The organism is Streptomyces sp. NPDC002698 (genome assembly GCF_042888945.1).
GTDB lineage: Bacteria > Actinomycetota > Actinomycetes > Streptomycetales > Streptomycetaceae > Streptomyces.
Map to the genome: position 1 here is coordinate 57,672 of NZ_JBIAQM010000011.1, position 193,400 is coordinate 251,071.

The window sequence follows — 193,400 nt, forward strand, 5'->3', positions numbered from 1 at the left end:
GGTCGCCCTCCCGGACGACGGCCTCCAGCGCCCGTACGACCGAACCGGCCGCCGGGCGTCCCGGGGACCCCAGCGGCGGTGCCAGCAGGGCGTCCAGGTCGTCGACGACCACGACCAGCCGGGCCAGCGCGGGCCCCGGCTCGGTCTGCCGGCGGGCGGCGGCGGGGCGCAGCCGCAGGGTCGAGCTGGACGGGGTGTCGAGGTCCGAGGCCCCCAGGGACGAGGTCCCGCCCGACGAACTGCCGCCCGAGCGCTGGGCCACGATCCGGCCGGGGACCGTCCGCCCGGCATGCCACTCCGCGAAGCCGAGGCGGCCCAGCAGTTCGGAACGCCGCTTCAGCTCGGCACTCAGCGACTGGGCGAACTCCCGCATCCGTACGGGGTCGTTGGCCGTCAGGTGCGTGGTGACGTGCGGCAGGTCGGTGCAGACCTGAAGGCCTTCGCCGCCGCCCGCGCCGCCATGGGCCGCGGTTCCGTCGCGGCCGTCCATCAGGACGATCCCGAGCCGGTCGGGCCGTTCGGCGGCGGCGAGGGACGCGGCGACCGAGCGCAGCAGTTCCGTACGGCCGCTGCCCGGCGGGCCCTCGATGAGCAGATGCGGGCCCTCGACGGGCAGGTCGACGGCGACGGGTCCGCGCGGGCCCGCGCCGAGCACCGCCCGCGCCCGTCCGCCGAACGCCTCGCTGTCGTCCGCGGCGTCCGCCCAACGCGCCATCAGGGAGGCGGGGGTGGCCCGCGCCAGACCCAACTCGTCGAGCAGACGGGCCGTCTGGGGCAGGGGCGCCGACACGCGCGTGTGCCGGTCCCCGAGCCCGCCGTCCGTCCGCAGCGGCGCGAGGGACCGGGCGAACCGCTCGGCCCAGGCGAGGGACACGGCGTCCACGGCGGCGACGGTGCCGTGCCCCAGGGGGCCGCGCGGCAACCGGCCACCGGCGCCGGAGGGCGTACGGCCCGTGCGGGACGCGGTGGCGCCGGCGCGCCCGCCCGGACCGTCGTGCCGTCCGGACGCGGGGCGCGGGACGCCCGTGTGGGTGGCTCCGTCGTTCCGGGGACCGGAGTGCGCCGGTGAGGTGTGCCCGGCTCCCGGGAACCCCCGCCCGGTGCCGTCGGGTCCGTCGTGCCGGGCCCCTTCCGGGGCGGGCTCGCCGCTGCCGCCCGGTGCCACCCGCAGCAGCCGCAGAGCCGTGGCCACGTCCCCGCTCAGCAGGGCCACCGCCCCGCACTCGCGGAACGCCGGAGACGCCTCGCACGCCGCTTCGTAGGTCTCGCTCACCGGTGACGCGGGCGAGGCGGCGGCGGTCTCGGCGAGGCACAGCAGATGGATTCCGGCCCGCGGGCCGTCGTGCGCGAGGCGCGTCAAGGCCTCCCGCACATCGGCGCCCCCGGGGTCCCCGTCCACGATCACCACCGTGTACGGGCCGTCGTACCCCCCGGTCGCGTCGTCGGCCCGCGCCCAGGACGGCCTTCGTACCGTGTCCCGCGCACCGCTCTCGCCGGGTGCGGCCACGTGTCCGGCGCGAGCGGCGTCGGCGTCGTGCGTCGCGGACCGGGCGGCCGGAACCGTGGCACCGGCGCTCCCGGGCAGCGGACCACGGACGCCGGGCGCGCCCTCCGCCTCCGTCAGGTGGTCCTCCAGGCGGCGCAGGAGCTCGTCCGTGCGCGCCGCCGCCTGCTCGCGGTCGTACGCGAGCAGCAGACGGCAGTCCTGGCCGTGCGCGGGACGCAGATGGGGGAGCCAGCCGAGCCAGGACCACTCGGCGGTGCGCTCCTCCACGGGGCGGGCCCGGTCGGTGCTGACGAGGACGATCTCCAGGACGTCGGGGGAGTGCAGCGCGGCGAGCTGCGCGACGACCGCGCGGGCCAGCCCCGACAGACGCGCGCGCGGTCCGGCCAGGCCCAGGGAGCCGGCCTCCCGCAGCCCGGCGGTCACCGGCACCGCGGGCAGCAGGCCCGAGCCGTCCGGTGCGGCCCGGTCGGCCGTGCCCAGCCGTACCGTCAGTGCCTCGGGGTGGCCGGGGCTCCGCTCCCACAGCCGGGGGCCGGGGCCCAGCGCGGTGAGCAGCAGGGTCGCCGGGTCGGGCCAGCTCTCGGGCGAGCGGTGCACGGCGGGGAGGAGCTCCTCCACCGCGACGGCTCCGTCCTCGTACGCCTCCGGGGCGGTCTGGGACGGTCCTCCGCGGCCGCCGGCCAGACGCCGGGCCCACGCGCCGATACCGCCCCGCCTGCGCACCCCCGGCGGGATGTCCGTGCCCGGCGTCGGCGTGCCCGTGCGCGGGCCGGGGACGCCCGCCCCGGGGGTGCCGGTCGCGTCGGCGGCGCCGGCACCGAAAGCCTCCGGGCGCGCGGCCCGGGTTCCGGTTCCCGCGCCGGACGCCTCCCCGCGCGCGGCCCGCGTCCCGGTCCGTTCGCCGGACGTCTCCCCGGGAGCGCCGGGGCGATCCGCCTCGCGCGGGGACGCGCCGGTGCCGGACCCGCGGCCCTCCGTCGTCGAGCCCCGCGGCCCGCTCTCGATCCGGGGTGCCCCGCCCTGCTCCGGCACGGCGGGGGGCACCGCCCGCCCGTGCTCCAGCGCCCCGGGGACGCCGCCGGCGGAGGCGCCCCACTCGGCGGTCCCGTAGGCGTGATGCGTCTCGCCCACGGGCGGTATGACGTTCCCCCTGGCGAAGGAGGGGCTCTCCCCGCGCGCGTGGGGCACGGCACCGCGCGGCTGCGGGGCGCTCTGCGGGGAACCCGGCTGCGCCGGGGAGTCCGCGCCCGATCCGGCGGGGGAGGCGCCCGGTGAGCTCTCCGCGGGGAGGCCGCCCGCGGCCGCGGAGGCGGTGTCCCGCCGGGCGGTGGAACCGGAGGGGGCCGGAGCGCCGGGCCCGTCGGTCCCGCGGGCCCGGGAGGGAGCGTCCCCGGCGGACCCGGCCCGCACCCTCACATGGCCCTCGCCGTCCGGAGCCGTCTCCACGGGGCCCGGGCCTCCCGGAGGGCAGAGCCGCAGGGCGGACTCGCCGACGCGCAGCAGCGCGCCCGCGGCGAAGGGGACGGGGCGGCCGCCGACGCGGGAGCCGTCGAGCGTCGTGCCGTTCGTGGAGCCGATGTCGACGACCGAGACACGGCCGTCGGGAGTGACGGTGACCGCGCAGTGCAGGCGGGACACGTCGGGGTCGTCCAGGGGCACGTCGGCGTCCGCGGAGCGGCCGATGCGGATCTGGCCTCCGTGCAGCAGGTGCACCCCGCCGGCGTCGGGCCCCGCGACCACATGGAGCTGGGCCGAGACGTCGTCCAGGTCGGGACCCGGCTCGGCGGGCGCGCCCAGACAGAGCACGGCGCCGTCGGTCAGGGGCGGCTCGCCGAGCGTGCAGCGCTGGGCGTCGAGCCGCTCCGCACCCGCGTAGAGCACGATCTGGCCCCCGCCGGACTCACGGCCCCGTTCCCCCTGGGAGGCGCCCCCGCTTCCCCCGACCGCCGCGGCCAGCCCCGACGCGACCGCTGCCAGCGCCGTCCCGGCGGGCGCGGTCACCAGCACATCGCAGGCCGTGGCTCGCCCCCGCGGCTCCGAGGGCGGGCCCAGCGGGTCTACGACGGTCAGCCGGATCTGCATCGCCGTCAGGGGTCCCTTCCGCGCAGGTGTCCGCGACGAGGACGAGGCTGTGCTGCGGTCCCCCACCGCAGATCCCCCCACCGCGCACGGGCACGTCGGCCAGTAACTGGAGGCATCCTCGCACCTGCCGCCGACAACACGCCCGCCCCCCACCCGTAAGTGATCTTGATTGGTCGGCTCTGCCCGTAAAAGTTCCTGACCAGTGCCCGCCCGATGTCCGCTTGAGATCGCTCACGCCCGGCCGCGGCAACCAAGCGACCGGAGCGAGCGTCTTTCTGTCAAAGGCATGCGAGCACTTTCCGTCGCCTTTCCGTCGAACGCGGACGGGAGCGCCTACGTAAGCGCTTATGCGAACCACAGGTACGCACGGGACCTATGGGAAAGCACACGGGCGGGACAGCCCTTCGCCGGGCAGGGCGGCACTAGAGTGGGTCGGAAACTCCTGTACCACGGTGATCACGGTGGACGGACCAGGCAAGCAAGCAACAGGGAGCGCATGACGTGCGGCCGGTAGGGAGCAAGTACCTCCTTGAGGAGCCGCTGGGGCGCGGCGCCACAGGCACGGTCTGGCGAGCCCGCCAGCGGGAGACCGCGGGCGCCGAGGCGGCCGTCGCCGGGCAGCCCGGCGAGACCGTGGCGATCAAGGTCCTGAAGGAAGAGCTCGCGAGCGACGCCGACATCGTGATGCGGTTCCTCCGCGAGCGGTCGGTGCTGCTGCGCCTGACCCACCCGAACATCGTGCGGGTGCGCGACCTCGTCGTCGAAGGCGATCTCCTCGCCCTCGTCATGGACCTGGTCGACGGCCCCGACCTGCACCGCTACCTGCGCGAGAACGGGCCGTTCTCGCCCGTCGCGGCCTCGCTGCTCACCGCCCAGATCGCCGACGCGCTCGCCGCCAGCCACGCCGACGGCGTCGTGCACCGCGACCTGAAGCCCGCGAACGTCCTGCTCAAGCAGGACGCCGGCCAGATGCACCCGATGCTGACCGACTTCGGCATCGCGCGGCTCGCCGATTCCCCCGGCCTCACCCGGACCCACGAATTCGTCGGCACGCCCGCGTATGTCGCCCCGGAGTCCGCCGAGGGACGCCCCCAGACGTCCGCCGTCGACATCTACGGCGCCGGCATCCTGATGTACGAGCTGGTCACCGGGCGCCCGCCGTTCGCCGGCGGGTCCGCCCTCGAAGTGCTGCACCAGCACCTGAGCGCCGAACCGCGCCGCCCCTCGACCGTCCCGGACCCGCTGTGGACCGTCATAGAGCGCTGCCTGCGCAAGAACCCGGACGAACGGCCCAGCGCCGAGAACCTCGCGCGCGGACTGCGTGCCGTCGCCTCGGGCATCGGGGTGCACGCCTCACCGGCGCAGATCACCGCCGCCGAGGGCGTGGGCGCCCTGCTCGCCCCCGACCCGGCCCCGGCCCACGTCCCGGACATCCCCGGCGCGGCCGACGCCACACAGGTGCTGCCGCAGGGAGCGGGCTCCTACGACCCGTACGGCGCCACCAGCGTGCTGCCGCACACCGCCGGCGCGGCCGACCCGACCGCCGTGCTGCCGCCCGTGCCCCAGAACCAGCCGGGCGGACAGCCCGGCCAGGGCGACGACCCGCACCCCTGGCAGAACCAGATGCGCGCGGCCCGTGACCGCAACGAACAGACGCAGGTCCAGTACCTCGACCCGAACGAGGACCCGCTGCGCCGCCGCCCGCAGCGCCAGGTCGCCCGGCCGCAGCAGCCCCAGCAGCCCCAGCGGCAGCGTCCGCAGCAGGGCCAGCAGCCGCCGCCCGGATACGGCTATCCGCAGCAGGGCCAGCAGCCGCAGCAGTACGCGCCGCAGCACCAGCAGCCGCAGCGCTACGCCCCCGCGCCCCAGCAGCAGCCCCAGCCGCAGCGCTACGCGCCGGAGCCGCAGCGGCCGCAGCAGCCCGCCCCCCGTCAGCGCGAGCCCCGCCAGGGCAGCGCCAACCCGATGAAGATCCCGGGACTCGGCTGCCTCAAGGGGTGCCTGTTCACGATCGTCATCTTCTTCGTGGCCGGCTGGCTGATCTGGGAGTTCAGCCCCCTCCAGGACTGGATCCACTCCACCAGGGGTTTCTGGGACGAGCTGACCTACCGGTACGACAAAATCAGCGACTGGATCGGGGATCTCGGCTCGAACGACCCCTCGGGCGGCTCGGGCAACTGATCCGGGCACCCTCGGGCGGCCGACTCTGGGGACTTGTCGACATCTGACGGGTGATTTCGGTCTCGGGCGTGAAGGTTGGCTCCGCGGGCGCGTACTTTAAGCGGCAACACGCGTCTGTAGGAGCAGTCTTGGCACGCAAGATCGGCAGCAGGTACACCGCGCACCAGATCCTGGGGCGGGGGAGCGCCGGCACGGTGTGGCTGGGCGAGGGGCCCGAGGGACCCGTCGCCATCAAGCTGCTGCGCGAGGACCTCGCGTCCGACCAGGAGCTGGTGGGGCGCTTCGTGCAGGAGCGCACCGCGCTGCTCGGCCTCGACCACCCCCACGTGGTGGCGGTGCGCGACCTGGTGGTGGACGGCAACGACCTCGCCCTCGTCATGGACCTCGTCCGGGGCACCGACCTGCGCACCCGGCTCGACCGGGAGCGCAGGCTCGCCCCGGAGGCCGCGGTCGCGATCGTCGCCGACGTGGCGGACGGACTCGCCGCCGCGCACGCCGCCGGGGTCGTCCATCGTGATGTGAAGCCCGAGAACGTCCTGCTCGACATGCAGGGCCCGCTCGGCCCCGGCGGCTCCCATCCGGCCCTCCTGACCGACTTCGGAGTGGCCAAACTCATCGACTCGCCGCGCCGGACCCGGGTCACGAAGATCATCGGTACGCCGGACTACCTCGCACCCGAGATCGTCGAGGGCCTGCCGCCACGCGCCGCCGTCGACATCTACGCGCTGGCGACCGTGCTCTACGAGCTGCTCGCCGGCTTCACGCCCTTCGGGGGCGGGCACCCCGGCGCGGTCCTGCGCCGCCATGTCACCGAGACCGTGGTCCCGCTCCCGGGCATCCCGGACGAGCTCTGGCAGCTGCTCGTGCAGTGTCTGGCCAAGGCGCCCGCGTCCCGGCTGCGGGCCTCCGAGCTGGGCGCGCGGCTGCGGGAGCAGCTCCCGCTGCTGGCCGGGATGCCGCCGCTGGACGTGGACTCCCCGGACGCGGACTCCGCGGACGGGGACGAGGAGCACGAGGAGAGCGCGGAGCCGTCGGCGCCCGCCGCGGCGCGCGAGCGGCGCGGGGCCGTGCCCCTCGTGCCGGGGGCCGCGCCGGACTCGAACCGGGACACCCACACCTCGATGCGGGTACCGGCACCCGACGAGCTGGCCGGCGGGGCCCGGGGGACGGCTCGCGCGCCCCGGGCCGCGGGCGCGCCCCGTCCCGGTTCCGCCCGGCACCGTGCCTCCGCCCGGCGGCGGCGGATCACCCTGGGGGTGGCGGCGGTCGCGCTCGTGGCCGCGGTGGGTGTCGGTACCTGGCTCGCCACCTCCGGCGACGACGACGCGGCCCCCCAGGACACGAAGAACTCGGCCCCGGCCTCACCCTGACCCCGGCCGGCACCCCGGGAAAGGCCTTCTTCGCCCCCTCCGCCCCTGCCCGTCCCGCACCTGGGGGCTGCCGCCCCCAGCCCCCCGCTTCGGCCTGAACGGCCTCGTCCTCGATCGCCGGACGGGCTGGGAATCAGCCCGTCCGGCGATCGAGGAGCGGGGGGTCCGGGGGCAGCGCCCCCGCTACGGGACGGGCAGGGGCGGAGGGGGCGAGACTCGCTTGGGCGGGGGCCGGGTGCCCGGTGGGGTCCATCGGGGGCGAGGGGCGAGGCCCGGTTGCCGTAACCGTTACGCTGGAGGCGTGGCAGTCGTCGATGTTTCCGAAGAGCTCAAGTCCCTCTCCTCGACCATGGAGTCGATCGAGGCCGTCCTGGACCTCGACAAGCTGAGGGCAGATGTCGCCGTGCTCGAGGAGCAGGCGGCCGCGCCGTCCCTGTGGGACGACCCGGACGAGGCGCAGAAGATCACCAGCAAGCTGAGCCACCTCCAGGCGGAGGTCAGGAAGGCCGAGGCGCTCCGCGGGCGTATCGACGATCTGAGCGTGCTCTTCGAGATGGCCGAGGAGGAGGACGACCCGGACACCCGCGCCGAGGCCGACGCCGAGCTCGTGTCCGTCAGGAAGGCGCTGGACGAGATGGAGGTCCGTACCCTCCTGTCCGGCGAGTACGACTCCCGTGAGGCCGTCGTCACCATCCGTGCCGAGGCCGGCGGCGTCGACGCCTCCGACTTCGCCGAGAAGCTCCAGCGCATGTACCTGCGCTGGGCCGAGCGCCACGGCTACAAGACGGAGCTCTACGAGACCTCGTACGCGGAAGAGGCGGGCATCAAGTCCACCACCTTCGCCGTCCACGTGCCGTACGCGTACGGCACGCTCTCCGTGGAGCAGGGCACGCACCGCCTGGTGCGCATCTCGCCCTTCGACAACCAGGGGCGCCGCCAGACCTCCTTCGCCGGTGTCGAGATCCTGCCGGTCGTCGAGCAGACCGACCACATCGAGATCGACGAGTCCGAGCTCCGGATCGACGTGTACCGCTCGTCCGGCCCCGGCGGCCAGGGCGTCAACACCACCGACTCCGCGGTGCGCCTGACCCACCTTCCCACCGGCATCGTCGTCTCGTGCCAGAACGAGCGGTCGCAGATCCAGAACAAGGCCTCGGCCATGAACGTTCTGCAGGCCAAGCTCCTGGAGCGGCGCCGGCAGGAGGAACAGGCCGCGATGGACGCCCTCAAGGGCGACGGCGGCAACTCCTGGGGAAACCAGATGCGTTCGTACGTCCTGCACCCGTACCAGATGGTCAAGGACCTGCGCACGGAGTTCGAAGTCGGCAACCCCGAGGCCGTGTTCGGCGGCGAGATCGACGGCTTCCTGGAGGCCGGAATTCGCTGGCGCAAGCAGCAGGAGAAGTAAGCACGCGACAGAAGCGGTGCGGGCGGGCTTTCCCGCCCCCGCTGAAATGTCTTTGTCGACAAGGCAACTGCCGTCCACCGGGCGGCAGTTGCCTTTGTCGTGGGCGCTGTCTGGGTTTTCCGTCACAGTCACATGTCCTCAGGCCAGGCAAACGATGGTGTTCCGGACATCGCGTACGCAACGACCTTGACGCTGCTTTGAAAACTGGGAAGGGTGACGGGTGGCATGCGTATCACCGGGGCGCATGTGAACCGGGGGGTCGAACGCAATCCCCTGTGACGCCGTGGCTCCGGGCGCTGCTCCATTGACGATCAGCTACTGGGGGTAGCAGGAACATGACCAAGAAGACGCGGATCCGCGTGGCGCGGATAGCCGCCGGCGCGGTGATCGCCGCCGGTGCCTCACTGACGGCGGCTGGTGCCGCCTCGGCGCTCGACCTCAAGGTCGGTCTCACGGCGACCACCGCCGACGACCCGACGCCGACGCCCACCGAGACGGGCATCCCGACCGAGCCCACCGAGGAGCCGACCGAGCCCACGGAGGAGCCGACGGAGCCCACCGAGGAGCCGACCGAGCCCACGGAGGAGCCCACGGAGCCCACCGAGGAGCCGACCCAGCCCACCGAGGAGCCCACGGAGCCCACCGGCGAGCCCACCTCCGGCAGCAGCTCCGCCCCCGCCGAGGGCGGCACGGGCGGCACCGGTGGCGGCGGCAACGACGCCGACCCCAACGGTGGATCCAGTGCTCAGGAGGAGGGCTCCTCCGCCCTCACCGACACCGGTTCGGACACCCGGGCCCAGGGCAAGGACGGAGAGCTGGCCGACACGGGTGCCGGCCAGACCACGTTCCTGCTCATCGGTGCCGCCACGATGATCGCCGGTGGTATCGGCTTCCGCCTGATGCCGCGTCTCGCCGGCGGCCGCGGCGGTGCCGCCGCCTGACGCGCGACCGTACGACGAAGGGCCCGGAGCAGCTCGCTCCGGGCCCTTCCCGTGGCAGGTGCGACCGGCGGCCGTGCCGGGCCGTCCCGGCGGCTCTCACACCGTCTGGTGGGCCACCAGTGCCAGTGCCGCGATCAGTATCGCGAGCAGGGCGATCAGTGCCATGGGGTTGAGTCCCGCGAAGGGGCTCTCCTGCTGGAGCCGCTCCCGGTTCGCGCGGCAGACGCGGCAGCGGCCCTCGCTGACGGGTGCCGCGCAGTTAGCGCATACCAGTCGGTCGTACGTTCGGTCGTACGTCATGCGCCGGCCCTCCTTGCGACGTCTCCGCGTACGCAGCGCTCTCGCGTACACATCGCTCTCTTAACGCTGCGGCGAACGCAACCGTTCCCCTACCACTGTGCCAGGTTCCGCGGAATTCGGCGCGGCCCTCCTTGTCCTGCCCCGCCCGGAGTACTCTCAGCCCGTCCGGCCCGGTGCGAATCGCGCCTCGGATCCGTGACAAATCGTGCAAGCCGTGCGCAACCCCGTACGCCGACTGCGCTCGCACACCCGGTTCGCGTATGGTCACGCACACCTACCCCCGGCGACCCGTGGTGCACCTGTGATCCGATTCGACAATGTCTCCAAGGTCTACCCCAAGCAGACCCGCCCCGCTCTCAGGGATGTCTCCCTGGAGGTCGAGCGCGGAGAATTCGTGTTCCTCGTGGGGTCCTCCGGCTCCGGAAAGTCCACCTTCCTGCGGCTGATCCTCCGCGAGGAGCGGACCAGCACGGGCCAGGTGCACGTCCTGGGCAAGGACCTCGCGCGTCTCTCCAACTGGAAGGTGCCGCAGATGCGCCGCCAGCTGGGGACCGTGTTCCAGGACTTCCGCCTCCTGCCCAACAAGACGGTGGCCGAGAACGTGGCCTTCGCCCAGGAGGTCATCGGCAAGTCCCGCGGCGAGATCCGCAAGTCCGTGCCCCAGGTGCTCGACCTCGTCGGCCTGGGCGGCAAGGAGGACCGGAGGCCCGGTGAGCTGTCCGGTGGTGAGCAGCAGCGTGTGGCCATCGCGAGAGCCTTCGTGAACCGGCCCAAGCTCCTCATCGCCGACGAGCCGACCGGAAACCTCGACCCACAGACCTCCGTGGGCATCATGAAACTGCTCGACCGGATCAACCGGACGGGCACCACGGTCCTGATGGCCACGCACGACCAGAACATCGTGGACCAGATGCGCAAGCGCGTCATCGAGCTGGAGCAGGGCCGTCTCGTCCGCGACCAGGCGCGCGGCGTCTACGGCTACCAGCACTGATCATCGTCCACGGAAAGGTCTGAGGAAGACGCCATGCGCGCGCAGTTCGTTCTGTCGGAGATCGGTGTCGGTCTCCGCCGCAACCTGACCATGACCTTCGCGGTCGTCGTCTCGGTCGCCCTCTCGCTCGCCCTGTTCGGCGGCTCGCTCCTGATGAGCGACCAGGTGAACACCATGAAGGGCTACTGGTACGACAAGGTCAACGTCTCGATCTTCCTCTGCAACAAGAGCGATGCCGAGTCCGACCCGCACTGTGCCAGGGGCGCGGTGACCAGCGACCAGAAGAAGCAGATCGTCGCCGACCTGGGCAAGATGTCCACGGTCGTCCAGAAGGTCACCTACGAGTCCTCGGACCAGGCGTACAAGCACTACAAGGAGCAGTTCGGCGACTCCCCGCTGGCCAGCTCCCTCACGCCGGACCAGATGCAGGAGTCGTACCGGATCAAGCTGAAGGACCCGGAGAAGTACCAGGTCATCGCGACCGCCTTCGACGGCCGGGACGGCGTGCAGTCCGTCCAGGACCAGAAGGGCATCCTGGACAACCTGTTCGGGCTGCTCAACGGCATGAACTGGGCGGCGCGCGCGGTGATGGCGATGATGCTCGTCGTCGCCCTGATGCTGATCGTCAACACGGTGCGCGTCTCGGCGTTCAGCCGGCGGCGCGAGACCGGCATCATGCGGCTCGTCGGCGCCTCCGGCTTCTACATCCAGGCGCCGTTCATCGCGGAGGCCGCGGTCGCCGGACTCATCGGCGGCGGTGTGGCCTGCGGATTCCTGCTGATCGCCCGGTACTTCATCATCGACCACGGTCTGGCGCTGTCCGAGAAGCTCAACCTGATCAACTTCATCGGCTGGGACGCCGTGTTGACCAAGCTCCCGCTCATCCTCGCGACGAGCCTGCTGATGCCCGCACTGGCCGCATTCTTCGCATTGCGCAAGTACCTGAAGGTGTGACGCATCCCAAGAGGGCCGTACCGTCAACCGGCGGTGCGGCCCTTCGCGTTGTCCTAGACTCACCGGCATGTCAGGCCGTGACCTGTTCTGCGAGCCCCGCCGCATCCGCCGCGGGGCGGCCCTGACATTGGTGTTCGCGAGCGTCCTCGTCGCCGGCGCGGCCACCGGATCGTTCTCCGACTCCGCCCGGAAGACCACCGACCCGACGTCCGGTTCGGTCTCGGCGCGCCGTCACGACGAGGTCACCCAGGCCGCCGCCGAGGCGATGGCCGACGGCAAATCCCCCATGGAGGCCGCCGAACGGGCCGTCAGCCGCAGCGGAGACCGCTGGGGCGCCGTCTACTCCCAGGGCGAGTACGAGGAGTTCGAGGAGGCCCTGGACGGCCAGTACACCGGCGTCGGCCTGTGGGCCCGCCGCGAGAGCGACGGACGGATCGAGGTCACCCGCGTCAGCGCCGGCTCACCCGCCGCCGCCGCGGGCATCCGCAAGGGCGACCTGCTGCGCACCGTCGACGGCGCGAAGGTGGACGGCCGGCCGGTCACCGAGGTGGTCTCGTTACTGCGCGGCGACGCCGGCGCGGCGACCGCCGGCACGAAGGTCTCCCTCGGCCTGGAGCGCGGCGCGCAGTCGTGGAGCCGGACCCTGCGCCGCGCCAGACTCTCCACGGACTCCGTGACCGTCAGCAGCCTTCCCGGCCGGGTCACCCTGATCAAGGTCGACGCCTTCACCAAGGGCGTGGGCGACGCCGTACGGACCGCCGTCGGCAGGGCACCGGCCCGGACCGGGATCGTCCTCGACCTGCGCGGCAACTCCGGTGGCCTGGTCGCCGAGGCCGTCACCACCGCCTCGGCCTTCCTCGACGGCGGCCTCGTCGCCACGTACGACGTGAACGGCGTCCAGCGCGCCCTGCACGCGGACGCCGGCGGCGACACCGCCAGCCCCCTGGTCACGCTCGTGGACGGCGGCACGATGAGCGCGGCCGAGCTGCTCACCGGGGCCCTCCAGGACCGCGGGCGCTCGGTCGTCGTGGGTTCCAGGACCTTCGGCAAGGGCTCGGTGCAGATGCCGAGCCGACTGCCCGACGGCTCCGTCGCCGAGCTGACCGTCGGCCACTACCGCACCCCCGCGGGCCGCTCCGTCGACGGCCGGGGCATCACCCCCGACCTGGAGGCGGACAAGGAGCCGCTGAAGCGCGCCGAGACCGTACTGAGCGGTCTCGGGGACCTTCCCTGACCCGCGGACCGCGGACCCGGTAATCGGCTTTCCCCCGAGCCCCCCTGTAGTGCGAAAATGGCCAGCACTATGAGCAAGGGAATGTACGTACCGAAGGAGTCCCAGCCCAAGCAGGGCGGCCAGGCCTCCGGCAAGGTCAAGGACGGCAAGCGCAAGATCGTCGCGCAGAACAAGAAGGCGCGGCACGACTACGCGATCATCGACACCTATGAGGCCGGGCTCGTCCTGACCGGCACCGAGGTCAAGTCGCTGCGCCAGGGCCGCGCCTCGCTGGCGGACGGCTTCGTCCAGATCGACGGGAACGAGGCGTGGCTGCACAACGCCCACATCCCGGAGTACAGCCAGGGCACCTGGACCAACCACACCGTGCGCCGCAAGCGCAAGCTCCTCCTGCACCGCGAGGAGATCGACAAGCTGGAGGCGAAGACCCAGGAGACGGGTCACACGATCGTCCCGCTCGCCCTGTACTTCAAGGACGGCCGGGCGAAGGCGGAGATCGCGCTCGCCCGGGGCAAGAAGGAGTACGACAAGAGGCAGACCCTGCGCGAGAAGCAGGACCGGCGCGAGTCGGACCGCGTGATCGCGGCGGCCAAGCGGAAGCAGCGCGGCGAATAGGGCGCCGGGCGGCCCGGTGGGCGACGTCCGGGAAGGCCGGGCGGCGCGGCGGGCGGGGCCCGCGGAATAGGCTGGCACCGCCGTGCGCTGGTCACGTAGGATGGCAACGCACCCCGTCGAGGGCGCGGGTTCCTCCCCGGAGGGACCGAGCTTTGAAAAATCAACATGGGGATGATCGGTTTCGACAGCGGCTGTTGAAGCAGGGGAAGCGTGTCGAGGAAGCGGCAATGATCTCGTAAACCATATGTCGCAAAAAATAATCGCCAATAACAAGAGCGATTCCCAGTCCTTCGCCCTCGCTGCCTAATAAGCAGTGAGTGAGGGACCCTTAATGGGTGTCAGCCCGGGAGTGTTCCCGACCCGGATCCTGGCATAATCTAGGGGACTAAACCACCGAGCCCGGTCACGGGACCCGGTGGGAAATCAAACAGTGACTGAGCCCGTCGGCGACTTGTTCGCGTGATCGCCGGGGCTGAGAAAATCGCAGCGAACTGCACACGGAGAAGCCCTGATTTTGCACCGTTGGACGCGGGTTCGATTCCCGCCATCTCCACTCATCCCATGTGTCTAATTAAATAGCGCTTAACTGAATATCGTGACGAAGGCCCCGCTGCTCCGGCAGCGGGGCCTTCGTCGTGTTGTCAGGAGGTCAGCGTGCGGGGTGCCGTGCTGGCGCGCTCCGTCATCCCGGGGGTGAGCAGGGTCGCCTCGGGGCAGGGTGTGCCGTTCAGTTTTCTCATCAGGAGGTCGACCGCCCGCGCGCCCACTTCGGCGGACGGCAGGGCGATCGAGGTGACCGGGACGCGCAGACTCCCGGCGAGCTCGTCCGGACAGATCGCGGTGACGGACAGATCGGCCGGAACCCGCAGACCGAGCTGTTCGAAGGCATCGATCAACGGTTCCAGGACCGGCTCGTTGTGCACCACGACACCGGTCAACGCGGGCTGCTCGCGCAGGAGTTGCTCGGCCACCCGGCGTGCGGCGGCGGGCGAGGCCTCACAGGGGTGGACGGACGAGGCCAGGCCGTTCCGGTCGGCGGCGGCCGTGAACCCCTGCACCACCCGCTGAGCGAACGCCGTGCCCCGCACGTACACCTCCGGCGGCGAGCCGACCAGCGCGACGACCCGGTGCCCGAGCCCCGCGAGCCGCTCCACGCACAGCTCACCGGCCGCCTTGAAGTCCAGGTCGATGCAGGTGAGTCCGGCGGGGGCGGCCGGGAAGCCGATGAGCACCGACGGCCGGTCCAGCGCGCGCAGCGACGGCAGCCGGGGATCGTGGAGCTGGACGTCCATCACGATCAGCGCGTCCACCAGCGCGGTGTCCGCGACCCGGCGCAGTCCCTCCTCGCCCTCCTCCTGGGTGAGCAGCAGGACGTCGTGGTCGTGCAGCCGGGCCGCCGTCACCACCGACACCGCGAACTGCATCACCACCGGCACATGGATGCCCGTCCGCAGCGGCACGACCAGCGCCAGGACGTTCGACCGGCTGCTGGCCAGCGCCCTGGCCCCCGCGTGCGGGCGGTAGCCCAGCCGGCGGATGCTCTCCTCGACGCGCTGCCGGGTCGCCTCGGAGATCGGCCGCTTGCCGCTGAGGGCGTAGGAGACGGTGCTCGGGGACACCCCGGCGTGCCGCGCCACATCGGTGATCTTGACCATCACTCGGACTCCAGCTCGACGGAGAGGAAGCCCGTCCCGGCGCGGGCCCGGACCTCGCGTCCGTCCGCGGCCAACCCCCAGGGCGCGGACGGGTCGCTGCAGGACGCGCGCAGGGTGTTCCCCTCGCGCACGACGGTGAAGGTGACCGGGCCGACCGGCACCGTCACCCGCGCACCCCGCTTCAGGCCGTACGCGCGCAGGGTGACCCCGTCGGCGTGGTCGTAGTCGGGGCGGTCGTCCGCCGCGCCCACCGGGATCACCGCGCCCGGCCGCACCAGCAGCGGCACGCTCAGGAACCCGTGCCGCTCGCGCGCCCAGCGCGGTCCGGTCACCGGCGGCCCGCCGAGGTAGGGGGTCCACGTGCCCTCGGGCACGTAGTACGAGACGTCCCCCTCGTCGCTGAAGACGGGCGCGACGAGCAGATCCGGGCCCAGCATGTACTGCCGTTCCAGATGCGCGCACGCCGGATCGTCCGGGAACTCCAGGACCATCGCCCGCATCATCGGCACCCCCTCCTCGTGGGCGGTGCGGGCGGCCTCGTACAGATACGGCATGAGGCCGAGCTTGAGCCGGGTGAACAGCCGCAGGACGTCCACGGCCTCCTCGTCGAACAGCCAGGGCACGCGGTACGAGGACGAGCCGTGCAGCCGGCTGTGCGAGGACAGCAGCCCGAAGGCGATCCACCGCTTGAACAGGGCGGGCGTCGGCGTCCCCTCGAAGCCGCCGATGTCGTGGCTCCAGAACCCGAACCCCGACAGGCCGAGACTGAGCCCGCCGCGCAGCGACTCGGCCATCGACGCGTACGTCGCCTCGCAGTCGCCGCCCCAGTGCACCGGGAACCGCTGGCTCCCCGCGGTCGCCGAACGGGCGAAGACGACGGCCTCCTGCTCCCCCCGGTGTTTGCGGAGCACCTCGAACACGGTCTGGTTGTAGAGGTACGTGTAGTAGTTGTGCATCCGCTCCGGGTCGGCGCCGTCGGCGTAGGCCACGTCCACCGGGACCCGCTCGCCGAAGTCCGTCTTGAAGCAGTCGACGCCCTGCTCCAGCAGCGCCTCCAGCTTCGCGGCGTACCAGTCCCGGGCGGCCGTGCTGGTGAAGTCGACCAGGGCCATGCCCGGTTGCCACAGGTCCCACTGCCACACGCTTCCGTCCGGCCGCCGCAGCAGATGTCCGAGGGCCCGCCCCTCCGTGAACAGCGGTGAGCGCTGCGCGATGTACGGGTTGATCCAGACGCAGATCCGCAGTCCCTTGTCCTTCAGCCGCGTCAGCATCCCCTTTGGGTCGGGGAACACCCGCGGGTCCCACCGGAAGTCGCACCAGTTGAACTCGCGCATCCAGAAGCAGTCGAAGTGGAAGACGGACAGCGGCAGTTCGCGCTCCCGCATGCCGTCGATGAAGGAGGTGACGGTGCCCTCGTCGTAGGAGGTGGTGAAGGACGTCGACAGCCACAGGCCGAAGGACCACGCGGGCGGCAGGGCCGGTCGGCCGGTGAGCGCCGTGTACCTGCGCAGGATGTCCTTCGGGGTCGGGCCGTGGATGACGTAGTACGTCAACTGCTGGGCCTCGGCGCTGAACTGGACCCGGGAGACCGCCTCCGAGCCGACCTCGAAGGAGACCCGGCCCGGATGGTCGACGAAGACGCCGTAGCCCGCGTCCGTCAGATAGAACGGCACGTTCTTGTAGGCCTGTTCGGTGGCGGTGCCGCCGTCCGCGTTCCACATGTCCACGACCTGGCCGTTCTTGACGAGCGGCCCGAACCGCTCGCCGAGGCCGTAGACCTGGGTGCCGACGCCGAGGTCCAGCTGCTCGCGCAGATAGTGGGCGCCGGTCGTGTCCCGCATGATGCCCATGCCCTTGGGGCCGCTGCTGGTGAGGACGCGGCCGTGGGCGAGGAAGTCGATGTGCCAGGGGGTGGTGCGGGCGACCCGGACGGACAGGGCGCCCGAGGTCAGGGTCGCGTGGCCCTCGTCGTACTCCGTGTGCGGCGTGAACTCCGTTCCGCGCACCTCGAACCGGGGGCCCCGGGGCTCCTCGCCCTGGAAGTGGGTGAACGTGACGCCGATGACGTCGGGCATCGGCGCGTGGGCGCTGATCGTCACGACCGGTCCCTTCAGCAGGTCACCGCGGTGCCGTATGGGCTGTGTCGGGGCGTGGATCTCCAGGCCGCCGGGGCCCGAGGTCACATCGAGGACCTCGACCGGATGGGCCGCGGTGACGCCCTCGCGCAGCAGCCAGTAGCCGTCCGTGAACTTCACTGTCGTACCCCTTACTTCACTGCGCCGACGGCGATGCCGCGGGTGAGGGTCCGCTGGAAGACGAGGAAGAAGACGACGGCGGGCAGCACGCCGAGGAGGGCGGCCGCGTTCGTCATCGTGGCGTCCATCAGACGCTGTCCCTGGAGGACGCCGAGGGCCACCGACACGGTCTGGTTGTCGTTGGAGATCAGCATGACCAGCGGCAGCAGGAACTCGTTCCACGTCCAGACGAAGAAGAAGACGAGCAGCACGCCGATCGTGGGGCGGCTGACCGGGACCACGATCCGCCACAGCACCTGCCACCGGTTCGCCCCGTCGATCCGGGCGGCCTCGATGATCTCGCGCGGGAACCGCCCGAGGACGGCGGAGAGGAGATAGGTGCCGAAGGCCGTCTGGATCACCGCGAACACGATGATCACGCTGAGTCTGGTGTCGTAGAGACCGGCCTGCTTGCTCAGGTAGTAGAGCGGGTAGACCAGCGCCTCCTGAGGCAGCGTGTTGGCGAGGACGAAGAAGGCGAGTACCCAGGTGCGGCCCCTGATCCGGCCGATGCCGATGGCGTACGCGTTGAGGACCGACAGGACGGCGGCCAGGGCCGCCACCGACCCGGAGATCAGGACCGAGTTGAGGAGTTTCTGCCCGAAGTCGACGCGCTGCCAGAAGTCCTTGAGACCGTCGAGGTAGAGGCCGCGCGGAAGGCTGAGGGGGCCGTGCGCGGAGTACTCGGCGGGCGACTTGACCGCGTTGAGGGCGACCACGGCGAAGGGCAGCACCATGAACAGGGCGCCGATGACGAGCGCCACGAGCACCGGGTAGCGGCGGAGGGCGGTCATGCGCGGACCCCTTCCTCGGCGTCCTCGGCGCGGGTCTGGAACCTCAGCCCGATCAGCGCCGACGCCAGGACGATCACGGTCAGGACGGTGGAGACGGCCGCGCCGTAGCCGACCTGGGTCTTCTCGAAGAAGGTCGTGAAGGAGAAGTACGACGGCACGTCGGTGGCTCCGCCCGGACCGCCCTTCGTCAGGACGTAGACCGCCCCGAACACCTTCAGCGCGGCGATCGTGCACCACAGCAGGACGACCGAGATCTCCGGGCGGATCTGCGGCAGCGTGATGTGCCGGAACCGCCGCCACCAGCCGGCGCCGTCCAGTTCGGCCGCCTCGTGCAGTTCCGGGTCGACGCGTTGCAGTCCCGCCATGAAGACCACCAGCGGGAAGCCGAGCTGCACCCAGACCATCACCCCCATCACGCTGTACAGCGCGAAGTCGGGGTCACCGAGCCAGTCCTGCCGCCAGGAGCCGAGACCGACGGCCTCGAGCAGCGCGTTGAGCGAGCCGTCGTCGGGGGCGAGGATCCAGCTCCACACGATCCCGGCGACCGCGATCGGCAGGACCTGGGGGAGGTAGTAGCAGGCCCGCAGCACCGCCACGATCCTGCCGCCGAAGTGCTTGCCGATGTAGTCGAACAGGGCCGCGGCCAGGACGAGTCCGACGGCCGTCGGGACGAGGGCCATCGCCAGCACCATGAACAGGCTGTGCCGGAACGACGCCCAGAACTCGCTGTCGTCCACCAGGGCACGGTAGTTGGCGAGCCCGGTCCACGAGGGGGTCCCGACACCCTGCCAGTCGGTGAAGCCGAGCCCGGTGTTCATCAGGAACGGCACGACGATGACGGCCGTGAAGGCCACCGCTCCGGGCAGCAGGAACAGCGCGTACGAGGTGCGCGGACGGCGCGGGTGACCGGCCTCGGCCTGCCGGCCGGTCACCCGCCCGCCGCGTTCGGCGGTCACCGTCATCGCCGCGGTACGCCCTTGTCGTACGCCTTCTGGAGGTTGTCCAGGTAGGCGTCGGGTTTCTCGCTGCCGGTGATCAGCTTCTGCGTCTCGGAGACGAGGGTGTCGTAGAAGCCCGCCACCGGCCAGTCCGGATAGAAGGCGAGCCCGTCACGCCCCGCGAGGGTGTTGTAGTCGGCTATCAGGGTCTTGGTCCTGGCGTCGGTGATCGCGGAGGTGTCCGCGGCCACCGGGACACCGCCCTTGTTGCCCAGCAGGTTCTGGATCTTCTTCGACATGGTGATGTCGATGAAGTCGTAGGCCAGTTCCTTGTTCTCGGCGCCCTTGGGGACCACCCACAGGTTGCCGCCGGAGCCCAGGGTGAGGTTCGAGCCCGGGAACAGGCCGGAGTCCCAGTCGAACGTGGCCTCCGACTCGAAGCGGCCGTACCACCAGCTTCCGGAGAAGAGGATCGGCGACCTGCCCTGGATCCAGGACACGCCCGCGTCCTCGGCCTTCGTGCCGCTGGACTTCTTGGAGATGTAGCCCTTCTCCACCCAGTCGGCGAAGGTGTCCGCCGCGTAGCTCCAGGCCGTGTCGTGGAAGTCGGCCTTGCCCTTGTACAGCTCGTAGGTGTCGACCCAGGAGCGGTCGGCCCTGGAGAGGGCGAGCTGGTAGAGGTACTGCTGGGCCATGTACTCGGCGCCCGCGTTGGCGAGCGGGGTGACGCCCTTCGCCACGAACGTGTCCATCGCGGAGACCAGTTCGTCGTACGTGGCCGGCTCCGCGATCCCGTACTTCTTGAACAGGTCCTTGTTGTAGAAGACCATCGTGTACTCGGCGTAGTTGGGCACGCCGTACCACTTGCCCGAGCCCATGACGCCGTTCGTGTCGTACTGGCTCGTGGTCCTCACACCGGCGCTGAGCTTCTTGTCCCAGCCGCGCCGGGCGGCCTCGGCCGTGAGGTCGGTCAGCAGCCCCTGCTTGGACAGGAGTCCGGCGGTCGCGTTGCCCTTGTTGTACTCCATGATGTCGGGGGCGTCGTTCGAGTTGAGGACCATGGGCGCCGTCTTCTGGATCTGTTCGAAGCCCTTCTCCTCGAACTTCACCCGCACACCCGGGTGTTGCGCTTCGAATTCCTTGATGGCCTCCTTCCAGGCCACCCCCATCGCGCTGTCCGGACCTTCGTAGTGCCACAGCCTCAGTGTCTTGCCGTCCGGGGAACCGCTGTCCGAGCCGCCGCAGGACGTCGCCAGCAGGGCGCCCGCCAGGGCCGCCGCCACCGCCGCCGCCCCGCGCCGTCGTTTCGTCAGCATCCACTGCCTCCAGAGGAGTCGGATGGGTATCGGGCCGTCATGCACCGTCGTCGAATCGTTTCGATGCATGACGTCGAAGCGCTTCGACGGGGGAAGGTAGGTGGCGGCCGTGAACACGTCAATGGGCTGAACCGGAATCGGGGCAGTGGTTCGACGGGCCGGACGGCGGCGGTGCCGGGTGTCGGCCCGGAGCTCAGGCGGTGTTCGCCGGGCCGAGTCCGAGGCGCGGCTCCCGGCGTCGTGCCGTACCCGTTCGCGCGGCCAGCGCGGCGATCACCAGCGCGGTCGTCGCCGCCACGACCGGGACCGTGTACGCCGCGGCCGGCGACCAGCGCTCCACCATCCATCCGCCGGCCGCGGAACCGCCGGCTATCCCGCCCAGCAGGCCGGTCACCGCGAGCGTCATGCCCTCGTTCAGCCGGCCCTCGGGTGTGCGCCGCTGGACCAGGGTCATGCCGGTGACCATGGTCGGAGCGGTCGCCATGCCCGCCACGAGCAGCGCACCCGCGAGAACCGGGAGCGAGCCGGTGAGCCGGACGGCGAGGAGCGGAAGCGTCAGCAGGACCGCCATCGCGCCGACACACACCGCGTACCGCCGCGCGGCGGGCGTCTCGGGGTCGAACGGTTCGACGTACCCGGCAGGACCCGCCGCGAGGTCGGCGGGAGTCGTGCGTCCGGGCGACGGAGCGCCCCGCCGCAGCGCGCCGAAGACCAGGCCCGCCACACACGACCCCGCCGCCTGGAGGGCGAGCACCACGCCCGCGGCGGACCGGTGCCCCCGCTCGTCCGCGAACGCGATCGTGGCCACCTCCATCGCGCCGAACACCGCTCCGGTGGCGAGGAAGGAGAGCAGCAGCGGGGGCATTCCGGGCGCGAGCACGGGCGACCCGGACGCCGTGACCGGCCGGGTCGGCGGCTGCGTCGAACGCTGTGCCGTGAAGAGCAGAACACCCGTCATCAGCAGCGCGGACCCCACGAGCATGCCCGCCTCCGGGGCGACCGTCCCGCACAGGAAGGCCGCGAGCACCGGGCCCAGCATGAAACACAGCTCGTCCACGGCCTGCTCGAAGGAGTTCGCGGTGTGCAGCGCCGCCGCGTCCCCTTCGAGGAGATGGGCCCAGCGCGCGCGGGACATCCCGCCCGTGTTGGGGGTCGTGGCGGTGGCGGCGTACGCGGCGAACAGGGTCCAGTCGGGCGCGCCGAAGCGCACGCACGCCACCAGCCCCGTCGCGCCGAGCAGCGCGAAGGCCGTGGCGGGCACGGCCACCCGGGCCTGTCCGTGGCGGTCGACGAGCCGCGCGGTCCAGGGGGCGACCACGGCCGTCGTGGCGAGACCCGTCGCCGTGACGGCACCGGCGAGCGCGTACGAACCCCGCGCCCCGGCGATCATGACGACCGCGCTCACGCTGAACATGCCCATGGGCAGCCGGGCGACGAGGTTGCCGAGGGTGAAGGCGCGGGTGCCGGGCAGCGCGAAGAGACGGCGGTACGGGGTGAGCGGTGACATGGGTGAACCGTCGCCCGCCGTGGCGGCGGCGGTCCAACACCTACTCCGTCGCGATTGACGCACATGGGTTGTAGGTTCACGTGATGCCTGGTCAACGCCCCCTTCCCGATCACCGGCCCTTTCCCGGTCATCTGGACCCCCGTCTGCTGCGCGCCTTCCTCGCTGTCGCCGAGGAACTGCACTTCACCCGCGCCGCCGCCCGCCTGTACGTCGCCCAGCAGTCCCTGAGCCGTGACATCCGCCGGCTGGAGCGGGAGCTCGGGGCGGAGCTGTTCGTGCGGACGACCCGGCAGGTGACGCCGACGCTGGACGCCGAGCGGCTGCTGCCGTACGCGCGCCACGTGCTGGAGGCGCACGACGCGCTGCTGGACGCCTTCGCGCGGCCCGGCGGCGAGGAGCGACCGCTGCTCGTCGACGTCAACACACCCGGCCTGGTCTCCAGCCGCATCCTCGACCGGGCCCGTGAACTCGCCCCCGGCAGCGAACTGATGGCGCGGTACGAGACCGGGCTCACCGGTGCGGCGGCGGACCTGCTCGCCGGCCGTCTGGACGTGTCGTTCGGCCGGTTCGCGGGACTCGACCCGGCCGTGCGGGCCCGGCTGGAGCAGCGGCTCGTGCGCTACGAGCCGATGGCCGTCGTCCTGCCCGAGGACCATCACCTCGCCGCACTGGACGCGGTGCCGCTGGCCGCGCTCGCGGGCGAGACCGTGTACGCGGGGGCGGGCAACCCCCGGACGCTGGAGTGGACCGATCTGGCACGTCACCTGTTCGAGGGACGGGGCATCCGACTCGCGTCACCCGCACCGGTGGCGGTAGGACCCGAGGAATTCCGGCGGATCATGGCGAAGTGGCGGACTCCGGTCCTGGCCGTGGTGGAGTTTCCGGCCATGCCCGGTTCGGTGTCGAGACCCCTCGTCGACCCCGTTCCCCTCTCACCGGTGTCACTGGTGTGGCGCAAGGGACTCGTTCATCCGGGAATTGATGCGCTAATACGAGCTGCTGTCGAACTCGCAAGCGACGAAAAGTGGCTCCTGAGTCCCCGGAGGGGGTGGATTCCAGCCACCGACGCCCTCATTTTCATGAAACGCGGATGAGGCGTCAGCGCACGAGTCCCGCCGCCGCTACATTTTTCGTCCGGGCGCGGTGTGATATTGGGGGGCGCTCAGACCGGGTGGGGGCCCGGTCCTGACGGCATAGAGATTATTTGCCCGGAGTCGTCGCGCACCCGTGAACAGTCCCGTGGGGGGATACACGTGCGCGTAGAGAACTGGCGGAAAGACGCCCAACCGGCTGATCGGGAAAACGGTCGGCGGGACGGACGCGGAGTCGATCCGTCACCTGGGAACGAAGCCGGGAAACCGATCTCCCGGCCGAAGGCCGGCAGAACGGTTTCGTGGCCGGATATGGGAGTTGGCATCAGTCCTGAGCGTGGGGGACGCGCCGAGCGAGCAGTCGGCGGGCGTCCCGAGCGAACCCCGGAGCCGGAGACCGAACTGCTCGTCGGTCGCGTGACGGAGACGGACGTGCTGTCCGGCCGTCGTCCCGATCCGGCCCCGGCGTCCGAGCGGGAACCGGGGGCGTGGCCCGCCTCCGTGGGCACGGTGACGGCGGGAACGTCGTCCCTCACCCGTACGGCCCCGGTACGACCCCTCTTCAACGACGGACCGGTCTTCGACGACGGCCCGGCGACCGAGCTGCTCCCCGGAGCCGCGCCGGACCCCGGCCGCCCGCTGCCCGCTTCCTGGGAGAACCCCGGCGAACCCCCGGACGGCCACGACCGGCACGAGATCACCATCCAGCTCGACGGCGCGAGCAGGGCGGACGGCGTGCCGGGCAAGGACGCCCCGGCGGCCGCCGACGTCTCCGACGGCCCCGTCTTCGTCGACGAGTCCGGCCGCCGCAGCCGCCGCTTCCGCCGCCTCGGCATGCTCGTCGCCGCGGCCTGCGCGGTCTACGCCGTCGTGATCGTCGCCACGCTCCTGTCGGGCAACTCCAACGCACCCTGGCTCCCGGTTCCGGGCCAGGAGGAGGACACCCCCGCCGGCCAGGTCGAGACCTCGCCGCTGCCCGCGCGGTCGGTGAAACCCTCCGGCACGGGCGCCGCCGCCGCGCCCGGAGCGGTGGCCACGGCCGCCGACGGAACGACGCCCTCACCCGGCTCGACCGCCACGGCCGGCGCCTCCGCCGAGGCCACCGCCACCGCCTCCGGCGACCCCAAGCCCAGCACGTCGCCGACCAAGAAGCCGAATCCGGGCGTCACCACCAAGGACCCGGACCCCGACCCCGAACCGACCTCCTCCGCGGACGGCCAGCCCACGGCCTCCGCCCCGGCGACCACTCCCGGCAGCACGGCCGCTCCCACGGAGAGCACGGGCACCACGGGCTCCACCGGAGCGGGGACCGGCACCGAATGAGCGACCTTCGCCGGCGCGCGCCCGCCGTGCGGGAACACGCTTCCGCCACCGCGACCGGCGCGGTGGCGGCGCTCGTAGAGGACCCGTCCGCGGCGTCCGGGCGGCCGGGCCGCCCCCTCAGTTCCCCGTACTCCCTCTCCTCCTCGCTCCCGGAGAACCTCCTCTGATGCCCCGCACCAGCCGTCACGGCCCCGCGCCCAGCACGCCGCGTCATGGCCCCGGCACCGCCCCGCGCCGTGCCCGCGACGTCCGGCGCCGCCGCCTTCCCCTGCGCTTCCTGCTGCCCGTCGTCATCCTGCTCGCGATGATGGGCATGCTGATGCTGCGCGGCTACGTGCACAGCGAGATCCTCGCGGACCACCGCGTCCGGCCCGAGGCGGCCACGGACAAGGTGCCGCAGAAGATCCTCGACGGCGGCCCGGTCATCGACACCCGCGGCGGACGCACGACCAGCCTCGGCGTCCCGGACCACCGTCTCGTCCTCACCTTCGACGACGGCCCGGACCCGGTCTGGACCCCCAAGGTCCTGGACGTCCTCAAGGCGAACCACGCCCACGCGGTCTTCTTCGTCACCGGCACCATGGCCTCGCGCCACCCGGGGCTCATCGAACGGATGGTGAAGGAGGGCCACGAGGTCGGCCTGCACACCTTCAGCCACCCCGACCTGTCGTACCAGTCCAAGAGCCGTATCGACTGGGAACTGTCGCAGAACCAGCTGGCGCTGGAGGGCGCGGCGGGCATCCGCAGCTCCCTGTTCCGCCCGCCGTACTCCTCGTTCGCCGACGCCATGGACGACAAGTCCTGGCCGGTGACGCAGTACGTCGGAACCCGCGGCTACATCACCGTCGTCAACAACACCGACAGCGAGGACTGGCGGAAGCCGGGCGTCGACGAGATCATCCGGCGGGCCACGCCCAAGGGCGGCAAGGGCGCCATCGTCCTCATGCACGACTCGGGCGGCGACCGCCATCAGACCGTGCAGGCACTGGCCGAGTTCCTGCCCCGGCTCCAGCGGCAGGGCTACGAGTTCCAGAACCTCACCGAGGCACTCGACGCGCCGAGCGCGAACACCCCGGTGACCGGACTCGACCTGTGGAAGGGCAAGGCCTGGATCTTCCTGGTGCAGGCCTCGGAGAAGACCACCGACATCCTGGTCGTCGGCGTCGCGGTCATCGGCGTGCTGGTCTTCACCCGCTTCGGGATGATGCTCCTGCTCTCCGCGCTGCACGCCCGCCGGGTCCGCCGCAAGGACTTCCGCTGGGGCGCGGCGCCGGTCACCGAACCGGTGACGGTGCTCGTCCCGGCGTACAACGAGGCCAAGTGCATCGAGAACACCGTGACCTCCCTCATGGCGAGCGAGCATCCCATCGAGATCATCGTCATCGACGACGGATCGGCCGACGGCACCGCCCGCATCGTCGAGGACATGTACGTGCCGAACGTACGCGTCGTACGCCAGGACAACGCCGGCAAGCCCGCGGCCCTCAACCGGGGCCTGGCGAACGCCTCCCACGACATCGTCGTGATGATGGACGGCGACACGGTCTTCGAGCCGGCGACCGTCCGCGAACTCGTCCAGCCCTTCGCCGACCCCGAGGTCGGCGCGGTCGCGGGCAACGCCAAGGTCGGCAACCGGGACTCCCTCATCGGCGCCTGGCAGCACATCGAGTACGTGATGGGCTTCAACCTCGACCGCCGCATGTACGACCTGCTGCGCTGCATGCCGACCATCCCCGGCGCCGTCGGAGCCTTCCGCCGCAGCGCGCTCGAGCGCGTCGGCGGCATGAGCGACGACACGCTCGCCGAGGACACCGACATCACGATGGCTCTGCACCGCGACGGCTGGCGGGTCGTCTACACGGAGAACGCGCGCGCCTGGACCGAGGCCCCGGAGTCCGTCCAGCAGCTGTGGTCCCAGCGCTACCGCTGGTGCTACGGCACCATGCAGGCGATCTGGAAGCACCGCCGCGCCCTGGTCGAACGGGGCCCGTCGGGCCGCTTCGGCCGGGTCGGCCTGCCCCTGGTCTCCCTCTTCATGGTCCTGGCCCCGCTCCTCGCGCCCCTGATCGACGTCTTCCTGCTGTACGGCGTCGTCTTCGGCCCGACCCAGAAGACGATCGTCGCCTGGCTCGGTGTCCTCGCCATCCAGGCGGTGTGCGCGGCGTACGCGTTCCGCCTGGACAAGGAACGCATGACCCATCTGATCTCGCTGCCCCTTCAGCAGGTCCTCTACCGGCAGTTGATGTACGTCGTCCTGCTGCAGTCCTGGATCACCGCCCTCACCGGCGGCCGGCTGCGCTGGCAGAAGCTGCGCCGCACCGGCGTCGTGGGGGCGGCACCGGGATCCGTCCCGCAGCAGCGGGCGTCGGACAGCGGGAACGAACGGAGGCCGGTCGGATGACCACGCACGAGTACCCGGCGGGGGCGACGCCGCCGCTGGGCACGCCGAAGCCGGCGGTCCCGCGTCCGCGTACGTACCCGGGAGCGCCCGCGGACGACTGGCTGCGCCCGCAGCCGCAGCCGCAGACGGGTACGGACCCGGCACCGTCGTCCGGGACGGGATCCCTGTCCGACCCGGGACAACTGTCCGGGACGAGCCCGCTTCCCGGGACGAGCCCGCTTTCCGGGACGAGCCCGCTTTCCGAGACCGCCGAAGGGGCGGATCCGGGTCGGAAGCCGGCTCCGAGCCGCCCCGGCCGCGACCGCTATCTGGACCTGCTCCGCTCCATGGCGCTGGTCCGCGTGGTCGTGTACCACCTGATGGGCTGGGGCTGGCTGACGGTCGTCTTCCCCTCCATGGGCGTGATGTTCGCGCTGGCCGGCTCCCTGATGGCCCGCTCGCTGAGCCGGCCTCCGCTGGGCGTGATCAGGGGACGCGTACGGCGTCTGCTGCCCCCGTTCTGGGCCTTCGGCGCGGTGGCGCTGGCCATGATGTTCGCGGGCGGCTGGAACCCCTGGCACGACCCCGACCACGGCGGCACATGGGGCCTGGTCGACCTGCTCAACTACATCGTCCCGGTCGGCGCCCCGCCGTTCCCCTGGAGCGTCGGTTCCAAGTCGGGTCTGCTGGAGGACAGTTGGGCGGTCCAGAGCGCGGGTGTGCTCTGGTACCTGCGTGCGTACCTGTGGTTCGTGGTCGCGTCCCCGCTCATGCTGTGGGCGTTCCGCCGTGCTCCGTGGGTGACCGTGCTGGCTCCCCTCGCCCTGACGGCGGTGGTCGGCACCGGGCTGGTCACCATCCCCGGTGAGACCGGCAACGCCGTCACCGACTTCGCCGTCTACGGCGGCTGCTGGATCCTGGGCTTCGCCCACCACGAGGGCATGCTCGTGAAGGTCCCGCGCTACATCGCCATCTCATGCTCGGCCCTGACGATGGCCTTCGGCCTGTGGTGGGCCTCGGGTCATCTGGGCCCCGACGGCTGGGACTTGAACGACATCCCGCTGGCCGACGCGCTGTGGTCCTTCGGCTTCGTGGTGATCCTGCTCCAGTACAGCCCCTCCTGGCAGGAACTGCCGGGCCGCCTCGCCCGGTTGGACAAGCTGGTGACGCTGTCCAACAACCGCGCGGTCACGATCTACCTGTGGCACAACATGCTCATCATGGCCACGGTCCCGGTCCTCGACCAGCTCTACAACCTCCCCTTCATGGAGAACGACGGGGCGACGGCGGCCCTCGACGCCACCTACACCCTGTGGATGCTCGTCCTGGTGTGGCCGCTGATAGGCCTGACCATCCTGGCCCTCGGCTGGATCGAGGACATCGCGGCCAAACGAAGCCCGCGCCTCTGGCCGAACGGAGCCAAGGGTCGTAAGTCCAAGGTCCGGAAGTCCGAGATCCGCAAGCCCAAGAGCCCTAAGACCAAGGGTCGTTCGACGTCCCGGGGGCGCCGGACCAAGGCTTAGCGACGGCTTTTGGGAGGACGCCGTGGGGCCGAGGCATGGACGGCGGCCGCACGACGGGGGTGCCCCGGCGATCCGGCGATTCACCGCGCCGATCTGCCGCACCGATCTGCCGCACCGATTTGCCGCGCCGATCTGCCGGGGCACCTCCGTCGCGTTCATCCCGCGATGTCACTCAATCGAAGGTTTCCAGGTGGCCGTTTGGTCATGCTATGAACCTCTATATCCACCTGCTCGGCACCCTTCGTCCTGATGCCGCCGCGAGGGCCCCGCTAGCGTGACGTGCCGCTGCCTCCCCCCCCCACGCCGCCAGGAGCCTCCGTGACCAGCCGCCCCCGCCCGTTCCCCACGGCCGCCGCCGGAGCGACAGCCGCACTGCTCCTCCTGACCGCCTGCGGCGGGGGCGACGAGGAGCCGAGGGGGCCTGGCGAGATCGCGGGGGCGGGGGGTGCGGTGTCGGCTTCTGCGGGCGGGAGTGCATCGGCCTCTGGGGGACGGCCCACAGTCACGTTCCCTTCCGACGCGCGAAACGTGTTCGAGGGCCAGAAGACCGGGGATGCCAGGAAGGACGCGGTACTGGCGGACAACGCCCAGCGCATCAACTCCATTGACGATGCGATCTTCCAGGGAACGGTGAATACCGAGGCCCTCGGTTTCTACAGCGCGGAAGGCGCCTTGGGCAGCGCGAGGATGTTCATCAAGGGTTACCTGGACGACGGTCGTTCGTGGACTGGGACCACTCGCTATTTCGACCGCCAGGTCAGTTTTCGTTCCAATGGCAGTGCGGCTGTCGTCTACTGCTCGGACGAGAGCAAGTCCTTTCTCAAGAACCGGAAGACGAACAAGGCTGAGAAGACACCGACCTCGGCGGACAGCTACGTGCTGTACAACACCAAGCTGGTCGAGACCCCGGACGGCGTCTGGCAGACCATCAAGGTCATCTCGAAGCGAGGCGCCGCCCAGTGCCAGCCATGAAGTGCTTGCTCGGTTCGGCAACGCTCACGGTTGTCCTCTGCCTTGCGGCGTTCGGCCCCCAAGCCGCGTACGCCGGTGGCCGTGGCGACGAGGGCAGCGAGAGCACCACACCGAATCCGCGCGGATATGCCACGGATGATGGCACGTTGTCCGCTGCCGTCGGGGCTGTTGTGTTCGACCGGTCGAGGAACGGGTCGGGTGATTCCTCCGGCCCGGTGACCCCTTCGTCGGGCAACTGGGCTCCGCCCGCCTGCTATTACGCCCCGAAGTACACCCCGGCTCAGATGCGGAAGTACAAGGAGTCGATCTGGGCGGTCGAATCGACGGGGTATCAGTGGGACGCGAAACAGCGCGACACGTACGTGAACGGGCATCCCTACAAGGACTTCAACAAGGCCAAGGCCGACCAGGGCTACTGGTGGGACTCGTACGTCACGCCGGGCCGCGAGGGCGACCCCACCGCCTCCACATGCACGGAGGACACCTTCTGGGTGGACAAGGGCGAGGCTCCCCCGGCGGGCATTCCGGAGGCGATCACGCCGGAGACGCTGGCGCGGCTCGCCTACGCGGAGATGCGCGTGCCGTCGACGAGGGTGGACCTGGCTCCGGCGGGGACGACGAAGGTGAATCTTCCGACGTGGGCGTGGCTGGACACGGCGGAGTTCGAGCCGGTGTCGGTGACCGCGTCGGTGCCCCTGCTGAACGTGACCGCCACGACGACGGCCGAGCCGGTCTCCCTCAGGATCGAGCCCGGTACGGCGGACGCGCAGACGTATCCCGCCTCGGGTGTCTGCGAGATCACGGGCGACCGCATCGGCGAGGCGTACGCCAGGGGCAAGGCCGAGAAGACGCCTTCTTGCGGGCTGCGGTACCTGCGTTCCTCGGGCGACGGCTCGTACCGGTTGCAGGCCACCCTCACCTGGCGGATCCACTGGACGGGCACCGGCATACCCGCGCCACGGAGCCTGCCGGACGGCAGGTTCGGCGCCGGCCAGGAGGTCGTCGTGCAGGAGATCCAGTCCGTCAACCGCTGAGTCCGGCCCCCGGACTCCCTGAGATCCGGAACGAGCAGAGGGCATGGCGGAACGGCTTGCCGTCGACGGCGATGAGCTGTCGCACTTCATGAGGATGCTCCGGAAATCGACCGAGTCGTTGCAGGGTCTGCGCAGAGCGTTGGAGGACGCCACGGTCACCGGTCTGGGAACGGACGACCTCGACTGTGCCTGCGAGGAGTTCCAGGACAGCTGGAAGTACGGAGCCGACCAGATCGGGAAGCAGACCGAGGACCTGGCCGAGATCATCGGGAAGAGCAGGGACAGCTACCGCGAGGTGGACAAAGCCCTGGAGCAAGCTCTGAAGAAGGCCGGGAACGGCGGGGGCGGGGGTACGAGGTGACCTACGAGCCCGAGGACACGGGCGCGGCGATGGACCCGCGGTCCCTCGCTGACCGTGACAAGCCGCAGGGACTCAAGTCGGCCCCGCGTATCCCCAACCCCGACCATCCGCATCTCGGGTTCGATCCGGTGCCGGGCAGTACGGAGACCGTGAGTGGCCTCCGTAAGAAGCTCACCGGGTGCGCGAAGGTCCTCGAAGAGACGCATGGACTCGTCACCAAGCTGATGGACGGCAGCTATTGGAAGGGTGACGCGGCCGTCGCCTTCCGCGAGCAACTGGACGGCGGACCGCTTCCCCTGAACCTGAAGAACGCGGCGCACTCCATTCGCAAGGCGGCCCGACAACTCGACCGCTGGGAAGGCGAACTCGACGACTTCCAGCGGCGGGCGAAGCGGCTGGAACAGGAGGCGAAGGAAGCCCAGGCCGCCGTGGACCGGGCGAAGGGCCACGCCACGAAGGCGGGCGGCAGCCCCGACCTGGAGGGGAAGGGCACCGCGCACGACGAGGCACGGAAGGCACTGACCAAGGCGGAATCGGCGGTGGACGACGCCGAGGACGTGCTGCGCCGAGTCCGCGGCAAGGCGCGCGAACTCGCCGAGGAACACGAGCACCGGGCCCGTCTTCGAGCCGGCAAGATCCGCGACGCCACGAAGAAGCTGACGCCCCATGAACCGGGCTGGTTCGACTCGGCACTGGACTGGGTCACCGAGAACTTGCCGGACATCTTGAGCACTTTGGGGGCTGTGATCGGCTTGGTCGCGTTGTTCGTCGTGTCGGGTGGGACATTGGCTGCGGTGTTGCTGCTGGTTGCTTCGGCTTTGAGTGCGACGGCCTTGACCATCCGAATCTCTGAGCACCCCACGGTGTGGGCGTCGTTGAGAGACGGCTTCGCCAAGGGAGAGCTCGACACTGACTTCTGGAGCAACCTCGTGACTGTCGGGGGTGACGCTCTTGGCATGGTTCCCGGCATTGCCGCGGTGGGCAAAGGTGCTGCGGTTGGAATTCGGGCCGCGAGCGAGACGGGTGATGCCCTCTCGCTCGGTCAACGAGCCATCCGATTCGGGGGCGGCACCATGGAACACGCGAAATCCATTTCGAGCCTGGACAATGCTCTGCTCGGCTTTACGGTTCGCGGCGCCAGGGCAGCGCAGATCACGAAAGGGATTGAGGTCACCTCGGCTTCGGTGGGCGTCGGTACCGCAGGCTTTGGTCTCGCCATGACCGCCGTGGACACCGACGACGATGGGATCAAGGACGGCTCAGTGGCGAGTATCGACGGCGCCAGGCTTGGCCTCGACGTCGGAGGACTTGTCGACATCGCCCGTCATGTCTTCTGATTTCCGAGCAGAGAGAAGGCGCCTCATGGCTCCGACCGAGTACCCGACAGCATGGGATCACCCCCCGACCAGAAGAGCCTTCGTTCAGCACTCCATCTTGATCGTTCTGCGCCTGGTGGGCTGGATCGCTGTTTGGATCGGCTCGTTGGCTGTCCTGGTGGTCTTTCTCTCGCCAGGCTTTACCCCGCTCTTCATCCCCATCCTGGGCTATGCGGCTTTCCGAGCCGTCCTCCAACTCGCCTACATCCGTCCCTCCATCTACATCCAGCGCGTCCTCTGGCAGTACCCCTGGCAACTCCTCACCGATGTCCCCCGGGGTCGGAACCGGCATCCGATGGTTCAAGAGGACGAGATGTGGCTGGAGTTGCCCAATCCTGAGGAGCCGGGGGAGCGGATTCCCCTGTTGTTTCTTTCTGGTATGCGGACCTTCTGGTGGATGCGACGGTTCGGTACCGCCCGTACGAAACCGGAGCTGAAGGCCGAGATCGAGCCGCTCTGGTTCGCCGGTGACCCCCGCTTCATCGCCGTCATCGCGGCCTCCAGGCGGAAAGGCGAGGCCCCCAAGAGACTGCACCTGCTCTATCAGCGCACGGCCACGGGCCGCCGGGGCATCGAGCCGACCGACTGGAACGCGAGCCCCGCCGCCCTCGAACGGGCCCGCCGTTCCGGCGCCCACGTCCCCGACGCGGTGCGCCCGCACTCGAACCCTCACTGACTCGTACCCGGCAGGATCCGATGACCACGCCCCACCGTTTCACCGTCGCCGACTCGGCCGAAGACCCCGACGCCGATATCTGGTTCGCGGAACCCGCGGGCTTCACCGCGGTGCCTCTCGACGCGTTGCTGCCCGTACCGGGCTCCCGGGCCGCGGATGATCTGCGTACCGCACTCGCGCCGATTCTCGATGCGGCTCTTGACGGGGTGGTACGACAGCGGTTCATCGCCCAGTTCGCTCAGGGGCAGCAACTGCTCGGCGCTCTGGCGGAGGCGGGAACCGTCCATTGCTCCATCGGACTGCACCGCGACGACGTCGATGCGGGGGCGGCGAGCTGTGGCCGGCCGCTGTTGTCGTTCTTCACCGTCTCCTGGCGGGCAACGGCTGTGTCACCACGAGCCGTGACGGCAGCGCGTGCGGTGAGCGGGCTGGATCCGCAGGCGTGCATCGAGTTCGCCGAACTCCCGTGCGGGCCGGTCACGTTCAGCGAGACCGTTCACACTCCCGGGGCCGTGAGCGGAATCCCTCGGATGCCCTTGGCCCAGTTCCGTGCTCACCTGCCGCATCCGGACTGCAGGCGGCTGGCCGTGTTCACGCTGAGCACGGCCGCTGTCGGCCGGAGTGAGCAGTACCGTGCGATCCTTCGCCGGATCGCGGCTCTGGCCTCCTTCGACAACCCGCTGCGTCCGGCCTGCCCCCGGGTGCCGTGACGGAGGCCGAGGGCTTTGCGGAGAGCAACTGGGTGAACCGTGCTTCTGGCGGCTGCCGCTGAATCGAAGCCTCCGGGCGGCCAGTTGGGCATGCTATCGGCCTCTATGGGCAACGGCTGTTACTCGCTTGGCACCATTCGCTGTGGTGTTGTCGCACAGGCCCCCGCTAGCGTGTTGGTGCCCTTCCGAACCCCATGCCGCACAGGAGTCTGCCGTGAACCGCCGTTCCCGCCTGCTTGCCACAGCCGCTGTCGGAGCGTCAGCCGTGCTGCTTTTGTCCGCGTGCGGTGGGGGTGGTGACAAACCGAAGGCCAACGACAAGATCGCCGGTGCGGACACCGGTGACAAGGCTTCGGCCTCACCCAGCACCAGCGCCCCTCAGCCGACGGGCCGACCGAAGATCGCGTTGCCTGCCGACCTTCACTACACCTTCGAGTGGCGCAAAACCGGCAACAAGGACAAGGATGCCGTTCTGGCTGACGGTGAACTGTTCATCAAGGCCACGGACCAGGCCATCGCCAATCAAGACCCGCTCGACCCCGCATATCGCTTCTACTCGGCGGAGGAGCTCGCGGCGGCGACGCAGAAGTACGTGCAGCGATTTGTGGACCACAAGGCTCGCACCACCGGTACCTATCGTTTCTACAGCGAGACGGTGACCCTTCTTGGTGACGGATCGGCGGCGCTCACATACTGCGAGGATCAGGGCAAGGCGTACAACAAGTTCGTCAAGACCGGAAAGGTCGACAAGACTTCCGTCACGAAGAACAGCTACATCTTTTACAACACGACGTTGAAGCGGAATTCGGACGGCGTCTGGGTGACGCAGGACATGCTCTCGGAGAGGGGGAGCGGCAAATGTCAGCCGTGAAATGGCGCGGGGCTGTGAGCGGCTCCGCGATTGCGATACTTCTCTTGGTCAACGCCAACTCTGCCGCCGCCGACGACGACTTCGGTAACGGCAGCCAGAAGCCTGGCGGTACGCACGCGTCCGGTGACAGTGACGGAAAGGGCAACCTCTCTGCCACAGCCGGTGCCGTTGTGTTCGATCGTTCGAAGAACGGGTCGGGTGGTTCTTCCGGTCCGGTGACCTCCTCGTCCGGTAACTGGACCCCGCCCGCCTGCTATTACGCTCCGAAGTACACGCCGGACGAGCTGCAGAAGTACCTGGAGCCCATCTGGAACGCCGAGTCCACCGGTTCCGACTGGGACCAGACGCAGCGTGACAAGTACGTCAACGGTGGCTTGGCCAAGGATTTCAACAAGGACAAGGCCGACCAGGGCTACTGGTGGGACTCGTACGTCACGCCGGGCCGTGAGGGCGACCCCGGTGCGCTGAAATGCACCAAGGACATCTTCTGGGTGGACAAGGGCGAGGCTCCTCCGGCGGACATTCCGGAGGCGATCACGCCGGAGATGCTGGCGCAGCTCGCCTACGCGGAGATACGGGTGCCGTCGACGAAGGTGGACCTGGCTCCGGCGGGGACGACGAAGGTGAATCTTCCGACGTGGGCGTGGCTGGACACGGCGGAGTTCAAGCCGGTGTCGGTGACCGCGTCGGTGCCGCTGCTGAACGTGACCGCCACGACGACGGCGGAGCCGATTTCGCTGAAGATCGAGCCCGGTACGGCGGACGCGCAGACGTATCCCGCCTCGGGGGTCTGCGAGATCACGGGCGACCGCATCGGCGAGGCGTACGCGAAGGGCAAGGCCGGGGAGACGCCGCCCTGCGGGGTGAAGTACCTGCGTTCGTCGGGCGACGGTTCGTACAAGCTGAGGGCCACCATCACCTGGAAGATCCACTGGACGGGCACCGGAGTGACCCAGGCGCAGGACCTGCCGGAGGGCACCTTCGGGGCCGACCAGGACGTCGTCGTGCAGGAGATCCAGTCCATCAACCGCTGAACCCGGCAGTCCACGGACCCGGCAAGGTCGAGTCAAGCGCCGGTAAACGGAAATGCCCGACTGTTCTGCGGAGATGTCGTGCGTGAAAAGGTGGGGCCGTTGCTGGTGTGAACGGGTGGGGCCGGTGGGGAGTCGGGGGTCACGTGAGTAGACGGCAGATCCGGAAGATGTTCCGGTTGATGGCTCAGGGCCAGGCGGTACAGCTCACGAGCCCCATGGCCTCCGTGAAGAAACTGGCCCGACTCGCCTTCATCGCGCAGCAGTTCGGCTACGAGTACGCGGACGTGCGTCAGGGCGCCGGCCGCAACAACGCGCTCACGATGCTCATCGTGCCCGACCCCGGCCCGCAGGCTCAGGCACGTGCCGCGCAGAACTGGGCGCAGTACCCGAAGGCCGGCGACGGGGTCTCGTTGCCGCCCGTCGTCCCCGACGCCCTGGAACTCCTCAAGGCCCGCATCAACTTCGACCTCACCGGCAAGAACGCCGAGAAGCGGATGGTGTACGCGGGGATCGGTCTCAGCGTCGGGTGCGTCGTCCTCGCGGTACGGGCGGGTGGTGACTCCGTCGCTTTCACGGTGGCGGGCGTCCTGTGGGCCGTGATGATGGTCGTCCTCGGCGTCGGTCTCGTCGTCACGCGCAGGCGGAACGCCAAGTTCGCGGCGTTGCTGGGGGCGGCCGGGTTCGCGCCCGTGACGGAGGAGGGCGGGCGGGTGCGCTATCTGCCGCCGGCGACGGGGTACGCCGCCCGGCCCACCGGCCCGTACGGCCCCTATGCCCCGCACGCCGGTCAGGCTCCGCAGGCCCCGTACCCGGGCCAGGTCCCTTACGCGGGCCAGCCCCCGTACGTCGGTCAGGCTCCGCAGGCCGCCCAGCCCCCGTACGCCGGTCAAGCTCCCCAGGCCCCGCACGCGGGCCAGGATCCCTACCCGGCTCAGGCACCGCGGGCCCCGTACCCGGGCCAGGCCCCCTACGGCGGTCAGCCTCCGCAGGCTCCCGGCCCCTACGCCCAGCAGCCTCACGTCCCCGCCCCGGGCGGGCCCGCCAACCCGTACGCCGCCCAGCCCGGATCCGTACCACCGCAGCCGTAGCCACACCACCCCGGCAGTCCCCGGTCCAACCCCGACGCGCCTATCCCTCCCGCACCTTCGCCGGCCCGAACGCCGTGAAGACCGTGGGGAGTTGGAAGGCCAACGTGTGACTCGCCGCGCCGTGGCCCGCCGTGAAGACCGGCCTCGCCCTCACCTCGCCCGGCAAGCGAGCACGCCGTAGGACCCGTCCGGTGGCCGAGTCCGCCGTGCGCACCTCACCCGGTCCCCGGCCCGTCCTCACCGTCGGGTCCGGGGCCGGGTGAGAGCAACGTTCCCTTCAGGTCACTCACAGCCACAGCGCGGAAACGAGCCCTCCCTACCTTCGGGAAACAGCAGGCCAGTAAGCCCGGAGAACCAATGGAGGCGTGACATGACTGCCCCAGCCACGAGTACGGCCCCCGCGCGGGGCGGTCGCTGGATCGAGGAGTGGGACCCGGAGGACGAGGTCTTCTGGGCGGAGAAGGGCGAGAAGGTCGCCCGGCGCAACCTGCTCTTCTCCGTGCTGTCCGAACACATCGGGTTCTCCGTCTGGACCATGTGGTCGGTGCTGGTCCTGTTCATGGGACCCGAGTACGGGCTCACCCCGGCCGACAAGTTCCTGCTCACCTCGATGGTGACGCTGGTCGGCGCGGTGGTGCGGGTCCCCTACACCTTCGCCGTCGCGCTCTTCGGCGGCCGGAACTGGACGATCGTGTCCGCGGCTCTGCTGCTCGTGCCGACCGTCGCCGCGTTCGTCGTGATGGAGCCGGGCACCTCGTTCAACACGTTCCTCGTGGTGGGTCTGCTGGCCGGTGTCGGCGGCGGCAACTTCGCCTCGAGCATGACCAACATCAACGCCTTCTTCCCGCTGCGGAAGAAAGGCTGGGCGCTCGGACTCAACGCGGGCGGCGGCAACATCGGCGTCCCCGTCATCCAGCTCGTGGCGCTCGCCGTCATCGGGGCGACCGGCGGGCCCCGGGTGCTCCTCGGGATCTACATCCCGCTCGTCGTCGTGGCCGCCGTCCTCGCCGGCCTCTTCATGGACAACCTCACCACCGTGAAGAACGACACCGGCGCCGCCCTGGACGCCGCGAAGGACGCGCACACCTGGATCATGGCGTTCCTCTACATCGGGACCTTCGGCTCGTTCATCGGCTACGCCTTCGCCTTCGGGCAGGTGCTCCAGGTCCAGTTCGGGCGTACACCGCTCCAGGCCGCCTACCTCACCTTCATCGGCCCGCTGCTCGGTTCGCTGATCCGGCCCGTCGGCGGATGGCTCGCCGACCGCTACGGCGGCGCCAGGATCACCCTGTGGAACTTCGTGGCCATGGCCGCCGCGACCGGGGTCCTGGTGTTCGCCAGCAGTGAGAAGTCGCTGACGCTCTTCGTCTCGGTGTTCGTGGTGCTCTTCGTGCTCAGCGGGCTCGGCAACGGGTCGACGTACAAGATGATCCCCGGCATCTTCCAGCGGAAGGCCCTGGAAGCGGGGCTCGAAGGAGAGGAGGCCGCCCGCCACGGACGGCGGCTCTCCGGTGCCGCCATGGGGCTCATCGGCGCGGTGGGCGCGCTCGGCGGCGTCGGCATCAACCTCGCCTTCCGCCAGTCGTTCCTCGGCTCCGGATCCGGCACCGGCGCCTTCGTCACGTTCCTCGCCTTCTACGCGGCGGCCTTCGCGGTCACCTGGGTCGTATACCTTCGCCGCCCGGCCGCCCCGGCCCGGACGAGTGCCACCGCAGAGGCGAAGACCCAGCTCAGCTACGCCGAGGTGTGACGTAACACGCCCGACATCACCTTGATCCGAGCCTGTCACGGTCCGTTGACAGGCTCGGATCCGCCACGACGTACGAACAGCACAGACCCGTACGACGACTCGACGAGCGCGAGACGAGACCGCATGCACGACGAACAGCAGCGACCCGAGCACGGTCCACTCTCCGGATTCACCGTGGGGGTGACCGCCGCGCGCCGGGCCGACGAACTGGGCGCGCTGCTCCAGCGGCGCGGGGCCACCGTCGTGCACGCTCCGGCCCTGCGGATCGTGCCCCTCGCCGACGACGGCGAACTGCTCACCGCGACGAAGGAGTTGGTCGACAACGCGCCGGACGTGGTGGTGGCCACCACCGCCATCGGATTCCGTGGCTGGGTCGAGGCCGCCGACGGCTGGGGTCTGGGCGAGGAACTGCTGGAGCGGCTGCGGAGCGTGGAACTGCTCGCCCGTGGACCCAAGGTGAAGGGCGCGGTCCGGGCCCAGGGGCTGACCGAGGAGTGGTCGCCGTCCTCCGAGTCGATGGCCGAGGTGCTCGACCGGCTGCTCGAAGAAGGGGTGGACGGCCGCCGTATCGCCGTACAGCTGCACGGGGAACCGCTGCCCGGATTCGTCGAGTCGCTGCGGGCCGCCGGTGCCGAGGTCGTCCTCGTGCCCGTGTACCGGTGGATGCCGCCGGAGGACATCGGCCCGGTCGACCGGCTGCTCGACGCCGCCCTCACCCGCGGCCTGGACGCGATCACCTTCACCAGTGCCCCCGCCGCGGCCTCCCTGCTGTCCAGGGCCGAGGAGCGTGGCCTGAGCGCGGAGTTCCTCGCCACGCTGCACCACGACGTCCTGCCCGCCTGCGTCGGCCCGGTCACCGCGCTGCCGTTGCAGGCCCTCGGCATCGACACCGTTCAGCCCGAACGCTTCCGGCTCGGGCCCCTCGTACAGCTCCTCTGCCAGGAACTGCCCGGCCGGGCCCGGGTGTTGCCCATCGCCGGGCACCAGGTGGAGATCCGGGGGCACGCCGTGCTGGTGGACGGGTCGCTGCGACCCGTCCCGCCCGCCGGGATGTCGCTGCTGCGGGCCCTCGCGCGGCGGCCCGGCTGGGTGGTGGCGCGGGCCGAACTGCTGCGCGCGCTGCCGGGATCCGGCCGCGACGAGCACGCCGTGGAGACGGCGATGGCCCGGCTGCGTACGGCACTCGGCGCGCCCAAGCTGATCCAGACGGTCGTCAAGCGGGGCTACCGCCTCGCGCTCGACCCGGCCGCGGACGCCAAGTACGCCGACGCCTGAGGCCGCCGGTGCCGCAGCAGGGCACGGGCGAGGCAGGCCAGCGCGAGCGTCGACAGCACCGCCCGTACGACGTTCCAGGCCACCCAGGTGTCCTCGAACCGTTCGCGCACCGCGGCCGGATCGGCGATCCGCGCCGGGTCGCCCGCGTCCGCGAGGCCGTTGTTGAGCGGGACGTTGACGGTCACGGTGACCACGAACGCGAGCGTGTACGCGGCGAGCGCGGCCAGTACCCACCACCGGTCCGGCGTGCCGCGCGACTGCCGGGCGGCGACCGCCGTCAGTGCCAGGGCGCCCAGGAAGCCCAGGAGGAAGACCGGGTTCTGGATCACCTCGTCGATGTTCCGCATCACCTCGATGAAGACGCGGTCGTCGCTGCGCGCCAGCGCCGGCATCACCGCGCAGGCGAAGACGTAGAAGGCCCCCGCGATCAGGCCCGTCGCGACCGTGGCCGCACCCAGTACACCTGCGGCGGCATCACGCCGCTCCGTGCTGTCGTCCGTCATGTCCCTCAGTCAACCGGCGGGCCGCGGCGGGTGACATGGCCGAGGATCGCGGGCGCATACGCGGGCGTCCACGACACTCCGCGCCACGCGCCCGGTAAGCATCCGGCGGGCATCCGGTACGGGACCGGTGCCGAGTCTTCCGGCGGGGCGCCGGGGGATGCACTGTAGGGGTACGACGGCAGGTGACCCCAAGGCGGTGACAGGCGCATGGCATCGGGCATGGCCACGGCCTCGTACGAGCTGCGGTTCGACTCCGGGCGGATCTGCCTGGACCTGACGGCGACCACCCATCCCGACGAACGCCTCGACTCGGCCGCCCGGTTGAGCGCCTGGGTCGTCGCCTCCGGGCTGGTGCCCGCCGGCACCGCGCTGGCCGCCGTGGACGCCTCGTGGCTGCTCGGCTTCCAGGAACTACGCGGACATATCGCCCAGTTGGTGCGCGGGGAGCTGGACGGGCGACCCGCGGACGGCGCGCTCGCCCGCGTCAACGCCGTTGCCCTCGCGGCTCCGCCCGCCCCCTGGGCCGTCCGCGCCGCCGACGGCTCGCTGTGCCGGGGGCTGAATGCCCCGCCCCGCTGTGGTGAACTTCTTTCCCTGGTGGCCCGGGACGCCCTCGATCTGCTCACCGACCCGGATGCGCGTGCGAGTCTGAGACAGTGTGAAGGTGACAACTGCCCGATCGTCTATCTGGACACCTCGCGCGGCCGACGCCGCCGTTGGTGCTCCAGTGAGGTGTGCGGCAATCGGGAGCGAGTGGCCCGGCACCGGCGCCGGGCGGCTCTGGCCCGCGCCTGATCACACCCGTCCGTGATGCACCAGTGACGTGAGGTGATCGGTATGCATTCTTTTCGCTGTCTACACATCTTCACCAGAAAAAATCCTGAACACTTTGAACACTCGCGTACCGGCACACGTACCCGGTGATGAGCGACCGACTGGGGGAACCCCCGGACACCGGAGGTAGGCGTGCGCAAGGATTCAGCCGTGGCTGATGAACACAGGCCAAGGGCCCGACATCGCATGTCTCAGCAGTCCTCGTCGACCGAACCCGACGAGGAGCTGATGCGTGCGTTGTACCGGGAACACGCGGGGCCCCTGCTGGCCTACGTGCTGCGCCTGGTGGCCGGAGACCGGCAGCGCGCCGAGGACGTCGTACAGGAAACACTCATCCGTGCCTGGAAGAACGCCGGCCAGCTCAATCGAGCGACCGGTTCGGTACGCCCCTGGCTGGTGACGGTCGCCCGACGCATCGTCATCGACGGCCACCGCAGTCGGCAGGCCCGGCCGCAGGAGGTCGACCCGTCGCCGCTGGAGGTCATCCCCGCGGAGGACGAGATCGACAAGGCGTTGTGGCTGATGACACTGTCGGACGCGCTGGACGACCTGACCCCTGCTCACAGGGAAGTATTGGTCGAAACATACTTCAAAGGGCGTACCGTCAATGAGGCGGCCGAAACGCTCGGCATTCCCAGCGGCACTGTGCGCTCACGGGTTTTCTACGCCCTGCGGTCGATGAAGCTTGCGCTTGAGGAGCGGGGGGTGACGGCATGAACACGTACGGGGGTTACGGAACAGGTGGTCCGGGAGCCATGCAAGGTCCACGAGGACAGCAAGGGTCCGGGGACAACATTCACGAGACTGTCGGCGCCTACGCGCTCGGCATCCTCGACGACGTCGAGGCGACGGCCTTCGAGGAGCATCTCGCCTCCTGCGAGTGGTGCGGCCAGCAGCTCGACGAGCTCGCCGGCATGGAACCGATGCTCGCGGCACTCGCCGACCTGCCCGCCTCGCAGGGCAGTCCGGCCATCGCGGAGTCCCTCTCGGCCCGCCCGAGCCCACGGCTCGCGGAGCGGCTGGTGGACGAGGTCTCGGCACGCCGCGCCCAGAAGCGCCGTCGTGGCCTGTACTTGGTGGCGGCCGCGGCCGCGCTGATCATCGGCGGCCCGCTGACCGTCCTGGCGGTCAACGGCGGCAGCGACACCGGCACGAACCCGCCGCAGGCGCACGAGACCAGCCCGGCCAGGGCCGCCTTCCAGGTCATGACCGACAAGTCGTCGGCCACGGACCCGAAGACCAAGGTCAACGCCGTCGTCGCGATCGAGCCGAAGGACTGGGGCACCCACGCGGTCCTCCAGCTCAAGAACGTCACGGGCCCGGAGAAGTGCTCCCTGATCGCCGTCGGCAAGAACGGCGAGCGCGAGACGGTCACGTCCTGGTCGGTCCCGGAGTGGGGCTACGGCACGCCCAACGCCAAGACCGAGCAGGCCAAGGAGCCCCTCTACGTCCACGGCGGCGCGGCCTTCGAGCCGAACCAGATCGACCACTTCGAGGTCATGACCTTCAGCGGGAAGCGCCTCGTCGAGGTGAAGGCGTGAGCGGACTCCGGGCGCGGACGTAGCCCGGCGGGCCTCCCTTCGCGTACGGTTGACGGCTGCCCAGCACGTCAGAAGGGGGCGCCCGGTGGCCGCTCAGGCTCAGCAGGAAACCGCGCTCGGCTCGGTCCGTACATCCGTACAGAATGACTCCGTCAAGGACGACTCCGTACGGGACCTTGAGATCGCTGTCGAACAGGAACATCTGGACCGGGTCTACCGGCGCCTCGAGGAGAAGATCCACGAGGCCGAGTTCCTCATGCACGACGCCGCCCAGCGCGGTCACGTCGGCACACCGGGGGCGCTCGCCGAGCGCGACGCCCAGGTGTTCCGCGCGGGAATCCACCTCAACCGTCTCAACAACGAGTTCGAGGACTTCCTCTTCGGCCGGATCGACCTGCTCCTCGGGAAGGACGGCGTGAAGGGGCCCGACGGCGCCTACACCGCCGTGGAACCCGCCGACGGCGCGGTCCGCGAGGACAACACCGCCGACATCGCGGAGACGCTCCACATCGGCCGTATCGGCGTCCTGGACGCCGAGTACGCGCCGCTGGTGATCGACTGGCGGGCGCCCGCCGCGGCCCCGTTCTACCGCTCCACCCCGGTCGACCCCGGCCGGGTCGTACGCCGCCGGGTCATCCGCTCCAAGGGCCGCAGGGTCCTCGGGGTCGAGGACGACCTGATGCGCCCGCAGGTGAAGGCCTCCCTCGACGGCCGTGAGCTGCCCGTCATCGGCGACGGTGCGCTCATGGCCGCGCTCGGGCAGGCCCGCAGCCACACCATGCGCGACATCGTGGCGTCCATCCAGGCCGAGCAGGACATGGTGATCCGCGCGCCCGCCGCGTCCGTGACCTATGTCGAGGGCGGACCCGGCACCGGCAAGACCGCGGTGGCCCTGCACCGGGCCGCCTACCTCCTCTACCAGGACCGCCGCCGGTACGCGGGCGGCATCCTGATCGTCTCGCCGACCCCGCTGCTCGTCGCCTACACCGAGGGCGTGCTGCCCTCGCTCGGCGAGGAGGGGCAGGTCGCGATCCGCGCGATCGGCTCGCTCGTCGACGGCGTGGGCGCCACGCTGTACGACTCCCCGGCGGTGGCCCGCGCCAAGGGTTCGTACCGGATGCTGAGGGTGCTGCGGAAGGCGGCGCGCGGGGCGCTGGAGGCCCCGGCCGGTGCGGCCGGGGGGCATTCCGGCCAGCTCGCCCTCGGGGAGCCGGACGCGGTCCCCGCGGGTCCTCCCACCCGGCTGCGGGTCGTCGCCTTCGGACGCAGGCTGGAGCTGGAGTCCGCCGAGCTGGACCGCATCAAGAACAACGCGCTCGGCGGGACCGCGCCGGTCAACCTGCTGCGTCCGCGTGCCCGCAGGCTGCTGCTGGACGCGCTGTGGGCGAAGTCGGGCGCCGGCACCCGGCACTCGGACCCGGAGCTGTCCGCCGAGCTGCGGTCCTCGTTCGACGAGGACGTCACCTCCGAGGACAGCTTCCTGGCGTTCCTGGACGCCTGGTGGCCGGAACTGACCCCGCGCGGGGTGCTGGCGGCCATGGCCGACGAACGGCGCCTCGGGCGCTGGGCGCGCCGGATCCTCAACCCCGGTGAGGTCCGCCGGGTGGCCCGCTCGCTCAAGCGGGACGGGTTCTCCGTGCACGACGTGGCGATGCTCGACGAGCTGGAGGCGATCGTCGGGGCACCCGCCCGGCCCAGGAAGCGCCGCGATCCGGACCCGCTGGACCACCTCACCGGTCTCGAGGAGCTCATGCCCCATCGCGAGGAGACACAGCGCGAGCGCGCCGAGCGGCTGGCCCAGGAGCGGACCGAGTACGCGCACGTCATCGTCGACGAGGCGCAGGACCTCACGCCCATGCAGTGGCGGATGGTCGGCCGGCGCGGCCGCCACGCCACCTGGACGGTCGTGGGCGACCCCGCCCAGTCCTCGTGGTCCGACCCCGACGAGGCGGCGGAGGCCCGGGACGAGGCGCTCGGCACCCGCCCCCGGCGCCGCTTCACGCTCACCGTCAACTACCGCAACCCGGCGGAGATCGCCGAGCTGGCCTCCAAGGTCCTCGCCCTCGCCATGCCGGGCTCCGAGTCGCCGTCCGCCGTGCGGTCCACGGGCGTCGAGCCCCGGTTCGCCGTCGTGCGGGACTCCCTCGCGCGGACCGTGCGCGCCGAGGCCGCCCATCTCCTCGACCGGGTCGACGGCACCGTGGGCGTCGTCGTCGCCATGAACCGGCGCGAGGAGGCCGCCCGCTGGCTCGCCGGGCTCGGGGACCGCGTGGTGGCCCTGGGAAGCCTGGAGGCCAAGGGCCTGGAGTACGACGCGACGGTGGTCGTGTCGCCCGCGGAGATCGCCGACGAGTCGCCCGCCGGACTGCGTGTCCTGTACGTCGCCCTGACCCGGGCCACGCAGCAGCTCACCGTCGTCTCCAGCGACCGCGACGTACCCGACGCGAACGGGGTCCCCGACCTCCTGCGGGACTGACGTGCTCCGCGCCACCCGCCCGGAGCACGGGCACCCGCTCCCGTCGGCCCCGCTTCCCGTCCCGGCCGAAAAGAACTCCCGGGACGGGAATTGCTCTACGGGAATCCTTTGTTACCTTTGACGTGACACCGGCCCGATCCAAGCCCCCGGGCCCAACCTTCGTCGCTACGAGCGACCACTTGCCGCGAGGCGAGCATGGCGGGTCGGTGTCATTGACCGTCGTCCTTCACCGAAGGACCTGAAGAGGCCCACGTCACCCCGTGACGTGGGCCTCTTTCGTCACCCGGACCGCTCTCACCGGGCGGATCCCTCTCTCGTAGAGTGGAACCGGCTTTCCGAAGACGCGGCCTCCGGTGAACAAAACGTCCGCAATCCGGGGCGACTACCGCGTACTCAGGGGTAGGTGCGACGATCGGACGGCACAAGCAGTGACTCGGTGAAAGCAGAGGAAGTCGGCCATGGCAACGGCGCCCAGCGTCTCCTACTCGATGACGGTCCGGCTGGAGGTGCCCGCGAGCGGAACCGCGGTCTCCCAGCTCACCACGGCCGTCGAGTCCCACGGAGGCTCGGTGACCGGCCTCGACGTGACCGCGTCCGGCCACGAGAAGCTCCGGATCGACGTCACCATCGCGGCGACCTCCACCGCACACGCCGACGAGATCGTCGAGCAGCTCCGGCACATCGAGGGCGTGACCCTCGGCAAGGTCTCCGACCGTACGTTCCTCATGCACCTCGGCGGCAAGATCGAGATGCAGTCCAAGCACCCGATCCGCAACCGTGACGACCTCTCCATGATCTACACCCCGGGTGTGGCCCGGGTGTGCATGGCGATCGCCGAGAACCCCGAGGACGCCCGCCGCCTCACCATCAAGCGCAATTCCGTTGCGGTCGTGACGGACGGCTCCGCGGTGCTGGGCCTCGGCAACATCGGCCCGATGGCCGCGCTGCCCGTCATGGAGGGCAAGGCGGCCCTCTTCAAGCGGTTCGCCGGCATCGACGCCTGGCCGCTGTGCCTGGACACCCAGGACACCGACGCGATCGTCGAGATCGTCAAGGCGATCGCCCCCGGCTTCGCGGGCATCAACCTGGAGGACATCTCCGCGCCGCGCTGCTTCGAGATCGAGGCCCGGCTGCGCGAGGCCCTCGACATCCCCGTCTTCCACGACGACCAGCACGGCACGGCCATCGTCGTCCTCGCCGCCCTGACCAACGCACTTCGCGTCGCGGGCAAGGCGATCGGCGACATCCGGGTCGTCATGTCGGGCGCGGGAGCGGCCGGTACGGCCATCCTCAAGCTGCTGATCGCCGCGGGTGTGAAGCACGCCGTCGTCGCCGACATCCACGGGGTCGTGCACGCGGACCGCGCCGACCTCGTCGACGCCGCCGCGGACTCGCCGCTGCGCTGGATCGCCGACAACACCAACCTCGAAGGTCTCACGGGCACGTTGAAGGAGGCCGTACGCGGCGCCGACGTGTTCATCGGTGTCTCGGCCCCGAACGTGATCGACGGCGCCGACGTGGCCTCGATGGCGGAGAAGTCCATCGTGTTCGCGCTCGCGAACCCCGACCCCGAGGTCGACCCGGCAATCGCCCGTCAGACGGCGGCAGTTGTCGCCACCGGCCGCTCCGACTTCCCCAACCAGATCAACAACGTGCTGGTGTTCCCGGGCGTCTTCCGTGGCCTTCTGGACGCCCAGTCGCGTACCGTCAACACGGACATGATGCTGGCCGCCGCGGCCGCGCTCGCGAGCGTGGTGACCGAGGACGAGCTCAACCCGAACTACATCATCCCCAGCGTCTTCAACGACAAGGTCGCGGGCGCGGTCGCCGGAGCGGTGCGTGACGCGGCGAAGGCGGCGGGGGCGGCCGACGCGGCCAACGCGAGCGTGTAGCACGGGTCGAGCCGGGCCGCGCGCCCGCGCCGTGCACGGCGACGTCCCGTCTGTGACGGGCGCCACGACCGCCCGGAACCCGGCGCGTCGCGGAACGCGGGGCCCGCGGCCGCCTCTAGGGTGGCGGCCAGGTTCAGGCCTCGCAGGGGCCTCTTCGTGTGACCCCCAAGGGTGTTCGTGTGACTCCCAGGGGTGCCGGATTGGCTTTCCCGCCGCAGGTGGGGGCAGGATGCGTCTTCGGGCGCGACGGTCTGGCCACGGACCCGGGTCCGGGAGCCGACCGAGGACCCTGGCAGCATCGGCTTCACTGTGCCCGATATGCGGCTCCGCCGCCTGGCACGCCTCAACAGCAAGAAGAACACGGGAGTAACAACATGAACCGCAGTGAGCTGGTGGCCGCGCTGGCCGACCGCGCCGAGGTGACCCGCAAGGACGCCGACGCCGTTCTGGCCGCTTTCGCCGAGACCGTCGGCGAGATCGTCGCCAAGGGCGACGAGAAGGTGACCATCCCCGGCTTCCTGACCTTCGAGCGCACCCACCGTGCCGCTCGCACCGCGCGCAACCCGCAGACCGGCGACCCGATCCAGATCCCGGCCGGCTTCAGCGTGAAGGTCTCCGCGGGCAGCAAGCTCAAGGAAGCCGCCAAGGGCAACTAGTCCTGGCGCCGGTACGTTCGTTCCCCTCGGACGCGGGACGCGTACAAGGCCGGCAACGACGATGGGGCGGCCCCTTTCAGGGGGGCCGCCCCATCGTCGTAGGCGGATCGGTCCGCCGCGTCCTGGCCGGGCGCCTAGCCCGGCGTCACCCCGGTTCTCAGCCCAGCGCCTTGCCCGGCAGCTCGACCTTCGCGCCGAGCGCGATGAGCTTGTCCATGAAGTTCTCGTAGCCGCGGTTGATCAGGTCGATGCCGTGGACGCGGGACGTGCCCTGCGCCGCCAGCGCCGCGATCAGGTACGAGAAACCGCCGCGCAGGTCGGGGATGACCAGGTCGGCGCCCTGGAGCTTCGTCGGGCCCGAAACGACCGCGGAGTGCAGGAAGTTGCGCTGGCCGAAGCGGCAGACGGAGCCGCCGAGGCACTCGCGGTAGAGCTGGATGTGCGCGCCCATCTGGTTCAGCGCGGACGTGAAGCCCAGCCGGGACTCGTACACCGTCTCGTGGATGATCGACAGGCCGGTGGCCTGCGTCAGGGCCACGACCAGCGGCTGCTGCCAGTCCGTCTGGAAGCCGGGGTGGACGTCCGTCTCCAGCGCGATGGACTTGAGCTGCGAGCCCGGGTGCCAGAAGCGGATGCCCTCGTCGTCGATCTCGAAGGCGCCGCCGACCTTGCGGTAGGTGTTCAGGAACGTCATCATCGACCGCTGCTGGGCGCCGCGGACGTAGATGTTGCCCTCGGTCGCCAGCGCCGCGGAAGCCCAGGAGGCGGCCTCCAGGCGGTCCGGGAGCGCCGCGTGGGTGTAACCGCCGAGCGAGTCCACACCGGTGATGCGGATCGTCCGGTCGGTGTCCATCGCGATGATGGCGCCCATCTTCTGAAGGACGCAGATCAGGTCCTCGATCTCCGGCTCCACGGCCGCGTTCGAGAGCTCCGTGACACCCTCCGCGAGGACCGCGGTCAGCAGCACCTGCTCGGTCGCGCCCACGGACGGGTACGGAAGCTGGATCTTGGTGCCGCGCAGCCGCTGCGGGGCCTCCAGGTACTGGCCGTCCTCCCGCTTCTCGATCTTCGCGCCGAACTGCCGCAGCACCTCGAAGTGGAAGTCGATCGGCCGGCCGCCGATGTCGCAGCCGCCGAGGCCCGGGATGAACGCGTGGCCCAGCCGGTGCAGCAGCGGGCCGCAGAAGAGGATCGGGATGCGCGACGAGCCCGCGTGGGCGTCGATGTCGGCGACGTTCGCGCTCTCGACGTGCGAGGGATCGAGGATCAGCTCACCGGGCTCCTCACCCGGGCGGACGGTCACACCGTGCAACTGCAGCAGCCCGCGTACGACACGTACGTCGCGGATGTCGGGGACATTGCGCAGCCGGCTCGGCCCGCTGCCCAGCAGGGCGGCGACCATGGCCTTCGGCACGAGGTTCTTCGCGCCGCGGACACGGATCTCGCCCTCAAGCGGGGTTCCGCCATGGACAAGCAGGACATCGTCGTTGACGGTCATGTATCTCGCGTTCCGATGAGTTGGGCAGGTGTGGGTCGTCGGCAGGCCGGTCGTACGGGAGCCGAACAGCAAGGGTAATGGCCACCCGCCCCCGCGCAGTAAGCCCGAGGAGGACTCAGCTCGGTCATAGCTTGGCCACAACACGAGCCGTTCCGCGCCGGGCACACGGGGTCACCGTCGCGGGTGTGCGCGGGCAACGCTTCGTTGCGCCCTGAGCTGCATTCACTCCCGTACGCGCATTGGCTCCCCACATGAAGGGAATGTGCGGGATCATGTCTGGCATGACCGAGGTGTCCTCGCTCACAGGGCGGCTGCTCGTGGCCACGCCCGCCCTGGCGGACCCGAACTTCGACCGCGCGGTGGTGCTGCTCCTCGACCACGACGAGGAGGGCTCCCTCGGTGTCGTCCTCAACCGCCCGACCCCGGTGGGTGTCGGCGACATCCTGGAGAACTGGGCCGGTCTGGCCGGGGAACCGGGTGTCGTCTTCCAGGGCGGCCCCGTCTCGCTGGACTCCGCGCTGGGGGTGGCGGTCATCCCCGGCGGCATGGCGGGGGAGCGCGCGCCCCTCGGCTGGCGGCGTGTGCACGGCGCGATCGGCCTGGTCGACCTGGAGGCCCCGCCCGAGCTTCTCGCCTCGGCCCTCGGCTCCCTGCGCATCTTCGCCGGGTACGCGGGCTGGGGACCGGGCCAGCTGGAGAACGAACTGGTCGACGGTGCCTGGTACGTCGTCGAGTCCGAGCCCGGCGACGTCTCCTCCCCGTCGCCGGAGCGCCTGTGGCGCGAGGTCCTGCGCCGCCAGCGCAGCGACCTGGCGATGGTCGCGACCTACCCCGACGACCCCTCCCTCAACTGACCGACGCACCGGCCCCCGAGCGGTGCGCCGAGGGCGCGCGACCCTTCCCTCAACTGATGGGCGCGAGCCCCAGTACCCTTGGCTTCATGAGCACTCTTGAGCCTGAGACCCAGCCCCAGCGAGGCACGGGGACGGGGACCCTCGTAGAGCCGACGCCGCAGGTGTCGCACGGTGACGGGGACCACGAGCGCTTCGCCCATTACGTCCAGAAGGACAAGATCATGGCGAGCGCGCTGGACGGCACGCCCGTGGTGGCGCTGTGCGGCAAGGTGTGGGTGCCGGGCCGCGACCCGAAGAAGTACCCCGTGTGTCCCATGTGCAAGGAGATCTTCGAGTCCATGGGCGCCGGTGGCGGCGACCAGGGCAAGGGCGGCGACAAGAAGTAGCGCCGGGCTCCGGCCCCGGCGCGGTACGCCGCGCAGACCGACCACGGCCGCGACGCCCCCGGCGAGGGGCGCCGCGGCCGTGGTCGTGTCCGCGTTCCGGGAACGTGCCGCGGGTGGGGCCGACCGTTTCGTGTCCGGGGTGGGGCCGTGTCGTGTCGGGGTGGGCGGTTTTTCACGGTGTCCCGTGATCACAGAGTGGTGTAGACCTCTTGTGGGCGGGTCCCTGAACTCCTTAGCCTCCGGAGTGTTGTGCGATGCGAAACCGTCATTGCGCGCACCGCAACGCGCTCCGGAGGACAGCGATGAAGTCCAGTGCCCCCTCACCGTCGTGGCCGAGGCGGTGACCGCCTCCCTGCCGGGCGGCGCCCGACGCCCTCCGGCGGGCCGGCGGCGCGGGGTCCGCAGCGTCCCCGCCCCGGGGACCGCGGCCCCGCGGATCCTTCCCGCGTGTCACGCGGGACGGCGTCACGGGGCGGCGGGAATTCGCCCGCCGGTTCTTCGGACGCCTTCTCGCGGCGGACCGCGTCACGGTCGGCCCCGCGCTCGGCGGATTCATTCCGGCGGCCTTGCGGGAATCATTCCGCCGCCGATTCCGGGCCACCTCGCCGATCATGTTCCCGGCAGCCCGGACGATGTCCGCCGAGGTTCCGGTGAACCCGGCTTCCGCTTCCCGAGGGACTTCGGCCGGCCGAACACGACGAGTTCGGGGACCCCGCCGCGCGCGGCCCGCCCGCGCTCCTTCGCGACCCCGATGCCACCCGGTTTCACCGGGGCCGTCGCGGATGTGCGGAAGGCGGCCGTGAACCCGGCGGAGCGCTCCGCGCGCGATTTCTCCGGCGGCTCCCTTTCACGGCCGCCTTCCCCTGTCCCGCGGCCGCCGGGACGTTTTCCGGCGCTCGCCGGCGGTGAAGGGTTCGCGTTCCCCGGCCCCTTCTCCCCGGCGCCCTCGCGCGCGGTCCGCGCGGATGTCCTCGCCCGCCGGGCGCGAGCCGGAGAGCCCGACCGGACGGTATGGCGGCCGTCTCCCCGGTGATGACCACCGCCGTCTCCCCGGTGATGAGCATTCACCGGCCGATCTTCTTCGTACGCGAACCCGGAGACCCGTCTCCGGCCCCTGTGGCGGAAATGGACTGAAGGACGGATGGACATGATGGATACGGGCCTGATTCCCGCGCCCCTCGTCGTCGACGGCGCCGCGCACGGGCGGTTCACACTGGACGCGGACACCGTCCTGTGGGCCGCGCCCGGCACGGACAGCACCGGACGCTGGCTCGGCTCGACGCTCGGCGCCGCGCTCGCACTGCCCCTGCGACCTGGGCCGCAGGACGCCCCGCGCGCGATACGTCTGCTCCTCGACGGCACCCTCGGGCCGGAGGCGTACCGGCTCGCCGTCGGCGGCGAGGGTGTCGAGATCCGCGGCGGCGACGCGGCCGGGGTCTTCTGGGGCGCCCAGACACTGCGTCAACTGCTCGGTCCCGACGCTTTCCGCCGGGCCCCGGTCCGTCCGCGGACGGCGTACGAAATCGAGCACGGCACCATCGAGGACGCGCCCCGATTCCGCTGGCGCGGCCTGATGCTCGACGTCGCCCGGCACTTCATGCCCAAGGAAGGCGTCCTGCGCTACCTCGATCTGCTGGCCGCGCACAAACTCAACGTCTTCCACTTCCATCTCACCGACGATCAGGGATGGCGTGTCCAGATCAATCGCTATCCGAAGCTGACGGAGATCGGTTCCTGGCGGGCCCGCACCAAATTCGGCCACCGGGCCTCGCCGCTGTGGGACGAGAAGCCGCACGGAGGCTTCTACACCCAGGACGACATCCGGGAGATCGTCGCGTACGCGGCCGAGCGGCATATCGCCGTCGTCCCCGAAATCGACATCCCCGGCCACTCGCAGGCGGCCATCGCCGCCTATCCGGAACTGGGCAACACCGACGTCGTCGACACGACCTCCCTGACCGTCTGGGACGACTGGGGCGTCTCCAAAAACGTACTCGCCCCCACCGACAACACCCTGCGCTTCTACGAGGGGGTCTTCGAGGAACTCCTCGACCTGTTCCCGGCGGACCCCGCCCGCTTCCCGGAGTTCTCCGGTTTCTTCCACATCGGGGGCGACGAGTGCGCCAAGGACCAGTGGAAGGAGTCGGCCACGGCACAGGCGCGCATCGGGGAACTCGGGCTCGCCGACGAGGACGGGTTGCAGGCCTGGTTCATCCGGCACTTCGACAGCTGGCTGTCCGCGCGCGGACGTCGGCTGATCGGCTGGGACGAGATCCTGCAGGGCGGTCTCGCGCCGGGCGCCGCGGTGTCGTCGTGGCGCGGCTACCAGGGCGGCGTCACGGCCGCGCGCGCGGGCCACGACGTGGTCATGTGCCCGGAGCAGCACGTGTACCTGGACTACCGTCAGGCCGCGGGCGAGGACGAACCGGTGCCGATCGCCTATGTGCGCACCCTGGAGGACGTCTACCGCTTCGAGCCCGTTCCGCCGCAGCTCACCGAGGCGGAGGCGCGGCACGTGCTGGGTACGCAGGCCAACCTGTGGACCGAGGTGGCGGAGGACCACGCGCGCGTGGACTACCAGGCGTTCCCGAGGCTCGCCGCCTTCGCCGAGGTCGCCTGGAGCCGTCTGCCGGTCCCCGCGGAACGGGACTTCGCCGCCTTCGAGCGGCGGATGAACGCCCACTACGGGCGGCTCGACGCCCTCGGCGTGGCCTACCGCGCACCCTCGGGTCCGCGGCCGTGGCAGCGGCGGCCGGGGGTGCTCGGACGTCCGATCGAGGGGGCGCCCCCGAAGGTGTGAGACCGCTCACGGTCGCCAGGCTCCGTCCGCGGTGCCCGGAGCCTTTGCACCGCAAGGAAAAAAGGCCCCCAAGGGTCACCGAAGAGTGATAATCGTCTTCCACCGGTGATGCCGTGCGAAAACAGGCCACATCCCTGGTGAGACGGGCGAATGCCTCCTAGCGGACCCCCGCGTCGAGGGCCCGGGAAGATGTGCCAGAGTTGCCACGTCCGCCCTGTCAGCACGTACCGTACGGCAGCACAGGTGGGACCAGGTGGGGCAGCGGGAAGGGGCAACCGGTTTGACCACGCACGCACCGCAGACGGCGCAGGCCGTGACGCTGCCCGTCTCGCTGGACGAGGCGGTGGCGGCGCTGTCCGCCATGCCCACGGCCGTTCCGGTGGCAGGCGGCACGGACCTCATGGCCGCGGTCAACTCCGGGCAGCTCAGGCCGGCCGCGCTCGTCGGCCTCGGCCGGATCACCGAGATCCGCGGCTGGCAGTACCAGGACGGCCACGCGCTGCTCGGCGCGGGTCTCACGCACGCCCGCATGGGCCGCCCCGACTTCGCCGCCCTGATCCCGGCGCTCGCGGCCGCCGCGCGGGCGGCCGGACCGCCGCAGATCCGCAACGCGGGCACCCTCGGCGGCAACGTCGCCTCGGCCGCCCCCACGGGGGACGCGCTGCCCGTACTGGCCGCCCTCGAAGCCACACTGATCATCGCGGGGCCGGGCGGAGCCCGCCGCGAGATCCCCGTGTCGCACCTGCTCGCCGGCGTGGACATGCTCCGCGGCGGAGAACTCATCGGCTACGTGCGCGTGCCGCTGCTGCACGCCCCGCAGGTCTTCCTGAAGGCCACCGGCCGCACCGGACCCGGGCGTGCCATCGCCTCCGTGGCGGTCGTCCTCGACCCGGCCCGGCGCGGCGTCCGCTGCGCCGTCGGCGCCATAGCGCCCATGCCGCTGCGACCGCTGGACGCCGAGGCCTGGGTGGCCCGGCTCATCGACTGGGACAACAACCGCGCGATCGTCCCGGAGGCGCTGACCGCTTTCGGCGAGTACGTGGCCGCGGCCTGCATCCCGGACCCCGTCCCCGCCGAGGACGGAACCCTCACACCGCTTCCGCCCGCCGTACTGCACCTGCGGCGCACCGTCGCCGCGCTGGCCCGACGAGCACTTGGAAGGGCACTGTCGTGACCGACGACCAGCACGAAGAGGGCGCGTCGCGCGGCGGGAGCCGCTGGGACCCGCTGCCCCAGGGCGACTACGACGACGGGGCCACCGCCTTCGTCAAACTTCCCGAGGGGGGCATCGAGGCCCTCCTCGCCGCCCGGGAGCCGCTCGCCGCGCCCGGACACGGTTATGTGCCCCCGCAGATCGACGTGACCCCCGCCCCGCCCGCGGCGGCGGACCCGGACACCGGCGGAACCTGGGCCGGTCAGGGCGGCAACGCGCAGTGGCCGGATCCCGACGCCGCGCAGCCGCGGGGCGGCGCCCACGACGACCGGTTCACGTACCACCCCGGGTCCACCGGGCAGTGGCAGTTCGACGACGGCGCGGGACAGGGCCGGCCGCAGGGCCCCGGACACGACGTGACCGGGCAGTGGTCCATCCCCCTGGCCGCAGGCGACCTCCCGGACGAATCGGGCGAGTTCACCACGTCGGCGCTCGTCGAGCAGTGGGGCGGCACACCGCCCGCCACGCTCCCCGGCGGCGCGGCCGCGCCCTGGGCCGGCGAGATCGGGCAGCCCTGGACCGCCGACCCGCGCGAAACGGCCGCTGAGGCCCTCGCGGGGCCCGCGGGGCAGTCGGGGGCCGAATCGCCCGCGCAGGCCGCCGAGGGGCCCGCACAGCCCGCCCGTGAGGCCGCCGAGTCCGCCGCCGGCCCCGGGCCGGTGACCGCGGGGACACACGGGGTGGCCGAGCCGGATCCGGCGCACGAGGCCGCCGTGACGGACGACGGGACGCCGGACGAGGACCTCCCGGCCCCGGCCGGACACGACGATCACCCCCTCGCCTCCTACGTCCTGCGCGTCAACGGCGCCGACCGGCCGGTCACGGACGCCTGGGTCGGCGAGTCGCTGCTCTACGTCCTGCGCGAGCGGCTCGGCCTCGCGGGCGCCAAGGACGGCTGCTCGCAGGGCGAGTGCGGCGCCTGCAACGTCCAGGTGGACGGCCGGCTCGTGGCGTCCTGCCTGGTGCCCGGCGTCACCGCCGCCGGCAGCGAGGTGCGCACCGTCGAGGGCCTGGCCGCCGACGGACAGTCCTCCGACGTCCAGCGGGCGCTGGCCAAGTGCGGTGCCGTGCAGTGCGGCTTCTGCGTCCCGGGCATGGCGATGACCCTGCACGACCTGCTGGAGGGCAACCCCGCGCCGACCGAGCTGGAGACCCGCCAGGCCCTGTGCGGCAACCTGTGCCGCTGCTCCGGCTACCGCGGTGTCCTGGACGCCGTGCGCGAGGTCGTCGCCGAACGCGAGGCGCACTCCGCCGCCGCGGCCGAGGCCGCCCCCGAGACGGACACGGCCCGCATCCCGCACCAGGCCGGACCCGGCGCCGGCGGCATCCACCCGTCCGCGTACGAGGACGGCGCCGCCTACGGTTCACCGGCACAGCACGAACAGCCGTACGGCCAGGACGGAGGCCAGGCGTGACCAACCAAGCCGCGACCGCGACACCGGCGGCGCCCGAGACGGGCCCCGAGCCCCTGCCGCACGGGCTGGGCGTCTCGCTGCCCGCCGCCGAGGACCGCGCCAAGACCGAGGGCACGTTCCCCTACGCCGCCGACCTGTGGGCCGAGGGCCTGCTGTGGGCCGCCGTGCTCCGCTCGCCGCACCCGCACGCCCGCATCGTGTCCATCGACACCAGCCACGCGCGCGAGATGCCCGGCGTACGCGCCGTCATCACCCACGAGGACGTGCCCGGCACCCCGCTGCACGGCCGCGGCAGAGCCGACCGTCCGGTGTTCGCCTCCGACGTCGTACGCCACCACGGCGAGCCCATCGCGGCCGTCGCCGCCGACCACCCGGACACCGCGCGGATGGCCGCCGCCGCCGTCATCGTCGAGTACGAGGTCCTCGAACCGGTCACCGACCCGGAGCACGCCTTCGAGGCCGAACCGCTGCACCCCGACGGCAACCTGATCCGGCACATCCCGCTGCGCCACGGCGACCCGGACGCCGTCGGCGAGGTCGTCGTCGAGGGCCAGTACCGCATCGGCCGCCAGGACCCCGCCCCCATCGGCGCCGAGGCCGGACTCGCCGTGCCCCGCCCCGACGGCGGCGTCGAGCTCTACATCGCCTCCACCGACCCGCACAGCGACCGCGACGCGGCCGCCGCCTGCTACGGCCTCGAACCCGCGCGCGTGAAGGTCGTCGTCACGGGCGTCCCCGGAGCCACCGCCGACCGCGAGGACCAGGGCTTCCAGCTCGCGCTCGGCCTGCTCGCCCTGGCGACCGGCTGCCCGGTGAAACTCACCGCCACGCGCGAGGAGTCCTTCCTCGGCCACTCCCACCGGCACCCGACCCTGCTGCGCTACCGGCACCACGCCGACGCCGAGGGCAACCTGGTCAAGGTCGAGGCGCAGATCCTGCTCGACGGGGGCGCCTACGCCGACACCTCCGGCGAGTCGCTGGCCGCCGCGGTCTCCTTCGCCTGCGGCCCGTACGTCGTCCCGAACGCCTTCATCGAGGGCTGGGCCGTCCGCACCAACAACCCGCCCTCGGGCCATGTCCGCGGCGAGGGCGCCCTCCAGGTCTGTGCCGCCTACGAGGCCCAGATGGACAAGCTGGCGAAGAAGCTCGGCGTCGACCCCGCCGAACTGCGCCTGCGCAACGCCATGGCCACCGGCGACGTCCTGCCCACCGGCCAGACGGTGACCTGCCCGGCGCCCGTCGCCGAACTGCTCGAGGCCGTACGCGACTACCCGCTGCCGGCCCTCCCCAAGGACACGCCCGAGGACGAGTGGCTGCTGCCCGGCGGCCCCGAGGGCGCGGGCGAACCCGGTGCCGTGCGCCGCGGTGTCGGCTACGGACTCGGCATGGTGCACATGCTCGGCGCCGAGGGCGCCGACGAGGTCTCGACGGCCACCGTGAAGGTCCACGACGGCGTCGCCACCGTGCTCTGCGCGGCCGTGGAGACCGGCCAGGGCTTCACCACGCTGGCCCGCCAGATCGTCCAGGAGACCCTCGGCATCGACGAGGTGCACGTCGCCCCGGTCGACACCGACCAGCCGCCGGCCGGTCCGAGCTGCCGGGGCCGGCACACCTGGGTGTCCGGCGGAGCGGTGGAGCGCGCGGCCAAGATGGTCCGTACGCAGTTGCTCCAGCCCCTGGCGCACAAGTTCGGCATGTCCACCGAGCTGCTCCAGATCACCGACGGCAAGATCACGTCGTACGACGGGGTCCTGTCGACCACGGTCACCGAGGCGATGGACGGCAAGGAGCTGTGGGCGACCGCGCAGTGCCGCCCGCACCCGACCGAACCGCTGGACGAGGCCGGCCAGGGCGACGCCTTCGTGGGCCTCGCCTTCTGCGCCGTCCGCGCGGTGGTCGACGTCGACATCGAGCTGGGCTCGGTCCGGGTCGTGGAGCTGGCGCTCGCCCAGGACGTCGGCCGGATCCTCAACCCGGCACAGCTCAGGGCCCGCATCGAGGCCGGCGTCACCCAGGGTGTGGGCGCCGCGCTGACCGAGAACCTCCGCACCAACCGCGGCCTGGTCCGCCACCCCGACCTCACCGGCTACGCCCTGCCGACCGCCCTGGACGCGCCCGAGATCCGCATCGTCAAGCTGGTCGAGGAGCGCGACGTCGTCGCCCCCTTCGGCGCCAAGGCGGTCAGCGCGGTGCCGGTCGTGACCTCGCCGGCGGCCATCGCCTCCGCCGTACGGGCGGCCACCGGCCGGCCCGTCAACCGTCTGCCGATCCGCCCGCAGGCGGCCGTGGTGACGGCCTCGTGACCGAGCGGGAGCGGCCGTCCGGCGAACCCTCGCCGGACGGCTCCGCCCCGCCGCTCCTCCCCGGCGCCGAGACCGGGCGGCCGCGGTACGAACCCCCGCCCGGCGTGGGGAAACTGCTGGTCTGGGTGCTGCTGTTCGTGCTGGCGGCCCTGGTCGTCGTCCTGGGCGGCGTCTACCTCACCTGACGCCCGCCGCGGCACCTGAGCGGACGGTTCCGCATCCGCGCGCGGCCCCTTCCGGCGCGTCCCTGGCGTTGTCAGTGGGTCGGCGTATCGTTCTGGTTCGATGGGGAACTGCCGTGGAACCACCGGTCGTTCCCTCCCGGGGGAAGCACGGAGCGTTCACATGCGCGGGGGAGCCATGAGTACGACTGACACCGAGGTCGGCGGCGCGATCACGCTGACCGGCGACGAGCTGGATCCGTTCGTCACGCACCCGGGCACCCGGGACCGGCTCACCGGTCCCGGACTGCCCCCGGACGGCGCGCTGCTCGCCTTCGGCGCCCTGCGCGAGCACGGCCTGCGCACGGTCGCCGACCTGGCGGGCGACGCCGACAAGCTCGCCGGGGAACTGCGCGACCAGCTCGTCATCGGGGCACTGCGCAGCCTCGACCGGGACCTGGAGTCGATCGTGCTCGACGGGAGGACGGGCGAGGTCTCCTCGGCGTACGTCCGGCGGAACCCCGCCCACCTGGACCTCTCGCCCCTGGCGCCCTCCCTGGACGCCCTGCTGCGCTTCGCGGCGGCCACCGAGGAACTGACCCTGTCCCGCGGCCGCTCCGGCCTGTTCGGCCCGAAGGCGGTCGCCCAGGTGTCGGACCGGCTGAGCGCCGTCTTCGAGGGCACCACCGGTGAGGACGTGCCGCCGTACTGGCGTATGGCCGCCCTGATCCGCCCGCTCGCCCGGATCGCCGGCCCCGGCGACGGGCTCGTCCTCGGCCTGCCGAAGAGGCTGCTGGACGAGGAGTTCGGCGCGGGCGTGGTCATGCGTTTCGAGGACGTCGACTTCCCGCCCGCCCTGACGCACGAGCCGACCCGCCGCTTCCTGCGGGAGTCGGGCCTGCCCGAGGACGGTTTCCTCTTCCAGCTCGACACCGAGATGCCGCTTCCGGCCCTCACCGAGTACTACGCGGACGAGCGCCCCGAGGAGTTCCCCGCCGGCCTGCTCCCGGCCGGCGCGGACCGCCTGATACGCCTCGGCCGCCTCCTGGAGGACACGAGCCTGGTGGTGGACGGGGCCACGGGCGCCGTGCTCGCCTGGAGCGAGCCGGACCTGACCCTGCGCCCGCTGAACGCGGACATCTCCACGCTGGCCTTCACCCTCTGGCTCCTGCACCGCGAGAGGTCCGTGGACGCGGCCCACCACCTCAGCGACTCCTACGAACAGCTCGCCGCCACCCTGACCCAGACGCTCGCCACCGTCGATCCCGGCGCCTGCGACCACACACCGGCCCACCCGGGCGACGACGGCCGCCGCCACTGGCCGGAGATATTCGAGGACCGGTCGGTCGGCATGCTGTACGCCTAGCGGCCCCGGCCGCCCGGTGACCGGGCGACCGGGCGGAAAACAGATCGGCCGCCCCGAACCGGGACGGCCGACCCCTGCGTGGAGACCGTGGCGGGATTCGAACCCACGTAACTCGAGTTGCAGTCGAGCCCCTGAACCACTCGGGCACACGGTCGTTCTCAGGTGCGGCACGGCTCACTCGTTCCGAACCTGATGGGAAGACCGTAGGCGGCGTGCCGGAAGGGGCTCAAGGGTTCCGGGGCGGCCGCAACGCGACTGCCACACGCCGTTCACGAACGGCGGCGCGACCCGCCGGGAACGGGGCCGGGGACGGCCCGGGGAGTGGTCCTAGGTCCAAAGGACCGCTTGATCACCGTCTGCCGACAGGAGTCAAGGAAAGCTGCGCACCTTACGCTGACCGGCATGACAGCAGTGGAAGCGAGCGAGGTCGCGACGGTTTCGCCCGAGGGCGACGACAGCGGCGGGGTGCTCAGCCGGGCCCACCGGGCGCTCACCGTCGGGATCGTGTCCGTGGTGCTGGTCATCGCGTTCGAGGCGACGGCCGTGGGCACGGCGATGCCCGTCGCCGCGCGGGACCTCGACGGGATCGCCCTGTACGCGTTCGCGTTCTCCGGCTACTTCACGACGAGCCTGTTCGGGATGGTGCTCGCCGGGCAGCTGTCCGACCGCGGCGGGCCACTGACCTCGCTGGCCTCGGGCATCGGCGCGTTCGCGGCGGGACTGCTGCTGTCCGGGACGGCCGGCGGGATGTGGACGTTCATCCTCGGGCGGGCCGTCCAGGGACTGGGCGGCGGGCTCGTCATCGTCGCGCTGTACGTCGTGGTCGGGCGGGCCTACCCGCAGCGGCTGCGGCCCGCGATCATGGCCGCGTTCGCGGCGGCCTGGGTGGTGCCGTCCGTGGTCGGACCGCTCGCCGCGGGCGCGGTCACCGAGCACCTCGGCTGGCGCTGGGTCTTCATCGGGATCCCGGCGCTGGTCGGTGTTCCGCTCGCGCTCGCGCTGCCGCAGATACGGCGGCGGGCGTCCGGGCCCGCCCGGGCGGGCGCCCGCGCGCCGCTGGACCGGCGGCGCATCCGGCTGGCGTTCGGGATCGCGCTGGGCGCGGGGCTGCTCCAGTACGCGGCCCAGGATCTGCGCCCGCTCTCCCTCGTGCCCGCCGCTGCCGGTGCCGCGCTGCTCGTCCCGGCCGTGCGCGGGCTGCTGCCCCGCGGCACCTGCCGGGCGGCCCGCGGGCTGCCCTCCGTGGTGCTGCTGCGCGGGGTCTCCGCCGGTGCCTTCATCGCCGCCGAGTCCTTCGTGCCGCTGATGCTGGTCACCCAGAGGGGACTGTCGCCGACGCTCGCCGGGCTCTCGCTCGCGGCCGGCGGCGGGACCTGGGCGCTGGGTTCCTGGGTACAGGCGCGGCCGCGCGTGGAGCCGTACCGGGACCGTCTGATGTTTCTCGGCATGCTGCTGGTCGCGGCGGCCGTCGCCGCCGCGCCGAGCGTGCTGATCCCCGCCGTGCCGGTGTGGACCGTCGCCGTCGCCTGGGGGTTCGGCTGCTTCGGCATGGGCCTGGTGCTCGCCTCGACCAGCGTGCTGCTGCTCCAGCTCTCGGCCCCCGAGGAGGCCGGCGCCAACTCGGCCGCCCTGCAGATCTCCGACGCCCTGTCCAACGTGCTGCTGCTCGCCCTCGGCGGAGCCGCCTTCGCGGCCCTGGGCGGCGGCGCGGTCGCCGGCGCGGCCACCGTCGCGACCTCCGGCGCCCACCCCTCCCACCCGGCCGCCTTCGCCGCGGTGTTCCTGCCGATGGCGGGGGTGGCACTGCTGGGGGCATGGGTGACCACACGTCTGCGGGAACCGGCGGGAACAGGCTGACGGGACCCTCGGCGACGGCTCGTGCGGCACCTCGTGCCGAGGGCCGCCCGAGACGCCGGTGGTGCGTGCGGGTGATCTGTGACGTCAGTCCCATCCACCGCCGGCCCGGCCTCGTCCGCGCGTCGTCGTGGGCCGGGCGCCGGTAGGGTGGCCCGGTTGTCATACGTAGCCGAGCCGCCCGCGCGCCTGCCGTCACGCCCGTTCGACGCGCCGCGCACGGACCCGGACGCTCCCAATCGACACCCAGACCGGAGACCGTGACTACCACCGCCGCCAGCGCCTCCTCGCACACCCACCACCTCTCGCCCGCGTTCCCCGGACGAGCCCCCTGGGGTACCGCCAACAAGCTGCGCGCCTGGCAGCAGGGGGCGATGGAGAGGTACATCCAGGAGCAGCCGCGCGACTTCCTCGCCGTAGCCACCCCCGGCGCCGGCAAGACGACGTTCGCCCTGACCCTCGCGTCCTGGCTGCTGCACCACCACGTCGTGCAGCAGGTGACCGTCGTCGCGCCGACCGAGCATCTGAAGAAGCAGTGGGCCGAGGCGGCCGCGCGGGTGGGGATCAAGCTCGATCCCGAGTACAGCGCCGGACCCCTCAGCAAGGAGTACCAGGGCGTCGCCGTCACGTACGCCGGTGTCGGGGTGCGGCCGATGCTCCACCGCAACCGCTCCGAGCAGCGCAAGACCCTCGTCATCCTCGACGAGATCCACCACGCCGGAGACAGCAAGTCGTGGGGCGAGGCCTGCCTGGAGGCGTTCGAGCCCGCCACCCGCCGGCTCGCGCTCACCGGTACGCCCTTCAGGTCCGACACCAACCCCATCCCCTTCGTGACGTACGAAGAGGGCAACGACGGCATCCGGCGGTCCTCGGCCGACTACACGTACGGCTACGGCAACGCGCTGGCCGACCACGTCGTGCGGCCCGTCATCTTCCTCTCCTACAGCGGCAACATGCGCTGGCGCACCAAGGCGGGCGACGAGATCGCCGCCCGCCTCGGCGAGCCGATGACCAAGGACGCCATCAGCCAGGCCTGGCGCACCGCGCTCGACCCGCGCGGCGAGTGGATGCCGAGCGTGCTGCGCGCCGCCGACCAGCGCCTCACCGAGGTGCGCAAGGGCATCCCGGACGCCGGGGCGCTCGTCATCGCCTCGGACCAGGACTCCGCGCGCGCGTACGCCAAGCTGATCCGCGAGATCACCGGTACCAAGGCGACCCTCGTGCTCTCCGACGACACCGGGGCCTCGAAGCGGATCGACGACTTCGCGGCGAGCAACGACCGGTGGATGGTCGCCGTCCGCATGGTGTCCGAGGGCGTCGACGTGCCGCGCCTGGCCGTCGGCGTGTACGCCACCACCATCTCGACCCCCCTCTTCTTCGCCCAGGCCGTCGGCCGTTTCGTACGGTCCCGCAGACGCGGCGAGACGGCTTCCGTGTTCCTGCCGACCGTCCCCGACCTCCTCACCTTCGCCAACGAGATGGAGGTCGAGCGCGACCACGCCCTCGACAAGCCCAAGAAGGAGGGCGAGGAGGACCCGTACGCCGAGTCCGAGAAGGAGATGGAGGAGGCGAACAAGGAGCAGGACGAGGACACCGGCGAGCAGGAGCAGTTCTCCTTCGAGGCGCTGGAGTCCGAGGCCGTCTTCGACCGGGTCCTCTACGACGGCGCCGAGTTCGGCATGCAGGCCCACCCGGGAAGCGCGGAGGAGCAGGACTACCTCGGCATCCCCGGACTCCTCGAACCCGACCAGGTCCAGCTCCTGCTCCAGAAGCGGCAGGCCCGGCAGATCGCGCACAGCCGCAAGAAGCCGGCCGAGGAGGCGGACCTCCTCGAACTTCCCGCCGAGCGCCGCCCGGTCGTCTCCCACAAGGAGATGCTGGAACTGCGCAAGCAGCTCAACACCATGGTCGGCGCGTACGTCCACCAGAGCGGCAAGCCGCACGGCGTGATCCACACCGAGCTGCGCCGCGTCTGCGGCGGTCCGCCGAGCGCGGAGGCCACGGCCGGACAGCTCCGCCAGCGGATAGCCAAGGTCCAGGAGTGGGCCACCCGGATGCGCTGACGTCGGCGCGACGGAGCGTACGGACGCGGTGGTGCCGGCGGGGAACCGGGGAGCGTGCCCGGGGCGTCCCACCGTCGGGACGACGGGGTGAGCCGATCGCCTCCGCGGCCGGCGGCGGTATCCGGAACCCGTGCCGCGGGCCGCCGAAGCCGTACCGGGGGCGTGCCGTGTTCGGACCGGCGTGCGCCGTGGCCCGTGCGCTGCGTATACGAGCGGTGTACGCCGTGTTGTGCGCGCCCCGCGTTCCAGGACAAACGGAATCACTTCGCACCGGCCGATGCCCGGATTCTGGACGGAGGCTTCCGCTCAGCGGACCTGCTCGCTACTGTCCGGCTACGCACACGCCCCGTGGCAGCGCCGCCGCGGAGCGCAGCCGTGAAGCGACCGCGGCCCGGGAACAGCCCGGGGCGCCTGCCGACCGGCGGCCTCTGAAGCGCGTCGCCGACGGGACTCGGTGCCGCATCCGCCGTACGAAGGCCGTCGACCTCACCACTAAGGAGTGGGCGTCGTGACCGCGGAGACCTCCCAGACGCTCGACCGGGGACTGCGGGTCCTCAAGCTGCTCGCCGACACCGATCACGGGCTGACCGTCACCGAGCTCTCGAACAAACTGGGCGTCAACCGGACCGTGGTGTACCGGTTGCTCGCCACGCTGGAGCAGCACGCTCTCGTACGCCGTGATCTGGGCGGCCGTGCCCGGGTCGGACTCGGCGTGCTGCGTCTGGGCCGCCAGGTGCACCCGCTGGTCCGGGAGGCCGCGTTGCCCGCGCTGCGGGCGCTGGCCGAGGACATAGGCGCGACGGCTCATCTGACCCTGGTCGACGGGACGGAGGCGCTCGCCGTCGCGGTCGTCGAGCCGACGTGGACGGACTATCACGTCGCCTACCGCGCCGGTTTCCGGCACGCCCTGGACCGGGGGGCCGCGGGCCGCGCGATCCTCGCCGCCCGGCAGGCGCCGGTGGGGGAGCCCGGATACACGCTCACCCATGGAGAGCTGGAGGCCGGAGCGTGCGGGGCCGCGGCGCCGCTGGTCGGGGTGACGGGGGTCGAGGGCAGCGTGGGCGTGGTCATGCTGGCGGACGCCGTGCCGGAGCGGGTCGGCCCGCGCGTGGTCGACGCGGCCCGTGAGGTGGCGGACGCCCTGCGCTGACCGGGCCCGGGCGGCCGCTCCGGACCCGGACCGAAGCCCGACGGGCCCCGAACCCCTGTGCGGGCCCGGTCCGTGACCCCGGGCCCGGGGTCCTGCGCGGAGGCCGTCGGACCTGTCGGAGGTTCCGCCGGGTGGTGACGTTAGATTGACCCCGTGCTCTCTCGCCTCACGCGCCCCCAAGCCGTCGCCGTCTGCGCCTTCCCCGTCGTGGCCCTGCTCGCCACGGCGGTGTTCGCGCCGCTGCCGTTCTCCCTGGCGCAGCCCGGTCTGACGGCGAACGTCCTCGGCGAGAACAGGGGCGAGCCGGTGATCACCATCAGCGGGGCGCCCACCCGGAACACCAGCGGACAGCTGCGGATGACGACGATCGAGGCCACCGGCCCGGACGCGAGCGTCTCCCTCGGTGACGTGCTCAGCGCCTGGTTCGCCACGGACAAGGCCGTGATGCCCCGCGACTCGGTGTACCCGAGCGGCGGCAGCGTCAAGGAGATCGAGCGGCACAACGCGAACGAGATGAAGGAGTCCCAGGACAGCGCCACCGAGGCGGCCCTGGGGTATCTGCACGAGAAGGGCGACGTCAAGGTCACGCTCAAGCTCGCCGACGTCGGCGGACCGAGCGCCGGACTGCTCTTCTCGCTCGGGATCGTCGACAAGCTGGACGGCGACGGCAGCGGCGGCGACCTCACGGGCGGCCGGGTCGTCGCGGGCACGGGAACGATCGACGCCGACGGCAAGGTCGGCGCGGTCGGCGGCGTCAGCCTCAAGACGCAGGCGGCCCGCCGTGACGGCGCGACCGTGTTCCTGGTTCCGAAGGCGGAGTGCTCGGACGCGAAGGCGGAGTTGCCGAAGGGGCTCCGGCTGATCCCGGTGACCGACCTCGACGGAGCGGTGAACGCCCTGGTGGCCCTGGAGAGGAACAAGGGCTCGGTCCCGAGCTGCTGAGGCCTTCCGGCCGGGAGCGCGGCCGGCCGGCACGGGCTCGCCGGGTCAGTCCTGCTTGACGAAGCCCTCCTGCGTCATCCAGTCCAGCGCCACCTCGTGCGGGTCCTGGCCCTGGACGTCCACCTTCGCGTTCAGGTCCTGTGCCACCGTGTTGTTCAGCTTCTTCGTGACCGGCTCGATGACCTCGGCGATCTGCGGATACTTCTTCAGGGCCTTGGAGTTGATGACGGGCGCGGCGTTGTAGTTGGGGAAGAACTTCTTGTCGTCCTTCATCAACACCAGGTTCATCGACTTGATGCGCCCGTCGGTGGTGAACACCTCCCCGTACGTACAACTCCCCTTCTGCACCTGGGTGTAGATGATCCCGGTGTCCATCTGCGTGATGTTCTTCGCGGGGATGTCCATTCCGTACGCCTTCTCCATGCCCGGCAGTCCGTCGGCCCGGTTGGCGAACTCGCTCTCCACGCACAGGGTGACGGCGCCCGGGTCCGATTTCGACAGCGCGGCCACGTCGGACAGCGTCGTGGTGCCGTACTTCTTGAAGTTGGCCTGGTTCATGGCGAGCGCGTAGGTGTTGTTGAGGGCGGACGGCGGCAGCCAGGTGACCCCGTTCTTCGGGTCGGCGTCGTGCACGGCCTGCCACTGCTCCTGCGGGTCCGGGATCGGCTCGCTGTTGCCGAGATAGGTGATCCACGCGGTGCCCGTGTACTCGTACATGGCGTCCGCGTCACCGTTCTTGATGGCCTCGCGCGCGCCGATCGATCCCTGGATGCCGGTGCGGTCGATCACCTTCGCGCCCGCCCCCTGGAACGCGATGCCCATGATCGCGCCGAGGATCAGCTGCTCGGTGAACTCCTTCGACGCCACCGTGAGAGTGGCGCCCTTCAGCGGCTCGCCCTGCCCGATGGACCCGGGCTCGAGGTTGTCGGTCATGGGGGAGCCGCTGGTCAGCCCGCACGCGGACGCCAGGACGAGGACGGCGGCCAGGGCCGCGCGGGCGCGCGCCCCGCTCATGTCCCCACCTCCAGCCCGCGCGGCCTCAGCAGCAGTTCCGCCAGCGACGCCAGCCAGTCGACGAGGAGCGCGAGGGCGACGGTGAGGATCGCGCCGAGGACCAGGACCGGCATGCGCTGGGTGGTGATGCCCGTGGTGATCAGGACGCCGAGGCCGCCGCCTCCGCCGAACGTGGCCAGCGTCGCGGTGCCCACGTTCAGGACGAGCGCCGTACGGACGCCGGCGAGGATCAGCGGTACGGCCAGCGGCAGTTCCACCCGGGTGAGCACGCCCAGCGGTGACATGCCGATGCCGCGCGCCGCCTCCAGCAGGGTCGGGTCGTTGGCCTTCAGTCCGGTGATCGTGTTGGACAGGACCGGCAGGATCGCGTAGATCGTGATGCCGATCAGGGCCGACTTCTCGCCGGTGCCGAGCCAGATCACGAGCAGGGCCAGCAAGCCGATCGCCGGGGTCGCCTGCCCCATGTTGGCGACCGTCATCGCGATCGGCGTCAGCTTCCTGAAGGCCTTGCGGGTCAGCAGGATGCCCAGCGGAATGGCGATGATCAGCACGAAGAACGTGGAGATCACCGTCAGCTGGATGTGCTGCCACAGGGCCTTGGACACCTGGCCGTTCGACAGGGCGTTCTCGGAGATCGCGTCGAGGTCGGCCTGCTGGAACCAGATCCAGGTGGCCAGCAGCAGAGCGATCAGCACGGCGGGCAGGAAGGTCAGCTTCTGCCAGCTGATCCGCCGCTTCGGGGGCGCGTGCGGCGGCGGGGCTTCCCGCTCGCCCGCGCCGTCCCCCTCGCTGTCGTCGCGGAAGGCGACCCCCTTGACCTCGTGCTCGCCCTCGGGACGCCGGGCCGCGGGCGGCGTGCTCACGCTTTCGCCTCCCCGCCGTCGACGCCCTCCTGCTCGAACTGGGTCTGGTGGGCGCGCGCCTCCTCCAGTTCGTGCTGGTGCTCCAGGGCCTCCAGCCGGTCGGCCTCCAGGAGTTCGTGCACGGAGTTCATCAGGGTCTCCATGTCGACCACCCCGGTGTACTCGCCGCGCCGCCCGGTCACCGGGACCCGGCCCGAGTTGTCCGTGAGCACCGCCTCCAGGGCGTCCCGCAGGGTGGCGTCCCTGGTCACCGTGTCGTGCACCAGCGTGCCCGCCCGCGCGAGCGAGCCCTTGGCCCGCATCAGATCGCCGCGCCGCAGCCACTTGTAGGGGCGGCGCCGCTTGTCGAGCAGCAGGATCTCGTTCGTACCGCTGGAACGGAGCTTGCCGAAGATCTCCTGGAGGGGATCGTCGACGGTGACCGTCGGATAGTCGGTGATCTCCACATCCCGTACGCGGCTGAGGTTGAGCCGCTTCAGGGCGGCGCCCGCGCCCACGAACCCCGACACGAAGTCGTCGGCCGGGTTGGTGAGGATCGCCTCCGGGGTGTCGAACTGCGCGATGTGCGAGTGCTCGCGCAGCACCGCGATCCGGTCGCCGAGCTTGATGGCCTCGTCGAAGTCGTGCGTCACGAAGACGATCGTCTTGTGCAGCTCGTGCTGGAGCCGGATCAGCTCGTCCTGGAGATGGTCGCGGGTGATCGGGTCCACCGCTCCGAACGGCTCGTCCATGAGCAGGACGGGCGGGTCCGCGGCCAGCGCCCGCGCCACCCCCACGCGCTGCTGCTGACCGCCGGAAAGCTGGCGCGGATAGCGGCCCTGGAACTCGCCCGGGTCGAGCCCGACCAGGTCCAGCATCTCCTCGACCCGCGCCTTGATGCGGCCCTTCGGCCAGCCGGTCATCTTCGGCACGAGCGCGATGTTCTGGGCGACCGTCATGTGGGGGAAGAGGCCGGACGACTGGATGGCGTACCCGACCTTGCGGCGGAGCTTCACCGGGTCCATGTCGGTGACGTCCTCGCCGCCGATCCGGATGCGGCCGCCGCTCGGCTCGATCAGCCGGTTGATCATCTTCAGGGTGGTCGACTTGCCGCAGCCGGAAGGGCCGACGAAGACGACGAGCTCACCCGCCTTGATCTCCATGTTGACGCTGTCGACGGCGGCGTCGCGGCTGCCGGGGTAGCGCTTGGTGAGGTTCTCCAGCTCGATGGTGGCGCCCGTGGTGGACGAGGTGCTCCCGCGCGCGCCGCCGCCGCTGCCGCCGCCCGGCGCACCGGCGGGGCCCTCGGCGTGCGCGGGGCCCTTCGAGGTCTCTGCGGTCTCAGGCACGGATCCCCCTGGGGATGGTCAGCCTGCCGAGCAGGACGTAGGCGGCGTCGAAGAGCAGCGCGAGGATGATGATCCCGACCGTGCCCGCGAGCACCTGGTTGAGCGCGTTCTTGCTGCCCAGCGAGCTGATGCCGCGGAAGATCTCGTTGCCGAGGCCGGGCCCGGAGGCGTAGGCCGCGATGGCCGCGATGCCCATCAGCATCTGGGTGGAGATCCGGATACCGGTCAGGATCGGCGGCCAGGCCAGCGGCAGTTCGACCCGTATCAGGCGCGACGTCCGCGACATGCCGATACCCCTGGCCGCGTCCACCAGCGAGGGATCGACACCGCGCAGGCCGACGATCGAGTTGCGCACGATCGGCAGCAGCCCGTACAGCGTCAGGGCGATCACGGTCGGCGGGACGCCCAGGCCCACGATCGGGATCAGCAGACCGATCATGGCCAGCGAGGGGATCGTCAGAATCGCGGAGGTCGTCGTGGTGGCGAGGTTGCCCGCCCAGTCGCTGCGGTAGGTGACGACACCGATCACCACGCCGATGACGGTCGCCACGACCATGCACTGGAAGACCGCGCTCGCGTGTTGGTAGGCGTCCGTGAGGAGCTGTTCGTGGCGGCTGCCCAGGTACTGCCAGAAGTTCACGCCATCACCCCGCTCCTCGGTTCAGCGCTCGGTCGCCGCCTGTTCCACGAGCGGGATGATCCGCAGTGGGACCGGGTTCTCCATGACGATCGCCGTGGAGGCCCGGACGATGCCATCAAAACCGACAACCCGGTCGATCACCCGTTGGAGATCGGCGTTCGAACGGGCCACCAGCCGGCACAGCATGTCCCCGCTGCCGGTCGTCGTGTGCAGCTCCAGCACCTCGGGCACGGTCGTCAAGTGGGCTCGTACGTCCGCCCCTTGACCCTGCCGGATCTGGAGCGTGGCGAACGCCGTGACCGGGTAGCCGAGCGCCGCCGGGTCGACCTGCGGACCGAAGCCCCGGATGACTCCGTTCGACTGAAGACGGTCCAGCCGGGCCTGCACCGTCCCCCGTGCGACCCCCAGCCGCCGCGACATCTCCAGGACCCCGATACGCGGCTCCTTCGCCAGCAGCACCAGCAGCCGCCCGTCCAGATGATCGATCGCCATGCGGGCCTCCGAGGTGGTCATCATGTACAGAAAGCCCGCTGTCCCGGGTCTCTCACTGCACACATTGTTCAGTCGACAGGCGAACTATTGCGCACCTTGCGGAACGGAGGGAGCCTGCGGCCATGACGCAGACCACACACCACACTCCCGACACCGCCCGGCAGGCCGATCCCTTCCCGGTCAAGGGAATGGACGCGGTCGTCTTCGCCGTCGGCAACGCCAAGCAGGCCGCGCACTACTACTCCACGGCCTTCGGCATGCGGCTCGTCGCGTACTCCGGACCGGAGAACGGCAGCCGCGAGACGGCGTCGTACGTCCTCGAGAACGGCTCGGCGCGCTTCGTGTTCACCTCGGTGATCAAGCCCGCCACCACCTGGGGCCACTTCCTGGCCGAACACGTGGCCGAGCACGGCGACGGCGTCGTCGACCTGGCCATCGAGGTCCCCGACGCGCGCGCCGCCCACGCGTACGCCGTCGAGCACGGCGCCCGCTCGATCGCCGAGCCGTACGAGATGAAGGACGAGAACGGCACGGTCGTCCTCGCCGTCATCGCCACGTACGGCAAGACCCGCCACACGCTCGTCGAGCGGTCCGGCTACGACGGCCCCTACCTGCCCGGGTACGTGGCCGCCGCCCCGATCGTCGAGCCGCCCGCCAAGCGCACCTTCCAGGCCATCGACCACTGCGTCGGCAACGTCGAGCTCGGCCGGATGAACGAGTGGGTCGGCTTCTACAACAAGGTCATGGGCTTCACGAACATGAAGGAGTTCGTGGGCGACGACATCGCGACCGAGTACAGCGCGCTGATGTCGAAGGTCGTCGCCGACGGCACGCTCAAGGTCAAGTTCCCGATCAACGAGCCCGCCATCGCCAAGAAGAAGTCCCAGATCGACGAGTACCTGGAGTTCTACGGCGGCGCGGGTGTCCAGCACATCGCGCTGAACACGAACGACATCGTCGCGACCGTGCGGGCCATGCGCGCGGCCGGTGTCCAGTTCCTCGACACCCCCGACTCCTACTACGACACGCTCGGCGAGTGGGCCGGCGACACCCGCGTCCCCGTCGACACCCTGCGCGAGCTGAAGATCCTCGTCGACCGCGACGAGGACGGCTATCTGCTCCAGATCTTCACCAAGCCGGTCCAGGACCGTCCGACCGTCTTCTTCGAGATGATCGAGCGGCACGGCTCGATGGGCTTCGGCAAGGGCAACTTCAAGGCCCTCTTCGAGGCGATCGAGCGCGAGCAGGAGAAGCGCGGCAACCTCTGAGGCCCCGGACGGGCCTTCCTCGAAGGCCCCTCGGGCCCCACGTGTCCGGGGGACGCCGCATCGGCGTCCCCCGGACACGTTTTTCGTACCGGTGCTCTTCGTACCGGTACTTTCCTGCGGGTGTGCAGTGCGCCGAGGTCCGCCCCGGGGCGGCTTGCGGCGCCGGAGGGGTGACCGGCGGCGCCTTCGTGTCCTCGTCCCCCTACTCCTCCGCCGGGCCCCCGGCAGCCGGCTCGCCCAGCGCGGCCAGCGCCTCCCGGGCCGCGGGCACCAGCAGCGGCGAGAAGTAGGGATTGATCCGCAACGCCTCGGTGAGGTGACGGCGGGCCGGACCGGACAGCCCCAGATCACGCTCGATCTGCCCCCGGTGGTACGCGTACAGCGCGCTGCGCACACCGCCCCCGTGCTCCTTGTCCGTGGCCCGCACGGCGAAGCCGAGCGCCTCCCGGTCGTCCCCGGCGCGGTGCAGCGCCCAGCCCAGCGCGTCCGCCACCGCGATGCCCGGCCGCCGCTGCCACGCGGCGCGCAGCTCCATCACGGCGGCCCGCGGGTCGCCGTGATCCGCCTCGAAGAGCCCGAGGACCGGCTCGTCGTCCACACCCGCGGCACCGTCCCGCCGCACCAGGTCCCGCAGCAGGCCGTACCGCGCGCGCGCCTCCGCGCCGAGCCCGAGACTGTCGTACAGCTCACCCAGCTCCAGCGCGTGACGCAGCACGGGCCGCTTTGCGAGCGCCGCCCGGTACGCGCGCAGCGCTTCCGGCACGCGCCCCAGCGCCGCCAGCGCGCGCCCCTGCCCGGCCAGGGCGTCGTACGCGTCGGCGTCGGTGCTCACCGCGGCCCGGTAGTGATCCAGGGACGCCCGGCGGTCGCCGCGTTCCCACGCCAGGTCTCCGCCCTGCGTGAGAAAGGCCGCCTGCTCGGACGGGGTGGCCGCGCCCGCCGCCGCGTCCGAGATCGCCGCCGCCGCGTCCTCGCGCCGCCCGCGGTCCCGGTACACGCGCGACGCGACGGCCTGCGCCGCCGGCCCGGAACGCAGGGCCAGCAGCTTGCCGAGGGCCCGGTCCACGGCCTTGTGGTCACCGAGCCCCGTGTACGCGTCGATGAGCGCCGGATACGTCGTCCACCGCTTCGGCGCCGCCTTCGAGGCGGCCTCGCCCCACCGCTTCGCGGCCCGGAAGTCGCCCCGCGCGCCCGCGAGGGAGGCGAGCCCCTCCAGCGCCGCCACGTTGCCCGCGGGCCGCAGCCGCAGCGAGGTGCGCAGCGCCTTCTCGGCCTTCGGATAGGACGCGTTCGCCGCCGTCCGCCGGGCCCGCTCCGTGTACGCGACACCCAGCACGGCCCACGACACGTCGTCGCGCGGACGGGCCCGCACCCGGGACTCGCGGTCGTCGATGAGCGCGGCGAGATCGGACAGCGCCGCGGGCGCCCCGGCTCCCACCGCGCTCACCGCCCGCGCCGCCGCACCCGGGGCGGGCCGCGGTGCCCCGCCCCCGCCCGCCGAGGGCAGCAGCACCAGCACACCGCCGAGCACGGCACAGCCGGCGACCGCCGCGAGCAGCGGGCGACGGGCGAGCGGAGAGCGACGCGGGCCGGTGGGCTCCCCGGACCGCTCGCCGACAAGCTCCTCGGACCGCGGACCGCCGGGCACCGGGTGCCCGGACCCGGACCCGGCCGGCACCGGCTGTCGCTCTTCGATCTCCATGCCGTTCACTGTGCGTCAACACGAAGACCGCGCCCCGGCACACGAAGCCCCGCGCGAATGGGGTTCACACCGATGGCCCCGGGTGCGACCCTGTGATCATGAGCCGTATCGAAGCCCCGCGCGATGAGGACACGGCAGGGACCGGGGGCCTCCTCGACCGTCTGCTGAGCGGTCTGCCGGCCGAGGCCGTCCTCACCGACCCGGACGTCACGGCCTCCTACGCCAACGACATGGCGAGCTTCTGCGAGGCGGGCACACCCGCCGTGGTCGTCCTGCCGCGCACGGTCGAGCAGGTCCAGCACGTCATGCGCGTCGCGACCGAACTGCGCGTCCCCGTCGTCCCGCAGGGCGCCCGCACGGGTCTGTCCGGAGCGGCCAACGCCACCGACGGCTGCGTGGTGCTGTCCCTGGTGAAGATGGACCGCATCCTGGAGATCAACCCCGTCGACCGCATCGCCGTCGTCGAACCCGGTGTCGTCAACGCCACGCTCTCCCGCGCCGTGGGCGAACACGGCCTGTACTACCCGCCGGACCCCTCCAGCTGGGAGACGTGCACCATCGGCGGCAACATCGGCACGGCCTCCGGCGGCCTGTGCTGTGTGAAGTACGGGGTGACGGCCGAGTACGTCCTCGGCCTGGACGTCGTCCTCGCCGACGGGCGGCTGATGTCCACCGGGCGCAGGACCGCCAAGGGCGTCGCCGGCTACGACCTCACCCGCCTCTTCGTGGGCTCCGAGGGATCGCTCGGCATCGTCGTACGCGCCGTGCTCGCGCTGAAGCCCCAGCCGCCCCGACAGCTCGTCCTCGCGGCCGAGTTCGGGTCGGCGCGAGCCGCCTGCGACGCCGTCTGCAAGATCATGGAGGGCGGGCATGTCCCGTCCCTGCTCGAACTGATGGACCGTACGACCGTCAAGGCCGTCAACGACCTCGCGCACATGGGCCTCCCGGAGACCACCGAGGCGCTGCTGCTCGCCGCCTTCGACACCCACGACCCGGCCGCCGACCTCGCCCTGGTGGGCGCCCTCTGCGAGGCCGCCGGCGCGACCCAGGTGGTGCCCGCCGAGGACGCCGCCGAGTCCGAACTCCTGCTCCAGGCGCGGCGGTTGTCGCTCACCGCGCTCGAGGCGGTCAAGGGCACCACGATGATCGACGACGTGTGCGTACCGCGCTCCCGGCTCGGCGACATGCTCGACGGCATCGAACGCGTCGCCGAGAAGTACGCCCTGACCATCGGCGTCTGCGCGCACGCGGGCGACGGCAACACGCACCCCACCGTCTGCTTCGACGCGACCGATCCCGACGAGTCCCGGCGCGCCCGCGAGTCCTTCGACGAGATCATGGCCCTCGGCCTCGAACTCGGCGGCACGATCACCGGTGAGCACGGCGTGGGCGTGCTGAAGAAGGAGTGGCTGGCCCGCGAGATCGGCCCGGTGGGTGTGGAGATGCAGCGGGCGATCAAGGCGGCGTTCGACCCGCTGGGCCTCCTGAACCCGGACAAACTGTTCTGAGGCAGCCCGGACAAGCTGTTCCGAGGCAGCCCGGACACGCTGTTCCGGGACGGCCCGCACAAGCCGTTCCGAGATCCGGGACGGGTCCGCCGCCGGCCCGTCAGGACCGCTCACCGCTCGCCGTCCGCCGACTCGTCCGAGGGCCACGGGTCGCGCAGCCACAGATCGTCGGGGGACGGCGCTCCCGTCCGGTCGGGCGGGGCCGACAGCCCCGGGGACGGCGTGAGCAGCTCGGCCAGACCGGCGTCGATGCCGAGCCGCCCGGTCTCGGTGCCCGGGGGGACCGCCCTGAGGGTGCGCTCCAGCCAGGCGGTGATCTGCGCGGCGGGCGCTTCGAGCAGCGCGTCGCCGTCCGGCGAGCTCAGTGCCATCAGGACGACGCCGCGGCCGCCGACCTTCGTCGGCCACACCCGTACGTCGCCGTGTCCGCACGGCCGGAACACCCCCTCGACGAGCAGCTCCCGGGCGAATGTCCAGTTGACGGGATGATCGGAGCCGACGTGGAAGGTGATGCGGACGGCGTACGGGTCGTCGGCGCGGTACCTCAGACGCGCCGGGACCGGGATGCTGTGTTCGGGCGACAGGACGAGATGAAGCTCCAGTTCGCGTTCCACCACGGTGTGCATGTCGATGCGCTTCCTTTCGTCGTACGGGCTCCTGCGGATGTGCCCGTACGAGTGGAGAGCGCCTCGCGCCGCGATCATTACGCGGGTTCGGAGAATTCTTTCGGGCCCGCTTCGGCCCCCTTCGGGCACACCGCGAACAGCCTCGGACGTCCGGCCGCAAGAGGGGGAAGGAACCTTGCCCGAAAGGATTGGGTACGGCGGGACCGGCCGTGACGCGTGCGCCGGTCTGGTAGATGTGGACCTCCCACACGACCCCCGAGCAGATACGGGACGACGGACATGAGCGCCCCAACCCCGGCCCCCGGTGACGACAAGCCCCGCGAAGGCTATTACCCGGACCCCTCCATCCCCGGATACGTCCGGTACTGGAACGGCGCCGCCTGGGTGCCGGGCACGAGCCGCCCGGCGCCGTCGGGCGGCGAGGCGCTCGCCCCGCCGGCCGCCGTGCGTTCCGCGCACGTGCCCGCTCCCGCGTCCTCCCCCGAGTCCACGGCCTCCCGCGGGCGGACGGACACCCCCGCCGCGGAGGAGACGGGTCCGCACTTCTTCGACGAGGACCCGCAGTCCCACCGCCCCGCCCCCGCGCAGCCGCAGCCCCCGGCCCCCGCCGAGCCCCAGCAGCCCGCCCCCGCCGAGTCCCAGCACGGCAGCCGGCCCGAACCCGCCGCCTCGTGGGGCGCCGACCGCTCCCGGCAGTCCGGCTTCGGCGGCGACCAGGACCGCCGGGTGTCCTGGGGCGCGCCGAAGGGGTCCGACCCGCGTGCCACGGGACCCGCCGACGCGGTGAGCCGGCCCGACGGGGCCTCCGTGCGCGCGGACGGCACGACGACGATTCCGCCCGCCTCGGACTCCGGCGCCGCCTCCCGGCCCCCGGCGGCCGCGGGTCCCGTGGTCTTCCGCCGTCCCACCGGTCCGGTGCCGTCCGCGGGGCCGGACGGCGCGGGCGCCACGAGCCGTACGGGCGAGGCGAGTCCGGGCGGAGCCGACGGCCGGAGCGGGCCCGGGACAGGGGCGGCCCCGGGCACGGCGCCGTCCGGCGCCGGACACCGCACGGCCACTCCGGGAACATCGGCCCCCGTGCCCGCCGCGGGCGACACGGCGTTCCGTGCGCCCTCCCCGCGTACGGAGCGGCAGGACGGGGGCACGGGTTCGGCGGACGCGCCGGGCGTGCCCACCGTGTCCGGCCGCCCGACGGCCGCACCCGGCCCCTCCGCCCCGCCCGCGGAGTCCAACGCGCCGGCCGGAGACGGCTTCGGAGCCTGGCCGGCCGCCGCGGGCGCCGCCGCGCAGGCGCCGGAGGCGGAGGCCGCACCCGCACCCGCCTCCGCTTCGGTTCCCGCACCCGCTCCCGCACCCGCCGTCCCCCAACAGCCCGGTGGCACCACCCCCGTGGCCTCCGGGGCCGGTGGCGGTCAGCCCTCCTGGGCCCAGCAGGTGCACCGGCTCGCGGGTGACCCGGCCGAGGACGGACAGCGCGTCCCGCCGTGGAAGCCGCCGGTCGACGATGTGTTCCAGGCGGCCGCGCGCCGGCAGGCGTCGGCCCGCCCGGCCGGGCTCGGCAGAAGGCTGGCCGCCCGGCTGCTGGACACCGTCGTCATCGCCGGTGTCACCGCGGCGGCCGCCGTGCCGCTGGGCACCAGGGCGGCCGACCACATCGAGGAGAAGATCGACGCGGCCAAGCAGTCGGGCGAGAAGGTCACCGTCTGGCTCCTCGACGGCACGACCACCTCCTGCCTCGGCGCCGTCCTCGCCGTACTGCTCGTCTTCGGCGTCCTCTACGAGGTCCTGCCCACCGTCAGATGGGGCCGCACCCTCGGAAAGAAGCTGTGCGGCCTGGAGGTGCGCGACATCGAGGGCCACGAACCGCCGGCCTTCGGACGGGCCCTGGTCCGCTGGCTCGTCCTCAGCGTGCCGTGTCTGCTGGTCGTCGGTCTCGCGGGTGTCGTGTGGTGCCTGTTCGACAAGCCCTGGAGCCAGGGCTGGCACGACAAGGCGGCGCACACCTTCGTGGCGGGGCCGGGCCGGTAGTCCCGTCCCCCGGACGGCCCTTCGCCGGATGCGGAGCCGGGGGGTTCGCGGTCGACTCGGGCCATGAGCAGCGAACCGCCGCCCCCGGCCCCCGGCGGGCCACCGGACGACGACCCGTTCAGGAAGCAGCCCCCGCCCGGTGAGGGAACGGGCTCGCCGTACGACCCGCCGCCTCCGTCCGGCGACCGGACCCCGCCCTACGGCAGCGAGCCGCCCCCGTTCGGCGGCGGCCCCTACGGCGAGGGCGGCGGCCAGTATCCGGGAAGCGGCGGACCGCACCCGGGAGGCGGAGACCCGTACGGCGGAGGCGGCCCCTACGGCGGCGACCCGCTCGCCGGCATGCCGCCGCTCGCGGACAGCGGGAAGCGGGTGCTGGCCAGGATCCTGGACATGATCCTGGTGGGCATCGTGGTGTGGCTGCTGTCCTGGGCGTTCGGGGTCACCGAGTACAACATGGACTCGAACAAGATCGAGTACGGCAAGTCGCTCGGACAGTCCCTGGTGGCCGCGGTGCTCTACGTGTCGTACGACACCGTGATGATCAGCAAGACGGGCCAGACCCTCGGCAAGCGGCTGTTCAACCACCGGGTCGCCAACCTCGACAACGGCTCGACACCCTCCGTGCAGACGTCCCTGGTCCGCGCCCTGGTGCTGTGGATTCCGTTCGCGTTCTGCTGCGCCTGCATCTGGACGGCGATCGCGGGCGGCTGGAGCTTCTTCGACAAGCCCTACAAGCAGGGCCTGCACGACAAGGCGGCCAAGACGGTGGTGGTCGACACCGGCTGACGACCGGTGGACGGCCTCGCGGTACGGGACGGCGGCCGGACGACGGGCCGGGCGGCGAGCACGCACACCAGAACGGCGGGTCCGTGGTTCACGGGCCCGCCGTTCTGGTACGAGGCCGGAGCGTCCGGGGTGCCGGCGGCCCGCCGGGGAACCGGGGAGCGCGGGCTCGTGTACGCGGCTTCAGGGCCCCGCGGGTTCGCGCACGGGCTCGGGCGCCGAGGACGCCGACACGGACGCGGGCACGGACGCCGACAAGGACACGGGCACGGACGCGGTCTCGCGCCGCGCCGGAACCCGCTCGCGCACGACGGCCGCCGTCGCGGACGGCGAGGGCTTCGGCATCGGGACGGTCATGGCCACCAGCAGTCCGAGAGCGAGCGCCGAGAGGGTGATCAGCACGATCCCCGGACTCGAACTCGTCTGTGACAGCAGCAGCATGGCGAGGGTGGAGAAGATCACGGTGCAGGAACCGTAGACGAGCTGTGCGGCGGTCGGACGAGGCATGGCAATCGTGTCCTCGGATGGGGGTTCTCCCCCCGGTGCCTCTCGCGATGGGGGAGGGTGCGGATAGATGTCGGGGGTGAGACAACGGTGTCGACGTGGCTCTCCGCCGACTTCCGACGCTTCGCCAATCGACTCTATTCGCCTGCATGCCCGAGTGGAACGTCCGGTAAGCGTGACCTTACCCACGGTGCCGGTGCACAGGGGGCGCACGGAGTCACCGGGCCCATCAAGTAGGCCTGAAAGCGCGCCGGTTGGCAGGTTTCGGAGTCGTCCGGATACCGAACGGGGGCTCCGCATAACGCACTTGCCAGGTTCAAGTCAAGATCTGTTTTTTCTTTCGTAACTCCGGTCAAATGTCGTCACTTGAATCGCGCAGACGCTCGCGGACCTCCATGACCCGGAACCCCCTCCGCGTGAACGTGCGCGGGGGAGGAACATCAAGTGACCAACAGACCATGGACGTTCAGAGCGGCAGCGGTGGGCGTCGCCCTCGCGGCGGCCACCGCCACGTTCTCGACGTACGCCGTGGCGCAGGCCGACTCGGCCGCCGCTTCACCGGTCGTGGACCGCCACGACCCGCAGCCGGTCAGGAACACGGTCGATCACGACCTCGACGGCCCGCTGAGCAAGACCCAGAACGCCCAGCGCCAGGAGGCGCTGAACCAGGTGATATCCGGCGACGCCAAGGTGCAGAAGCGCAACGGCTCGCAGGTCGTCCAGCTGAAGTCCAAGAAGGGCGACAGCAAGTACGTCGAGCTCGGCCGCGAGAAGACCGACAAGATCTTCACGATTCTTGTCGAGTTCGGCGACAAGACGGACCCCAAGTTCGGTGGCACCGCCGGTCCCGCGCACAACACGATCGCCGCGCCGGACCGCAAGAAGGACAACAGCACGGCCTGGCAGGCGGATTACAACCAGAAGCACTTCCAGGACCTCTACTTCGGCACCGGCAAGAACGTCGAGTCGATGAAGAAGTTCTACGAGACGCAGTCCTCGGGCCGCTACTCGGTCGACGGCGAGGTCGCCGACTGGGTCAAGGTGCCCTACAACGAGGCCCGTTACGGCAACAACGCCTGCGGAAGCACCAACTGCCCGAGCGTGTGGAACGTCGTCAAGGACGGCGTCACCGCCTGGGTCGCCCAGCAGAAGGCGGCCGGCCGGACCGACGCGGCCATCAAGGCGGACCTGACCCAGTTCGACCAGTGGGACCGCTACGACTTCGACGGCGACGGCAACTTCAACGAGCCCGACGGCTACGTCGACCACTTCCAGATCGTGCACGCCGGTGAGGACGAGTCCGCGGGCGGCGGTGCTCAGGGCGAGGACGCCATCTGGGCGCACCGCTGGTACGCGTTCGGCACCGACGCGGGCGCCACGGGTCCGGGCGACAACAAGCTCGGCGGCGCCCAGATCGGCGACACCGGCATCTGGGTCGGCGACTACACCATCCAGCCGGAGAACGGCGGACTCGGCGTCTTCGCCCACGAGTACGGCCACGACCTCGGTCTGCCGGACCACTACGACACCGCCGGCGGCGACAACTCCACCGGCTTCTGGACCCTGATGTCCTCGGGCTCCTGGCTCGGCACCGGCAAGCAGTCCATCGGGGACCTCCCCGGCGACTTCAACGCCTGGGACAAGCTCCAGCTCGGCTGGCTGAACTACGACACCGCCAAGGCCGGCAAGCAGTCCACGCACAAGCTGGGCGTCGCCGAGTACAACACCTTCGACAAGCAGGCGCTCGTCGTCTCCCTGCCGGAGAAGGCGGTCACGACCACGGTCGTGAACCCCGCGCAGGGCTCGACCCAGTGGTGGAGCGGCAGCGGTGACAACCTGAAGAACACGCTGACCCGGTCCGTGGACCTCACGGGCAAGTCGTCGGCGAAGCTCACCCTCGACGGCTGGTACGACATCGAGGCGAACTACGACTACCTCTACACCGAGGTCTCGACCGACGGCGGCGCCAACTGGACCGCTCTCGACGGCACGGTGGACGGCGCCGCCATCCCGCGTGACGGCAGCGACAAGCCCGCCCTCACCGGCACCATCGCCGCGTACGCGAAGCTGGCGTACCCGCTCGACGCCTACGCGGGCAAGAAGATCGACGTCCGCTTCCGCTACCAGAGCGACGGCGGTGTGGCGCTGAAGGGCTTCGCGGCCGACGAGATCAGCGTCACCGCGGACGGCACCGCGCTCTTCTCGGACAACGCCGAGTCGGCCGACGCCGCCTGGACCGCCGCCGGCTTCTCCCGCATCGGCGCCTCGTTCACCAAGGACTACGCGCAGTACTACCTCGCGGAGAACCGCCAGTACGTCTCGTACGACAAGACCCTCAAGGTCGGCCCGTACAACTTCGGCTTCTCGACGACCCGTCCGGACTGGGTGGAGCACTACCCGTACCAGACCGGCCTGTTGATCTGGAAGTGGGACACCTCGCAGGCCGACAACAACACCAGCCAGCACCCGGGCACCGGCCTCGTGCTCCCGGTCGACTCGCACTCGAAGGCCCTGTGGTGGGACAACGGGACGCTGATGCGCAACCGCATCCAGTCCTACGACTCGCCGTTCAGCCTGTACCGCACGAGCGGTCTCACGCTGCACAGCGCGGACGTCGCCACGAAGATCCCGTCGTCGAAGGGCGTGTCGGTCTTCAACGACCACACCAGCGACTACTACGACAACCGGAACCCGACCGGTGGCGTCGAGGTCACTGACACCAACACCAAGATCGAGATCGTCAAGCAGGCCAAGGACGGCTCGACGATCTCCCTCAAGGTCGGCCCCGCGGTGAAGTAACAGCATTTCCGCAGGTCAGAAGCGTATCGGCGGCAACCCCTGGCGGGTTGCCGCCGATCGTGTTTAGGTGCCTCCTGTGCCTGGCTTATTGACACCGACATCTGAACCGACTCGCACGGGGGTGTGACCGCATGGCCGCAGGAGGTTTCTGCAGACTGCCCAACGGCAGCGTCGTGGTGGCGCTGAACCTGCCCAGTCCGGCGGGTGGGGCGGGCGGCTGCGTGCGCTTCCTGGTCGTCGCCCCGAACCGTGCCCGCGCCCTGACCAGGCTGCGGAACCTGGGCCTGCGCGCCGTCTACCTGCGGGGCAACGCGGCCCCGCCCACCCCCGACGAGATCACGGCGGTCCTGCACCACCCCGACGGGCTCATATGGCGCACGGCCCCCGAGAGCGGCTGCACCGAGCTCAGCCAGGAGCTGTGGCACCCGGTCAGAACGCTGCTCAGACGCCCGGCACCCCAGCCGTGACCGCGCGGAGGCGGGCCGGGACGGGCCGAGGCGTGACCCGGTGGCGCCCGGTGCGACTCGGTGTTACGTGTTGCGACTCGGTGTGACGTGTTGCCGCATCGCCGTGACTCGCCGTGACTCACTGTGACCTGTCGCGGCGGACGTGCGGGTGCGGCGGCCGGACAGGTCCTAGACCACGGGCTTGCCGGTGAGCTCGACCCCGGCGGCGCGCAGCTCCTCCAGCGCCCGCTCTGTCGTCTCCTCCGCCACCCCGGCCGTCAGGTCCAGCAGGACGGTCGTGCGGAAGCCCTGCCGCGCCGCGTCCAGGGCGGTCGCCTTCACGCAGTGGTCGGTCGCGATGCCGACCACGTCCACCTCGCCGATCTCGCGGGCGCGCAGCCAGTCGCCCAGGGCCAGCCCGTTCTCGTCGGCGCCCTCGAAGCCGCTGTACGCCGCCGCGTAGGCGCCCTTGTCGAAGACCGCGTCGATCGCGCCGGAGGCGACGGCCGGGGCGAAGTTCGGGTGGAAGCCCACCCCCTCGGTGCCGGCCACGCAGTGCGCGGGCCAGGAGTGCACGTAGTCGGGGTTGTCGGCGAAGTGGCCGCCCGGAGCGATGTGCAGGTCGCGGGTGGCGACCACGTGCCGGTAGCCGGCGGGGGCCTGCCCGATCAGCTCCGTGACCGCGGCGGCCACATCGGCGCCCCCGGCCACGGCGAGGCTGCCTCCCTCGCAGAAGTCGTTCTGCACGTCTACGACGATCAAGGCGCGGCGCATGGGCTGTGTCCTTCGGCTATGGGGGGCGGCAGACAAGGGTGCGGGCCCGGCCGTTGAACTTCCGAGCCTAGAGAATTCCGGGGTGGTGCGGGAGGGGGTATTCGGCTTCGACGGCCCGAGCGGGCCCGCTGCCGTTGCATTCCCGCTCACCGAGGGTTCATGCGCGGTGCCACCCCGGTAACAACCGCACCACCCGTCCCTGGTGTCTCAGACGTATTCGGTGGGGATCACCGGCTCGCCGCGCGACAGCTGGGTCGCCGACAGCGGCAGCCGGGCGCGGGCCGCCGCGTGCCGGTCGCGTACGACGTCGAGCGGTTCGCGGGCCAGGACCTGTCCGCCCTTGACCAGCTGGACCAGGAGCTGCCGGTCGGCCAGCTCGGCGGGCACCGGCCCGACGCCGATCACCTCGGCCTCCGCGACCCCCTGCCCGTCCAGCCGCCGCGCGGCCCACTTGCGGCCGCCGATGGACGTCTTGCCGCCCGTGGACTTCTTGGCCACCGGCTCCAGCGGCGCCTTCGGGTCGGCCGACTCGGCGCGGGCGACCAGTTTGTAGACCATCGAGCACGTCGGATGGCCGGATCCCGTCACGAGCTGGGTGCCGACGCCGTACGCGTCCACGGGGGCCGCCGCGAGCGAGGCGATGGCGTACTCGTCGAGGTCGGAGGTCACGACGATCTTCGTCTCGGCCGCGCCCAGCTCGTCGAGCTGCCGGCGCACCCGGTGGGCGACGAGCAGCAGGTCGCCGGAGTCGATGCGCACCGCGCCGAGTCCGGGCCCGGCGACCTCGACGGCCGTGCGGACCGCTTCGGCGACGTCGTAGGTGTCCACGAGCAGCGTGGTGCCGCGGCCGAGTGAGTCCACCTGGGCCCGGAAGGCGTCCCGCTCGTGGTCGTGCAGGAGGGTGAAGGCGTGCGCGGAGGTGCCCACGGTCGGGATGCCGTAGCGGAAACCGGCGGCCAGGTCGGAGGTGCTGGTGAACCCGCCGATGTACGCGGCTCGCGAGGCGGCCACCGCGGCCAGCTCGTGGGTGCGCCGGGCGCCCATCTCGATCAGCGGCCGGCTGCCCGCGGCGGAGGACATGCGGGAGGCGGCGGCCGCGATGGCGGAGTCGTGGTTGAGGATCGAGAGGATCACCGTCTCCAGGAGCACGCACTCGGCGAAGCTGCCCTCGACCCGCAGGAGGGGCGAGCCCGGAAAGTACACCTCGCCCTCGGGGTAGCCCCAGACGTCCCCGCCGAAGCGGTAGGAGGCGAGCCACTCGAGGGTCGGCTCGTCCACGATCCCGCGCTCGCGCAGAAAGCCGAGGACGTCCGGGTCGAACCGGAAGTTCTCGACGGCGTCGAGGACGCGGCCGGTGCCCGCGACGACTCCGTAGCGCCGTCCTTCGGGCAGCCGCCGGGTGAAGACCTCGAAGACCGAGCGCCGCTCGGCGGTCCCGGCCGCGAGCGCGGCCTGCAGCATCGTCAGCTCGTACTGGTCGGTGAAGAGCGCCGTAGAGGGAACTTCCACCGGCAGCCCAAGGTCCGCTGTGTTCATGGCGGTGATCGTACCCCCATTTCGTCAGTTTGACGATTTCTATCGTCCGGCGATTCCCGGAGCGCCCGAGCACCTGTTCCGGGGCCCGTTTATGCGGGTGACCCCCTCTGGTGGGAGCATGGGCGATGTGACGGCTCCCGCACCTCTAGAGATCGAGAAGACCGAGTCGGCGGAGGAGGTCTTCGCCGTACCCGAGCCGGACGTCCCCTGGGTCACGATCGTCCACAACGACCCGGTCAACCTCATGAGCTACGTGACGTATGTCTTCCAGACGTACTTCGGCTACTCCAAGGACAAGGCCACCAAGCTGATGATGGACGTCCATCACAAGGGCCGGGCCGTCGTCTCCAGCGGCACGCGCGAAGAGATGGAACGCGACGTGCAGGCCATGCACGGCTACGGCCTGTGGGCCACCCTTCAGCAGGACCGGAAGTAGCCGGCCCCCTGTCAACCGACCGCCCGCAGGACCGGAAGTAGCGAACTCACTCCATGCCCGGACACTTCGAACCGCTCCCCGGCGGCGGCGCGGCCGTCGCGCTCGACGAGGTCGAGATCTCCATCATCCGCTCCCTCGCCGTCCAGCTCCTGGAGCTCATCGGTCCCGGCCCCGCGGAGAACGCCTCCGCCGACCCGCTCGCCGAGCTGTTCGCCGAGGGCCCCAGCGAGCCGCCGAGCGACCCGGTGCTCAAGCGCCTGTTCCCCGACGCCTACAGCGGCCCCGGCGTCCGGGCCGACACGCCCGAGCAGGCCGAGGAGCAGCACGCCCACTCCGCCGAGTTCCGCCGTTTCACCGAGAACGACCTGCGCGCGGGCAAGCGCGAGAACGCCCTCACGGTGATCCGCTCGCTGGACGCGCTGACGCCCGGCGGCGACGGCGGAGCGGTCCTGGAACTGACCACCGCGCAGTCCGAGCAGTGGCTGCGCGCCCTGAACGACCTGCGCCTGGCCATCGGTTCACGGCTCGACGTCGTCGACGAGGAGGACACCGACCTCCTCTACCGCCTCCCCGACGAGGACCCCCGCAAGCCGATGGTGATGGCCTACCTCTGGCTCGGCGGCCTCCAGGAGACCCTCGTCGCCACCCTTTTGCCCTGATCCGCCGGGATGCGCACCCCCGCGTGACCCGTCGCACGTTCGCTCAGCGGACGCTCAAATCCGGATAACGATCACGTCACCGTAACCGCGCCCTTTGGGGCGCGGTTCATCGTTTTGTCCGGTTCTTCCTGTGGTCTGCGCAACATGCGCCGCAACCGATCAACGCCGCCACCGTGATAAATCTTCACGACCGCCCGGCAGGACACCACCCATGTCCCGCCGGGTGCGCCACCGAGCCGGCGGACCGCCGGCCAGGCACAGGCTCCACCTGTCCGGGGGGATCGGAAGCCGATTCGAAGCCAGAGCACTGGCTCGGACCGGTATGGAGAAAGGCGCACCACATGACCTCATCGCAGGTCGGCAAGCAGCACGACGGCAGTGAGGCCGTGGGCGGCGACGCCCCCGAAGAGGGGTACGAGCGCGGGCTCGGCAGCCGTCAGGTCCAGATGATCGCGATCGGCGGCGCCATCGGCGTCGGCCTCTTCCTGAACGCCGGGGCGAACATCGCCAAGGCGGGACCCAGTCTCATCCTCATGTACGCCCTCGCGGGCGTCATCATCTTCTTCATCATGCGGGCGCTCGGCGAGCTCCTGCTCTACCGCCCGGTCTCGGGCTCCTTCGCGGAGTACTCCCGCGAGTTCCTCGGCCCGTTCTTCGGCTACTTCACGGCCTGGACCTACTGGCTGATGTGGGTGGTCACCGGCATGGCGGAACTGACCGCCGCCGCGATCTACGTCCACTACTGGTTCCCGTCGATCCACCAATGGGTGTCGGCGCTGGTCTTCCTGGTCGTGCTGTTCGCGGCCAACCTGATCTCGGTGAAGCTCTTCGGAGAGATCGAGTTCTGGGCCTCGATGGTCAAGGTCACGGCCCTCATCGGCATGATCGTGATCGGCCTGGGCGTGCTCACCTTCGGCTTCAGCGCCGCCGGTGACACCGCGGCCGTCGGCAACCTCTGGCAGTTCGACGGCTTCTTCCCCAACGGCATCGGCTCGTCCCTGATGACCCTCCAGGGCGTCATGTTCGCCTACCTCGCCGTCGAGCTCGTCGGCGTCACGGCGGGCGAGTCCGAGAACCCCGAGAAGACGCTCCCCAAGGCCATCAACACCCTCCCGTGGCGCATCGCCCTCTTCTACGTCGGCGCCCTCACGGTCATCCTCTGTGTCGTGAAGTGGACCGAGTTCATGCCGGGGGTGAGCCCCTTCGTGAAGGCGTTCGCCGTGATCGGCATCCCGGCCGGCGCCGGCATCGTCAACTTCGTGGTCCTCACCGCCGCCCTGTCCTCCTGCAACTCGGGCATGTACTCCACGGGCCGCATGCTGCGCAACCTCGCCGACAACGGCGAGGCCCCCAAGGGCTTCAGCAAGCTGTCCGCCACCAAGACCCCGGCGCTCGGCATCACGATCTCGGTCCTCTTCATGGGCATCGGCGTGGTCCTGAACTACGTCGTCCCCGAGAAGGCCTTCCAGTACGTCACCTCGGTGGCCACCGGAGCGGGCATCTGGACCTGGCTGATGATCCTGGTCAGCCACATCCGCTACCGCCGCGCGGTCGACGCGGGCCGGCTCCCGGCCTCGTCCTTCCCCGCCCCCGGCGGTGCGAAGTGCAGCTACGTCGCGGTCGCGTTCCTGCTCTTCGTCACCGGCCTGATCGCCTACGACGCGGACTCCCGCATCTGCCTGTACGTGATGGCCGTCTGGGCCGCCGCGCTGGCCGTCGGCTGGGCGATCCTCAAGGCGCGCAACCCCCAGGTCACCGAACGCCGCGAGCCGGAGCTCGAGAAGATCGGCTGACCACGCCACGGATGTCCGGCCCCCGGGCCACCGCTCAGGACGTCCGGCATTCGGGCCGTCCCGTACCACGCCTCGGTACGGGGCGGTCCTTCTGTCTATCCTGACCAGCATGCTGACCATCACCGAGGCCCTGTTCGACCAGATCGTCGACCACGCACGCCAGGACCACCCCGACGAGGCGTGCGGCGTCGTCGCGGGACCCGCGGGCACCGACCGCCCCGAGCGCTTCATCCCGATGCTCAACGCGGCCCGCTCGCCCACGTTCTACGAGTTCGACTCCGGCGATCTGCTCAAGCTCTACCGCGAGATGGACGACCGCGACGAGGAGCCCGTCGTCATCTACCACTCGCACACCGCGACCGAGGCCTACCCCTCCCGCACCGACCTCGCGTACGCGAACGAGCCCGGCGCGCACTACGTCCTGGTCTCCACGGCGGACACCGACGACGCCGGTCCCTTCCAGTTCCGCTCGTACCGGATCGTGGAGGGTGAGGTCACGGAGGAGGAGGTCAAGGTCGTGGAGAGCTACTGATCTCACCCATCGACCCAAAAGCGTCCGGAATGCGAGATCACAGTCCTGGGCCCGTACCGGGAATCGATACGATGAGCCCATGGTTCTGAACGACGTGAGCGACAAGACGCCGGGCATGCTGCTCGTCGCGCGGCTGCACGTCGACCTGTGCAGGCTGCAGAGCGCCATCTGTACGCGCTGACCCGCCGCCGCGTACGGCCGGAGAGCCGCGGCTCCGCAACCGGCGTACCCCCTGCCCTGCCCGCGCTGCCGCGCGTCGTCCGACCTGACTTTCCTTCCGACAGGAGCCCGCAACCATGGCCATCGAGGTCCGCATCCCCACCATCCTCCGCACCTACACGAACGGCGAGAAGGCCGTCGAGGGCGGCGGGGCGACCCTTGCCGAGCTGTTCACCGACCTCGACACCCGTCACGCGGGCATCCGGGCCCGGATCGTGGACGGCGGCGAACTGCGCCGCTTCGTCAACGTCTACCTCAACGACGAGGACGTCCGCTTCCTCGACGGCATCAACACCAAGCTGACCGACGGCGACAGCGTCACGATCCTGCCGGCCGTCGCCGGCGGCATGGTCTGATCGGACCCTGGTCACCCATGCGCTACGACTCCCCGCTCGCCGCGGTGGGCAACACCCCTCTGGTGCGCCTGCCGCGGCTGTCGCCGTCCGCGGACGTCCGTATCTGGGCGAAGCTGGAGGACCGCAACCCGACCGGCTCCGTCAAGGACCGGCCGGCCCTCCACATGATCGAGCAGGCGGAGAAGGACGGCCGTCTGACGCCGGGCTGCACGATCCTGGAGCCGACCAGCGGCAACACCGGCATCTCCCTGGCCATGGCGGCGAAGCTCAAGGGCTACCGCATGGTCTGCGTGATGCCCGAGAACACCTCGCAGGAACGCCGTGACCTGCTCGGCATGTGGGGTGCCGAGATCATCCCCAGCCCGGCCGCCGGCGGTTCCAACACCGCCGTCCGCGTCGCCAAGGAACTGTCCGCGCAGCACCCGGACTGGGTGATGCTCTACCAGTACGGCAACCCGGACAACGCCGGCGCCCACTACGCCACGACGGGCCCCGAGATCCTCGCCGACCTCCCGTCCATCACCCACTTCGTGGCGGGACTCGGCACCACCGGCACCCTCATGGGCGTCGGCCGCTTCCTGCGCGAGCACAAGCCGGACGTCAAGATCGTCGCCGCGGAGCCGCGCTACGACGACCTGGTCTACGGCCTCAGGAACCTGGACGAGGGCTTCGTCCCGGAGCTGTACGACGCCTCCGTCCTCACCACCCGCTTCTCCGTCGGCTCCGCGGACGCGGTCACCCGCACCCGGGAACTCCTCCAGCAGGAGGGCATCTTCGCGGGCGTCTCCACCGGAGCCGCGCTGCACGCCGCGATCGGCGTCGGCAACAAGGCGGTCAAGGCCGGAGAGCCGGCCGACATCGCCTTCGTGGTCGCGGACGGCGGCTGGAAGTACCTCTCCACCGGCGTCTACACGGCGGCGACGACGGAAGAGGCCATCGAGACACTCCAGGGCCAGCTCTGGGCGTAGCCAGGACACGGCACCTGCCGTACCGGCCGCACCAGCCGCGACACCGGCCGCACCAGCCGCGACGAAGGGCGCGGGGACCGATCGACGGTCCCCGCGCCCTTCCGCGTTCTCGCGTTCTCCACCCGGGGGGAGCGGCTCAGCGGGCCAGGTAACGGACCTGGTCCCACAGAACCGGATCCACCACGCCGACCCGGCGCCGGAAGTCGCCCACCGGCACCTCGCGCAACTCGTCCGTCTCCAGGAAGCTCGGCCGCCCCTGGGTGTCACCCACGGTCCCCGGGGGCAGCGGGATCACCCCGGGCCGCTCGTCGTGGTACTTGCTGGTGATCTTCGCGACGGTCACCCGCTTCCCGCGCACCACCAGCACCAGACACGGCCGGTCCTTGGCCCCCGGCCCGTCCTCGTAGGGGACGTTCGCCCACCAGATCTCCGCCGCCCGCGGCGCCTGCCCCTCGCGCCGCGGTCCGCCCCGGCGCGGTCCGCCCCGGCGCGGTCCGCCCCGGCCCGGCGGACGCGTCCGCCCGGCCGGCCGGCGCCCGCGGCGCCCCCAGCCGTCCACCAGCGTCACGACCAGCGCGAGCAGCACCACCGCCGCCAGCGCGAGCCACCAGGACGTGTCCACAGCAAAGAAGGTACCGGCGCGCGCGTGACCGCGCCCGCCCTGGGACGACCCCGGCGCCCGACGGGCCGTCCGAACTGATCCAAACACCACTGCCCAGGTCCATCCGAACCGGTGACAGCACAGGTGAGTTCGCCCACAACGGCCCCTGGCGGAGGAGCGACCCGTCCTTTTGCGCCTTACGCTCGACGGACCGCACGACCCCCGTCCTCCCCGTTTCCAGCTGTTACCCGCCAGCGGAGGTTTCTGCTTTATGAAGCTCACCGTCGTCGGCTGCTCGGGGTCGTTCCCGTCCGCGGAATCGGCCTGCTCGAGCTACCTCCTAGAGGCCGACGGCTTCCGGCTGCTTCTCGACATGGGCAACGGTGCCCTGGGCGAGCTGCAGCGCCATTGCGGTCTCTACGACCTCGACGCGATCTTCCTGAGCCATCTGCACGCCGACCACTGCATCGACATGTGCGCCTACTTCGTCGCGCGCTACTACCGGCACGACGGCGGCCGCTGCGACCCGCTCCCGGTCTACGGACCCGAAGGCACCGAGCACCGGCTCACCACGGCCTACGCCGACACCCCCAGCGCCTCGTCCATGAGCGAGGTCTTCGACTTCCACACGGTCAAGCCGTCCACGTTCGAGGTCGGCCCCTTCACCGTGCACACCGAACGGGTGGCGCACCCGGTGGAGGCGTACGGCATCCGGGTGGAGCACGGCGGACGGTCGTTGACGTACTCCGGTGACACGGGGGTGACCGAGGCCCTGGACGAACTCGCGCGCGACACGGACCTGTTCCTGTGCGAGGCCGCGTTCACCCACGGCAAGGAGAACATCCCCGGTCTCCACCTCAACGGCCTGGAGGCCGGCGAGACCGCCGCCCGCGCGGGCGCCCGCCGCCTCGTCCTCACCCACATCCCCCCGTGGACGGACGCCGACACCAACCTGAGGGACGCCCGCTCGGCGTACCAGGGTCCGGTGGATCTGGCGGTGCCGGGGGCGACGTACGAGATCTGACGGCCTCCGCCGCGGCGCGCGGAGTTCCCCGACACGCAGAATTCCCCGGACCGACCGACCGTCGGTCCGGGGAATTCCGCTGTGCCGGGGGAGCGGCCGCTGTTACTTGGCCTCGGCCTTCTGCAGTTCCGCGAGCTCCTCGTCGGACTCGCGGCCGGGGGTCGGGAGGTTCCACTTGGTGATCGCGAAGCGGAAGACGACGTAGTAGAGGGCCGCGAAGCACAGGCCCACCAGGACCAGGCCCCACGGGTTGGACGCGATGCCGAGGTTGAGGCCGAAGTCGACCACGCCGGCCGAGAAGCCGAAGCCGTCCTTCATCCCGAGCGCCCAGGTGAGCGCCAGCGAGACACCGGTGAGGACCGCGTGGATCGCGTACAGGGCCGGGGCGATGAACATGAACGTGAACTCGATGGGCTCGGTGACACCCGTGACGAAGGAGGTCAGGGCGAGCGAGAACATCATGCCGCCGACGACCTTGCGGCGCTCCGGGCGGGCGCAGTGCACGATCGCGAGGCAGGCCGCGGGAAGGGCGAACATCATGATCGGGAAGAAGCCGGTCATGAACTGCCCGGCGCTCGGGTCGCCCGCGAGGAAACGCGAGATGTCGCCGCTCTTGCCGTGGTAGTCGCCCGCCTGGAACCAGGGGTAGGAGTTCAGCAGGTGGTGCATGCCGATCGGGATGAGCGCGCGGTTGGCGACACCGAAGATGCCCGCTCCGACGGCGCCCGAACCGACCAGCCACTCACCGAAGTTGTGCAGACCCGTGCCGAGGACCGGCCAGATGTAGCCGAAGACGATGCCGATCAGCAGACCCGCGAAGGCGGAGAGGATCGGGACGAGACGGCGGCCGCCGAAGAAGCCCGCCCAGTCGGGCAGCCTGGTGCGGTAGAAGCGTTGGTATATCAGGGCCACGACGATGCCCATGACGACACCGCCGAGGACCTTCGCGTCCACCGGGGCGTCGACCATGACCACCTTGCCGTCGACGGCCGTGGCCACCTTCGGCAGGTTCTTGTCGGTGAACGTGGCCAGCACGTTCTTGAAGACCAGGTAACCGACCACGGCCGCGAGCGCGGTCGAGCCGTCCGACTTCTTGGCGAAGCCGATCGCGATGCCCACCGCGAACAGCAGGGCCATGTTGTCGAGGATCGCGTTGCCGCCCGCCGCCATGAAGCCGGCGATCTTGGTGAGGAACATCGGGAACGACGGGCGCCCCAGCATGTCGGGGTTGCCGAGGCGCACCAGCAGCGCGGCTGCGGGCAGCACGGCGACCGGCAGCATCAGGCTGCGGCCGATGCGCTGCAGGACCGCCATCGCGCCGGCGCCCTTCTTCTTCTCGGCGGCGGGTGCCGCGCTGGCCGTGGTCATCAACTTCCTCCAGTTGGCAAGGCGCCGCCCAGGGGACAGGAGAGGACGGCGGCGTCTTCGACGGCACGCGGTGACTCGTCTGCCTCGCGTGGTCTACACCACTCAGTGGTGTAGACCTGTTTCTAGCACGGTGAAGGGCGGATAAGGAACCCACGAATTTTGTGGCCTGGGCCATAACGGGAACAGGGGATTCCGGTCATGACGAAGGCCCCCGGACCGGCTGGTCCAGGGGCCTTTCGACGCACAGGCCTGCGGCCCGGCGGGGCGAACGTCGCCTGTCGCGGCACTAGGCCTTCGTGGTGTCCTCGATGTCCTCCTCCGGCTCCCGCCCCGGAGTCTTCAGATCGAACTTCGTGATCGCGAACCGGAAGATCGCGTAGTACACCACGGCGAAGCACAGCCCGATCGGAATGATCAGCCACGGCTTCGTCGCCAGGTTCCAGTTGATGACGTAGTCGATCAGACCGGCGGAGAAGCTGAACCCGTCGTGCACGCCGAGCCCCCACGTCACCGCCATCGACACACCCGTGAGCACCGCGTGCACCACGTACAGCAGCGGCGCGATGAACATGAACGAGTACTCGATCGGCTCGGTGATGCCCGTGACGAACGACGTCAGCGCCACCGACAGCATCAGACCGCCGATCTCCTTGCGCCGATGCGGCTTCGCGGTGTGCGTGATCGCCAGGGCGGCGGCCGGCAGCGCGAACATCATGATGGGGAAGAAGCCCGTGAGGAACTGCCCCGCGTCCGGGTCGCCCGCCAGGAACATGTTGATGTCGCCGTGCACGACCTGCCCGTCCGGCTTGGTGTAACTGCCGAACTGGAACCAGATGGGCACGTTCAGGAACTGGTGCAGACCGATCACCAGCAACGCCCGGTTCGCCAGACCGAACACACCCGAACCCCACGCCCCCAGCCCGACCAGCCAGTCGCTGAAGTTCTCCAGCCCGTCACCGATCGGCGGCCAGACCCACAGACACAGCGAGGCGAACGCGATCGAGACGAACGCCATGATGATCGGCACCAGACGGCGTCCGTTGAAGAAGCCGAGCCAGTCCACCAGCTTCGTCCGGTGATAACGCTGCCAGAAGAACGCCGACAGCATCCCGATGACGATGCCGCCGAACACCCCGGGGTTCTGGTACGTGAACTCGACGACCGAGTTGTCCTCCAACTGGCAGCCCAGCGCGATCTTGACGCTCCCGCCCGGACAGGTCTCCGGGAACGCGCGCAGGATGTTGTAGTAGACGAGGAAACCCACGACCGCCGCCAGCGCCGTGGAACCGTCCGCCTTCTTCGCCATACCGATGGCCACGCCGACACAGAACAGCATCGGCAGCCCGAGCTGGCCGTCCAGCAGCGCACCGCCCGCCGCGCCGATCACCTTGGACAGGTTGTCCCAGCCGAGTCCGTCCGCGCCGAACACGTCCGGCTGCCCGAGCCGGTTCAAGATGCCCGCGGCCGGCAGCACGGCGATCGGCAACTGCAGGCTGCGGCCCATCTTCTGCAGTCCCTGGAACGCCCTGTGCCACCGGGCACGCGCTGGAGACACATCGCTGACGGCACTCATGGGCGTCCTCCGGGCGGGCCGGTTTGGCGACCACCCGCCAACTGGTGTAGACCAGTTGGCGACGAGTCGCCCTGTCGTGATCGCCATCCTTCGGCACCCACGACATGACCGCTCGCGAAGATGGGCCAACTGTGGGTTACTGCGACAAAGCGGTTCTGATCAGGGAGTAGGACATGGCCACCAAGGCTGAGAAGATCGTCGCCGGGCTCGGCGGCATCGACAACATCGAAGAGGTCGAAGGCTGCATCACCCGCCTGCGCACCGAGGTCCATGACGCCTCACTCGTCGACGAGGCCGCCCTGAAGGCCGCAGGCGCCCACGGCGTCGTCAAGATGGGCACCGCCATCCAGGTCGTCATCGGAACCGACGCGGACCCCATCGCCGGCGAGATCGAAGACATGATGTGACCGGCGGGACCCACTGAAGCCACCCCGGCCCCCGAGCAGGCCGCACACCGCTTCAGGAGCCGCACCGGCTCACCCGTGAGGGGCTGATTCCGCCACCGGCGGGCAGCCCCTCACCCCTGTGCGGATAGGCTCGACGCCATGTCTCGAATCGACGGCCGCACCCCCGAACAGCTGCGCCCCATCACCATCCAGCGTGGCTGGAGCAAGCATGCCGAGGGCTCCGTCCTCGTATCCTTCGGCGACACCAAGGTCTTCTGCACGGCCTCCGTCACCGAAGGCGTCCCCCGCTGGCGCAAGGGCAGCGGCGAGGGCTGGGTCACCGCCGAGTACTCCATGCTCCCCCGCGCCACCAACACCCGCGGCGACCGCGAATCCGTCCGCGGCAAGATCGGCGGCCGCACCCACGAGATCAGCCGCCTCATCGGCCGCTCGCTGCGCGCCGTCATCGACTACAAGGCGCTCGGCGAGAACACCATCGTCCTCGACTGCGACGTCCTCCAGGCCGACGGCGGCACCCGCACCGCCGCCATCACCGGCGCGTACGTCGCCCTCGCCGACGCCGTCACCTGGGCCCAGGGCAAGAAGCTCGTCAAGCCCGGCCGCAAGCCGCTGACCGGCACCGTCTCCGCCGTCTCCGTAGGCATCGTCGGCGGAGTCCCCCTCCTCGACCTCCGCTACGAGGAGGACGTCAAGGCCGACACCGACATGAACGTCGTGTGCACCGGCGACGGCCGCTTCGTCGAGGTCCAGGGCACCGCCGAGGCCGAGCCCTTCGACCGCAAGGAACTCAACGCCCTCCTCGACCTCGCCGTCGCGGGCTGCGACGAACTCGCCGCCATCCAGCGCGCGGTACTCGAATCGACCTCAGAGGCAACCACCGGTTAACCCTTGGCGTTCTTATGGGTACGGGCGTACGGTCCAGCCGTGCGCCCGCCGGCCCCTCCGGGCGGATCGGGCCGACCGCACAGCGGACCGGTGCGATGCGGTCGGTGCGGCCGCACCACACCACGTCCACGGGGAGGGACCGTTCCATGGCCGCGCGCCACCGCAATCGCCGCCGTACCGCCGCGTTCACCGTCGTCGCCGCACTCGTCGTCCTGCCGGCGGTTGTCGGCTGCGACGCCGTCAGCAAGGCGCTCGACTGCGTGCAGACCGCCGACTCGATAGCCGACAGCGTCACCGATCTCCAGCAGGCCGTCGAGAACGCGGCGAACGACCCGTCGCAGACCGACGCGTCCCTCAACGCCATCGAGAACAACCTCGAGAAGATCGGCGACAAGACCGACAACGCCGACGTCAACAAGGCGGTCGACGAGCTGAACAAGGCCGTCGCCAACGTCCGTACGGCCGTCAAGAACGGCGACGCCACCCCCGACATCAGCCCCGTCACGGCCGCGGCGGGCGAACTGACGAAGGTGTGCACGCCGTAGCGGAGGCGGGCCGGGGTGCGGGCAGGGCCCGAAACCGGCCCGGAGGCGGGCCGGGGTGCGGCGAGAGCCCGAAACCGGCCCGCGGACGGGCTGCGGGCCGGACGGCCAACCAGCCCGGAGACGGGCTCCGGGGCCGTCGGGAACCAGCCCGGAGGCCGGGGGCTGCGAGGCTGTCGGGAACCGGCTCGGAAGCGGGCTCCGGGGCCCTCAGGAACCGGTCCGGAAGCCGGGCCGCCGGGCTGCCGGGCCGTCAGGAACCCGCCCCGGACCGGACTCGGAGATACTGGCGACCATGACCCGCCTGATCCTCGCCACCCGCAACGCCGGAAAGCTCACCGAGTTGAAGGCGATCCTCGCCGACGCCGGTCTCACCCACGACCTCGTCGGCGCGGACGCCTACCCCGACATCCCCGACGTCAAGGAAACCGGCGTCACCTTCGCCGAGAACGCCCTGCTGAAGGCCCACGCCCTCGCCCGGGCCACCGGCCTGCCCGCCGTCGCCGACGACTCGGGCCTGTGCGTCGACGTCCTGAACGGCGCCCCCGGCATCTTCTCCGCCCGCTGGGCCGGCCGCCACGGCGACGACCGGGCCAACCTGGACCTGCTCCTCGCCCAGCTCTCCGACATCGACGCCCCCCACCGGGGCGCCCACTTCGCCTGCGCGGCGGCCCTCGCCCTTCCGGACGGCACGGAACGCGTGGTCGAGGGCCAACTGCTCGGCACCCTCCGCCACACCCCCGCCGGCACGAACGGCTTCGGCTACGACCCGATCCTCCAGCCGGAGGGCGAGTCCCGCACCTGCGCGGAACTGACGGCCGAGGAAAAGAACGCGATCAGCCACCGGGGCAAGGCGTTCCGGGCGCTGGTACCGGTGGTGCGGGAGCTGTTGGGCTGAGCCCGGCTTGCCGAGCGCCGCAGACACGAAGGCCCGGTCCGGTTGCCCGGACCGGGCTTTCGCCCTGTAATTGTGCGGTCGGTGGGACTCGAACCCACACGGGATTGCTCCCACGGGCACCTAAAACCCGCGCGTATAGCCTATTCCGCCACGACCGCGTCAAAACAGACATATCATCCGTCCGTGCTGCTACGTGCCGATCAGTGTACGGGTGACTCCGCGTCCTCTGAAGGTCGCCCGCTTTTCCGGCGGCACCATGTCGACGTCAGCGCATGACAGTTCGGGCAGAGGTATCGCAGATTCTCGACTCGATTATCCAGCCAGTCGCCGTTGACGTGGTCGATCTGAAGCGTGATCGGTCGTCCCAGCCAGGTGCCGGGGTTGCCGCAGGAGGCGCAGGTGTCCGGAACGCCCAGTTCCTGAAGTGCCGAATGCAGCCGTGCTCGGTTGGGTCGGGTGGATCCTGTCGGCAGGACGACCAGCACCCGTTGCGCGGTTGAGGGCGTCGGGCGCTCCGGCCGCCCCCAAGGCCGGCGCTTGAAGTGGCTGGTGTCGAGACCGAGCCGGGAGGCCGCGCGTCGGACGCGCCGGTGATTGGTGTCGTTGACGTCCATGCCGAGACCGCGCATCACGTCGGCATAGCTGGTGGAGCCTTGCACGAGAGCACGCAACGCGTCATCGGAGATCGATGTGCGCCGGTGAGAGAAGTGCCCGACGTCGACGCGATGGGCCGCCAGCATGCGGCTCAGTGTCGCGCGGGAGCGGCTGTCGTCCGGAACGCCCAGCGCGCGTGCGACGCCGCGCACGCTGGTAGAGGCGGCAGCGGCTGTCCACAGTTCCTCCGAGGTGAACGGCAGGTCCAGTTCGGGCCGATCCATGCCCGGGAAGTGGGTGACATCGATTCCTGCCGCGCTGATGCGGCGGCGGATGTGAGAGAGCGTTCCCGTGGCCGGGGTGGCGCCCAGTTTCAGCGCTACTTCGCGCAGCGAGGACGACGAGGCGGCGGCCTCCGCGATGACGGCATCCGGGTACTTGCGCCACGGGCTGCGCTTGACGAAGTGATGGGTGTCGAGTCCGTGGCCGGCCACCTTCTCCTGGAGTACGCGGCGTTGGCCTCCGCTCGGCCTGAGACCGAGCCGCCGCATCAGATCGGTCCAGTTGCGCGCCTCGGCGACGACCGGTGCGAGGCGCTCCCTGCGGTACGGGTCCGAGCCCGGCACGACCTGGCTTGAGGCGGTCGGCGCCACCGATTCAGTCGCATCCCGCACGCTCATGGACCCCCTCCGTCTCCGATCGCGTGTTCGCGACCTCGTACGGGCTAACGAACCGTTTATCGGACGGTTACGCCCGGTGAGGGGTCGAGTGGGGGTCTGGGGGATCAGTGGCCCGACGTGGCCTTCAGGCCCACCACCGAGGCCAGGAGCAGGCAGATGAAGAAGATGCGGGCCGCTGTCGCGGGTTCGCCCAGGAGGGTCATGCCGAGGATCGCGGCGCCGGCCGCGCCGATGCCGACCCAGACGCCGTAGGCGGTGCCGATGGGGAGCGACTTGGCCGCCTGTGACAGCAGGACCATGCTCGCGATGATGCCCGCGGCCGTCAGGACGCTGGGGACCGGGCGCGTGAAGCCGTCGGTGTACTTCATTCCGATCGACCAGCCGACTTCGAGCAGTCCGGCGACGATCAGCAGGACCCAGGCCATGGGAGGTACCTCCGGGAGACGACGGCGTTGCGGGCTGCGTCGTCTTTGCCGAACCCGGTACGGCGCGTCTCGTCGGGGTCCCTCCACCGTAGCAAGGAATGGCGGAAGGGGCCGGTGACCATGGTCACCGGCCCCTTCGGGGTGCGTACGCCCTACAAGTAAAGGCCGGTCGAGTCCTCGGACCCCTCGAAGCGGTCCGCTGCCACGGCGTGCAGATCCCGCTCGCGCATGAGCACGTAGGCGATCCCGCGCACCTCGACCTCGGCCCGGTCCTCGGGGTCGTACAGAACCCGGTCGCCGGGCTCCACCGTACGGACGTTCTGCCCGACCGCGACGACGTCGGCCCAGGCGAGACGGCGGCCGACGGCCGCCGTCGCGGGGATCAGGATGCCGCCGCCGGAGCGCCGCTCGCCCTCGGCGGCGTCCTGCCGTACCAGCACGCGGTCGTGCAGCATCCGGATGGGCAGCTTGTCGTCATGGGTGCTGTGCGTTTCACGGTTGGCGCTCACGCCCTGAACCTACCTGTCCCGGCCGGTTTCGTACGCGGGTGGGTCGCCGGTCAGCCCTTGCGGCGTCGCGAGCCCATGACGAGCAGCCCGACGAGTCCCACGGCGACCAGAGCCACCGGCACGATGCGCTCCAGCCGGGGCGCGCCGTCCTCCGTGACGAACTGGCCCTTCACATCGCCGACGACGCGGTTGACGCCGACATAGGCGCGCCCCAGGGTGTGGTCGATGTTCGAGGCGACCTTCGCCTTGGCGTCTCCGACGATGGTCTTCGGGTGCACCCGTACGCCGATCTCGTCGAGCGTGTCGGCGAGTGTTGTGCGGCGGTGCTTGATGTCCGCCTCGATCTGCGCCGGAGTCCTGGTATCCGGCGTTCTCGACGTATCCGACACCGCGCTGCCTCCGTGGTCGTGTAGTGACTCCCTGATTCGGACAGTCTGTCAGTTCGTACCGGACCGCACCCCTCGGCACCCCCCATTACGCTCGTTCCGTATCCATTCCATCTCCCCGGCCACGTGAGGTTCCGATGAGCGAGCGACTCCAGCCCGGCGACACCGCCCCCGCCTTCACCCTGCCCGACGCCGACGGCAACGAGGTCTCCCTCGCCGATCACAAGGGCCGCAAGGTCATCGTCTACTTCTACCCGGCGGCCCTCACTCCAGGCTGCACGAAGCAGGCCTGCGACTTCACGGACAACCTGGACCTGCTGGCGGGTGCCGGTTACGACGTGATCGGTGTCTCCCCGGACAAGCCCGAGAAGCTCGCCAAGTTCCGTGAGAAGGAGTCCCTGAAGGTCACGTTGGTCGGGGACCCGGACAAGACGGTCCTGGAGGCGTACGGGGCTTTCGGCGAGAAGAAGCTGTACGGCAAGACGGTCGTCGGTGTCATCCGCTCCACGGTGGTCGTGGACGAGGAGGGCAGGGTCGAGCGGGCGCTGTACAACGTGAAGGCGACCGGACACGTGGCGAAGATCATCAAGGACCTGGGGATCTGACCTGACCGCCGTTCCTGACACGACCAGCCCGCTCGGCGACACGACCGCCCTGCTCAGTGGTTCCCCCTCCTGGGGGTGAGCCCGCTCGGCGGTTCCTGGCCCGCTGTCGTGCCCGTGGTGCCGGTGTCCGTGGGGTCTCCGCCGGTCGTGGTGCCGGCTGTGGTGCCGCTCGTCGTGGTGGTTCCGGTGGCGCCCCCGTCCGTGGGGGTGCCACCGGTGGTGCCGGCCGTGGTCCCGCCGTCGGTGTGGCCCGGGGTGTGGCCGTCGGTCCGGCCCGGGGTGCGGCTCTGGCCCGGGGTCCGGCTGTTCGCCGTCGCCGGTGCGCTGCCGCCGACCCCGCCCACCTCCTCGTCCTCGCCGGTGGTGCCGTCGCCGTCCGGTTCGCCGGTGGCGTCCGGGTCGTCGGTCTCGTCGCCGGGGTCGTACGTCTCCTCGGCGCCCGGCTGGAGCTGGAGGTCGAAGTCCGACACCTCCGTTCCCTCCAGGGCGTCCCCGGTGAACTGGGCCCAGATCTGCGCGGGGTAGCCGCCGCCGTTGATGCGGGACTGCCCGAGGGCGCCGTACAGGGACTTGTGGGCGCCGGTGTCGGGGTCCTGGCCCATCACGGCGACGACGGTGGCGAGGTCGGGGGTGTAGCCCGCGAACCACGCGGCGGTGTCCTCCTCCGCCGTGCCGGTCTTGCCCGCGGCGGGCCGGCCGGCGTTCTGCGCTGCCTGACCGGTGCCGCCGTCGACGACGCTCTGGAGCATGGAGGTCGTCGTGTCGGCGGCCTCGCGGCTCACGGCCTGCCGGTCGGCCGACCGGTCGTCGTCCCGGGCGGGCAGCCTCACGTCCTGCGAGCCGTCCTTGGTGATCTTCTCCACGAGGGTGTACGCGCCGTGCCGGCCGTGGTTGGCGAGCGTGGCGTACGCCTCCGCCATGTCGAGGACGCTGGCGGTGGCCGGGCCGAGCGCGATGGAGGGGGAGGCGGTCAGGTCGGGGGTGTCGGCGGGCAGGCCGAGGGCCACGGCGGTCTTCCTCACGTTCGTGGGGCCGACGTCGACGGCCATCTGCGCGTACACCGAGTTGACCGACCTGTCGGTGGCGGTGCGCACGGAGATGTCCCCGTACGATTCGCCGTCCTCGTTCTCGGGCGCGTAGGTGCTGCCGTTCCAGCCCCGCACCGGACGCTGGTCGGTGCCGTCGTAGACGGTGTTCGGGGTGATGGTCCGTCCGTCCTGGGTCTGTGAGCCGTTCTGGACGGCCGAGGCGAAGACGAACGGCTTGAAGGTGGAGCCGACCTGGTAGTCGCGGCGGGTGGCGTTGTTGACGTACTGCTTGGTGTAGTCGATGCCTCCGTACATCGCGAGGACCTTGCCGTCGGTGGGGTTGATGGCGACGCCGCCGGCGCGGACGTAGGTGTCCGCCTTGCGGTTCTTCTTGTCGAGCCGGTCCATCACCTGGTCGTTCACGGCCTTCACGAAGGCGTCCTGCTTGGACTTCTGGAGGGTGGTGGTGATGCGGTAGCCGCCGTGGCCGAGGGTGTCCTCGTCGAGGATCCTGTTCGAGGTCAGATAGGCGGTCACGGCCTGGACGAGGTAGCCGCGCTGGCCCGACAGGCCCGCCGACCCCCTGGCCTGCCTGGGTGCCGGGAAGGAGATCCGGTCGCGTGCGGCGCGGGTCAGCCACTTCTCCTCGACCATGCCGTCGAGGACGTAGTTCCAGCGGGCGAGGACCCCGGCCCTGTTCTCGGGGTGCGCGATCACGTCGTACTCGCTGGGCGCGTTGAGCAGGGCGGCGAGGTAGGCGCCCTGGCCGACGGTGAGGTCCCTGGCGTTGACGCCGTAGTAGGCCTGGGCGGCGGCCTGGATGCCGTAGGCGTTGCGGCCGTAGTAGCTGGTGTTGAGGTAGCCCTCCAGGATGTCGTCCTTGCTCTTCTCCCGGTCGAGCTTGATGGAGATGAAGAACTCCTTCACCTTGCGGGTGACGGTCTGTTCCTGGCCCAGGTAGTAGTTCTTGACGTACTGCTGGGTGATGGTCGAGCCGGACTGTCTGCCCTTGCCGGTGGCGGTGTTCCAGCCGGCGCGGAGCATCGCCTTGGGGTCGACGGCGGACTCGCTGTAGAAGTCGCGGTCCTCGGCGGCGAGGGTGGCGTGCTGGGCGTCCTTGGAGATGTGCTCCAGGGCGACGTTCTCACGGTTGACGTCGCCGTCGCGGGCGAGCTGGCTGCCGTCGGCGTACAGGAAGACGTTGCTCTGTTTGACCGCGGCGGCGTTCGCGGAGGGGATCCTGACGAGGAAGTAGCCGAGCGCGAAGAGTCCGGCCAGGAGCAGTGCCGTGCCGAGGACGGTGCCGAGCAGCATGCGCCAGGTGGGGACGAGTCTGCGCAGGCCCGTCCGCTTCGGCCGCTGTTTCCGCTTCGGCTTCTGCTTCGGGTTCTGTTGCGCGCCGGGTCCGGCGGGCCCGCCCGGTCCTGTTCCCGGCCCCGACCGGGGTCCCGTCCGCGGTCCCGCCGCGGGCGCCGGGTTCGGGCGGGAGCCCGCTTCCGGTTCCCTGGGTGCCCAGCCCTGGCTGCGCTGCTGCGGCTCGTCGCTCATCTGTTCGCCGGACTCCTGTTTCGCGTCGTACGCCCTCGTACGCCTGGTGCGCCCCGTATGAAGACTCTCGCACCATGTGTTCCGTTCCTCGATCCCGGCACGCGTCGCGCCGGAAAATGCGTGGCGGGCCGTGCCGGGCCCGGACTAGGCTCCTGCGCTTTGGCTCAACGCTGGGGAAAGGGACGGGTTGTGGGCACGGCGCGGTTGTACGCGGCGGTCGCGGGCAGCGGGTTCCGGCGGTACGCCACCTATCGGATCGCCACCGCCGCCGGTGTCTTCACCAACACCGTCTTCGGGCTGATCCTGGCGTACCTGTTCATCGCCCTGTGGGACAGCAAGCCGCACCTCGGCGGCTACGACCAGGCACAGGCGCTGACCTACGTGTGGGTCAGCCAGGGGCTGCTGATGGTGGTCGCGATGATGGGCGGCGGTTTCGAGGACGAACTGATCGAGCGCATCCGTACGGGTGACATCGCGATCGACCTGTACCGGCCGGCCGACCTCCAGATGTGGTGGCTCGCCCAGGACATGGGCCGGGCGCTGTTCCACCTGCTGGGCCGCGGAGTGGTTCCGCTCCTGTTCGGCGCGCTGGTCTTCGACCTGGCGCTGCCCTCGGATCCGCTGACCTGGCTCGCCTTCCTGGTCGCGGTCGCGCTCGGGGTGGCCGTCGGGTTCGCGATCCGCTTCCTGGTGGCCCTGTCCGCGTTCTGGCTGCTCGACGGAGCCGGGGTCGCGCAGCTGACCTCCATCGCGGGGATCTTCTGCTCGGGGATGCTGCTGCCGCTGAACGTCTTCCCGGGCACGCTCGGCGAGGTCGTACGGGCGCTGCCCTGGTCGTCGCTGATCCAGGCGCCCGTGGACGTCCTGCTCGGCACGGCGGATCCGCTGGGCACGTACGCGGTGCAGGGCGCCTGGGCGGCCGGGCTGCTGGCGGCCGGGCGGCTGGTCCAGTCGGTGGCGACACGGAGGGTGGTGGTGCAGGGTGGCTGACCCGGTGGAGCGGAGGACGGGGATCGTGGCGGGCCCGGCGCGGGAGGGGGCGCCGGTGCCGGAGCGGGGTGCGGCGCCGGAGCCGGGTGCGGCCGGGCGGGCCGGGGCGGCGGCGGTGCGGGCGGTGGAGTTCCGGCCGTTCGAGCGCCAGGGCGCGTACGAGCGGCTGCGGGACGGGCTGCGCGCCTACCGGCTGATCACCGCGATGTGGGTGCGTTCGACGATGGCCTACCGGGCCTCCTTCGCGATGACCGCCTTCGGGAACTTCGCCGCGACCGCCCTCGACTTCGTGGCGATCCTGCTGATGTTCTCCCGGGTGGACCGGCTGGGCGGCTACAGCCTGCCCGAGGTCGCCCTGCTCTACGGGGTGTCCGGTGTCGCGTTCGGGTTCGCGGACCTCGCGCTCGGCTCGATGGACAGGCTCGGGCGCCGGGTGCGCGACGGCACGCTGGACACCCTGCTGGTGCGTCCCGTGCCGGTGCTCGCGCAGGTCGCCGCGGACCGTTTCGCGCTGCGCCGCCTCGGCCGGATCACCCAGGGGCTGCTCGTCCTCGGGTACGCCCTCGCCGTCCTCGACATCCACTGGACGCCGCTCAAGGTGCTGATGATGCCGATGATGCTGCTCAGCGGCGCGGCGATCTTCTCGGCGGTGTTCGTGGCGGGCGGGGCGTTCCAGTTCGTCGCGCAGGACGCCTCCGAGGTGCAGAACTCCTTCACGTACGGCGGCAACACGCTGCTGCAGTACCCGCCGACCGTCTTCGCCAAGGACATGCTGCGCGGGGTGACGTTCGTCCTCCCGCTCGCCTTCGTCAACTGGCTGCCCGCGCTGTACGTGCTGGGGCGGCCCTATCCGCTCGACCTGCCGGTGTGGGTCGCGTTCGCGTCACCGGCCGTGGCGGCACTCTGCTGCGCGCTGGCCGGGCTCGCCTGGCGCGCGGGGCTGCGCGCCTACCGGAGTACGGGAAGTTAGGGGAACGGTCGTGGCCATCACCACAGACAGGGAATCGGCCGGTCCGGGCGGGGAACCGGGCCCGGGGGCCGGCTTCATCGAGCTGGACGGGGTCGAGAAGGTCTTCGAGGTGCGCAGGAGGACGGGGTTCCTGCGCGGTGAGCGTCGGCAGGTGCGGGCCGTCGACTCGATCTCGTTCACGGTCGGGCGCGGGGAGATGGTCGGCTACATCGGCCCGAACGGCGCCGGCAAGTCGACCACGATCAAGATGCTCACCGGCATCCTCACCCCGAGCGCAGGCCGGCTGCGGGTCGCCGGTCTGGACCCGTCCCGCGAGCGCACCCGTGTCGCGCGCCGGATCGGGGTCGTGTTCGGGCAGCGTACGACGCTGTGGTGGGATCTCCCGCTGATCGATTCGTACCGGCTCATGCACCGGATGTACCGGGTGCCGGACGCGCGGTTCCGCGAGAACCTCGACCGCTGTGTCGAACTCCTGGAACTCGGGGCTCTGTTGGACGTGCCCGTGCGGCAGCTGTCGCTGGGGCAGCGGATGCGCGGCGACATCGCGGCGGCCCTGCTGCACGACCCCGAGGTGCTCTATCTCGACGAGCCGACGATCGGGCTCGACGTGGTCAGCAAGGTGCGGGTCCGGGAGTTCCTGCGGGACCTGAACGCCGAACGCGGTACGACCGTCCTGCTCACCACGCACGACCTCACCGACATCGAGCAGTTGTGCCGGCGGGTGATGGTCATCGACCACGGGCGGCTGATGTACGACGGCGCTCTGAGCGGGCTGCACGCGGTGGGGGAGAGCGAGCGGACCCTGGTCGTGGACCTGGAGCGGGAACTGCCCCCGATCGAGCTGGAGTCGGCGCGGGTGGTGAAGGTGGAGGGGCCGCGTCAGTGGCTGGCGTTCCCCGCCGGTCTGTCGGCGGCTCCGCTGGTGGCCCGGATCGCGGCGGAATATCCACTGGTGGACCTTTCGGTACGGGAACCGGACATCGAGGCGGTCATCAGCCGTATGTACGCCGGGGGGACGGCGCCGTAGGGAGACCGCCGCGAACGCGGGCCGGATAGCCCGCGGGCGGGGGACCTCGTAGGCTGCTGCCCATGACCGACGAACTCCCGGAGCTGCGTGCCTCCGACGCCGATCGTGAACGAGTCGCCGAACAGCTGAGGGACGCCCTCGCGGAGGGCCGTCTCGACATGGAGGAGTTCGAGGAGCGGCTGGAGGCGACGTACGCGGCCCGCACCTACGGGGAGTTGACGCCGATCACCCGCGATCTGCCGGGCGCGGTGGGGACGGCTCGTGTCTCCATGGTCAAGCAGCCCCTGGACGACGGCAGTTGGGGATCTCGTGTCGTCGGCGGCGAGGGCTCGTCCTCGTGGGGCGTGGCGGTTCTGTCGGGCTTCGAGCGCAAGGGCCGCTGGACGGTGCCCAAGCGCTTCAACTGCTTCGCCTTCATGGGCGGCGGCGAGATCGACCTGCGCGAGGCGAACTTCGCGGACCGTGAGGTCGTCATCAACTGTGTCGCGGTGATGGGCGGGTTGAACGTCATCGTGCCGCCGGGTGTCGAGGTCGTGGTCCGTGGCATCGGCGTCATGGGCGGCTTCGACCACCGTGAGGAGGGCCGGCCGGGCGACCCCGGCGCACCCCGGGTCGTCGTCACGGGCTTCGCCTTCTGGGGCGGTGTCGGCGTGGAACGCAAGCTCACCCGTGCCGAGCGTCAGCGTCTCAAGGAGGAGCGCCGGCAGGAGAAGCTGGAGCGCCGGGAGGCCCGCAAGGAGCTCGACGGGTCGCGGGACGACGGTCTCGGTGACATGTTCGACGCGCTCGAAGAGGCCCGCGACCTGATACGCGAGCGCCACGAGGAGCGCCGTGAGCGCCATGAGGAGCGCCGGGAGCGGCACCGCGAACGCCGGGAGGACCGCCACCGGCGGCGCGACGGCGACCACTGAACTCCCGGGCGCCGCCGGGTCGGTGGGCGTTTCGGCGGTGCTGCCCGTGCCGCCGGCGGACCACGGTTCCGCCTGAACTGTTGACGGATCACGGATCACGGCTCGCCTGAACCGGCGGTGGATCACGGTTCCGCCGGGACCGCCGGCGGATCAGAGTTCCGCCGGGACCGATCCCTTCAGCTCCTTCAGGTCGAACACCTCGGCCATCCGCCGGAACCCCTTGTCGCTGGGGTGCAGATGATCGCCCGAGTCGTAGTCGGGCCGCAGCCGGCGCGGGTTGTACGGGTCCCGCAGCGCCGCGTCGAAGTCGACGACGGCGTCGTACACCTTCCCGGCCCGGATCTCCGCGTTCACGGCCTGGCGTACGGCATCCCGCGCGTCGGTGTAGCCGCGGTGCCCCTGGAAGGGCATCAGCGTGGCGCCGACGACCCGCAGTCCGCGGGCGTGCGCCTGCCGCACCAGGATCCGCAGGCCGTCGGTCACGGTGGTCGGATCGACCTGGTTCGGGTTGCGCAGGATGTCGTTGACGCCGAGGTCGATGACGACGGCCTTGACGTTCGTACGGTCGAGCACGTCGCGGCGGAACCGGCTCAGCCCGCTGGGGTTGTCGGCCGGCCGGCCGAGCCCGGCGGCGAGGACCTGGTTCCCGCTGATGCCCTGGTTGACGACGCTGTAGCGGGGCGTGTCACCGGATCCGGCCGAGGCGCTCAGCCGCTCCGAAAGGACGTCCGTCCAGCGGCGGTTGGCCCCCACGGTGGAGGTGATGCCGTCGGTGAGCGAGTCGCCGAGGACGACGACGGTGCCCGTGGCGTCGTCGCTGAGCACGTCGAGCGCGGTCAGATAGCGCCAGTACGGGCTCTGTTCGGTGTACGGGGCGGCGCTCACGTCCTCCGTGCGGTCGCCGTCGGCCACGTACGAGATCTGCCGGGCGTGCGGGTGGTAGGTGACCGGGCCGGACGGGGTCGGCGAGTACGTCGTGACGAGGACGTCCACGCCGTGCGGGATGCGCACGCGTACGGCGTCGCTCGTCACCTGCCGGCCGACCGGGATCACGACGGTCGTGGCGCCGCCGAACGTGAGGCGGCGCATGGTGTCGGCCGTGGCGGCGGCGTTGTCCGCGGTCGCGGCGACGGCGATCGTGGCGTGCGTGACGACCAGCGGCTGCTGCCCGTAGAGATTGGACAGCGTGACGCGGGCACCCGTACCCCCGGCGGCCGTGTGCACGACGTTGCGCACGGAGCGGCCCGCCAGTCCGTCGGGCTCCGTGCCGGGCTCGGCTCCGACCGGGGAGGCGGACCAGGCACCGACCCAGGTGCCGGTGGAGGCGGGGGCGGCGTCGTGCGACGTGCGGCCACTGGCGACGGCCGCCTTGGCCTCGCTGCCGTCGTCCGCCGCGACACCGATGTAGATGGCGGCGGAAAGGACCACGACCACGGCAAGGATCGCGGCGAGCAGGGCATAACCGTGACGCTTGGTCATGCGGTGCGTGTCTCCTCGGGCGAGGGAGCCCGAGGCTCCGATGTGATCACTCCATGATGCGTCATGGGGCGCAAGGACTCCGACGCGCCCCCTAGGGGACCCCCGCCCCCTAGGGGACCCCCTGGTCCATTCCCCATCCGAACAGACGCCGGGAACTCCTGTGTCGTTCCAGGAGTCGGTGAGGAAGAGAGGGAGAAAGGGACAATGGGTACGGTGCGTGACGTGGCCTGCGAACGGGTGGAGTGAATGGGACGCACGAATTCGGGTGAAGGGGACGGCACGGAGCAGCATGCCCGCCCCGGCGACACCGCGAACGCCGCCGAGGCCGCCGCGAAGGCCGCCGACGCCACGGAGGCCCCGGAGGCGACGGAGGTGGCGGACGCCGGTGACGCTGCCGCGAAGGCCGCACAGGCGACCGGTGCCGCGAAAGCCGCGGAGGCGACCGGTGCCGCGAAGGCCGCCGGAGCCGAGAACGACCGGAGGTCCGCCGTGCCGCCGGGCCGGGCGATGAACACGTTCAGCCCCGCCGACGAGGAGAAGCGCCGCGGGGTGCGCCGGATGAAGGCGACCGCCACCGGCCTGCTGCTCTTCGTCGCCCTCGTCTACGTCCTGGCGAAGTGGGCCTCGAACGAAGGCGCGGGCGCCTGGGCCGGCTATGTCGCGGCGGCCGCCGAGGCCGGCATGGTCGGCGCGCTGGCCGACTGGTTCGCGGTCACGGCCCTCTTCCGGCACCCGCTCGGCCTGCCCATCCCGCACACAGCGATCATCCCCAAGAAGAAGGATCAGCTGGGCGTCTCGCTGGGCGAGTTCGTCGGCGAGAACTTCCTCTCCGAGGAGGTCGTCCGCCAGCGGCTGCGCGCGGTGGGCATCGGCAGCAGACTGGGCGCCTGGCTCGCCGATCCCGAACACGCGGACCGGGTCACGGCCGAACTGGCCGCCGCGCTCAGGGGCGCGCTGACCGTGCTGCGCGACTCCGACGTCCAGGCCGTCGTGGGGGAGGCGATCACCCGCCGCGCGGACGCCCAGGAGATCGCGCCCGGCATAGGGAAGATGCTGGAGAAGATCGTCGTGGACGGCGGCCACAAGCGGTTCGTCGACCTGGTGGTCTCCCGCGCGCACGACTGGCTGGTGTTCCACGACGTCCAGGTGATGGACGCCGTCCAGGGCGGCGCGCCCGGCTGGACCCCCCGGTTCGTCGACAAGAAGGTCGGCGAGCGGGTCTACAAGGAACTGCTCCGCTTCGTCACCGAGATGCGCGACTCCCCGACCCACCCGGCCCGCGGCGCCCTCGACCGCTTCCTCACCGACTTCGCCTCCGACCTGCAGTCCGACACCGACACCCGCGCGCGCGTGGAGCGCCTCAAGGGCGAGGTGCTGGGCCGCGGCGAGGTCCAGGACCTGATCGCCTCCGCCTGGACGGCCGTACGGTCGATGATCGTGTCCGCGGCCGAGGACGAGCGCAGCGAGCTGCGGCTGCGCGTGCGGGCCTCCCTGCTGTCCCTCGGCGCCCGGATGGCCACCGAACCCAAGCTGCAGGCCAAGGTCGACAGCTGGGTGGAGGGCGCCGCCGTGTATGTCGTGACGACGTACCGCAAGGAGATCACCTCGCTCATCACGGACACGGTCGCGGGCTGGGACGCCGAGCACACCACCAGGAAGATCGAGGCGAACATCGGCCGTGACCTGCAGTTCATCCGGATCAACGGCACGGTGGTCGGCTCGCTGGCCGGACTGCTGATCTACGTGGTGTCACGGGCGCTGGGGGCGTAGGCGGGCGGGGCCGGGAACCCGGGCGGGGCCGGGAACCCGGGCGGGGCCGGGAACCCGGGCGGGCCTCGCTCGCCGGAGCGGGAACCCGGGCGGGGTTCGCTCGACGAAGAGGGGGCTCACGTCCGCGCTCGCGTTCCGGATCGGCGCCTCCCGCTGTGCGCCACGGTGGACCGACCCGTACGAGAGGCCCGTACGAGCCCCTTTCCGGGGTGCCGCTTCTGAGTACGCGTACTCTGTCGCCGCACCGCCGGGCACGGAACCCTCGTACGCATGACCGAGAAACTGCTCCGCCCCTTGCGAACGCGCCCCTGGCCGGAACGCTGGCTGACGCGTGTCCTCGGCGCCGCCCTCTCCTGCGCGGCGTACCTTCTCTGCCTCCCCTGGGACCTGCGCAACCGCCCCGAGACGCCGGGCTCCGCCGCCGAGACCACCCCGGTGACGGGTACCGGCGTACTCGCCCTCGCCGCGGTCCTGCTGCTCCTGGCCGTCCACTTCGGACTCCGGGACGCGCTGGCCTGGCCGCTGCTCCTGGTCGCGGCACCCCCGGCGATCCTGCTCCACATGTCGCTGCGGACCCATCCCGGTCCCCCGGACGGCTTCGCCCAGGTGTGGCCGCTGACCTGGGCGGCCGTCACGCTGCTCGGGGCCGCCGCCGTCCTGGTCGCGAGCGCGGTGGCACGGCAGTTCAGGACGGACCTGGCGGACGCCCTGGAGGAGGAACTGGTCCTGGCCGGCTGACGGCGGGAGACGCGGGCCGGCCCGCGGCCCCGGGTCCGCCCGCCGCCCGCCCTGGCCCGCCTAATGCCCGTGGAAGTACCGCGAACTCTTCTCGTTGAAGTACGAGGCGTAGACGCGCCCGAGGACCGGCTTGCCGCGGTACATCCCCACGTACTGACGCGAACTGTCGACCACGACGGGCCGTGTCATGCAGGCGAACTTGACCCGCTGCTGCGCCTCGGCCCACTGCACGGCCGCCGGGTCGACCCGGTCGCTGACGAGCAGCGGGAAGGCGCCGATGCCGTTCTGGAAGCCGACGGGCAGACCGCCCTTGGTGTCCTTGGCGTACTTCATCACCTGGTCGGTGAAGCCGGAGATGGCCTGCACGGTTATCTCCGGGACGGCCGCGGCCACCGTGAACAGATGCAGCTTCGTCCCCATCCAGCGCAACCGGAACTCGGCCCGCCGCCCCACGAGCACGGGCACCCCGGCCCAGTCCTCCCACCGCGTGGCGCATCCGTCGGCGGTCAGCTGCCGTTCCAGGAAGGTCAGATAGGCGCTTGGTGTGCTCGGTGCGGATTGCTGCTGGTTCGCGTCCATGGCGGGGATCCTAGGGACCCGGGACACCGACCGGAACGGGCGGGCGTGTTTCCGGTCGGGGGAGCCGACCGGACAGGTCCTCGGCGTCCGGTCCTAGGCGCCCGTCGTGGACCCCGGCCGGATGATCATCAGGACGGTGACGGTGGCCCACAGCAGGTTGAAGATCCCGGTGAACATGGCGAGCCGGACGGTCGCCGCGCGGTCCACGGCCGCCTCGCGGAGCGTCCCCTCCCGGAGTACGCCTTCGGGGAGGGCCGCCTCCTGGCCGCCTTGTGGAACCCCCGCCTTCCCGGCGCCCTCCAGGATCGCGCTCTGCCGGGGCAGTACCAGTGCGGCGAGGACCACGGCCGCGGCCGCCGTCAACGCGATCGAGACGATCAGCCAGGTGTCGCCGAGTACACCCATGTCGCTCGCCGTGGCGAACCCGAACACGGGCACGACGACGCCCGCCACGGCGTACACCTGGCAGATGCGGTGCAGCAGCCGGGCGGTGGCGAGGGCGCTCGCGTCGTCCGGCGCCTCGAGAACCTTGCGCGCGGCCGGCGGGAACATGCTCGCGGCGACGGTGACGGGCCCGATCGCGACGATCGCGGCGATGACATGGACGGCGAGGAGGAACTTGGTCACGGGGTGACGGTAGAGGGCGGGCGGATCATGGAGAAGTGGCACTTTTGCCAGGAGGCAACGGATTCCGGCCAGGGCCTGTCGGCCTACCCACCCGGGGGTGGGCTGCGGCGGCCGCACGGCCACGGGCATACGCACCCCGGCGTACGGCATGACGAGAACCCGGCATGATGAGACCTCGGCGTGACGAGAACCCGGCGTGACGAGAACCCGCTGTATGCCTACGCTCTGGCCATGCACACCGTGGCCGTACTGGCCCTCGACCAGGTCATCCCGTTCGATCTCGCAGCCCCGATCGACACCTTCGGCTGGGCCCGGCTGCCCGACGGCCGCCCGGCCTACCGGACCCGGGTGTGCTCGGTCACGGCGGACGCGGAGGTGAGCGCGGGCGCGTTCACGCTGCGCGCCCCCTACGGTCTGGAGGCGCTGGCCGACGCGGACACGATCATCCTGCCGGGCGTGGCCGACCCGTCCGTCACACTCCCGCCGGGCGTCGCGGAGGCGCTGCGCGCGGCGGCCGCGAACGGCACCAGGATCGCCTCGATCTGCGTCGGCGCCTTCGTCCTCGCCGCCACCGGCCTGCTGGACGGACTGCGCGCGACCACGCACTGGGTCGCGGCCGGGGAACTGGCGGCCAGGCACCCGGCGGTGACCGTGGACCCGAACGTGCTCTACGTCGACAACGGCCAGTTCCTGACCTCGGCGGGCGCGGCGGCGGCACTGGACATGTGCCTGCACATGATCCGCAAGGACCACGGTTCGGCGGTCGCCGCCCATGCCGCCCGGCTGTCCGTCATGCCGCTGGAACGGGAGGGCGGCCAGGCCCAGTTCATCGTCCACACCCAGCCGCCGGTACCGGCGGGCACGACCATGGAGCCGCTGCTCGACTGGCTGGAGGAGAACGCGGACCGGGAGCTGACCCTGGAGGACATCGCGGTCCACGCCGGCATGAGCACCCGCACCCTCAACCGCCGCTTCCGCGAACAGACGGGCACGACACCGCTCCAGTGGCTGCACCGGGCCCGGGTACGCCGTGCCCAGTACCTCCTGGAGACGACCACGTACCCGGTCGAACGCATCGCGTCCCAGGCGGGCTTCGGCTCCCCGACGGCTTTCCGGGACCGCTTCAAACGGGTGGTGGGGACGAGCCCGTACGCGTATCGGCGGGCGTTCCGGGGGGTGGAGGAGCCGGCCTCCTGAATCATGGGCGCGGGTGTGAGCCTGGGCAGGGAGGCGGCACTGGGCGTGACCCCGGCCTTGGGCGTGACCCGGTGCGTGGGGGTGGTCCTGGGTATGAGACGCCCCGGTCCGTGGACCGGGTCGGGCTCTGAGCCGGAGTCTGAGCCGGGGCCGGCGCTCGGCTCAGGCGCGCCGGTCGGCCACGGCCCAGGATGCGAGGGCCATGGCACCGGCGACACCGAAGACGGCGGGCCAGGCGCCCACCTTCTTGGCCAGCGGGTGCGACCCGGCGAACGCGGCGACGTACCCGGCGGTCAGCACTCCGGCGGCCACCCCGCCGGCCTCCTGCTTCCACTGGCGCGCGGCGGTGACCCCGGCGGCGGCGAGCACGACCCCGCCGAGCTGCCGCTTCCTCGTCCACCGGGCGACGCCGTACCCACCGACAAGCCCCGCGGCGGCCACCATCGAGGCCGGTACCTTCGCCATTACTGCCTCCTTGTTCGACACCCGAGGCTAACCCGATGCCGGATCCCGGCGGGCCGCGGGTGGCCGCGGGCCGAGCGAGTCCCGGTCACTGCTCGGGCCCGCCCCGGACCCGCCCCGGACCCGCTGTCGGTGGCACCCGATTGGATGGCCCGCATGACAGCCCAAGACATTGCCGCCGCCCTGCCCGACATCGACACCCTGAAGGATCTCTGCCGATCGATGGCCATGGCCGAGGCGATACTGAATCCCGACGGCGAGCGCGTCTACTCGTACAGCGCCCAGTGGTCGGAAACCGAGGAAGCGGCCTCGATGAGGAACGGATCCGGCGACGAGTACGACATGGTCTTCGCCCCCGACGGCGCGTACATCCGCGGCTTCGACCACGAGTCCCCGCTGAGCCCCTACCACCACGAGGATGTGCCGCGGCCCTGGCCCGGAGTGCTGGACTCGGTGCCCGAGGCCTTCCGGCGCTACGTCGACGAGCCCGCCTTCACGGACGAGGACGGATGCCCGGTGGTGACGGCGTGCCTGTGGCGCGAACCGGACGCCCCGTCCTGGAGGACGGGCCGGATCACCTTCCCCACCGACCACCCGGACCCCGACGGCTCGGCCCGGCTCTTCGAGCTCCTGCTCACCCCGACCCCCGAGGCGTTCCGGGCGTTCGCCGAGGACTACTACGAGGTGCCGACGGACATCGAGGCGCTCCGCCACATCTACGACCTGCGTCCGCTCGGGCTGCCCCAGATCATCGCACTCAACCCCGGGGCTTCCGTCTCCGAAGTGGTCGCGGCCGCGAGGGTCATGGGATACCCGCTGACCGACGATCTGCGGCCGGACGAGTCCTGAACCGGGCACGCCGGAACCGCGCTTCGACAGCTGCCTCGACCAGGTCCACCGATGGTCAACGCTTCAAGGTCTCCTGGACAAGGGCACGGAGGAAGGCATGCCAACTGCGACGGCCGACGGTGACGACGGAGCCGGGGTCGGGGTCGGCCTTGGAATCGCGTATCAACGTGTCCTGGCCGATGTGGGCGCATTCGACACACTCGCCGCCGGCGCCGTTGCTGTACGAGGACTTGAACCATGCCGAGCCGGTGGGGACGGTGGATTCTGCAATGCTCATCGTGCGTAATCCTTCAGGACCGATTCGATCAACTCTTTGGAGCGCTGAGGGCTCAGGGCGGCAGCTCTCAAACCGTCGAACGCCCGGGTGTACTCCCGAACATGATGCTCGCCCTCCAGGTAGATGGCGTCGGTGATGCCGTCCCGATACACGATGTCCGGATCCTCCAGGTCGGGAAACCCGAGCATGGTGAACGACCCGGTGGCCGGGTAGGTGCCTGAGTCGAAGGGAAGGACCTGCAATGTCACGGACGGCAACTCCACCGACTCCAGGACGCGCTCGAGTTGCTCACGCATCAGGGCCCGATCGCCGATGACATTGCGGAGAGTGCCTTCGTTCACGATGAACCAGGCGTCCGGACCGTCGGGCCGAGCGAGCATGGACTGTCGCTCCAGCCTGACGCGCACCGCACGGTCGATGTCGGCGGGCGTCATGTGTGCTCCGGTCCTGTGCAGTTCGGAGGCGTACGCCGTGGTCTGCATGAGACCGGGCAGCAACTCGCATTGGTACTGGCGGAACGTGGACGCGTCCTGCTCCAGGCCGATGTAGATCGAGAACCAGTCGGGGACTCCGGAGCCGTGCGCCTGCCACCAACCGCGAGTTCTGGCCTGACGGGCCAGTGACTTCAGGAACTCACGCAACTCGTCACCGGTGGAGTAGAACCGGCACAGGACATCGACGTCGGACGGCTGGACCCTGCCGCTGCCCGTCTCCATCCGATTGACCTTGGAGCCACTCCAGTCCAGCGCCTCGCCGACCTGCGCACAGGTCAGCTCGCTCTGCTCACGGAGCTTCTTCAGTTCGATCGAGAGACGTCGACGTCGTGCGGTCGGTGAACCGGCCATTCCAACCCCTCTACTGGTAACGGGCGTTCAGTCTTTCTCCAAGGGGTGTGCTTGCCAATCGCTCGAAAGTGGGAATCCCGCCGTGCACATTGCACGGCGGGATGCGCGCACGCCACTCTGATGCACGGCGCAACTCTCCGTGAGAGTGCGTGACGCTCCGTTGATTGTGCGGAGATGGCGTGCGACGAGAGAGGTCTTCGTGATCCGAGAAGCGTGCATGTCGCGGAAGCCTTGGGAACTGGACTTCACCGCGGAACCCGAGGAAGTGGCCGCCCTGCGCCGTGCCATGCGGTTGCACCTGGGGCTCTGGGGCCTTCATGAGGTCGCCGACGCGGCCCAGTTGTGCGTCAGCGAGTTGGTGTCCAACATCATCAAGCACGTGGGGGCGGGCACCCCGGCCATGCTCGGTGTCTCGATGAACGGCACTCGTCTCCGTATCGAGTTGCACGATCCGGACACGCAGGCTCAGCCCACCCTCGTCGAGGCGGGTTCCGACTGCGAGGCCGGGCGAGGTATGGCCATCGTCGATGCGATCGCCGACGGTTGGGGTGTCTCGCTGCGCGCGGACCGAAAAGTGACATGGTGCGAATTGGCGACGGGATCGAACACGTCGAACGGCCACGTGGACGGAGCCGCGGTCGCGCGGGCCGAAGCCCTTCTGAGTCTCCGCGAAGCCACAGGATCGGTTTGTGAGGGAACCCCGAACAGACTGAGCAGGACGCTCGCGGCAGAGGCGGCGAGCGACGTCATCGTGGATGTCCTCCACTGGCTGCGCGCACGTGACTGCGACGAGGAGGAGGTCCTGGACAGAGCGCAGATCCGCTTCGAGGCACAGATCTCGGAAGCTCCAGGTCGACCTTGCCGGGCTCCGTGATGAGGAGTCGTGGAGAGTCGTGCGGTGGAGGGAACGGCTGCTTCGAGGCTCTGATCGTGTACTCGAAGCAGCCCGACGTTCCCAGCTCCATCGAGGCATCGGCGGACGCGGTCTGCCGCCGATGTTCCTCTGCCCGTGGAGTCAGTGGGCCAGTATGTTCGCGAAGAAGCCCGGGTCAGGATCTTCTGGCTGGCGCGACGGGTTGGTACCGGAAGCGATTACTCATCCACGTAGGTAGGCGTGGATCGCCATCGCGATGGCCTTGCCCAAGGGAATTGGTACGGCGTTCCCAATCTGCGTGGCGATCTCTGTCTTCGTGCCACACCAGCGGAACTCCACGGGGAATCCCTGTATGCGGGCGGCCTCGAAGTGTGTGATGGGTCGATCTTCCGAAGGGTGCAGATAGCGCCCCTTCTCCGGCTTGAAGAATTCGGTACGGATGGTCACCGATGGATCGCCGAGGCGCATCCGGCCCATGACGTCCCCTGTTCCGGATTTATGATTGTCCCAACTGGTGGTCGATAGGTACTCGACAGGTGTCCTCACGCCAGGAGGGGCCGACGTGGTGAAGTATTTGAATTCGCCGAACTCGTCTCGAGTGAACCACCAGCCACTCAAATGTTTACGATTTCCGCCCGGAGGGATGCGGTGGTAGCGGGCAAGAGAAAGTGTCTCCGGGTTCCGGCCGAAGTGGAGATTTTCCGTGCTGAAAATTCCGGGAAGCTCGCCCTCCAGCTCAGGTACCGACCCCTTGAGGTTGGGAAGATCCTCAAGCTTTCGCTTCGATGATTCGCGAAAGATGTCATCCACGGCCTCCCAGTATGAGATTCCCGCTTCGACGCCATCAATAGGTCGGGTTGTTGCAACCGACTCTTTGGGACGACGGTAGTGCGTCTTGGCGGGATACGTCATGGTGCGGCCGTTTTCAAGATCGCGACGGACGCCGATGACGATGGCTCTGCGGCGGGCCTGAGCCGCGCCGTAGTCCGCAGCGTTCAGGAGGTAACGGTTGTTCTTCTTTTCCTCGGAATCGGTGGGCTCATGGCCTGGAGGATCGATGAGTCGGTATTCGGAGAGCTTGCCCCCTTCTTTCACCTCGTTGAGCAGGTTCCGAAATTCATCCGACTTCAAGAAGCGGTCCACGTTCTCGATCACGAAAACCTTTGGGCGGATCTCCGCGACAATCCGAACGTATTCCTCCCAGAGGCGGTTGCGTTCGGTTCCCTTCTTGGCCCGGTTCAAGGCTGAAAAGCCCTGGCATGGAGGGCCCCCGACGACGACATCCGCGTGAAGTGCCTTTGGAGTCGGCTCCCAGTCCTCGATGTCTCCGACATGCACACCAGTCGCCGGTACTCGCCTGTCCTTGCGAAGTTCCCCGAAGTTCACCGCGTACGTGGCCGCGGCGGCGCGGTTGTGCTCGACGGCCGCGAGGCTGTGGAAGACCGGGCCGGCCCCGTGCTTTCCCGCAGGGCGGAACTCGTGGAAGCCCTGGGTGAAGCCCCCGCAGCCACTGAAGAGGTCGACGACGGTGATGGGTCCGTGGGTGACGGAACGGGGCGTGAGCATAGGCCGATCTTAGCTTCGGAGTGCGGTTGCGAGGGCCTGGCCGACTGCGGCCGCGAGTGGGGGCGGCATGGCGTGGCCCACTTGACGATACCGGGAGGTCTTGCCGCCGGAGAGCTTCCAGTGATCGGGGAAGGCCTGGATCGCCGCCGCCTGCTCCACAGTCAGTTTGGGTGTTTCGTCCGCGGGGAAATCGGCCCCCGGAGGCTCGTCCCCAAGACTGCTGCCGTTGACTCCGAGCGCAGCCCACGCCTTCTTGCTGCCCGTCGGTCCGAGGTCGGCCCCACCTCTGCGGTCGGAGCCGCCGACGAGAGCCGGGGCGATTCGGTCGGCGTTCTTGGCCCAGCGTTCGGCGCCGGGCCAGCCGCCGGAGGACATGGACGGGCCGAGGACATCTCCCACCGTGGGCGGTGGTTCGTCCTTCGGCAGAGGCCATGAGAAACGCTCGAAATACGGATCTTGCATAGCCACGAGAAATCCGCTCTTCCGGTTTTGAGGGACGCCGAAGCCCGAAGCATTCAGGATCTTCCAACTGGTACGGAATCCTGCGTTGTGCAGCTCGCGGTCGATCCAAGCGCGATCCGTCGAAAAATCGGGGCCGTCGACCAGGTCGGGGACGTTCTCGAAGAGAACTGCCTTTGGTCCGATTTCGCATGCCAGGCTGATCGCGGCGCGGAGGACCCTGCGCTCCTCGGTGTCCTCCGACCGCCCGACTGTTGCAGACGATTTCACACGTGGCAGGCCACCGCTGACGAGATCGACATGTGTGACGTCGGGGCGCATGCACGGGCTGAATTGCGCAACGTCCATGCATACGACATCCCAAGCCGGTCGATTGAGGTCGATCGAGAAACAGGCGTCCGCCTTGCTGTCGATGAGCAGTACAGGGTCGAATCCGGCACGTTCGAGGCCGAGTGCCTGCCCTCCCGCTCCCGCGCATATCTCCAGAGACTTGAAGCGTCGGATTTCGACGGGTTCCGCCGGTTTTCCTTGGCGAGGGACGGACTGCTCATTGAAGGAAACGGAAGGAGGAGCCGGTCTTGCGCTGTCGGCGATAGTCGACGGATCTGGGACGACTTGGGGCGAATTCGTCGCGGTCCTGGGGCGTTGCGCGTCCACGGACTCCTGGGCGACGGCACGCAACTCGCTGTCGAGCGCGTGTTCCTCGATTCCGTCGAACAGCACGAACGGAGCAAGCCGGAGCAGCCGCTTGAGGAAGTCGCGAAGGGTGTCGCGCTCGTTCAGGCCTCTCAGATCGAGATCTTTCCAGACTCGCAGGATCGCCCTCACCAAGTGCGGGCTTCCGCCCAGCGCGGCGCGGCGCGCGTAAATCTGGTCGAACGCAGCCTCACCGAGGATCTCGAGGGCGCGATAGGGCTCCGATTCCTCCGGTGCTCGTACGAGTTGCGCCCGCCACCAGAGGCGACCGAAGACGTGCCGGGTGAGGTCGGTGCCCAGGACTCGATCCTTGGGCGGTTGGGGATAGCGCCAGAATGCGACATCGGGAAGGACGACAAGTGCCAGGAAGGCCCAGACGTCGCGGGACGCGGCCTCGGCGGGCACCATGCCCATCTCGGCATGCAACAGAGCGGCGAGGCGAAGATCGAATTCGGCGTTGCGCACACGGTCGGAGTCGTCGGGGAAGCCAGCACGTTTCGCGAGGTCCAGCACACCTTCCCGCAGCTCACGGAGCCGGGCCGAGGAGACCCGATCGCCTCCCGTGGCGACGTAGACCGTGGAGTCGTGGGTGACGGCGAAACGTCGGGACAAGTCGGCGGGCGCGAGGATCCGGTACTTCTCGAACAGGGGTCTTGCCTGTTCGGCGAGGAGCCGAGGGTAAAGAAAGCTCATCACGACACCTCGAAGATCTTCACGGCGGCCTGCAAATCCGACGAGAACAGAGCGGGCGACTGTCGGTGGCGGAGGCGTACGTCGGTGATCGACTGCCCCGGGAACAGTTGGTCGAACAAGCTCAGCAAGGTGGCACCGAGTGAACCGTCGGGGAAGTCAGCGTCCTCGACGAACTCTTCGTGTGCGAGAGCATGCTCGACCATGACCCGGGCGGCATCCGCGTACACCGCCGAAAGCACGATCCGATCCACGGGGCGAGGCTTGCCCGCATTCTGAAATGCGGTCGCGGTGACCGTGTTCCGCTCGTTGACGAGGAGCAGGAGGGAGCCCATGGTGGCGCTCTCCAAGCCCCCACTGATTTGCAGATGCCAGGCCGCGTTCTCCGGGAACGATGTTCGCGCGAAGTCGATCACAGCCATGGGGAACTGCGGGGCGTCGCCCTGCAGGCGCAGAGTCTCACGGTCGCTCCAGAGTACCGACCCTGCTCGCCTCGGCGAGGAAGGACGTGCGTCCTTTACGCGCTCGGCGAGTACGAGCGCGGTGTCCAGGAGCAACAGGCCGCCGAGGTCGGTACCCCGCAACCGGACGTCGAATTCGAGGGTGCTCGTGCCGCCCTTGGATAGACGTAGGCGCTGGGCGGGACCGCTGAGATTGGAACCGGTGGCGGTCCAGACGGCGGAGAGCATGAGTGCGGCATCCGCCGCCAACCCTGTCTGGCGACGGACCCGGTCCAGGTCGACTTGGAGAGTTCTGCGTACGTGCACGTCCATTTGGTAGTCCCAGTCGGGCAGGGCCTCGGGAAGGGGCACCTCGGCATCCTCGACCACGAGGCGCCAGGGTTCCGCTGTCACGACGTCCTCGGTCGGGGCCCGGTAGGGCAGTACGCGCCGTGTCACGAGGTTCTCACCGCCTCGACCTTGATGCCGATCTCGGTCATGGTGTCTGGAGCCGGCCGCACCACGGCACGCCAGACGGCCTCGCCGCCCGCGACCACCTGGGGGTCGGAGGTGTGGAGCCGTCCGGTTTCGTCCTCCCAGCCGATCAGCATGGGCATGCTCGCGCCGATGGGGGGATCGGTCTCGCGTCCGCCGGTGCCGGGCAGGGTGATCGCGAGGTCGATGCGTACGCGCTGCGGCCCAGGCACGGGGAGTCGGAACTCTTGAACCAGCACGGAGGTGTCCCCACGATCGTCGTAGTACGGGTCGCCGACGTACTGCACTCGGGGACGGCGACGTGAAGCGTCGGGGGTGCTGGCTCCCGACATTCCCGAGGCCGGCGCATCGTCGCTGTCGTAGCCTTCGGCAGGGTGTGTGCTTTCGAGGTCGGCCCGGTCCGTGAACCGTGTCGACGGACGTCGACTGTCGGCGGCCCGGTGCGTTCCGGCGTTCCCGTCGTCGGTCGGCCTGGAGGTTGTTGTGGCGGTACTTCCAGGTTTGGAGTAGGCGGTGGCTCCTCCCATGCCCCAGGCTCCCCCGACCAGTCCCGAAAAAAGCGAACTGGCCGCTCCCAGAGCGACATTGCTGGCGCCGGGACGAGTGGTGCCGCTCAAGGAGAGCAACTGCTCCAGGGCTTCGCCGATACGCCGGAACGTCGTCTGTACGTAAGTGCTCTCCGGTCTGTCGAGGGAATGTGGGTTCCAGGCGTCGTGGGTGGGCGGCTCGGCCTTGGCGTAGACGTCGTCCATGGCTTCGTCGGCTCTGAACACGCCTGCGTAGCCCTGATTCGTGCTCGGTGGTTTGGGCCCGGGGTGATAAGTGACGACGAGTTCCGCAGGACGCATCAAACAGACGTGATGGATCAGATCTTCGATGGCGAGCATGCGGGATGCATGGGTCGGTTCCAGCGAAGGCATGATGCGCTTCACGAGGCCGAGTCGGCCAAGGTGCTTCTTGGGTTTGCGGCACTCCAGGTCGCTGCCGTTCGGGCCCGCCATCGCTTCGTAGGCCGCGACGAACATGTTGAGGGGACGCATGGTGCGCGGATCGGGTACCGGGTGTTGCACTCCGTCGTGGAACACGGAGAATTGCATGGCGGGTGGTTTGCCCTCGGTGGAGATCATTTTGGGCCATAGATGCCAGGCGATGGTGTCGCCCAGATACTCGGCCGCCTTCGCGGGCTCCAGGTCGTCCAGATTTGGGTCGACGACGACGACCGTCGTTCCGGTCTCCACTGGCCCGAACGACTTGAGGCCGAGGCGCTGAGCCACGGCATCCGCCTCTTCGCCTACCAAGGGCTCGACCACTTTGCCCGACGTGTCGCCCCACCAGTGCCTACCGGTGTAGCGGCAATCGCCGTCGGACTCGGAGTGCACGTAGCTCTTCCAGAGCGTGCAGCCGATGAGTCGCGTCTCGTGTCCGCCGCCAGCGGTTCGGCAGCGGGAATAAACGATGATCGTTCCAGGCCTGGACAGTAGGTAGAAAATGCCCTTGCCGAAGCCGTAGGTGCCGCCACCGAGTGCCGTGTCGCGTGGCTCGCCGATGTTACGGATGAAGGAGACGAAGTCGCGGTCGGGGCCCACGGCATTGTCCGCTCGCGTCGGGCCTCCGAGCCCGCGGGTGCCGCGGTCGGATACGGACAGAACACGAACTGGGCCCCGCTTGAGTGTGTCGCGAAGCGGAAACTGCTCGACGCTTTGAGGCGCCCCTGCCAGCAGGAGCTCTCGCCACGCACCGGAGTGGGCCGGTCCGACGGTCCACATGTCGATGCGATAGTCCACGGGTATCGAGGAGCGCTCAAGCCGGGCATCCCAGCTGTTCTGAGCCGACTCCCGCACCAGGATGGTGAGTAGATCGAGCTCGGGCCGACCGAGCTGGTTGCGAATCCCTTCGGCGGCGCTCGCGCCTTCCGGAGGGTAGGGCTGGGAGAACCAGCGGGGATCTGTCACGCGGACTCCTGGATCATGCGGTCGATCATTCGCTGCACCGCGTCGGCTGCCATGGGGGCCGGAGTCTCTCCGGACAGGTCGATGGTGTACTCGACATCTACTACGGAAACCGGCAAGCCTGCTACGAAGAGGGCCCGAGTGGTCAAAGAGGGGAAGTCGGGGGTTACCCCGTACCAGTACTCCTCATCGACGGCGAAGTGCACGTCGCGGTACCGCTCGGCATCGATGGACCGATAACCGGCTTGGGCGAGAAGGCCGAGGAGGGCGCTCTCGTCGTCACAGGACTGAAGAGTCCGTTCGAGCAATTCCATGAAGCCGACACCCGAACCGCCCGCGATGGTACGGCGTAGGCGGAACCAGGCCAGGCAGAGCGTTCCACCGTCCGGGGCGTCGAGTTGATCGAGCCCGTGAATCCGTGGCCTTCTACCGGTGCCTTTGGCGCTCGTCTTCACCTCCACGGCGAGGTTTCCCGCGGCGAAGTCATGGCGATGGCCTTCCGGCCCACGCCACAGGCTATGCGCGCTGGAGTCCAACTCGAGGAGCCGTTCGAGCACAAGCAGTTCCCCGAAGAGTCCGGCGAGCTGTTCCGGACCCAGCACGACCCCCTGTGGTTGGAACAAAGCCTTCCACCGGTCCAGGACTTGATAGAGGGCCTTGACCGGATGGGTGGGCAGTCTCCCCGCCGCATCCAATATGTCCGCGCACAGTTCTGTGAACAGGTCGTTCAGGTCCGTACGCAGGCAGGCGAGATCGGCGTACGTCTGGTACGTCTCCTCATCCTCAAGGGGGCGCTTGCGCAGGTGGAGTACAGGGCCGTCGAGGCCGGCACGAACCTTCAGATGCGAGTGCACTGGCACGAGCATGTGACGGAAGCCGTCGTGATCCACCGCTGCGACCAGGGCACCTTGTTCGGTCACTACCGGAAGCTGCGAAACTCGGAGACGACGTTCCCCGCTGGGCGGCGCTGCTTCGAGTGCGGCCCAATGCTCCTCGACTAGCTTGCGGAAGGCGTCGTCGCTCATGCGTCCTCGCCTTCGAGGAGGCTGAAGTCCTCGTCCTCCAATCGCACACCCGACAGATCCGCCGAGATGTACTTTTCCACAGTGCTGTCCCCGTGCTGCGGTTCCGGAAAGACGAGGCCGACGCCGACGACGTGTTCCTCCGCGTTCAGAGGGGCACGCAGCTTCTTTCCGGGGCCGGGCTCGGACGTCCTGTCGATCGGATACAGCACCAGAAGGCCGGTGTCCGGAAGCTGGACACGGCGCTCGTCGATGATGCCCTTCTCGGTGAGCTTCGCAGTGTCTCCGGCCAGGTCGACGGCCGCATCGCGACGGCTCATGAGCGTCTTGATGTCGGCGAAGTCCGGCGCGGGATTGGTCATGGCAACGCGGCTACGGATGTTGCGTCCGACAGATACGCCGGGCACGAATTCGAACGGCTCTCCTGCCGGGTTGCCGACGATCGCAATGTTCCATCGGCGCAGCGAGTCGGCCGCGACGCGCTTGCGGATGTAGCCGCTGATCAGGTCCGCGTCGTTCTCGGGTGATTTCTCGTGGAACTTGTAGGAGGCCAGGAAGTCGGTCACGACGTCGTACGGCACGTCGCGGAAGACGTAGCGGCCTTCGGGCGAGCGATCCTCCACCCTGACGGCGTTCAAGAGGGCCGCGGTCACCAAGTCATGCGCGGCGGCCGTGTTGTTCCGCAGCCAGTTGCCGTTGGTGTGGAAGTAGTGGGTCTGAACCCTCTTGCCTCCGTATGAGGAAGCGGCAGTGACCGCATCGCGCATTTTGGCTGCAGCAGTCACGCGCAGAGCAGGGTGGGTACGCAGACGTACGGCGAAGGTGAGGGGCGTCTCGGACTCCGTTATGTAGATGTCGATGTCTCGGCGCATCTCGGTCTCGACCGTGGCAAGGTGCCGGAACCACTCGGCCAGTTCATCGGTCATCCAGATGCGGGGCAGATCGGCGTAGCCCTTCCGGAAGCCGAACCAACGCCCCATCTGAAGCAGAGTGTCGTATGCGGAGACGGCACGTACGAAGTAGCTCACCGACAGGCCTTCGAGGGTGAGTCCACGCGAGAGGGTGTTGCCTCCCACCGCAATCGCCACGACTGGACCGTTCTCGTAGTCGAGACGAGCCTCGCTACTGGAGTTGTCCATGATGATGCGGCAACTACGGAGAACCCCCGGCAGTTCAGGGACCAAGTCGTCGAACGGCACCTTCGTCTCGCCGAAGTCCTTGGCAGGTACGCGTGCCGTCTCCTGATCCCAGAGATCGCGCAGCCGGGCGAGGAAGACCGCATCGGTCATGGTTTGCGCGGCGCGTTTCAGCAGGTGCTGCAGCGGTCGTTCGAAGCTGTTGTGCACGGCGGTGTTGACGCTGGTGTGGATCAGCATCGTGTTGTGCGGATTGCCGGTACGGCGAACACGGCGAGCGGCCGTTGCGAGCCAGAAGTACTCGACCGCCCTGCGGAGGGTGTCAGTGATGACGGGCTCGAAGCCCTCGATGTCGGCCTTCGTCTCGGGGCGCACGCACGGAACATCGTCTTCCGGCACGGACCGGATCATGTCGTGGCCGTCGTCGACCTGGTCGGGGTCCTCGCCGTCGAGTGCGTAGCGCCCGAAGAGAACCTCGGTACCGAAGTGTCCTTCCGGCTTGGGCAGATTGACGACGAAGTCCCGCGGATAGAGATCCTCGGCGCTCGGATCGATCAACAGGTTGGCGAACGGCGATGCCGTGTATCCCACGTACGCGGAGCGCGGCAGGCTCTTCATCATGCTGAGGATCAGCGGGTTGATGGACTTCGTCGCAACGGTTGCCTGGTCCGCCTCGTCGTCGATGATCAGCGCTGGGCAGTCCGTCAGGTAGTCGGCCGCCTTGTCCAGCCACACGGAGAGCTTGCGCAGTACGGTCGCGTTCTTCTTCACCACGCACAGCACGTGGGTCCTGTTGCTCTTCCCGAAGTACGAGGCCGGATTCGCCGTGGGGGTGAAGTCCTTGTCAAGATCGGTCAGTTGGGACCAGAGCGAGGGGTTGGGTTCCACGAGTTGCTGAACAAGGCGGGCCTGGGTCTGCCGGCGAAGGCCGTTGTGAATGCCAGCAAGGACAATGAACAGCTTGTAGCCGCGGTCGGCGGCCTTGGCGATGACCGACGTGAAGTTCGTCGTCTTGCCGGACTGGACGTAGCCAGCGACGAGACCCCGCGTGGAGAACGCCTTTTCCTTCGGGTGGTTCAGCAGCGAGACGACCCGAGTCGAGGAGTCGTCCAGGTTCCGGATGGCGGGGTCCTTGTCCCACCCGTCCTTGAGCAGCAGGTTCTCGATCGCGGGCCAGTACTTGTCCTTGGGCTGCGGGCCTGTATACCAGGTGTCACGGTTGCCCAGGACCACGGCGTGGGGTTCCTCGAGCTCCTTGATTTGTATCGTTTGCTGCTCGTGACGATCGCGGATCTGCTGGATGATCCCCGAGGGGACACCCATCAGCTCCAGGCGCTTCACGGCCTCCGACGGGGGAAAGGCGTCCAGGATTGCTTTGAACGTCTCGTACATGTCATCGAATTCGTCGGCCACAGGACTTGACCGCCCCCGCTCTCGCTCGTCACACCGCCCGGCCGTGGAGCTCCGCTTTCGCGTCGGACCACTCTCAGGTACGGGTCGGTGCCCCACCTACACAATCCCTACACATTATTGGGTGATGTGGTTGTTGATAAGTGGATCAGGGTCACGATTGGTTGTCGGGCTCACAGTCCTCGGTGGAGTCGACAGTGGAGGGAAGCCGGAGCGAAGGTGCCTGTTTGGTCGGCAAGGAAGTGGTGATGGTGTGCGCAACGTCCGCGGCGGACTCGTGTTCCCAGAAGCGCAGTACCGTCCAGCCTGACGCTGCGAGATGTTCGGTCGTCTCGATGTCTCGACTCATGTTGCGGTCGAGCTTCTTGCGCCACCACTCCGCGTTCGCCTTGGGGTGGGTGGCATGTTCCGGGCAGCCGTGCCAGAAACAGCCGTCGAGGAAGATTGCGACTCTGGCTTTGGTGAACGCGATGTCGATGGTGCGACGCGACATCCCGGGTACCGGCACGTTCACCCGGTATCGCAGTCCGGCTGCGTGCAGGAGTCGCCGAACGGCAACCTCGGGGGCCGTGTCGCGAGAGCCTTGGCGACTCATGCGGGCGGAGACGGAGGGGGAGGAGGGGGCGGCATCTGACACATGAGCATTGTGCCGGCGGGGCGAGTGTTTCACCCCTGCCGTCGCACCAGGCGTCCATCAGCTTTGTTCCGGTAAGTGCCCCCATGAGCGCACTCCGAAGAGACGTGCCCCTACCCGACCCCGGGATGCAGTCGGACTGGATGGCTTGCGTATCCGTTTTGCTACCGCCTGCCGAGGATCTGCCGAGTCCTACCGCAGGACCGGCTCGATTCCGACCCGCAAGCTCGTGCCAGCCTGCGTTCGGCGCCGGTATGGCCGGTCGTCGGGCCGCTCGAAATTGGACCTGGCGGCATCGACAGTCCGCCCTGCCGGCGCGGAGGGCGGACTGTACGACATGGACGCTCTCACACAGTCACACGGCCGCGAAGAATCAGAGCAAGGGCGAGCCAGGGGTGGGCTCACCGTGACCTGCCTGATCCGGCAGAAAGACCGTTCGTCCTATGTCATGGCTACCTACACCCCGTGACACCTTTCGTACCCCCGCCCCGATCCACACCAACACCCACTTCCCCGCTGCGGCGGCCAAGCCACCGCCAACCCCCGGGCCGCCAGGGTCGTCGCGTACTGGGGGAGCAGGGTCGTGTCCGAGGGGGAGGAGGCCTCCGAGGCGGCGAAGGCCTCGTAGGAGGGGACCGTGGCGGTGACGATGCCGAGGTTCGGGGTGCCCGAGCCGGCCAGTTCGCGCAGGGACGCCTCTATCGTCGCGAGGTGCTCGTCGTGCGACGGGTACTCGGCGGTGAGGTCCGGGTACGCGGTGGTCAGTTCCGTGAGTTCGGGGGCCGACCAGTGCAGGACCGCCACCGGGAAGGGACGGGACAGGGCCTCGCGGTAGGCGCCCAGTTCGGCCTGGAGGCGGGTGATCTCGGCCTGGAGTTCCGCCGGGTTGTCCGAGCCGAGGGACCAGACGCGCTTGGGGTCGTGGAGTTCGTCCAGGGAGATCGGGGACGAGTGCAGGGTGTCGGCCAGCGCGTCCCACTCGTCGTGCGCCGCGCCCAGCATGCGGCGCACGCGGTGACGGCCGAACAGGAGGGGGAGTGTGGAGTAGGGGGGTTCCGCCACGTCCGTCAGGAGCAGGGTCGTTCCCTCGGTGAAGGTGTCCTGGGCCGCCTCCAGTTCGTCGTGCGACTCCAAGGCCTCCGCGACGATCACCCAGGGGGCCGGGTCGCGGGGGGCCGCCGCCCGGACTCCGTCGATGATCGCGCGGGCCTCGGCCTCGTGGCCGTACTCCCACAGGTTCGACGCCTTGAGGGCGCGGACCAGATACGGCTTCTCCAGGGGAGTCTCGGGAGTGTCCGAGGAGAGGAGGCGGTCGTAGAGGGTGGTGGCGCCGGGGCGGTCGCCGTCCAGTTCGAGGTGGGCCGCGGCCTGCAGGAGCAGGTGCTCGGCGTCCTCCGGGTACAGGCCGGCGGTCCGCTCCAGGCGAGCCGCTTCGGCGGTGTGGTCGACGTTCTCGGCAGGCGTGTCGGGGCGCATGGGGGACACCGTACTGCCGCCGGGCCACCAAGGAGAGAGACCTGCTGGCCAGAGACGCGGGAGTCCCCGATGGCATATTTCACGTCGCGTCGGCCGCTTCGACGCGTCGCCCGGGTGGCGGTCGGCCGTCCGTGGCCGGGCCGCGGCGGCCCGCGCCGTCGAGGCCCTCGGTCCCGCCTCACACCACGACCCCGTCCACCTGCAGCGTCTGTACCGCCCGCGCCGCGAACGGCACCGCCAGGGACTTGCCGCCGAGGTAGGTGTCCGAGTGGGCGGTGTAGAGGTCGCCGCCGCCGGACGTCAGGGTGTTCCAGCGGGGGACCAGGCCGCCCGTGCCGCCGGAGACCGTGGTGAAGCGGGAGAGGTCGAAGGTCAGGGTCTGGGCCGACGTCGCCTTGTTCGCCGCGACGATCACCAGGCGCTTCGCCGTCGCGTTGTACGCCGCCACCGCGTAGTCCACGCCCGTGTCCACGATCGTCATACCCGGGCGGATGTGGCGGCTGAACTGGGCCATCACATAGAGCTTCGTCTCGACCGCGCCGGCCGTCAGGGTGCTCGCGTCGTACTTGATCATGCCCCAGCCCGCCGTGGGGTCCATCACCTGCCAGTAGACCCAGGCGGTCGGGTGCAGCCAGCGGAAGTCGAGGAGGAGGTTGCTCGCCAGGGTCAGGCCGGTGCCGTCCCCGTCGCCGTACTCGGAGTTCCACAGGGCTTTGCCGGACGACGTCACGGCGTCCGTGTGGAGAAGGTCCCGGCGGCCGCCCGAACCCTGGTAGCCGTGCACGTTGACCCGGTTGACCAGGGCCTTGGTCGTCGAGCTGAAGGAGTTCCATGTCGTACGGGCCAGGTCGTAGCTCGTCTCGTCCGACGCGGAGATCCTGGTGGACGTGAGGCCTCGCCTGTCCAGCTCGGTGCGCAGGTAGGGGAGTACGGCCGACTGGACGGAGGCGTCCATGTGGCAGCCCTCCTGGGTGCCGGTGGACGTCCACCAGCTGGAGGCGGGCTCGTTGAACGCCTCCACGGTGGCGAAGTCCACGCCCCAGTTCGTCCTCGCGTAGAGGGCGACCGCCGCGAGGTGGGAGGCGTGCTGGCGGTAGTTCCAGGACTGGAGGTTGTTGCCGCCGCCGGACGCGCCCGACGGGTTGTGGTTCAGGCACATCCACCACATGGGGGAGTTGGCGAACAGCTCGCTCGTCGCGCCGCGCGCCGTCGCCTTGGTGAGGGCGGCGCGCTGGGTGGCGTCCGCCGTCCACTTCCAGGCCGAGGACGTCGGGTCCTCGTTGTTCCAGTCCTGCCAGTAACCCTCGATCTGCTTGAAGGAGGGGATGTTGGCGGAGGCGGTCATGGTCTCGCCGCCCACGGCGTTCCAGCTGCACGCGCCGAGGTTGTAGCGGGCGATGGTCAGTCCGAGACCCGGACGCGAAATCCCGTTGTACGTCGTCGACTTGGTGGTGAAGAAGAGGTCGGCGAAGTCGTCGCGGGCACCGAAGACGCCTGCCCACCACGCCAGGGAGGTGCCCCACCCCTCCCATTTCCCGTACGTCGTGGCCGGGTTGACGGCGATCGTCGCGTCCGCGCGGGCCGTGCCCGTCGCCAGGGCGCCGCCGAGGACCGTACCGCCCGTGGCGGCCAGAAGTGTTCTGCGTCGGATCATGGCTGGCTTCTCCGTCCGTCTCGGCGCAACCCGCGCTGATCGCAACGGAGTTGGCCGTGGCTGTCGACTCGACTTCGAACTCGGTCGCCGGGGCGTTCCCGCCGGCGCTTGCCCGTCCCGCTGATGCCATCAGGAAGCATCGGGTGTGGCGCCTGAGGTTGTCGAGGGTTGTGGCAGCCCTTTCTAAAACCGGTGGAGGAAGCCTCGGCAGGGGGCGCTGAAGGGTGCCGGAGGAGGGTCCGTACGGACAGGAGCCGCGCGGGGCTGGAGAGTTGGCGGGCCGACGCCTATCGTGCGCCCGGCGAAGGGGGCGTACGGATGCGGGCTCCGGGGGTCGTGCACCACGGTACGCGGCGACGGCGCGCCGCGTACCGGCGAGCGGTCTGGAGCGGCGCCGAGGTGCTCGTCACCGTCGGAGTGGTGCTGCTCCTCCTGGTCGCGCACCAGTTGTGGTGGACCAACCGGCAGGCGCGGCACGGCGCCGAGCGTAAGGTGCAGGCGCTGGAGCGGGAGTGGGGGACCCCGGTCACGGGGAGTGCCGGGAACGGTGGTGGCGCGGAGTCCGGTGCCGGTGCGGCGGCCGGGAGCGGCGGGGACGCGAAGGACGGGACCGGACGGACGGCGGGGCGGAACTCCCCGTCCGGATCCGGGGGCGGCGGCGTTCAGGAGCGGCCCCGCTGGTCCCAGGCCTACGCCGTCCTCGGCATTCCGCGGCTCTCCCTGCGGGTGCCGGTCGCGGAGGGGGTCGGCAAGGCGGGCGTCCTGAACAAGGGCTACGTCGGCCACTACAAGGGCACCCAGCAGCCGGGGCAGGCCGGGAACTTCGCGCTCGCCGGACACCGGAACACGCACGGGGAGCCGTTCCGGTACCTCCCGAGGCTCCGGCGCGGTGACACGATCACCGTCGAGACGAAGGCCGCCGTCTACACGTACACCGTCGACCGGACGCTGTCGCGGACCTCCGCGCGGGACGTCGGGGTGATCCGCCCGGTGCCGCGCAGCACCGTCCGGCCGTCGTACGGGTACACGGAGCCGGGGTACTACATCACGCTCACCACGTGCACCCCCGACTACACCTCCCGGTACCGCATGGCGGTGTGGGGGAAGCTCACCTCCATGCAGCCCCGGTGACGGTCAGGGTTCACGCCCGGTCCCGCAGGACCAGGTTCACGCCCGGTCCCGCAGGACCAGGTTCACGCCCGGTCCCGCAGGACCAGGTTCACGCCCGGTCCCGCAGGACCAGAACGCTCGCCGCGGCCAGCGCTGCGAGCCCGGCCGACACGACGATCGCGATGTTCGCGCCGTGCGCCGGTCCGCCGGCGGTGGTGACCAGGGCGATCGTGAGGGCGACCCCGGCGCACGAACCGATGTAGCGGAAGGTCTGCTGGGCGCCCGAGCCCATCGCCGTGCGGGTCGCGGGCACGGATTCGACGGCCAGCAGGGGCAGCGCGGCGTTCAGCAGGCCGCTGCCCACCCCGGAGAGCACGAAGCCCGGGAGCAGGCGGAGCCAGGAGCCGGAGCCGATCGCGCCGAGCATCGTCAGGACACCGGCCGCGTGCAGCGCGAAACCGAGGGCGAGCTGATGGCGGTGCGAGACCCGGCCGGCGAGACGGCGGGCCTGGAGGGCGACCGTGAAGGCGAGGCCGGACCACAGCAGGAACAACCACGCCGTGTCCATGGCGGACATCCCGAGCGTCCGCTGGAGCAGCGCCGGCAGGAAGCTGAACAGGCCGATCACCGCGAGGCCCGTGAAGAGTCCGCCCGCCGACGAGACGAGGAAGCGGCGGTGCCGGAGCAGACCGAGGTCGATCATGGGAGTCCCGCTGCGGCGTTCGACGGCGACGAACGCGGCCATCAGGACGAGGAACGCCGCTGTCAGCAGGACCACCGGCGCGCGCAGCCAGCCGTCGCGGCCGAGCGTCAGCGCCGCCACCAGCGACACCAGCGCGAGGCCGAAGGTCAGCGCCCCCGCGAGGTCGGGCCGGCCGCCGCGTGGTGCGCGGGACTCGGTCAGGGCGCGGGTTCCGAGAAGGGCGACGACCAGGGCGGCGGCGCCCAGGACGGCGTACGCCATCCGCCAGTTCCAGCTCGCCAGGGCCCCCGCGAGGAGCGGGCCCGCGGCGATCCCGCCGCTGACGAACGCGCCCCACACCCCCGTCGCGCGCAGCCGCCCGCGCGGGGTCGGGAAGGCGTGCACGATCAGGCCCAGGCTGCTCGCGAGGATGGCCGCGCTCGCCGCTCCCTGCGCGATGCGGGCCAGGGTGAACAGCCAGGTGGAGCCCGCGAGCGCGCCCAGGGCGGTGGTGAGGCCGAGGGCGACGGTGCCGGCGAGGAAGATCCGGCGGCGGCCGTAGTCGTCCGCGAGACTGCCCGCGACCAGGAGCAGCGCGGCCAGGCCCAGCGGGGTGCCGTTGAGCAGCCAGGCCTGGGCGGAGACCGAGGTGTGCAGCGCGGCCGCGGTGTCGGGGAGCGTGACCATCGGGGCCGTGTACGTCATCAGGGCCACGGCGGTGGCGGCGCTGGTGAGGACGAGGGTCGGGGTGGCCCGCGGAGCGGTTTCCGCCGGGGCGGCCGGGGAGACGCCGGTGGCGTGTGCGGGCCGCGTGCTGGTGTCGGGCCGGTCGAGCCGGGTCATGGGCTGTCTTCGCTTCCGTGGGTCGGTTCGGTCGGGTTGATCCGGGCGGTGGGTTCATTCATTGAACCTTGAGCTTGCGTAGACGATACCACCTAGGTTCGTTCAATGAACCAACGTGTCGGAAAGTGGCTACAGTGGGGTCATGGCTCTGGGCAAGGACTACGCGACGCAGGAGTGCTCGATCGCCCGCGCGCTGGAGGTCGTCGGCGAGCGCTGGACCCTTCTCGTCATCCGCGACGCGCTCTACGGCGTACGGCGCTACAACGACTTCCTCGTGCACCTCGGCATCCCGAGGGCCGTGCTCGCGGCCCGTCTCCAGGCGCTCACCGCCGAGGGCGTCCTCGAGAAGCGCCGCTATCAGGATTCGCCGCCGCGTGACGAGTACGTGCTGACCGACCGCGGTGTCGCCCTGTGGCCCACCCTGCGGTCGCTCGGCCTGTGGGGCCGCGAGCACTTCGGCGAGAGCCGCCTGCGCTACTTCCGGCACGCCGCCTGCGGCACGGAACTCGGTCCGTACGGCGAATGCCCCCGCTGCGCCGTGGTCGTGCCCGTCCCGGACGTCGAGATGACGCCGGGCCCCGGACTCGACCGGGACCCGGCGGATCCGGTCAGCCGGGCCCTGCTCGGGCCGAGGCGGCTGCTGGAGCCGGTCGACACGGATCGCGGTTCGCACGGTGTGGCGGACGCCGCGTCCGATCCCGGGCGGTCCGCCGAGAACCATCCTGTATAACGAACGGAGGGACACGCGCACCGCGTACGAGACACGCGCGCCGCGTACGAGACACGCGCGCCGCGTACGAGACACGCGCGCCGCGTACGAGACACGCGCGCCACGTACGAGAGGAGGAGCGGTCGATGACCCGGACCCGGACCCGGACCTGGGCCGATGCCCGCCCCGCCGCCGTACTGCTGCTCCTGCTCCTCGAGGTCGCCCTGCTCGACACGGGCACCCTCACCGCCACCGTCGCGGTCGCCGCGACGGCCGCGGCCGGGTCCGCCTTCGCGGCCTGCTCCCTCATCGTGGCGCGCTGCGCGCCCGTCGTGCCGCCCACCCGGGTCCGTACGGCCATCCGCGACCGCGACCGCCGCACGGCCTTCCTGCCGCAACGCGATCCCGACGCCAGCGGACGGCCGCGCCCCAGGGCGCCCGGACACGCCCTCCCGGCGACCGCGTAGGACACCCCCTCCACTCCACCCCGGCGGCTTCCGTCCCGGGTGGCCCCCCGCTCCTGGTGACCCACCCCGAGACTTCCGGTGGTTCGCCCCGGGCGGTACTCCGTCACGGGTGACCCGCGCGGGTCGTCATGCCGCATTCCGTACTCCCGGCACGACGAGACCCCCGGAGGGCTCACGCATGTCCACGTTCATGTCCGTTTTCGCGCACCTGGTCGAGCACATCGCCGACCTGCTCCAGCCGCTGTTCCACGGCTCGGCGGCCGCCGCGGCGATCGTCCTGTTCACCGCGCTCGTACGCCTGCTCGTGCATCCCCTGTCGCGGGCCGCGGCGCGCGGACAGCGGGCGCAGGCGGCGCTCCGGCCGCGGATCGCCGAGCTGAAGAAGGAGCACGGCAAGGACCGCGAGAAGTTCCAGAAGGCGCTGATGGAGCTGCACGCCGAGGAGAAGGTGTCGCCGCTGTCCGGATGCCTGCCCAGCCTGCTCCAGATGCCGGCCTTCTTCCTCCTCTACCGCCTGTTCTCCAGCTCGACGATCGGCGGCGGGGCCAACACCCTGCTCGGGCACAAGCTGTTCGCCGCACCGCTCGGGGGCCGGTGGGCGGACGCGCTCGGCGACGGCGGGCTCTTCGGGCCGGCCGGCCTCGTCTACCTGGCTCTCTTCGCCGTCGTCACGGCCGTGGCCGGTTTCAACTACGTGCGCACGAAGCGGACGGCCGTCGTCGCGGCGCCCGCGGCGGGTGAGGCCGGGAGCGAGCAGGCGGCCGCTCTCGCCTCGGTCGCCAAGATCATGCCGTTCATGTCCTTCTTCACGCTGTTCACCGTGGCCGTGGTGCCGCTGGCGGCCGCGCTGTACGTGGTGACCAGCGCGACCTGGAGCGCGGTGGAGCGGGCGGTGCTCTACCGGGACATGCCGGGGGCGGCGCCCGCGGCCGCCGCTCTCGCCTGACGGAGCCTTCCGTCGTCGGTCCGGTCCGTGAACGGGGTCTTGCGGACTGGACCGTGAGCTTGGAGGATCGCACGGTCCTCCGACGGCCGCACCCGTCGGTCGGACAGCCCGCGACCGAGGGAGACGGTGACCATGAAGCTGCTGCGAGTCGGTATGTCCGGGGCGGAGCGACCCGCGCTGCTCGACGCCGAAGGGATCCTTCGGGACCTGTCGGGACTGGCCGCCGACATCGACGGGGCGCTGCTCGCCGACGACGCGGCGCTCGGCCGGATCCGGTCCGCGGCGGCGGCCGGTGAGCTGCCCGCGCTGGACGCGGACGGACTGCGCGTGGGACCGCCGCTGGCCCGGATCGGCAAGGTCGTGTGCATCGGGCTGAACTACCACGACCACGCCCGGGAGACCGGGGCCGAGCCGCCCACCGAGCCGGTGATCTTCTTCAAGGCGGCGGACACCGTGGTCGGGCCGAACGACACGGTGCTCGTGCCGCGCGGGTCGGTGAAGACCGACTGGGAGGTCGAGCTGGCCGTCGTCATCGGCCGTACCGCCCGCTACCTGGAGTCCGGGGAGGAGGCGCTCGCGCACGTCGCCGGGTACGCGGTGGCGCACGACGTCTCCGAGCGGGAGTTCCAGATCGAGCGCGGCGGCACCTGGGACAAGGGCAAGAACTGCGAGACGTTCAACCCGCTGGGGCCGTGGCTGGTGACCGCCGACGAGGTCCCGGACCCACAGGCGCTGTCGCTGCGGCTCTGGGTGAACGGGGAGCTCAAGCAGGACGGTACGACGGCCGAGCAGATCTTCCCGGTCGCCGAGGTCGTCCGGTACGTCAGCCAGTTCATGACCCTGTACCCGGGGGATGTCATCAACACCGGTACGCCCGCCGGGGTGGCGCTCGGCCGGCCCGAGCCGAAGCCGTTCCTGCGGGCGGGTGACGTCGTCGAGCTGGAGATCGACGGGCTGGGGCGGCAGCGGCAGTCACTCGCCGACGCGTGAGCGCTCCGCTGGGTTCGCCGGGTGGGTTCGCTTCGGCCGGGGTGCCCTTCTCGGTGCGGGTCCGTTGTGGCTGGTCGCGCAGTTCCCCGCGTCCCTGACGGGGCTGTGCCGTGCGTTGTCCCCTGCGGGTGCTTCGTGGTTGCTCGCGCCGTTCCTCGCGCCCCTTTCGGGGCTCGCCGTACGCGGTTCCCCGCGCCCCTGGCGGGGGCGCGGGGAACTTTTCGCTAGGTGGAGAGGAACTTCTCCAGGGCCTCCACCACCATCTTGTGGTCCTCGACCTGCGGCAGGCCCGAGACCACCACGGTGCCGATGACTCCCGCGCCCGTCACGGCGATCGGGAACGCGCCCCCGTGGGCCGCGTACGTGTCGGGGTCGAGGCGCGAGGACTCCTCGAAGGTCGTTCCCTTGGCGCGGAAGCGCGAGCCGACCAGCAGCGAGGAGCACCCGTACCGCTCGACGACGCGGCGCTTGCGGTCGATCCAGGCGTCGTTGTCCGGGGTGGAACCCGGCAGCGCCGCGCGGAAGAGCTGCTGGCCGCCGCGGCGGATGTCGATGGCCACGGGTGCCTCGCGCTCACGGGCGAGTTCGACGAGGAGGGTGCCGAGGGCCCAGGCGTCGTCGTGGGTGAAACGCTGGAGCGTCAGCCGGTGCTCCTGCTCCTCGAGGTCGGCGATCTCCGGTGCGACGGGCGCGGTCACAGGGACACCACCACGGACTCGCGGGCGGAGCGGCGGGCCGCTTCCAGGACGTCCAGGGCGGCGGCGGCCTCGTGGGCGGTGACCGGGTTCGGGCCGCCGTCACGGATGGCGGCGGCGACGGCCGCGTAGTACGCGGGGTACGTGCCCGGAACCGTCGGCTCGGGACGGCCGCCACCGGTCAGCGGGGACTCGCCGGAGCCGACGCGGCCCCACAGGGCCTCCGGCTCGACGCCCCACTCGGCGCCGGCGCCGGGGCGCTTGCCGTCGCGCAGGTCGGCCTCCTGCGGGTCGAGGCCGTACTTGACGTAGCCGGCCTGCGAGCCGAGGACGCGGAAGCGCGGGCCGAGCTGGGCGGTCGTCGCGGAGACGTAGAGGTGGGAGCGGACCCCGTTCTCGTGCGTGATCGCGATGAACGTGTCGTCGTCGGTCAGCGCGCCCGGACGGCGGACGTCCGACTCCGCGTACACCGAGGCCGCGGGGCCGAAGAGGACGAGCGCCTGGTCGACGAGGTGGCTGCCGAGGTCGTAGAGCAGACCCCCGATCTCCGCCGGGTCGCCGGACTCGCGCCAGCCGCCCTTCGGCTGCGGGCGCCAGCGCTCGAAACGGGACTCGAAGCGCCAGACGTCGCCCAGCTCGCCGTCGGCGAACAGCTTGCGCAGGGTCAGGAAGTCGTTGTCCCAGCGGCGGTTCTGGAAGACGGAGAGCAGCAGGCCGCGCTCGTCGGCCAGGGCGGCCAGTTCGCGGGCCTCCGCCGCCGTGCCGGCGATGGGCTTGTCCACGACCACGGGGAGGCCGGCCTTCAGGGCGGCGGTCGCGATCGGGACGTGGGTCTTGTTCGGGGACGCGATGACGATCAGGTCGAGTTCGTCGGCGCGGTCCAGCAGTTCGTCGGGCGTCGCGGCGAAGCGGAGTCCGTCACCGAACTCGGCGCGGGCCTGCGCCTGGCGCTCCGGGTTCGAGGTGACGACCGTGTCGAGGGCGAGCCCCTCGGTCGTGGCGATCAGCGGGGCGTGGAAGACGGAACCCGCGAGGCCGTAGCCGACGAGACCCACGCGAAGGGGCGTACCAGTACCAGTCATGCCTGTCATGCGTCCTACTTTCGCAACGCTGTTGCCAAAGTGCAAGCGCGGGGGACAATGGGTGATGTGAACAGGACCAATGCGGGTGGGGCCGGGACGCAGGGGATGCCCGGGAATCCAGGTGTACCCCGGACCTCGGGAGAATGCGCGGATCAGGGCGGGGCGGGGGAGGTCGGTGTTTCCGGCAGGGAGGGCGCGGGCGGGGCTGCCGGCCGGAACGGCGCCGGCGGGGCTTCCGGCGTCTTCGTGAACCAGGGCGGCCCCGGGAATCCGGGTTCCGGCGGGGGCGCGGGCGCCGGGACGGCCGGGGTGAACCTGCCCGCCCTGCGCAGTCACAACGCCGCGCTGGTGCTCGACCTGCTGCGCACGGCGGGGGCCTCCGGCATCAGCCGTCTGGAACTCGCCGAGCGGACCGGGCTGACCCCGCAGGCCGTCAGCAAGATCACCGCGCGGCTGCGGGCGGAGGGCCTGGCGACGGAGGCGGGGCGTCTGGCGTCCACGGGCGGCAAGCCCCGTACGGTGCTGCGGCTCGTGCCCGACGCCGGACACGCGGTCGGGCTGCATCTGGACCGGGACGAGCTGACCGCGGTGCTCTGCGACCTCACCGGGGCCGTGGTGGCCGAGCGGCACGCCCCGCTCGATCTGGGGGCCGGGGCCGACGCGGTGGTCGAGGGGGCGGCCGGCGAGGTCTCCGCCCTGCTCGACGGGGTGTCACCGCTGGGTGTGGGGGTCGCGCTGCCGGGACCGCTCGACCACAGCCTGGGAGTGCTGCACCGGGTGACGGGTTTCCCCGAGTGGGACGGGTTCGCCCTGCGGGCCGCGCTGGCCGGGCGGCTCGGGCTGCCGGTGGTCGTGGACAAGGACACCAACGCGGCGGCGCTCGGGGTCGCGGTGGGGGCAGGCGCCCGGTCCGGCCCCGGCGTCGTGGGCGGCGGGTCCTTCGCGTATCTGCATCTCGGTACGGGTCTGGGCGCCGGGCTCGTGATCGGCGGGGCCGTGCACCGGGGGGCCCGTACCGGGGCCGGGGAGTTCGGGCACCAGGTCATCCAGCTGGACGGGCCGCTGTGCGAGTGCGGGAACCGCGGCTGCATCGAGGTGCTGTGCCTGGACGCGGTGGGGCGGGGGACCGTGGCCGAGGCCGCCCGGGTGCTCGGCGCCGGAGCGGCGAATCTGGTGGGGCTGCTCGACATCGACCTCGTGCTGCTGGGAGGGCGCACGGTCGCGGCGCACGAGGAGGTCTTCGTCCAGGGTGTCGGGGCCGTCCTGGCGGAACGCGCCCGGCGCGAAGGAGGCGGTCCGGCGGTGCCGGTACGGGTGGCCCCCGGCGGAGCACGAGGGGTGGCCGAGGGCGCGGCCCAACTGCTGCTGGCTCCGCTGTTCGGGCGCGGGGAGGGGTGAGCGGGGGCCGCTTGCGGTGCGTGCTCCGGCCGGGGCGGGCCGATCCGGGCCGGCTCGGCTGTTCGGGTGGGTGGGGACGCTCGTGCGGGGAGGCAGGCCCGCGGCGCGTGCTTCGGTTGTGGCCGCCCGGGCTCGGGCCGGCCTCGATCGTCACCTCCCGCAGCCTCGCCGAGATCCGCAGGCGCGAAGAGATCCGCGGGCTCGAAGAGATCCGCGGGGCCGCCGAGGTTCGCGAGGTTGCCGAGATCCGTGGGCGCAACGAGGTTCGCGGGGCCACCGAGATCCGCGGGTGCAACGAGGTCCGCAGCCTCAACGAGATCCGCGGGGTTGCCGAGATCCGCAGGTGCAACGAGGTTCGCAGCCTCAGTGAGATCCGTGGGCACAACGAGGTTCGCGGGGGTGCCGAGATCCGCAGGGGCGCCGGGGTGGCGGGGGTGCCGCCGGACGGTGGGATTCCGGGGGCCGAACGGGGGTGACTGCCCGAATGGCGGTCCGGCGGCGGGGGTGCGGCGTGGCAGGGTCACGAGGCCATTGCCCGGTACCGACTGACGCTTTCGATCCTCCCGATCCCCGCCCCCTCCCGATCGGCCAAAGGCTCCTCATGCGACTGCGTACGTCTCATCCGCTCGCTCCGACCGCCCTCGCCCCGACCGCTCTCGCCCTGTTCGTGACGTTCACTCCGGCCCCGGCGCACGCGCTGGAACCCCGTCCGGACTGTGTCTCGTCCGACACCCACGACTTCCCGATCAAGACCCGGATCCACGGCGGCCCCGACGCCTATCAGGCGGGCGGCGCCTCCGGGACCTGGTACATCGACCTCACCAACACCACGGCGCACCCCTGCGGCGCGATCCATCCGGTCGTCGTCCTCGTGGACGAGAAGCGGACGCTGCGGCCGGAGCAGGCGCGGCTGGAGTTCTACGAGGGGGAGCGGGCCCACGGGGTGAGGTTCGAGCGGAGCGACGAGGCCGAGAACGTGGGACCGTTCGACGACGGCTTCCCCGGGTTCACCGTCGCCCCCGGCCGCACCCTGACGGTGAAGGTGCGGCTCTCCCTGGCTTCCGGCGCGGGCGCCCCGAACTCCGTCGTCGCGAACGCGGCCGTCGTGCAGAAGCGCGACGACGACGGCGACTGGGTGGGGGAGTCGAACGCCTACCGTTTCCGGATCGAGGGCGCCGTCAGGGACGAGGACCCGGGGCCGGGCGAGGAGACCGGCACGGACGAGGGCCAGGACGGCACCGCGGACACCGGTGCCGACGCCGGCCTGAGTCCCGGTACCGGTACCGGTACCGGTACCGGGACCACCGGTACGGGTGAGGCCCGTACGGACCCGGACAGCGGGACCACCGCCGGGACCGGCACGACGGCGCCGTCCGCCGACCAGCTCGCCAGCACCGGACCCGGCGGAGCGAACCGGCCGGCACTGGCCGCGCTCGCGCTCGTCCTCGTCGCCTTCGGAGCCGGACTGTTGGCCCTGGCCCGGCGGATGCGCCCGCGTCGGCGCTGACTCCTGGAGCGGTGGCCGGTGCCGACGCCTGGAAGCCGACGCGCCTGGCAGCGGTGTCCGGCGCCGCCGCCACCTGGCAGCGGTGCCGGGAACGCCGTCTGCGACGATCGTTTCCGTGGACTATCCGAACGACCAGGACCCCGGCGCCCCCGTCCGCTCCGGTATTCCGGAGCACGGCCGCATCCCCAAGTACTACGCGGTCAAGGCGCACATCGCCCGGCTCGTCGAGGAGCTGGGCGAGGGAGGGCTCCTGCCCACCGAGCGCGACCTCTCCGAGACGTACGAGGTCGCCCGCGAGACGGTGCGCCAGGCGCTCCGCGAGCTGCTGCTCGAAGGGAAGCTGCGCCGGCAGGGCCGTGGCACGGTGGTCGCCGGTCCCAAGCTGGAGCAGCCGCTCTCGCTGGCGAGCTACACCGAGGGCGTACGGCGGCAGGGACGCACCCCCGGTCGCACGCTCGTCTCCCTCGACCGCTTCCCCTGTCCGGAACCCCTCGCCGCCGAGGCGGGGCTGCGGCGCGGTGAGCCCGTCTGGCACATGGAGCGGGTGCTGCTCGCGGACGACGAACGGGTCGGGCTGGAGAGCACCTACGTCGCGGTCGGCCGGGTCCCGGACCTCGACCGCGACTTCGACCCCGACTCCTCGTTCTACGCGTACCTCCACGAGCGGCTCGGAGTCGCGTTCGGCGACGCCGACGAGCGGATCGAGACCGTACTGGCCACTCCGCGCGAGGCGCTGCTGATCGGAACGCCTCCCGCGCTGCCGATGCTGCTGATCCACCGGATCTCGCGGGACACCCGGGGGCTGCCGCTGGAGCGGGTGCGGACGCTGTACCGGGGGGACCGGTTCTCCTTCACCGCGCGTCTCGGTGGCTGATCCTCGCCGGTGAGGCGGGCTCCGGCCCGCCTCTTTTTATTACGTGAAGATAACGGGTCTAGCCCAAACGTGATGGGCAGTTCATCATTCGGTTGCCGGACGGACCCTCCCGATTCCCCCGTCCAAAGGAGCGTTGCCGTCGTGAGAGTGATAGTCGTCGGAGCCGGCGTGGTGGGAACCCTGCACGCCTGGCATGCGGTGGAGCGCGGCCACGAGGTCGTCCAGATCGAGCGTGAGGCGGAGGCCCGCGGGGCCTCGCTGCGCAACTTCGGACAGATCTGGGTCAGTGGACGCGCCGGAGGAGAGGAGCTGGAAACCGCCCTCAGGGCACGGCGGTTGTGGGAGGAGATCGGGGCGCAGGTCCCGAGCCTCGGCTTCCGGGCGTGCGGGTCGCTGACCCCCGTGCGCAACGCGCGCGAACTCGCCGTCGCCGAGGCCGCCCTGGCCCGCGACGACGCCGCCGCCCGGGGCTACGAACTGCTCAGCGCGGACCAGGCGCGAGCCGTCAACCCCGCGCTGCGCGGCGCCTTCGAAGCGGCCCTGTACTGCGAGCGGGACGCGGCCGTCGAGCCGCGCACCGCCCAACTGGCCCTGCGGGAAGCGCTGCTGAAGTCACCGAACTACACCTTCCGGCCGGGCCGCGAGGTCCGCGAGGTGATCGGCGAGAACGCCGTCCGCGACGACCACGGGGACATCCACACCGGCGACGCCGTGATGCTGTGCACGGGAGCCTGGCTCGGCGGCCTCGTACGCGAACTGGCGGGCCCCGGCCTGCCCGTGCGGCGCGTACGGCTGCAGATGATGCAGACCGACCCGCTGGGCGAGCCGCTCACCACCTCCGTCGCCGACGCGGACAGCTTCCGCTACTACCCCGCGTACCGGAGCGCGGCGCTCGACGAGCTCGACGCCGTTCAGCCGCAGGCGCCGACGGCCGCCGAACACCGGATGCAGTTGCTCATGGTGCAGCGCGCGGACGGCGGGCTCACCATCGGCGACACCCATGAGTACGAACACCCCTTCGCCTTCGACACCCTCGAAGACCCCTACGACCACCTCGCCGAGGTCGTCGAATCCTTCCTCGGCCGCCCGCTGCCGAGGATCCGGCGCCGCTGGGCCGGGGTGTACGCGCAGTGCACCGACCCGAGCCGGGTCGTGCACCGCCAACAGGTGCGGGACGGGGTGTGGCTGGTCACCGGGCCCGGCGGGCGCGGCATGACCTGCTCACCCGCGATCGCGGAGACCACCGCCGACGAGCTGGGATGGTGACCGAGTTGAACGACATACGACTTGTGGTGCTCGACATGGCCGGCACCACCGTCGCCGACGGCGGCCTCGTGGAACGGGCCTTCGCCGCGGCCGCCGCGGAACTGGGCGTCGAGCCCGGTTCCGCCGACCACGCGGCGAAGCTCGACCACGTACGGGCCACCATGGGCGAGTCCAAGATCTCCGTCTTCCGGCACCTGTTCGGTGAGGAGTCCCTCGCCCGGCGCGCCAACGCCGCCTTCGAGAAGGCGTACGGGCAACTCGTCGACGACGGGCACGTCGCGCCGGTCGCCGGGGCCCGCGAGGCGATCGAGGAACTCCGGGGCGGCGGCCGGACCGTCGTCCTGACCACCGGGTTCGCCCGCATCACCCAGGACGCGATCCTCGGCGCCCTCGGCTGGAGCGACCTGGTGCCGCTCACGCTGTGCCCCGCGGACGCCGGAGGCCGCGGACGCCCGTATCCCGACATGGTGCTGGAGGCCTTCCTGCGGACCGGGGCCGCGGAGGGGGTCCACCAGATCGCCGTCGCCGGCGACACCTCGTACGACATGCTCAGCGGTGTACGCGCAGGGGCGGGTGTCGTCGCCGGTGTGCTCACCGGGGCGCACCGGGAGGAGGCGCTGCGCGCCGCCGGGGCCGGGTACGTGCTCGGCTCGGTCGCCGAACTCCCGGCGCTGCTGGCCGACGCCGCCGCCGGAGCCCGACGATGAGCGGCGGCATCCGCTTCGACCGGGTCTCCGTCGCCTACGACGGCACCACGGTTCTCGACTCCCTCGACCTGACCGTCGGACCCGGCGAGGTGATGGCCCTGCTCGGACCGTCGGGCTCGGGGAAGACCACCGCGCTGCGAGCCGTCGCCGGCTTCGTGCGGCCCGCCGCCGGGCGCGTGTTCATCGGCGACCGCGACGTGACCGGACTGCCGCCGTACCGGCGGGGGATCGGCATGGTCGTCCAGCAGTACGCGCTCTTCCCGCACATGCGGGTCGAGGACAACGTCGCCTTCGGTCTCAGGGCGCGCGGGATCTCCAAGGGCGAGATCCGCGAACGGGTCGGCGAGACGTTGGAGATGACCGGGATGTCCGCGTACGCCCGGCGCCACCCGCGCGAGCTGTCCGGCGGGCAGCAGCAGCGCGTCGCCATCGCGCGGGCGCTCGCCGTCCGGCCGGGGGTCCTGCTCCTCGACGAGCCGCTGTCCGCGCTCGACGCCCGGCTGCGCTCCGGAATGCTCGCCGAACTCGCCCGGCTGCACCGGGAGCTGCCGGACATGTCGATCCTCTACGTCACCCACGACCAGGTCGAGGCGCTGACGCTGGCCGACCGGATCGCCGTCATGGACAAGGCCCGGCTGCGGGACGTCGGCACACCGCGGGAGCTGTACCGGGCGCCGCGCACCGAGTTCACCGCGGCCTTCGTGGGCGAGGCGAACCTGCTGCCGGTGCGGGTGGTGGCGGACGGAGTCGCCTTCGCCGGGGCCGAGTTGAAGGTGGCGACGGGGGACGCCGTGGAGGGTGCCGGCGCCACCTTGTGCGTACGACCGCACCTCGTCGGACTCGGCGCCGGCCCCAACGTCCTCAACGGGCGTCTGGCCGAGGTGCAGTGGCGCGGCGCGACCCATCGCCTCCACGTCGACGTGGGCGGCCACCGGGTGATGGCCGATCTGCGGGAACTGCGCACCGCCCCCGCGCCGGGCGACCTCGTCGACCTGCACTTCGCACCGGAGGACGCCGTACTGCTCGCCGCGGGGGTGACCGATGGGTAGGCCGGGTGAGCCCGTGATCACAGGTGACCCGGCCTCGCCGGCTGCGCCCACCATCCCCCGGGCTTCCGACTCCGCCCGGGCCGGGGGCACCCCCGTCGTCCCGCGGAACGACGGCGCGCGGCAGCGGGTGAGGGGGAACCGAGGTCCCCGGCGTCGGCCCACCGCCGCGCTCTGGGCCCTGCCGCCCGTCGCCGTCCTCGGCCTCGTCTTCCTCTACCCGCTCGTCCTCGTCGTCCGGCAGTCGTTCCGGCCCGACACCGGGGGGACCTCGGCGCGGGCCTACGGTGACGTGTTCGCCTCCACGGCGTTCCGGGAGGCGCTCTGGACCACCGTATGGCTGGCGGTGGGGTCCACGGCCGGCTGTCTGGTCCTCGGGTTCGCGCTCGCCCTGGTCATCGCCTTCGTGCCGTTCCCCGGAGCGAAGGCGGTCGCCCGGTTCATCGACGTGTTCCTGTCCTTCCCGTCCTTCCTGATCACGCTCGCCCTGCTGTTCGTGTACGGGACGGTCGGCATCGCCAACGGGCTCTGGACCGGCGCCACCGGGGCCGCCGAGGGCCCCTTCCGGTTCCTGACCACACCGTGGGGAGTGCTGCTCGCCGAGGTCACCTACTTCACCCCGTTCGTGATGCGGCCCCTGCTCGCCGCCTTCTCGGGGATCGACACCCGGCAGATCGAGGTGGCGTCCTCGCTCGGCGCGCGGCCCGCCCGGATCGTGCGGCAGGTGATCCTGCCCGAGGCGCTGCCCGCGCTCGCGGCCGGCGGCAGCCTCGTCCTCGTGCTCTGCCTGAACGAGTTCGGGATCGTCCTGTTCACCGGGGCGAAGGGGGTCACGACCCTGCCGATGCTCGTCTACGGCAAGGCGATCCTGGAGTCGGACTATCCCGGAGCCTGCGTCGTCGCCGTCGTCAACGTCCTGATCTCCGTGGGTCTCTACGGTCTCTACCGGGTGGTGAGCCGCCGTGCTGGTGCATAGCCGCAAGGGCAAGTGGGCCGTCTGGGCCGTCTTCCTCGTCCTCTTCCTGCCCCTGTTCGCCCTGCCGCTGCTCGTCGTCCTCGCCGCGTCCTTCGCCACCAACTGGTCCGGCGCGCTCCCGTCCGGCCTCACCACCGGGCACTACGCGGCCGCCACCCGGGGCGAGTCCCTCCACGCCCTCACCACCAGCCTGGTCACCGCGGTCACCGCGAGCGTGCTCGCGCTGTTCGTCGGCACCTGGGCGGCGCTCGCCGGGCACGCCCTGGGACGGCGCGGCAGGCGTGTACTCGACACCCTGTTCATGCTGCCGGTCGCGGTGCCCTCCGTCGTCGTCGGGCTCGCGGTCCTGGTCGCCTTCTCCCAGCCGCCGGTACTGCTCAACGGCACCCGGTGGATCGTCCTCCTCGCGCACGCCGTTCTCGTCACGGCGTTCGCCCACCGGTCGGTGTCGGCGGCCGTCGTCCGTCTCGACCCCGCCTACGAACAGGCCGCCGCCTCGCTCGGCGCCCGGCCCTCGACCGTGCTGTGGCGGGTGCGGCTGCCCCTGCTGCTGCCCTCGCTGACCGCCGCCGCGGGCCTCTGCTTCGCCCTGTCCATGGGCGAGTTGAGCGCCACCATGATGCTCTACCCGCCCGACTGGACCCCGCTCCCCGTCCGGATCTACGCGGCCACCGACCGCGGCGCCCTCTTCACCGGGTCCGCGCTCGCCGTGGTCCTCATGACGGCGACCGTGCTCGTCCTGTCCGCCGTCTCCCGGATCCGCACCAGGGCCTCCTACCGCTGATCCGCCCACCCGCCCGTCCCACCCTCAAAAACCCTGACACCGCAAGGAGTTCATTCCGCCATGCCCGCACACGCGCACTCCCGGCACCTCACTCCGATCGCCGCCGTCATCGGCGCCCTCGCCCTCGCCGGCTCCCTCACCGCCTGCGGCGGGGACTCCGCTGCCTCCGACGCCAAGGTCGTCACCGTGTACAGCGCGGACGGCCTCAAGGGCGAGAACGGGGACGGCTGGTACGACAGAGTCTTCGAGGACTTCGAGAAGCGGACCGGGATCAGGGTCGAATACGTCGAGGGAGGCTCGGGCGAGATGGTCCAGCGGGCCGTCCGCGAGAAGACCAACCCGCAGGCCGACGTCCTGGTCACGCTCCCGCCGTTCATCCAGCAGGCCGACGGCAAGGGGCTGCTCCAGAAGTACGCCCCCAAGGGCTCCGAGCAGGTCGACGGGGCCGACAAGGCCGCCGACGCTACCTGGACCTCCGTCGTCAACAACTACTTCGGGTTCGTCTACAACAAGAAGGAGCTGAAGCAGGCGCCCACCAGCTGGAACGAGCTGCTGGACGGGACGTACAAGAACAAGCTCCAGTACTCCACCCCGGGCGTCGCCGGAGACGGAACCGCCGTGCTCATCAAGGCGATCCACGACTTCGGCGGCAAGGACGCGGCGCTCGCCTACCTGAAGAAGCTCCAGGCCAACAACGTCGGCCCGTCCGCGTCCACCGGCAAACTCGCCCCCAAGGTCGACAAGGGCGAACTGCTGGTCGCCAACGGGGACGTCCAGATGAACTACGCGCAGTCCAAGGACATGCCGAACCTGGGCATCTGGTTCCCCCAGGCCACCGACAAGGCCGCCGACGCCGCCGGGAAGCCGACCACCTTCGCGCTTCCCTACGCCGCGGGCCTCGTCACCAAGGCGCCGCACTCCGAGAACGGCAGGAAGCTCCTCGACTTCATGCTGTCCGCCGCCGCGCAGCAGCAGGTCAGCGAGATCGGCGGCGGCTTCTCCGCCCGCAAGGACGTCAAGGCCACCGACGCCAACGCCATCGCGCTCACCGAGGTCATGGACGGCGTCGAGGTCTTCCAGCCGGACTGGTCCGACATCGACGAGAACCTGACCACGTACGTCGAGGACTGGAAGTCCGCCACCGGGAGCTGAGCCACCCCCGGCCGAACCGCTTCCGGCCGAACCACCCCCGGCCGAAAGGCCGTTGGCCGAACCGCTCGGCCGAGAGGCCGCCGGCCGACCCGACCCACTCGCGATGCCCCTGGAACCACCGGGTCCGTCGCCATGCCCCACCGCGCCACCCCCGCCGTCCATCCGTGCTCCACACCCTCGTCCCCCTTTCCGGAGGATCACGTGTCGTCACGCATGTCCCGTCGCTCCCTGCTCGCCTCCGCGGCCGGTCTCGCCCTGGCCGCCGGCCCCCTCGCCTCCGTAGCCCGAGCCGCCGCCAGGACTCCCAAGGTCCTCGTCATCGGCCTCGACGGCACCCTGCTGGACCGCGTCAAGGACGCCGACGCCCCCAACCTCGACGCCCTGATGGCCGCGGGCCTCACCGCGCCCAGCAGCATCTACGCCAACCCGTTCGCGCCCACCCTCTCCGGCCCCGGCTGGTCCACGATCATCACCGGCGTCTGGCCCGACAAGCACAACGTCAAGGACAACACCTTCACCGGCCAGAAGTTCGCGCAGTACCCGGACTTCCTCACCCGGATCGAGACCGCCGATCCGTCCCTGTCGACGTACGCCGTCTCCTCCTGGGCGCCCCTGACCGACACGGTCTTCTCCTCCAAGGTCGACACCCGCGTGTCCACCCCGGGCACCGAGTACGACACCGGCACCACCTCGCGTGCCGTGGCCCGGTTGCGCGACGCCGACCCGGACGCGGTGTTCGTCCAGCTCGACAACGTCGACCACGCGGGCCACAGTTACGGCGCCGCCAGCTCCCGGTACCTGGACGCCATCCACGGCGTCGACACCCAGGTCGGTCAGCTGGTCGCCGCGGTCAAGGCCCGTGCCACGTACGCCTCCGAGGACTGGCTGATCATGATCACCGCCGACCACGGGCACACCGACGCGGGCGGCCACGGAGGCTCCAGCACGCCCGAACGGCAGACCTTCATGATCGCGACCGGCGCGGCCCTGGCCGCCGGATCGGTGCGCCACGACGTCAAGATGCCCGACATCGCCGCCTCCGCCCTCGCCCACCTGGGCGTCGCGATCGACCCGGCCTGGGGCCTCGACGGACGGCCCGTGCAACAGCCCGTCCCGGACGACTTCGACACGCTGCGCCCGCAGCTCGCCACCCGCGTCGACGAGACCGGCATCGGCGCCTCGGTGATCGGCTTCACGCACACCCCGCCGAGCGGCTGGTCGGTCGACAACTCCGCCATGGGCACGGGCGGCGTCACCGAGTGGCGCGGCTGGTCCTTCACCACGGACGAGTTCTGGACGAAGGCGCAGGCCGGCCAGAACCGCGAGAGCAACGTCCGCGCGCGCAACGTGTTCGCCGTGGCCGACGGCGACGAATGGCAGGACAAGACGTTCTCGGGCACCTTCGACTCCACACTCGTCAGCCCCGCGTACCCGGTCACCGGGGGCGCCGCCGCCACCCTCACGTACACCACCTACTACCGCCAGGAGTCCCCGCAGAAGGGCGAGGTGCTCGTCTCCTACGACGGTGCCGCGCCGGTCGGCGTGAAGACGTACACCGCCGACACGTCCTCCCGCGTGGAGAAGCTGACCCTCCAGGTCCCGGCGGGTGCCACGACCGCGCGCGTGCGGTTCCGCTACACCGGCGGCAACAACTGGTACTGGGTGATCGACGGAGTGTCGGTGAAACCGGTCTGACCGGACCGGCACCGCACCGTCCTGACTAGGCTGAGGGCGTCGGCACAGTGTCGTTCCGGCGCCCGCGGACCGAGTGCGTACGTACGCCAGGACGGCAGGAGACCCAGCACATGTCAGAGCGCAAGCCGATCGAGTCGTGGCTCACCGACATGGACGGCGTCCTCATCCACGAAGGTGTGCCCATCCCCGGTGCCGACGCCTTCATCAAGAGACTGCGGGAGTCCGGGAAGCCCTTCCTGGTCCTGACGAACAACTCCATCTACACGGCACGCGACCTGCACGCCAGGCTCAACCGCATGGGCCTGGACGTGCCGGTCGAGAACATCTGGACCTCCGCCCTCGCCACCGCCGAGTTCCTGGACGACCAGCGGCCCGGCGGCACGGCGTACGTCATCGGCGAGGCGGGCCTGACCACCGCGCTGCACGACATCGGGTACGTCCTGACCGACCACGAGCCGGACTACGTGGTCCTCGGCGAGACCCGTACGTACTCCTTCGAGGCCATGACCAAGGCGGTCAGGCTGATCAAGGGCGGCGCCCGGTTCATCGCGACCAACCCGGACGAGACCGGCCCGTCCACCGAGGGCCCGCTGCCGGCCACCGGAGCGGTCGCCGCGCTGATCACCAAGGCCAGCGGCAAGCAGCCGTACTTCGCGGGCAAGCCGAACCCGCTGATGATGAGGACCGGCCTGAACGCCATCGGCGCGCACTCGGAGTCCAGCGCCATGATCGGCGACCGGATGGACACCGACGTGCTGGCCGGTCTGGAGGCGGGGATGCAGACCTTCCTCGTCCTGACCGGGCTGACCACGCCCGAGGAGATCGAGCGGTACCCGTACCGGCCGTCGAAGATCGTCGACTCGATCGCGGACCTCGTCGACCGCGTCTGAGCCACCGCCCCGGACGCCCGCCCGGCCGCGGGCCGCACGGCCGTGACCCGGGTCCGGAGCCCGGCCGCGGCGAGCACCTCCGGGACCCGGTCCTGGTCGCGGAGCGCGCCGAGCCGGTCCCAAACCCCCGGCGCCGCGCACAGACCCGTACGGAGCAGCGGCGGCCCCCTGAAGATGCGGGCCGCCGCCCCGAGGGGGAGTCTCCAGTTGTCTGGAGGTTTCACGATGCGCTCGATGCGACTCACTCTCTGTGCCGGGGCGGCGGTCGCCGCGGCGTTCACGCCCGCCGCGTACGCGGCCGACGCGGGACCGGACGGTGTCTCCGTGAACCCGGCGTCCCCGGCCGCGGGCAGTGACATCCGGCTGCGGGCCATGGGCTGTGCGGGCCGGACGGGCACCGCGGCGTCGAACGCGTTCGTCTCGGACGCGCGGCTGACCGGCGGGGGCGGCGGCGGACTCGTCGGTGACACCCGCGTCCGTACCGCGCTGCGGCCCGGCGACTACGGCATCCAGGTCGACTGCGACGGCCACCACGAGCGGGTCAAGGGCACGCTCACCGTCCCGGCACGCGACTCCTCCCCGAGCGTCGCCACGCCCGCCTCTCCGGTCGCGCCGGTGAACGCGGGCGGCGGCGGAACCGCCCGCCTCGCCGCGGCGGACGACGCCCACGCGGCCGGACCCGGCACCAGGCAGGCCGTGGTCGGCCTGGTCCTCGCGAGCGTCGCCGCGATCGCCGTGGCGGTCCGCGGCACGCGCCGGGGCGACGACGGCCGCGACTGACATGTCCGAACGGGAGCGTTCCCCCGGCACCGGCCGTCTGCTGACCGGTGTGGCCTGGCTGGTCCTGCTGCTCGGGCTGTGGCTGTGGGGCCGCGAGGTGACGGATCTGCGGCTGGGGACGTCGGCACCGACCACGGGGGACGTCGCCGCCGTCGGCAGGCCGCCGGAGGTGCGGCTGCCCCCCGCGCTCAAGCCCCTCGGCAGCGCCCGTCCGCAGCGCGTCGACATTCCCTCGATGGGCGTGCAGGCGCCCGTCGTGGCCCGCGGGCTCGACGGGCGGGGTGCCATCGATCCGCCGCCGTTCGACCAGCCGGGTGTCGTCGGCTGGTACGCGTCGGGGGCGAAGCCGGGGGCCGCGGGGGCGGCGCTGATGGTCGGCCACGTCGACACCGAGACCCGGCCCGCGGTCTTCTACCGGCTCAGCGCCGTCAAGCCCGGTGACACCGTCCGGGTCATGCGCGACGACGGGACGGTCGCCGAGTTCACCGTGGACGACGTCCAGGTTCTGCCGCGTGACCATTTCGATGCCCGGCAGGCCTATGGCGTACGGGAGTCCGGGCGGGCCGAGCTGCGGCTGATCACCTGTGGCGGAACCTTCGACCGGGCCGACGGCAGCTACACGGCGAACGTGGTCGTCTCGGCGTACCTCACGGGGAGCGGGGTGTGAGACGGAAGGTGTCCGGCCGGTGTCGGCCGTGAGCCGGAGCGTGCCCGGTGGGGTGGGTGGTGAGCCGGGCGTGTTCGCCGGGTCGGGTGGTGAGGAGGGGTGCCCGTGGGTGGTACCGGGCCCGGTCGACGGCCGGCTCCCCGAAGCCGCCGACCGGGCCGGTCCTCGACCGCACGCGCACGGGCTGCGGGAGCAACCCGGCGTCGGCGCGGGAGGTTCGGGGCCCGCCCACCGGAGTGACGCGGTCGGGCCGGAGCGACTGACCTGGTCCGAAGGCCACTTGAGGTCACCCTGGAACGGGTGAGCGCCGTGGTTCCTAGACTGTTTGGCGCCAATTCTTTGACGCCGATTCCGCGACGGACGGCGCCGGGCCCCTGCCTCTCGCGGCTTCCGCCCCTCGGCCTCCGGACATGACGAAGGGCCCCCTCGTTCTCACGAGGAGGCCCTCCGGTCGGTGCGCCGCCAGGGACTCGAACCCCGGACCCGCTGATTAAGAGTCAGCTGCTCTAACCAACTGAGCTAGCGGCGCCTGCTGACGGGAAAACTCTACCCGACCCTCGGGGGTGCTTCCGACCAGGTGGGCGGCTCCGGGGCAGGTGGGGGCGGTCCCGTACATCATTCGGACCGTCAGCGTGCGGCGCCGGATGCCAGTTGAGAAACTGACGAATGTGCAGAATTGCGGACATTTCAATCTGGAGTGTGAGGGGCGTCGCATGAAGACTCCGGTGTTCGAGGAGGTCGATCCCGCGAGTGACTGTGACTGCCCCGGATGCGTTCACCGGCGGCGGGTCCTGCCCGTCTCCTCGCGGCCCGGGCCGTCCGGCACCCTGGGCCATCCGGCGGCCCGTGCCCGTGTCCTCGGCCTGGCGGGGGTCGCGCGAACCCCCATGGCGCTCGCGCTGGCCGCCACGGCGGGTACCGCCCTCGGCGCGGTCCCGGCGGCCGCCGCCGTGCACGGACCCGTCCGGCCCGGTCTTCCCCCGGCCGACGGACACGACGGCACCCCCCAGGGCCGCCGGGCGCCGCTGTACGGCCCGGCGGGGAAGCCCGCGCCGCCCGCCGGACCGGGGCAGACGGTACGGGCGCCCGCCACCACGCGGGCCGCGATCATCAGCCGTGCCACGGCATGGATCGACGCGCAGGTGCCGTACAGCGTGGACGCCTACTGGCGGGACGGGTACCGGCAGGACTGCTCGGGCTTCGTCTCGATGGCCTGGAACCTGCCGGGCAACGAGTGGACCGGCAGCCTCGGCGGCTTCGGGGTGCGGATCACCCGGGACCGGCTCCAGCCGGGCGACATCCTGCTCTTCCACAACCCCGACAGCCCCGAGAAGGGCTCGCACGTCGTCGTCTTCGGCGGCTGGACGGACTACACGCACACCCAGTACGTCGCCTACGAGCAGAGCCCGCCGCGTGCCAGGAAGCAGTCCACTCCGTACGCGTACTGGACGAACTCGGACCACTACGTGCCCTATCGCCACCGGGGGATCACCGAGGGCGCGGGCGGGTCGCCGCCGTCCACGTCGACCCGTTATCCGGGGGCCGCGTACTTCGGGACCGGCGCGAACAACGCGTACGTCACCCAGCTCGGCCGGCTCCTGGCGGACCGGGGCGGGCGCCGCTTCTACACCGGGGGACCGGGACCGCGCTGGTCGGCCGCGGACAAGCGGGCCACCCGGGCGTTCCAGCGGGCGCAGGGCTGGAAGGGCGCCGACGCGGACGGGCTGCCGGGGCCGACGACCTGGTCGTACCTGGTGGGCGGGAAGGGCAGGAACATCCCCGCCGTGACGGCCGGCCCGGGTTCCCCGCACGCCGTGCCCGGCTATCCGGGACGCGCGGTGTTCCGGCCCGGAGCGAACGACGCCCAGGTGACCGAGCTGGGGAAGCGGCTGGTCGAGAAGGGGTTCGGCACGTACTACACGTCCGGTCCGGGGCCGCGCTGGGGCGAGGCGGACCGGCGCAACGTCGAGGCGTTCCAGCGGGCGCAGGGCTGGCGCGGCGGGGCGGCGGACGGCTACCCGGGACCGGAGACCTGGCGGCGGCTCTTCTCCTGAGCGGCCGGGTTCCCCACGGCCCGTGAACACACTTCCAGGCGCGGAGGCATGGAGGCAGCTATGAGTGCGACGACGTCAGACACCCCGGAGTCCGAGGGAGCACCTCCGGGGGAACCCCGGCCCGGCACGGCGGCCGACGACGACGGCGGCGGTCGGCGGCCCGGCACGGCGGCTGAGGGCGGCGGTGGTCAGTGGTCCGGTGCGGGGGCCGAGGGCGGCGGCGGTCAGTGGTCCGGTGCGGGGGCCGAGGGCGGCGGCGGTCACCGGTCCGCCCGGCTCATCCACAACGAGGCCACCACCGAGATCCCCGTTCACCTGCTCTTCCGCGACGACCCGGACCCGGTGTCCGTGCCGCTCGCGCCCGCCGTCGTGGGCCGCCGGCGCGGTACCGGGGAGCAGCCGAGGATCCGGCGGCCCGCGCCCGGCCGGCCTCCGCGCCCGGTGCCGGAGGCCGACCCCGAGCTGGTCGAACGGCCGGCACGGGTGCTGCCCGGCGCGGCGGGTGTGCTGGCCGGGGCCTGTGGTGCGGCCGGATGCGCCCTCACCACCTGGTGGGCGGGTCTGCTGCCGCCCTCCGTGCTGGCGGCGCTGGAGCTGCACGGCCACACGGGCACCGGACTCGGCCCCGCGCAATGGGCCGCTTACGCCGGGGCGGGCGCGCTCGGTCTGTTCGGCTTCGGCGGTCTCGCCCGCGGCCGGACCGGGCGGGCCTGGGTGCTCGGTCTGTTCGGGCGTTATCGCGGTACGGTCCGGCGCACCGGTCTGATGTGGGTCAACCCGCTGGTGCTGCGCCGCCGGGTCGATGTGAGGCTGCGGCACTGGCGCAGCGAGCCGATGTCCGTGGTCGACGCGAACGGGGTCGAGCTGCGGGTGGTCGTGCTCGTGGTGTGGCGCGTCAAGGACACCGCGCGGGCCACCCTCGCGGTCGACGACCACCGGACGTATCTGCGCGAATGCGTGGAGGCGGCGCTCTCGCGGGTGCTCTCCCAGCTGCCGGCCGAGCTGCCGCCCGCCGTGATCAGGGACCTGACCCTGCGCAACACGGACGCGGTCGGCGAGTCGCTGACCCGGATGGTGGCCGCGGACACGGCTCCCGTCGGTCTGGAGGTGTTCTCCGCGCAGCCCACCCGGATCGAGTACGCGCCGGAGATCGCCGCCGTGATGCAGCGCCGCCGGATCGCGGCCCTGGACGCCCAGCACCGCGACAGCGTGCTCGGCTCGGTCGTCGACTCGGTCGAGGACACGGTGACCCGGCTGACCCTGCGCGGGCTGGTCGAACTGGACGACTACGAACGCAAGGCGTTGGTGAAGGACTTGACGGTGGCGTTCTGCACGGGGCGCGGGGAGGTGTCCTCGTAGGCCTCGTGCTTCCGCGTGGCTCGGGCGGGGCGGCCGGTCGGGTCGGGCATTGGTATGGACATGTTCAACTACTCGCAATAATCTGGTACTTGGTCTAGACCTGAACCTCGCGCGGGCGCCTCACGGGAACATCCCCCACGTCCTCCAGGAGCGGCAGCATGCGCAAACGGACGAACCAGAACCTCACCGGCCGGTCCCGCACCGGCGGGAAAGCGAAGTTGTACGCGGCGGCGCTCGGTCTCGCCACGGCGGGTACTTTCGTGCTCTCCACGGGCGGAGCCAGCGCCCACGGCTACACCGACCAGCCCCTCAGCCGGCAGAAGATGTGCGCCGCGAACGGCGGCATCGTGGCCAACTGCGGTGACATCCAGTGGGAGCCGCAGAGCGTCGAGGGCCTCAAGGGCTTCCCGGCGGCGGGCCCGGCCGACGGCCGGATCTGTTCCGCGAACCACACCAACTTCGGCCAGCTCGACCAGCCCAGGACCCCCGCGGGTACGGCCTGGCCGACGACCAAGGTGACCGCGGGACAGACCTACGGCTTCCGCTGGCAGTTCACCGCGATGCACGCGACGACCGACTTCAAGTACTTCATCACCAAGACCGGCTGGAACCAGAACCACGCGCTGACCCGCGCCGACCTGGAGACCACCCCGTTCCTGACGGTCCCCTACAACGGACAGCGCCCCCCGTCCACGCTCTCGCACACCGGCACCCTGCCCGGCGGCAGGAGCGGACACCACGTCATCCTCGGGGTGTGGACGGTCGCGGACACGACGAACGCGTTCTACTCCTGCGCGGACGTCACGTTCTGAGGCACGTGCCCGCACGCCCAAGGCCCCGGTTCTGAGCCTTCCTTGAGGCGCGGACGCCCTCGGTGCGGGTATGTTCCCCGCACGTCGACTCGACCAGGTCGGCGTGCGGGGAAACGTTTCCGACCGACGGGGGATCGTCATGAGTGTGTTCTTCTATGCCCTGCCCGGGCTGATCATCGCGGTGGTGCTGTTCGCGGCGGCCAAGGTGGTCCGCCGCTCGCTGGAGCTGCGCAGCGCCTGGGACAGCGGACTGACCGCGGAGGCGCGCTGTCTGCGCTCGTACACGACGGTCAGCGGGGGCGGGAACGACACCTCCGTCACCACGACCCTGCACCACGTCTACGAGTTCACGACGCGCGACGGCCGTGCCGTCCGCTTCGAGGAGAGCAACGGGCGCCGGACGGTCGTCGAGGGCGACATCGTCACCGTGCACTACACCGCCCAGCACCCCGACAAGGCCACGGCCCACGAGCCGAGCCGGGCCAGGGTGGCCGCGGGCACCCTGGTCACGTTGGCGTTCTTCGGTGTGATCATCGCCTTCTGCGTCGGCTTCATGATCACGTACCACGAGATGTCCGCGAGCGGCGACGCGCTCTTCGGCGGGATCTGAGGGGCGCGCGCCGAGCCGGCACGTCCGTGCTCTCCACATCTGACGATCCGTCAATTACCTTGCACTGTCATGGGAGCCAGCAGGCGCACCGTCGGGGAGCTCGTGCGGGAGCGGTGGGGTGACCACCGGCCGGGACTGTGGTTCGAAGGCGGGGCCATCAGCCATCACCAGGTCGCGGAGGGCGCGGCGGCGCGGGCGGCGCTGCTCGGCGAGCTGCTGCCGCCGGGCGCGGAGCCGCATGTGGGGGTGCTGCTCGACAACACCCCTGAGTATCCACTGTGGTTGGGCGCGGCCGCCCTCGCCGGTGCCGCCGTCGCGGGGATCAACCCGACCCGGCGCGGACCCGAACTGGCCCGGGACATCCGGCACACCGAGTGCCGCGTCCTGGTCACCGAGCGGGCCCATGTTCCGCTTCTCGACGGACTCGAACTGCCCGGCCTGCACGTCCTGGTGACCGATACGGACGCCTACGCCGAGCTCCTGAGGACGTACGAGGGCGCGCGTCCGGACGACGGCGGGGCGCGTCCGGACAGCCGTTTCCTGCTGCTGTTCACGTCCGGTTCGACCGGCGCGCCCAAGGCCGCGATCTGCACCCAGGGCAGGATCGCCGCGGCAGGGCGGTCGCTCGTCGGCCACTTCGGGGTGCGCGCGGACGACACCCACTACATCTGCATGCCGATGTTCCACGGCAACGCGGTGATCGCCGACTGGGCTCCCGCGCTGGCGGCCGGCGCGGGGATCGCGCTGCGGCGCCGCTTCTCGGCCTCCGGGTTCCTGCCCGACGTACGGGCCTGCGGGGCCACGTACTTCACCTATGTCGGCCGTGCCGTGCAATATCTGCTGGCCACGCCCGCCCGCCCCGACGACCGCGACAACCCGCTGCGCCTGGGGTTCGGGACGGAGGCCGGAGCGGTCGACGCGGCCGCCTTCGAGAAGCGGTTCGGGGTACGGCTCGTCGAGGGGTACGGCTCCTCGGAGGGCGGCGCCGCCATCCAGCGCACGCCCGGCACCCCGGCCGGGGCGATCGGCCGGGCGGCGCCCGCCGACGACCTCGCGGTGCTCGACCCGGACACCCGGCGCGAGTGTCCGCCGGCCGTCTTCGCCGGGGACGGGCGTCTGCTCAACGGCGCGGACGCGATAGGCGAGCTGGTGAACCGGGGCGCCAGTCTCTTCGAGGGGTACTGGCGCAATCCCGGAGCCGAGGCGGCCCGGCGCCGGGGGGCGTCACCGGGGCCGGGGGAGGCGGGGACGGGGAACGCCGGAGCAGGGGAGGCGGGGACGGGGAGCGGTGAGGCCGGGGAGGACTGGTTCTGGACCGGTGACCTCTTCTACCGCGACGCCGACGGCTTCCTCTACTTCGCCGGACGGGCCGACGACCGGCTGCGCGTCGACAGCGAGAACCTCGCCGCCGCGATGATCGAGAACATCCTGGCCCGGTACGAGGACGCCGCCGCCGTCGCGGTGTACGCCGTGCCGGATCCGGTGGCGGGCGACCAGGTGATGGCGACACTGGCCCTCAAGGACGGCGCGCGCTTCGGCCCCTCGCCCTTCGCCGCGTTCCTGCGCGCCCAGCCGGATCTGGGCACGAAGATGGCACCCCGGTTCCTGCGTCTCGTGGAGCGGATGCCCGTCACCGCCACCAACAAGATCCACCGGGTGGCCCTGAGGCGCGAGGGCTTCCACTGCGCCGACCCGGTGTGGTGGCGGCCCCCGGGCGAGGAGACGTACCGGAGGCTGACGGCGACGGACACGGCCGGGCTGGTGGCCCAGTACCGGGCGCACGGGCGGGAGGAACTGCTGACGCGCTGACCTCGGGGCCGGTTCGGGGGACCGCCGCTCAAGCGGGGCGGGGCGGGGCGGGGTGGGCGCGGTGTCCGGTGGCCTCGGCCCGATGGTTCGCGGGGCCGGTGGGTGTCCGGTGGCGTCCGGTGGTGTCTTGCGAACGGTCGGGACTTGAGGCATCCCGGCCGCTTTCCGCGGGGAGGATATCCGGGCACGTGTGCCGAGGGGCCTGTGCGCCAGAGCCCCGAACCGAGGGAAGAAGGGCGTTGCGTTGCCTGATCCGGGTCGCGGACACGGAAGCCGCGGGGCGCTGCCGCCCCGGCCCACGTCCGCGCCGGTGCCGTCGGTGACCTCGGTGATGTCCATGACCTCGGTGATGTGCGTGACGTCGGTGGTGTCGCGTGTGCCGAGGCCCGGACCCGGTCGGGAGGGTGTCATGCCCCTGGGTCCCAGGCCGCCTCCCGGCAGGACCGTCGCCCCGGCCGAACCGCGCGTCCGGCGGCGTGGTCCCCCACCCCCACCCACCCCTCGACGGCTCCCGAAAGGCACTCATGTCCCCCACGCATGACACGCTCGACCGCGGACACAACGACGACCTGTTCAGCTTCGTCAGAGCCAGCCCCTCGCCGTACCACGTGGTGGCGAGCGCGGCGCAGCGCCTGGAGAAGGCGGGTTTCGCGGAGCTGCGGGAGCGGGACGAGTGGACGGCCGGAGCCGAAGGGGGCCGTTATGTCGTGCGCGGGGGAGCGCTGGTGGCCTGGTACGTCCCACCGGACGCCCCGGCCGGCACCCCGTTCCGGATCGTCGGCACGCACACCGACTCGCCGAACCTGCGGGTCAAGCCCACGCCGGACACCGGCTCGGCGGGGTGGCGGCAGATCGCCGTGGAGATCTACGGCGGAGTGCCGCTCAACACCTGGCTCGACCGGGACCTGGGTGTCTCGGGGCGGCTGGCCCTGCGGGACGGTTCGACCCGGCTGGTCCGCGTCGACAAGCCGCTGCTGCGGGTGCCGCAGCTCGCCATCCACCTGGACCGGGCCGTGAACGAGGGGCTCGCCCTGGACCGGCAGCGGCACATGACCCCGCTGTGGGGGCTCGGTGGCTCCGCGCCCGGCGCCCTGCTCGGCCGGATCGCGGACGAGGCGGGCGCCGACGCCACGGAGGTCCTCGGCTGGGACCTCATGCTGCACGACATCCAGCCACCCGGATACCTGGGGGCGGACGAGGAGTTCATCGTCGCCCCGCGCCTCGACAACCAGATCTCGGTGCACGCGGGTGTCACCGCCCTGGTCGCCGCGGCCGGCTCGGAACGGCCGCCCGCGTTCATACCGGTGCTGGCCGCCTTCGACCACGAGGAGGTCGGCAACGGATCGGAGTCCGGTGCCCAGAGCCCCTTCCTGGAACGGGTGCTCGGCCGCGCCGTGACCGCCAGGGGCGGCGGGCCGGAGGACTTCGACCGCGCCCTCGCCGACGCCCTGTGCGTCTCCTCCGACATGACCCACGCGGTCCACCCCAACTACGCCGAACGCCACGACCCGGACCACCGCCCGCTGCCCAACGGCGGCCCCGTGATCAAGGTCAACGTCAACCAGCGGTACGCCAGCGACGGCGTCGGTGTCGCCGCCTTCGCCGCCGCGTGCGAACGGGCGGGGGTGCCGTGGCAGCCGTTCGTCTCCCACAACGCGATGCCGTGCGGGACGTCGATCGGTCCGGTCACCGCGGCCCGCCTCGGTGTGACGACCGTCGACGTGGGGGTGGCCGGGCTGTCCATGCACTCGGCGCGTGAACTGTGCGGGGCACGGGATCCGGAGCTGCTGGCGCGGGTGCTGACCGAGTTCGTCACGGCGGAGCGGACCGGGGTGACCGGAGGCGCCTGAGGTTGTCCGGACATGCGTGAAGGCCCCCCACCGAAGTGGAGGGCCTTCACCGATGTGCGCCGCCAGGGACTCGAACCCCGGACCCGCTGATTAAGAGTCAGCTGCTCTAACCAACTGAGCTAGCGGCGCATGACTCTCGCCTTCCGCTTTCGCGGTCGGCGACGAAAGAAATACTACCTGGTCCGCGGGGGTGCTTCCGACCAGCCGCGCGCACCGCTCGCACGGACCACGGCCGCGGACCCCGTACGGGCCCGGTGGCGGCCGTCAGATCGCGAGGGAGAGCAGTACCGGAGTCGCGCCGCGGTTCAGCGTGTCCGCGGCGCGGCGGAGCCGATGGGCGTGCTCGACCGGCAGGGAGAGGGCGAGGCAGCCGACGGAGGAGCCGGCGGTGATCGGGACCGCCGCGCAGACCGTGCCGATCGCGTACTCCTGGAGGTCGAGGACGGGCACGGTGGCCGGCTGGGAGTCGAGACGGGACAGCAGGAGCCGCTCGCTGGTGATGGTCCGCGAGGTGAGCCGGGCCATCTTGTGGCGGGCGAGGTGGTCGCGGCGGCCGTTGTGGTCGAGCTGGCCGAGAAGGCTCTTGCCGACCGCGCTGGCGTGGGCGGAGGAGCGGAAGTCGACCCATTCGTTGACCGCGGGGGTGGACGGGCTCTCCGCGTACTGGGTGACGTGCACCTCGCCGTCGATGTAGCGGCTGATGTAGATCGCCGCGCCGACCGAGTCGCGGAGCCGGTCGATCGTCTGCTGGAGTTTGTCGCGCAGCGCCTGCTCGCGGCCGTGGGCGGAACCGAGACGGCCGAGGGCGGCGCCGGTGACGTACGCGCCGTCCGTGACCTGCTCGACGTAGCCCTCCCGGCGCAGCATGCGCAGCAGTGCGGTCAGCCGGTCGGCGCCGAGGCCGGCCTGGCGGGCGAGTTCGTTCGCGGTGACGCCGGTCGTGTGCTGCGACACGGTCTCCAGGACGCGCAGCGCGTCCTGGGCCGAGTGGTACGGCGCGGTCGGCTCGTTCATCAGCGCCACGGTTTCCCCCTGCGCTTCATGGTCCGGCTCAAAAATGACGTCGGCCCGGACACCTGGGCCCATTACACGATAACGGTCAAGGCGCCATCTGTGGTGGTCTGTTGACGAGATTGGTGGCGCGCCCCACGCCTCTCAGCAGGAGCGCGCCACCCTGGCATATGCCAATGGCATGACCCTTCAGGCATGCCCCACCGGCCGGACCTCGCGCCTTGCCGCGCGTGCCGTCCCCCCGCCCCCCCGTTCGCTCCCGGTCGTCAGAGGACCGCGCCGAGGAACTCCCTGGTCCGCTCGTGCTCCGGGTCGCCGAAGATCCGCTCCGGCGGACCGGATTCGATGACATGGCCAGAATCGAACATGAGCACCTGGTCCGAGATGTCCCTGGCGAAATTCATCTCGTGGGTCACGCAGAGCATCGTGATGTCCGTGGTGTGGGCGATGTCACGCAGGACGTCGAGGACGCCCGCGACGAGTTCGGGGTCGAGCGCGGACGTCACCTCGTCCAGCAGCAGGATCCGCGGCCGCATCGCCAGCGCGCGGGCGATGGCCACGCGCTGCTGCTGGCCGCCGGACAGCCGGCCCGGCCGCTCGTCGCACTTGTCCGCGAGACCGACCAGGTCCAGCAGTTCCCGGGCCCGTTCCTCGGCCTCGTCCCGGGACAGGCCGAGCACGGTCACGGGCGCCTCGGTGACGTTGCGCAGCACGCTCATGTTCGGGAACAGGTTGAACTGCTGGAAGACCATCCCGATCTTCTTGCGGACCTCGCGGACCTGCTTCCCCCGCGCGGGGAACAACCGGTCCCCGGCGACCGTGATCGTGCCCTCGTCCGGCCGGGCCAGGGTCATCAGCAGCCGCAGGATCGTCGTCTTGCCGGAACCGGACGGGCCGATCAGCGTGACGTGCCTGCCGGAGTCGACGCGGAAGTCGAGCCCGTCGAGGACGGTGTTGTCCCCGAAGCGCTTGGTGACCTTGTCGAAGCGGATCAGCTCGCTGCCGTCCACCGGAGGGTTGGCGAGGTCCTTCAAGGGGCCGGTCTCGATGTCGGGGCCGGCGTTCGGGCCGGTGTTCGTGTCGGCGTTCGTGTCAGCGGACAAGGCGTCGCTCCAGGGCTCGCAGCAGCAGGGAAGCCGGGTAGGAAATGAGGATGAAGGCCACGCCGATGACCGTGAGCGGCTCCGTGAACTGGAAGTGCTGCTGCGAGTACAGCCGCGCCTCGCCCAGCATCTCCAGCACGGTGATCGTCATCAGCATCGGGGTGTCCTTGAGCATCGCGATGACGTAGTTGCCGAGCGCCGGCACCACACGGCGGACCGCCTGCGGCAGGATCACCGCCGTCCAGGTGCGCCGCGCGGGCAGGCCGAGCGCCGTGGCCGCCTCCCACTGGCCGGCGGGCACGCCCTCGATACCGGCCCGGTAGACCTGCATCGTGTACGTCGAGTAGTGCAGCCCGATCGCGATCACACCAGTGGTCAGCGCGGAGAACGTGATGTTCCACTCGGGCAGCACGTAGAAGAGGAAGAACAGCTGCACCAGCAGCGGGGTGTTGCGCACGAACTCGGTGGCCACCCCGACCGGCCAGCGCACCCAGCGCGTCGGCGCCCGCATCAGCAGCGCCCACACCAGGCCGAGAACGAACGAGATCACCGAGCCGAGGGCCAGCGCCTCGAGGGTGACCAGCAGACCGTCCCGGAAGTGCGGCATGAAGTCGCCGACGGCGCTCCAGTCCCAGGTCACGAGGCACCACCGATCGTCGTCTTCATGAGGGGCGTGGCGCCGAGGGGTGTGGCGTCGGGGCGAGTGGCGCTGAGGGGCGTCGAGGTGAGGGGTGTGGTGCTCATGAGGCGCCTCCGCCCGCGGCGGCACCCGCACCCGCGCCGGCACCGGTCGTCGCGGCCCGCTTCGCCTCGCGGGCCGGCCTGCTGTGCGGTGCCCTGCCGACCCCGGCCTTCAGCCGCTTCTCCAGGCCGCGCATCAGCCGGGTGAGCAGGAAGGCGATGACGAAGTAGATGAGCAGGACGTACGTGTAGACCTCCGCGCTCTGCTGGAGGGCGAGCCGCACCAGGTTGGCGCTGAAGGTCAGGTCGCCCATCCCCATCACGGAGACGAGTGCCGTGCCCTTGAGCAGTTCGACCAGCAGGTTGGAGAAGGGCGGGATCATCTCCGGTACCGCCTGCGGCAGCAGGATCAGCCGCATCCGCTGCCCGGGGGTGAAACTGAGCGCGATACCGCCCTCGCGCTGGGCCGGGTCGACCGCGTTCAGCGCGCCGCGCACGATCTCGGAGCCGTACGCCCCGTAGGTCAGCCCCAGCGCCAGGGTGCCCGCCCACAGCGGGACGAGCTGCCAGCCGAAGGCGAGCGGCAGCACGAAGTACACCCAGAAGATCATGATCAGCGCGGAGGTGCCGCGGAACACCTCGGTGTACAAGCCCGCGAGGAAGCGGACGGCCCACCGGTTCGACGTACGCGCGATTCCTGCCAGGAAGGACATGGCTCCGGCCAGCAGCGCGCTGAAGAACAGCAGTTGGACGGTGACCCAGATCCCTTCGAGGACGAGTTTCCAGAGTCCCGATGTCATCCGCGGCACAGCTCCTTCGCGGTCATGTCGGTCATCTCGGCCCTGGTGAAGCCGAACGGCCGCAGGATGCGGAAGAGTTCGCCGCTCGCCTTCATCCTCCGCAGCTCGACGTTGAAGGCGTCCCGCAGTCGCGTCTCCGGCGAACGGAACGCGAATCCACCGCCGTCGACGTGCGGCTTGCCCTTGACCAGCGGCGCGAAGGCCTTGGTGCTCTCGGCCCTCGCGGAGTTCCGCACGACCTCGCGGACGGTCAGCGCCGTCCCCGCGAAGACGTCGGCGCGCCCCGCCTCGACCGCGTTCAGCCCCGCCACCTGGTCGGGCACGATCAGGATGTCGCTCTCCTCGTACCCGGCCTCGACGGCGTACCGGATCTCCGCGTAGCCGGTCCCGGTCGCGAACCTGGCCTTCTTCGCCACGACGTCCCGGTAGTCGTGCAGCCCCTTCGGGTTGCCCTTGCGCACGATGAACGCGTCGAGCATCTGGTAGTCCGGGTCGGCGAAGATGACCTGTTCGCAGCGTTCGGCGTTGATGTACATCCCGGCGGAGACGACGTCGAACTGCTGGGAGTTGAGCCCGGGTATGAGGGATCCGAACTCGGTCGGCACGGGCTGGACCCGGTCGACGCCCAGCCGTTCGAAGACGGCCTTGGCGAGTTCCGGTGCCTCGCCGGTCAGTTCGCCGTCCCGGTCGATGTAGCCGAAGGGGATCTCGCCCGCGATGCCGAGACGGACGACGCCCTGCGCCCTCAGCCGGTCGAGGAGATCCCCGCCGTCCCTCGACGACGCCGTGGCCACGCGACTGCAGCCGGCGGCGCCGAGCGCGCCGAGCGCCGCGACCCCCGCGAGCAGCGACCGGCGGGTCGTCCCGGACGGATGTCTCTTGTTTCCCGTTGTGTTCGCACGTGCGTTCTCAAGTGGTGGAGCCATGGCCGCGCGGCTACCCGAGACCATGCGATGTATTCGGACCGGATTCAGCCTTGCGCCGGCGGCCGAGGAGTTGTGAGGCGTCGGCCCGGTCGGTTCCGGACCGGCCCTCCCGGCGCGGATACGAGCGGATACGACCTGAGTCCCTCCGGGACGGTTCAGTGTCCGGGCACGTACCCGCGCTTCTTGTCGACCACGTTCGACAGCGGCCTGCCCGCCGCCCAGCGCTCGTACAGCTCCACGAACTGCTCACCCAGTTCGTCCCGCCAGCCGGCGGTGTCCCCGCTCATGTGCGGCGACACGATCAGACCCGGGACGTCCCACAACGGGCTGTCGCGGCCGAGGGGTTCGTGCCGGAAGACATCGAGGGCCGCGCCCGCGATCCACCGTTTCGACAGCGCCTCGGCGAGCGCCTCCTCGACGACGAGCTGCCCGCGCCCGACATTGACGAAGCGGGCCGAGGGCTGCATCATCCCGAAGCGCCGGGCGTCGAACATGCCGCGTGTCTCCGCGGTGAGCGGCGCCGCCGACACCACCCAGTCGGCGCGCGCCATCAGCCGGTCCAGCTCCCCGGGACCGTGGATCCCGGTGCGCGGGACGCGTCCCACCAGCGCCGTGGTGACGTCGAGCGCCTTGAGGGTGCGCACGATCGCCCGCCCGATCGGCCCCGACCCCACCACGCAGGCACGGGTCCCGGCCACCCGCTGCGACTCGCGGTGCCGCCACTCGTGCCGCCGCTGGAGGTCCCAGGTCCGCGGAAGATCCTTCGCCATGGCGAGGACCAGAGCGGCCACGTACTCGGCGATCGGCCGGTCGAAGACGCCGCGCGCGTTGGTCACCACCGTGTCGGAGGCGGCGAGCTCGGGACACATCAGATGGTCCACGCCCGCGCTCGCGGTGTGCACCCAGCGCGGCCGGGGCCCCTCGCCCGGCCAGGCGCGGCGTACGGCCCCCGAGGTGAAGTCCCACACGAGCAGCACGTCCGCGTGCGGCAGCCGCTCCGCGAGCGTGGACTCGTCGGCGTGCTCGATCCGCACCCGGCCGGTGAGCCGGCCCAGCCGGGGGAGCGGGTCGGCGTCCAGGACGAGCAGCGTGGCCCGGTCCGACGGGCCGGACGCGCCGGGGGACACACGGGCGTTCATCGGAGGAAACCGTTTCGCAAGGGGAGTCCGCTTCTCTGGGAGATCCTGGGGCGAAATGACCGGGGAGACGTGCGGCGAACGGGATCCGAGCCGTCCGAGATGGGCGGATTGGCCACGCTCGCACCCGAACCTACCTTCGTCAACACGGCCTCGCATACGGTCCGTTGCCGCCCGTTCCCCTCTTCGAGGCCGGTGTCTGCCACGGACGTTTCCTTTCCCGGCGGTCCGCGTCCGCGGCGCGGGGTCGTCGCGTACGCGTGCGCGTCCGGCGGCTTCGTCGGCGGGCTCGCCGGGGAGCGGGCGATGTGGCCCGCCGCCCCGCGCGCGGGGCGGCGGACGCCCTCTTCGTGAGCTGCGCCGACCTCCCGACGTACGACGTCGTCCCCCAGTTGGAGGCGGAACTGCGGATACCGGTGATCTCGGCCAACCAGGTGACGATGTGGGCGGCGTTGCGCCAACTGGGTACCCGGGCGGTGGGCCCCTGCCGGCGGCTGATTGATCAGGCCGCCCGCCGGGGACCCGTACTTCCCGAAGAACAGGAAGGTTGGGCATGACCGCACTCGGATTCCTCTACCCGGGCCACTCGGCCGAGGACGACTACCCGCGCGTCGAGCAGCTGCTCGGCAGCGACATCCGCCTGACCGTCGTGCACACGGACATGGAGGAGGACGCCCACCGCGTGGACGCGCTCCTCGAGAGGGGCTCGGCACACCGCCTCGCGGCGGGCGTCGAGGAGCTGCGCCTGTCCGGCGCGGAGGCCGTGGTCTGGGCGTGTACGGGCGGCAGTTTCGTGTTCGGGGTACAGGGCGCCCACGAGCAGGTCCGCGGCCTCGCCAGGGCGGCCGGGCTGCCCGCCTCCTCGACGTCCTTCGCCTTCACCCACGCGGTGCGGGAGCTCGGGGCGAGGCGGGTCGCGATCGGGGCGACCTACCCCGACGACGTGGCCGCGCTCTTCGCGGGGTTCCTGAAGGAGACCGGCACGGAGGTGGCCGCGGTGCGCGGCTCCGGTGTCGTCACCGCCGCCGAGGCCGCCGGCTGGGACTACGGCGAGGTCCTCGCGCTGGCCCGGGAGGCGGACCACCCGGACGCCGACGCGATCCTCCTCCCCGACACGGCCCTGCACACCGTCTCCCATCTCACGGCCCTGGAGAAGGAGCTCGCCAAACCGGTCCTCACCGCGAACCAGGTCACGGTCTGGGAGGCCCTGCGCCTGACGGGCCGCCGCGTGAACGCCCCGGCCCTCGGCACCCTCTTCACCAGGGAACCCATCGTCCAGGCGTGAAGAACGGGACGGGCCGGGACGGGGGCGGGACCAGGCTTCCCCGCCCCCGTCCCGGGGCGCTCCCCGCCCACCCGAAGGGAATAAGCGGAGACAGCCTCCTGTTCGTATGGCGAGGACACCATCGCGTACGCAACAGGAGGCACCCCGGTGGACGAGACGGCCGAGACGGACGAGATCCGAGGTACGGCACAGGGCACCGCCCCCGTGCCCCTGTCCGTACTGGACCTGGTCACCGTGGGCGCGGGCCGCACCGCGACCGACGCGCTGCGCACCAGCGTCGAGATCGCCCGCCTCGCGGAGTCCCGCGGTTTCCACCGTTACTGGGTGGCCGAACACCACTCGATGCCCGGCGTGGCCAGCTCCTCGCCCGCGGTGATCCTCGCCCACCTGGCCGCCCACACGGACCGCATCCGCCTGGGTTCCGGCGGAGTGATGCTCCCCAACCACGCCCCGCTGGTCATCGCGGAGCAGTTCGGCACCCTGGAGGCGATGGCCCCGCGCCGCATCGACCTGGGCCTCGGCAGGGCACCGGGCACGGACGGCGCCACGGCCGCCGCGCTGCGCCGCACCCAGCGGCTGGGCGAGGGCGCCGACGACTTCCCCGAACAGCTCGCGGAACTCACCCGCTTCCTGGACGACGACTTCCCCGACGGCCACCCCTACGCCCGCATCCACGCCGTCCCCGGCCCCGTCCAGGCGACCTCGCCGGGCGGCGTCCAGTCCCCGCACCGGCCCCCGGTCTGGCTGCTCGGCTCCTCCGGCTTCAGCGCCCGCCTCGCCGGGGTCCTCGGCCTGCCGTTCGCCTTCGCGCACCACTTCTCGGCGCAGAACACCGTCCCGGCGCTCGACCTCTACCGCGAGTCCTTCCGGCCGAGCGCGGTCCTCGACGCCCCCTACGCCCTCATCGGCGTCTCCGCGCTCGCCGCGGACGAGGAGAAGGAGGCCCGCCGCCAGGTGCTGGCGGCCGCGCTGAGCATGGTCCGCCTGCGCACCGGGCGTCCCGGACTCGTGCCCACCCCGGAGGAGGCGGAGGCCTACGAATTCAGCCCGATGGAGCGGGAGTTCGTCGGATCCTGGAACGCCAACGTCATCCACGGCACCGCCGACGAGGTGCGCGCCGGCCTCGACGACCTCCAGAAGCGCACCGGCGCCGACGAGTTGATGATCACGGGCAACGCGCACGGCGGCGACGTACGGCTGCGCTCGTACGAACTGATCGCGGACGCCTACGGGTTGCCGGGGGCGCGGACCACTCAGGCCTGAGGGCAGGACGCCGACATCAGGAGCGCCGAGATGCGTTCCGGCGCCACCGGCCGGGAGTACAGCCAGCCCTGGCCGGTGTCGCAGCCGATCCCGCGCAGCCGTGACGCCTGCGAGGCGGTCTCCACGCATTCGGCGGTGACCGTCAGGCCGAGCCGATGGGCGAGCTGGATGAGCGCCTCGACGATGACCTCGTCGGCCGGGTTGGGGTGGGCGGACGAACCGTCGGCGTTCTCGTACTGGAAGCCGCGGACGAACGAGCCGTCCAGCTTCAGCACCGACACCGGGAGCCTGCTCAGGTAGGCGAGGTTCGAGTAGCCGGTGCCGAAATCGTCGATGGCGATGCGGACCCCCATGTCGCTGAGTGCCTGCAACGCCTGGAGCGGACGGCCCGCCGAACCCATCACCGCCGACTCCGTCAGTTCCAACTGGAGCAGATGCGGGGCCAGTCCGGTCTCCGCCAGGATCTTCGCCACGTCCGCCACCAGGTCGGAGTCCCAGACCTGGCGCACGGCGACATTGACGCTGACGAAGATCGGCGGGGCGCCCGGACGGTCGAGCTGCCAGCGGCGCGCCTGGCGGCAGGCGGTGGCCAGCACCCAGCGGCCGAGCTGGACGATCGAGCCGTCCTCCTCGGCCAGTCCGATGAACCGGTTCGGGGTCAGCGTCCCGAACCTCGGGTGGTTCCAGCGCACCAGCGCCTCGACCCCGTGCACACCGCCGTCCTCCATCCCCACCAACGGCTGGTACTCCAGGGCGAATTCACCCCGCTCGACGGCCGCGCGCAGAGTGGACGACAGGGCCTGGCGGGTCATGCGGTGCGCGTTGCGCTCCGGGTCGAAGAGCGTCCAGCGGCCTTTGCCGTCCGCCTTCGCCCAGTACAGCGTGGTGTCCGCGGCCTGCATCAGACCGGTCGCCGTGGTGCCGGTGGCGCGCCGCTCGACGACCCCGATCGACGCCGACAGGGACAGCCGCTGCCCCGACAGGTCGAACGGTGCCTGGAGCGACTTCAGCACGGACTCGGCGAGATCCGCGAGCTGGTCGGTGCCCGTGGAGTCCTCGACGAGCAGCGCGAACTCGTCCCCTCCCAGCCGGGCCACCAGGGGACTGGCCGCCCGCGTGAGGCCGGCCTCCTCGGCGCAGCGCGTCAGGCGCTCCGCGACCGCCGCGAGCAGCCGGTCCCCGACCCGGTGGCCGAGTGTGTCGTTGACCGCCTTGAACCCGTCCAGGTCCAGATAGCAGAGCCCGATCCGGCCGGTGCCGCACTCCTCGTACGCCTCCGCCTCCAGCGCCGCCGAGAGGCGCTCGAAGAACAGGGTGCGGTTGGGCAGCCGGGTCACCGGGTCGTGCATCTGCAAGTGGCGCAGCCGCGCCTGGAGTTCGCGCCGCGCGCCGATGTCGGTGACCGAGATCAGCACCGCCCGTTCCTGCGGGGGCAGTGGCGCGATCGTGACCTGCGCCCAGATCACCTGGCCGTCGGGATGCTTGAGCCGGCGGGTGCAGCGCAGCCGGGCCCGGCTGCCGCCCAGCATCTCGCGGTACGCGTGCCAGGTGCGGGCGTCGGAGGCCAGGTCCACCAGGTCGGCGGCGGCCCGCCCGGTGAACGTCCGCGCCTCGGCGCCGAGCAGCGTGCCCAGCGCCTCGTTGGCGGTGACGACGAGACCCTCGCGGTCGACGACGGCCATCGCGAGGGGAGCGGTGGCGAAGGCCGCGTGGAAGGTACGGAGTGACGTTCCGTCGGGAACCGCCAGGGGTGCCGGTGTCCCGGAAGGCGGCCCCGGCGCCACGGACGGTACGGAGGGGGCGGGTGGGCCGGGAGAGGTTCCGGCGGACGTACGAGAAGACGTGTCGACGTGACGTTCTGTGACGGCCGGCCGGACGAGGTCTCCCGCGGGCGCCGGCCCTTCGGACGTTCCGCTCACCGCTCGCTCCCGCAGTGCACTCGTTCTTCGTATGGGTCATTCGGGGCGGTCGGCCGGTGATGGGCGGCCGCACAAGCCGTGTCCGTGCAGGAAAGTGTGCCGATCATAGAGGCTGCCCCCGAAACGGTGCAGCCACTGTCCAGTGTCCAGGAACAACCCCCTGTTCTGACAGATCGTTTCTGCCTGTTATCCGGACGGTTCCCCGTCCCGTCGACCGCACGTGACGTTCCGTGCATGTCCGGGGGTGTCGGCCGGCCCTGGCACTCACTCTTCCGGTGCAGACAAACAGGGCGAAATAGTACAAATTCAATCAGGCTGGATGCGGTGACCCACAACCGCATCCGGAGGTCGACGTGCCGCGTCCGCTCCCCTTGAGGGTTCTCGCTCGCGGGCTCCTGCGCGGTCCCGCCCGCGACGGGGCGCCCCGCTGGCGCAGCACCGCGGCCATGTTCACCTCGATGACCGCGCTCGCGGCGACCTCCCTGGGGCCGGGCCACGCGCTCGCCGAACCCCTCGCGTCGCCCTGCGCCCTGACGCGGACAGGGGCGCACCACTCGGAGGGCGCCGACACCTGGAACGCCGCCTATGTGCGCCCCACCCGCCCCCTCGACGCCGTGATGGTCTTCCTGTCCTTCCCGGACTCCACCCCGCACACCACGCCCGCCGAGCTGACGGGCGACTACTTCCCGGCCACCAGCCGCTTCTTCGAGCAGGCCTCGTACGGGAAGTTCACGGTCCGGCCGCATCCCCGGCGCGCCTGGATCCAGATGCCGCACGCCTCCACCTCGTACGCCATACAGCGCGACTGGAACGCCGGCGACCGTGCCGCCTATCTGCGCGACGCCCTCGCCGTGGCCGACCCGCGGGTCGACTTCTCGCGCTACGACATCGTCTACTTCGTCGCGGACCCGGACGCTCCGGGCGTCGACTCGGACGCCACGAAGGTCGTCAACCTGGACACGCCTCTGCGCGCGGACGGCAAGGACATCCGGCGCGTCGTCACGGTCTTCGAGAAGCACCCGCCGGACCGTCTCGTCCTCGCGCACGAGACCGGCCATGTCTTCGACCTGCCCGATCTCTACCACCGCCCCACCGACGGCAAGGGCGACTGGGACACCTATGTGGGCGACTGGGACCTCATGGGCAGCCAGTTCGGCCTCGCCCCCGACCTCTTCGGCTGGCACAAGTGGCGGCTGGGGTGGCTGGAACCGCACCAGGTGGCGTGCGTACTGGGCTCCGGCACCACCCGGCTGACGCTGGAGCCGCTGGAGGCCGGACCCGCGCACTCCACGGTCGGTTCGGCCGGCGCGAGCGCCCGGGGAGCCGCCGGCACCGGGGTGCTGGCGACCGGCCCGGCCGCGTCGGCGGCGAGTGGTCCGGCCGCGTCGAGCGGGGCGAGCGGGAAGACCGGCGCGAGTGGGGCGGGGGTGGCCTGGCAGGGGCCGCGGGTGCCGCTCTCGGGCGGGCTGCGGACGTCCGTGCGTGGTCCGGGCGCGCCGGGCACGTCCGCGAGCGCGGTGGGTGTGGCGGCGCCCCCCGGATCGCGGACCGTCGGCGTCGGCCGGGGCACCAAGCTGGCGGTGGTCCCGACGGGCCCGGACAGCGCGATCGCCTTCGAGGCCAGGGGGCCGGTGGGCAACGACAGGTCGACGTGCGAGCGGGGCGTCCTCGTCTACCGGGTCCGCAGCCGGACCGAGTCGGGCAGCGGCCCCATCCAGGTCCTCGACGCGCACCCCGGCTCCGAGTCCTGCTGGGAGGACTCGGTGTACCCGCCGCTCGCGGACGCCCCGGTGCGCCTCGGGGAGAGCTTCGAGGTGCCGGGCGCGAACGTCCGGGTCCAGGCGGAGGACCGGAGCGCCTCGGGGGCCTGGACGGTGCGGATCACGACGGGCTGAGCGGGCTCCGCGATCACGGAAACGACGAGAGCGGGACGCTCGCGTTTCCGCGAATCATCCCGCTCTCGTTGGCGTGCGCCGCCAGGGACTCGAACCCCGGACCCGCTGATTAAGAGTCAGCTGCTCTAACCAACTGAGCTAGCGGCGCCTGCTGACGTCGTAGACCTTAGCATCCTGATCGGCGCGAGGAAAAATCGATATCCGTACCGCCGCCGACGCCGCCGCGCGGGCCGCCCGCACGGCCGCCCAGAGCAGGATCTCGGGGCCGGGGAGCCAGGGCCGGCGCGTGTCGGGGGCGACCAGCCAGCGGGAATCGGTCCGGACGGCCCCCGGTCCGGCGCTCCCGGGGGCCGGCGGGGGCACGGTGACCGCGTCCCCCGTGCCGTGGCAGAGCAGCGGTGGAACCTCCCGGCACCGCCCGGTCCGGGCACCAGGCTTCGCGCCCCACTCCTCCCACTCCATGAGCGAGGGGAGCCGCTGGGCGGTGCCGGGCGCGGCGAACAGCAGGATCCGTCCGCGGTGCGCCGCCACCGGACCCGAGCCCGGCCCCTCGTCCCAGAGCCGGTCGAGCATCCGCCGCCCGAACAGGGCCGAGGCGCTGACGACGTCGAACGCGCCGCCGCAGAGCAGGACGACCGGGGCGTCGGGCCGTTCGCGCCACAGGGCGAGCGTGCTGCGCGGATACGTTCCGGCGGAGGCGAGCCAGGCGGCGCCCTCGGCCGTGACGCCGGAGACGTCCGTCCCGTCGGACGACCTCGCTCCGGGGCTGTGCGGGCTGCTGCTCGGCGGGTTCCGTGTGCTGCTCATGCCGCATACATCTACCGGCGGTGAGCATCCCGTTCCGGAGGGTTGCCGGAAACCGGGACAGGCAGGGGTGAGGTGGAGTATCTTGCCCGGCTGGCATATGCCAGGGAGGAGTGACCGACCCGCTCCGACGGGGTCGCCCGACCGTCCTGGTCCCGACCGCTCTGGTGCCGGGCGTCCCGGTCGTCCCGGATGTCCGCGTCGGAGTCAGAGCGGGTCGGTCACGCCGTGACCGTGTCCGTTGCCCTCCGTGCCCCGCAGCAGGTCCTGGCCGAACTCGACCATCTTCTTCGCGTAGTCCTCGGTCCACTCGGCCCGCTCGGCGATCGAGGCCGTGGTCAGCCGGTCGAAACGGCGCGGATCGGCGAGCTGCGCGGCGGCGATGGCCTGGAACTCGACGGCCCGGTCGGCGGCGGCGCGGAACGCGTGCGCCAGCTCCGTGGACCGGTCCAGCAGCGCGCGCGGATCGTCGATCGACTCCAGGTCGAAGAAATGCTCCGGGTCCCCGGCGGCTTCCGCGGGCTCGAAGAGCAGGGGCGCGGGGCGTAGCCGCGGTTCGTTCCGACGCGGCGTGGGCTCCGCCATGTCTTCTCCTCCTCGTACGGTTCGGGGCCCCTCTCGGCAAAGGGCCACCGTCCATTGTCTCGCGCCCGCGCAAGTGGGCCCGCAGGGTCGAGCACGCCCCCGCGGGCCCCGGACCTCGCCGGATCGTGGGGCCGTCGGAGCGGGCCGCCCGCCGGCTCAGGGCCGCCAGGTCACCCGGTGTTCCGCCAGATGTGACAGCACCGAATGATTGGCCTCCCAGCCATCCGGAAACTTCACGGTCACTCCCAGCTGTACGGGCTCGGTCGACGGGTGGTCGTCCAGCAACTCCGTGATTCCTTCCCGGCAGATCACGATGCACGCGTGCCGGTGCCGGGAAGCGAGTACGCACAGGCGTCCGGTCTCCAGATGGAAGGCCGTGGCGTCGGGCCGTCCCGACAGCGGGTGCAGGACGACCGTGACGTCGAACTCCCGTCCCTGGAGCCGGTTCGCCGTGTCCACGGTGACGTCCGTGACGCCGAGACCGGTCAGCGCCGCCCGCACGGCCGCGGCCTGGTCGCGGTGCGCCGTGCCGACGGCGATCCGGTCGGCCGTCAGGGGCACCGGGTCCTCCGCCCGCTCCGACGTGGCCGCGCCGCCCCGGTCGAGCAGCCGCCGTACGACCCCGGCCACCGCGTGGACCGCCTCCGGGTCCGTGCGCGGAGTGTGCCGGGCCGGAAGCTCCAGCAGCCCCCAACCGGACTCGGCCGCCTCGTCGATGACCCGGTCGGTGCCCGAACCGTCCGACGGGACGGCGAAGTTCAGCCGCCGGTCGCCGGGACCGGTGCCGCTGCGGAACGGCGTGTACGGGTAGAAGGCGCCCGACACCAGGGGCGCGGCCGACGCGGGCAGCCGCCAGGACACCGGCAGCCGGTGCTGCGGCAGCTGCGGATTGTGCGCGAGGAGCGTGGACACCGCGGACGCGGACGGGTCGTAGGACAGTCCCGCCCACTGCTCCGAGCCGACGATCGCGAACGGGTCCAACTGCCCCGGGTCGCCCACGAACAGCGCCCGTTCGAAGAGCCCGGCGACCGCGAGGAGCGCGTCCGAGCGCATCTGGTACGCCTCGTCGACGATGGCGTGCCGCCAGGGCTCGACGCCCTTGACGTGGGCCCACTTCGCGGCGGTCGAGACGACGACGTCCAGGCCCGCCAGGTCGGCCGCCTTCGCGGACTTGCGGACCTGGTCCAGGCCGTCGAGCGCCTTGTCGTACGGGTCGGAGTCGCTGCTGTGCAGCCGGCCCACGGGCAGGTCCGGCGCCTTCTCCGCGAGCCGCAGCACCAGATCGTCGACCTGGGCGTTCGTCTGCGCGATGACCATCAACGGGCGCCCGGCGGCGGCCAGTTCGAGAGCGGCCCGGACGACGAGGGTCGACTTGCCGGCGCCCGGCGGGGAGTCGACCACGACGCCGCGGTCGGTGCCGTGCAGGGTGTCGCGCAGGATCGCGTCGGTGGCGCGGGCGGCCTCGGCGCCCGGGTCGAACACGGCGGTCACAGGGTTCCTCCGAGGTGAACTGCATGCCGTGCGGTGCGAGAACCAAGCGCGCACACCGTGCTGATCGAGAACCAAGACAGCACATGCACCTCCAAGCTTTGCCGTATCAAACCGGGCTGGTTTCAACCCGGCTGGTGGTGATCGCAGAAGACCTGTTGGGTCGCTGACCCGCAGGCAGCGTGAGCCAGGAATCCCCCTGCTTCGGCTGGGGGAGGATTCAAAGGACGTCCTCCTCGGTCACCGGGTCCGGCAGCGGCAGCGCGTCGGGCTCACCCGGCGGCCCTCCGTGCGTCCACGGCGTCTCCTCCGGGTCGGGCAGCTTGGCACCGCCGCGCTGCTCGTGCTCGAAGAGCGTGAAGCAGACGAGGTCCCCCTTCTCCGGCACGGACCCGGCCCCCGGTTCCTTGCCGCGCCCCATCTTGTCGACGATCCGCAGCACCACGGCCGCGCCCTCGTCGTCGTACCCCACGAACTCCGCGGCCTGCGGCTTCCCGCCGAGCGAGCGGTACACCCTGGCCCGTTCCCCCAGGTGCGGGCGGTCGTCCGTGCGGACGGTCACCAGCGGGCGGGGGCTCGGCCGCCTGCCCTCGCTGTACGCCGTCACGACCTCGGTGACCTCTCCGGCGAACGCCTCCCCGGCGAGCCTCCGGCCGGCCATGACCAGCGGGTCGTCGAGAGCCTCCTGCGCCTCCAGCCGGGCCTGCTCCCGCTCCCGCGTGGCCAGCTTGTTCGCGGCGGTGACCGCGTCGTCGCGGCGCGGCTGCGGCGGCTCGCCCGCCACCACCCGGTCGCGGTGTCCGGTGAACGACCAGCGGTCACGGGTCCACCGGTCGGCGGAGTGCGCCCCCTCCGGCAGCGCCCGCAGCAGGTCGAGACCGTGCCAGACCGCGTCCCAGGTGGGCCGGGTGACGCTCTCGACCAGGTCGCGGATCTTCCGCTCGGCCGCGGTGAGCTCACCGAGCCGGTCGTCCGCCTCGATGCCGTCCTCGGCGGCGGCCAGTGCCGTACGCGCGCGGTCGTAGCGTTCGATCGCGGGGGCCAGCAGCTCGTTGTCGAAGGCGGGGTCGGTGGCCGGTCCGGCGGGCGGGCAGACGAGCTGGCCGCGCGCGTCCCGCTGGAGCTCGGCCCGCACCGCCGCCTCGGCGCCCGGCTCGCCGCCCGGCGGATCGAGCCAGGCGAGCAGCGCGCCCAGATGCTGGTCCTCCAGGCTGCTCTGGCCGGTGGCCCAGTGCCGGGACAGCACGTCGGTGAGGGCGAGGAGCAGGGCGGAGCCGGGTACCCGGGCGCGCTCCCCGAAGTGGGTCAGCCAGCGCCCGAACAACGGCACCCGGGGAGGCGCCGGATGCGGAGTCTCGGGATCCTGCTCGGCGGTGCGGCGAAAGCGGGTGGAGCGCCCGAGGAGGCGGACGAACTCGATGCCGGCCCGGCCCGGCACGATCAGCTGCGGAGCGTCCGCGCACAGCTCGACCTCGACCTTGACGCGCTTGCCGGTCTCCGGGTCGGTCTCGCTGCGCTCGGCCGCCTCGACCACGTCCGCGAACGAGTCGATGTAGGGCAGGACGACGTCCGCGAGTTCGGCGAGGAAGGCGAAACGCAGGTCGCGGTCGCGCGGCTGCGGCACGACCAGCAGCCGGGGCGCGTCCCGGTCCGTGCCGACCAGCGCGCCGAGCGGGGCTCCCGCCTCGCCCGCGGTGGTGAGCGGCACGAACACCAGCGGCCGTTCGACGAGATGGCGGTGGAGCACGGTGGCGGCGGGCTGCGCCCGGCCGCTCTCGACGGCCTCCAGCCGGGCGAGGGCGGTGATCAGCGACATGCGCCCGCCTCCCGGCCTTCCGGGACGCCCGAAACGGGTGTCCCGTGTGTGCCGGCCCCCTGTGTGCCCGCCCCGGGGGCGCCGGTTTCCAGGGCCGGTGAGCCGGGGGCGGGGACGGTGGGCGCGGCCGTCCCGCGCAGGGCCTCCGCCCGCAGCAGCGCCGCTCTCCTGAGGGCCGCGACGGCGGGGTCCCCGGGGTCGCCCGCCTTCCCGCGCGCCGCGGCCAGGACGTCCGGGACGGTCGTCAGAGCGCCGAGCTCCGCGCGCAGCGAGCGGCCGAGCGAGGTCACCGCGCCCTCGGCGCGCGAGCGGGCCCGGCAGTGGAAGGCCAGCTCGCAGGCGGACAGGCACTCGGGGGCGTAGGTGGCGGGGACCGCCTCGACGGCGGTGATCAGTTCCTCGGCGGGAAGGCCGGGGGAGAAGCAGGTGCCCTCGGGGAGGGCGGCCGCGATGTCCTCGACGCGGGTGAGCCGGGCGAGCTGGCGGCGGGTGACCGCGCGCTGCTTGCGCACGTCGACGGCCGAGGCGGCCGGGAGGTTGGAGAAGTCCTTCGGGCAGACCAGCAGGACACGGTGGTGGACCTCGGGAGCGGGGTCGAGGCCGGCCGCGACCTCCTCCAGGGCCAGGACGTAGACCGCGGACTGCCGGGCGGCGGCGCCCACCTTGGCGGGGTCGGCCGAGCCGTCGAGCATCGGGAACGACTTGATCTCGACGACCGTCCAGTCTCCGTCGGGATGCACGACCACGGCGTCCGGCTCCAGGAAGGCCGGGGAGCCCGCCACGTCCAGGGCGAGCATCGGGTGGTCGAGCAGGGTCCAGGCGCCGGTCCCGGTGGCCTCGCGCAACGCCCGTGCCGTGCGTTCCGTGCGTCCCTCGGGGCCGATCGCGCTCAGGTCGGGCACGGCACCGGCGCCGGGCGGCGCGGCCCCGGGGTCCAGCTTCTCGTGCACCAGCCGCAGCAGCTCGGCGCCGCCGTCGGCCTTGACCCGCGCCTCGAACGCGTTGCCCCGCATGAAGGCGAACTGCGACATCCCGAACGCGGACGGCGCGCCGAGCGCACCGGCCAGCTTCGCCTTGTCGACGCCCACGCCGTCCAACAGGGCGCGCCGGTCGCACCCGGGGTTGGCGGCGAGCGCCGCGAGGGCCCGCGCGTCCAGCGCCTTCGGCGCGATGTCGGGACCGCGCAGCTCAGCGAGCTGCTGTCGCAGCGCTGTCGCCCGCGTCCGTGGCGGCGGAACCCGGCTCGGCTCCCGGCCCGGGTCGGGACTCGCGCTGTCGGGGAATTCGTTCACCCGGGGAAGTCTGGCACCCCGTACTGACAATCGCGGAACCCCCGTCCCCCGAGGCCCCCTTGCCCCACGGGACGACGGTCTTCAGAAGCGTCCGCACCCGGTCCGCCGTCCGCATCACGAACGGGGTCAGCAGCAGGCCGGCCCCCATCACGGCGACGCCCGCGACGGCGTCCAGGAAGTAGTGGTTGGCCGTGCCCATCACGACGATCGTGGTGAACAGCGGATAGACGACGGCGGCGGCCTTCGCCGCGGGAGTACGGCCGTGGCGCCACAGCATCACCCCGCACCACAGCGCCCAGCCCACGTGCAGGCTCGGCATCGCCGCGTACTGGTTCGTCATCCCGCCCATGCCGCGCGGCGCGCTCGCCTCGCCGCCCCACCAGCCGTAATCGCTGTACTGGGCCATCGTGTCGACGAAGCCGTGCTCGGGAGACAGCAGCCGGGGCGGGCAGGTCGGCAGCAGGGTGAAGCCGATCAGACCGATGAACGTGGAGGTCCAGAGCCAGGTGCGGGCCGCGCGGTAGCGCACGGACCGGGAGCGGAAGAGCCATATCAGGATCGCCGGCGTCACCAGGTAGTGCAGCGACGCGTACCCGAAGTCGGCGGGCACACCGAGCCAGGCCTCCCGCGTGAACAGCCGGTTCAGCGGATGTTCGGCGTTGAGGTGGAGGGCCTTCTCGATGCGCAGGATCTCCAGGCCGTGGTCTATCGCGCCGGAGGTGTTGCCCCGGGCGAGCAGCCGGCCCGCGGTGTACGCCGCGTACACGAGCAGGATCAGCGGGACCTCGGTCCACCAGCGCAGACGGGCCTGCGACGCGGCGGACGCGCGCAGGGCGTCCCACCGGCCCGACCGGGCGCGCGGTTCCGCTTCGGTACGCGGTGCATCGGTCTGCGGCATCCGATCGCCCTCCCCCAACTGCTCGTGTTTGCTCGTTCGCGGTGACCCCGGTCCGTGGCCACCCGGGGATTTTACGGTGCACGCGAATGCCCCGAAGGGGCGCCCCGGATGTCAAAGACGCGGAGATCGCCCTCCGGGTTGCCCGGAGCGGACGTGAGCGATGATGGAGTGACCCACTCCTCAGTCGTCCACGGGTGAGCCGACCCTCTCGTCCGTGCCGCCCGTCACGGAAAGGCTCCTCGTCATGGCACCGCGCATCCTGCTGGCCCGGCACGGACAGACCGAATGGTCGCTGTCCGGAAAGCACACCGGCAGGACCGACATCCCCCTCCTGGAGGAGGGGCGGCGCGGGGCCAAGCTGCTCGGCGAGCGGCTCCACCGGTCACCGTTCGACTCGCTGCCCGCGGTCGAGGTGCGGACCAGCCCGCTCTCGCGCGCGAGCGAGACGTGCGAACTCGCCGGCTTCGGGGAGCGGGCGACGGCCTGGGACGCGCTCCTGGAGTGGGACTACGGCGCCTACGAGGGCATGACCCCGGCCGAGATACAGGACGTCCGCCCCGGCTGGTTCATCTGGCGCGACGGGGTTCCCGAGGGGGAGACCCTGGAGCAGGTCACCGCGCGCGCGGACGAGGTCGTCTCGTGGGCCCGCTCCGAGGACCGCGATGTGCTGGTCTTCGCCCACGGCCACATCCTGCGTTCCATAGGCGCCCGCTGGCTGGGCCTTCCGCTGGACTTCGCGGCCCGTGTCCGCCTCAACCCGACCTCTTTGTCGGTGCTCGGCTGGGCCTACGGGGAACCCGCGATCGAGGTGTGGAACGACTGCGGGCACCTGAGCGCCTGACCGGCGCCCCGGGCCGCCCTCACGCCGTGCGGGGCAGGCTCGCGTGCCGGTCGAGGAACGCCGAGACTCCCGAGGCCCGGCGGTGCGGCAGCAGTACGCGGGCCGTCGCCGCCAGCATGGTCTGGATACGGGAGGACTGGACCTCGTTCAGCAGGTCCAGGACGCGCAGACCGGCGACGGCGGCCTCGTCGGGGCGGCCGCCGCGGGCGAGGTCGTCGGCGAGTTCGGCGGTGTAGAGGGCGATGTTGCGGGTGAAGTGCGGGTCCTGGAGACGGGCGGCGCGGCGTGCGTGGCGGGCGGCCCGGGGCCAGTCGCCCAGCGTCGACCAGCACTGCGCCTCGAGCCCTTCCAGCTCGGCCTCTCCGTAGAAGGTCATCCACTCGGGGTCGGTCTCCGAGGGGCCGCGTCCGTAGAGGGCCTGTGCGCGGGCCATCGCCTGCTCGCATCCCCGGCGGTCGGCGAGTCCGGCCCAGCCGCCCGCCTCGCGCAGCGCGAGCAGGGAGAGCAGCCGGGGGGATCCGAGGGTACGCGCGGCGCGCTGGGCGGCCTGGGCCGCGCGGACGGCCTCGCGCGGGCGTCCCGCGTCGCGGGCGAGGAACGCCGTGTTGCAGAAGGCGTGGGCCTCCAGGCCCGCGTCACCCGCCATCCGGGCGGTCGCGAGGGCTTCCGCGTAGTGCGAGCGCGCGTCGTCGAAGCGCCCGGAGTCGTGTGCCAGCCAGCCCACCGAGATGGCCAGCTCGCCGGCTCCGGAGTACAGCCGGTCGGCGGTCGTCTGCCGGGTGGTGCCCGCGTCGAGCAGTTCGTAGGCCGTGCGCAGGGGTGCCGCCGCGCGTCGGTAGAGCCCGTCGGCCCCGTGTCTGTCGTCGAGCAGCCGGATTCTGCGGACGGCCTCCTCGAGGGCTCCCGCCTCGGACGTACCCGCCCGGTGGACGCGTCGTTCGCAGGCCGCGGCGGTGCCGCCGAAGGCGCCCGCGAAGGGTCCCAGTGAGGCCGCCACCGTGGCGGTGCCTCCGGTCATGAATGCGCGACGCTGCACGTCGCTCTCCTCGTGGTTCTGATCGCGTCTGTCGTACGGGTCGTACGGATCGCACAAGTGGTGCGGGTCGTACGGATCGTGCGGGCTGTACGGATCGTGCGGGCTGTCCGTGTGGTGCGCGGTGCGCGGGCCGTACGGAGCCGGGACGTGGAGCGGACCCGACGTCTCATACGTCTCGTGCACCCCGTCCGTCTCATCCTCGTGCGGGGCGGGCGGGAGGTTCGTGGAATGCGCGGGAGATGGCTCCCCGGTGTCGCGTGCCCCGCGTCCGCGTACCCATGAGCGGGGCGTGAAACCGAGGTCCGTCAGCGTGCGGCCGGGAAACATGTGCAGGAACACCCGCTCGTACGCGTAGTTGGGACAGCGGATCTCTCCCGCCTCGACGCGCCCGATGTAGCGCGCGTCGCAGCTGACCCGCTCGCCGATCTCGCGCGCGGCCCTCCGTACCAGCGCGGCGAACTCGCCCGGGGAGCGCTGGCCGCGCAGCCTCCGGAAGGCGAGATTCGGCCGTGCCGGCCGGGGGGACGGGGACGAGGTCACCGATGACGACGCCATGGCCGGGCCCTCTCTTGCGAACCGTGAACCACGCCGGAACCGAGGCTGACTTGACCGGGTTGTGCCCGGTAGGTGCCTGCTTCCGGCGGGGCAAGAACGTACCTGCTGTGACAGCGCCGCCACGCTGGGTTTAGCTACAAACCGGATATCTCATCCACGATCTGCCATGAACTGCCATCCTTTGTGGCGGAGTTCCGCCGTAGCCGTTGACGTCCTGGCGCGTTGAACCGGGTGGACCGGGAGCCGCCCGAACTCCCGACCCACTCGTCATGAGGAGGGGTTCCGTTGGAGGCCGGGATGCAGATCACGCAGAGCATCGAGTTCCGTACGCCGCCGTCGACCGCACAGCACAGGCCGTCCCCGGAGCACGGCGTCCCGCCGGGGCCGGCCGCCGAGTGCGACCTGGTGACCGTTCCGGCCCGCCAGGGACTGGAAGCGGTCGACATCCTGCGCCGGGGCGCGGCCGACCTCGTGGGGCCCGTCCTGCACGACGGCGGCCACGACACCCTCGGCTTCCTGGTGCCGCCCGGCACCGCCGACGCCTGGGACGTGCCCGGCAGCACCTGTACGCAGACCGACGGCCGCGGCCTGCGGCCGGCCCCCGAGCCTCCGGTCGAGGGCTCGGACTGGCTGCTCCCGCCCGGTGACGCGGACCTCGCGACCGATCCGGCGGTGCTGCGGGCCGCGCTGGGCGAGGCCGCGCGGCTGATCGAGGCGGCCGACGGCTGCCGGTGAGCGGGCGCGCGCCCCGGTGACCGGTCGCTGAGCCGACCCGCCCCCGCGCCCCGATAATGGCCAGATGGCAAGGGCGAGGAAACAGCGGGCGGACGACGGCCGTGACACCGGACGGGGCGGACGGCGCGGGACGGCCGAGGCGGTCGTCGAGGCCGTCGACGGCGGGCTCGCCGAGCTGCTGCCCGACCGCGACCGGGCACACGGCTGGACCCTGCTCATCGACGGCGCCCCGCAGTCCCACGTCGACCTCGACGACCCCGCGTACCTGAGCTTCGAGTACCAGCGCCGCCTCGGCCATGTCATCGACCTCGTCGCCCCGCCCGGCAGGCCCGTGCAGGTCGTCCACCTCGGCGGCGGCGCCCTCAGCCTGGCCCGCTACACCGCCGCCACGCGCCCCCGCTCCACCCAGCAGGTCGTCGAGCGCGACGCGGCCCTCGTCCGGCTGATACGCCGCGAACTGCCACTGGACCCGAACGCCCGGATCAGGGTGCGTTCCGTGGACGCGCGGGAAGGCCTCGCCAAGGTGCCCGACGGCTGGGCGGACCTGGTCATCGCCGACGTCTTCAGCGGCGCGCGCACCCCGGCCCACCTGACGTCCGCCGAGTTCGTCACGGAGGTCCGCCGGGCCGTGAAGGACTCCGGGGTCTACGCCGCGAACCTCGCCGACGGACCCCCGCTCGCCCATCTCCGCGGCCAGATCGCCACCGTCGCCTCCGTCTTCCCCGAGCTCGCCCTGGTCGCCGACCCGACGGTGCTGCGCGGCAAACGCTTCGGGAACGCCGTCCTCGTCGCCTCCGGCCTGCCCCTGCCCATCGCCGAGCTGACCCGCCGCGCCGCCTCCGACCCGCATCCCGCCCGGGTCGAACACGGCAGGGAGCTCCTGGACTTCACGGGCGGCGCGGCACCGGTCACGGACGCGGTGGCGGTCGCCTCACCGGCACCGCCGCCGTCCGTGTTCCGCTGACCCGGCGTCAGCGCGTCCCGGCGGGCCGCCCGGACGACCGCTCGCCGCGCGTGCCGGTTCAGTACGTCCCGATGTCCACGTGCGGAGGCCCGTCGTGCCAGTCGCAGAACACCGACACCCGGTCGGCGCCCGAGCTGAACTCCACACGGATCCACGTCTCGGTCTTCCACACCTGCATCGACCAGCCGGTGTTCGGCGTCGCGGACACCAGCGTCCCGTACGTGGCGGTGATGTCGAAGACCACCCGGCCGCCGTCGGAGTCGTAGCTCTTGACCTGTCCGGAGGCGGGCGGAGACGTCGTCGAAGCCGACGGGGCCGGTGACGGACCGCCGCTCGCCGACGGGGACTTCGAGGGCGTCGAGCTCGGCTTCGGGCTCGTGGACGGCCTGTTCGGAGCACTCCTGGACGGCTCGGCCCGCCGGGTCGAGGACGCCAGGGGCCTCGTCTCCTTCGCCGTCGCGCCCGCCACCGTGATGGGCAGGGCGCGCGGCGGGTCGTAGGCCGTCCCCGTCATGACGGTGTGGACACCCCACCACGACAGCGTGACCGCCGCGCCCGTGGCGAGCGACCACGCGAGTACGTGTACGAGTCCTCTGCGCATCGCGGCCATACTGCACCACGAGCACCACGGGTGTCTCCCGGCCCTGCCGAGATCCGGAATGTCCCGGGGAACGGTCCGGGATTGTCCACAAGTGCCGCACGAGGGTTGTCCACAGGCTCCGGACGGCCGTGCCCGGATGGCGTACGGTGCCGCCCATGGCAAGTGTGCTCGTCGTCGAGGACGACCAGTTCGTACGCTCGGCGCTCATCCGGCATCTGACCGAGGCCGCGCACATCGTGCGCAGCGTCGGCACCGCCCTGGAGGCGCTGCGCGAGGTCGCCCATTTCTCCTTCGACGTCGTGATCCTCGATCTCGGACTGCCCGATCTGGACGGGTCCGAGGCACTGAAGATGCTGCGCGGGATCACCGACGTCCCGGTGATCATCGCCACCGCGCGGGACGACGAGACGGAGATCGTCCGGCTCCTGAACGCCGGCGCGGACGACTATCTGACCAAGCCGTTCTCGGTCGAGCACCTGTCCGCGCGGATGGCGGCGGTGCTGCGCCGTTCGCGCACCACCGTGGGCGAGGCCCCCGTGTCGACGGTCATCCGCGTCGGCGGGCTCGCCATCGACCCGCTGCGCCGCCAGGCGGAACTGGAAGGCGTACGACTCGACCTGACCCGGCGCGAGTTCGACCTGCTCGCCTTCCTGGCCGGCCGCCCCGGTGTCGTCGTGCCGCGCAAGGAACTGCTCGCCGAGGTGTGGCAGCAGGCCTACGGCGACGACCAGACCATAGACGTCCATCTCTCGTGGCTGCGCCGGAAACTGGGGGAGACGGCGGCACGCCCGCGCTATCTCCACACCCTGCGGGGCGTCGGCGTGAAGCTGGAGCCGCCGAGAGCGGAGCGTCCGCTGTGAGGTGGGCACTGGTCAAGGTGTGCGTGGCGGTGACGACGATGGTCGTCATCGCCTTCGCGGTCCCGCTCGGCCTGGTGATCAAGGAGATGGCGCGCGACCGGGCGTTCTCGAACGCCGAGCGGCAGGCCGCCGCCATCGCGCCCGCGCTCTCCATCACCACCGACCGGGACGAGCTGGAGCGCGTCGTCGCCTCCGCCGGATCGGACGCGCAGATGGCCGTGCACATCCCCGCCGCCGACGGCAAGCCGGCCGTGGAGATAGGCGAGCGGCGCGCCGTCGCCAAGGACGTCGCCATGACCCGGCGGCTGGGCCGGGCCTCCATCGCGGAGGTGCCCGGCGGCTCCACGCTGCTCCAGCCCGTCGCGCTCAGCTCCGGCGAGATCGCGGTCATCGAGGTGTACGTCCCCGAGGCCGAGGTCAGCAACGGCGTCGGCACGGCCTGGGCGGTCCTCGCCGCGGTCGGAGCCGCCCTCGTCGTCGGCTCGGTCGCGGTCGCCGACCGGCTGGGCGTGCGGATGGTGCAGCCCGCGCAGCGCCTGGCCGAGAGCGCGCACGAGCTGGGCGAGGGGAAGCTGGGCTCCCGGGTGCCCGAGGAAGGGCCGACCGAACTGCGGCAGGCCGCCGTCGCCTTCAACTCCATGGCCGACCAGGTCGTCCAACTGCTCGCCAACGAAAGGGAACTCGCCGCCGACCTCTCGCACCGTCTGCGTACCCCGCTGACCGTGCTCCGGCTCAACACCGCCTCGCTCGGCGACGGGCCGGCCGCCGAGCAGACCCGGGCCGCCGTCGAGCAGCTGGAGCGCGAGGTCGACACGATCATCAGGACGGCCCGGGAGGCCAAGCCGCAGACCGCGGCGATCGGTGCCGGAGCCGGGTGCGACGCGTCCGAGGTCGTCCGTGAGCGCATGGACTTCTGGTCGGCGCTCGCGGAGGACGAGGGGCGCAAGGTGCGGGTGGCCGGTGTGGACCGGCCGTGCCGCATACCCGTGGCCCGCGCCGATCTCGCCGCCGCGCTCGACGCCCTCCTGGGCAACGTCTTCCGGCACACCCCCGAGGGCACGGCCTTCGCGGTCGACGTGCACAACGCGGAGGACGCCGTGATCGTGCTGGTGTCGGACGCGGGCGCCGGAATCGTGGATCCGGAGGCGGCGATGGCCCGCGGACGGGGCTCGGGCAACGACGGGTCGACGGGCCTCGGCCTCGACATCGTGCGACGGCTCGCGGAGTCGACGGGCGGGGACGTACGGATCGGTTCCTCCGTGCTGGGCGGAACCGAGGTGCGCATCTGGATCCAGCTGGACGGCAGGGCGCCGGTCCGCAGCGGACACCGGGGCAGCGTACGGCGCCGCCGACGGGGCGTCGGCGTGCGCTGACACACCGTGGGCGTCCTGGTGTTCCGAGCGGGCCCGCGGTACCCGCCGAGCGGGACCCGTACGGTGCGCCGTGCCGTGCCGTGCCGTGCCGTGCCGTGCCGAGCCGTGCCGAGCCGAGTCGCGGGTCGCGCCGCGCGGGTTCTCGCCCCGCGTCGGGAGAGCCGGTGGCACGCGCCGCGCGGACCTGCGCCTTGTGCCGAGTGGGCCTGCGGCACGCGTTGAGCGGGACTCCCGCGTCGCGCCGTGCGGGCGGCGTTCCGCGTCGAGAGGGCCCGCGGCACGTGCTGCCCCGTGCCCTGTGCTTCCCGGGCCCGCGGCCTGCGCCGAATGGATCCGTGCCCTGCGTCGAGCCCGCCCGTGGGCCTGCGCAGGGAAAGCTCCGGCACGCGCCAAACCGCCCACATTGGTCTCGACCTTTAACGCCTCCCGATGCCTTCCTTAAGCGGACCCTAAGATCCTCGGCCGGCGTCCGGATCGGCCGGTTCGACCGATTCCGGATCGCTAGCGTGATGCCCGCACCTCCTGGGACGACCCCCAGCGAACCCCGTGATTCCGCGAAGGCAGGCACACGCGATGAGCAGCACGCACCGGCGCAAGGTCAGTGGCAGGAACAAGGCGATAGGCGCCGTCGTCGCGGCGGCCGTGGCCGGCGGTGGCGCCCTCGTGTTCACCGGTGTCGCGAACGCGTCGAGCGTCGGCGCCGCCTACACCAGGACCAGTGAGTGGTCCACGGGGTACACGGGGCAGTACGTCGTCTCCAACGACACGGGCCAGCGGAAGCCCGAGTGGAAGCTGGAGTTCGACCTGCCCTCGGGCTCCAAGCTCAGCTCGCTGTGGGACGCGACCTCGTCGGTGAGCGGGCAGCACGTCACCGTGACGCCGCCGTCCTGGGACAAGGACGGTCTGGCGGCCGGCGAGTCCGTCACCGTCGGCTTCGTCGTGAACGGCACCGCGAACCCGACGGGCTGTGTCATCGACGGCACCAAGTGCTCGGTGGACGGAACGACGCCCGAACCGAGCGGCCGCCCCACGCAGACCGCGACCCCCACGGCCGCGCCCACCCCGACCGCGAGCGCGACGCAGACCGCGACCCCGAAGCCGACGGCCACCGCCACCGCCACGGCCACGGCCACCCCGTCCCCCACCCAGAGTTCGGGCGGCGGCACCACGACGACCGCGGGCTTCGCGCCCTACGTCGACACCTCCCTCTTCCCGGCCTTCGACCTGCTCAAGGCGGCCGACGCCACCGGAGTGAAGAACTACAACCTCGCGTTCGTCACCGACGGCGGCGGCTGCACGCCGAAGTGGGGCGGCGTGAGCGACCTCGCCAGTGACGCGGTGGCGGCGCAGATCGGCGCGCTGCGCGCCAAGGGCGGCGACGTCCGGGTCTCCTTCGGCGGAGCCTCCGGCTCGGAGCTGGCCACCACCTGCTCCTCGGCCGACGCGCTGGCGGCCGCGTACGGCAAGGCCGTGGACGCCTACAAGCTCACGAAGGTCGACTTCGACGTCGAGGGCGGCGCCCTGCCCAATACGGCCGCGAACACCAAGCGCGCGAAGGCCATCGCCAAGCTCCAGCAGCAGCACCCGGGCCTGGACGTCTCCTACACCCTGCCGGTCCTGCCCCAGGGCCTCACCCAGGACGGCGTGAACCTGCTCGCCGACGCCAAGTCCAACGGCGTGAAGATCAACACCGTGAACATCATGGCGATGGACTACGGCCCGGCGTTCAGCGGTGACATGGGCGACCTCGCCGAGCAGGCCGCCACGGCCACCCAGGCGCAGATCAAGGGCGTCCTCGGCCTGTCCGACAGCGCCGCGTGGAAGACGGTCGCCATCACCCCGATGATCGGTGTCAACGACGTGGCCTCGGAGATCTTCAGGGTCGACGACGCCTCGCAGCTCGTGACCTTCGCGAAGTCCAAGGGCATCGGCTGGCTCTCGATGTGGTCCGCCACCCGTGACAAGCAGTGCGCAGGCGGTGCCAAGAACACCGCGGACGCGGTCTGCAGCTCCATCGTCCAGAGCGACGGCGCCTTCTCCAAGGCGTTCGCCGCTCTCAAGTAGCCATCACGAGAACGGGGGTTGCGCGCCCCGGCCGGACTTCTCCACCCCCCACCCGGCCGGGGCGTCGTAGCAAGGCGTGAAGGGTCCGGTCCGTGTCCGGTGATGTACCGGACACGGACCGGACCCTTCCTCTTTCCCCCGCCGACGTGCCGGGGCGCGGCACCCCCCTCGGGTGTCGCGCCCCGTTCCCCGTGTCCCCCGTGTCCTCGGGGCCCGCCCTACTCGGCGGGCGTCACCGGTGCCAGCGTTCCCGTGCGGGCCGCCTGGCTGTACCAGTGGGCGCTCGTCTTCGGGGTGCGGACCTGGGTCGCGTAGTCCACGTAGACCGCGCCGAAGCGCTTCTCGTAGCCGTAGGCCCACTCGAAGTTGTCCATCAGGGACCACAGGTAGTAGCCGCGGACATCGGCCCCGTCGGCGATCGCGCGGTGCACGGCGGAGAGGTGGCCGTGCAGGTAGGAGACGCGCTCGGGGTCGTGGACGCGGCCGTCCGGGTCCGGCTTGTCGTCGTAGGCCGCGCCGTTCTCCGTGATGTACAGGGGCAGGCCCGGAGCCTCGCGGGTGTACCGCATGATCAGGTCGTGCAGTCCCTGCGGTTCGATCGTCCAGCCCATCTCCGTGCGCTCGCCCGGGGTCTGGTGGAACGTGACGTCGTCCGCGCCCGGCCAGGGGGAGTGCGCGCTGGAGCCGTGGCCGTCCGCGCGCGGACCGTCGGTGGGAGCGGTGGAGGCCGAAACCAGCGTCGGGGTGTAGTAGTTGAGGCCGAGGGCGTCCAGCGGCTGGTGGATCAGCGCGAGATCGCCGTCCTGGACGTGCGACCAGTCGGTGATCGACCGGGTCGCCGTGATCAGGGTCGCCGGGTAGGCGCCGTGCAGCATCGGGCCGTGGAAGACGCCGTTGGCCAGGTCGTCGATGCGCTGGACCGCGGCCAGGTCCGCCGGGTCCTGCGAAAGGGGCCGGATCGGGCAGGAGTTGAGGCTCACCGCGACCGAGTTGCGGGACGGCATGGCGGAACGGAGCGCCGACGTGCCGAGCCCGTGCGCGAGGTTCAGGTGGTGGGCCGCGCGCAGCGCCGCCGCCGGGTCCGTCCGGCCGGGGGCGTGCACACCGGAGCCGTAGCCCAGGAAGGCGCTGCACCAGGGCTCGTTCAGCGTGATCCACTGCTCGACGCGGTCACCCAGCGCCTCGCCCACGATCTGCGCGTACTCCGCGAAGCGCAGCGCCGTCTCGCGCTCGGGCCAGCCGCCCGCGTCCTCCAGCTCCTGCGGCAGGTCCCAGTGGTAGAGGGTGACGGCCGGCTTGATGCCGTGCGACAGCAGCTCGTCGACCAGACGCCGGTAGAAGTCGAGGCCGCGCTGGACGGCGGGGCCCCGGCCGGTGGGCTGCACCCGCGACCAGGAGACGGAGAAGCGGTACGCGCCCAGTCCGAGGTCCGCCATCATGGCCACGTCGTCGCGGTAGCGGTGGTAGTGGTCGACAGCGATGTCACCGTGCTCGCCGCCGGCCGTTTTGCCAGGTGTATGGCTGAAGGTGTCCCAGATCGACGGCGTGCGGCCGTCCTCCCGCACCGCACCCTCGATCTGGTAGGCGGAGGTCGCCGCACCCCAGAGGAAGGCCGGAGGAAAAGTCACGGGTGTTGCGGACTCAGGCATGGAAGCGCTCCCAAGGGGGTCGTGAAGACCGACGAGTTGGAGGTGGGGAAGTAGAGGCGGAACAAAGGGGCCGAGGCGGCGGTGACCCGGCCCCTGGAAGGGCGGTCAGCCCTTGATCGCGCCCTGCATGATCCCGCCCACGATCTGCTTGCCGAACAGGAGGAAGGCGATGAGCAGCGGCAGGGTGCCGAGCAGAGCGCCCGCCATGATGACGGCCTGGTCCGGGATGTAGCCGGTGCCCAGCGAGTTGAGGGCGACCTGCACCGTCGGGTTCTGCTGGTTCAGGGCGATGATCGGCCACAGGAAGTCGTTCCAGGCCATCACGAACGTCAGCAGGCCGAGCACCGCCATCGCCGGGCGCGCCGCCGGGAAGACGACGTGCCAGACCACGCGCAGACTGTTCGCGCCGTCCACCCGCGCCGCCTCGATCAGCTCGGAGGGCAGGGCCTGTACCAGGTACTGCCGCATGAAGAACGTGCCGAAGGCGCTCACCAGGGTGGGCAGAATGACCGTCTGCAGCTGGTTGGACCAGCCCAGGTCGCTTATCCACAGGTACAGCGGTACGACGGCCAGCTGCGGCGGGATCATCATCGTCCCGATGGTCAGCAGCAGCAGGAGGCCGGAGAACTTGAACCGCAGTTTGGCGAAGGCGAACCCGGCGAGCGTGGAGAACACGACCGTACCGATGGTGATGGTGCCGGCGACGATCGTGGAGTTGATCATCGCGGTGCCGAGCCCGGCCTGGTCCCAAGCCGCCTCGAGGTTCTTGAACAGGTTCCCGCCGAACCACAGCGGTGGCGGTGTCTGCGCCAGCCGCGCGCTGTTGCGCGAGGCCGCGATGGCCGTCCAGACCAGCGGAGCGAGCGAGACCAGCGCGAAGACGGTCAGGACGACATAGGTGACCGGACCCGCGTGGAGCTGCTTGCCCGCGCCGAGCACCCGGCGGCGTCCGGGGCGGCCGCCCGTGGTCGCCTCCGCCTGAGGAGCAGTCAGTTCAGTCGTGGTCATTGGGATTTCCTCAGCCGTCGGGTGATCAGCAGGTTGATCGCGGCGATGATCAGCAGGATGAGGAACATCGTCCACGCGATCGCCGAGGCCTTGCCGAGGTTGCCGATGCCCCAGCCCTGGTCGTACATGTACAGGCCGAGCGTCTGGTACTGGTGCGCGGAGCCGCCCTTCGAGCCGCTGACCCCGCCGAACAGGAGCGGTTCACCGAACAGCTGGGTCGCGCCGATCGTGGACACGACCACCGTGAACAGGATCGTCGGCCGCAGCATGGGGATCGTCACGTGACGGAACTGCTGCCAGCGGTTGGCGCCGTCCAGCGACGCCGACTCGTACAGGTCGGCGGGGATCGCCTGCATCGCCGCGAGGTAGATCAGCGCGTTGTAGCCGGTCCACCGCCAGATCACGATCGAGGAGACGGCGAACTGGCCGCCCCAGTCGGACTCGCGCCAGTTGATCGGGTCGACCCCGACGAAGTGCAGCAGCCAGTTGATCATGCCGCCGTCCCACGAGTACAGCAGCGTGAAGACCAGCGTCGCCGCCGCCACCGAGGTGGCGTACGGGGTGAGCATCACGACCCGCCACACGGTCGAGCCGCGCAGCCGGTAGTTGAGCAGGTGAGCGATTCCGAGCGCCATGATCAACTGCGGCACCGTGGAGATCACGCCGATGGTGAAGGTGTTCCCCAGGGCGTTCCAGAAGAACTCCGAGGACAGCAGGTTCGTGTAGTTGTCGAGGCCGACCCAGGTCTGGTGGTCCAGGCCGGACAGCTGCACGTTGTGCAGCGAGTACCAGGCCGTGTACAGCAGCGGGAACAGCCCGAAGGCTCCGAAGATGATGAAGAAGGGGGCGACGAACGCGTACGGCGACGCCTTCATGTCCCAGCGGTACAGCCGGCTGCGCCAGGAATCGGGGCCCGGCGGCGGCGTACCGCGACCCTGAGCGCCCCGGGCCGCGCCCGGCTGTGAGCCGGGCGCGGCGTCGGCGCTCGTCGCGGGGTGCGCGAGAGCCTGCTTGGAGCTGGTCACTGGCCGAGCACGTCCTTGATCTCAGCCTTTGCCGCGTTCCAGCCCTGGTCGGGGGACTTGCCCTTCTGCTCGACCTGGAGGATGCCGACGTCGGTGATCGCGGTGCTGATCGGCTGGTCCTTGGTGCCGAAGTACTGGACCGGGATGGTCTTCGCCGAGTCGCCGAAGATCTGCGTGATCGGCGCGTCGGAGAAGTACTCCGTGGTGGCGGCGGCCGGCTTCAGGGTCGAGTAGGCCGACGGGGTCGACGGGAAGCTCGCCTGCTTGGCGAAGACCTTCGCCTGCTGCTCGGGGGCGGTCAGCCACTTCGCCAGCGCGATGGCCTCCTTCTGGTGCTTGCCCGCCACCGGCACACCGATGAACGAACCGCCCCAGTTGGCCGCGGTCGGCGCGGCCGCCACGTCCCACTTGCCCTTGCCCGCGTCACCGGACTTCTCCTGGATGTAGCCCATCATCCAGGCGGGGCAGGCCACCGTCGCGAACGAGCCCTTGGCGAAGCCCTGGTCCCACGTCGGGTCGAACTGCTTCAGCTTCGCCGACATGTCACTGGTCGCCACCGACATCGCGGTGCTCCAGGACTTCTTCACCCCCTTGGACTTGTCCCAGATGACGTTGCCGTCCTTGTCGTAGTACCGCTCGCTCTCGCCGCCGAGCGCCGCGTTGTAGACCGAGGAGGCGGAGTCCACGAACTTGGTGCCGCTCGGCGCCTTCTTCATGTAGTCCTTGCCGACGGCGACGTACTTGGACCAGTCGCCCTTCCACTGCGCGGCGAGCTTGACGCGGTCCGTCTCCAGACCGGCCTTCTCGAACAGGTCCTTGCGGTAGCAGATCGCCATCGGGCCGATGTCGGTGCCGAGCGCGATCGTCTTGCCGTCCTTGGTCGTGGCCTGGGACACCTTCCAGTCCAGGAACTGCGACTTGTCGACCTCCTTGCCGAGGTCGACGAACTTGTCGGCCTGGGTCTGGACGGCCTCGGTGACGTTGCCGACCTCGATCGCCTGGATGTCGTCGGTGCCGGCGCCGGCCTGGAGACGGGTGAGCGTCTTGGGCCAGTAGACGTCGGTGCGGGTGGTGACGTTCTCCTTGATGGAGATCTCGGGGTGGAGCTTCGTGTACTCGTCGTAGAGGCCGGCCTGCTTGTAGCCGAAGACGCCGAAAGTGCCTATGGTCAGGGTCGTCTTGCCCTTGCCACTTCCACTGCCGTTGTCCGACGAGCCGTCGTCCGGGTCGCTGGAACAGCCGGCCAGCAGTCCCGTAGCGAGCGCGGCGACGACCGCGATGGCCCCCAGCCTGCGGGACCGGCGGGTACTCGTGCGCATTGCGTCCTCCTGTTGCCTGACGTGCCGACCCCCCGGCCAACTGCATTGGTGGCGCCCGTTGTTTCTCGCTGCGGCTCGGGCGGGGAACGTGCGGGATGTGTATGTGTCAGGTACTGTGGGAGCGCTCCCACAGGTGATGTGTTGAAGAGTCGTCGGTTCCGGCGGGGGTGTCAAGGGTGAGGGAGCGGAGAGATGCGTTCAGTTATCGGCCTGTTAGCTGAAGATGTCATTCCGCCACATGGCCGGAAGCGTCTCATGGTGCGTCCGGTGCCCGAAGGGCGGCGGGTTCGCGGTGTGACGCCTCCTGGGCTGCGGCCCAGTGACGCGAGCCTCGCCGGACGAGGCTGTTAGATTCCAGGCCAACTTGGTTTCGAACGGGAGGCGGAGGCCATGGCAGTCCACGGAGCGCGGGGCCGCAGCGGTGGGCGGCCGACCCTCGAAGAGGTGGCCGCGCGCGCGGGAGTAGGCCGTGGCACGGTCTCCCGGGTGATCAACGGCTCCCCGCGGGTCAGCGACGCGACCCGGGCCGCGGTCGAGGCGGCGGTCGCGGAGCTCGGATATGTTCCGAACACGGCGGCCCGCGCCCTCGCGGCCAACCGCACGGACGCGATCGCCCTGGTCGTCCCCGAACCGGAGACGCGCTTCTTCGCGGAACCGTACTTCTCGGACATGCTGCGCGGTGTCGGTGCCGAACTCTCCGAGACCGAGATGCAGTTGCTGTTGATATTCGCGGGCAGCGACCGGGAGCGGCAGCGCCTGGCCCAGTACCTCGCGGCACACCGCGTGGACGGCGTCCTGCTGGTCTCGGTGCACGCCGACGACCCGCTCCCCGACCTGCTCTCCCAGCTGGAGATCCCGGCCGTGATCAGCGGCCGGCGCTCGGCGGAGGAGACGCTTCCGTCGGTGGACTCCGACAACTACGGCGGCGGGCGCGCGGCCGTGGAACACCTCGTCTCCCGGGGCCGCGGCAGAATCGGCCACCTCGCCGGCCGTATGGACGTCTACGGCGCCCAGCGACGCGTCGACGGCTACCGCCAGGGTCTGCGGGACGCCGGGCGCGAGGTGGACGACCGGCTGATCGTCCCCGGCGACTTCACCGAGGAAGGGGGGCGGCGGGCGATGACCCTGCTCCTTGAGCGCTTCCCCGACCTCGACGCGGTCTTCGCCGGCTCCGACGTCATGGCGGCGGGTGCCCGGCAGGTGCTGCGCGAGAGCGGCCGGCGCATCCCGGACGACGTGGCGCTCATCGGCTACGACGACTCCGCCATAGCCCGGCACATGGATCCGCCCCTGACCAGCGTCCGCCAGCCCATCGAGGAGATGGGCCGGGCCATGATCGACCTCCTTCTCGGAGAGATCGCGGACCGCCGGCCCGTGGCCTCCCGGGGGCTGGAGAAGCGTCAGCTGGTGCTGCCCGCGGAACTGGTGGTGCGGGCCTCGTCCTGAGGCGCGCGAGGGGCGGCCCCCAGGGCCAGGGCCTGTCGTTTGGATCATGCGGCGGGACGCGGGGCAGGGCACGCACTCCCCCGAGCTCTGCGAGCAGGGGGACCCCCAGCGGCGTTGTCGTCGGTTGCCGACGTCCCCCGGCCTTCGGCCGGGAGGTGCCCCCACCGCGTCGCCTCCCTCCTCCGCCTTGCAGCCGCACGCACCCTGCCCCGCTCGGCCCGGCCGACAAGGCACC

The 193,400-nt window shown here is 71.1% G+C and carries 169 protein-coding genes, 5 tRNA genes, 1 other RNA gene, 1 pseudogene and 1 riboswitch (1 of these 177 only partly in view); of the genes and pseudogenes, 106 read left to right on the forward strand and 70 right to left on the reverse strand.

What is annotated here, in order from left to right; all coding sequences use genetic code 11:
- Positions 1–3,589 carry the 5' portion of an FHA domain-containing protein gene (locus ACFYW9_RS17710; protein ID WP_389150741.1) on the reverse strand. 383 nt of this gene lie to the left of the window's left edge, so the window shows 3,589 of its 3,972 coding nt (coding positions 1–3,589); it begins with the start codon at positions 3,587–3,589; the stop codon falls past the left edge of the window.
- A gap of 501 nt (positions 3,590–4,090) precedes the next feature.
- Here ACFYW9_RS17710 and ACFYW9_RS17715 point away from each other — a divergent pair.
- The 4 genes from ACFYW9_RS17715 (at position 4,091) to ACFYW9_RS17730 (ending at position 9,489) form a co-directional block, all read left to right on the forward strand.
- The gene (locus ACFYW9_RS17715; RefSeq protein ID WP_351861976.1) at positions 4,091–5,770 is read left to right on the forward strand and encodes a serine/threonine-protein kinase; all 1,680 of its coding nucleotides are present in this window, start codon (positions 4,091–4,093) and stop codon (positions 5,768–5,770) included.
- Between the two features lie 128 nt (positions 5,771–5,898).
- Positions 5,899–7,140 carry a serine/threonine-protein kinase gene (locus ACFYW9_RS17720; RefSeq protein ID WP_351861974.1) on the forward strand — a complete coding sequence of 414 codons (1,242 nt, stop codon included), beginning with the start codon at positions 5,899–5,901 and terminating at the stop codon, positions 7,138–7,140.
- A gap of 301 nt (positions 7,141–7,441) precedes the next feature.
- Positions 7,442–8,548, forward strand: coding sequence for a peptide chain release factor 2 (gene prfB / locus ACFYW9_RS17725; protein ID WP_389150746.1), 1,107 nt, complete (start codon positions 7,442–7,444; stop codon positions 8,546–8,548).
- Positions 8,549–8,883: 335 nt separating this feature from the next.
- Positions 8,884–9,489: a hypothetical protein gene (locus ACFYW9_RS17730; RefSeq protein ID WP_351861970.1), complete on the forward strand. Its 606-nt coding sequence runs from the start codon at positions 8,884–8,886 to the stop codon at positions 9,487–9,489.
- 96 nt (positions 9,490–9,585) lie between these two features.
- Here ACFYW9_RS17730 and ACFYW9_RS17735 read toward each other — a convergent pair whose 3' ends face one another.
- Positions 9,586–9,789, reverse strand: a complete 204-nt coding sequence (locus ACFYW9_RS17735; protein ID WP_351861968.1) for a hypothetical protein — start codon at positions 9,787–9,789, stop codon at positions 9,586–9,588.
- 301 nt (positions 9,790–10,090) lie between these two features.
- Between ACFYW9_RS17735 and ftsE the strand changes: the two genes are divergently transcribed.
- The 5 genes from ftsE to ssrA all read left to right on the forward strand — a co-directional run bounded on the left by ftsE (position 10,091) and on the right by ssrA (position 14,139).
- Positions 10,091–10,780 carry a cell division ATP-binding protein FtsE gene (gene ftsE / locus ACFYW9_RS17740; protein WP_351861966.1) on the forward strand — a complete coding sequence of 230 codons (690 nt, stop codon included), beginning with the start codon at positions 10,091–10,093 and terminating at the stop codon, positions 10,778–10,780.
- Positions 10,781–10,813: 33 nt separating this feature from the next.
- Complete coding sequence (gene ftsX, locus ACFYW9_RS17745) at positions 10,814–11,734, forward strand: permease-like cell division protein FtsX (protein ID WP_326787442.1); 921 nt, start codon at positions 10,814–10,816, stop codon at positions 11,732–11,734.
- A gap of 67 nt (positions 11,735–11,801) precedes the next feature.
- Positions 11,802–12,968 (forward strand): S41 family peptidase, encoded by a 1,167-nt coding sequence (locus tag ACFYW9_RS17750; RefSeq protein ID WP_389150753.1) that lies wholly within the window; start codon positions 11,802–11,804, stop codon positions 12,966–12,968.
- Positions 12,969–13,037: 69 nt separating this feature from the next.
- Positions 13,038–13,583 carry an SsrA-binding protein SmpB gene (gene smpB / locus ACFYW9_RS17755; protein WP_328451877.1) on the forward strand — a complete coding sequence of 182 codons (546 nt, stop codon included), beginning with the start codon at positions 13,038–13,040 and terminating at the stop codon, positions 13,581–13,583.
- A 167-nt stretch (positions 13,584–13,750) separates the two neighbouring features.
- Positions 13,751–14,139: a transfer-messenger RNA gene (gene ssrA / locus ACFYW9_RS17760) on the forward strand.
- Positions 14,140–14,224: 85 nt separating this feature from the next.
- Here the strand turns inward: ssrA and ACFYW9_RS17765 are convergent.
- The 6 genes from ACFYW9_RS17765 to ACFYW9_RS17790 form a co-directional block, all read right to left on the reverse strand.
- Positions 14,225–15,238: a LacI family DNA-binding transcriptional regulator gene (locus ACFYW9_RS17765; RefSeq protein WP_389150756.1), complete on the reverse strand. Its 1,014-nt coding sequence runs from the start codon at positions 15,236–15,238 to the stop codon at positions 14,225–14,227.
- Positions 15,238–17,493 (reverse strand): alpha-xylosidase, encoded by a 2,256-nt coding sequence (gene yicI / locus ACFYW9_RS17770; protein ID WP_389150759.1) that lies wholly within the window; start codon positions 17,491–17,493, stop codon positions 15,238–15,240. Before yicI ends, ACFYW9_RS17765 begins: the two co-directional genes overlap by 1 nt.
- Before the next feature lie 11 nt (positions 17,494–17,504).
- Positions 17,505–18,326: a carbohydrate ABC transporter permease gene (locus ACFYW9_RS17775; RefSeq protein WP_389150762.1), complete on the reverse strand. Its 822-nt coding sequence runs from the start codon at positions 18,324–18,326 to the stop codon at positions 17,505–17,507.
- The gene (locus tag ACFYW9_RS17780) at positions 18,323–19,288 is read right to left on the reverse strand and encodes a carbohydrate ABC transporter permease (protein WP_389150765.1); all 966 of its coding nucleotides are present in this window, start codon (positions 19,286–19,288) and stop codon (positions 18,323–18,325) included. The genes ACFYW9_RS17775 and ACFYW9_RS17780 overlap by 4 nt, the downstream gene beginning before the upstream one ends.
- Positions 19,285–20,580 carry an extracellular solute-binding protein gene (locus ACFYW9_RS17785; RefSeq protein WP_389150768.1) on the reverse strand — a complete coding sequence of 432 codons (1,296 nt, stop codon included), beginning with the start codon at positions 20,578–20,580 and terminating at the stop codon, positions 19,285–19,287. The genes ACFYW9_RS17780 and ACFYW9_RS17785 overlap by 4 nt, the downstream gene beginning before the upstream one ends.
- 193 nt (positions 20,581–20,773) lie before the next feature.
- The gene (locus ACFYW9_RS17790; protein ID WP_389150771.1) at positions 20,774–22,087 is read right to left on the reverse strand and encodes an MFS transporter; all 1,314 of its coding nucleotides are present in this window, start codon (positions 22,085–22,087) and stop codon (positions 20,774–20,776) included.
- Between the two features lie 83 nt (positions 22,088–22,170).
- Between ACFYW9_RS17790 and ACFYW9_RS17795 the strand changes: the two genes are divergently transcribed.
- The 16 genes from ACFYW9_RS17795 (at position 22,171) to ACFYW9_RS17870 (ending at position 39,551) form a co-directional block, all read left to right on the forward strand.
- Positions 22,171–23,181 (forward strand): LysR family transcriptional regulator, encoded by a 1,011-nt coding sequence (locus ACFYW9_RS17795; RefSeq protein ID WP_389150774.1) that lies wholly within the window; start codon positions 22,171–22,173, stop codon positions 23,179–23,181.
- A 414-nt stretch (positions 23,182–23,595) separates the two neighbouring features.
- On the forward strand, positions 23,596–24,501 hold the full coding sequence (locus tag ACFYW9_RS17800; protein ID WP_389150777.1) for a hypothetical protein: 906 nt from the start codon (positions 23,596–23,598) through the stop codon (positions 24,499–24,501).
- The gene (locus ACFYW9_RS17805; RefSeq protein ID WP_389150780.1) at positions 24,498–24,668 is read left to right on the forward strand and encodes a hypothetical protein; all 171 of its coding nucleotides are present in this window, start codon (positions 24,498–24,500) and stop codon (positions 24,666–24,668) included. The genes ACFYW9_RS17800 and ACFYW9_RS17805 overlap by 4 nt, the downstream gene beginning before the upstream one ends.
- A complete protein-coding gene (locus tag ACFYW9_RS17810) occupies positions 24,665–26,902 on the forward strand; it encodes a glycosyltransferase (protein WP_389151120.1) in 2,238 nt (745 codons plus the stop codon). Before ACFYW9_RS17805 ends, ACFYW9_RS17810 begins: the two co-directional genes overlap by 4 nt.
- The gene (locus ACFYW9_RS17815) at positions 26,899–28,404 is read left to right on the forward strand and encodes an acyltransferase family protein (protein WP_389150783.1); all 1,506 of its coding nucleotides are present in this window, start codon (positions 26,899–26,901) and stop codon (positions 28,402–28,404) included. The genes ACFYW9_RS17810 and ACFYW9_RS17815 overlap by 4 nt, the downstream gene beginning before the upstream one ends.
- A gap of 318 nt (positions 28,405–28,722) precedes the next feature.
- Positions 28,723–29,376 carry a hypothetical protein gene (locus ACFYW9_RS17820; protein ID WP_389150786.1) on the forward strand — a complete coding sequence of 218 codons (654 nt, stop codon included), beginning with the start codon at positions 28,723–28,725 and terminating at the stop codon, positions 29,374–29,376.
- Entirely contained in the window at positions 29,364–30,410 is a 1,047-nt protein-coding gene (locus ACFYW9_RS17825; RefSeq protein ID WP_389150789.1) for a hypothetical protein, read from the forward strand. Before ACFYW9_RS17820 ends, ACFYW9_RS17825 begins: the two co-directional genes overlap by 13 nt.
- Positions 30,411–30,453: 43 nt before the next feature.
- Positions 30,454–30,771 (forward strand): hypothetical protein, encoded by a 318-nt coding sequence (locus ACFYW9_RS17830; RefSeq protein WP_351861936.1) that lies wholly within the window; start codon positions 30,454–30,456, stop codon positions 30,769–30,771.
- Positions 30,768–32,108 carry a putative T7SS-secreted protein gene (locus ACFYW9_RS17835; RefSeq protein ID WP_389150793.1) on the forward strand — a complete coding sequence of 447 codons (1,341 nt, stop codon included), beginning with the start codon at positions 30,768–30,770 and terminating at the stop codon, positions 32,106–32,108. The genes ACFYW9_RS17830 and ACFYW9_RS17835 overlap by 4 nt, the downstream gene beginning before the upstream one ends.
- Positions 32,109–32,133: 25 nt before the next feature.
- On the forward strand, positions 32,134–32,823 hold the full coding sequence (locus tag ACFYW9_RS17840; protein ID WP_389150796.1) for a hypothetical protein: 690 nt from the start codon (positions 32,134–32,136) through the stop codon (positions 32,821–32,823).
- 20 nt (positions 32,824–32,843) lie between these two features.
- Positions 32,844–33,533 (forward strand): hypothetical protein, encoded by a 690-nt coding sequence (locus ACFYW9_RS17845; protein ID WP_389150799.1) that lies wholly within the window; start codon positions 32,844–32,846, stop codon positions 33,531–33,533.
- A gap of 214 nt (positions 33,534–33,747) precedes the next feature.
- Complete coding sequence (locus ACFYW9_RS17850; RefSeq protein WP_389150802.1) at positions 33,748–34,404, forward strand: hypothetical protein; 657 nt, start codon at positions 33,748–33,750, stop codon at positions 34,402–34,404.
- Positions 34,392–35,438, forward strand: a complete 1,047-nt coding sequence (locus ACFYW9_RS17855; protein ID WP_389150805.1) for a hypothetical protein — start codon at positions 34,392–34,394, stop codon at positions 35,436–35,438. Before ACFYW9_RS17850 ends, ACFYW9_RS17855 begins: the two co-directional genes overlap by 13 nt.
- Positions 35,439–35,581: 143 nt before the next feature.
- On the forward strand, positions 35,582–36,526 hold the full coding sequence (locus ACFYW9_RS17860; RefSeq protein WP_389150808.1) for a hypothetical protein: 945 nt from the start codon (positions 35,582–35,584) through the stop codon (positions 36,524–36,526).
- Between the two features lie 370 nt (positions 36,527–36,896).
- Positions 36,897–38,276 (forward strand): nitrate/nitrite transporter, encoded by a 1,380-nt coding sequence (locus ACFYW9_RS17865; RefSeq protein ID WP_389150811.1) that lies wholly within the window; start codon positions 36,897–36,899, stop codon positions 38,274–38,276.
- A gap of 123 nt (positions 38,277–38,399) precedes the next feature.
- Positions 38,400–39,551 carry a uroporphyrinogen-III synthase gene (locus ACFYW9_RS17870; RefSeq protein WP_389150814.1) on the forward strand — a complete coding sequence of 384 codons (1,152 nt, stop codon included), beginning with the start codon at positions 38,400–38,402 and terminating at the stop codon, positions 39,549–39,551.
- Here the strand turns inward: ACFYW9_RS17870 and ACFYW9_RS17875 are convergent.
- Complete coding sequence (locus ACFYW9_RS17875; RefSeq protein WP_389150817.1) at positions 39,500–40,054, reverse strand: DUF1772 domain-containing protein; 555 nt, start codon at positions 40,052–40,054, stop codon at positions 39,500–39,502. The genes ACFYW9_RS17870 and ACFYW9_RS17875 overlap by 52 nt on opposite strands.
- Before the next feature lie 207 nt (positions 40,055–40,261).
- Between ACFYW9_RS17875 and ACFYW9_RS17880 the strand changes: the two genes are divergently transcribed.
- The 6 genes from ACFYW9_RS17880 (at position 40,262) to ACFYW9_RS17905 (ending at position 47,453) form a co-directional block, all read left to right on the forward strand.
- Positions 40,262–40,849 carry an ABATE domain-containing protein gene (locus ACFYW9_RS17880; protein WP_328669379.1) on the forward strand — a complete coding sequence of 196 codons (588 nt, stop codon included), beginning with the start codon at positions 40,262–40,264 and terminating at the stop codon, positions 40,847–40,849.
- Between the two features lie 225 nt (positions 40,850–41,074).
- A complete protein-coding gene (locus tag ACFYW9_RS17885; protein WP_037619265.1) occupies positions 41,075–41,605 on the forward strand; it encodes a sigma-70 family RNA polymerase sigma factor in 531 nt (176 codons plus the stop codon).
- 38 nt (positions 41,606–41,643) lie between these two features.
- Positions 41,644–42,429, forward strand: coding sequence for an anti-sigma factor family protein (locus ACFYW9_RS17890; protein ID WP_389150821.1), 786 nt, complete (start codon positions 41,644–41,646; stop codon positions 42,427–42,429).
- 85 nt (positions 42,430–42,514) lie between these two features.
- Entirely contained in the window at positions 42,515–44,905 is a 2,391-nt protein-coding gene (locus ACFYW9_RS17895) for a HelD family protein (RefSeq protein WP_389150824.1), read from the forward strand.
- 458 nt (positions 44,906–45,363) lie between these two features.
- Positions 45,364–46,797, forward strand: a complete 1,434-nt coding sequence (locus ACFYW9_RS17900) for an NAD-dependent malic enzyme (RefSeq protein WP_389150828.1) — start codon at positions 45,364–45,366, stop codon at positions 46,795–46,797.
- A 374-nt stretch (positions 46,798–47,171) separates the two neighbouring features.
- The gene (locus tag ACFYW9_RS17905; protein ID WP_037619258.1) at positions 47,172–47,453 is read left to right on the forward strand and encodes an HU family DNA-binding protein; all 282 of its coding nucleotides are present in this window, start codon (positions 47,172–47,174) and stop codon (positions 47,451–47,453) included.
- A 157-nt stretch (positions 47,454–47,610) separates the two neighbouring features.
- On the opposite strand, the gene murA is transcribed toward ACFYW9_RS17905, so the two are convergent.
- On the reverse strand, positions 47,611–48,951 hold the full coding sequence (gene murA / locus ACFYW9_RS17910; RefSeq protein WP_339129611.1) for a UDP-N-acetylglucosamine 1-carboxyvinyltransferase: 1,341 nt from the start codon (positions 48,949–48,951) through the stop codon (positions 47,611–47,613).
- A 281-nt stretch (positions 48,952–49,232) separates the two neighbouring features.
- On the opposite strand from murA, the gene ACFYW9_RS17915 reads away from it, so the two are divergent.
- The 8 genes from ACFYW9_RS17915 to ACFYW9_RS17950 all read left to right on the forward strand — a co-directional run bounded on the left by ACFYW9_RS17915 (position 49,233) and on the right by ACFYW9_RS17950 (position 59,449).
- A complete protein-coding gene (locus tag ACFYW9_RS17915; RefSeq protein WP_351861898.1) occupies positions 49,233–49,805 on the forward strand; it encodes a YqgE/AlgH family protein in 573 nt (190 codons plus the stop codon).
- A gap of 86 nt (positions 49,806–49,891) precedes the next feature.
- Positions 49,892–50,191, forward strand: a complete 300-nt coding sequence (locus tag ACFYW9_RS17920) for a DUF3039 domain-containing protein (protein ID WP_351861896.1) — start codon at positions 49,892–49,894, stop codon at positions 50,189–50,191.
- Positions 50,192–51,338: 1,147 nt separating this feature from the next.
- A complete protein-coding gene (locus tag ACFYW9_RS17925) occupies positions 51,339–52,991 on the forward strand; it encodes a beta-N-acetylhexosaminidase (protein WP_389150834.1) in 1,653 nt (550 codons plus the stop codon).
- Between the two features lie 280 nt (positions 52,992–53,271).
- Positions 53,272–54,165 (forward strand): FAD binding domain-containing protein, encoded by an 894-nt coding sequence (locus tag ACFYW9_RS17930; RefSeq protein ID WP_389150837.1) that lies wholly within the window; start codon positions 53,272–53,274, stop codon positions 54,163–54,165.
- Complete coding sequence (locus ACFYW9_RS17935; protein WP_389150840.1) at positions 54,162–55,619, forward strand: 2Fe-2S iron-sulfur cluster-binding protein; 1,458 nt, start codon at positions 54,162–54,164, stop codon at positions 55,617–55,619. The genes ACFYW9_RS17930 and ACFYW9_RS17935 overlap by 4 nt, the downstream gene beginning before the upstream one ends.
- Positions 55,616–57,922, forward strand: a complete 2,307-nt coding sequence (locus tag ACFYW9_RS17940) for a molybdopterin cofactor-binding domain-containing protein (protein ID WP_351861887.1) — start codon at positions 55,616–55,618, stop codon at positions 57,920–57,922. Before ACFYW9_RS17935 ends, ACFYW9_RS17940 begins: the two co-directional genes overlap by 4 nt.
- The gene (locus tag ACFYW9_RS17945; RefSeq protein WP_389150843.1) at positions 57,919–58,107 is read left to right on the forward strand and encodes a hypothetical protein; all 189 of its coding nucleotides are present in this window, start codon (positions 57,919–57,921) and stop codon (positions 58,105–58,107) included. Before ACFYW9_RS17940 ends, ACFYW9_RS17945 begins: the two co-directional genes overlap by 4 nt.
- Positions 58,108–58,282: 175 nt before the next feature.
- Positions 58,283–59,449, forward strand: coding sequence for an SUKH-4 family immunity protein (locus ACFYW9_RS17950; RefSeq protein WP_389150846.1), 1,167 nt, complete (start codon positions 58,283–58,285; stop codon positions 59,447–59,449).
- A 79-nt stretch (positions 59,450–59,528) separates the two neighbouring features.
- Here the strand turns inward: ACFYW9_RS17950 and ACFYW9_RS17955 are convergent.
- Positions 59,529–59,603, reverse strand: a tRNA-Cys gene (locus ACFYW9_RS17955).
- Positions 59,604–59,851: 248 nt separating this feature from the next.
- Here ACFYW9_RS17955 and ACFYW9_RS17960 point away from each other — a divergent pair.
- The 4 genes from ACFYW9_RS17960 to ACFYW9_RS17975 all read left to right on the forward strand — a co-directional run bounded on the left by ACFYW9_RS17960 (position 59,852) and on the right by ACFYW9_RS17975 (position 65,458).
- On the forward strand, positions 59,852–61,306 hold the full coding sequence (locus ACFYW9_RS17960) for an MFS transporter (protein ID WP_389150849.1): 1,455 nt from the start codon (positions 59,852–59,854) through the stop codon (positions 61,304–61,306).
- Between the two features lie 257 nt (positions 61,307–61,563).
- Positions 61,564–63,366, forward strand: coding sequence for a DEAD/DEAH box helicase (locus ACFYW9_RS17965; protein ID WP_351861880.1), 1,803 nt, complete (start codon positions 61,564–61,566; stop codon positions 63,364–63,366).
- 508 nt (positions 63,367–63,874) lie between these two features.
- On the forward strand, positions 63,875–64,516 hold the full coding sequence (locus tag ACFYW9_RS17970) for a helix-turn-helix domain-containing protein (protein ID WP_326787483.1): 642 nt from the start codon (positions 63,875–63,877) through the stop codon (positions 64,514–64,516).
- A 153-nt stretch (positions 64,517–64,669) separates the two neighbouring features.
- Entirely contained in the window at positions 64,670–65,458 is a 789-nt protein-coding gene (locus ACFYW9_RS17975; protein WP_389150853.1) for a PDZ domain-containing protein, read from the forward strand.
- Positions 65,459–65,503: 45 nt separating this feature from the next.
- Here ACFYW9_RS17975 and ACFYW9_RS17980 read toward each other — a convergent pair whose 3' ends face one another.
- The 5 genes from ACFYW9_RS17980 to ACFYW9_RS18000 all read right to left on the reverse strand — a co-directional run bounded on the left by ACFYW9_RS17980 (position 65,504) and on the right by ACFYW9_RS18000 (position 69,795).
- Positions 65,504–66,472 carry a glycine betaine ABC transporter substrate-binding protein gene (locus ACFYW9_RS17980; protein ID WP_389150856.1) on the reverse strand — a complete coding sequence of 323 codons (969 nt, stop codon included), beginning with the start codon at positions 66,470–66,472 and terminating at the stop codon, positions 65,504–65,506.
- Positions 66,469–67,335 carry an ABC transporter permease gene (locus ACFYW9_RS17985; RefSeq protein WP_351861873.1) on the reverse strand — a complete coding sequence of 289 codons (867 nt, stop codon included), beginning with the start codon at positions 67,333–67,335 and terminating at the stop codon, positions 66,469–66,471. Before ACFYW9_RS17985 ends, ACFYW9_RS17980 begins: the two co-directional genes overlap by 4 nt.
- A complete protein-coding gene (locus tag ACFYW9_RS17990) occupies positions 67,332–68,543 on the reverse strand; it encodes a betaine/proline/choline family ABC transporter ATP-binding protein (RefSeq protein WP_389151123.1) in 1,212 nt (403 codons plus the stop codon). Before ACFYW9_RS17990 ends, ACFYW9_RS17985 begins: the two co-directional genes overlap by 4 nt.
- A gap of 112 nt (positions 68,544–68,655) precedes the next feature.
- Entirely contained in the window at positions 68,656–69,303 is a 648-nt protein-coding gene (locus tag ACFYW9_RS17995) for an ABC transporter permease (protein ID WP_389150860.1), read from the reverse strand.
- A 21-nt stretch (positions 69,304–69,324) separates the two neighbouring features.
- Positions 69,325–69,795 (reverse strand): Lrp/AsnC family transcriptional regulator, encoded by a 471-nt coding sequence (locus tag ACFYW9_RS18000; protein WP_037619495.1) that lies wholly within the window; start codon positions 69,793–69,795, stop codon positions 69,325–69,327.
- A 122-nt stretch (positions 69,796–69,917) separates the two neighbouring features.
- On the opposite strand from ACFYW9_RS18000, the gene hppD reads away from it, so the two are divergent.
- Positions 69,918–71,063: a 4-hydroxyphenylpyruvate dioxygenase gene (hppD, locus tag ACFYW9_RS18005; RefSeq protein ID WP_351861867.1), complete on the forward strand. Its 1,146-nt coding sequence runs from the start codon at positions 69,918–69,920 to the stop codon at positions 71,061–71,063.
- Between the two features lie 202 nt (positions 71,064–71,265).
- On the opposite strand, the gene ACFYW9_RS18010 is transcribed toward hppD, so the two are convergent.
- Positions 71,266–72,765 (reverse strand): tetratricopeptide repeat protein, encoded by a 1,500-nt coding sequence (locus ACFYW9_RS18010; RefSeq protein ID WP_389150865.1) that lies wholly within the window; start codon positions 72,763–72,765, stop codon positions 71,266–71,268.
- A 92-nt stretch (positions 72,766–72,857) separates the two neighbouring features.
- On the opposite strand from ACFYW9_RS18010, the gene ACFYW9_RS18015 reads away from it, so the two are divergent.
- Positions 72,858–74,273 carry an FAD-linked oxidase C-terminal domain-containing protein gene (locus ACFYW9_RS18015; RefSeq protein ID WP_351861863.1) on the forward strand — a complete coding sequence of 472 codons (1,416 nt, stop codon included), beginning with the start codon at positions 72,858–72,860 and terminating at the stop codon, positions 74,271–74,273.
- Between the two features lie 110 nt (positions 74,274–74,383).
- Here the strand turns inward: ACFYW9_RS18015 and ACFYW9_RS18020 are convergent, their stop codons facing one another.
- Positions 74,384–74,899 carry an SsgA family sporulation/cell division regulator gene (locus ACFYW9_RS18020; protein ID WP_389151126.1) on the reverse strand — a complete coding sequence of 172 codons (516 nt, stop codon included), beginning with the start codon at positions 74,897–74,899 and terminating at the stop codon, positions 74,384–74,386.
- Between the two features lie 279 nt (positions 74,900–75,178).
- Between ACFYW9_RS18020 and ACFYW9_RS18025 the strand changes: the two genes are divergently transcribed.
- Positions 75,179–76,927, forward strand: coding sequence for an RDD family protein (locus tag ACFYW9_RS18025; RefSeq protein WP_389150870.1), 1,749 nt, complete (start codon positions 75,179–75,181; stop codon positions 76,925–76,927).
- A gap of 63 nt (positions 76,928–76,990) precedes the next feature.
- Positions 76,991–77,713 (forward strand): RDD family protein, encoded by a 723-nt coding sequence (locus ACFYW9_RS18030; protein WP_351861857.1) that lies wholly within the window; start codon positions 76,991–76,993, stop codon positions 77,711–77,713.
- Positions 77,714–77,893: 180 nt separating this feature from the next.
- Here ACFYW9_RS18030 and ACFYW9_RS18035 read toward each other — a convergent pair whose 3' ends face one another.
- Positions 77,894–78,217, reverse strand: a complete 324-nt coding sequence (locus ACFYW9_RS18035) for a hypothetical protein (RefSeq protein WP_389150873.1) — start codon at positions 78,215–78,217, stop codon at positions 77,894–77,896.
- A 441-nt stretch (positions 78,218–78,658) separates the two neighbouring features.
- Between ACFYW9_RS18035 and ACFYW9_RS18040 the strand changes: the two genes are divergently transcribed.
- Positions 78,659–81,013, forward strand: coding sequence for an immune inhibitor A domain-containing protein (locus ACFYW9_RS18040; RefSeq protein ID WP_389150876.1), 2,355 nt, complete (start codon positions 78,659–78,661; stop codon positions 81,011–81,013).
- Positions 81,014–81,144: 131 nt separating this feature from the next.
- Entirely contained in the window at positions 81,145–81,480 is a 336-nt protein-coding gene (locus tag ACFYW9_RS18045) for a hypothetical protein (RefSeq protein WP_351861851.1), read from the forward strand.
- Positions 81,481–81,648: 168 nt separating this feature from the next.
- Here ACFYW9_RS18045 and ACFYW9_RS18050 read toward each other — a convergent pair whose 3' ends face one another.
- Together ACFYW9_RS18050 and ACFYW9_RS18055 are read right to left on the reverse strand one after the other, a co-directional pair.
- Positions 81,649–82,233 (reverse strand): isochorismatase family protein, encoded by a 585-nt coding sequence (locus tag ACFYW9_RS18050; RefSeq protein WP_351861849.1) that lies wholly within the window; start codon positions 82,231–82,233, stop codon positions 81,649–81,651.
- Positions 82,234–82,440: 207 nt separating this feature from the next.
- Complete coding sequence (locus ACFYW9_RS18055) at positions 82,441–83,769, reverse strand: nicotinate phosphoribosyltransferase (RefSeq protein WP_389150881.1); 1,329 nt, start codon at positions 83,767–83,769, stop codon at positions 82,441–82,443.
- Positions 83,770–83,887: 118 nt separating this feature from the next.
- Here ACFYW9_RS18055 and clpS point away from each other — a divergent pair, with 118 nt between their 5' ends.
- From clpS to ACFYW9_RS18090, 7 genes are all read left to right on the forward strand, one after another.
- The gene (gene clpS / locus ACFYW9_RS18060; RefSeq protein WP_037619207.1) at positions 83,888–84,205 is read left to right on the forward strand and encodes an ATP-dependent Clp protease adapter ClpS; all 318 of its coding nucleotides are present in this window, start codon (positions 83,888–83,890) and stop codon (positions 84,203–84,205) included.
- A gap of 53 nt (positions 84,206–84,258) precedes the next feature.
- Positions 84,259–84,864: a DUF2017 domain-containing protein gene (locus tag ACFYW9_RS18065; protein WP_351861845.1), complete on the forward strand. Its 606-nt coding sequence runs from the start codon at positions 84,259–84,261 to the stop codon at positions 84,862–84,864.
- A gap of 341 nt (positions 84,865–85,205) precedes the next feature.
- Positions 85,206–86,657 carry an amino acid permease gene (locus ACFYW9_RS18070; RefSeq protein WP_351861843.1) on the forward strand — a complete coding sequence of 484 codons (1,452 nt, stop codon included), beginning with the start codon at positions 85,206–85,208 and terminating at the stop codon, positions 86,655–86,657.
- Positions 86,658–86,766: 109 nt separating this feature from the next.
- Positions 86,767–87,189 (forward strand): Mov34/MPN/PAD-1 family protein, encoded by a 423-nt coding sequence (locus tag ACFYW9_RS18075; protein ID WP_389150886.1) that lies wholly within the window; start codon positions 86,767–86,769, stop codon positions 87,187–87,189.
- Between the two features lie 79 nt (positions 87,190–87,268).
- Entirely contained in the window at positions 87,269–87,370 is a 102-nt protein-coding gene (locus ACFYW9_RS18080; protein WP_326787503.1) for a putative leader peptide, read from the forward strand.
- Positions 87,371–87,485: 115 nt separating this feature from the next.
- A complete protein-coding gene (locus ACFYW9_RS18085) occupies positions 87,486–87,764 on the forward strand; it encodes a MoaD/ThiS family protein (protein ID WP_387296484.1) in 279 nt (92 codons plus the stop codon).
- A 17-nt stretch (positions 87,765–87,781) separates the two neighbouring features.
- Complete coding sequence (locus tag ACFYW9_RS18090) at positions 87,782–88,732, forward strand: cysteine synthase (RefSeq protein ID WP_351861836.1); 951 nt, start codon at positions 87,782–87,784, stop codon at positions 88,730–88,732.
- Positions 88,733–88,868: 136 nt separating this feature from the next.
- Here ACFYW9_RS18090 and ACFYW9_RS18095 read toward each other — a convergent pair whose 3' ends face one another.
- Positions 88,869–89,354 (reverse strand): type II toxin-antitoxin system PemK/MazF family toxin, encoded by a 486-nt coding sequence (locus tag ACFYW9_RS18095; protein ID WP_389150891.1) that lies wholly within the window; start codon positions 89,352–89,354, stop codon positions 88,869–88,871.
- A gap of 250 nt (positions 89,355–89,604) precedes the next feature.
- Here ACFYW9_RS18095 and ACFYW9_RS18100 point away from each other — a divergent pair, with 250 nt between their 5' ends.
- Positions 89,605–90,357, forward strand: coding sequence for an MBL fold metallo-hydrolase (locus ACFYW9_RS18100; protein ID WP_389150894.1), 753 nt, complete (start codon positions 89,605–89,607; stop codon positions 90,355–90,357).
- 102 nt (positions 90,358–90,459) lie between these two features.
- Here ACFYW9_RS18100 and ACFYW9_RS18105 read toward each other — a convergent pair whose 3' ends face one another.
- Positions 90,460–91,725 (reverse strand): PTS transporter subunit EIIC, encoded by a 1,266-nt coding sequence (locus ACFYW9_RS18105; protein WP_351861832.1) that lies wholly within the window; start codon positions 91,723–91,725, stop codon positions 90,460–90,462.
- 286 nt (positions 91,726–92,011) lie between these two features.
- On the reverse strand, positions 92,012–93,298 hold the full coding sequence (locus ACFYW9_RS18110) for a PTS transporter subunit EIIC (protein WP_389150898.1): 1,287 nt from the start codon (positions 93,296–93,298) through the stop codon (positions 92,012–92,014).
- 173 nt (positions 93,299–93,471) lie between these two features.
- Here ACFYW9_RS18110 and ACFYW9_RS18115 point away from each other — a divergent pair, with 173 nt between their 5' ends.
- The 4 genes from ACFYW9_RS18115 (at position 93,472) to rdgB (ending at position 96,030) form a co-directional block, all read left to right on the forward strand.
- The gene (locus ACFYW9_RS18115) at positions 93,472–93,705 is read left to right on the forward strand and encodes a glucose PTS transporter subunit EIIB (protein WP_069920430.1); all 234 of its coding nucleotides are present in this window, start codon (positions 93,472–93,474) and stop codon (positions 93,703–93,705) included.
- Between the two features lie 138 nt (positions 93,706–93,843).
- Positions 93,844–94,590, forward strand: coding sequence for a ribonuclease PH (gene rph / locus ACFYW9_RS18120; RefSeq protein WP_351861827.1), 747 nt, complete (start codon positions 93,844–93,846; stop codon positions 94,588–94,590).
- Between the two features lie 146 nt (positions 94,591–94,736).
- Positions 94,737–95,135, forward strand: a complete 399-nt coding sequence (locus tag ACFYW9_RS18125; RefSeq protein ID WP_326787511.1) for a hypothetical protein — start codon at positions 94,737–94,739, stop codon at positions 95,133–95,135.
- A gap of 292 nt (positions 95,136–95,427) precedes the next feature.
- Positions 95,428–96,030, forward strand: a complete 603-nt coding sequence (rdgB, locus tag ACFYW9_RS18130; RefSeq protein WP_389150903.1) for an RdgB/HAM1 family non-canonical purine NTP pyrophosphatase — start codon at positions 95,428–95,430, stop codon at positions 96,028–96,030.
- Positions 96,031–96,103: 73 nt separating this feature from the next.
- On the opposite strand, the gene ACFYW9_RS18135 is transcribed toward rdgB, so the two are convergent.
- The 5 genes from ACFYW9_RS18135 to ACFYW9_RS18155 all read right to left on the reverse strand — a co-directional run bounded on the left by ACFYW9_RS18135 (position 96,104) and on the right by ACFYW9_RS18155 (position 98,627).
- A tRNA-Leu gene (locus ACFYW9_RS18135) sits at positions 96,104–96,188 on the reverse strand.
- 42 nt (positions 96,189–96,230) lie between these two features.
- On the reverse strand, positions 96,231–97,304 hold the full coding sequence (locus tag ACFYW9_RS18140) for an HNH endonuclease (RefSeq protein ID WP_389150906.1): 1,074 nt from the start codon (positions 97,302–97,304) through the stop codon (positions 96,231–96,233).
- Positions 97,305–97,408: 104 nt separating this feature from the next.
- Entirely contained in the window at positions 97,409–97,729 is a 321-nt protein-coding gene (locus ACFYW9_RS18145) for a DMT family transporter (protein ID WP_389150909.1), read from the reverse strand.
- Between the two features lie 33 nt (positions 97,730–97,762).
- Positions 97,763–97,832: riboswitch (guanidine-III (ykkC-III) riboswitch) on the reverse strand.
- Positions 97,833–97,881: 49 nt separating this feature from the next.
- The gene (locus ACFYW9_RS18150; protein WP_103554526.1) at positions 97,882–98,184 is read right to left on the reverse strand and encodes a co-chaperone GroES; all 303 of its coding nucleotides are present in this window, start codon (positions 98,182–98,184) and stop codon (positions 97,882–97,884) included.
- 104 nt (positions 98,185–98,288) lie between these two features.
- Entirely contained in the window at positions 98,289–98,627 is a 339-nt protein-coding gene (locus tag ACFYW9_RS18155) for a DUF3618 domain-containing protein (RefSeq protein ID WP_351861817.1), read from the reverse strand.
- A gap of 134 nt (positions 98,628–98,761) precedes the next feature.
- On the opposite strand from ACFYW9_RS18155, the gene bcp reads away from it, so the two are divergent.
- Entirely contained in the window at positions 98,762–99,229 is a 468-nt protein-coding gene (gene bcp, locus ACFYW9_RS18160) for a thioredoxin-dependent thiol peroxidase (RefSeq protein ID WP_389150913.1), read from the forward strand.
- A 53-nt stretch (positions 99,230–99,282) separates the two neighbouring features.
- On the opposite strand, the gene ACFYW9_RS18165 is transcribed toward bcp, so the two are convergent.
- Entirely contained in the window at positions 99,283–101,805 is a 2,523-nt protein-coding gene (locus ACFYW9_RS18165) for a transglycosylase domain-containing protein (protein ID WP_389150916.1), read from the reverse strand.
- A gap of 189 nt (positions 101,806–101,994) precedes the next feature.
- Here ACFYW9_RS18165 and ACFYW9_RS18170 point away from each other — a divergent pair, with 189 nt between their 5' ends.
- From ACFYW9_RS18170 to ACFYW9_RS18185, 4 genes are all read left to right on the forward strand, one after another.
- The gene (locus ACFYW9_RS18170) at positions 101,995–102,795 is read left to right on the forward strand and encodes an ABC-2 family transporter protein (RefSeq protein WP_351861813.1); all 801 of its coding nucleotides are present in this window, start codon (positions 101,995–101,997) and stop codon (positions 102,793–102,795) included.
- A gap of 115 nt (positions 102,796–102,910) precedes the next feature.
- Positions 102,911–103,765, forward strand: a complete 855-nt coding sequence (locus tag ACFYW9_RS18175) for an ABC transporter permease (protein WP_389151129.1) — start codon at positions 102,911–102,913, stop codon at positions 103,763–103,765.
- A 16-nt stretch (positions 103,766–103,781) separates the two neighbouring features.
- Positions 103,782–104,792, forward strand: coding sequence for an ABC transporter ATP-binding protein (locus tag ACFYW9_RS18180; RefSeq protein ID WP_351862062.1), 1,011 nt, complete (start codon positions 103,782–103,784; stop codon positions 104,790–104,792).
- A gap of 62 nt (positions 104,793–104,854) precedes the next feature.
- Positions 104,855–105,703, forward strand: coding sequence for a DUF1707 domain-containing protein (locus ACFYW9_RS18185; RefSeq protein WP_389150920.1), 849 nt, complete (start codon positions 104,855–104,857; stop codon positions 105,701–105,703).
- Between the two features lie 150 nt (positions 105,704–105,853).
- Here ACFYW9_RS18185 and ACFYW9_RS18190 read toward each other — a convergent pair whose 3' ends face one another.
- On the reverse strand, positions 105,854–107,182 hold the full coding sequence (locus ACFYW9_RS18190; RefSeq protein WP_389150923.1) for an SGNH/GDSL hydrolase family protein: 1,329 nt from the start codon (positions 107,180–107,182) through the stop codon (positions 105,854–105,856).
- A gap of 246 nt (positions 107,183–107,428) precedes the next feature.
- On the opposite strand from ACFYW9_RS18190, the gene ACFYW9_RS18195 reads away from it, so the two are divergent.
- Both ACFYW9_RS18195 and ACFYW9_RS18200 read left to right on the forward strand, forming a co-directional pair.
- Positions 107,429–108,952: a DUF445 domain-containing protein gene (locus tag ACFYW9_RS18195; RefSeq protein ID WP_389150926.1), complete on the forward strand. Its 1,524-nt coding sequence runs from the start codon at positions 107,429–107,431 to the stop codon at positions 108,950–108,952.
- 270 nt (positions 108,953–109,222) lie between these two features.
- Positions 109,223–109,690 carry a hypothetical protein gene (locus ACFYW9_RS18200; RefSeq protein WP_389150929.1) on the forward strand — a complete coding sequence of 156 codons (468 nt, stop codon included), beginning with the start codon at positions 109,223–109,225 and terminating at the stop codon, positions 109,688–109,690.
- A gap of 60 nt (positions 109,691–109,750) precedes the next feature.
- Here ACFYW9_RS18200 and ACFYW9_RS18205 read toward each other — a convergent pair whose 3' ends face one another.
- Together ACFYW9_RS18205 and ACFYW9_RS18210 are read right to left on the reverse strand one after the other, a co-directional pair.
- Positions 109,751–110,269, reverse strand: a complete 519-nt coding sequence (locus ACFYW9_RS18205; protein ID WP_389150932.1) for a levansucrase — start codon at positions 110,267–110,269, stop codon at positions 109,751–109,753.
- 93 nt (positions 110,270–110,362) lie between these two features.
- Positions 110,363–110,896 (reverse strand): hypothetical protein, encoded by a 534-nt coding sequence (locus tag ACFYW9_RS18210; RefSeq protein ID WP_389150935.1) that lies wholly within the window; start codon positions 110,894–110,896, stop codon positions 110,363–110,365.
- Positions 110,897–111,127: 231 nt separating this feature from the next.
- Here ACFYW9_RS18210 and ACFYW9_RS18215 point away from each other — a divergent pair, with 231 nt between their 5' ends.
- A complete protein-coding gene (locus tag ACFYW9_RS18215) occupies positions 111,128–112,093 on the forward strand; it encodes a GlxA family transcriptional regulator (protein WP_389151133.1) in 966 nt (321 codons plus the stop codon).
- Positions 112,094–112,255: 162 nt separating this feature from the next.
- Here the strand turns inward: ACFYW9_RS18215 and ACFYW9_RS18220 are convergent, their stop codons facing one another.
- Positions 112,256–112,558 (reverse strand): hypothetical protein, encoded by a 303-nt coding sequence (locus tag ACFYW9_RS18220; protein ID WP_326787525.1) that lies wholly within the window; start codon positions 112,556–112,558, stop codon positions 112,256–112,258.
- Between the two features lie 153 nt (positions 112,559–112,711).
- Between ACFYW9_RS18220 and ACFYW9_RS18225 the strand changes: the two genes are divergently transcribed.
- Entirely contained in the window at positions 112,712–113,404 is a 693-nt protein-coding gene (locus tag ACFYW9_RS18225) for a hypothetical protein (RefSeq protein ID WP_389150939.1), read from the forward strand.
- A gap of 55 nt (positions 113,405–113,459) precedes the next feature.
- Here ACFYW9_RS18225 and ACFYW9_RS18230 read toward each other — a convergent pair whose 3' ends face one another.
- A complete protein-coding gene (locus ACFYW9_RS18230) occupies positions 113,460–113,681 on the reverse strand; it encodes a DUF397 domain-containing protein (RefSeq protein WP_389150942.1) in 222 nt (73 codons plus the stop codon).
- The gene (locus ACFYW9_RS18235; protein WP_389150945.1) at positions 113,678–114,526 is read right to left on the reverse strand and encodes a helix-turn-helix domain-containing protein; all 849 of its coding nucleotides are present in this window, start codon (positions 114,524–114,526) and stop codon (positions 113,678–113,680) included. The genes ACFYW9_RS18230 and ACFYW9_RS18235 overlap by 4 nt, the downstream gene beginning before the upstream one ends.
- Positions 114,527–114,743: 217 nt before the next feature.
- Here ACFYW9_RS18235 and ACFYW9_RS18240 point away from each other — a divergent pair, with 217 nt between their 5' ends.
- Positions 114,744–115,400, forward strand: coding sequence for an ATP-binding protein (locus ACFYW9_RS18240; RefSeq protein WP_389150948.1), 657 nt, complete (start codon positions 114,744–114,746; stop codon positions 115,398–115,400).
- A 222-nt stretch (positions 115,401–115,622) separates the two neighbouring features.
- On the opposite strand, the gene ACFYW9_RS18245 is transcribed toward ACFYW9_RS18240, so the two are convergent.
- The 9 genes from ACFYW9_RS18245 to ACFYW9_RS18285 all read right to left on the reverse strand — a co-directional run bounded on the left by ACFYW9_RS18245 (position 115,623) and on the right by ACFYW9_RS18285 (position 129,027).
- Positions 115,623–116,966 (reverse strand): DNA cytosine methyltransferase, encoded by a 1,344-nt coding sequence (locus ACFYW9_RS18245; RefSeq protein WP_389150951.1) that lies wholly within the window; start codon positions 116,964–116,966, stop codon positions 115,623–115,625.
- Positions 116,967–116,975: 9 nt separating this feature from the next.
- On the reverse strand, positions 116,976–118,814 hold the full coding sequence (locus ACFYW9_RS18250; protein ID WP_389150954.1) for a DUF6339 family protein: 1,839 nt from the start codon (positions 118,812–118,814) through the stop codon (positions 116,976–116,978).
- Positions 118,814–119,641, reverse strand: a complete 828-nt coding sequence (locus ACFYW9_RS18255; protein WP_389150957.1) for a hypothetical protein — start codon at positions 119,639–119,641, stop codon at positions 118,814–118,816. The genes ACFYW9_RS18250 and ACFYW9_RS18255 overlap by 1 nt, the downstream gene beginning before the upstream one ends.
- A 65-nt stretch (positions 119,642–119,706) precedes the next feature.
- Entirely contained in the window at positions 119,707–121,698 is a 1,992-nt protein-coding gene (locus ACFYW9_RS18260) for a hypothetical protein (RefSeq protein ID WP_389150960.1), read from the reverse strand.
- Complete coding sequence (locus ACFYW9_RS18265; protein ID WP_389150963.1) at positions 121,695–122,720, reverse strand: PD-(D/E)XK motif protein; 1,026 nt, start codon at positions 122,718–122,720, stop codon at positions 121,695–121,697. The genes ACFYW9_RS18260 and ACFYW9_RS18265 overlap by 4 nt, the downstream gene beginning before the upstream one ends.
- Positions 122,717–125,266 carry a Z1 domain-containing protein gene (locus tag ACFYW9_RS18270; RefSeq protein WP_389150966.1) on the reverse strand — a complete coding sequence of 850 codons (2,550 nt, stop codon included), beginning with the start codon at positions 125,264–125,266 and terminating at the stop codon, positions 122,717–122,719. The genes ACFYW9_RS18265 and ACFYW9_RS18270 overlap by 4 nt, the downstream gene beginning before the upstream one ends.
- A gap of 151 nt (positions 125,267–125,417) precedes the next feature.
- On the reverse strand, positions 125,418–125,858 hold the full coding sequence (locus tag ACFYW9_RS18275; protein WP_389151136.1) for a very short patch repair endonuclease: 441 nt from the start codon (positions 125,856–125,858) through the stop codon (positions 125,418–125,420).
- Between the two features lie 495 nt (positions 125,859–126,353).
- Positions 126,354–127,373, reverse strand: a complete 1,020-nt coding sequence (locus ACFYW9_RS18280; protein WP_389150969.1) for a hypothetical protein — start codon at positions 127,371–127,373, stop codon at positions 126,354–126,356.
- A 178-nt stretch (positions 127,374–127,551) separates the two neighbouring features.
- Complete coding sequence (locus tag ACFYW9_RS18285; RefSeq protein WP_389150972.1) at positions 127,552–129,027, reverse strand: beta-1,6-galactanase; 1,476 nt, start codon at positions 129,025–129,027, stop codon at positions 127,552–127,554.
- Positions 129,028–129,345: 318 nt separating this feature from the next.
- On the opposite strand from ACFYW9_RS18285, the gene ACFYW9_RS18290 reads away from it, so the two are divergent.
- Complete coding sequence (locus ACFYW9_RS18290) at positions 129,346–130,158, forward strand: class E sortase (RefSeq protein ID WP_389150976.1); 813 nt, start codon at positions 129,346–129,348, stop codon at positions 130,156–130,158.
- Positions 130,159–130,246: 88 nt separating this feature from the next.
- Here the strand turns inward: ACFYW9_RS18290 and ACFYW9_RS18295 are convergent, their stop codons facing one another.
- Positions 130,247–131,662 (reverse strand): MFS transporter, encoded by a 1,416-nt coding sequence (locus ACFYW9_RS18295; RefSeq protein ID WP_389150979.1) that lies wholly within the window; start codon positions 131,660–131,662, stop codon positions 130,247–130,249.
- A 142-nt stretch (positions 131,663–131,804) separates the two neighbouring features.
- On the opposite strand from ACFYW9_RS18295, the gene ACFYW9_RS18300 reads away from it, so the two are divergent.
- From ACFYW9_RS18300 to ACFYW9_RS18315, 4 genes are all read left to right on the forward strand, one after another.
- Complete coding sequence (locus ACFYW9_RS18300) at positions 131,805–132,392, forward strand: winged helix-turn-helix transcriptional regulator (protein WP_389150982.1); 588 nt, start codon at positions 131,805–131,807, stop codon at positions 132,390–132,392.
- Positions 132,393–132,517: 125 nt separating this feature from the next.
- Positions 132,518–132,838 carry a DUF6412 domain-containing protein gene (locus ACFYW9_RS18305; RefSeq protein WP_389150985.1) on the forward strand — a complete coding sequence of 107 codons (321 nt, stop codon included), beginning with the start codon at positions 132,518–132,520 and terminating at the stop codon, positions 132,836–132,838.
- 190 nt (positions 132,839–133,028) lie between these two features.
- Positions 133,029–133,784: a YidC/Oxa1 family membrane protein insertase gene (locus ACFYW9_RS18310; RefSeq protein ID WP_389151139.1), complete on the forward strand. Its 756-nt coding sequence runs from the start codon at positions 133,029–133,031 to the stop codon at positions 133,782–133,784.
- A gap of 132 nt (positions 133,785–133,916) precedes the next feature.
- Entirely contained in the window at positions 133,917–134,774 is an 858-nt protein-coding gene (locus ACFYW9_RS18315; RefSeq protein ID WP_389150988.1) for a fumarylacetoacetate hydrolase family protein, read from the forward strand.
- Between the two features lie 224 nt (positions 134,775–134,998).
- On the opposite strand, the gene ACFYW9_RS18320 is transcribed toward ACFYW9_RS18315, so the two are convergent.
- Together ACFYW9_RS18320 and ACFYW9_RS18325 are read right to left on the reverse strand one after the other, a co-directional pair.
- A complete protein-coding gene (locus ACFYW9_RS18320) occupies positions 134,999–135,472 on the reverse strand; it encodes a heme-degrading domain-containing protein (RefSeq protein WP_389150991.1) in 474 nt (157 codons plus the stop codon).
- Entirely contained in the window at positions 135,469–136,560 is a 1,092-nt protein-coding gene (locus ACFYW9_RS18325) for a Gfo/Idh/MocA family oxidoreductase (protein WP_328452076.1), read from the reverse strand. Before ACFYW9_RS18325 ends, ACFYW9_RS18320 begins: the two co-directional genes overlap by 4 nt.
- A gap of 300 nt (positions 136,561–136,860) precedes the next feature.
- Between ACFYW9_RS18325 and ACFYW9_RS18330 the strand changes: the two genes are divergently transcribed.
- The 13 genes from ACFYW9_RS18330 (at position 136,861) to ACFYW9_RS18390 (ending at position 150,293) form a co-directional block, all read left to right on the forward strand.
- Positions 136,861–137,949 carry an ROK family protein gene (locus ACFYW9_RS18330; RefSeq protein WP_389150995.1) on the forward strand — a complete coding sequence of 363 codons (1,089 nt, stop codon included), beginning with the start codon at positions 136,861–136,863 and terminating at the stop codon, positions 137,947–137,949.
- Between the two features lie 601 nt (positions 137,950–138,550).
- The gene (locus ACFYW9_RS18335; protein ID WP_389150998.1) at positions 138,551–139,456 is read left to right on the forward strand and encodes a hypothetical protein; all 906 of its coding nucleotides are present in this window, start codon (positions 138,551–138,553) and stop codon (positions 139,454–139,456) included.
- A 115-nt stretch (positions 139,457–139,571) separates the two neighbouring features.
- Complete coding sequence (locus ACFYW9_RS18340; protein WP_351861769.1) at positions 139,572–140,330, forward strand: GntR family transcriptional regulator; 759 nt, start codon at positions 139,572–139,574, stop codon at positions 140,328–140,330.
- A gap of 141 nt (positions 140,331–140,471) precedes the next feature.
- Positions 140,472–141,596, forward strand: coding sequence for a TIGR03364 family FAD-dependent oxidoreductase (locus ACFYW9_RS18345; RefSeq protein ID WP_389151002.1), 1,125 nt, complete (start codon positions 140,472–140,474; stop codon positions 141,594–141,596).
- Entirely contained in the window at positions 141,590–142,303 is a 714-nt protein-coding gene (locus ACFYW9_RS18350) for an HAD family hydrolase (RefSeq protein WP_389151005.1), read from the forward strand. The genes ACFYW9_RS18345 and ACFYW9_RS18350 overlap by 7 nt, the downstream gene beginning before the upstream one ends.
- Positions 142,300–143,352: an ABC transporter ATP-binding protein gene (locus ACFYW9_RS18355; protein WP_389151008.1), complete on the forward strand. Its 1,053-nt coding sequence runs from the start codon at positions 142,300–142,302 to the stop codon at positions 143,350–143,352. Before ACFYW9_RS18350 ends, ACFYW9_RS18355 begins: the two co-directional genes overlap by 4 nt.
- Positions 143,353–143,368: 16 nt before the next feature.
- A complete protein-coding gene (locus tag ACFYW9_RS18360; RefSeq protein WP_389151142.1) occupies positions 143,369–144,325 on the forward strand; it encodes a 2-aminoethylphosphonate ABC transporter permease subunit in 957 nt (318 codons plus the stop codon).
- Entirely contained in the window at positions 144,312–145,109 is a 798-nt protein-coding gene (locus ACFYW9_RS18365) for an ABC transporter permease (RefSeq protein WP_389151011.1), read from the forward strand. Before ACFYW9_RS18360 ends, ACFYW9_RS18365 begins: the two co-directional genes overlap by 14 nt.
- A gap of 60 nt (positions 145,110–145,169) precedes the next feature.
- Positions 145,170–146,261: a 2-aminoethylphosphonate ABC transporter substrate-binding protein gene (locus ACFYW9_RS18370; RefSeq protein ID WP_389151014.1), complete on the forward strand. Its 1,092-nt coding sequence runs from the start codon at positions 145,170–145,172 to the stop codon at positions 146,259–146,261.
- 213 nt (positions 146,262–146,474) lie between these two features.
- Positions 146,475–147,956: an alkaline phosphatase family protein gene (locus tag ACFYW9_RS18375; protein WP_389151145.1), complete on the forward strand. Its 1,482-nt coding sequence runs from the start codon at positions 146,475–146,477 to the stop codon at positions 147,954–147,956.
- A gap of 110 nt (positions 147,957–148,066) precedes the next feature.
- Positions 148,067–148,846 carry an HAD-IIA family hydrolase gene (locus tag ACFYW9_RS18380; protein ID WP_389151017.1) on the forward strand — a complete coding sequence of 260 codons (780 nt, stop codon included), beginning with the start codon at positions 148,067–148,069 and terminating at the stop codon, positions 148,844–148,846.
- Positions 148,847–149,071: 225 nt separating this feature from the next.
- Positions 149,072–149,626, forward strand: coding sequence for a hypothetical protein (locus tag ACFYW9_RS18385; protein WP_389151020.1), 555 nt, complete (start codon positions 149,072–149,074; stop codon positions 149,624–149,626).
- A gap of 1 nt (position 149,627) precedes the next feature.
- Entirely contained in the window at positions 149,628–150,293 is a 666-nt protein-coding gene (locus tag ACFYW9_RS18390; RefSeq protein WP_351861754.1) for a class F sortase, read from the forward strand.
- Positions 150,294–150,748: 455 nt separating this feature from the next.
- Here the strand turns inward: ACFYW9_RS18390 and ACFYW9_RS18395 are convergent.
- A tRNA-Lys gene (locus tag ACFYW9_RS18395) sits at positions 150,749–150,822 on the reverse strand.
- 184 nt (positions 150,823–151,006) lie between these two features.
- Between ACFYW9_RS18395 and ACFYW9_RS18400 the strand changes: the two genes are divergently transcribed.
- From ACFYW9_RS18400 to ACFYW9_RS18425, 6 genes are all read left to right on the forward strand, one after another.
- Entirely contained in the window at positions 151,007–152,347 is a 1,341-nt protein-coding gene (locus tag ACFYW9_RS18400; protein WP_389151024.1) for a peptidoglycan-binding protein, read from the forward strand.
- Between the two features lie 60 nt (positions 152,348–152,407).
- Positions 152,408–153,706, forward strand: a complete 1,299-nt coding sequence (locus tag ACFYW9_RS18405) for an SPFH domain-containing protein (RefSeq protein ID WP_389151027.1) — start codon at positions 152,408–152,410, stop codon at positions 153,704–153,706.
- A 158-nt stretch (positions 153,707–153,864) separates the two neighbouring features.
- Positions 153,865–154,518, forward strand: coding sequence for a lytic polysaccharide monooxygenase (locus tag ACFYW9_RS18410; RefSeq protein ID WP_389151030.1), 654 nt, complete (start codon positions 153,865–153,867; stop codon positions 154,516–154,518).
- 139 nt (positions 154,519–154,657) lie between these two features.
- The gene (locus ACFYW9_RS18415) at positions 154,658–155,128 is read left to right on the forward strand and encodes a DUF3592 domain-containing protein (protein WP_389151033.1); all 471 of its coding nucleotides are present in this window, start codon (positions 154,658–154,660) and stop codon (positions 155,126–155,128) included.
- Positions 155,129–155,197: 69 nt separating this feature from the next.
- A complete protein-coding gene (locus ACFYW9_RS18420; protein WP_389151036.1) occupies positions 155,198–156,937 on the forward strand; it encodes an AMP-binding protein in 1,740 nt (579 codons plus the stop codon).
- Between the two features lie 524 nt (positions 156,938–157,461).
- Positions 157,462–158,787 (forward strand): M18 family aminopeptidase, encoded by a 1,326-nt coding sequence (locus tag ACFYW9_RS18425; protein ID WP_389151039.1) that lies wholly within the window; start codon positions 157,462–157,464, stop codon positions 158,785–158,787.
- Between the two features lie 55 nt (positions 158,788–158,842).
- Here ACFYW9_RS18425 and ACFYW9_RS18430 read toward each other — a convergent pair.
- From ACFYW9_RS18430 to ACFYW9_RS18460, 7 genes are all read right to left on the reverse strand, one after another.
- Positions 158,843–158,916, reverse strand: a tRNA-Lys gene (locus ACFYW9_RS18430).
- 135 nt (positions 158,917–159,051) lie between these two features.
- Positions 159,052–159,810: an IclR family transcriptional regulator C-terminal domain-containing protein gene (locus ACFYW9_RS18435; protein WP_326787561.1), complete on the reverse strand. Its 759-nt coding sequence runs from the start codon at positions 159,808–159,810 to the stop codon at positions 159,052–159,054.
- A 254-nt stretch (positions 159,811–160,064) separates the two neighbouring features.
- The gene (gene ehuA / locus ACFYW9_RS18440) at positions 160,065–160,847 is read right to left on the reverse strand and encodes an ectoine/hydroxyectoine ABC transporter ATP-binding protein EhuA (RefSeq protein WP_389151148.1); all 783 of its coding nucleotides are present in this window, start codon (positions 160,845–160,847) and stop codon (positions 160,065–160,067) included.
- 43 nt (positions 160,848–160,890) lie between these two features.
- Positions 160,891–161,541 carry an ectoine/hydroxyectoine ABC transporter permease subunit EhuD gene (ehuD, locus tag ACFYW9_RS18445; protein ID WP_389151043.1) on the reverse strand — a complete coding sequence of 217 codons (651 nt, stop codon included), beginning with the start codon at positions 161,539–161,541 and terminating at the stop codon, positions 160,891–160,893.
- A 100-nt stretch (positions 161,542–161,641) separates the two neighbouring features.
- Positions 161,642–162,382, reverse strand: a complete 741-nt coding sequence (gene ehuC, locus ACFYW9_RS18450; RefSeq protein ID WP_389151046.1) for an ectoine/hydroxyectoine ABC transporter permease subunit EhuC — start codon at positions 162,380–162,382, stop codon at positions 161,642–161,644.
- Positions 162,379–163,308 (reverse strand): ectoine/hydroxyectoine ABC transporter substrate-binding protein EhuB, encoded by a 930-nt coding sequence (ehuB, locus tag ACFYW9_RS18455; protein ID WP_389151049.1) that lies wholly within the window; start codon positions 163,306–163,308, stop codon positions 162,379–162,381. Before ehuB ends, ehuC begins: the two co-directional genes overlap by 4 nt.
- Before the next feature lie 155 nt (positions 163,309–163,463).
- Positions 163,464–164,447, reverse strand: a complete 984-nt coding sequence (locus ACFYW9_RS18460) for a D-2-hydroxyacid dehydrogenase (protein ID WP_389151052.1) — start codon at positions 164,445–164,447, stop codon at positions 163,464–163,466.
- Positions 164,448–164,755: 308 nt separating this feature from the next.
- Here ACFYW9_RS18460 and ACFYW9_RS18465 point away from each other — a divergent pair.
- The 3 genes and pseudogenes from ACFYW9_RS18465 to ACFYW9_RS18475 all read left to right on the forward strand — a co-directional run.
- Positions 164,756–165,001 (forward strand): annotated as a pseudogene (locus ACFYW9_RS18465) (decarboxylase); the annotation flags it as partial.
- Positions 164,998–165,729, forward strand: coding sequence for a decarboxylase (locus tag ACFYW9_RS18470; protein ID WP_389151055.1), 732 nt, complete (start codon positions 164,998–165,000; stop codon positions 165,727–165,729). The pseudogene ACFYW9_RS18465 and the gene ACFYW9_RS18470, both read left to right, overlap by 4 nt.
- A 147-nt stretch (positions 165,730–165,876) precedes the next feature.
- Entirely contained in the window at positions 165,877–166,992 is a 1,116-nt protein-coding gene (locus ACFYW9_RS18475; protein ID WP_389151058.1) for an LLM class flavin-dependent oxidoreductase, read from the forward strand.
- Here ACFYW9_RS18475 and ACFYW9_RS18480 read toward each other — a convergent pair.
- The gene (locus ACFYW9_RS18480) at positions 166,983–168,911 is read right to left on the reverse strand and encodes a putative bifunctional diguanylate cyclase/phosphodiesterase (RefSeq protein WP_389151062.1); all 1,929 of its coding nucleotides are present in this window, start codon (positions 168,909–168,911) and stop codon (positions 166,983–166,985) included. The genes ACFYW9_RS18475 and ACFYW9_RS18480 overlap by 10 nt on opposite strands.
- Before the next feature lie 353 nt (positions 168,912–169,264).
- Here ACFYW9_RS18480 and ACFYW9_RS18485 point away from each other — a divergent pair, with 353 nt between their 5' ends.
- Positions 169,265–170,806 carry a M6 family metalloprotease domain-containing protein gene (locus tag ACFYW9_RS18485; RefSeq protein ID WP_389151065.1) on the forward strand — a complete coding sequence of 514 codons (1,542 nt, stop codon included), beginning with the start codon at positions 169,265–169,267 and terminating at the stop codon, positions 170,804–170,806.
- Positions 170,807–170,880: 74 nt separating this feature from the next.
- Here ACFYW9_RS18485 and ACFYW9_RS18490 read toward each other — a convergent pair.
- The 7 genes from ACFYW9_RS18490 to ACFYW9_RS18520 all read right to left on the reverse strand — a co-directional run bounded on the left by ACFYW9_RS18490 (position 170,881) and on the right by ACFYW9_RS18520 (position 177,689).
- Positions 170,881–170,954 (reverse strand) — tRNA-Lys (locus tag ACFYW9_RS18490).
- Complete coding sequence (locus tag ACFYW9_RS18495) at positions 170,945–171,613, reverse strand: bifunctional DNA primase/polymerase (protein WP_389151068.1); 669 nt, start codon at positions 171,611–171,613, stop codon at positions 170,945–170,947. The genes ACFYW9_RS18490 and ACFYW9_RS18495 overlap by 10 nt, the downstream gene beginning before the upstream one ends.
- A 204-nt stretch (positions 171,614–171,817) precedes the next feature.
- Positions 171,818–172,195 carry a hypothetical protein gene (locus tag ACFYW9_RS18500; protein ID WP_328452125.1) on the reverse strand — a complete coding sequence of 126 codons (378 nt, stop codon included), beginning with the start codon at positions 172,193–172,195 and terminating at the stop codon, positions 171,818–171,820.
- Positions 172,196–172,351: 156 nt separating this feature from the next.
- A complete protein-coding gene (locus ACFYW9_RS18505) occupies positions 172,352–173,686 on the reverse strand; it encodes an AAA family ATPase (RefSeq protein ID WP_389151072.1) in 1,335 nt (444 codons plus the stop codon).
- A 217-nt stretch (positions 173,687–173,903) separates the two neighbouring features.
- On the reverse strand, positions 173,904–175,499 hold the full coding sequence (locus ACFYW9_RS18510) for a hypothetical protein (RefSeq protein WP_389151075.1): 1,596 nt from the start codon (positions 175,497–175,499) through the stop codon (positions 173,904–173,906).
- On the reverse strand, positions 175,490–176,791 hold the full coding sequence (locus tag ACFYW9_RS18515) for a hypothetical protein (protein WP_389151078.1): 1,302 nt from the start codon (positions 176,789–176,791) through the stop codon (positions 175,490–175,492). The genes ACFYW9_RS18510 and ACFYW9_RS18515 overlap by 10 nt, the downstream gene beginning before the upstream one ends.
- The gene (locus ACFYW9_RS18520) at positions 176,688–177,689 is read right to left on the reverse strand and encodes a phosphatase PAP2 family protein (RefSeq protein ID WP_389151081.1); all 1,002 of its coding nucleotides are present in this window, start codon (positions 177,687–177,689) and stop codon (positions 176,688–176,690) included. Before ACFYW9_RS18520 ends, ACFYW9_RS18515 begins: the two co-directional genes overlap by 104 nt.
- A 244-nt stretch (positions 177,690–177,933) precedes the next feature.
- Here ACFYW9_RS18520 and ACFYW9_RS18525 point away from each other — a divergent pair, with 244 nt between their 5' ends.
- A complete protein-coding gene (locus tag ACFYW9_RS18525; RefSeq protein ID WP_351861713.1) occupies positions 177,934–178,530 on the forward strand; it encodes a histidine phosphatase family protein in 597 nt (198 codons plus the stop codon).
- A gap of 19 nt (positions 178,531–178,549) precedes the next feature.
- Here the strand turns inward: ACFYW9_RS18525 and ACFYW9_RS18530 are convergent, their stop codons facing one another.
- Entirely contained in the window at positions 178,550–180,121 is a 1,572-nt protein-coding gene (locus ACFYW9_RS18530; protein ID WP_389151085.1) for a hypothetical protein, read from the reverse strand.
- 297 nt (positions 180,122–180,418) lie between these two features.
- Here ACFYW9_RS18530 and ACFYW9_RS18535 point away from each other — a divergent pair, with 297 nt between their 5' ends.
- Both ACFYW9_RS18535 and ACFYW9_RS18540 read left to right on the forward strand, forming a co-directional pair.
- On the forward strand, positions 180,419–180,856 hold the full coding sequence (locus tag ACFYW9_RS18535) for a hypothetical protein (protein WP_389151088.1): 438 nt from the start codon (positions 180,419–180,421) through the stop codon (positions 180,854–180,856).
- A gap of 64 nt (positions 180,857–180,920) precedes the next feature.
- On the forward strand, positions 180,921–181,820 hold the full coding sequence (locus ACFYW9_RS18540) for a fused MFS/spermidine synthase (protein WP_351861708.1): 900 nt from the start codon (positions 180,921–180,923) through the stop codon (positions 181,818–181,820).
- 58 nt (positions 181,821–181,878) lie between these two features.
- Here ACFYW9_RS18540 and ACFYW9_RS18545 read toward each other — a convergent pair whose 3' ends face one another.
- The gene (locus ACFYW9_RS18545) at positions 181,879–182,421 is read right to left on the reverse strand and encodes a hypothetical protein (RefSeq protein ID WP_389151091.1); all 543 of its coding nucleotides are present in this window, start codon (positions 182,419–182,421) and stop codon (positions 181,879–181,881) included.
- 155 nt (positions 182,422–182,576) lie between these two features.
- On the opposite strand from ACFYW9_RS18545, the gene ACFYW9_RS18550 reads away from it, so the two are divergent.
- From ACFYW9_RS18550 to ACFYW9_RS18560, 3 genes are all read left to right on the forward strand, one after another.
- Positions 182,577–183,281, forward strand: coding sequence for a response regulator transcription factor (locus ACFYW9_RS18550; RefSeq protein WP_326787583.1), 705 nt, complete (start codon positions 182,577–182,579; stop codon positions 183,279–183,281).
- The gene (locus ACFYW9_RS18555) at positions 183,278–184,654 is read left to right on the forward strand and encodes a HAMP domain-containing sensor histidine kinase (protein ID WP_351861704.1); all 1,377 of its coding nucleotides are present in this window, start codon (positions 183,278–183,280) and stop codon (positions 184,652–184,654) included. The genes ACFYW9_RS18550 and ACFYW9_RS18555 overlap by 4 nt, the downstream gene beginning before the upstream one ends.
- Positions 184,655–185,227: 573 nt before the next feature.
- Positions 185,228–186,718 carry a cellulose binding domain-containing protein gene (locus tag ACFYW9_RS18560; RefSeq protein WP_389151096.1) on the forward strand — a complete coding sequence of 497 codons (1,491 nt, stop codon included), beginning with the start codon at positions 185,228–185,230 and terminating at the stop codon, positions 186,716–186,718.
- Positions 186,719–186,936: 218 nt separating this feature from the next.
- On the opposite strand, the gene ACFYW9_RS18565 is transcribed toward ACFYW9_RS18560, so the two are convergent.
- The 4 genes from ACFYW9_RS18565 to ACFYW9_RS18580 form a co-directional block, all read right to left on the reverse strand.
- Positions 186,937–188,367, reverse strand: a complete 1,431-nt coding sequence (locus ACFYW9_RS18565) for a GH1 family beta-glucosidase (protein WP_351861699.1) — start codon at positions 188,365–188,367, stop codon at positions 186,937–186,939.
- Between the two features lie 105 nt (positions 188,368–188,472).
- Complete coding sequence (locus tag ACFYW9_RS18570) at positions 188,473–189,375, reverse strand: carbohydrate ABC transporter permease (RefSeq protein WP_389151101.1); 903 nt, start codon at positions 189,373–189,375, stop codon at positions 188,473–188,475.
- Complete coding sequence (locus tag ACFYW9_RS18575) at positions 189,372–190,400, reverse strand: sugar ABC transporter permease (RefSeq protein ID WP_351861695.1); 1,029 nt, start codon at positions 190,398–190,400, stop codon at positions 189,372–189,374. Before ACFYW9_RS18575 ends, ACFYW9_RS18570 begins: the two co-directional genes overlap by 4 nt.
- A complete protein-coding gene (locus ACFYW9_RS18580; RefSeq protein WP_389151105.1) occupies positions 190,397–191,719 on the reverse strand; it encodes an ABC transporter substrate-binding protein in 1,323 nt (440 codons plus the stop codon). The genes ACFYW9_RS18575 and ACFYW9_RS18580 overlap by 4 nt, the downstream gene beginning before the upstream one ends.
- A gap of 390 nt (positions 191,720–192,109) precedes the next feature.
- Between ACFYW9_RS18580 and ACFYW9_RS18585 the strand changes: the two genes are divergently transcribed.
- Positions 192,110–193,165 carry a LacI family DNA-binding transcriptional regulator gene (locus ACFYW9_RS18585; RefSeq protein WP_326787592.1) on the forward strand — a complete coding sequence of 352 codons (1,056 nt, stop codon included), beginning with the start codon at positions 192,110–192,112 and terminating at the stop codon, positions 193,163–193,165.
- Positions 193,166–193,400: the final 235 nt, after the last annotated feature.

What these genes read in the sequence shown, in the direction of transcription:
- ACFYW9_RS18190 (WP_389150923.1), bottom strand. Translation starts at nt 107,182, where the DNA reads ATGACCAAGCGTCACGGTTATGCCCTGCTCGCCGCGATCCTTGCCGTG.
- ACFYW9_RS17950 (WP_389150846.1), top strand. Translation starts at nt 58,283, where the DNA reads ATGAGTACGACTGACACCGAGGTCGGCGGCGCGATCACGCTGACCGGC.
- ACFYW9_RS17785 (WP_389150768.1), bottom strand. Translation starts at nt 20,580, where the DNA reads ATGCTGACGAAACGACGGCGCGGGGCGGCGGCGGTGGCGGCGGCCCTG.
- ACFYW9_RS18585 (WP_326787592.1), top strand. Translation starts at nt 192,110, where the DNA reads ATGGCAGTCCACGGAGCGCGGGGCCGCAGCGGTGGGCGGCCGACCCTC.
- ACFYW9_RS18565 (WP_351861699.1), bottom strand. Translation starts at nt 188,367, where the DNA reads ATGCCTGAGTCCGCAACACCCGTGACTTTTCCTCCGGCCTTCCTCTGG.
- ACFYW9_RS17795 (WP_389150774.1), top strand. Translation starts at nt 22,171, where the DNA reads ATGCCTGGTCAACGCCCCCTTCCCGATCACCGGCCCTTTCCCGGTCAT.
- ACFYW9_RS18310 (WP_389151139.1), top strand. Translation starts at nt 133,029, where the DNA reads ATGTCCGTTTTCGCGCACCTGGTCGAGCACATCGCCGACCTGCTCCAG.
- ACFYW9_RS18500 (WP_328452125.1), bottom strand. Translation starts at nt 172,195, where the DNA reads ATGGCGGAGCCCACGCCGCGTCGGAACGAACCGCGGCTACGCCCCGCG.
- ACFYW9_RS17900 (WP_389150828.1), top strand. Translation starts at nt 45,364, where the DNA reads ATGGCAACGGCGCCCAGCGTCTCCTACTCGATGACGGTCCGGCTGGAG.
- ACFYW9_RS18205 (WP_389150932.1), bottom strand. Translation starts at nt 110,269, where the DNA reads ATGGACGCGAACCAGCAGCAATCCGCACCGAGCACACCAAGCGCCTAT.
- ACFYW9_RS18225 (WP_389150939.1), top strand. Translation starts at nt 112,712, where the DNA reads ATGACAGCCCAAGACATTGCCGCCGCCCTGCCCGACATCGACACCCTG.
- ACFYW9_RS18385 (WP_389151020.1), top strand. Translation starts at nt 149,072, where the DNA reads ATGCGCTCGATGCGACTCACTCTCTGTGCCGGGGCGGCGGTCGCCGCG.
- ACFYW9_RS18325 (WP_328452076.1), bottom strand. Translation starts at nt 136,560, where the DNA reads ATGACAGGCATGACTGGTACTGGTACGCCCCTTCGCGTGGGTCTCGTC.
- ACFYW9_RS17805 (WP_389150780.1), top strand. Translation starts at nt 24,498, where the DNA reads ATGAGCGACCTTCGCCGGCGCGCGCCCGCCGTGCGGGAACACGCTTCC.
- ACFYW9_RS18150 (WP_103554526.1), bottom strand. Translation starts at nt 98,184, where the DNA reads ATGCTGCACGACCGCGTGCTGGTACGGCAGGACGCCGCCGAGGGCGAG.
- ACFYW9_RS18025 (WP_389150870.1), top strand. Translation starts at nt 75,179, where the DNA reads ATGAGCGCCCCAACCCCGGCCCCCGGTGACGACAAGCCCCGCGAAGGC.
- ACFYW9_RS17880 (WP_328669379.1), top strand. Translation starts at nt 40,262, where the DNA reads ATGGCATCGGGCATGGCCACGGCCTCGTACGAGCTGCGGTTCGACTCC.
- ACFYW9_RS17730 (WP_351861970.1), top strand. Translation starts at nt 8,884, where the DNA reads ATGACCAAGAAGACGCGGATCCGCGTGGCGCGGATAGCCGCCGGCGCG.
- ACFYW9_RS18295 (WP_389150979.1), bottom strand. Translation starts at nt 131,662, where the DNA reads ATGACCCGGCTCGACCGGCCCGACACCAGCACGCGGCCCGCACACGCC.
- ACFYW9_RS18050 (WP_351861849.1), bottom strand. Translation starts at nt 82,233, where the DNA reads ATGCGCCGCGCCTTGATCGTCGTAGACGTGCAGAACGACTTCTGCGAG.
- ACFYW9_RS18415 (WP_389151033.1), top strand. Translation starts at nt 154,658, where the DNA reads ATGAGTGTGTTCTTCTATGCCCTGCCCGGGCTGATCATCGCGGTGGTG.
- ACFYW9_RS18000 (WP_037619495.1), bottom strand. Translation starts at nt 69,795, where the DNA reads ATGGCGATCGATCATCTGGACGGGCGGCTGCTGGTGCTGCTGGCGAAG.
- rph (WP_351861827.1), top strand. Translation starts at nt 93,844, where the DNA reads ATGTCTCGAATCGACGGCCGCACCCCCGAACAGCTGCGCCCCATCACC.
- ACFYW9_RS18425 (WP_389151039.1), top strand. Translation starts at nt 157,462, where the DNA reads ATGTCCCCCACGCATGACACGCTCGACCGCGGACACAACGACGACCTG.
- ACFYW9_RS18460 (WP_389151052.1), bottom strand. Translation starts at nt 164,447, where the DNA reads ATGAACGCCCGTGTGTCCCCCGGCGCGTCCGGCCCGTCGGACCGGGCC.
- ACFYW9_RS18375 (WP_389151145.1), top strand. Translation starts at nt 146,475, where the DNA reads ATGTCCCGTCGCTCCCTGCTCGCCTCCGCGGCCGGTCTCGCCCTGGCC.
- ACFYW9_RS18370 (WP_389151014.1), top strand. Translation starts at nt 145,170, where the DNA reads ATGCCCGCACACGCGCACTCCCGGCACCTCACTCCGATCGCCGCCGTC.
- ACFYW9_RS18380 (WP_389151017.1), top strand. Translation starts at nt 148,067, where the DNA reads ATGTCAGAGCGCAAGCCGATCGAGTCGTGGCTCACCGACATGGACGGC.
- ACFYW9_RS18285 (WP_389150972.1), bottom strand. Translation starts at nt 129,027, where the DNA reads ATGATCCGACGCAGAACACTTCTGGCCGCCACGGGCGGTACGGTCCTC.
- ACFYW9_RS18085 (WP_387296484.1), top strand. Translation starts at nt 87,486, where the DNA reads ATGGCCATCGAGGTCCGCATCCCCACCATCCTCCGCACCTACACGAAC.
- ACFYW9_RS18405 (WP_389151027.1), top strand. Translation starts at nt 152,408, where the DNA reads ATGAGTGCGACGACGTCAGACACCCCGGAGTCCGAGGGAGCACCTCCG.
- ACFYW9_RS18185 (WP_389150920.1), top strand. Translation starts at nt 104,855, where the DNA reads ATGACCGACGAACTCCCGGAGCTGCGTGCCTCCGACGCCGATCGTGAA.
- ACFYW9_RS17735 (WP_351861968.1), bottom strand. Translation starts at nt 9,789, where the DNA reads ATGACGTACGACCGAACGTACGACCGACTGGTATGCGCTAACTGCGCG.
- ACFYW9_RS17790 (WP_389150771.1), bottom strand. Translation starts at nt 22,087, where the DNA reads ATGTCACCGCTCACCCCGTACCGCCGTCTCTTCGCGCTGCCCGGCACC.
- ACFYW9_RS18535 (WP_389151088.1), top strand. Translation starts at nt 180,419, where the DNA reads ATGCAGATCACGCAGAGCATCGAGTTCCGTACGCCGCCGTCGACCGCA.
- ACFYW9_RS18495 (WP_389151068.1), bottom strand. Translation starts at nt 171,613, where the DNA reads ATGAGCAGCACACGGAACCCGCCGAGCAGCAGCCCGCACAGCCCCGGA.
- ACFYW9_RS18100 (WP_389150894.1), top strand. Translation starts at nt 89,605, where the DNA reads ATGAAGCTCACCGTCGTCGGCTGCTCGGGGTCGTTCCCGTCCGCGGAA.
- ACFYW9_RS17885 (WP_037619265.1), top strand. Translation starts at nt 41,075, where the DNA reads ATGTCTCAGCAGTCCTCGTCGACCGAACCCGACGAGGAGCTGATGCGT.
- ACFYW9_RS18090 (WP_351861836.1), top strand. Translation starts at nt 87,782, where the DNA reads ATGCGCTACGACTCCCCGCTCGCCGCGGTGGGCAACACCCCTCTGGTG.
- ACFYW9_RS18305 (WP_389150985.1), top strand. Translation starts at nt 132,518, where the DNA reads ATGACCCGGACCCGGACCCGGACCTGGGCCGATGCCCGCCCCGCCGCC.
- ACFYW9_RS17905 (WP_037619258.1), top strand. Translation starts at nt 47,172, where the DNA reads ATGAACCGCAGTGAGCTGGTGGCCGCGCTGGCCGACCGCGCCGAGGTG.
- ACFYW9_RS18110 (WP_389150898.1), bottom strand. Translation starts at nt 93,298, where the DNA reads ATGAGTGCCGTCAGCGATGTGTCTCCAGCGCGTGCCCGGTGGCACAGG.
- ACFYW9_RS17920 (WP_351861896.1), top strand. Translation starts at nt 49,892, where the DNA reads ATGAGCACTCTTGAGCCTGAGACCCAGCCCCAGCGAGGCACGGGGACG.
- ACFYW9_RS18390 (WP_351861754.1), top strand. Translation starts at nt 149,628, where the DNA reads ATGTCCGAACGGGAGCGTTCCCCCGGCACCGGCCGTCTGCTGACCGGT.
- ACFYW9_RS18315 (WP_389150988.1), top strand. Translation starts at nt 133,917, where the DNA reads ATGAAGCTGCTGCGAGTCGGTATGTCCGGGGCGGAGCGACCCGCGCTG.
- rdgB (WP_389150903.1), top strand. Translation starts at nt 95,428, where the DNA reads ATGACCCGCCTGATCCTCGCCACCCGCAACGCCGGAAAGCTCACCGAG.
- ACFYW9_RS18075 (WP_389150886.1), top strand. Translation starts at nt 86,767, where the DNA reads ATGCTGACCATCACCGAGGCCCTGTTCGACCAGATCGTCGACCACGCA.
- ACFYW9_RS18125 (WP_326787511.1), top strand. Translation starts at nt 94,737, where the DNA reads ATGGCCGCGCGCCACCGCAATCGCCGCCGTACCGCCGCGTTCACCGTC.
- ACFYW9_RS17830 (WP_351861936.1), top strand. Translation starts at nt 30,454, where the DNA reads ATGGCGGAACGGCTTGCCGTCGACGGCGATGAGCTGTCGCACTTCATG.
- ACFYW9_RS18080 (WP_326787503.1), top strand. Translation starts at nt 87,269, where the DNA reads ATGGTTCTGAACGACGTGAGCGACAAGACGCCGGGCATGCTGCTCGTC.
- ACFYW9_RS18510 (WP_389151075.1), bottom strand. Translation starts at nt 175,499, where the DNA reads ATGTCGCTGATCACCGCCCTCGCCCGGCTGGAGGCCGTCGAGAGCGGC.
- ACFYW9_RS18540 (WP_351861708.1), top strand. Translation starts at nt 180,921, where the DNA reads ATGGCAAGGGCGAGGAAACAGCGGGCGGACGACGGCCGTGACACCGGA.
- ACFYW9_RS17980 (WP_389150856.1), bottom strand. Translation starts at nt 66,472, where the DNA reads ATGAGCGGGGCGCGCGCCCGCGCGGCCCTGGCCGCCGTCCTCGTCCTG.
- ACFYW9_RS17870 (WP_389150814.1), top strand. Translation starts at nt 38,400, where the DNA reads ATGCACGACGAACAGCAGCGACCCGAGCACGGTCCACTCTCCGGATTC.
- ACFYW9_RS18545 (WP_389151091.1), bottom strand. Translation starts at nt 182,421, where the DNA reads ATGCGCAGAGGACTCGTACACGTACTCGCGTGGTCGCTCGCCACGGGC.
- ACFYW9_RS18145 (WP_389150909.1), bottom strand. Translation starts at nt 97,729, where the DNA reads ATGGCCTGGGTCCTGCTGATCGTCGCCGGACTGCTCGAAGTCGGCTGG.
- ACFYW9_RS18230 (WP_389150942.1), bottom strand. Translation starts at nt 113,681, where the DNA reads ATGAGCATTGCAGAATCCACCGTCCCCACCGGCTCGGCATGGTTCAAG.
- ehuB (WP_389151049.1), bottom strand. Translation starts at nt 163,308, where the DNA reads ATGGCTCCACCACTTGAGAACGCACGTGCGAACACAACGGGAAACAAG.
- ACFYW9_RS17960 (WP_389150849.1), top strand. Translation starts at nt 59,852, where the DNA reads ATGACAGCAGTGGAAGCGAGCGAGGTCGCGACGGTTTCGCCCGAGGGC.
- ACFYW9_RS18350 (WP_389151005.1), top strand. Translation starts at nt 141,590, where the DNA reads ATGGTGACCGAGTTGAACGACATACGACTTGTGGTGCTCGACATGGCC.
- smpB (WP_328451877.1), top strand. Translation starts at nt 13,038, where the DNA reads ATGAGCAAGGGAATGTACGTACCGAAGGAGTCCCAGCCCAAGCAGGGC.
- ACFYW9_RS18335 (WP_389150998.1), top strand. Translation starts at nt 138,551, where the DNA reads ATGCGACTGCGTACGTCTCATCCGCTCGCTCCGACCGCCCTCGCCCCG.
- ACFYW9_RS18470 (WP_389151055.1), top strand. Translation starts at nt 164,998, where the DNA reads ATGACCGCACTCGGATTCCTCTACCCGGGCCACTCGGCCGAGGACGAC.
- ACFYW9_RS18070 (WP_351861843.1), top strand. Translation starts at nt 85,206, where the DNA reads ATGACCTCATCGCAGGTCGGCAAGCAGCACGACGGCAGTGAGGCCGTG.
- ACFYW9_RS18055 (WP_389150881.1), bottom strand. Translation starts at nt 83,769, where the DNA reads ATGAACACAGCGGACCTTGGGCTGCCGGTGGAAGTTCCCTCTACGGCG.
- ACFYW9_RS17840 (WP_389150796.1), top strand. Translation starts at nt 32,134, where the DNA reads ATGGCTCCGACCGAGTACCCGACAGCATGGGATCACCCCCCGACCAGA.
- ACFYW9_RS18550 (WP_326787583.1), top strand. Translation starts at nt 182,577, where the DNA reads ATGGCAAGTGTGCTCGTCGTCGAGGACGACCAGTTCGTACGCTCGGCG.
- ftsX (WP_326787442.1), top strand. Translation starts at nt 10,814, where the DNA reads ATGCGCGCGCAGTTCGTTCTGTCGGAGATCGGTGTCGGTCTCCGCCGC.
- hppD (WP_351861867.1), top strand. Translation starts at nt 69,918, where the DNA reads ATGACGCAGACCACACACCACACTCCCGACACCGCCCGGCAGGCCGAT.
- ACFYW9_RS18560 (WP_389151096.1), top strand. Translation starts at nt 185,228, where the DNA reads ATGAGCAGCACGCACCGGCGCAAGGTCAGTGGCAGGAACAAGGCGATA.
- ehuC (WP_389151046.1), bottom strand. Translation starts at nt 162,382, where the DNA reads ATGACATCGGGACTCTGGAAACTCGTCCTCGAAGGGATCTGGGTCACC.
- ACFYW9_RS18030 (WP_351861857.1), top strand. Translation starts at nt 76,991, where the DNA reads ATGAGCAGCGAACCGCCGCCCCCGGCCCCCGGCGGGCCACCGGACGAC.
- ACFYW9_RS18420 (WP_389151036.1), top strand. Translation starts at nt 155,198, where the DNA reads ATGGGAGCCAGCAGGCGCACCGTCGGGGAGCTCGTGCGGGAGCGGTGG.
- ACFYW9_RS18065 (WP_351861845.1), top strand. Translation starts at nt 84,259, where the DNA reads ATGCCCGGACACTTCGAACCGCTCCCCGGCGGCGGCGCGGCCGTCGCG.
- ACFYW9_RS18570 (WP_389151101.1), bottom strand. Translation starts at nt 189,375, where the DNA reads ATGACCACGACTGAACTGACTGCTCCTCAGGCGGAGGCGACCACGGGC.
- ACFYW9_RS18275 (WP_389151136.1), bottom strand. Translation starts at nt 125,858, where the DNA reads ATGAGTCGCCAAGGCTCTCGCGACACGGCCCCCGAGGTTGCCGTTCGG.
- ACFYW9_RS17750 (WP_389150753.1), top strand. Translation starts at nt 11,802, where the DNA reads ATGTCAGGCCGTGACCTGTTCTGCGAGCCCCGCCGCATCCGCCGCGGG.
- ACFYW9_RS18410 (WP_389151030.1), top strand. Translation starts at nt 153,865, where the DNA reads ATGCGCAAACGGACGAACCAGAACCTCACCGGCCGGTCCCGCACCGGC.
- ACFYW9_RS17845 (WP_389150799.1), top strand. Translation starts at nt 32,844, where the DNA reads ATGACCACGCCCCACCGTTTCACCGTCGCCGACTCGGCCGAAGACCCC.
- ACFYW9_RS17855 (WP_389150805.1), top strand. Translation starts at nt 34,392, where the DNA reads ATGTCAGCCGTGAAATGGCGCGGGGCTGTGAGCGGCTCCGCGATTGCG.
- ACFYW9_RS18400 (WP_389151024.1), top strand. Translation starts at nt 151,007, where the DNA reads ATGAAGACTCCGGTGTTCGAGGAGGTCGATCCCGCGAGTGACTGTGAC.
- ACFYW9_RS18140 (WP_389150906.1), bottom strand. Translation starts at nt 97,304, where the DNA reads ATGAGCGTGCGGGATGCGACTGAATCGGTGGCGCCGACCGCCTCAAGC.
- ACFYW9_RS18265 (WP_389150963.1), bottom strand. Translation starts at nt 122,720, where the DNA reads ATGAGCGACGACGCCTTCCGCAAGCTAGTCGAGGAGCATTGGGCCGCA.
- ACFYW9_RS18280 (WP_389150969.1), bottom strand. Translation starts at nt 127,373, where the DNA reads ATGCGCCCCGACACGCCTGCCGAGAACGTCGACCACACCGCCGAAGCG.
- ACFYW9_RS18530 (WP_389151085.1), bottom strand. Translation starts at nt 180,121, where the DNA reads ATGGCGTCGTCATCGGTGACCTCGTCCCCGTCCCCCCGGCCGGCACGG.
- ACFYW9_RS18215 (WP_389151133.1), top strand. Translation starts at nt 111,128, where the DNA reads ATGCACACCGTGGCCGTACTGGCCCTCGACCAGGTCATCCCGTTCGAT.
- ACFYW9_RS18245 (WP_389150951.1), bottom strand. Translation starts at nt 116,966, where the DNA reads ATGCTCACGCCCCGTTCCGTCACCCACGGACCCATCACCGTCGTCGAC.
- ACFYW9_RS18195 (WP_389150926.1), top strand. Translation starts at nt 107,429, where the DNA reads ATGGGACGCACGAATTCGGGTGAAGGGGACGGCACGGAGCAGCATGCC.
- ACFYW9_RS17915 (WP_351861898.1), top strand. Translation starts at nt 49,233, where the DNA reads ATGACCGAGGTGTCCTCGCTCACAGGGCGGCTGCTCGTGGCCACGCCC.
- ACFYW9_RS18020 (WP_389151126.1), bottom strand. Translation starts at nt 74,899, where the DNA reads ATGCACACCGTGGTGGAACGCGAACTGGAGCTTCATCTCGTCCTGTCG.
- murA (WP_339129611.1), bottom strand. Translation starts at nt 48,951, where the DNA reads ATGACCGTCAACGACGATGTCCTGCTTGTCCATGGCGGAACCCCGCTT.
- ACFYW9_RS18165 (WP_389150916.1), bottom strand. Translation starts at nt 101,805, where the DNA reads ATGAGCGACGAGCCGCAGCAGCGCAGCCAGGGCTGGGCACCCAGGGAA.
- ACFYW9_RS18525 (WP_351861713.1), top strand. Translation starts at nt 177,934, where the DNA reads ATGGCACCGCGCATCCTGCTGGCCCGGCACGGACAGACCGAATGGTCG.
- ACFYW9_RS17925 (WP_389150834.1), top strand. Translation starts at nt 51,339, where the DNA reads ATGATGGATACGGGCCTGATTCCCGCGCCCCTCGTCGTCGACGGCGCC.
- ACFYW9_RS18300 (WP_389150982.1), top strand. Translation starts at nt 131,805, where the DNA reads ATGGCTCTGGGCAAGGACTACGCGACGCAGGAGTGCTCGATCGCCCGC.
- ACFYW9_RS17875 (WP_389150817.1), bottom strand. Translation starts at nt 40,054, where the DNA reads ATGACGGACGACAGCACGGAGCGGCGTGATGCCGCCGCAGGTGTACTG.
- ACFYW9_RS18355 (WP_389151008.1), top strand. Translation starts at nt 142,300, where the DNA reads ATGAGCGGCGGCATCCGCTTCGACCGGGTCTCCGTCGCCTACGACGGC.
- ACFYW9_RS17865 (WP_389150811.1), top strand. Translation starts at nt 36,897, where the DNA reads ATGACTGCCCCAGCCACGAGTACGGCCCCCGCGCGGGGCGGTCGCTGG.
- ACFYW9_RS18105 (WP_351861832.1), bottom strand. Translation starts at nt 91,725, where the DNA reads ATGACCACGGCCAGCGCGGCACCCGCCGCCGAGAAGAAGAAGGGCGCC.
- ACFYW9_RS18240 (WP_389150948.1), top strand. Translation starts at nt 114,744, where the DNA reads ATGTCGCGGAAGCCTTGGGAACTGGACTTCACCGCGGAACCCGAGGAA.
- ACFYW9_RS18045 (WP_351861851.1), top strand. Translation starts at nt 81,145, where the DNA reads ATGGCCGCAGGAGGTTTCTGCAGACTGCCCAACGGCAGCGTCGTGGTG.
- ACFYW9_RS17780 (WP_389150765.1), bottom strand. Translation starts at nt 19,288, where the DNA reads ATGACGGTGACCGCCGAACGCGGCGGGCGGGTGACCGGCCGGCAGGCC.
- ACFYW9_RS18200 (WP_389150929.1), top strand. Translation starts at nt 109,223, where the DNA reads ATGACCGAGAAACTGCTCCGCCCCTTGCGAACGCGCCCCTGGCCGGAA.
- ACFYW9_RS17890 (WP_389150821.1), top strand. Translation starts at nt 41,644, where the DNA reads ATGCAAGGTCCACGAGGACAGCAAGGGTCCGGGGACAACATTCACGAG.
- ACFYW9_RS18035 (WP_389150873.1), bottom strand. Translation starts at nt 78,217, where the DNA reads ATGCCTCGTCCGACCGCCGCACAGCTCGTCTACGGTTCCTGCACCGTG.
- ACFYW9_RS17775 (WP_389150762.1), bottom strand. Translation starts at nt 18,326, where the DNA reads ATGACCGCCCTCCGCCGCTACCCGGTGCTCGTGGCGCTCGTCATCGGC.
- ACFYW9_RS18115 (WP_069920430.1), top strand. Translation starts at nt 93,472, where the DNA reads ATGGCCACCAAGGCTGAGAAGATCGTCGCCGGGCTCGGCGGCATCGAC.
- ACFYW9_RS18010 (WP_389150865.1), bottom strand. Translation starts at nt 72,765, where the DNA reads ATGGAGATCGAAGAGCGACAGCCGGTGCCGGCCGGGTCCGGGTCCGGG.
- ACFYW9_RS18520 (WP_389151081.1), bottom strand. Translation starts at nt 177,689, where the DNA reads ATGCCGCAGACCGATGCACCGCGTACCGAAGCGGAACCGCGCGCCCGG.
- clpS (WP_037619207.1), top strand. Translation starts at nt 83,888, where the DNA reads ATGGGCGATGTGACGGCTCCCGCACCTCTAGAGATCGAGAAGACCGAG.
- ACFYW9_RS18250 (WP_389150954.1), bottom strand. Translation starts at nt 118,814, where the DNA reads ATGAGCTTTCTTTACCCTCGGCTCCTCGCCGAACAGGCAAGACCCCTG.
- ACFYW9_RS17815 (WP_389150783.1), top strand. Translation starts at nt 26,899, where the DNA reads ATGACCACGCACGAGTACCCGGCGGGGGCGACGCCGCCGCTGGGCACG.
- ACFYW9_RS18220 (WP_326787525.1), bottom strand. Translation starts at nt 112,558, where the DNA reads ATGGCGAAGGTACCGGCCTCGATGGTGGCCGCCGCGGGGCTTGTCGGT.
- ACFYW9_RS18580 (WP_389151105.1), bottom strand. Translation starts at nt 191,719, where the DNA reads ATGCGCACGAGTACCCGCCGGTCCCGCAGGCTGGGGGCCATCGCGGTC.
- ACFYW9_RS18235 (WP_389150945.1), bottom strand. Translation starts at nt 114,526, where the DNA reads ATGGCCGGTTCACCGACCGCACGACGTCGACGTCTCTCGATCGAACTG.
- bcp (WP_389150913.1), top strand. Translation starts at nt 98,762, where the DNA reads ATGAGCGAGCGACTCCAGCCCGGCGACACCGCCCCCGCCTTCACCCTG.
- ACFYW9_RS17765 (WP_389150756.1), bottom strand. Translation starts at nt 15,238, where the DNA reads ATGGTCAAGATCACCGATGTGGCGCGGCACGCCGGGGTGTCCCCGAGC.
- ACFYW9_RS18290 (WP_389150976.1), top strand. Translation starts at nt 129,346, where the DNA reads ATGCGGGCTCCGGGGGTCGTGCACCACGGTACGCGGCGACGGCGCGCC.